Below are 223863 nucleotides of genomic sequence, written 5' to 3'. Positions count from 1 at the left end.
GGCCGCTGATGGCGGCGGCTGTACGCCGGTCAGCGACTCCTGGGCGATCACTGTGCCGGTCGGTAGATCGACGACGATCTGGTGCAGCCTGTTGTCGCGGTAGTCGTAGGCCGAGACCTGGGCCCGCCGGCGACCGTCGCGCACGGCCGGCGCGGGCAGGTCGGTCGCGAGCACCTCGGCGCCGGGCTCCGCGAGCACGTCGCGGGTGGAGGAGGGCAAGGATCCGAGTGCCAGGCCGATAGCGTACCCGCGCTCGGCGGTGCTCAACGGGGCGCCGGACTCACGTAGCACGGGACGCTTCACGGGGAGGGTGCCGTCGCCGGCCACGGTGAACTCACCGCTGCCAGCGCCGGCACCACTGCCTGGTGCGCCGGGCGAGGGTGACCACTGCAGGACCAGGCCACCTGTGATCAGGCCGACTGCGACGGCCGCGCTGATCAGGAGTCGACGAGGCATGGCCCAGCGTCGCCCATCGTCGCGTGGTCCGTGGACCGATCGCGGCCGGACCTCAGCATTCGGGGCCCGAACTGCTCATCCGGGTGACAAAGTCTCGGCCCGGAGAAAACCAGCATGCTCGGCTGCCGCCGGCCCTGCGCGCGTTCGGCTGGAGACAACGGCACAGGGACGCTCAGCTCAGTCAATGCGCGAGGTCGAAGTCGCTGTGGTCCCCGGTCTTCCACAGCGCGACGCTGGACTTGAGCACCAAGGTCATCTGGAGCACGAGGTCGGGGTCGCGCAGCGAGTCGCCGAGCAGTTCGTTGATCCGCTTCCACCGGTAGCGGACGGTCTGCGGGTGGACTCCGAGGTGTGTTGCGAGCGCGCTCGCGCTTCCACGGGTCTCCGCCCAGGCCAGCAGCGTCTCGGACAGGATGGTGCGCGACGTAGCCGGCTCGGTGAGGATCGGCCGCAGCACCTGCTGACACAGGTGGCGTCGCAGCGACGGCTCTGCGTGCAGCCAGAGCTGGGTGGCGTGATCGGCGCAGTCGATGATCGGACGCGGAGCAATGGCGCCGACCTGGGTGAGATCCAGCGTGCGTTGACACCACCGCAATGCTGAGCCGGTCTCCATCACCGCGACCGGCCAGCTCCGTGCGATCCGAGCACCGGAGTCAGAGTGACTGAGCTGCTCGACCACGGCGGCCTGGCTCTCCTCCGGGCAGACCACGAACACACGGTGGGGTTGAACATGGACCAGAACGTCTCGGCACGTCAGTGTCGCCGACACATCGTTGTGGTTGTCGATGGCCAGCGCCACGACCCTCTCGGGGAGCGGCCAGCGGGCGAGCTCAGCCAGTTCCCGCAGTTCCTGGTCGTCGATGGCCTGGCCCGGCCCGGGGCGGGCTTGGGGCCGGATCCCCCGCAACAGCTGGAACAGTCGGACCCGCGCGGTGCCAGGGGCGCGCCCACGCGCCTCCTGTGCGAGGTCGAAACCCTCACCGAGGAGGCGGTGCAGGTGTGCCAGGAAGTCGAAGAGGGCATCGGCCAGCTCGCGGAGAGCAGCGCCGGACAGGTCGTGGTTGACGGCGAAGTCGGCGAGATAGCGCCAGGAGCACTGGGTTGCGCTGTGCATCGCGGCATCGATCGGCTCCCTGCTTCCCCCTCGCCGCCCCTGGGCGTAGCCGAGGCCGCGGAAGATCTCGTCGACCTGATGGGCGCGCTCGGGATCGCGGGAGGGTCCGTCGAGGAAGACCTGGGCTGCGGCCCGCGCTGCCGCGATGAGCAGTCGGTGCCGTCGCGTCCCGGCCTGGCCCGCGTGTGCTGGTACGGCGTCTTGGACCTGGCGGACGATGGTGGCGGTGGCCCGGGTCATCTGTGGACGCAGCACATTCGCCATGGGCGGTGGCGAGAACGGACGCGCGGCGCGGATGACCGTTGGTGGCCCAGGCGTCCGTCTCCGTTTGCTGTCCATGTCCGGTGGTCGTCCCTCCGCCGCGCGGTGTCGGCGCCTTTCAAGCGCAGCCCACCACGACCAGTCGTCGGCTTTCTCCCCCCGGGTGCGCCACACTGGCGCACGCTGTGAGCGACCAGCGTCACATGTCCCGGGGCCTTGTGTTGGGGTGTGCCACGCCGGCTGGTCGTCCGGCTCAGGAATTGCTCATGTAGTTGACAATGCCTGGGTCCAAAGGCCCAGCCTGACGCGGGCGGTTCCACGGAAAACGACCGCAGGGCGGGAGCCGCGACGCGGCTCCCGCCCTGCATGGAACGGAAGGTCAGACCTTGACCTTCACCTTGAGGTTGCCGCCATCGACCGTGGCGGAGCCGGCGTAGGTCCACGTGGCCTTGTAGGTGCCCCGCTTGAGCTTCTTGAGCTTGACCTTGGCGACACCATCGGCGCCGACGGTCACTGTGACCTTGTGTGCCTTCGAGCCCTTGGCCTTGAGCTTGAGCGTCACGGTTCCGGCAGCGGACGTGCCCGTGTCGGTATCGACGTCGAGGTTGAGGATGGCCTTCTTCGCCATCGCCTTGGTCTTGCCCTTGACCTTCGCCTTGCTCGCCTTCAGCGTGCTGCCAGCCTTGCTGACCGTGACCGTGGTTGCCGTCGACGCAGACGGGTCGGTGGCGGAGTCGCCGGCGTAGCTGGCGCTCAAGCTGTGGGCTCCCACGCTCAGGTCAGAGGGGAGCTTCCAGACGGCCCTGCCGCCAGAGAGCTCGGCGGTGGCGGTCTTGCCGTCGAGGGTGAAGGTCACCGAGCCGGTGGGCGTCCCGTCCGGGGCGGCGACGGTAGCGGTGGCGGTCCGGGCTGCGCCGTATCCGCCGGAGGTCGGGGTGACCGACAGCGTGGTGGTCGACGCCACGGTCAGGGGAGCGACCGGTCCGACCTCGGTCGAGGTCGACTCGACGTCGTCTGCTCCGCGGGTGGCCGTCGTCTGGTAGCTGATCATCGAGCCGATCAGATCCTCGTCCAGTTCCAGCGTCGTGCTGTCGGCGCCGGCGATCGGGTCGCCGTCCGCCAGCCACTGCCCGGCCGCCGGGCTGTCCGGCTCGAGCGAGAGCTCAGCCGGCGTGGCGGTCAGGGTCTCGCCGACCTTGGCTGTGCCGGCGATGGCCGGGGCGGTCACCGCGCGGAAGTCGGTGAGGATGACCGCGGCGTGGTTCTGGCCCATGGTCACCGCAGCCACGTGGGCCCCGCTTACCGACGGCGGGAGCGTGGTGAGTTCGGCCGTCGATCCCCAGACGAAGATCTCGCCTTCGTCAGTGGCTGCGATGGCGTTGCTGGGGTAGGCGTCGAGAGAGGTGACGGTCTTCCCCGCGAGTCCTGCGGGAACGGCCGGTGCGCCGATGCCCCAGAGCCGCACTGAGCCGTCGTCGAGGATGGCGCCCGCCATGGCCCCACCCCCGGCGATCTGAGAGATGTGACCCTGGATCTCGGCCGGCACCGGTGCGGCCGCCGCCAGGGGACCCCAGATGCGGGCGTTGCCATCGGCCTTCAGCGCGAGCACGTAGGCACCGGAGGACGTGATGTCGACGAGGTTGCCGCCGAGGTCGACGGGAGGTGCCGGGTCGGGGCCCGTGCCCCACACGACCAGCGTGCCGTCGTTCGGGCCGCCATCGACGATCGCGTAGCCCTTGCCGTTGCCGGCCGAGACGGCGGAGGCCTTCAAGCCGGCCGGGGGCGTGTCGACTCCGTTGTTCCCCCAGCCCACGACGCTGCCGTCCTGCTTGAGGGCGACGCCGGTGTTGCTGTTGAGCGACGCGGAGGCCACGCCAGTAAGGCCGGCCGGTGCAGCGGCCACCTCGGCCGCGGAGGGCTTCCCCCACACGACGAGCTCTCCGTCGGCGGTGACCGCTGCGGTGCCGTTGGTGCTTGCGGCGACATTGACGATCCGCTCACCGTCCAGCGATGGGGGCACGGTGGCTGCCTCCACGGCCAGAGCGGTGCCCCAAGCCTCGACGTCGCCCGAGCGCTGGTCGGGCACCGCCCCGGGATCGGCAGAGGACGGGCCGACGGGCAGGCCGGCGAGGAGCGCGCCGGCCGTGGACACGGCCAGCAGGGTACGGAGTCTCATGCATGTCTCCTGATCGAGGTTTGTGGTCCTGCCGATCCTGCGTACTGTCGGGGGCTCGAATGAGCGCATCCTCCACTCGACATGCGCAGGCCGCCGGATGTTGTGACGGCCCTCACAAGTTCTCGCCGAGGTGGCCCCCTTGGGTGCGAGCGCGGGAACGGGAAGCCGATGGCCCGGCGGTTTGCCGCCGGGCGACCGGGCTCGTCACTCGACGTGGCCGAAGCTGTCGTCGAGGTTGGTCATTTGAGGTTGATCGGGCCGTCGGTCGAGGTGATGCTGAGGTCGAGGGTGAAGCTGACGGTGTCGTTCGCGTTGATGTTGCCGTAGCAGTCGCCGACGTTGGTGGCGTACAGGGTGTTGCCGCTGAGGGACAGCTCCTGCGAGCCGTCCGGCTGGGGCGTCTCCTTGAAGGTGGCGTTCACCTGTCCGGCGATATCGAGAGTGCAGGAACTGAAGGGGGCGGCGGTCTGCATGTGCAGACAGCCGGCGCCCAGGTCGAGTTTGGCGGCGACACTGTCGGTCATCGCACTGGTGACGTTGGAGGCCGCCGTCGTCTTGACCAGTCCGTCGCAGTTGTTGGTGAAGGTCAGCACGATGCCGAAGATGCCGGTGCAGCCCGCCAGGTTGGCATTCGCGATGCTCATGAACGCAGTTCCCGTGGTGTGGGGGCCGGAGGCGACCGTGCCGGTCGGAGTGGCGCCGGTACAGGTCCAGCTGTGGCCGCCGAGGCTGGCCGAGATCAGATTCTTGTTCACTCCGTTGACGGGATGGACGCCGGTGGTGGTGTGCGTGCCGACGTCGATCTGGGTCGGGGCGGCGGCGCTGGCCGACGAGGCGAAGGCCAGGACCGCGACCAGGGCGACGGGGATGGCGAGGAGTCGGTGGAGTTGCGGAATTTGGGACATTGAGATTTCCTTTCACGTGTCCGGCGGGATCCAGCAGGCGGCGTCGTCAACATGCCCCGCGGGAGAAGTCACAGGACTTTGATTCCGAATGCCGCAAGGCCGGGCAATTGTTTGACGCAAGATGCAGCCGATCTTGATCTGCCAGAGAAAACACCGATGACCCGGCGGGGTCGCCGCCGGGCCATCGGTTCTATGGCGTGCTATCGGTTTGTCGCTCGACGTGGCCGAGGCCGTTGTCGATGTTTGTCACGTGACGTTGATGTGGCCGACGGTCGCGTCCCTGATGGTCCAGTTGACGTCGAGAGAGAAGGAGACGGTGTCGTTCTCCTCGACGATGCCGAAGCAGTCGCCGACGTTGGTGGCGTACAGCGTGTTGCCGCTGATGGACAGCTCCTGCGAGTTGTCGGCCTTCGGGTTCTCGTCGAAGGTGCCGGTCACCTGGCCGGCGATGTCCAGCGTGCAGGAACTGAAGGGAGCGGCGGTCTGCACGTGCAGGCAGCCGGGGTCCAGGTCGAGCTCGACGTCAAAGACGTCGGTCATCGCGCTGGTGACGCTGGTAGTGGCCGTGCCGTTGACAAGCCCGGCGCAGTTGTTGGTGATCGTCACGCCGACGCCGAAGATTCCGGTGCAGCCTACGATGTTGAAGGCACTGATGCTCATGATAGTGCCCGTGTAGGGTCCATCCGTGACCGAGGCGACCGGAGTGGCGCCGGTACAGGTCGCGTTCAGCCCGCCGAGGGAGGCCGAGATGGTGCCCTTGTTCACCCCGTCGTAGGTGTAGGTGCCGGCAGGGTTGTTGGTGACATCGACGTAGGTCGGAGTCGCTGCGCTGGCCGACGAGGCGAACGCCACGACCGCAGCGAGAGCTGCCGGGACGGCGAGGAGTCGGCGCAGCTTGGGAATGCGTGTCATCGAGATTTCCTTTCACGGGGGACCGGTTCGGGTTGACCGGGCGACACCATCATTGACCGCGTGATACGCCTCACAAGAACCTGTTCCTGAAATTCTTCTGAACCACTCATCCATTTGTTTCCTGCGCAACAACGGATCGCGATTTGTCACACACTGGTAGGTGTTTTTCGCGAACTGGTCCCGCTGCGGGCGGGCCATCGTGTATCGCGCGCCCGCGTCCACTCCTGCGCCGAGATGTGAGCTGGTGCTCGGACCGTCGGTGTCTGCTCACTCGGGTGACAACTTTTCGGCCTGTGCCGACGACCTGTGCGGAAGGGGGCGGCGTCGCCTCTGCGGCTGCCTAGGGTGTGGTGGACCTCACTCCACGGGGACTGAGGTGGTCGAGGAGGAAGTCATGACGTTGTGGGGCAGGTGCGAGTCGCGCGGGCGGTCGAGTCGGCCAATGCGGACCTGGGGGGTGCTCATCGCGTCGGCGGCCCTAGCTCTCGGAGCGGCGACACCGGTGGGGGCGGACCCCGGCTCGGGGGCGGGCGCTGTGAACACGCAAGATCTGCCGATTCCCCTGGAGCGCGGGGGGAGCTTCTTCGGCTGGGGCAAGTCCGGGAACGTCTTTGACGAGCCGGGGCAGGTGCTGACGCCGCTCGCAGCGGTCGACGGACGGGCGTTGCGTGAGGTCGCGATGACGAACAAAACGACACTGGCCCTGACCGGTGACGGGCAGGTCGTGGTCGCGTGGGGTGCCGACGGCTACACCAACCTGATTCCGCCCGGCGTCGCGTCGCTGGACGTGGTCGACCTGGCGGCGGGCTCTACTACCGCGGGCGTCGTGGGCGCTGACGGCAAGGTGGTGGTCTGGGGACGTTCGGATTCGGCCCTCGGTGCCCCCACCGACGTGCCGGCCGGCCTGGGTGGGGTGGCCCAGCTGGCGATCGCCATAGGGAGTGCCTTCGCGCTGAAGGAGGACGGCAGCGTGGTGTCATGGGGCCGCGACGGCGATATCGCCGGCCCGACCGGCGTGCTCGCCGTGCCGCCGGGTCTGCAGGCACGTGCTATCGCCGCGTCCGGCTGGAACGCGTTCGCGGTGACCACTGACGGCACCGTCGCCGGCTGGGGGCGGTGGGCGGGCGGTCCGTCATTGCCTCCGGCGACGCAGGACCCGGGCAATGTCACCGCGGTCGCGGCGGTGCTCGATGGCGGGGTGGCGTTGCTGGCCGATGGCTCGATCGTAGGTTGGGGACAGTATGGCAGTCAGCTGCCGCCCGATCTGGCGGGGAAGCGGGCGGTGGCGATCACCGGCGGTCCGGGGGCGACCTATGCGGTGCTGGACGAGGACGGGGTCCTCCACATCGGTGGTGGGGGCCTGGCTGATCCACTCTGGTGGGAGCCGTTCGCGGAGGTGGTCGGCGAGCCGGTCGCGCAGTTCAGCATCTCCGGTCGGCGGATCGCGGTGATCGAAACCGCGCTGTTGCGCGGCCGTGCGCCGGTCGTGGCCGGGGCCGCCCAGGTCGGCTCGGTGCTGACCGGGACCCCGGGCACGTTCTCCGGGGAGCCTGATCAGGTGAGCAGCCAGTGGCTGGCCGACGGGCAGCCGATCGCCGGTGCCGCGGGCGCCTCGCTCACCCTGACCGCGGACCTGGCCGGAAAGGTGATCGCGTACCGTTCGACGGCCACCAAGACCGGCGTGGAGCCGGTGGTCTCGACCTCGACGCCGACCGCCCCGGTGGCCGTCCCTGTCATACCGGTGCCACCTCCGGTTCACTCGACGACCACGGTGGGCACGGTCAAGGTCGCCAAGAAGGCGAAGAAGCTCACCGTGAGCGGCCAGGTGCAAGCGAGCGGTTCGTCGGCGGGACAGGCGCAGGTGAGCATCGCCAAGGGCAAGAAGACCATCATCACGGCCACGGTGCCCGTCGCCGCCGACGGCTCATTGACGCTGGTGGTCAAGAAGTTCGCCAAGCTGGTCAAGAAGGCGACCAAGAAGGCCAAGTATCGCGGCAAGTACACGATCGCCATCGCCTATTCCGGGAACGCAGGCGTGAGCGCCAGCACGGGCGTGGGCAAGGTGAAGATCAAGAAGTAGGGCCTGGGGTTCGCGCGTCCGACCGCGAGTGACCACACGACCGCCCGGCTGGCCTGTTCCAGCCGGGCGGTGGCGTGTCGTTGAGCCCTTCCTGCCTGGCCGGTACACCTCTCCGCTGAGTTGCTTTGGCGGCGAACTCTTCTCACCCGAGTGACAACTTTCGCAGTCAGAATCTTCCGCGCCCTGACGAGCCCCGCGCGGTCGCCGGCGGCTACCTAGAGTGTGGAGCGCGTCACGCCGATAGGGGGTGACGTGTCCGAGAGGAGAACCATGGCGGTGCAGGACGGCAACACGACGGCGGAGACGCACGGTGGGGGTCCGGCTGCGTCGCGCGCCGTACGCGCCCGACGGACCGCCGGTCTCGCCGTCCTTCTGGTCGGCCTACTCCTGGCCTGCCCGTGGCGCAGCCAGGCGGAGTCAGCATTTCCCGGCCTCCCGGAGCCTGCCTTCCAGCCCGGCTCCTACTTCCCGGTCTCGCAGGCCTCGCTCGCCGAGACCGCCAAGGCCGGCCAGTGGGTGGTCGTCCCGGAGCTCACCGTGACCTCGTGGAGCGGTGTTGCCGAGAGTCAATGGAATCCGAAGCCTGGGGTGGAGTACCGGCAGACGGCGATCGGCGACACCTTCTTCGTCTCGCCGCCCGGAGCGCCGGCTCCGTACGGCTACCTGCCGCCGCTCCGGGTGCGGACCGTCGGGTTCGGCCTGCTCCCCGTCGAGGCGACCGTGCGGATCAGCCAGCGCCGCGTCAACGGCCTCTTGATTCCGATCCATGCCGAGCTCATCGACGACCGACTCATCGGTAGTGGCGACCGGGCCTTCTCCGAGACCCACCTCGAGGATGCCTTCGAGGTGGAGATCATCAAGGTGCTGGTCGACGGCGTGGACGTCGGTCTCGAGCCCGGGTGCCGCACGGCCCGGCCCGCACCGGTCCGCCTCACGGGGCCGGCGTACGTCGTTCCGGGCTGGGCTGTTGGGGATGTTGGGGGCTATCTCCAAACCCTCGATCCCACCACCTACTACAACCCCGTCTTCGGCGGCCAGTTGAGCGGCACCATGGACATCCCGCCCTTCACCGGCTGCGTGACCAAGAGCGGGGACGACCTGTCGGCGATGTTGACGCTGAGCGGGTCCGGTCCAGGCAACCGGATGATCGCCCGGACCAAGGTTTGCGGAGCGCTGCCGCGGGACGAACAGGGGCGGCCCGTTCCGCTGCCGACCGGTCAGTACACCCCGGCTCTGTCGGGTTGCGCCGGCCCCGAGCCATTGGACTACCCCGACCGTCCGGCCGACTGACCGCCCGGGCAGGCCCCCCGAAGCCTGGGCTCGGCACCCGTTGTTGTTACCCCCCTGACAACAACGGGTGCTGCCTGCCTGCCTGCGCGCTTTCGGCTCCGCGTGACGGAGCGCACACCTACGCTGCTGGACGGACGTACCTTCCGGCCCAGCAGTCCCACTGACAGCACAACCATCCAGCACGGCAACACCGCACAGCACTCCAGGAGGACTCGTGGGCGGATCGATCGAAGTGACCGGCCTCAGCAAGACCTATGGCCGCCAGAACATCTGGCACGACGTCACGCTGACCCTGCCGCCCGGCGAGATCACGGCGATGATGGGGCCCTCGGGCACCGGTAAGTCGGTCTTCCTCAAGTCGCTCATCGGGCTGGTGCAGCCCGAGGAGGGGCAGGTGCTGATCGACGGCGTCGACATGGTGTCGGTGCCGGAGTCGCACAAGCTCGAGCTGCGCAAGAAGTTCGGCATCCTGTTCCAGGACGGCGCGCTCTTCGGCTCGATGAACGTCTACGACAACGTCGCCTTCCCGCTGCGCGAGCACACCAAGCTCAAGGAGCCGCAGGTGCGCGACGTGGTCATGGAGAAGCTCGACATGGTCGGTCTGGTGGGGCAGGAGCACAAGTTGCCCGGCGAGATCTCGGGCGGCATGAAGAAGCGGGCCGGCCTGGCCCGCTCCCTGGTCACCGACCCGGAGATCATCCTCATCGACGAGCCGGACTCCGGCCTCGACCCGGTGCGGACGTCCAACCTCGCCCAGCTGCTCATCGAGGTCAACGCCGCCACCGACGCCACGATGCTGGTCGTCACCCACAACATCGAGCTGGCGCGCACGCTGCCCGACAACATCGGCATGCTCTACCGCCGCGAGCTGGTCATGTTCGGGCCGCGGGAGTCCTTCCTCATCACCGACCACCCGGTCGTGTCGCAGTTCATGAGCGGTGACCCCGACGGCCCGATCGGCATGAGCGAGGAGACCGACCACCGGCGCTCCGAGCTGATCGACTACGGCGGCTACCCCGGCGGCGGGATGATCCCCAGCGGGGCCCGCGCGATCGAGGTCGTGCCCCGTCAGCTCGCCCCCCGCTCGGGAGCGGCCCGGCCCAGCGCCGAGCGGCACCGGGCCCGGGTGGCCTCCGGCGGCGCGCCTCTGTACGTCGCCGACGACGAGGAGTCTGACCAGGCGCGCTCCATCCCGCGCCCCAGCCTCCCGGTCCGCTCCCTGACCGCGACCGGAAGCCTCTTCGCGCTCGCCCTCGACACGATGCGGGCGCTCTTCCGCCGCCCGTTCCGGGCGAGTGAGACGCTCGAGCAGTTCTGGTTCGTGGTCAGCGTGTCGTGGGTGCCCGCGATCCTGATCTCGATCCCGCTGGGCGCGGTGATCGCCCTCCAGCTGGGCACCCTGACCACCCAGCTCGGAGCGCAGTCGTTCACCGGCGCGGCCAGCGTGCTCGCGATCGTCCAGCAGGCGGCGCCCATGGTGACCACGCTGGTGATCGCCGGCGCCGGAGGTGCCGCCATCTGCGCGGAGCTCGGGTCGCGGACCATCCGCGACGAGATCGCCGCGATGCGGGTGATGGGCCTCAACCCCGTCCACCGGCTCGTGGTGCCCCGGGTGCTGGCCTGCGTCGGCGCGGCGGTCCTGCTCAACGGCCTGGTCTCGGTGATCGGCGTGCTCGGCGGCTACTTCTTCAACGTCATGCTGCAGGGCGGCACACCGGGCGCCTACCTGTCGAGCTTCACGGCGCTGGCCCAGATCGCCGACCTGTGGATCGGCGAGATCAAGGCCGTGATCTTCGGCTTCATCGCCGCCGTCGTCGCCTGCTACCGCGGCCTCAACACCGCGCCCGGCCCGAAGGGCGTCGGCGACTCGGTGAACCAGTCGGTCGTCGTCACCTTCCTGCTGCTCTTCTTCGTCAACTCCGTCCTCACCGCGCTCTACCTGACGCTGGTGCCCATGAAGGGGGCCTGACATGGCTGTCACCACTCCGCAGCCCCGGTTCTCGCCACCGCGACGGGTCGCGACGCGACCGGTCGACAAGCTGGCCCAGATCGGCGCCGACATGCGCTTCTACGGCGAGGTGCTGCGCCACATCCCCGCCACGATCCGCCACTACCCCCGCGAGGTGATGCGCCTGCTGGCCGAGGTCAGCTTCGGCTCCGGTGCCCTGGCCGTCATCGGCGGCACCGTCGGTGTGATGCTCGGGCTGACCCTCTCCGTCGGCCTCGTGGTCGGCATGCAGGGGTACGCCGCCCTCGACCAGATCGGCACCGCGACCCTCACCGGCTTCATCTCCGCCTACTTCAACACCCGCGAGGTCGCCCCGATGGTCGCGGCGCTCGCGCTCTCGGCGACCGTCGGCTCCGGCTTCACCGCCCAGCTCGGCGCGATGCGGATCAACGAGGAGGTCGACGCGCTGACGGCGATGGCCGTCTCCAGCGTCCAGTTCCTCGTCACCACCCGGGTCATCGCCGGCTTCGTCGCGATCATCCCGCTCTACGTGATCGGCCTGCTCACGTCGTACGCCGGGTCCCGGCTCGTGACCGTCTACATCTACGGCCAGTCCGCCGGCACCTATGACCACTACTTCGAGCTCTTCTTGCCCCCGATCGACATCCTGCTGTCGTTCGTGAAGGTGCTGGTCTTCGCGGTGATGATCATCCTGGTGCACTGCCGGATGGGCTTCTCCGCTTCCGGCGGCCCGGCCGGCGTGGGCATCGCGGTCGGCCGCGCGGTGCGCCGCAGCCTCGTCGCGGTGGCCCTGCTCGACCTGATCCTGTCCATGGCGCTGTGGGGCGCCACGACCACGGTGAGGATCGCGGGATGAGCGCGACCAGTCCAGGACGGATCCGCGACGTGGTCGTCGGGGCGTGCGCCCTCGCCACGACCGTCGTGCTGCTGACCGTGGCCTATCTCGCCTACCAACGGGTGCTCGTGCCGAGCGAGACGGTCACGCTGCGCACCGACGTGGTCGGCAACGCCATGCAGACCGGCTCCGACGTCAAGCTCAACGGCGTGCCCGTCGGGCGGGTGGAGCGGATCCGGCCCACCGAGGACGGCGCCGCGCTGTCCTTGGCGCTCGACCCCGACGTGCTGAGACTGCTGCCCGACAACGTCGTGGCCCGGCTGCTGCCCAAGACCCTCTTCGGCGAGCGGTACGTCGCGCTGGTCGAGCCCGGCGAGCCGAGCGGCAGCAACCTGCGCGGCGGCGACGTGATCCGCCAGGACGCCTCCGCCGAGGCGGCCGAGCTGCAGCAGGTGCTCGACGAGCTGCTGCCCGTGATGAAGGCGATCCAGCCCGACAAGCTCGCCGCGATGATGGGTGAGTTCGCCGAGATGCTGCGCGGCAACGGCGAGAAGATCGGCGACGCGATGTCGATCTGGCAGAGCTACCTGACCAAGCTCGAGCCGCTGGTGCCGCAGATGGCCGACGACCTGGCCCGGCTCGGCCGGGTCGCCGAGGAGTGGAACGTGGCAGCACCCGATCTGGTCGACGCGCTCGCCACGATGACCACCAGCACGCAGCTGCTCGTCGACGAGCAGACCCAGCTCCGCGACGTCTACGCCAGCGTCATCGGCTCCGCCGACACCACCCGCGGCTGGGTGGCGAGCAACCACAACACGATCACCGTGCTGTCCAAGGAGAGCCGCCGGGCGCTGCGGGCCACGTCGCCCTACGCCTCGCAGTTCCCGTGCCTGTTCCGCGCGGTGCGCGGCTACATCCCCAAGATGGAGCAGGCCCTCGGCAAGGGCCAGGGCGAGCCCGGCCTGCACGCGGTGCTCCAGGTGGTCCCGACCCGGAGCAAGTACCTCGCCGGCCGCGACAAGATCACCTACACCAAGGGCAACCCCAAGCCCCGGTGCCCGTACGTCACCGGCCAGGTCGGCACCCAGCCGGCCCCGCGGGTCGCGGTCCCCGGCGCCGCCGACCCGGCCGCCGACACCGGCTGGCCGGCCAGCGGCACGCCCGAGCCGAGCGACGGTGAGTCCGGCTCGTCGGACGGCTCGGGGGAGCCGCCGGCGATCGCGCCGCCGCCGGGCACCACCGTGCAGTCCTACGAGTACGCGATGACCGGGCTGGGCGATGCCAACTCGCCCGGCGAGAACCAGCTGATCGCCGAGCTGATCGCGCCGACCCAGGGCATGGCCCCCGGCGACTACCCGACCTGGAGCAGCCTGCTCCTGGGACCGACCCTGCGCAACACGAAGGTGGTGCTGAAATGAGCGGCGCGTCCGACCGCCACCACCTGCGCTGGACGGCGGTGAAGGCCCTGGTGTTCACCGTGGCCACCGTCCTGGCCACCACGGTGCTCGCCCTGACGATCCGCAACAGCTCCGGTGGCGACGCGCAGGACTACGCGGCCGTCTTCACCGACGTCACGAGCGTCAGCCGCGGCGACGACGTACGGGTGGCCGGCGTGAAGGTCGGCAGCGTCACGGACGTGAAGATCACCGAGGGCCGGCTGGCCAAGGTGCGGTTCACGGTCCGCAAGGGGGTGCGCCTGCCCGACACCACGATCGTGCAGATCCGCTTCCGCAACCTGGTCGGCCAGCGCTATCTCGCGCTCGTGCAGCCGTCCGGGGTGACGAGCAGCCCGACGAACGCGCCGGTCGACGGCGACATCGCCCCGGCGAGCAGCACCACCGGCTCGACCGCATCCGGCGGCACCATCGAGCCCGGGCACACCTTCGGCGTCGAGCAGACCCGGCCCGCGCTGGACCTGACCCTGCTCTTCAACGGCTTCCAGCCGCTGCTGCGGATGCTCGACCCCGACGACGTGAACCGCCTCAGCGAGCAGATCATCGCGGTCTTCCAGGGCGAGGGCGCCACGGTGGAGGGGCTGCTGAAGAGCACCGCCTCGCTGACCACGACCCTGGCCGAGAAGGACCAGGTGATCGGCGAGCTCATCTCCAGCCTCAGCAGCGTGCTCACCACCGTCAACGAGCGCTCCGACCAGCTCGACACCACCCTGCTCACGATGCAGCAGCTGGTCTCGGGGCTCGCCGAGGACCGGGCCGCCATCGGCGGCGCGATCAGCGGCATGGGCGACCTCACCAGCAGCGTCGCCGACCTGCTGGGCCAGACGCGCCCGGCCGTGCGCAAGTCGATCCGTCACCTGGGCGAGGTCTCGGAGAACCTCGACGAGCACAGCGCGGAGGTCGAGTCCTTCCTCGAGCTGCTGCCCGTCAAGCTCGACCGGATCGGCCGCCTGAGCAGCTACGGATCGTGGCTCAACACCTATCTGTGCTCGATGGAGGGACGGATCCCCATGCCCGAGGGATACATGGGCGACCTCGGCGCCCTGCCGGTCGCGGAGAGGTGCCGGTGATGACCCGCTACCGCCGCTCGTTCGCCGAGCGCAACCTGGTCGTGATCGCCGTGGTCGGGATCCTCGTCCTCGGCGTCTCCTTCACCGCCGCCCTGAGGCTCTCGTCGCTGCCGTTCGTCGGCGACGGCAAGGTCCACGAGGCCGTGTTCGCCGAGTCCGGCGGTCTCAGCGCCGGTGACGAGGTCCGCGTGGCCGGCGTCCGGGTCGGCGAGGTCACCGAGGTCGACCTCCGCGGGCGCGACGTCGTCGTGCGCTTCCGCGCCAAGGGCGTCGACCTGCCCGACAAGACGTCGGCGGCGGTCAAGGTCAAGACCATGCTCGGCCAGAAGTTCCTGGCCATCGACCCGCTCGGCTCCGGTGAGCTGAAGGGCGCGATCCCGCGCGAGCGCACCTCGGTGCCCTACGACGTCAACGCGGCCTTCTCCGACCTGAGCGACAGCGTCGGCCGGATCGACACCGGGCAGCTCGAGCAGAGCTTCCGGTCGCTCTCCGACGCCTTCCGCGGCACCCCGGAGTCGGTGCAGCAGATGGTCGACGGGTTGACCGCGCTGTCGCGCACGATCTCGACCCGCGACGACGACCTGGCCGAGCTGCTCAAGGCGACCACCACGGTCAGCGGCACCCTCGCGGAGCGCCGCGAGCAGATCGCCGCGCTGATCAACGACGGGTCCGACCTGCTCGGCGAGCTGCAGCAGCGGCGCGATGCCGTCAACGCGATGCTCGTCGGCACCGCCGACCTCGGCGCCCAGGTCCGCGGCTTCGTCCAGGACAACCAGAAGGCGCTCGCGCCGGCCCTGGCCAAGCTCGACAAGGTCTCGGCGATCCTCGAGCGCAACCAGGACAACCTCGACAAGGCGCTGCGCCAGCTCGGCCCCTACTACCGCGTGCTGGCCTCGGCCACGGGCAACGGTCCCTGGGCCGACTCCTACCTGTGCGGCCTCTTCGACGACGACCTCAACCCGATCCTCGAGAACGACGTCGTCCGCAACTGCCACCCCGGAGGTGCCCGATGAATCAGCGCCAACGCCGGCTCGTGATCGGCCTGGTGGTCCTGCTCCTCGTCGCCGGCGGCTTCGGCCTCCGCGCGCTGCTGCGCGACGAGCCGGTGCGGTTCAGCGCGATGTTCGAGTCCACGGTCGGCCTCTACCCGGGCTCCGACGTGCAGGTGCTCGGCGTACCCGTCGGGCGGGTGACCGCGGTGAAGCCGGTCGGCGAGCAGGTCCGGGTCTCCATGGAGCTCGAGCCGGGCCGGGAGGTCGCCGCCGACACCGCGGCGGTCATCATCGCCCCGACCCTGGTCAGCGACCGGTTCGTCCAGCTGACCGAGCCCTGGGTCGCGGGGGAGGGCAGCGCCAAGCTCCGCTCCGGCGCCGAGCTCAGCCTCGACCGGACCGCCGTGCCCGTCGAGATCGACGACCTCTACGACGGACTCAAGAGCGTGTCCGACGCGCTCGGTCCCGAGGGGGCCAACCGCGACGGCGCGCTGAGCGACCTGCTCGAGGTCGCGGCGGCCAACCTCGAGGGGGAGGGCGAGGGACTCAACACGATGTTCCGGGAGTTCGGCGAGGCCAGCGCCACGCTGTCCGGTCTCGACGACGACTTCTTCGCCACCATCAGCAACTTCGAGAAGCTCAACGCGATGCTGCTCGCCAACGACGCGGCGGTCGGCGAGGTCAACAAGCAGTTCGCGGACGTCGCGGGCTATCTCGCCGAGGACCGTGACGACATGGGTGCCGCGGCGAAGAACCTCGGCGAGGCGATGCAGGTGCTCGACGACTTCATCCGCCAGAACCGCGGCAAGCTGAAGGACAGCGTCGACAACCTCGTGCCCACGACGAAGGTGCTGCGCAAGCAGCGCGACTCGCTGGAGGAGATGGTGCGGCTGGCGCCGCTGCTGATGCAGAACCTCCTCGACCTCTACGACCCGGAGCACAACGTGCTCGTCGGTCGCGGCAACCTCAACGAGGCCACGATCTGGGCCGACGCGCTCACCGCGCGGACGTCCGAGGACGCGCCGCCGACCATGTTCGAGGACGCCGGAAGGAGCCGACGATGAGGACCCGACGGACCCGACGCACCACACCCGCGCGGCGTCGTACCGGACGCTGGGCGGGGCTCGCCGCGGCCCTGGCGTTCGTCCTGTCCGGCTGCGGCCTCGGGGGCGGCATCTACAACGTGCCGCTGCCCGGCGGAGCCGACGTCGGCAGCGACCCGATGACGATCACCGTCGACTTCGCCGACGTGGTCGACCTCGTGCCGCAGAGCAGCGTGAAGGTCTCCAATATCGCCGTCGGCCGGGTCTCGAAGATCGAGCTCAACCCCGACGGGCTCAGCGCCCGGGTCACGCTGGTGATCCGCAACGACCTCGACCTCCCCGAGAACACCGCCGCCCGGCTGCAGCAGTCCTCGCTGCTGGGCGAGAAGTACGTCGCCCTGGTCCGGCCCGCCACGGCCGGCGGGGGCGAGCTGCGCACCGGCTCCCACATCGGAATCGCCGCGACCAGCCAGGTCGCCGAGGTCGAGCAGGTGCTCGGCGCCGTCTCCACCGTGCTGAACGGCGGCGCGGTCGGCAGGTTCCAGGAGATCTCGCGCGAGCTGCAGAAGGTCGCCGACGGCCGCCCCGAGCAGATCCGCGACTTCCTGCGCACCACGCGGGTCTTCGTGGAGAGCCTCGACGCGCGCAAGGACGCGATCGCCGACGCCCTCGACTCGCTCGCGAAGCTCTCCGCGACGCTCGACGACGACAAGGACAAGATCGCCACCGCGCTCGAGGGACTCAGCCCCGGCATGAAGGTCCTCGCCGAGCAACGGCCGCAGCTGGTCGCGATGCTCGAGTCGCTCCACCAGCTGAGCACGGTGACGATGCGCACGCTGGACGCCTCGAAGGAGGACATGATCGAGGACTTCCGGCTGCTCGAGCCGATCCTGAAAAACCTCGCCGCCGCCGGTGACGCGCTGCCCGAGTCGCTGCAGATCCTGCTGACCTACCCGTTCCCCGACGCCGTCCTGGGCGCCATCAAGGGCGACTACCTCAACGCCTTCGTGACGACCAACTACAGCTCGCTGCCGCCGGGCTGCGCCGCGATGGGCTGTCCCTGGGCCCAGCCCGGCTTCGACCTGACCGGCATCGCGTCCGGCCGGCCGGTGGCGCCGCGCACCACCGAGGAGGCCGCGCCGCCCGCGACCGAGGGGAAGGCCGGGGCCACCGAGTCGCCGTCGGGAGCGCCGGCGTCGCCGACGACCTCCCCGCCGTCGCCGTCGCTGCTGCCGCCGACCGACTCGCCGATCCCCGGTGTCCCGTCGCCGACGGTGCAGCTGCCCAAGCCCTCGGGCTCCGCGAGCCCGACGGGCCCGGCGGCACCGACCGGCACGCCGACGTCCGCTCCGACCGCTACGGAGGACTGATGCTCAACATCACCGCCAAGGCCAAACTGTTCGTCTTCATGGCGCTCGCGATGGTGACCACCACCTTCCTCGCGGCGCAGTACGTCGGCCTGGACCGCTATGTCGGCGGCTACCGCGTCACCGTCGACCTCACCGAGGCGGGGGGCCTGTTCGACAACAGCGAGGTCACCTACCGCGGTGTCCCGGTCGGCCGGGTCGAGAGCCTGGTCGCCACCGGCGACGGGGCTCGCGCCGTGGTCCGGATCAAGCCCGGCTCGCCCGACATCCCGGCCGACGTGGAGGCACGGGTCGTCAACCGCTCGGCCATTGGCGAGCAGTACCTCGACCTGCGCGGCGGTCCGCTCGGCGGCGAGAAGCTGGCAGAGGGCGACCGGCTGACCGTGAGCGCCGGCGGCCTGCCGCCGTCGCTCGACGGGCTGCTGCGCAGCGGCCGGGACTTCGTGGCGTCGGTGCCCTCCGACGCGCTGACCACGGTCATCGACGAGACCTACGACTTCTCCCGGGGCAACGGCCAGCACATGGCCCGCCTGGTCGAGACCTCCTCCGAGTTCGCCCGCACCGCCGACAAGAACTTCCTGGTCTCGGCCAGCCTGATCCGCAGCTCCCAGCAGGTCCTGGCCACCCAGGAGGCCTCGGCCGAGAGCTTCCAGAGCTTCAGCAAGGACATGTCCTTGCTGGCCGACGCGCTCGCCGAGCAGAACGACTCGTGGCGCGAGCTGATCCAGCAGACGCCGGCGGCCGCCCGCGAGCTGGGCGCCCTCTTCGCCACCGTCGGCCAGCCGCTCGGCGACCTGATGGGCAACCTGGTCTCGACCGCCCAGGTCTTCGGCACCAACGCCGCCGGCGTCCGGGAGACGCTGATCAAGCTGCCCGAGGGCATCAGCATCACCTACGCCGTGATGACCGCGAAGGGCATGCGGATGGGCGTCACGCCCACGTTCTTCAACCCCCTGCCGTGTGTGACCGGCTATGGTGCGACCGAGATGCGTCCCGGCCTGGACACCAGCCCCGGCAAGCCGTTCAACACCGACGCGGGCTGCACCACGCCGGCCGCGGGCAGCAATGTCCGCGGACCGAGCGCCGTGAAGGGCAAGCGCCCGGTCGGCGTGGACGTGACCGGCAGCCTGGAGGAGCTGATGGGAGGGACGCCGTGACGGGTGGACCGGACGGTACCGACGGGAGCGAATCGGCCGGCGGGTCGGTCGACACCGCGTCGACGGACGCGGCCGAGGAGTCCGCGGAGGCGTCACGGGAGTCCGCGGACGAGCGCACGCCCGCCGACGGGCCCGACCCGGCCGACGGGCCCGACCCGGCTGACGCGGGTCCCTCCGTCGTGGTCGTGGGCGCCGACGAGTCCGCGGGCGGCTCGCGACGATCGCTCCTCGGGCGCTGGACCTGGGGCCTGCTCGCCGCCAGTGTCGTGGCCGTCGTGGCGACGTACCTGTCGTGGAGCGGTGCCGACGACGACCCCGCGCTGGCGAGGGCCGAGCTGCGCGACCTCGCCATCATCGAGGGCACGGCCGCGGTGGAGACCATGAACTCGATGGACTACCGCGACGTCGACGCGGGGCTGGAGGCCTGGCGCTCGGTCACGACCGGCGTGCTGCGCGACCAGCTCGCCGCGATCGCGGCCGACGAGCGCCAGCTGCTCGCCGACCAGGGCAAGGTCGCCACCGGCCGGGTCGTGGAGGCCGCGCTCACCGATCTCACCGACCGCACCGCGACGATGATCGCGGCCGTGGAGGTCACCGTCGCCGACAAGGACCCCGCCCAGGAGCCCACCGTGAAACGCAACCGCTACAGCGCCGACCTCGTGCTGGTCGACGGCGAGTGGAAGCTCGAGAACCTCGGCCAGGTCCCGGTGGCGACGTCATGACGCGCGTCGGCGACCGGACCCAGATCGTCCGCGCGTGCGCGCTGATCGTCGCCATCGCCCTCATCGGCGTCGCGATCGTGCTCGGGCTGCGGGCGCAGAGCCTGCGCGACGACCCGGCCCTGGCCAACCGCGCCCTGCTCGACGAGGCGGCCGCCCGCGGGGTGACCACCGAGGTCTCGCGCGGGCTCGCCCAGGTGTTCAGCTACGACTGGTCGCAGCCCGGCATCACCAAGGCCGCGGCCGACCAGCTGCTCTCCGGCCAGGCGCGCGAGGAGTACGACACCCTCTTCGCCAGCCTCCAGGAGCGGGCTCCCGACCAGAAGCTGACGCTGAGCACCCAGGTCCAGATCGCCGGGGTGCAGCGCCTCACGGAGACGAAGGCGACCCTGCTGGTCTTCCTCGATCAGTCGAGCAGTCGGGCCGAGGACGAGGAGTCGTCGGTCTCGGCCGCCCAGCTGCGCGTGGAGGCGGAGCGCGACGGCCGGGCGTGGGTGATCACGGCGCTCACCCCGCTGTGAGCCGGGGGGCGGCCCGGACCCGGGCTCGGCCCGGCCCCAGGCCCAGCCTGCAGGATCAGGCGCCCTGGGTCAGGTCGGGAGCCCAGACGGGGAGCAGCGAGCCGAGGGACACGCCGAGCGCCTGGCTCAGGGCCAGGGCGTTGCGCAGGCTGAGATTGGCCGGCGAACCGGGCTTGGACTCGCCCTTCTCGTACTGGCGATAGGTGTTGGCGGCGATCCCGGCGCGTTGCGCGACACGCTCCTGGCTCAGCCCACGGTCGTGGCGGGCCCGCTGGAGGTTGACGCCGAGCTCGCGGACGTAGGCATCCCAGGAATGGTCGGCAGGCGAGGAGGACACGGGGTCAAGCATGCAGCGAATCACCGACACAGATGTACATACTGGTATGTGGATATGTGGTGATCGGAAGGTCTTGTGGACAACGTCCGACCGACAGCGGCAGTTGTCGGGGCTGGTTCCTAGTCTCCAGAGACCGTCACCATCCGCCCGGACTCCGGAGGCAGATCATGGAGAGCTCGCGCCCCACCTGGCTCGATGAGCCGTGCCCGCCGTGGTGCCTGCGCGAGCACGACGAGGACGACCACCCGGAGGACCGCGAGCACCGCGGCGAGGCGATCGACGTGGCGGTCGTCGCCACGGGTGACGATGCTGTACCCGTGACCGATGCGCTGAGCCACCTCGACCTCGTCGTCCAGCTCCACCGTCGCATCGGGATGCCGCTGGAGTGGATCAGCATCGAGCCGGCCGAGGCGCGGCAGCCTCGCCTGGCCCTCACGCGCGGCTCGGCCCGGGCGCTGGTGGCGGCCCTGCGCCGCGTCGACGGCCGCCCGGGACCGGGGTCCCTGGTCGAGATCCCGGACGATTTGTCACCTGGATGACAACTGACGACAGGTGCCCGGAACGCGTCGGCCGCGTGTGAGGATCGATTCAGGACAGGAGTGAGACTGTGACCGGTGACACTGAGCGCCCCGGGGGAGGCGGTGATCAGAGGGAGGGTGCCGTGCCGGACGCAGCGATGCAGATGGACTCCTCCGAGACGGCGCGGCTCGTCCTTCCTCCCGTCCGGCGCCGGCTGCCGCGCATCGCCCAGCAGGTCACCGAGGAGATCCGGTCCACCGTCCCGGGCTTCGCCGACAGCGACCACCGTCAACAGCTGATCTCCACGGCCGTCAACAGCGCCGCCGCCTACTTCCTCGCCAGCGCGCTGGGCGAGCCGGTCTCCTCCATGGCCTCCGACGACCTGTTCCGCAAGATGGGCTTCCGTGAGGGCGGCACCGGCGCCGACCTGTCCGCGCTGGACAGCGCGGTCCGGGTCGCCGCCGGCACGTACTGGGCCGAGATCCGGGTCGAGGCGGCGCGCCTGGGTGTCTCGCCGTACGCCCTGGAGGATCTCCGCGACGCCCTCGACAGCTACGTCGACCACCTGCTGGCCCAGGCCCGCCAAGGTCACGACGCCGGCAGCGCCGCGCGCGAGCAGGACAGCGGGCTCGCCCGGCGCCGGCTCGTCGACGGCCTGCTCTCCGGCGCGGACCGCGAGGACATCGAGGCGTACGCCGAGGTGGCGCTGTGGCCGCTCCCGCCGCTGCTCGTCGTGGCGGCCGTCGAGCTTCCGGGGGGTGCGCGTCTCGACCCGAGTGTGCTTCCCTCCTCCGTGCTGTGCCGGACCGCATCGGGGCGGGCCGCGTTGATCTCGAGCGAGGACGTCATGGCGGATGCGATCGCCACCGTCAGGAGCCAGCTGCCGACCGCGCGGGCCGCGGTCTGCTGGCCGGTCGAGCCGCGGGACGCGTCCTCGGCCCACCGATGGACCCAGCGCGCCCTGGCGCTGGTGGGCAAGGGCATCCTGCCCGCGCGCCCGGTCCTCGACTGCCGGGCCTACCGCACCGAGATCTGGCTGCACGCCGAGCCCGTCATGCGCCGGCAGCTGGCGCAGGAGCTGCTCCAGCCCCTGCTGGAGGAGACGCCCAACTCGCGCGAGATCCTGTCCGAGACGCTGCTGGTGTGGCTCGAGACCCGCGACAGCGCCCCCGCGATCGCTGCCCGGCTGGGCGTGCACCCGCAGACGGTGCGCTATCGCTGGCGGCGCATCAACCAGCTCTTCGGCGAGGCCCTGCACGACCCGGAGTACGTCGTCCAGCTGACCCTCGTGCTCAAGGCCAGCATCGCGCTGTGGGTCGCGGGCGACCAGAGCGACTTCGAGCGATACTCGGGGCGCGCTCAGTGAGAATGGTGATCGTGCTCCTCGTCCTGCTCCCGGCGATGGTCGGCCTGCTGCTGCCGCTGCCCGGCTGGCTGGCCCTGCGGCGTGCCCGGCACCAGGGGGTGGGCTTTCGCGACCGCTCCGCCCTGCACGCGGCGCGGGAGGTGGACACCGTCCTCCTCGACCGCTGGGGCACGATCACCACCGGGGAGCTCGTGGTCAGCGACATCGACCCGATCGAGGAGGGCAACGAGCGCAACCTGCGCTGGTTCGCGGCCGCGCTCGAGCATGCCGCCGACGACCATCCGGTCGGCCGCGCGATCGCCCGCCTCGCCGGTCCCGGCCGGCTCACCGCGGTCGAGTCCTTCCCCGGCCGCGGCATCAGCGGCGCCGTCGACCGGCACCCGGTCCGCGTGGGCAGTCCCGGCTGGCTCGGGATGGAGGCCCGCGACGGCCTCGGCACCACGATCGGCGTCGAGGTCGACCACCGGCCCTTCGGCTACCTCACGGTGACCGACCAGGTCCGTGCCGACGCGGCCCTGGCGGTGGCCCGGCTGCGGGCCGCGGGGATCCAGCCGATCCTGCTCTCCGACGGCTCCGCCCTCGACACCGAGCACCTGGCGCAGTCCTGCGGGATCGACAAGTGGCTCCTCGGCAAGGACCCCGCCCACCGCGAGCAGCTGGTCCGCGACCAGCGCGGTGGCGGCCACACGGTCGCCCTGGTGGCGCGCGACGCCGGCAACGCGGCGGCCCTGGCCGCGGCCGACCTCGCGTTCACCGACGACCCGGAGGCGGGCGCGGCGACCGTGCCCGCGACGCGGTCCGGGGCGGGCCTGATCCCGCACGCACGCCTGGCCGACCTCGACGCCCAGCGGGTCGCGCATGCCCTGGAGCTCGCCCGCGCCCTGCCCGGTGTCGTGGTCCGGACCCGGCTCGCCGGCGTGCTCGCCACCGGCGTCGGTGCCCTGCTCGTGGGCCTCGACCGGCTCAGCCTCATCGGCGCCGCCGGCTGCGCGGCCGTCGGCGTCCTCGCGGTGGTGCTCGTGGCGATGTGGTCGTTGGAGCGCCGCCGGCTCAGATGATCAGGCTGAGCCCTGTTCGCGGGCTCAGCGCCGCCCGCCACTCGCCGAGTCAGTCGTCGAGTCAGTCGTCGATGACCTCGGAGAGGCCGTCGGCGGTGATGGAGCGGCGTAGCCAGTCGTCGAGGACGGCCAGATCGGTGGTGGTCTCGATCCGATCCCGGATCTCCTCGGGGACCTCGATGCCGCGGGTCGTGAGCACGAGCAGGACGTCTTGGGCCTTGCCCTGGGCGATGCCCTTCGCCTCGGCTGCGCGGAACTCGGCGCTGAGCCATTGGCTCTTGTAGGGGGTGGCGGTCATGAAGTCCTCCCAGCGGGTGCGGGCGCTGCCGGCGAGGCCGGTGAGCACGATGTCATGGTAACGGAGCGCGTGGTCCGGGCCAGCCGCCTGCAGTGCCGCCGCGAGGGCCGGGAACGCGGTGTCGAGAGCGGCGTCGCGGCTGTGGGCGAGGGCCGAGAGCACCGCGAGGGCCGGACTGCGCTCGGCGGCGACCGGGTCGGTGATCAATGGGACCTGGTCGGGCGTCAGCACGAACGGGTGCAGGATATTGCTGATGCCGTCGGTCTCGAAGTAGCGCCGGTAGCGCTCCCCGACCCGCGCGACCGGACAGTAGACGAGCAGGGCCGCCGAGACGTCGAGTTCGGCCTCGACATGGGTGAGGTAGAGACGCCAGGTGCGCCGCTTCCTCCGGTCCCAGGCGCGCTGGACCTCGAGCACGATCGCCAGAACCGGACGTCCGTCCGCGTTCTCATAGACGAGGACGGAGTCGGCGTGATAGGTCGCCGGCACGGTGAGCTGGATGTCGTCGGCATGCAGTCGGGCGCGGACGTGCTCGGGGAGCTCGACGCCGAACACCTCGGTCAGCAGCTGCGTGGCCAGACCGGGGTCATGGCGGGCGAGGGCGATCGGCGCCTCGTGCTCCGAACTGGGCATGGGGCGAGTCTGTGGCCGACGCCCGACTCATCGGGGTCCTTGTCCACAGCCGCGAGCCGAACGAGCGCGGCTCAGATGATGCCCGCCGCCTGGGCGACCTCGCGATAGGCGGCGGCGAGGGAGGGCACGGTCTCGTGGGCGTTGAGACCGCTCGGATTGGGGACCACCCACAGCTCGGCCCCGGACCACAGGTCGTCCAGGGTCTCGGGCTGGCGGCCGGGGACGGCCTTGGGCACTCCGAAGGCCGTGCGGTACGCCGTGATCCCGGCGATCGCCACGACCCGCGGCCGCTCGCGGGCGACCAGCTCGGTGAGCCGGCGGCCACCGACCCGCAGCTCCTCCGCGCTCAGCTCCGAGGCCTTCGCCGTGGCGCGGTGCACGACGTTGCTGATCCCGATCCCGCGCTCGCGCATCATCGTGCGCTCCGCCTCGCCCATCCCGTCGGCCGGGTCGACCGGCTCGGTGATCACGCCGCCGAGCAGCAGGGCGGGGTAGAAGCGGTTGCCCGGGTGCGCGAAGTGGGTCTGCGTCGCCGCGGTCCACAGGCCGGGGTTGATGCCGACGAACAGCAGCTTCAGCTCCTGGCCCGGCGCGTTCGGGAGCAGGTCGGGGACCACCGCGTCGCGGAAGGACTCCAGCTCGGCGCGGGTGAAGGAACGACGGCGGCTCACGCCAGGGATCATGTCATCGTCGTGTGGATCCGGTCGCACCAGACGCGACCAGAGCCACACGACGATGACGGTGGGTCAGCACCCGGGGCAGCTCGTGCTCCGACCGGTCCAACCCCGCCGGTCGAGCAGTTGGCCGATGCTCCACGCCGTGTGGCACTGGCTGCCGAAGACCTGACCCCAGCCGAGGCGTAGGGTCTCGCGCCCGGCCACCGCGGCGTCGAGGTCGCGGTCCAGATCACCGTCCCTGGGTGCAACCGACCTCGCATCGGCCTGTGGAAGACGTGCGAGGATCGGCTCCGTGGGCGCCGAGCCGGGACCGTGGAACACCTTCATCGAGGGCGACAACCTCGATGTGCTCGCCGCCGTGCTCGACGGCAGGCCCGGCGCGGTGCCGACGGAGTACGACCTGATCTACCTCGACCCGCCCTACAACACCGGCAACGACTTCGCCTACCGCGACGACTTCAAGGGCAAGCGCGGTGCGGGCCCGGCCGGACGGCACGCGACCTGGCTGTCCTACCTGCGGCCCCGGATCGAGGCCGGGCACCGGGTGCTCGCCGAGACCGGAGCGTTGTTCGTCAGCATCGACGACCACGAGGTCGCCCACCTGCGCCTGCTGCTCGACGAGGTGTACGGCGAGGCGAACTTCCTGGCCCAGATCGTGGTGAACCTCAACCCGAAGGGCAGGCAGCTCGGCAGGGGGTTCGCGACGTCGCACGAGTACCTCCTCGTCTATGCCAAGGACGCCGCCCGGTGTGTCCTCGACGCCTCGTCCGCGCACACCGTGGTGGAGGCGGACTTCCCGGTGGAGGCGCCGGACGGCCGCCGCTACCGCCGGCTCCCGCTGCGCAACACCAACAAGCGGTTCAACCCGCTCTCCACGCCGACGCTGCACTACGCGCTGTGGGGCGATCCGGGCACCGGGCGGGTGGCGACGGCGCCGTTCGACGGGGCGGTCGAGGTCAAGCCGGTCTTCGGCGACGGCTCTCCGGCGGTGTGGCGATGGTCCCGTCCGCGGGTCGACGAGCGCCCCGACGATCTCGAGTGCCGCGTCGTCCGTGGCGCGCGGGGGGAGCGGGTCGACATCTACCAGCGCGACTGGCGACACCCGGTGGGCGGCCGGCGGAAGAAGCTGCGCACGATCTGGCTCGCCGAGGAGATCGGGTCGACGGACACGGCGGTCGCCGAGCTCAAGGAGCTGGTCGGGCACGTCTTCGAGTCCCCGAAGCCGACCGGGCTGCTGCTGCGGGTCCTCGGCACGATGCCCGACGACGCGCGGGTGCTCGACTACTTCGCCGGCAGCGGCACCACCGGCCACGCCGTGGCGCTGGCGAACGCCGCCGACGGCGGCCGGCGGACCTGCCTGTCGGTCAACTCCGCCGAGCCCACCCGGGCCGGCTCCAATGCGGAGCGCGCGGGGTACGCGACGGTCTCGGCGATCACCCGGGCCCGGCTGCGAGCCGTCGCCGAGCGGGTCGGCGGCGGGTTCGCCGAGCTCGGCGCCGAGTAGTCGGTCAGGCCGGTCAGGAGACTCCCGCGGCCTTCTCGAGCGCCGCGAGCTCGTCGTCGAGGAACGTCAGCAGTCGTTGCAGGTGCGGCACGGTGCGGCGGCAGCCGGTGAGGCCGAAGCCCATGTTGCCGGCGTAGGAGGTGCAGGTGATGTTGAGTGCCATGCCGTTGATGGGGATGGAGACCGGGTAGTTGCCGACGAGCTGCGCGCCGTTCCAGAAGTGGGGGACGCGCGGACCGGGCACGTTGCTGATGATCAGGTTGTACGGCGGCCGGACGATGCCCTGCATCCGCAGCATGGGCACCACGATGGACGGCGCGACGCCGAGCGCGCTCATCGCCACGATCTGGGCGGGCGTCATCGACGAGAGCGCCTCCTTGCCGTCCTTCATGGACTGGCTGATCGTCCGCAGCCGGTCGGCCGGGTCGGCCCGGTCGGTGGCGAGCCGGACCATCACCGAGCCGATCGCGTTGCCGCCGTCGGCCGAGGGCGTCCCGGCCTGGCGCCCCTTGAGGCCGACGGGGACCATCGACACCATGGACTGCTCGGGCAGCGCGTCGAGCTCGGTCAGGTAGGTGCGCATCGCGCCGCTGCACATGGCGAGCACGACGTCGTTGATCGTCGTGCCGGTGGCCTTGCCGACACCGCGGATCCGCTCGACCGGCCAGTCCTGGGCGGCGAAGCGGCGGGCGCCGGTGATCGACTGGTTGAAGATCGTGCGCGGCGCGGCGAGCGACACCGCGGAGGTCTCGTTGCGCAGGCCCTTGCGCAGGGTCCTGACCAGTGCGAGCGGCATCCCCGCCGCGTCCGCGCTGACGCTGAGCGCCGTGCGGACCGCGTCGCCGGGCAGGTCGGCGATCGTCCGCGCCGCGGTGGCCGCGGCGTCGACGGCCGCGGCGGGCAGTGAGTCCGGGCCATCGGAGTCGGGGGCATCGGAGTCGGCGGAGTCGGGCCGACGCCGGCGGGAGGCGCCCTCGGCGAACGGCGCGGGCATGCCGCGACGGTCGGCGTCGGAGGACAGCACGCTCGCCATCAGCCGCATCGCGGAGATGCCGTCGACGAGTGCGTGGTGGAGCTTGGTGTACATGGCGATCCGGCCGTCGGCCAGTCCCTCGATGACATGCGTCTCCCACAGCGGCCGCTCCCAGGCGAGCCGGGTGGAGTGCAGCCGGCCGACGAGCTCGAGCAGCTCGCGGACCCGACCCGGCTGGGGCAGCGCGCTGTGCCGGACGTGGTGCTCGATGTCGAACTGCTCGTCCTCGTGCCAGACGAGGGTGCCACCGGTCCGCACCGACCGGTGGGGGTGCTTGAGGAAGAGCGGCGCGATCCGCTCCGTGTCGCGCATCGCCTCGAACATCTCCCGGACGTACGCCGGTCCCGCGTCTGCCGGTGGCTCGAAGAGCTGGAGGCCGCCCACGTGCATCGGCATGTTGCGACTCTCGGCGAGCAGGAAGGCGGTGGCGGTCGGGTCGATCAGGCGGTTGCCGGGAACGGAGACCACGGAGCACCCCTTTCGTCGCAGGTGGCCTGATCCTTGCGTGTCGTGACGGGCGTCACAAGCGCTCCGAGTCGATCGCGCCTCGCGGAGGAGCAGGCGTGAGCGGCGACCCGGTGGGGTAGGAGGGCCGCACCGCGGCCGCACCGGAACGGATGGGGCTGCCCGCGACGATGGGAAATGGGCCTTGAGCAAGATCACCCCACCCGGCTGGTACCCGGACGGCGACGGCTGGGAGCGGCGCTGGGACGGCGACGCCTGGACCGACGACCGGCGGCAGATGACGCGGTTCGCACCCGCCGACGAGTCGACCCGGGCCCGCTCCACGACGCCCCCGGCCACGACGCCCCCGGCCACGACGCCCCCGGCCACGTCGTACCCGGTGCCGGTCGTGCACCCGCAGCCGTCGGTCCATCAGCCGTTCCCGCCGTCGAACCCCCCACAGTCGGCCGCCCCGCCCGCCCACCCGGCCGCGCCCGCGCCGTCCCCGGCGGCCTGGCCGCCGTCGCCCGGCACCGGCGCGCTCCCACCGGCGTACGGCGCGCTGCCGTCCGGGCCGTCCGGGCCGTCCGTCCCCTCCGGGCCGTCGGCCCCGTCCGGGCAGCGTCGCGGACGCCTCGGCCTGTGGATCGCGCTCGCCGTTCTCCTCGTCCTCCTCGCCGCCACCACCGGGGCCCTGGCGGCGCTGCGCCCCTGGGCGGAGGACACCCCGAGCGCCACCGAGGGTGGCGGGGGCGGCGGGGGCGGCGGGGCTGACGGGGCCGACCGGCCCGCCGCGATCCAGGGCGACGTCGACGTCGACGGCGACGGCAACGGCGACGCGATCTACTACTTCTCCCCGGACTACGACAGCACCCGGAAGATCACGGCGGCCAGCAACGGCACGGTCTTCACGACCAGCGAGCTCGCCGTCGAGGAGGCGAGCGAGCCCGACGAGCTCCACCTCGACTGGGACCGCGACGGCGCCAACGAGGTGCTCACCTGGTCGTTCGTCGACGACGCCAACCAGCTGACCCTGTCGTCCTCCGACCGGGAGTTCCCCGGCGACCAGACCTTCCGGCTGCAGCTGTCGTCGCTCAAGGAGTTCGGCGTGCGCATCCAGGTCCAGCCGGGCGACTTCGACGGGGACGGCGCCGTCGATCTCGCCGTCGCGGGACCCAACGACCGGGTCGTCGACGTCCAGGTCCTCCTCGGCGACGGCGCGGGCGGGTTCGCCGAGCCAGTGCGCTGGGCCGCGCTGACCAACGCCACGGTCGACTCGACCGAGATCCGCGCGGGGGACTTCGACCACGACGGCCGAACCGACCTGTGGGCACGGGTGCCGGCGGAGCGCCTGGCCGACGAGGACTACTCCGGCTACTACTCCGGCGACCAGGGCTACGCGATGCTGACCTCGACCGGGTCCGACTTCGAGGTCGGCGCCGTCTTCGAGAGCGGCATCTACGCCGACGCCTATCTCATCGGCGACGTCACCGGCGACGGCACGACCAACCTGGTCACCGTCGAGGCCAGCAGCTACGACGAGGCGCTCGAGGTCAAGGTCTACGACCTGGCCACCGGCCGGCCGCGCGAGGTCGTCGGCTTCACCGGTTCCTCCACGATCGGCAAGCGCAGCCTCCAGGGCGCCACCCTCAGCGATGTCGACGGCGACGGTGACGGCGACGTCGTCTTCGTGGTCAAGGCGCTCCAGGAGTCGAAGTTCACCGGCGTGCAGGTGATGAGGTCGACGGGGACCGCGTTCGAGCCAGCGACGGTGTGGGCCGAGACCCCGCCGTGCGACAGCGCGGACTGCCGGATCGAGTTCCCCGGCTCGTAGCCCGGCGCCGCTGGCTAGAGCCCGGCCTTCAGCTCCGCGACCACCGAGTCGACCACGGCCACGAGGTCGTTGCCGGTGCGCTCGGCGACCGCTCGCTGGCGGACGTACGACGGCCCGCGGGTCGCGATCTCCAGCACCGACGCCAGCTCCGTCGTGCAGCCCAGCCGGGCGGCGACCGGCTCCAGGCGGGGCACGAGCTCGGCGAGGTCCTCGGTGACCAGGCGCTCGCGCGAGTCGCCGTCGAGGATCACGATGGCGTCGACGCCGTAGCGGGCGGCTCGCCACTTGTTCTCCTGCACGTGCCACGGCGGCATCGTGGACAACCGCTCGCCGGCCGCGACCCGCTCGTCGAGCCAGACGACCAGGCAGTGCATGAGCGCGACGAGCGCCTCCATGTCGGCGAGCGTCGAGACGCCGTCGCAGATCCGGTTCTCCAGCGTGCCGTGCTTGATCGCCGGGCGCAGGTCCCAGCGGATCTCGCTGAGCTCGTCGATCACGCCCGTCGTGAGCTGGTCGTGGGCGAAGTGCTCGAACTCCTCCCACCGCTCGAACTGGAACGGCAGCCCGGCCGTCGGCAGCTGCTGGAACATCAGCGCCCGGTTGGAGGCGTAGCCGGTGTCGACGCCCATCCAGATCGGTGAGGACGCCGAGAGCGCCTGGAGATGGGGGTAGTAGGTGAGCAGCCCGGTCAGCACCTGCATCACGCGCTCGCGCTCGGGGAGGCCGACGTGCACGTGCACGCCCCAGATGAGCATCTGCCGCCCCCACCACTGGGTGCGGTTGATCAGCTCGGCGTAGCGGTGGCCCTCGGTGAGCTGCTGCCCGGTCCAGTCCGCGAACGGATGGGTCCCCGCGCCGTAGAGATCGAGGTCGAGGTCGTCCGCGGCGGCCGAGACGTAGCGCAGCGTGTCGCGCAGGTCGGCCATCGCCTCGCCCACCGTCGCGCAGACGCCGGTGACCACCTCGACGGTGTTCTTGAGCAGCTCCTTGTGGAGCTTGCCCGGCGTGGGCATCCGCGGCTTGGCCCGCGCGAAGAGATGGGCGGCGTCGTTGCGGAGGTCGCGGGTGCGCCGGTCGACCAGTGCGAACTCCCACTCCACCCCCAGGGTCGGCGCGGGCGAGCCGTGGAAGTCGATGCGCACGCGTCCAGGGTAGGGCCGTGCGCGGACCTGACACCATGGCGACATGGACGACCTGCGGACCCTGCACCGCACGCTCGACCTGTGCCTCAAGGTGGGGGAGGTGCTGCTGTCCTCCGGCGCCGGCGCCCCGGACGTGGTCGCGACGATGCGCGCGCTGGCCCGGGCGCTCGGCGTACGCCACACGCAGGTCGACGTCACCTTCACCTCGCTGGCGATGAGCGTCCAGCAGGGACCGGACGAGCCGCCCGTCGTGCAGCTGCGGGCGGTCACCCAGCGCGAGATCGACTACGAGGACCTCACCCGGGTCGACCACCTGGTGCGCGAGGTGGTCGCCGGTCGCATCGATCTCGAGGGGGCGCGCACCGAGGTCGCGCGGATCGTCTCCTCCGGCCACGCCCGGCCGCGGTGGGCCGCCACCTTGGGCTGGGGAGTGATGTGCGCGGGCGTCGGGCTCCAGCTCGGCGGCAACCTGGTCGTCGTACTCGTGGCGCTGCTGGCGGCGATCTGCATCGACCGGCTCCAGCTGCTCATGACGCGGCGGCGACTGCCCGGGTTCTACCAGCAGGTCGCGGGTGGCGTGGTGGCCACGGTGCTCGCGGCGCTCGGCACGCGGCTGGCCGAGCCGTGGGTGCACCTCAACGCGTCGCTGGTCGTCACCGCGAACATCATCATGCTGCTCGCCGGCATCGGCTTCATGGGCGCGATCCAGGACGCGCTGTCGGGCTTCTTCGTCACGGGCGGTGCCCGGATCCTCGAGGCGGTGCTCGCCACGGCCGGCATCATCGCCGGCGTCAGCGGCGGACTCTCCCTGTGCGCCGCGGTCGGCCTGGACATCCCGGAGCTCACGCTGCCCCGCTTCGACCTCGTGGGCGTGAGCGCCGTCGGCGTCGGCGGCGCGGTCGCGGCGGCGGCCTTCGCCTTCGCGTCGTACGCGCCCCTGCGCACGCTCCTGCCCGTCGGCGTCCTCGGCGGCATCGCCCTCGTCGTCACGCAGCTGGTGGTCGAGGCCGGGTTCGGGCGCACCTGGGCGGTCGGCCTCGCGGCCTTCCTGATCGGTCTGTTCGGCTACACCATCGGCCGCACCTTCCGGGTGCCGCCACTCGTCGTGGTGGTCTCCGCCGTCGTCCCGCTGCTCCCCGGCCTCTCGATCTACCGCGGCCTGTTCCTGCTCGGCGAGGACGGCGGCCAGCAGGCGGCCCAGGGCCTGCTCGCCATGGTGACCGCCGCCTCCATCGCGATCGCCCTGGCCTCCGGCGTGATCCTCGGCGAGTACGTCGCCCAGCCGGTCATGCGGGAGGCCCGCCGGGTCGAGGCCCGCCTCGCGGGTCCTCGCCTCGTGGGCGTCACCCGGGTCCGCCGCCGCACCCGGTCGCGGGCCCGCCTGCGCGGCGAGTGACGGCCCGCGCGGGGACCCGGAGGTTTCACCGGATGTTTGCGTGGGAGGCTTCCCACGCTTCCCGCGCCGCGGCGCGCATGCGCGAGCGTGCGGGATGCGCAACGCAGATCATCCGCCTGACTACGGGAGACAACCCATGAAGAAGACCACCCTCGGCCTCGGCAGCATCGTTCTCGCGGCTGCCTTCTCGCTCACCGCGTGCGGTGGCGCTGACGAGGGCAAGCTCGCCGAGGAGTACTGCGAGCTGGCCAAGGACGCGCAGGAGGCCGCCGAGTCGGGCGACGCCGACAAGGTCCAGAAGGCGACCGACGCCCTCCTGGAGTGGGCCGACGACAACAAGGACGAGAAGGGCGACGAGAAGGAGTTCACCGACGCCGTCAAGGACGAGTGCGGCGACGTGGCGAACCTGCCCTGATCCCTCTTCGCGTTCTCGCGAGCCGGGCTCCCGCTGTGCCAGCGGGGTCCGGCTCGTCGCATTTCGCGGGGCGCGGCGCGGGTGACGTCAGCCCGGCAAGCCCGGCAGGGTCTCGATGATCGCGGGGAGGGACGCGGTGATCACCTGGAGCAGGTCCTCGCGGGAGAGACCCGCGGGCGTGTCGCACCAGGTGAGGACGAGGTCCTCGACCATCGCCTGCCAGGCGTGGATGACGAGGCGGACCGCGGGGGTGTCGGGGAGCTCCAGGGTGCCGGTGTCGACGGTGAAGAACCGGTCGGCGAGGGCCGCGAAGGTGGTCTCGTAGATCGCCCGCAGCGCGTCGTTGCTTCCCGAGGCCGCCTTGACCAGGGAGCGGTAGCCGGCCTGGTTGGAGATGACGTAGTCGACGTAGCCGGTGAGCGAGCCGAGCAGCCGCTCGAGCGGCTCGCCCTCGCTCGGGGGAGCGGTCCGGGCGTAGAGGTCGTCGGCGGCGTGCTGCACGACGGCCTCGTAGAAGCCCTGCTTGCCGCCGAAGTAGTGGTACAGCAGCCCCCGAGAGATGCCGGCCTCCTCCGCCAGGAGGTCGATGGACAGCTCGTCGAGCGACCGGGTCGCGAGCAGCCGGACGCCGATGTCGAGCAACTGGGTGCGCCGCTCGTCCGGCGTGAGCCGGGTGCGGGAGGTGGTCGCGGTCACGCGGCCCATCCTATTGACAGATGTTCAATAGCGCCAATAGCGTCGTCCCATGAGTGCTACTCCGGGTCGCAGCAATGTCGACCACCTCATCGTCGGCGCCGGCTTCGCCGGTCTCGCCGCCGCCATCAAGCTCGACGAGGCCGGTGAGCGGGACTTCGTCGTGATCGAGAAGGACAGCGACGTCGGCGGCACCTGGCACATCAACACCTATCCCGGTGCGGAGTGCGACGTCCCGAGCCAGCTCTACTCCTACTCGTTCGCCCTGAACCCGCACTGGTCGAAGGTGTACTCGCCGCAGCAGGAGATCTGGGCCTACACCCGCAAGGTCGCCGAGGAGTCCGGCACGCTCGACCGCTTCGTCTTCGACACCGCCGTCCTCGACGCGCGCTGGGAGGAGGGGCTGCAGCGCTGGATCGTCCGGACCGAGGGACCCGACGGCGTGCAGGAGTACGCCGCCCGCACCATCATCTCGGGCTCGGGCGGGCTCTCCGAGCCGCGCCTGCCCGAGATCGAGGGCATCGAGGACTTCCAGGGCGCGATCTTCCACTCGGCCCGCTGGGACCACGACGTCGACCTCGCGGGCAAGCGGGTCGCCGTCATCGGCACCGGCGCCTCCGCCATCCAGCTCGTGCCCGAGCTGCAGCGGGTGGTCGGCCACATGGACGTCTACCAGCGCACGCCGAACTGGGTCATCCCGCGCAACGAGCGCTCCTTCTCCGCCCTGGAGCGGACGGTGTTCGAGAAGGTCCCCGGCGCCCAGCGCGCCCTCCGCTCCCTGGTCTACGCCACGCTCGAGGCCCGGGTGCCGGCGTTCGCGCGCTTCCCGCAGCTGATGCGGGCCGTCGAGCTGCAGGGCAGGAGGAACATCGCGAAGGGCATCCGGGACCCCGAGCTCCGCGCGAAGGTCACCCCCGACTACCGGGCCGGCTGCAAGCGCATCCTCATCTCCAACAGGTGGTATCCCGCCCTCGACGCCGACAACGTCGACCTCGTCACCGAGCCGATCACCAAGATCACCGGCGACGCGATCGTCACCACCGACCCCGCCACGGGCGCCACGGTGGAGCGGCCGGTCGACGTGCTCGTCGTGGCCACCGGCTTCTACGTGACCGAGCCCCCGATCGCGCAGCACATCACCGGCCGCGCCGGCCGGACGCTGGCCGACGTCTGGGACGACGGCGGCATGGCGGCGTACAAGGGGACCACGATCCACGGGTTCCCGAACCTGTTCCAGATCGTCGGGCCCAACACCGCGCTCGGCCACTCCAGCATGATCTTCATCATCGAGTCGCAGGTCCGCTACGTCGTGGAGGCCGCGAAGGCGATGCGCCGCGCGGGCCTCGCCGTGATCGAGCCGACGCAGGCCGCGCAGGACGCCTGGACCGCCGAGATCCGCCGCCGGATGCGGCCGACCGTGTGGCAGACCGGCGGCTGCGCGAGCTGGTACCTCGACAAGTTCGGCAACAACACCACCCTGTGGCCGGGCCAGACGTTCACCTTCCGGCACCACCTGAGCAGGTTCGACGTCGACAAGTACGACGTCGAGGCGGATCACCACAGCACCCAGCGAGAGGCAGTCAACGCGTGAAGAACCTCAGCAACAAGGTCGTCGTCATCACCGGCGCCGGCTCGGGCATCGGCCGCGCCCTCGCGGTCAACCTCGCCGGCAAGGGCGCCCGGCTGGCGCTCTCCGACGTCGACACCGCCGGCCTCGACGAGACCGCCGCGCTGGCCAAGGACGCCGGCTCGCCCGACGTGCGGACCGCGCGCCTCGACGTGGCCGACCGGGAGGCGTTCGCGGCGTACGCCGCGGGTGTCGCCGAGCACTTCGGCCAGGTCAACGTCGTGGTCAACAACGCCGGTGTCGCGCTGGCCGGCGACGTGGTCGACCTCGACTACCAGGACATGGAGTGGATCGTCGGCATCAACTTCTGGGGCGTCGTGCACGGCACCAAGGAGTTCCTGCCGCACCTCATCGCGTCCGGCGAGGGCCACATCGTCAACCTGTCGTCGCTGTTCGGCCTGCTCGCGATGCCCGGCCAGAGCGCCTACAACGCGACCAAGTTCGCCGTGCGCGGCTTCACCGAGGCGCTGCGCGAGGAGATGCTGATCGCCGGCCACAACGTCGGCGTGACCTCGGTCCACCCCGGTGGCATCAAGACGGCGATCGCCCGCAACGCCCGCGTCTCCGCCAAGGAGGACAAGGCGGCGACGGCCAGGCTGTTCGACGAGAAGCTCGCGAAGATGACGCCCGAGCGCGCCGCCGAGATCATCGTCAGGGGCATCGTGAAGAACCAGGCGCGAGTCCTCGTCGGCCTCGACGCGCACGCCCTGCACAACTTCCAGAAGTTCACCGGGTCGCGCTACGAGGACGTCGTGGCGCTCGTCTCCAAGCGGGTGCTCCCGGCCAAGGCGGTCTGACCTCTAGATGAGTAACTCCAAGGGATCGTGCCAGCGAGCGGCGCTCAACGCGTGCGCTGGCAAGGCGCAGGCGCGACGGCATGCTGGGTGCACGTCGAGCGTCTGCAACGCCGCCAGCGTGCGTGGTGAGCGTCGCGCAGCGTGCGAGCCCTTGGAGTTACTCATCTAGGGTCTCCCTTGTGGAGGCGGTGAACGACGGGGTCCTGGACCGGATGTGGTCGCGCAGCCGGCTCTCCCTGCGCGGCCGCATCGACCGCTGGCGCGACAAGCTGTGGGTGGTCGCGCAGTGCTCGATCGCGGCCGGACTGGCCTGGTTCGTCGCCCACGACCTGCTCGGCCACGACCTGCCGTTCTTCGCGCCGATCGCCGCGGTGCTGTGCCTGGGCACGTCCTACGGCCAGCGCCTGCGGCGCGTCATCGAGGTCATGCTCGGCGTCGCCATCGGCGTCTTCATGGCCGACGTCCTCGTCGCCGGCATCGGCTCGGGTGCCTGGCAGCTGGCACTGATCGTGTTCCTCTCGATGTCGATGGCGCTGCTGCTCGACGCCGGGATCATGTTCGTCTCCCAGGCCGCGGTGCAGTCGATCGTCGTCACCGTGCTGCTGCCGGGTGCCGGCGGCGCGTTCCTGCGCTGGACCGACGCGGTGGTGGGCGGTTGCGTGGCGCTGGTCGCCGCGATGGTGGTCCCGGCGGCGCCGTTGCGGCGGCCCCGGGAGCAGGCGGCGGCGGTCGCCCGCAAGATCGCCGAGCTGCTGCGCGCCGCGTCCGACGTCATGGTCGACGGGGAGGTCACGCACGCCCTCGAGCTCCTCGCCGACGCCCGCCGGACCGACCGGCTCATCCGCGAGCTGCAGGCCGCCGCGGAGGAGGGGATGTCGGTGGTGAACTCCTCGCCGTTCCGGGTCCGCCACCGCGAGCCGCTGCGCCGGATGGTCGAGCTGGTCGACCCGCTGGACCGTGCGCTGCGCAGCACCCGGGTGCTGGTCCGGCAGACGTCGATCACGGCCTACCGCCGGCTGCCGGTGCCGCCGTCCTACGCGCGGCTCGCGGCCGACCTCGCCGCCGCCGCCGACGCGGTCGCCGACGAGCTCAAGGCCAACCGGATCGCGATCGCCGCGCGCGACGACATCCTCGCCGTCGGCGCGGCGACCGGACAGGTGGAGCGCAGCGGCGTTCTCGCGGTCGAGGCGATCCTGTCCCAGCTGCGGGCGATCGTCGCCGACCTGCTCATGGTCACCGGCATGGGGCAGCTCGAGTCGACCGACGCGCTGCCGCCGCCACGCTGAGCCACGGATCGAGACTGAGCGGCCGGCGTACCCGCGAGAACCCGCGACGGCGTGTCACACTTCAGCCGTGAGCCAGGTGGTGGAGCAGAGCGTCGAGATCGCGGCGCCGATCGGCACGGTGTTCGCGTACGTCGACGACTTCACCACCACCAAGGACTGGATGTACGGCCTGAGCCGGATCGAGCCGGTCACCGAGCAGCTGCACGGCGTCGGCGCCCAGTACGACGGCGTGATGAAGGTCGGCGTACCGCTCAAGGCGCGGATCGTGTGCACCGCCTGGGAGCAGGACCGCCTGCTCGAGCTCACGTCCGTCAAGGGCATCGAGACGACCCAGCGCTGGAGCTTCACCGATCTCGGCGACGGCCGCACCCGGGTGGACGCGTGGATCAGCTTCACCCTGCCCGGCGGCCCGGCCGGCAAGGCGATCGCCGGCGCCGTCAAGCCCGTCGTGGGGGTCGCGGTCAAGCACTCCAGCGAGGCGCTGATCCGCAACGTCGAGCGCCTCGTCTAGAGAAGAGGGTCGCGCCGCCGCCCAACCGATCCGCGATCCGTTCCGTCAACCAGGCAACAGAGCCGGACGGAGAGGAGCAGGGTGAGCAGTATGCGGGACGAGGAGTTCGCGGCGTATGTCGCCGAGCGGCGGCCGCGGTTGTTCCGCGCGGCCTGGCTGCTGTGCGGCGACCCCCACCAGGCCGAGGACATCGTCCAGGCGGCCCTCACGCGGCTCTACGTCGCGTGGCCGCGCGTGCGCCGGGCGGACTCGGTGGACGCCTACGTGCGCCGTGCCGTCGTGAACGCGCATCTCGACGAGGGTCGCCGGCCGTGGCGGCGGGAGGCCTCCGCGGGCGAGGGGCTGCCGGAGGTCCCCGTCGCGGCCACCGCGGTCGAGGAGCACGACGCGCTGTGGACGGCGCTGCGTGCCCTGCCGCCCGGCCAGCGTCGCGTCGTGGTGCTGCGCCACTGGTGGGGACTGAGCGTCGAGGAGACCGCCGCGGACCTCGACGTCAGCACCGGAACCGTGAAGAGCCAGACCTCCGCCGCCCTCGCCGCCCTCCGCGCGGCGCTGGCCGACGACCTGACCAAGGAGACCTCATGACCGACCTGATCGACACCGATCTCGCCGCGCGCCTCGCGCATCTCACCGACGCCGCACCCGTGCCCGCGGTGCCCACCGCCGACGACGTACGACGGGGGCGCGGCCGGCTGCGGCGGCGCCGTCTGGCCCGGGCCGGTGCCGGCGGCACCACGCTCGCGGTCGCCGCGGTGACCGGCCTCGCGCTCGGAGTACCCGGGGGCCAGCAGGCCGCCGCGCCCGCGCCCGGCCCCGCGGCCCAGGTGGCTCCCCCCGTGCAGCCGCAGGCCCCGCAGGCTCCGCGCTCCGCGCCCCGGGACGCGGTCGCGGCGAAGGCCCCGGACCTCGCCCGGGCACCGGGCGACGCCGGGGTGACCCTCGCCCAGATGCTCGCCATGTCCGAGGTGCTCGACGACGACCTCGGCGGCGGACAGACGATGCACCTGTCGATCGGCACCCCGGACAGCTGGCAGGAGGCCGGCGCCGACCGGTGCGCCGCCGGCTGGGACTGCCGTGACGTCGACGTCGCCGACGCGTCGCGGGCCAAGGTCGCCTCCGCCGGCGCCACCTCGCAGGTGATCGCGGAGTTCCCGCAGGGCATCGCGGTGCTGTCCTTCACCACCGCGGACGCGTTCCCGGCCACGCTGGCGTTCCGCGACCCCAACCCCGACCCGGCCGGGCTGCGCCTGGGCGACTGACCGCCGAATCCCGGTCGATCCGGCGGGGGTGGTGATGGGACAATGGCCCTGCTGTGGACATCACCTACCCGCCGGACCTGCCGGTCAGTGCCCGACGCGACGACATCGCCGCCGCGATCCGCGACCACCAGGTCGTGATCGTCGCGGGCGAGACCGGCTCCGGCAAGACCACCCAGCTGCCCAAGATCTGCCTGGAGCTGGGGCGTGGCGCGCCGGGGGAGGACGGGCGGCCGCGGATGATCGGCCACACCCAGCCGCGCCGGATCGCCGCCCGCTCCGTCGCCGAGCGGATCGCCGAGGAGCTGGGCACCGACCTCGGCGACCTGGTCGGCTACCAGGTCCGGTTCACCGACAAGACGTCGAAGCAGAGCCGGATCAAGCTGATGACCGACGGCATCCTGCTCGCGGAGCTGCAGCGCGACCGGCTGCTGCGCCGCTACGACACGATCATCATCGACGAGGCCCACGAGCGCAGCCTCAACATCGACTTCCTGCTCGGCTACCTGCGCCAGCTGCTGCCGAGGCGCCCCGACCTCAAGCTCGTCATCACCTCGGCGACGATCGACCCCGAGCGGTTCGCCGAGCACTTCGCCGACGTCCGCACGGGGGAGCCGGCGCCGATCATCGAGGTGTCGGGGCGGACCTACCCGGTCGAGGTGCGCTACCGGCCGTTGATGGACCTGCCCGAGGACGACGACGAGGGCGAGCCCATCGTCAGGGACCAGACCGAGGCGATCGTCGATGCCGTCAAGGAGCTCTCGGCCGAGGGGCCGGGCGACATCCTGGTCTTCCTCCCCGGGGAGCGCGAGATCCGCGACACGGCCGAGGCGTTGGCTCCCCTGGGCGAAGGCATCCGCGGGGTCGACGTACTGCCGCTCTTCTCGCGGCTCTCCGCCGCCGAGCAGCACCGGGTCTTCGCGCCGGCCCGGGGCTCCCGGCGTCGCGTCGTGCTCGCGACCAACGTCGCCGAGACGTCGCTGACGGTGCCGGGCATCCGGTACGTCATCGACACCGGCGTGGCGCGCATCTCGCGCTACTCCGCGCGCACCAAGGTCCAGCGCCTGCCCATCGAGCCGATCAGCCAGGCGTCGGCCAACCAGCGCTCCGGGCGCTGCGGCCGGGTGGCCGCGGGCATCGCGATCCGGCTCTACTCCGAGGAGGACTTCGAGGCTCGCCCCGAGTTCACCGATCCCGAGATCCTGCGGACGAACCTCGCGTCGGTCATCCTCCAGATGACCTCCCTCGGACTAGGCGACATCGAGCGGTTCCCGTTCGTCGAGCCGCCCGACCGCCGCAACGTGCAGGCCGGCACCCAGCTCCTCGAGGAGCTCGGCGCGGTCTCTGCGACGGGCGAGCTGACCAAGACCGGCCGGCGGCTGTCCCGGCTCCCGATCGACCCGCGGCTGGGGCGGATGCTGCTGGAGGCCGAGCGGCTCGGCTGCGTGCGCGACGTCCTCGTCATCGTCGCCGCGCTCTCGCTCCAGGACCCGCGCGAGCGGCCCGGCGCCGACCATCCCACCGAGCGCGCCCAGGCCGACCAGCTGCACGCCCGGTTCAAGGCCGAGGGCTCGGACTTCCTCACCCTCCTCAACCTGATGAGCCACCTGCGCCAGCAGCAGAAGGAGCTGTCGGGCAGCGCGTTCCGGCGGATGTGCAAGCGCGAGTACCTCAACTACCTGCGGGTGCGCGAGTGGCAGGAGTTCGTCGCCCAGCTGCGGCAGGTGACCAAGGAGATGGGGGTGCGCCTCGAGGCGCCGAGCGACACCCCGGACGCCGACGGCATCCACCAGGCGCTGCTGTCCGGGCTGCTCTCGCACATCGGGGTGCTGGAGGAGCGCGAGAAGCGGGACAGGCCCGGGCCGGGCGCGCGCAAGGACGGCCGGCGTCCCGGCCCACGGGAGTACCTCGGCGCCCGCGGTGCCCGGTTCGCGATCTTCCCCGGCTCCGGTCTCGCGCGGAAGAACCCGCCCTTCGTCATGGCGGGCGAGCTCGTCGAGACCGGGCGGCTGTGGGCCCGCCAGAACGCCGCCATCGACCCGCGCTGGGCCGAGCGGCTCGGCGCGCACCTGGTGAAGCGGACCTACTCCGAGCCGGCGTGGTCCCGCAAACGGCAGGCCGTGATGGCTCGCGAGCGAGTGACTCTCTACGGCGTACCCCTGGTCGCCGACCGACCGGTGTCCTACGGCAAGGTCGACCCCGAGCTCTCCCGCGAGATCTTCATCCGGCACGCGCTGGTCTACGGCGAGTGGGACACCCGACACCGGTTCTTCCAGCAGAACCGCAAGCTCCTCGCGGAGGCCGAGGAGCTCGAGCACCGTGCTCGCCGGCGCGACCTCGTCGTCGACGAGCACACCCTCTTCGACTTCTACGACGCCCGGGTGCCGGAGGGGATCGTGAGCGGCGCCCACTTCGACCGGTGGTGGAAGGACGCACGGCGCCAGCAGCCCGAGCTGCTGACCTTCGACCCCGCGATGCTCACCCACGACACCGCCGACGAGGTCCGCGAGGCCGACTACCCCGAGCAGTGGTCGCTCAGCGGTGGGCTGACCTTCCCGATCAGCTACCACTTCGAGCCGGGGGCGAAGGACGACGGGCTCACCATCGACATCCCCGTCGCCACCCTCAACCGCGTCGACGACGACGACTTCTCCTGGATCGTGCCGGGCCTGCGCGAGGAGCTGGTCACCGAGCTCATCCGCAGCCTGCCCAAGGCGCTGCGGGTCAGCTTCGTGCCGGCCCCCAACACGGCGCGCGAGTTCCTGGCCGCCGTACCGCCGGGGGAGGAGGCGCTGCTCACCGCGCTCGAGCGCTACCTGCGCTCGACCACCGGCGTGCACGTGCCGCGCGAGGCCTGGGACCTCGCGGCCCTGCCCGACCACCTCAAGCCGAGCTACCGCGTCGTCGACGAGGACGGCCGGGTGCAGGGGCGCGGCAAGTCGCTGGCCGAGCTGAAGGCGCCGCTGCAGCCGCAGTTCGACAAGGCGATGGCCGAGGTCGCCGCCGACTCGGGGGTCGCCCGCTCCGGCGAGACCACCTGGGTGTTCGACACGATCCCCGCCACCGCCACCTGGACCCGCGCCGGCCACGAGGTCGAGGCCTATCCGGGGCTGGTCGACGAGGGCGCCACCGTCGGCCTGCAGGTCTTCGGCTCCGAGGACGAGCGCGACGCCCGGCACCGCCTCGGCGTCGTCCGCCTGGCGCTCCTGGCCCTCGGCTCCGCGCCGCTCGCCGGCGTGGTCGAGGGGCTCGGCAACGCGGAGAAGCTCGGGCTCGCCGGCACGCCGTACTCCGGTGTGCCCGCGCTCCTCGACGACTGCCTGCGCGCCGTCGTGGTCGACGTGGTCGACGCCCGGCCGCCGGTGCGCAGCCGGGAGGAGTACGACGCCCTGCTGGCCGCGCTCCGCCCGCACGCCGCCGCGGGCGTGCGCGACGTCCTCGCCGAGCTCCTGCGCGTGCTGGCCACCTGGCGGGAGGTCGACCGGCTGCTCACCGGCCGCGCCGACCTGCCCCTGCTCCCGGCGCTCACCGACCTGCAGGGGCAGCTCGGCCGCCTCGTGCACGACGGCTTCGTCGGCGAGGCCGGCGCGGCCCGGCTGCGCCGCTACCGCACCTGGCTCGCCGCGATGCGCGAGCGTCGGACCGCGCTCGAGACGGGCGGTCCCGCCGCCCTCATGAAGGACCGGCAGCGGATGGACGTCCTCCAGCCGCTCCAGGACGCCTATCTCGCCCGGGTCGCCGCCCTTCCGGACGGCCGCCCCGCCGGCACCGGCCTGCGCGCGATCCGCTGGATGCTGGAGGAGTACCGGGTCTCGCTGTGGGCACAACAGCTCGGCACCGACGGCCCGGTCTCGGACGTGCGGATCCGCAAGGCCCTCGACGCCCTCTGACCCGGCGCAGATTGAACTCCGGCAGGCCCCGACCCGGCGCAGATTGAACTCCGGCAGGCCCCGACCCGGCGCGGATTGAACAGCGGGAAGCGCCGACCCGGCGCAGATTGAACAGCGGGGGATGCGCGCGAAGTCAGCGCAGGGCGTAGCCGTTGACCGAGCCCGCGCCGATCGCCACGACCCCGGTCAACCCCAGCTCGACCGGGGTCGGGATGCCGTCGGTGATGTGCGAGGGACCGGTCTTGGGCGCGCCGTTGCCGACCTGCCCGGACTGGTGATCGCCCCAGGCCCAGATCCGCCCGGAGGACGTCAGCGCGTAGCCCGTGTGCTCGCCGCCGACGATCCGGCTGACCTGGGTCAGGGTGACGTTGACGGTGGGCGTGAGCTGCGGGCTCCCGCCGTTGTCGAACCCGACGTCGCCGTACCGACCGGAGCCCCAGCTGAAGACGATGCCCCCGGCCTGGATCCGGAAGCCGGCGGCGCTGCCCGCGCCGATGGCGACGGCGGCGAAGCCGGGCTGGACGTTGATCGGCTGGTCGCGGTGCGCGGCCAACCCGTGGCCGATCTCGCCCTGGTTGCCGTAGCCCCAGGCCCACACCTCGCCGGTGCCGCCCCGGCGTACATAGGCAGTCGCGTGACCCGCGGCGATGGCCGTCGCGTCGTTGATGAAGTCGACGAGGACCGGCGTCGGGGCGTCGATCCCGCTGGTGTCGTTGCCGAGCTGGCCCACGCCGCCGACGCCCCAGGAGGCGACCTGGCCACCGGCGAGGATGGCGTAGGCGTTGTAGCCGCCGGCGGCGATGGCCGTCGCCGGCGCCGGCAGGTTGACCCGCACCGGCACCCGGGAGTGGTACCCGAGACCCGACTGCCCATTGCCGAGCTGGCCGTAGCGCCCCGATCCCCAGGCCCACACGGAACCGTCGGACCTCAGCGCGTAGGCGGACTCCCGGTTGGCGGCGATCGCGGTGACGCCCGTCAGGCCGGCGACCTGCACCGGCCAGGTGCGGTCGCCCGTGCGGCCGTTGCCGAGCTCGCCGTTCTGGTTGAAGCCCCAGGCCCACACGGTGCCGTCCCCGCAGAGCCCGTACGTCGAGCGCGAGCCTCCCGTGATCGCCTGGAGACCGCGGATTCGCGGGATCTCCACGGGGGCGAGCCGGTCGGTCGAGTCCGCCGTGCCGAGGCGCCCGTGGTCGCCCTCGCCCCAGCCGTACGCCGTCGACCCCGAGGTCGCGCAGAAGGTCGGCATCGCATAGGCGACCGACACGACCCGACGCTTGCCACTGCGCTTGACGCGCACCTTCTTCTTGCTGACCTGGGGCGTGACCTGCTGATCGAAGAGCTCGATCGGCGCGGCCTTGATCTTGTAGACGCCCGGTGCCAGGCGCTTGAGGTTCGTCGACCTCGTGATGACCTTCTTGAACTTCTTCTTCCGACCGGGCTGCTTGGGCCCCTTGACGGTGACCTTGACCAGCGAGGCCGCCTCGGCGGGGTGCTGGAGCTCGACCCGCAGGCCCTTCTTGCGCTGCTGCGTGCGGGGATGAGCCGGGTCGCCCGTCACGTGACCAGGGGACGCCGTGTGGCCGCCCGGCTCGTGGCCGGGGCCGGCAGCGAGGCCCGGTGCCGTCGCGGCGGTGGCGAGTCCGGTGCCGAGCGCGGTGCCGATGCACAGCAGCGTGAGCCGACGGAGGGGGTGCGAACTGGTCATGGGGGCTCCCGTGGCAGCGCGGACGAGTTTCGACACAGTAACCGCAGTCGCATCCCTCGGCCAGGGTTCCGAGAGATGTCCGCCTCCGGGGCCCGCTGGCGGGCCGCCGCCCTTGTAACCCTTAGTTACAAGCCCGAGTGTCGAGCACACCGGACCGGGAGCGCCTCACGGCGCAGGGCCGCTCGTAGCGGCTTGATGTTGGGACCCGGGGCTGCCGCGACCCGGCGTGCTCGACTCGCCAAGTCTACGTCGTGCCCGGGGCTGCTTCCGCAAGGTCGCCGATGTCGGCGCGCTCACGCCGGCACCTCGGATCACGCCAGGCGGTGGGCGAGCTCCAGGTGGCCGGCCGCCTCGAGCTGCTCGGCGAGGGCGAGGGTACGGCGGACGTCGGCGTCGGGCACGTCGGGCAGGGTCGCCCGGCCGGCGGCGACGACCCGGGCGAAGGCGGCGGCGCGGAGCAGGACGTCGGCGAAGTCACCCTCGGCGATGCCGCGGAGCACCTCGTCGACCATCCGGCGCAGCTCGTCGGGACCCGGCGGGTCGGCGACGCCGGCGACGACGCGCGCGAACTCCGCGCGAGCGCGGCCGGCCTCGAACTGGCGGGCGACACCGGCCGGGTCGGCGTACACCCACGACCGGAGCAGGTAGAGGCGCCACAGGCAGCCGGCGAGCGTGTCGGCCGCGGCGTGGGACCAGACCTCGGCGATGGTCTCGATGCCCTCGGTCTCGGCGAGGTGGACGAGCCGCTCGGAGACGCCCGCGTCGTCGCTGGAGTGGGCGCCGCGGACCAGCAGCGCGGCGGCCCGGTCGGCGGCCTCGGTCAGCAGCGCCGGGTCGGTGCCCTGCGCGTGCTCGTCGAAGAACGCGGCCTCCCGCGGCGCGGGACGATGGTGACGCCGGTGCTCGGACACCCGATCAGCCTAGAACGGTGCCGGCGCGACGGGCGATCGGACCGGTGCTGTGACCGGCCGGTAGGGTTGCCGCCGTGGGTCGGTTCACGTGGCGGACGGGTGCGGTCGTGGTCGGGGTCGCCGTGGCGGTCCTCGTGGGCATGATCGCCCTGGCGAGCGGCACCGAGCAGAAGAAGGACCCGCACCCGACGAAGCCGCCGACGGCGACGAAGACCGAGCTCGAGTTCGGGGCGTGGGGCAGCGAGCAGGAGATCGCGGCCTACCAGACCGTCGTCGACGCCTACAACGCGAGCAGCAAGGACACGAGGGTGTCGGTCGTGTCCTGGCCGGACGCCGACGCGATGCGCGACGCCATCCGCAGCGGCGAGGCCACGCCCGACCTGTACCTCATCCCGCGCGGCGACCTGGCCGAGACGGTCGCGGAGAAGCGCAACGTCCCGCTCCTCGACCTGGTCCTCGAGCGGGAGATCCCGATCGGTGACGACTTCTCCCGCGACGCGGTGTCGGCGTTCTCGGTGGACGACGACCTCCAGTGCCTGCCGTACGCCGCCTCGCCGATGGTCATCTACTACAACACCGACCTCGTCGACTTCGCGGCGATGGACGCGGAGGGCCTGCCGACGCCGCGGGGCGAGAACACCGGCTGGAACTTCGCGGAGTTCCGCGCCGCCGCGGAGTTCGCCAGCCGGCCACGGCGCAACACGCGCGGCATCTACGTCGAGCCGACGCTGCGCGGCCTGGCGCCGTTCGTCTACTCCGGCGGCGGACAGCTCTTCGACGACGACGGTACGCCGACCCGGCTGGCGCTCGGCGAGGACGGCTCGACCGACGCGCTGCGCCAGACCCTCGAGCTCCTGCGCGACCCTCGGCTGACGCTCAGCACCGCCCAGCTCGAGAAGCGCTCCGCCCTGGAGTGGTTCGAGCGCGGGAAGCTCGCGATGATCGCCGGCTTCCGGGACCTGACCCCGCAGCTGCGGGACACCGAGGGCCTCAACTTCGACGTCATGCCGATGCCGTCGCTCGGCTCGGCGCACACGATCGCGGACCTCAACGGCCTCTGCCTGGCCCCGAACGGCCCGATGCGCACCGAGGCCGCGGCCAACGTCCTCAGCTACCTGGTGAGCGACGAGGCGCTGGCCCGGGTCGCCGAGACCGGCTACGTGCAGCCCGCCAAGCTGACCGTGGCGTTCTCCGAGGACTTCCTCCAGACCGGCCAGGCGCCGGAGCACTCCGCGGTGTTCACCAACGTGATGCGCTCGGTGGTCCTGCCGCCGCTGATGAGCCAGGGCCGCGAGCTGCGCGACCTGATCGACCCGGACATCGAGACGTTGCTGACCACGCCCGACATCGCGGACCTGCAGGAGGCGCTGCGCGCGATCGACGAGAAGTCGCGCAGCCTCCTCGACCCGGACTACGAGCCGTCGAACACGCCGTCCGGTCCGCCGGACGGGCCGCCCGAGGGGTCGGACCCGGCGTCGCCCTCGGACCCGGCGTCCGACGACCTCGGCTGACGCTTCTTCCGGCCCGCGGCCGGCGCCGACTCGGCGTCGAGGATCGCGCGGCTCAGCGCCGGCGCGGTGAGCCCGATCTGCCAGCTGCGCGCGCCCAGGCCGCGCAGCTGGTCGATGACGGCCTCCAGCAGGTCGACCGCGTCGCGGGTCGCGGGCGGCGACCACATCACCCGGCGCAGGCTGTCGGGGGTGAGCAGGTTCTCCAGCGGGACGTCGTGCTCCTCGGCCAACGCCGACACCGCGGCGCGGGCGAGCTCGAGGCGCCGCGCGGCGACCGGGTCCTTGTCGGCCCAGGTGCGCGGCGCCGGCGGCCCGTCGCCGTGGGTGACGCGTGAGGGGAGCTCGTTCTCGGGGAGGTCGGCCGCCTGCTGCAGCGCGGCGAGCCACTCGCGCGCGTGGCGCGCGGCGCCGCGCCCGTGGAACCCGGAGGTGCCGAGCAGCGCGGCGCGCGAGGTCGGCATCGCGGTGGCGGCGGCGATGATCGCCGCGTCGGGGATCAGGCGCCCGGGGGTGACGTCGCGCTCGCGGGCGATCCGGTCGCGCGTCTCCCACAGCGCCCGCACCGCGCCGAGGGTACGACGCCCGCGGACCTTGTGCAGGCCCGACGTGCGACGCCACGCGTCGACCCGGACGGTCGGCTCGAACCCGCGGACGTGCTCGAACTCCTGCCGGGCCCAGTCGGCCTTCCCCGCCTCCTCGAGCTGGCCGGCCAGCAGGTCGCGCAGCTCGACGAGCACCTCGACGTCGAGGGCGGCGTACTCGAGCCAGGGCTCGGGAAGCGGCCGGGTCGACCAGTCGACCGCGGAGTGCTCCTTGCGCAGGTGGCGGTCCAGCAGGGTCTCGACCAGTGTCGCGAGACCGACGCGGGGGTAGTTCAGCAGCCGGCCGGCGAGCTCGGTGTCGAACAGCGCGGCCGGGCGCAGCCCGACCTCGGCCAGGCAGGGGAGGTCCTGGGTGGCGGCGTGCAGGATCCACTCGGCGTCGCCGATCGCGTCGGCGAGCGGCGTCAGGTCGCCGAACGGGATCGGGTCGATCAGGCCGATCCCGGCGCCGGCCCGCTTGACCTGGATCAGGTAGGCGCGGTTGGAGTAGCGGTACCCGGAGGCGCGCTCGGCGTCGATCGCGACCGGGCCGGACCCGGCGGCGAGGTCGGCGCAGTAGGCGGCGAGTGCCGCGGGGGTGTCGATGACCGGCGGCAGCCCGTCGGCCAGGGTCAGCAGCTCGGCCGGCTGCTCCTCCGGGGTCGGCTGCTCGGTCGGTGAGTCGGTCATCAGCTCCCGCTGCCTCGCTGGCCACGCCGGGACGGCATGACCGCGATCCCGTCCGGCACCGGCTCGAGGCCGCCGGCGGTGCACATCAGCTCGCCCCACGCCTCGGCGTGGCTGGCGAGGTCGTCGGGGTCCACCGGCGTCCACGACGCGCGGATCTCCAGCTGGGCACTGCCCGGCTCGCCGGCCATCGTGCCGTAGCTCTCGGTCGCCACCCGGGTGACGGTGCCGGAGACGGCGACGTGCTCGGCGCCGTGCGAGGTGAGCGCGTCGGTCAGCCAGGTCCACCCGACGTCGGTCAGCAGCGGGTCGGTCGCCAGGTCGTGGTCGATCTCGGCCCGGCAGTAGGCGACGCAGCGGAAGGTGCCCTCCCAGGCGTCGTTGCCGGCGGGATCGTGCAGGAGCACGAGCCGTCCGGTGGCGACCTCCTCGTCGTCCACCGTGACGTCGGCGGACAGCGCGGCGGCGTACGGCGCGATCCGCTGGGGCGCCGGCATCTCCTCGCAGAACACCTCGGGGCGGAACGACGCGGCGCGCAGGCCGGCCACCGCAGCGGTGAACTCGGGGGGTGTGCCGGCCGCGCCGGACCCCTGGTTCATCTCCTGGCGGGCGACCATGAGGCCACCCTAGGACCACAGGGGCGGATCGATGTGCGTCCCACGCCGTTCGCCTGAGACCCTGACCCTGTGACCGCCCCACTTGCTGACAGTGCACTCCTCAAGGCCGCCCGCGGGGAGGCGGTGCCCCACACGCCCGTGTGGTTCATGCGGCAGGCGGGCCGCTCGCTCCCCGAGTACCTCGCGGCCCGTGAGGGCGTCGCCATGCTCGACGCCTGCGCCGACCCGGAGCTGATCGTCGAGATCACGCTGCAGCCCGTGCGTCGCTACGGCGTCGACGCGGCGATCTTCTTCTCCGACATCGTGCTGCCGCTGAAGGCGGTCGGCGTCGACCTCGACATCGTCCCCGGCGTCGGTCCCGTCGTCGCGACGCCGGTCCGCACGCTGGCCGACGTCGAGGCGATCCCCGATCTCACTCCCGAGCAGATCCCGTACGTCACCCAGGCCGTCCAGGGCCTCGTGGGCGAGCTCGCCGGCCTCAACGGCGGCACGCCGCTCATCGGGTTCGCGGGGGCGCCGTTCACCGTGGCCTCCTACCTCGTCGAGGGCGGGCCGTCGAAGGAGCACGCGAAGACCAAGGCGCTGATGTTCGGCGCTCCCGACGTGTGGGACGCGCTGATGCGCAAGATCGCGGGCATCTCCGCGGCCTTCCTCGAGACCCAGGTCGCGGCCGGGGCCTCGGCGGTGCAGCTGTTCGACTCGTGGGCGGGCGCGTTGACCCGCGACGACTACGTCCGCTACGTGCAGCCGCACTCCGCCGGCGTCCTGGAGCGGGTCGGCGCGCTCGGCGTGCCGCGCATCCACTTCGGCGTCGGTACGTCGAACCTGCTCGACCTGATGGGCGAGGCCGGTGCCGACGTGGTCGGTGTCGACTGGCGCACGCCGCTGGAGCGCGCGATCCCGCTCGTCGGCGACCGCTCGGTGCAGGGCAACCTCGACCCGACGCTGGTGTTCGCGCCGACCGAGCTGATGACCCAGCGCGCGGCGTCGATCATCGAGGCCGGCCGGTCCGCGCGCGGCCACATCTTCAACCTCGGCCACGGCGTCATCCCCAGCGCCGACCCGGACCAGCTCGCCCGGCTGACCGAGTTCGTGCAGTCCTACCCGCTGGACTGAGCGGCTCGCTCCACGCGGCGAGCGCACAGTCGGGGAAGGGTCCGCCCCGCGACGGCAGCGTCGCGACGGACGGCGCGGGCCGGTCAGGAGCCGCCGGCCTTCTTCGCCGTCTTCCTGGCCGGAGACTTCGTCGTGGGAGCCTTGGTCGCGGCCGGCTTCGGCGGCGTGACCTGGCCCTTGAGCCCCACCCGCTGCCGCTCCTTGTCGACGACGAGGAAAGGCTGGGCCTCGACGAGCGGCAGCAGGGTGTCGAAGCCGTAGCGCTTGGGCTCGAAGGCGCTGAACAGGCGCCGCAGGTTGGCCCCGAGCGAGCTCAGGTTGGCCCAGCCGTCCTCGCCGGCCGCGTTGTTGACCGCGCGGGTCAGCAGGCTCTGGAGGTTGGGCAGGTCGGGCGCCTCCTCGGCCTCGTCGGGCTCGTCCGCGGGCGCCGTGTCGACCGTGCCGAGCAGCTCCAGGAGGAGGAACTGGTCGCAGGCCTCCTGCAGCGCCCGCGGCGTCCGCTCGCGGCCGACCCCGTAGACGGTCTTGCCGGACTCGCGCAGCCGACTCGCCAGCCTGGTGAAGTCGCTGTCGCTCGACACGATCGCGAACCCGTCGACGTTGCCCGAGTAGAGCAGGTCCATCGCGTCGATGATCAGCGCCGAGTCGGTCGAGTTCTTCCCCCGGGTGTAGGCGAAGGTGTGCTCGGGCGAGATCGCGTGCTTGTTGAGCTTGTCCTTCCAGCCCTTCATGTTCTCGCCCGACCAGTCGCCGTACGCACGCTTGACGGTCGTCCGGCCGAACTTCGCCAGCTCCTCCAACAGCGGTCCGGCGTACTGGTGCGAGACGTTGTCGGCGTCGATCAGGACGGCGATGCGCAGGTCGGACATCCACCCATCATGTCCGAGGAGGAGGTCCGACCTCAGGAGGCGGCGCTGGACGTGGCGCCGGACGCCCGGTACTCCGCTGCTCGAGCGGTCAGCGCCGCCTGCAGATCGCGCACGGGCAGCGGCTGCTGCAGCGCCTTGCGCTGGCGCAGCTGGAGGGTGAGGAAGGTCTGGTCGCCGGCGATCGGGCGCGCCTCGATCATGCCGACGCGGTGCAGCTGGTCGCCGATCACCGCGTAGTCCGGCAGCACGGTGACGCCGGCGCCTCCGGCGACCAGTGCCTTGCCCATCTCGGCGCCGTCGGTGCTCTGCGCGGCCGGCGGGACCTCGGGCCCGAACACCCGGTGGACGTAGCGGTGCATGATGTAGCCGGGTCGCATCATCACGAACCGCTCCTGGCGCAGCTCCTCGATGGTGACCTGCGGGCGGGCGGCGAGCGGGTGCCCGGCCGGCAGTACGGCGACCGGGCGGCCGTGCAGCAGGTCGATCCCGTCGAGGCCGACCGGCGCGTCGTCACCGTCGAGGACGTTGACCAGGCCCAGGTCCAAGGTGGCCTCGGCGAGTCCCTCGTCGATCTGCGACTGCTGGAGGGTGAGCATCTCGACCGTCGTACCTGGGTGGCGCTCCTGGAACGCGCGGACCGCCGGGATGAGCAAGGTCGAGGTGGCGGCGTGCACGGTGCCGACCCGGATCACCCGGGAATCGGTACGCCGGTCACCGGCCGCGTTGCGCAGCCGCTCGACCGCCGCGAGCACGTCGGACATGTAGGGGAGCAGCTCGCGGCCCTCGCGGCTGATCCGGGCGCCCGAGCGGCGGCGGTCGAGCAGGGTGACCCGCAGCTCCCGCTCGAGCTTGGTGAGCGCCTCGCTCAGCGCGGGCTGGGAGAGGTGGAGGCGCTCGCTGGCCCGGCGCAGCGAGCCGTGCTGTGTGACGGCCGCCAGGTACTCCAGCTGTTCGATGCGCATGGTGTCGCCCCTCCACGTCGGACGATGACGCCGGGGTCCGGGTGCTCGTGCGGTCCTTGCCCGTGCCTCAAAGTCGAGTAATACTGTAGACAAACAGTATCACGGGTCGGGCTCGTCGCGATCCCGCTCCGGTACGACGGTCGCGAGGCCGCGATCCGGGCTCACGCAGCTCCGGCGCGGCCTCGGGGCCGTCGGCGGGCGACCAGCCAGGCCGGGACCCCGATCAGGGCCACCAGGGCCAGCCACGGCACGAGGAAGCCCACGACGACGAGCACCGTGCCGAGGCCGTCCACGAAGGCGTCCCAGCCCTTCGCGAGCCCGCCGAGGAAGCCGTCGGCCGTGTCCTCGTCGGGCTCGTCGCGCGAGCTCGAGCGCTCGATGTACACGCTCACTGTGGACATGCTGGTCTGGTCGGCCAGCCAGCGCTGTCGGGACTCGAGCGCGTCGAGGTCGCCCTGGCGGCTCGCCAACTGGGCCTCGATCGCGACGATCTGCTCGATGCTCGCGGCCCGGGCGAGCAGCGCCTCGATCCGCGCGACGCTCTTGCGCTGCGCGCGGATCCGCGCGTCCACGTCGACCACCTCGGCGGTGACGTCCTCGCCGTTGGTGGTGGTGCCGGTCGGCGTCGCGACCTCCTCGAGCGCGCTCACCACGTCGTCGAACCGGTCGCTCGGCACGCGCAGGACCAGTCGGGCCGTCGTCAGCTCGCCCTTCTCCCCGGTCGTGGTCTCCTGCTCGCCGATCGTGCCCTGGTGGGCGTCGGCGACGGCGCGCACCCGGAGGCGGGCGCGAGCCACGTCCTCGGCCTCCAGCGACACGGTCCCGGTCGAGATGACGGCCGGAGCCGACCCGGCGGACCCGGTCGACCCGGCCGAGCCGTTCGCGTCGGCCGCGTCGGCCGCGTCGTCACCCGCGGGCACGGCGGCCGGAGCCTCCGCGTCGGCGTCGCCCGAGCCGCCCGAGCCGCCGGAGTCGTCCGAGCCGCTGCAGCCGGCGAGGCCGGTGAGGCCGACGAGGCCGACGAGGGCGACGATCGTGGCGAGGACGAGGGAGGTACGACGCGGTGGAGTGTGCATGGCACTGGGACGCCGCGCCCGTCCGAGCGGTTCCCCCGTGCTGAGGTCCGGCCAGCCCGACCGGGCTGGACATCAGCGTCTAGAGCAGACCCTGGGCCTTGAGGGAGAGGTAGTGGTCGGCCAGCGCGGGCGGCAGCTCCCCGGCGTCGGCGTCGACCACGTCGACGCCGAGCCGCACCAGCATGTCCCGGGTCCGCGCCCGGCGCTGCAGCTCGTGGGCGGCGGCCGCGGCGGCGTAGACGTCGTCGACCGTCGGCGTGACGCCCGCCGTGCCGTCGTCGTCGGCCAGCTCCGCGAGCCGGTTCAGCTCCGGGTCGCGCACCGAGGCGATGACGACGCGATGGTGCCGGACCAGCACCGGCAGGACGGGCAGCAGGCCGTCGGCGACGGCCGCCGGCTCGAGCGCCGTGAGCAGGACGACGAGAGCGCGCTGCCGGCCGAAGCCCTGGACGGCGCCGGCGAGCAGGTCCCAGTCGGCCTCGACCAGGGTCGGGTCGAGGTCCGCCATCCGGTCCTGCAGGCGGGCCGCGACGTCGCGCGTGCCGTGCAGCCGCTCCCGGGCGCGGATCCGCCGGTCGCCGGCCACGAAGTCGATCCGGTCGCCGGCCCGCGCGGCGAGGGCGGCGATCAGCAGGGCCGCGTCCATCGCCGCGTCGAGGCGCGGCATGCCGTCGGTCTCGGGCTCGCCGGCGGCGCGGGCGACCCGCCCGGCCGAGGTACGGGAGGTGTCGAGGACGAGCACCACCCGCCGGTCGCGCTCGGGCTGCCACGTGCGGACGACGACGTGGGCGCTGCGCGCGGACGCGCGCCAGTCGATGGAGCGGACGTCGTCGCCCCGGACGTACTCGCGCAGCGAGTCGAACTCGGTGCCCTGCCCGCGCACCCGTACCGCCGCGCGGCCGTCGAGCTCGCGCAGCCGGGCGAGCCGGGAGGGCAGGTGCTTGCGCGACTCGAACGGCGGGAGGGCCCGCACCGCGCCCGGGACGTCGTAGGTCCGTTGCCGCGCGACCAGGCCCAGCGGGCCCCAGGAGCGGACCGTGACGCCGTCGGCACGCAGGTCGCCGCGGCGGCGGGGGAGGAGGGGCGTGCTGAGCCGGCGCCGGTCGCCGGGCGCGAGCCGGATCCGGGCCCGGTTGTCGCGGGCGCCCGCCGACGGCTGCCAGGCGTCACGGACCTGCAGGTGCAGCCGGCGGCCGGTGCCGGCGACCACGAGGTCGGAGGACGCCGGGTCGCCGAGCCGGACCGACCCGGGGGAGCGTCGGGTGATCGCGGCGAGCGCGGGCGACGGCGTGAGCGCCAGGTCGAGACCGACCAGCAGCAGCACCCCGAGCAGCCAGAGCCAGACCGTGCCCGCCTGCGGGCGCAGCACGACCGCCACCAGCCCCAGGAGGAGCAGCAGCGGGACGCGGCCGGAGATCACCATGGCGTGCGGCGTGCCCTCAGCGCGGGACCGGGACGGAGGCGATGGCGGAGGCCAGAACCTGGGCCACGTCGACGCCCTCGAGCTCGGCCTCCGGCCGGACGCCGAGCCGGTGGGCCAGCGACGCCTGGGCGAGGGCCTTCACGTCGTCGGGCGTGACGAAGTCGCGGCCCGACAGCCATGCCCAGGCGCGGGCCGCGCGCAGGAGCGCGGTCGCGCCGCGCGGGCTGACGCCCAGCGACAGCGACGGCGACTGCCGGGTCGCCCGCGCGATGTCGACGATGTACGACGCCACCTCGGGCGAGACCTGCACCCTCCGGACCGCGGCCTGCCCCGCCTCGACGTCCGCCGCGTCGGCCACCGGGCGGACCCCCGCGCCGGCGACGTCGCGCGGGTCGAAGCCGTCGGCGTGCCGGGTGAGGATCGTGATCTCGTCCTCGCGGGGCGGCACCGGCAGCACCACCTTGAGCAGGAACCGGTCGAGCTGGGCCTCCGGCAGCGGATAGGTCCCCTCGAACTCGACCGGGTTCTGGGTCGCCGCGACCAGGAACGGGCGCGGCAGCGGCCGGGTGACGCCGTCCGCGGAGACCTGGCCCTCCTCCATCGCCTCCAGGAGCGCCGACTGGGTCTTGGGGGGCGTCCGGTTGATCTCGTCGGCGAGCAGCAGGTTGGTGAAGATCGGGCCCTCGCGGAAGCTGAGCTCGCCACCCCCGGCTGCGTCGATGACCAGCGAGCCGGTGATGTCGCCCGGCATCAGGTCCGGGGTGAACTGCACGCGGCGGGTCCGCACGTCCAGGCTCTGAGCGAGGGTCCGCACGAGCAGCGTCTTCGCCGTGCCCGGCACGCCCTCCATCAGCACGTGGCCCCCGCACAGCAGCGCGACGAGCAGGCCGGACACCGCCGCGTCCTGGCCGACCACGGCCTTGGCGACCTCCTGGCGTACGGCGAGCAGCCGCTCGCGGACACCGGCCTCGTCCGCCGTCGCGGCCGGGGCCGCCGGGGTGGCCGGGACGGCGGGGGCGGGGGTGCTCGGTGGCGGGGGCATCTGGGTCATGAGCGTCGTACCTCTCTCCTCAGCTGGGCCAGGTCCTGCGCGAGCCGGACCAGGTCCTGGTCGCTCGCGGGTGGGGTCTGCTCGTCGTCGAGCAGCGGTGCGATGTCCTCGACGGGGGTGCCGAGCTGGTGTGCGGCGGCCGCGGCGACGGCCGCGGCCGGCGCCCCGCGGTCGAGCCGGAGCCGGCCGGCCAGGTCGGCGCGGGTCGCGGTCCGCAGCGCCCGGGCGGCGTGGGCGCGATCGCCGCTGCGGCGATACATCCGGCCCCGGCTGCGTGCGGTCTCCACCGCGCGCACGACGACCGGCAGCGGCTCGGTCGAGAGCGGGCCGAGCCGACGGAAGCGCCACAGCACCAGGGCCACACCGCTCAGGGCCAGCACCCACAGCCCGGGACCGATCCAGTCGGGCACCAGCGAGCCGAGCGTCACGGCGTCGTCGCCGACCGCGTCCGCGGCGTCCGGGACGTACCAGACCAGCCGCTCGTCGTGGCCCAACAGCCGGAGCGCGACGGCCGCGTTGTCGGCGCGCGTCACCTGGTCGTTGGTCAGCGCCTCGCCCGCGCCGAACAGGACCAGGCCGTCGACGGGGCGCACCAGCGCGCCGTCCTCGGTGGGGAAGCACCCGTCGCCGGCGTACGACGTCGCCTGGTCGACCGCGAGGGTCAGTCCGTCCAGACCGACGCCCGCGACACCGTCGGCGCACCGGGCCGCGACGCCGTCGTCCTCGTCGGCCGGGACCGGCAGCGAGCCGAGTCCGGGGTCGATCTCCTGCAACAGCGCGTGACCGGGCTCGACCAGCACCACGCGGCCCGCCGCGGCCGTGTGGTCGCGCAGTCGGGCGAGCGTGCTCGGCGCGAGCTGGTGGGTGTCGGTCACCACGACCGTGGTGTCGCGGTCGACCGTCGCCTGCTCGAAGGCGTCCGCCGAGCGCGCGATGGTCACGTCCACGCCCTGGTCGGCCAGCACCCGGGCCACGGCCTGGGCGCCCTCGGGGCCGGGGTTGCGGGGGTCGGCCGTGCCGGGGTACTGCGCGGTGCCCCGCGCGGTCCACACCGCGACCGCGAGCGCGAGGACGATCGCGGCGGCGACCGCCACCCGCATCCGGGGCCGGCGCACCGGGGTCGCCGCGGTCACCGGTGGACCGTCCGTCCCGCGAGCGCGTCGTCGAGCGCCAGCAGCTCGCCGGCCTGGTCCGGGCTCGCCGGCCGCTCGCCGTACAGCACGCCGTCGAAGAGGTCCGCGCCGTGCAGCACGGCGGCGCGGTGCTCCGGGAAGACGGCCACCAGAGCGCCGGCCAGCTCGTGCGCCGTCGCCTGGGGCAGGTCCTCGATCCGCCCGCGCTCGACCTGGCGCACCGCCGCCGCCCGGAACGCGTCGACCAGGGCGCTCGTCGCGTCGCCGGCCGCGAGGGCGGCCTCGGCCCGGGCCCGCAACGCGTCGGCCGTGATCACCTCGCCGGTCAGGGCGGGGGCGCTCGCCGGCTGCCCGGCGGCCGTCCGCCGGGCGCGGCTCACCAGGAACAGCACCGCGCCGACGAGGAGCAGCACGACGAGGATCGCCGCCGCGGCGGCCAGGCCCGACGAGCCGGACGCGGCGTCGACCGTGCTGGAGATCAGCCGGTCCAACCAGCGACCCAGCCGGTCGACGATGTCGTCTTGGTAGTACTCCGGCCGCACCAGCTCGCGGCGCAGCTCCCCGCGCGCCTCGTCGCCGCTCGGGTCCAGCGGCGGCTCCAGCGCCACCAGGAGCGCCGGGATCATGCCGCGCCCCGGCGAGGTGCGTGCGGCCTCATGCGGGAACGATCCCCGCCTCGCGCATCAGCTCGACGTCGAAGGCCTCCTTGCGCATGCGGAGGTCGACATACTGCACCGACGTCACGGCGGCGAGGAAGGGGGCGACGAAGGCGTTCTGGATCACCAGCGCGACCGCCTGGGTCACGATGAGCAGGAGCGCGGCGTACTCCGGCGCGGCGAAGGCGGCGACGTTGCCGATGATGCTCACCGGGAAGGTCAGCAGCCCGCCGGCGAACTGCACCATGAGCACGGTGAGCAGGGCGATGCCGAAGGTGCGCCAGTACTGACGGGAGGTCAGCGACCAGCCGCGTCCGATCGCGTCGAAGACCCCGACCGGCTCGAGCATCAGGGCGGGCACCGGCAGGTAGTAGAAGCGGATCCACAGCCAGCAGCACAGCGCGATGAACGCCGGCACGGTGACCACTCCCCAGAGCACGACCGGCAACGGCTCGCCGCCGACGGCCGCCACGACGACCACCCACAGCAGCACGTAGGCGGCCAGCAGGAGCAGGAAGGCCACGTTGATCAGCAGGGTCAGGCCGAGCAGGCGCCAGCGCTTGCCCCGGGTGGCGGCCCACGCCTCGCCCAGGCCGAGCCGCCGACCGACGGCCGCGGCCCGGGTGACGTGCGCGACCATCCCCGTCACGAAGACGACCCCCACCTGGGCGACCACCAGGGACACCAGCAGCGAGCCGTACGCCGCGAGCAGTCCCAGCGCGTCGGCGGTGCTCGCGTCGGCCTCCAGCTCGCCGGAGGCGTCGACCGCGATGCCGACGGTGAAGGTCAGCACGACGGTCACGATCACCGGGATCACCATCGCCACCGCGGTGACCAGCACCGCGGCGCCCACCGTCGCCTTCGGATTGAACCGGATGATCCGAAAGGCGCCGTCATAGATGTTGCCCAGGCTCAGCGGACGCAGGGGGAACGCGCCGGGCTTGTGCGCCGCCCCCAGCAGCAGCCCGGGTGCCGGGCGCGGTGCCGGTCCGGACGGGTACGGCGCCCAGCCCGCCGGAGCCGGACCCGGTGCCCCGGGCGGGGCGGCGGGAGGGGGCGTCGCGCCGGGCGGCGGGTAGGAGCCGCCCGGGGGCGGCGGCCCGGGATCGGCGGGCGGCGGCGCACCCGGGGGCGGGTACTGCTGCGCGGGGCCGTCGGTCATGCGCGCCATCCTTGCATCCGCGACCCCGCGGAACCCGGGGGCGACGCCCCCGCGTGGGGACCGGCCGCCGCAATTTGGTGCGCCCCGCGAACTCTGCCAAGATGTTCCGGTTGCCCCGGGCAGGTCGCCTGAGGTACGCGCTAGATCTTGACTACTGAATCGTGCCTCCCCAGCGGAGTGATCGGCCCCCGGGCCCGATCCGTGCCGCGTGGAGCGTGAGCGGTCGTCGGGTCTGAGCTCGTGCCGCACGCCGCCAAGGCCGAGTCAGCCGAGAACAACAGCTCCGCTTCCCCCTCCGGGAGACGCGTGTGCCCGCACCAGGTGCGACACGCCCGACCGCGGGGGTCGGAGCCCAGGACCCAGAGTCGTACGACGAGTAAGGACGAGAGAGACCTATGGCGGGACAGAAGATCCGCATCAGGCTCAAGGCCTATGACCACGAGGTGATCGACACCTCGGCGCGCAAGATCGTGGACACGGTCACCCGTACGGGTGCGAAGGTCGCCGGCCCGGTGCCGCTGCCGACCGAGAAGAACGTCTTCTGTGTCATCCGCTCGCCGCACAAGTACAAGGACTCGCGCGAGCACTTCGAGATGCGCACCCACAAGCGGCTCATCGACATCATCGACCCCACGCCGAAGACGGTCGACAGCCTCATGCGCCTCGACCTGCCGGCCGGTGTCGACATCGAGATCAAGCTCTGAGGTTCGAGACATGACTATTGAGCGCAACGTGAAGGGACTGCTGGGCACCAAGCTCGGCATGACCCAGCTCTGGGACGAGAACAACCGGGTCATCCCGGTCACCGTGGTCGCCGCCGGCACCAACGTCGTGACCCAGGTCCGCCAGCCCGAGCCGGACGGCTACAACGCCATCCAGATCGGCTACGGCGAGATCGAGGGCCGCAAGGTCAACAAGCCGCAGGCGGGTCACTTCGCCAAGGCCGGCACCACCCCGCGCCGCCACGTGGTCGAGATCCGCACCGCCGACGCCAGCGAGTACACCGTCGGCCAGGAGCTGCCCGTCGACACGTTCGAGGCCGGCCAGGTCATCGACGTGACCGGCACCAGCAAGGGCAAGGGCTTCGCCGGTGTCATGAAGCGTCACGGCTTCGCCGGCGTGAGCGCCTCGCACGGTGCCCACCGCAACCACCGCAAGCCGGGCTCGATCGGCGCGTGCGCCACGCCCGGTCGCGTGTTCAAGGGTCTGCGCATGGCCGGTCGCATGGGTTCCGACACCGTCACCACCCAGAACGTCACCGTCCACGCCGTCGACGTCGAGAAGGGCATCGTCTTGATCAAGGGCGCCGTTCCCGGCCCCAAGGGCGGTCTCGTCGTTCTCCGCACGGCTGCGAAGAAGGGCTGATCATCATGGCCAAGACCGTCTCCGTCGAGCTGCCCGCCGAGATCTTCGGCGCCGAGCTCAACATCCCGCTGATGCACCAGGTCGTCGTGGCCCAGCAGGCCGCCGCGCGCCAGGGCACGCACGCCACCAAGACCCGCGGCGAGGTCCGCGGCGGTGGCAAGAAGCCCTACAAGCAGAAGGGCACCGGTCGCGCCCGCCAGGGCTCGACCCGCGCGCCGCAGTTCGCCGGCGGTGGCACCGTCCACGGCCCGCAGCCGCGCGACTACAGCCAGCGCACCCCCAAGAAGATGAAGGCCGCCGCCCTGCGCAGCGCCCTCTCCGACCGGGCCCGCAACGAGCGGATCCACGTCGTCGAGGGTCTCGTCTCCGGCGACAAGCCGTCGACGAAGGCCGCGCTCGCCTCGCTCTTCGAGCTGACCGACCGCCGCAAGTTCCTCGTCGTGCTGGAGCGCACCGACAGCCTCACCTGGCTCTCGCTGCGCAACGCGCCCGAGGTGCACATCGTGGCCGTCGACCAGCTCAACACCCGCGACGTCCTCGTGAGCGACGACGTGGTGTTCAGCAAGGCCGCGTTCGACCTGTTCGTCGCCGGTGGCACGACCACGCCCGCGGAGGAGAACAACTGATGAGCACCCTGCACAAGGACCACCGCGACGTCCTGATCGCGCCGGTGGTGTCGGAGAAGAGTTACAGCCTCCTCGACGCCAACAAGTACACCTTCCTGGTGCGCCCGGACGCCAACAAGACCGAGATCAAGATCGCCGTGGAGAAGATCTTCGGCGTGAAGGTCACCTCGGTGAACACGCTCAACCGTCCGGGCAAGGTCCGCCGCACCCGCAACGGCCTCGGCAAGCGCAAGGACACCAAGCGCGCCATCGTGAGCCTGGCCGACGGTCACCGCATCGACATCTTCGGAGGTCCGGTCTCCTGACCGGGCTAGGTAGAGGAATCTGACATGGCAATCCGCAAGTACAAGCCGACCACCCCGGGCCGCCGCGGCTCCTCGGTGGCCGACTTCGCCGAGATCACCCGGACCACGCCCGAGAAGTCGCTGACCCGTCCGCTGCCCAAGAAGGGCGGCCGCAACAACCAGGGCCGGATCACCACCCGGCACCACGGTGGCGGTCACAAGCGTGCCTACCGCATCATCGACTTCCGTCGCTACGACAAGGACGGCGTGCCGGCCAAGGTCGCGCACATCGAGTACGACCCCAACCGCACCGCGCGCATCGCGCTGCTGCACTACGCCGACGGCGAGAAGCGCTACATCGTGGCGCCGAAGGACCTGACGCAGGGCATGCGGGTCGAGTCGGGCGTCGGTGCCGACATCAAGCCGGGCAACAACCTGCCGCTGCGCAACATCCCCGTCGGTACGACGATCCACTGCGTCGAGCTCCGCCCCGGTGGCGGCGCCAAGCTGGCCCGCTCGGCCGGCAACAGCGCGCAGCTCGTCGCCCGTGAGGGCTCGCGCGCCACGCTGCGCCTGCCCTCGGGCGAGATGCGCTACGTCGACGTGCGCTGCCGCGCCACGATCGGCGAGGTCGGCAACGCCGAGCAGTCCAACATCAACTGGGGCAAGGCCGGTCGGATGCGGTGGAAGGGCAAGCGCCCGACCGTCCGCGGTGTGGTCATGAACCCGGTCGACCACCCGCACGGTGGTGGCGAGGGCAAGACCTCCGGTGGTCGTCACCCGGTCTCCCCGTGGGGCAAGCCCGAGGGCCGCACGCGCAAGCGCAAGGCCAGCGACTCCCAGATCATCCGCCGCCGCAAGTCCGGCAAGAACAAGCGCTGAAGGAATTAGACGATGCCTCGCAGCCTGAAGAAGGGCCCCTTCGTCGACGGCCACCTGCTCAAGAAGGTGGACGCCGAGAACGAGAAGGGCACCCACAACGTCATCAAGACCTGGTCGCGTCGGTCCATGATCATCCCCTCGATGATCGGCCACACGATCGCGGTCCACGACGGGCGCAAGCACGTCCCGGTCTTCGTGTCCGACTCCATGGTCGGTCACAAGCTCGGTGAGTTCGCGCCGACCCGCACCTACCGCGGCCACGTCAAGGAAGACCGGAAGGGACGCCGTCGATGAGCACCACTGAGCGTCACCGCACCAGCGCGCGTCGCGAGTCGCTCCTGGGCGACGAGCCCGGCGCGTTCGCGACCGCCCGCTTCGTGCGGATCACCCCGATGAAGGCGCGCCGCGTGGTCGACCTGGTCCGTGGCCTGCCCGCCGACGAGGCGCTGACCCTCCTGCAGTTCGCGCCGCAGGCGGCGTCCGAGACCGTCTCCAAGGTGCTGGCCAGCGCCGTCGCGAACGCCGCGACGACCGAGGGCCTCGCCACCGGCGACCTGGTCGTCTCGGTCGCGCGGGTCGACGAGGGGCCGACGATGAAGCGCTGGCGTCCGCGTGCGCAGGGCCGGGCCACCCGGATCAACAAGCGCACCAGCCACATCACCATCGCGGTCCAGCCGGCCGACGTCGTCGCGAAGAAGGGCAAGAAGTAATGGGTCAGAAGATCAACCCGAACGGCTTCCGCCTCGGAATCTCGACCGACCACAAGTCGCGTTGGTACGCCGACAAGCTGTACAAGTCGTACGTCGGCGAGGACGTCGCGATCCGCAAGCTGCTCAGCAAGGGCATGGAGCGGGCCGGCATCGCCAAGGTCGAGATCGAGCGCACCCGCGACCGGGTCCGCGTCGACATCCACACCGCGCGTCCCGGCATCGTCATCGGTCGCCGTGGCGCCGAGGCCGACCGGATCCGTGGCGAGCTCGAGAAGCTCACCGGCAAGCAGGTCCAGCTCAACATCCTCGAGGTCAAGAACCCCGAGATCGACGCGCAGCTGGTCGCCCAGGGCGTCGCCGAGCAGCTCTCGGGCCGCGTTCAGTTCCGCCGCGCGATGCGCAAGGCCATGCAGACCTCGATGCGCTCCGGTGCCAAGGGCATCCGGATCCAGTGCTCGGGTCGCCTCAACGGCGCCGAGATGTCGCGCACCGAGTTCTACCGCGAGGGCCGCGTCCCGCTGCACACGCTGCGTGCCGACATCGACTACGGCTTCTACGAGGCCCGCACGACCTTCGGCCGCATCGGCGTGAAGGTCTGGATCTACAAGGGCGAGGTCGCCGGCACCCGTGCCGAGCGCCAGGCCCAGGCTGCCGCCCGCGCCGGCGTCCCCGGTCGCGGTGGCCGCCCCAGCCGCGGTGGCGACCGTCCGACCCGTGGGTCGCGCGGTGACCGCCCGAACCGTTCGGACCGCAACTCGGAGGCTCCCGCTGTGGAGGCCAACCCCGAGGCCACGGCGGAGCCGACCACCGCAACGACCAATGAGACGGGGGCCTGACCCATGTTGATGCCGCGTCGCGTCAAGCACCGCAAGCAGCACCACCCGAAGCGTCGGGGTGCGGCCAAGGGCGGTACGTCGCTGGCGTTCGGTGACTTCGGTATCCAGGCGGTCGAGGGTGCGTACGTCACCAACCGCCAGATCGAGTCCGCTCGTATCGCCATGACCCGCCACATCAAGCGTGGCGGCAAGGTCTGGATCAACATCTACCCGGACCGTCCGCTCACCAAGAAGCCCGCCGAGACCCGCATGGGCTCGGGTAAGGGCTCCCCGGAGTGGTGGGTCGCCAACGTCAAGCCCGGCCGCGTCATGTTCGAGCTGTCCGGTGTGCCGGAGGACATCGCCCGCGAGGCGATGCGCCGTGCGATCCACAAGCTGCCCATGAAGGCCCGATTCATCACGCGAGAGGCTGGTGAGTTCTGATGGCGAACGTCATCCGCGCCCACGAGCTGGACGAGCTCAACGAGGTCGACCTCGAGGCCAAGCTGCGCGAGGCCAAGGAGGAGCTGTTCAACCTGCGCTTCCAGGCGGCCACCGGTCAGCTGGAGAGCCACGGCCGGCTCCGCACGGTCAAGAAGGACATCGCCCGGATCTACACCGTGGTGCGTGAGCGCGAGCTCGGCATCCGGACCGCTCCGGCAACGGACGAGGAGAACTGATGAGCACGGAGTCCAACGAGGGCAACGAGACCGCTCAGCGCAACGCCCGCAAGACCCGCGAGGGCCTCGTGGTCAGCGACAAGATGGACAAGACCGTGGTCGTGTCCGTCGAGGACCGCGTCAAGCACGCCCTCTACGGCAAGGTCATGCGCCGCAACACCCGGCTCAAGGCCCACGACGAGCAGAACGACTGCGGCGTCGGTGACCGCGTCCTCATCATGGAGACCCGCCCGCTGTCGGCCACCAAGCGCTGGCGCGTGGTGGAGATCCTCGAGCGCGCCAAGTAGTCCACACGTTCGGCCAGGCTCGACCCCTCCGCGTCCGTCGCGGTGAGGGCCCGAGAACCGGCACGACAACCAGGAGAAATCGATGATTCAGCAGGAGTCGCGACTCAAGGTCGCCGACAACACCGGTGCCAAGGAGATCCTTTGCATCCGGGTGCTCGGCGGCTCCGGCCGTCGCTACGCCGGCATCGGCGACGTCATCGTCGCCACTGTCAAGGACGCCATCCCCGGCGGCAACGTCAAGAAGGGCGACGTCGTCAAGGCGGTCGTCGTGCGCACCGTCAAGGAGCGGCGTCGGCCCGACGGGTCCTACATCCGCTTCGACGAGAACGCGGCGGTGATCCTCAAGAACGACGGTGAGCCCCGCGGCACCCGCATCTTCGGGCCGGTCGGCCGCGAGCTGCGGGAGAAGAAGTTCATGAAGATCATCTCGCTCGCGCCGGAGGTGCTGTGATGGCTGCCCGCAAGAAGTCCGAGCAGGTGCGCAAGAAGCCCAACCTGCGCGTCAAGAAGGGCGACACCGTCAAGGTCATCGCCGGCAAGGACAAGGGCGCCGAGGGCAAGATCATCAAGGTCCTCCGTGAGGAGGAGCGCGTGATCGTCGAGGGTGTCAACCGGATCAAGAAGCACACCAAGGTCGTCGACCAGGGTTCGCGCTCCGGCAACACCGGCGGCATCATCACCACCGAGGCCCCGATCCACGTGTCCAACGTGATGCTGGTCGAGGGCGACGGCGTGACCAAGGTCGGCTACAAGCGGGTCGACGTCACCAAGCGCCGCCCCGACGGCTCGGAGTACAGCTCGACGCGCAGCGTCCGCGTCTCCCGCAAGACCGGGAAGGAGATCTGAGATGAGCGAGTCCACCATCGAGAAGGTCACCCCTCGCCTCAAGACCAAGTACCGCGAGGAGATCCTCCCGGCGCTCAAGGCCGAGTTCGAGATCGCCAACGTCATGCAGGTGCCCGGCCTGACCAAGATCGTGGTCAACATGGGTGTCGGCGAGGCCGCGCGCGACTCGAAGCTGATCGAGGGCGCGATCCGCGACCTCACCGCGATCACCGGCCAGAAGCCGGCGGTCACTAAGGCGCGCAAGTCCATCGCCCAGTTCAAGCTGCGTGAGGGCATGCCGATCGGCACGCACGTCACGCTGCGCGGCGACCGGATGTGGGAGTTCCTCGACCGCCTGCTGGCGCTCGCGCTCCCGCGCATCCGTGACTTCCGCGGTCTCTCGCCGAAGCAGTTCGACGGCCGGGGCAACTACACGTTCGGTCTGACCGAGCAGGTCATGTTCCACGAGATCGACCAGGACAAGGTCGACCGCCAGCGGGGCATGGACATCACCATCGTCACCACGGCGACCAACGACGAGCAGGGGCGCGCGCTGCTGAAGCAGCTCGGCTTCCCGTTCAAGGAGAACTGAGTCATGGCGAAGACTGCGCTCAAGGTCAAGGCGGCCCGCAAGCCCAAGTTCGCGGTGCGCGGCTACACCCGCTGCCAGCGCTGCGGCCGGCCCAAGGCCGTCTACCGCAAGTTCGGCCTGTGCCGGATCTGCCTGCGGGAGATGGCTCACCGCGGCGAGCTGCCCGGCGTCACCAAGTCGAGCTGGTAATACCCAACAACGTTGCAGGTCCGCGCGCCGTGAGCGGGCGGAAACCACAGCAGAAGGAAACACATCATGACGATGACTGACCCGATCGCAGACATGCTCACGCGTCTGCGCAACGCCAACCAGGCGTACCACGACGCGGTGACCATGCCGTACAGCAAGCTCAAGGAAGGCGTCGCGGAGATCCTCAAGCAGGAGGGCTACATCACCTCCTACGCGGTCGCCGACAACGAGAACGGCGTCGGCAAGCTGCTGACCGTCACCCTCAAGTACGGCCGCAACCGCGAGCGCTCGATCGCCGGTGTCCGCCGGATCAGCAAGCCCGGTCTGCGGGTGTACGCCAAGCACACCGGTCTGCCGAAGGTCCTCGGCGGCCTGGGCGTGGCGATCATCTCGACCAGCCAGGGTCTGCTGACCGACCGCCAGGCCAACCAGAAGGGCGTGGGTGGGGAAGTCCTCGCCTACGTCTGGTGACAAGGGAAGGAGAGAGAAGAACATGTCGCGCATCGGCAAGCTCCCCGTCCCGGTCCCGGCTGGGGTCGACGTCCAGATCGACGGCGCCGCGGTCACGGTCAAGGGCCCGAAGGGCACCCTGACCCACACCGTCGTGGCTCCGATCACCGTCGAGAAGGGCGAGGGCGTCCTCGAGGTCAAGCGCCCCGACGACGAGCGCCTCTCGAAGGCCTACCACGGCCTGAGCCGCACGCTCATCAACAACATGGTCGTCGGCGTGACCGAGGGCTACGAGAAGAAGCTCGAGATCGTGGGCGTCGGCTACCGCGTCCTGGCCAAGGGCCCGACGCAGCTGGAGTTCCAGCTCGGCTACTCGCACCCGATCATCTTCGACGCCCCCGAGGGCATCACCTTCACGGTGGAGGGCCCGACCAAGCTCGGCGTCGTCGGCATCGACAAGCAGCTGGTCGGCGAGGTCGCCGCCAACATCCGCAAGCTCCGCAAGCCCGAGCCCTACAAGGGCAAGGGCGTCCGGTACGCCGGCGAGCACGTCCGTCGCAAGGTCGGAAAGGCTGGTAAGTGACCATGGCGATCACCCTCAAGCACCAGCGGAACCTCTCGGCTCGCGCCAGCTCCAAGCTGCGCCGCCAGATCCGCGGCCGCAAGAAGATCTCCGGCACCGCCGAGCGTCCGCGCCTGGTGGTCACCCGGTCGAGCAAGCACATCACCGCCCAGGTCGTCGACGACCTGGTCGGCAAGACGCTCGTGTCGGCCTCGACCCTCGAGGGCGACCTGCGTGCCTTCGACGGCGACAAGACCGCCAAGGCGAAGAAGGTCGGCGAGCTCGTCGCCTCCCGTGCCAAGGAGCAGGGCGTGGAGTCGGTCGTCTTCGACCGCGCCGGCAACAAGTATCACGGTCGCATCGCGGCCCTGGCAGATGGCGCCCGCGAGGGCGGCCTGACCTTCTGACCGCGAACAGGACTGAGGAGAGATCATGAGCGGACCCCAGCGCGGACAGCGTTCGGGCGGCGACCGTGGTGGCCGTGGCGGCCGCGACGGTGGTCGTGGCGCCGAGAAGAGCCAGTACGTCGAGCGCGTCGTCGCCATCAACCGCGTCGCCAAGGTCGTGAAGGGTGGTCGTCGCTTCAGCTTCACCGCCCTCGTGATCGTCGGTGACGGTGACGGTCTGGTCGGCGTCGGCTACGGCAAGGCCAAGGAAGTTCCCGCGGCGATCGCCAAGGGCGTCGAGGAGGCGAAGAAGAACTTCTTCCGCGTCCCGCGCGTCCAGGGCACGATCCCGCACCCGGTCCAGGGCGAGAAGGCGGCCGGTGTCGTCTTCCTGCGTCCGGCCGCCCCCGGTACCGGTGTCATCGCCGGTGGTCCGGTGCGCGCCGTCCTGGAGTGCGCCGGCATCCACGACGTGCTCAGCAAGTCGCTGGGCTCGTCCAACCAGATCAACATCGTGCACGCGACCGTCGCGGCGCTCCAGATGCTGGAGCAGCCCGAGTCGGTGGCGGCGCGGCGTGGTCTGCCCGTCGAGCACGTCGCCCCGGCGGCGCTGCTGAAGGCCAAGGCCGAGGGCGAGGCCGCCGCGGCCGCCGCCAAGGCATCCGCGCCCGAGGCGGTGACGGTCTGATGGCTCAGCTGAAGGTCCAGCAGACCAAGTCGAAGATCGGCACGAAGGCCAACCAGCGCGAGACCCTGCGCAGCCTGGGCCTCAAGCGGATCGGCGACGTCGTGATCAAGGAGGACCGTCCCGAGATCCGGGGCATGGTCCACACCGTCCGTCACCTGGTGACGGTCGAGGTCGTCGGAGGCGAGTGACTATGACGCTCAAGCTGCACCACCTGCGCCCCGCGCCGGGCGCGAAGACCGCCAAGACCCGCGTGGGTCGTGGTGAGGGATCCAAGGGCAAGACCGCGGGTCGTGGTACGAAGGGCACCAAGGCCCGCTACCAGGTCCCGGTCGCGTTCGAGGGTGGCCAGATGCCGCTGCACATGCGGCTCCCGAAGCTCAAGGGCTTCAAGAACCCGTTCAAGGTGACCTTCCAGGTCGTCAACCTCGACCGGATCAGCGCGCTGTTCCCCGAGGGTGGCGACGTCACCCCGGAGACGCTGGTCGCCAAGGGCGCGGTCCGCAAGGGCCACCCGGTCAAGGTGCTCGGCCAGGGTGACCTGACGGTCAAGGTCGCGGTGAGCGCGGACGCGTTCTCGGCCTCGGCCAAGGAGAAGATCGAGGGCGCCGGCGGGACCGTCACGGTCCTGTGACGACGCTGCGAGGGGCGCGTCGGACTTGGGGGAACACCCGGTCCGACAGCGCCCCTCGTTCGTCTCCGCCGTCAGCGTGCCGGCCGGATCGCCCGTCTTCATCGGCGTACCGGACCGGCGGCTGTGTGCCCCCTGTTAGGCTTCCCCGCGGCCACAAGGCCAGCGATGAGAGAAGAGGACCCGCGTGCTCACCGCGTTCGTGAACGCCTTCCGGACCCCGGACCTGCGGCGCAAGCTGCTGTTCGTCCTGTTGATCATCGTCATCTTCAGGGCCGGGTCCCAGATCCCGGCACCTGGCGTGCACGTCTCCAATGTGGAGAAGTGCATCAAGGTGGTCGAGGAAGGCAGCAACGCCAGTCTCTACAGCCTGGTGAACCTGTTCTCCGGCGGAGCGCTCCTCCAGCTGACGATCTTCGCGCTCGGCATCATGCCGTACATCACCGCGAGCATCATCCTGCAGCTGCTCGTCGTGGTGATCCCGCGGCTCGAGGCCCTCAAGAAGGAGGGCCAGGCCGGCCAGACGAAGATCACGCAGTACACGCGCTATCTCACCCTCGGCCTCGCGGTCCTGCAGGCGACCGGCATCGTCGCGCTCGCGCGCACCGGCAACCTGCTGCAGGGCTGTGACAGCTCGCAGTACCCGCTGCTGCACTCCAACAACACGCAGACCTTCCTGGTGCTGGTCGTGACGATGACGGCGGGCACCGCGGTCATCATGTGGCTCGGTGAGCTCATCACCGAGCGCGGCGTCGGCAACGGCATGTCGATCCTGATCTTCACCCAGGTCGTCGCGACCTTCCCCGCCTCGCTGTGGCAGGTCAAGATCAGCCAGGGCTGGTGGACCTTCGGCATCGTGGTCATCATCGGCCTCGTCCTCGTGGCGGCCGTCATCTTCATCGAGCAGGCGCAGCGCCGGATCCCGGTGCAGTACGCCCGCCGGATGGTCGGCCGCAAGATGTTCGGCGGCAGCTCGACCTACATCCCGCTCAAGGTCAACCAGGCCGGCATCATCCCGGTCATCTTCGCCTCGTCGCTGCTCTACCTGCCGGCGATGGCCGTGCAGTTCAACCAGGAGAACCCGAACCAGTTCATCCGGTGGGTCAACGAGTACCTCGTCGACCAGGGACACCCGATCCACATGGCGGCGTACTTCCTGCTGATCATCTTCTTCACCTACTTCTACGTGTCGATCACCTTCAACCCGCAAGAGGTGGCCGACAACATGAAGAAGTACGGCGGCTTCATCCCCGGGATCCGGGCGGGCAAGCCGACCCAGGACTATCTGTCCTACGTCCTGTCCCGCATCACGCTGCCGGGTGCTCTCTACCTGGGTCTGATCTCGCTCGTACCGCTGATCGCGTTCGTGTTGATCAACGCCAACCAGAACTTCCCGTTCGGTGGCACGTCCATCCTGATCATGGTCGGCGTCGCGCTCGACACCGTGAAGCAGATCGAGAGCCAGCTCCAGCAGCGCAACTACGAAGGATTCCTGCGTTGAGGCTTCTGATCATGGGCCCGCCGGGTGCTGGCAAGGGCACCCAGGCGAAGGCGGTCGCCGACCACTTCGGCGTGCCGGCCATCTCCACCGGAGACATCTTCCGGGCGAACGTCGGGCAGGGCACGCCGCTCGGCATCGAGGCCAAGCGCTACATGGACGCGGGGGAGTACGTCCCCGACGAGGTCACCAACAACATGGTCCGGGACCGGATCGCCGAGCCGGACGCCGAGAAGGGCTTCCTGCTCGACGGCTACCCGCGCACCCTGGCCCAGGTCACCGAGCTCGACGAGATGGTCGAGAAGACCGGCCACCGCATCGACGCCGTCCTGTGCCTGACCGTCGACCGCGAGGCCCTGATCAGCCGGCTGCTGAAGCGGGCCGAGATCGAGGGCCGCGCCGACGACAACGAGGACGTCATCCGCCGCCGGCAGGAGGTCTACGTCGAGGAGACCGAGCCGCTGATCGCTGTGTACGCCGAGCGCGGCCTGGTCGTCTCCGTCGACGGCATGGGCGAGATCGACGAGGTCCAGCAGCGGATCTTCGACGCCCTCGACGACCTGCCGCAGTCTTGATCTGCCCGAGCGTGTCGCAGACGGACCTCGCCGCCCGGGCCTCGCACGCTCGACCCACGGGCTTCGGTCCGTGCGGCTTCGCCGCCGTGCGCCACGCTGCCGGGCGTGGCCGGGGCCGGTTCTCTAGGGCGGCCTGACGGTGTTCTTCGGCCAGCACCGGATCGAGATCAAGACCCCCGAGCAGGTGCGGTCGATGCGCGCGGCCGGCCTCGTCGTCGGGCGCACGCTCGCGCGGGTGCGTGACGCGGTCCGGCCCGGTGTCACGACGGCGCAGCTCGACGCCCTCGCCGAGGCGAGCATCCGCGACGAGGGCTGCGTGCCGTCGTTCCTCGGCTACGGCGAGCCGCCGTTCCCGGCGAGCATCTGCGCCTCGGTCAACGACGAGGTGGTGCACGGCATCCCGGGTGGGCGGGTCCTCACCGAGGGCGACGTCATCTCGATCGACTGCGGCGCCATCGCGTTCGACGACGCCGGCCAGGGCTGGCACGGCGACGCGGCGACGACCGTCGCCGTGGGACCGGTGCGCGACGACGTCGCGGAGCTGATGCGGGTCACCGAGGAGGCGCTGTGGCGCGGGCTCGCGGCCGCGCGCAGCGGCGGGCGGGTCGGCGACATCTCGCACGCGGTCGCGTCCTACGTCCACGGCGAGGGCGCCTACGGCATCGTCGACGGCTACACCGGCCACGGCATCGGCACCGCCATGCACATGGAGCCCGACGTGCCCAACGAGGGCCGCCCCGGTCGGGGCCCGCGGCTGCGGGAGGGCATCGCGCTGGCCGTCGAGCCGATGATCACGCTCGGCGACCCGGCCACCGACGTCGCGGCCGACGCGTGGACGGTGGTGACCTCCGACGGCGGCTGGGCGGCCCACTACGAGCACACCTTCGCCCTCACGGAGCGGGGGGTCTGGGTGCTGACGGCCGAGGACGGCGGGCGCGCGCGTCTCGAGCAGCTCGGTGCCGCCTACGGCGGCGACTGACCGCGAGGTCCCCTCCCCAGCGAGGCGATGCGACCGCGCCGGACCGGAATCCGGGGGAGGATCCGGGGGATCTCTGGTGAGACCTGCATAACTTTCGGGGCATTCCGGCGTTGTCCGCGTTTTTTCCCACGTACCGTCTCCTCCGGGACATAGGGAGGGACATACCGTGGGAGAGGTACGCCCGCTTCAGGGCGGGAGCATGCGTCGTTGGGTTGTGGGAGGCCTGGCGATGCTCATGACGATGTTGAGCGCGCTGATGGTGGTACCGCCGTCGTCGGCGGCGCCGGAGTCGCTGCAGATCGACAAGTCGGTCGACAAGACCGCCCCCGCACCGGGGGAGACGTTCACCTACCAGATCCAGGTGCGCTGCTCGGAGGACGACTGCCTCGACGCGCAGGTGGTCGACGAGCTGCCGGACGAGCTGGTCGGGTTCGCGATCCAGAACGTCTCGTTCAGCCCGAACCCGACCACGGTGCCGCGCACCGTGACCTGGCAGCCGGGCGGGGGAGCCAGCCACCCGGCCACCGTCGCGGCGGGCACGAGCCTCACCGTCGACCTCCAGCAGCCGACGGACGGTCCGGTGGGCATCGGGCTGCAGGCCGGCACGACCTACACGATCTCGATCTCGCTGAAGGTGCCCGACGACTACCCGCCGGGCCGCAGCGGTGACATCGTCAACACCGCGCGGGTCACGGCGTCCAACGCCAACACCAAGACCAGCAGCGCCACGATCAACGTCGAGGCGCCGATCACCACCGGTGTCGCGGTCGACAAGACCTGGATGCCGAGCAGCCAGTCGTTCAACCCCGGCGCGGAGTCGACGATCGGTCTCACGGCGCGCAACTCCAGCAACGTCGCGGTCGACCGTCTCACCCTCCAGGAGCCGAAGAGCGCTCCGGACGGCGCGGTGGAGCTCGACTCGAGCAACCCGTTCACCATCACCGACTTCGCCGGCTTCGGCGATGTCGCGCTGCCCGCCGGCTGCACGACCGTGCGCGTCGACGCCTACGTCCGCACCGCGGGCACGTGGAGCTGGGTCGAGGGCGCGGACGCACCCGCGAGCAGCCCGCTGGGCCTCCCCGCCGGCGTGACGAACGCCGAGGTCGGCGGCATCCGGGTCACCTGCGACGGCACCGTCGCGCCCGGACAGCGCATCGAGCTCGACCTCGACCTCACCCAGCGCGCGACCGACCGCGACGACGGCGACGACCTGTCGACCGACGAGCACCGCGTGGACAACGTGACCACGGGCTCCGCGGCGCTCGCCGGCCAGCCGACCGTGCGCGACGACGGCCAGGCGTCGTACGTCGTCCGCCCGGCGATCCCGTCGGTCGAGGCGAACAAGAACATCTCGCCGGACAGCATCACCGCGGGGCAGGACGCCCCGGCGACGATCACCGGCACCAACGGCGGCGTGCCCGTCACCAGCCTCACCGTCGCCGACCTCGACTTCTTCACCGACGAGGTCACCTTCGACGGCTTCAGCGGCCCGCTGACCTGGCCCGCCGCCGCGACCGGTGCCACGGTCACCTACCACCTGCTCGCGGGTGGGACCGAGGAGCGGACCGTGGGCGCCGGCCAGGTGCCGAGCGCCCCGAGCGCCAAGATCTCCGGCTTCGAGATCACCTGGACCGGCCCGATCGAGGCCGACGAGACCGGCGGCGCGGCGTTCACCATCGCCACCACCGAGGACGCCACCGACGGCGCGGCCGAGGTGACCCTGACCAACAAGGTCGACGTCGAGGTCAAGGCCTCGAACGGTCTCACCGACACCGACAGCGACACCGACACGCTGCGGGTCGTCGACCCGGCGATCACCGCCACGCTGGACAAGGCGGTGCGGCCGGGATCGGCCGTCGCCCCGGGCCAGTCCGTCATCTCGTCGCTGAAGGCCAACGTGATCGCCCACGGCGACGGCGCCGTCGTCCACGACATCGTCGTCGAGGACGTCGTCGGCACGGGGAACGCCGAGTTCTGGGAGGCCTTCGACCTGGTCTCGATCGCGCCCACGCAGGTGCCGGCCGGCACCACGCTGACCGTCGAGGTGCAAGACACCGACGGCACGTGGCACGAGCTGGTCGTGCACGGCCCCCAGCCCGAGGCGACCGTGCTGCGGCTCGACGCCGCCGCCACCGCGGCCGCGCTGGGCACGTCCGGCCTGGACCGCGACGACGTCCAGGGCATCCGGTTCTCGTTCCACAACAGCACCGGCTTCCCGAGCGACGTCACGCTGACGCCGAACCTCGAGTTCGAGGCCCGCGGCATCCTGCGCGGCGGCGGCGACGTCACGCCCGGGCCGGACACGCCGACGCGGTACGTCAACGCGGCGACGGTCACCGCCGACGGCGAGTCGGCCGGCGGCAACGCCCTGCACGGCGCCGACGGCGACGAGGACGCGGGCACGATCGTCACCGACGACAGCGGACCCGGACCCGGTGTCGACATCGAGAAGAGCTGGAGCGACGCCGCGGTGGACGCCCAGTCGGGTGACCGCGCCACGACCCACCTCGACTGGAACGTGAGCAAGGGCCTCTCGCCCGTGCGGATCAGCGACGGCGCGGCCGACCCGGCGACGACCCCGGTCGGGGCGACCGTGTACGACGCCTTCGACCTGGTCCGGATCGACCCGGTCGGAGCGTCGGCCACGCCGTACTCCACCGGCTGGTACCTGCGCTACGACACCGTCACGGAGGTCGCCCTCTACGACGGCAGCACGTGGGTCGTCGTCCCCGCCCCGGGCGGCTCCTGGCGCGCGCCGGACGGCGGCTTCAAGGGCTACGACCTGACGCCCGCCCAGCGGGCGTCGACCACCGGCGTGCGGATCGTGGTCGAGGAGACCGCGGCCGACACCGCCCGGCGCGAGGCCGCCCAGCAGGCCGGCAACGCGTTCGACCCCTACGCCCCCGACCCCGGCACGGGCGTCGGCGCCGGCAGCACCGACCGCCGGTTCTCGCTGGGCTGGCAGGTGCGCGACAAGGCCCGCTCCGACGGGGCGTTCGTGGTCGCCGACCGCGACTACAACACCGCGGACGAGGGCGTCGTCGAGAACGACACCGAGCTGCGCGGCACGCCCGTCGGCGGCGGCACTCCCGTCACCGACACCGCGGCCGACACCATCCAGATCCTCGACCCCGAGCCGGTGGTCGCCGTGACCAAGGCGGTCACCCCGACGGCTCCCGTGCACGTGCCGCCGGTGGGCACTCCCGCCCAGGACTACCCGACGGCGACCTGGGTGCTCAAGGGGAACAACGGGTCGACCGCGCGGGCGTCGTACGTCCGCCTGACCGACCCCGCGACCTGCACCGACACCACCGTGGCGGACTGCCAGAGCAGTGCCGACGCGACGGGTGCCACCGCGGACCCGTTCGACCTCGATGCCGACCACCTCGGCAGCGCGTCGCGGCCCAACCCGCTGGAGCGCTTCGACGTCACCGGCATCACCATCACCGCGTCGAAGCCGGGTCAGATCGACCAGGCGGCCACCGTGGTGTGGCTGCTGCGCTACGACGAGGCCACGCGGACCTACTCCTCGGAGCGATCGACCATGGCCGCGGTCAACGGCGGAGTGAGCGACCCGGGCAGCATCGTCGGGATCAGCGTGACCTTCCAGCACACCGACCCGGCCACGTCCGGCGGCACGATCACCCAGGACAACGACCTGACGATCAGCCTGCAGACCCGGCTGCGGCCGACGCTGCGCAGCACCGGCGCCGACCAGGTGCTGCGGGCCGGGGACACCTTCGACGTCGTGAACCGTGTGTTCGCGCAGTCGTACGACCCGATCGCGGGCACCGGGGTCAAGACCGGTGACGTCGCGGACGCCACGTTGGTGCTGACCGGGGGCCTGGTCAACATCACGCCGACCAAGACGATCACGCCGAGCCTGATCAACGAGCCCAAGCCCGACGTACCGGTCACGGTGACGCTCGGCGCGAACCAGGGCTCCGACCCGCGCAGCACGCTCTCGCCCCAGCAGGTCGTGATCGAGGACCAGGCCAAGTCGCCGGAGTTCTGGAACACCTTCCGCTTCACCGGCTTCCACCAGTTCTCCTACCCGGCGAGCGTCGACCGGATCAGGGTCGACGCCTGGGACGGCACCCAGTGGGTGATCGGCACGCCGGCGGAGCTGCCGCACCTGCCCGACGGCATCTCGCCGGCCGACGTCCAGGGCGTCCGGGTCACGTTCAGCCGAGCCGACGGGCAGCTGTTCTCGTCGACGGTGCCGGCGCCGAACTGGGCCGTCGCGGCCACGTTCGGGGTGCGCCTGCGCGAGACCTACCGCGACTCGGGCGACCCGGTCCGCTTCGACGGCGAGATCACCAACACGCAGACGTCGTCCTCGTCGCGGCCCGACGGCAACGACGCCGGGCCGAAGGACGCGAGCGCCACGATCGACCTGTCGCCCGGCACGCGGGAGATCGCGGTCCGCAAGCTGACCAACGACGGCACCCGGCTGGCGTCGGTCGGTGAGCTGGTGCCGTTCGACCTCACCATCGAGAACGCCGGCACGGGCTATCTCACCCTGACCGACCTGAAGGACGTCCTGCCGCCGGAGCTGCTCTACACCGGCGTGCCGCCCACCTTCACGGCCGACCCGGCGGGGACGCTGTCGGACCAGGTCACCGTGACGCCCGAGTCCGGTGGATCCGTCCTGCGGTTCACCTGGCCCGGCGACGGCGCACGGATGCTCCCGGGCGAGGTCTTCCGGATCCGGCTGCAGCTCGAGCTGCAGCCCGGTCTCGGCAGTGGGGAGAAGGCCACCAACACGATGACGGTGCGCACCGAGGAGACCCTGACCTCGTGCCGCAACGTCGTGTCCAACGGCGGCCTGACCGACGACTGGTCGAACGACAAGCAGACCTGCGGCACGTCCGACTTCGTCGGCGCGGTCGACGGGCCGAACCTCTACACCGTCAAGGGCGTGCGCGGCTCGCTCGACGGGGCGTTCGACCCGGCCAACCCGGCCGCGACGTGCAGCCCGACCCTGGCCGCGACCGGTGGCTCCTACTACCGCACGCCCTGTGTCGCCAACAGCCAGGTCGACGGGACCGACGACTGGGTCCTGCACAGCGTCAACGCCGGCACGGTCACCATCGACGAGATGACGGTCTTCGACCAGCTCCCGGTGCGTGGCGACCTCCAGCTGGTGTCCGGCAACGCCCGTGGGTCGGCGTTCCGTCCGCAGCTCGTGGCCGGCTCCCTGCAGGTCCACGCGCCGGCGGGCACGACCCAGCGCATCGAGGTCACCACGAGCGCCGGCGTGTGCGCCGGCACCTGGAGTGGCCTGCCCACCCAGCCGGTCTGCGAGCAGAACGGCGAGGCGTGGACGGTCGCCGACGGTGACACCGACTGGTCGGAGGTGACCGGCATCCGCGTCCACCTCGACTTCCGTACGACGCCCCAGGGCTCGCTGCGGGCCGGTGAGGCCGTGGACGTCACCTTCTCCACCACGAACGTGATGGCCTCCGACACCGACGCCAGCGGGGTGCCCCGCACGGTGCCGGCCGACGACCTGCTGGCCTGGAACCAGCACGGCATCAAGTTCAAGTACACCGACCGGAACATGTTCCGCCAGATCGCCCCGAGCCGGGTCGGCGTGCACCTGCGCACCGGTTCGGTCCGGCTCCGCAAGGAGATCACCGGCCCCGCGGCGTCGTACGCACCGGACCTGATCCGGGTCGGCGCGCAGTGCGAGGCCGGAGGGGTGCCGCTCGACCTCGGTTCGGACGAGGAGCTCGCCCTGCGCCGGGCCGGCGACTGGCTCGCCGTGATCGAGGGCGTGCCGATCAGCGCCAACGGCAGCTCGTGCACCTTCGACGAGCAGGGCCCGCTCGGCCGCTGGGGCGAGACCTCGCGGTCCGGCACCCCGGTGACGGTGGACGTCGAGGATCCGGACACCGTGCCGACCGAGACGATCACCAACGACTACCGGTTCACGGGACTGTCGGTGACCAAGCGGGTCCAGACCCCGGCGACCGGCACCTCCTTCGGGCCGTTCACCTTCACCCTGAGCTGCACGTCGATCACGGGTCAGGACGTCACCTTCGACGACGCCGGCACCACGGAGCTGGAGTTCACCCTCGAGGAGGGCAAGACCTTCACCGCCCCGGCCGACCGGATCCCGGTGGGCGCCGCCTGCGAGGTCACCGAGACCGACCGGTTCTTCGCCGACCGGATCGTCGTCACCGGTGACAACGTCGCCGACAACGGCGACGGCTCGGCGACGGTCACGCCCGGCACCGTCCCGGCCGAGGTCGAGGTCACCAACGCCTACGACGCGGGCACCGTGACGCTGGAGAAGAAGGTCGACGGCGACGGCGCCGCCCGCTACGGCACCGGCACCTTCACCTTCCAGATGCAGTGCACCTACCGCGGCCAGACGCCGTTCGACGACACCATCCGGCTCGCCGCCGGAGCTTCGCGCACGGTGGGACCGTTCGCCGTCGGCACGACCTGCACGGTGAAGGAGACGGGCACGGGCGGCGCGACGTCGAGCGTGCTCACGCCGGCCGACGGTGTCGTGAAGGTGCCGGCGCCCGCCCAGGACGCCGAGACCAGCCGGGTGTCGCTGACCGCGACCAACACCTTCCGGCTGACCTCGCTCGACGTGACCAAGGAGGTCGTCGGTGACCCCGCGGCCCCGGGTGCGAAGGGTCCGTTCCGGGTCGCGCTGGCCTGCACCTGGCTCGTCGACGGCCAGCGGGTCGCGTTCGACGTGCCCGGCGGCGCGGAGCGCGTGCTCGCGAAGGGCAACGGCTACCGGGCGTCCTACCAGGAGCTGCCGTCGAGCGCCGCCTGCACGCTGAAGGAGACCAAGGACGGTGGTGCGGCGTCGACCTCGATGACCGCGAAGGTCGCCGGTCAGGTCGTGAAGTCGCGCAAGGCGACGATCCCGGTCGACCTCACGCCGACCGGTGGGCCGGGGGAGGCCTCGGTCCGCGTGGTCAACACCTTCGACGCCGTGGCCGCCGGAGGTGAGGAGCGCGGCGGCGCCGGGCTCCCGAACGCCGGCGCGCCGTACCGACCCTGGCAGCTCGTCCTCGGTGGACTGCTCGTGCTGGCCGGCCTGCTGAGCGTGCTCCGCAGTCGGCGTCGCCCGGGACGTCATCTAGGCTGAGAGGCATGGCGCGGGATCCGATCACCCCCGCGGCGCTCGCTGCTCGCCCGATGCTCTTCGCGTCGGGCGAGCAGGCGTACGTCGCCCACGAGGTGCGTCGCACCCGGATGACGCCCGACGGCGCCGACCCCGCCTGGGCCGACCAGGTCGTCGCCGATCTCGGGCCGGGGGAGCGCGCCCTGTGCGCGCTGTCCTTCGCCGCCGGCGCGCCGGGGCTCGCGCATCTGGTGGTCGGCTCGGAGCACGCCCTGCAGCGCCCGGACCGCGACGACTCGGTGCGGCGGACCTACGAGGTCACCGAGTTCCCGACCCCCGACGAGTACGCCGCGATGGTGGCCACCGCGCTGGAGCGGATCGCCGACGGCGACCTCCACAAGGTGGTGCTGGGCCGGTGCCTCGACGTCGTCAGCGACCCGCCCCTGGTGCCGGCGGAGATCATCGACCGACTCCTGACCACGCGGCCCGGCCGCTACGTCTTCAGCGTCCCCCTGGTGTCGGGCGGGGACGGCGCGGCGCCGACCGACGGACCGATCCTGGTCGGCGCCAGCCCGGAGCTCCTCGTGCGGCGGGTCGGCGCGGAGATCTCGTGCACCCCGCTCGCCGGATCCGTGCCCCGCGCCGACGATCCCGACGAGGACCTGCGCCGGGCCGGTGAGCTGCAGCGCTCGGCCAAGGACCTCGCCGAGCACGCCTTCGTCGTCGAGGCGATCGTGCACGCGCTCAAGGACGTCTGCGTCGAGATCGAGTACCCCGCGACGCCCGAGCTGCTGTCCACCGACACCGTGTGGCACCTCGCCACGCCCATCCACGCCCGCCTCGCCGACCCGGTCGACGGGCCGAGCGCCCTGCGCCTGGCGCAGCTGCTGCACCCGACGCCGGCCGTGGGCGGCGTACCGACGGCCGCGGCCAACGCCGTGATCGCCGACCTCGAGGGCGACCTCCGCGACTGGTTCGCCGGCTGCGTGGGCTGGGTCGACCGGCACGGCGACGGCGAGTTCGCGATCACCATCCGCGCGGCGGTGATGGACGGCCCGCGGCTGCGGCTGTTCGCGGGAGCCGGCATCGTCGCCGGCTCCGATCCGGCCTCCGAAGTCCGCGAGACCGGGGCCAAGCTCGCCACCATGGCCCGGGTCACCGGCCTGCCCTGAGCGGCCCGCCCGTTCGGCGGGCGTGGGGCCCGTCCGGTGACGCTCGCGACGCGGCGCATCGGTGGATGCAGGCTCAACGCAGCTGGCTGCGCATCAGCGCGATCACGAGCGCGCGGTTGGGCAGGTCGTCGTCGGTGCCGGTGACCAGGCGGCGCTCCACACCCGCCGCGCTCTGGTGATGGACCACGATCGCGTGGTCCGGCCGGCTCCAGGTCACGTCGACCAGCGTGCTCCACGGGCCGCTGCCGCGCGTGCCGCGGTAGCCGTCGGGCCGCAGGGTGACGTCGCCGATCACGACCTCCCGCCCGGCCCGGAGCTCCGCCATCGCCCTCGCGTGCTGCACGGTGCAGGCCCTCAGGTACGCATGGTGGTACGCGGCCGCCATCTCGTCGGTCACCTCGAGCATCGAGATGTGGCGTTCGCGGTCCGGGACACCGATGCGCCAGTCGATCGTCGGGTTGCCGAGGAGCCAGCCGTCCTCGTCGTACTCGCCGCCGACGGTGTCGATCCGCGCGCTCGCCCACGGCACGGCGTACCACCCGCGGGCGCCCTGGGGCAGGACCAGCCCGTGGTCGTAGACCTGCACGGCGCGGTGGCGCTGCTGGGCCATGTCGACGAGCGTGGCCACCAGGACCAGGAGGGCGAGCAGCCCGACGGCCCCGCTCAGCACCGCTCCGACGGCCGCGCCGCCGCCGTCGGCGCGCAGGCTCAGCAGCGTCCCGGCCGCACCGACGGCGACGAACGCGCCGGACCAGCCGACCACCTTCGTGGAGGCGGACACGTCGATCGGCACCCCGCCGCGCCACTCGCCCAGCCCGTGCCTCGCCGCCAGCTCGGCCAGGGCGCGCCCGGGCTCGGGCGTCGCTCGCGACCACGTGGCCGCAGGCACCGCGGGCGTCTCGCCGCCGGGCCAGGGCGTCGGCGCGTCTGTCATGCGAGGCAGGGTAGCCGTCACGGCGACCGGGCCGATTGGACCCGGTTGGCCCGGCGTGCGAGGATTCCGCGCACCAGGGGGGAGTACTCCTTCGCTGCGGGCTCGTCATCACGAGCGGTCGATGTCGCCCGCTCCGGTCCCGTAGGCTGCCCGTGGCGCCACCGGCGTCGGCAGCGGAAGAGACCTCGGGCGATCTGTCGACGCATCCGCCCCTGAAGGGACACCTCTATGGACGTGACCAGCCTGGAATGGACGATCACCATCGCGGTGACCGTCGGAGTCCTCCTCTTCGACGTGTTCGTGATCGCCCGCGATCCGCACGAGCCGTCGATGAAGGAGTGCGCCATCGCGCTCTCGATCTACGTCGGCGCGGCGGTGGCCTTCGGCGTCTTCATCCTCCTCCACCACGGCCACGACTACGGCATCCAGTTCTACACCGGCTGGCTGACGGAGTACTCCCTGTCGATCGACAACCTCTTCGTCTTCATCATCTTGATGTCGGCGCTCAAGGTGCCCCGGAAGTACCAGCAGGAGGCGCTGCTCGTCGGCATCGTGCTCGCGCTCATCTTCCGCGGCATCTTCATCGCTCTCGGCTACGCCCTCATCGAGAACTTCAGCTGGATCTTCTACGCCTTCGGCGCCTTCCTGGTCTACACCGCCTACGGCCTGGTGAAGTCCTACGGCAGTCACGAGGACGAGCACCCCGAGGACAACGCGATCGTGGCCTTCACCCGGCGCCGGATGCGCGTCGGCGACAGCTGGCACGGCCTGAAGCTGTGGTACCACGAGAACGGCGTCCGCTTCGTCTCGCCGATGCTGATCGTCATCATCGCGCTGGGTGTCACCGACATCCTCTTCGCCCTCGACTCGATCCCGGCGATCTTCGGCATCACCCAGGAGCCCTACCTGGTCTTCACCGCGAACGTCTTCGCGCTGATGGGCCTGCGCCAGCTCTACTTCCTGCTCGGCGGCCTGCTGCAGAAGCTCGTCTACCTCTCCCTCGGCCTGGCGTTCATCCTCGCCTTCATCGGCGTCAAGCTGGTCCTGCACGCCCTGCACGAGAACGAGCTGCCGTTCATCAACGGCGGCGAGCACGTCAAGGTCTGGGACATCCCGTCGCTGTTCAGCCTGGGCGTCATCATCGCGACCCTGGTCGTCACGGCGGTCGCGAGCCTGTGGAAGTCCTCGCGCGGCGGCGACGACCACGTCGCGGACCACGTGACCAGCCCGCGCGACCCGGCCGACGTCGACGACACCGCGGGTCCCGACTGGCGCTGATCGCACCGCCGGGAATGTCGAGGCGGTCGAGCGCCTTGGGCCCACGATGACTCTCGCGCTCTCCGTCCTCGACCTGGTCCCCGTCCGCAGCGACCAGGCCACGGCCGACGCCCTCGCGGCGACCCTCGACCTGGCCCGGACCGCCGACCGGCTCGGCTACCGCCGCTACTGGCTGGCCGAGCACCACAACATGCCGGCGGTCGCCGCCACCAACCCTCCGGTCGTGATCGGCCTGGTGGCGTCGGCCACCGAGCGGATCCGCGTCGGCTCCGGGGGCGTGATGCTGCCCAACCACGCGCCGCTGGTCGTCGCCGAGCAGTTCGCCCTGCTCGAGGCGGCCTTCCCGGGGAGGGTCGACCTCGGGATCGGCCGGGCGCCCGGCACCGACCCGGTCACCAGCTGGGCCCTGCGCCACGGGGCCGGCGGCGTCAGCGACGAGGCGGTGGCCCGCTTCCCGGAGTACGTCGACAACGTGCTCGCCATGATGGAGCCGGCCGGCGTCGGCCTGGCGCTGCGCGGCTCCCAGCACGTGCTCAAGGCCACCCCCGCCGCCCGGTCGGTGCCGGAGATCTGGCTGCTCGGCTCCTCCGACTACTCCGCCCGGCTCGCCGCCGAGAAGGGCATGCCCTACGTCTTCGCCCACCACTTCTCCGGCTCGGGCACGGCCGAGGCGCTCGAGCTCTACCGCTCGACCTTCCGGCCCTCGCCCGAGGCGTCGCGGCCGCGGACCTTCCTCACCGTCAACGCCTCCGTGGCCGACACCGCCGACGAGGCGCACCGGCTGGCGCTCCCGCAGCTGCTCCAGATGCTCGCCCTGCGCACCGGTCAGCCGCTGGTCGCCCAGCGCACGGTCGAGGACGCCGAGACGATCGTCGAGGCCGGCCTGCCCGAGGGACACGAGGCGCTCATCGACGCGATGCGCGAGCGCTGGGTGATCGGCGACGCTGCCGCAGCCCGCGCCGAACTGGCCGACCTCGCGGCGTCGTACGGTGTCGACGAGGTGATGGTCAACCCGGTCGGCGGCGCGCTGCGGGGCACCGACCCGCGCACCTCGCCCGCTCGCGAACGGACCCTGGAGCTCCTCGCCGGCTGAGCGGTGCGGCTCGCCGATTTAGAGATCGTTGGCGCCAGCACATAGACTGGCGTGTCGGTCCAACGTGGGTTCTGTGTGTGGTGCACGGCCCACGAGGTCCACTCGGCCGCCCGCGGGCGTCCGAGAGGTTCCCGGGCCACCGGTAGCACGCAACATTCCCGAGCAGATTGTGAGACATGGCGAAGAAAGAAGGCGTCATCGAGATGGAGGGCTCCGTCGTGGAGGCCCTTCCGAACGCCATGTTCCGAGTCGAGCTGAGCAACGGCCACAAGGTCCTCGCTCACATCAGCGGCAAGATGCGTCAGCACTACATCCGGATCCTCCCCGAGGACCGCGTGGTGGTGGAGCTCTCGCCGTACGACCTCTCCCGCGGACGGATCGTCTACCGCTATAAGTGAGCCGCCGGCTCACTTCTCCGCCACTAGCAAGAAAGGGCTGACATGAAGGTCAACCCGAGCGTGAAGAAGATCTGTGACAAGTGCAAGGTGATCCGTCGCCACGGCCGCGTCATGGTGATCTGCGAGAACCCGCGCCACAAGCAGCGGCAGGGCTGAGTTGGATGGTCCGAGCGTGTCGCCTGTCGGAGGCTGCGCACGGACCCTTCGGGCCCATGCTTGCCTCCGACGCGCTGCGCGCGGGCGACACGCTGCCGGACCGCGGTCGAGTTCGTCTCGGCCACAGGAGGCCGGCGGCAAGACAACTGAATACTCATCAACGTGATCGCTGAGGCCGCAGGGCCGAATCACCTCCGGAGCGGATGGCCGGAGCTGGGCACGACGAGCAACACCGCCCGGATGCATCACGACCAGACCACCGTGACTGTTCGAAAGGGAAGCCACCATGGCACGCCTCGTCGGAGTCGACCTGCCGCGCGACAAGCGCATCGAGGTCGCACTCACCTACATCTACGGCATCGGCCGTACCCGCGCCCAGCAGCTGCTGGAGGCCACCGGCGTCAGCCCGAACCTCCGCGTCCACGAGCTGGGTGACGAGGAGCTGGTCAAGCTCCGCGACGAGATCGAGGCGAACTTCAAGATCGAGGGTGACCTCCGTCGCGAGGTTCAGGCCGACATCCGCCGCAAGATCGAGATCGGCAGCTACCAGGGTCGCCGTCACCGCATGGGCCTTCCGGTCCGCGGTCAGCGCACCAAGACCAACGCTCGCACCCGCAAGGGCCCGAAGCGCACGGTTGCCGGCAAGAAGAAGGCCAAGTGATCTGAGCCCCCGGGCTCGACACTGCCTCTCACACCGACCAGCTTTCTCAAGGAGATAACGCATGCCTCCCAAGGCTCGCGCGGGCGCCAAGAAGGTGCGCCGCAAGGAGAAGAAGAACGTCGCTCAGGGCGAGGCCCACATCAAGAGCACGTTCAACAACACGATCGTCACGATCACCGACCCGACCGGTGCGGTGATCTCGTGGGCCTCTGCCGGCACCGTCGGCTTCAAGGGCTCCCGCAAGTCCACCCCGTACGCCGCTCAGATGGCCGCCGAGGCCGCGGGCCGTCGGGCGATGGAGCACGGCATGAAGAAGATCGACGTCTTCGTCAAGGGCCCGGGCTCGGGTCGCGAGACGGCGATCCGCTCGCTGGGTGCGATCGGCCTCGAGGTCGGCACCATCCAGGACGTGACCCCCGCCCCGCACAACGGCTGCCGCCCGCCGAAGCGCCGTCGCGTCTGACCTGAGGACTTGAAGGAGATCTGAGATGGCCCGTTACACCGGACCCCTGACCAAGAAGTCGCGCCGCCTCGGCGTCGACCTCGTGGGCGGCGACGCCGCCTTCGAGAAGCGCCCCTACCCGCCGGGCCAGCACGGCCGCGCGCGGGTCAAGGAGAGCGAGTACCGCAACCAGCTGCAGGAGAAGCAGAAGGCCCGCTTCACCTACGGCGTGCTGGAGAAGCAGTTCCACCGCTACTACGAAGAGGCCGCCCGTCGCCAGGGCAAGACCGGCGACAACCTGCTCCAGCTGCTGGAGTGCCGCCTCGACAACGTGGTCTACCGCGCCGGCTTCGCCCGGACGCGCCGCCACGCCCGCCAGCTGGTGACCCACGGTCACTTCCTGGTCAACGGCAAGAAGGTCGACATCCCGTCCTTCCAGGTCACCCAGTACGACATCATCGACGTGCGCGAGAAGTCGCTCGAGATGACGCCGTTCATCGTGGCTCGCGAGACCCACGGCGAGCGGATCGTCCCGGCCTGGCTCGAGGCGCTGCCGTCGCGGATGCGCATCCTGGTGCACCAGCTGCCCGTGCGCGAGCAGATCGACATGCCGATCCAGGAGCAGCTCATCGTGGAGTACTACTCCAAGAAGTGATCGCGAGCCCGTCCCGGTCGCCCTCCGACGCGTGAGGGCACCGGGGCGGGCAGCGTCATCCGCAGTCCCTCTTCTCCATTCCGCACCACGTCTGGGTCCTCATATAGCGGTCGGCCCGGAAAGGAACGAAACAAGTGCTCATCGCACAGCGCCCCACCCTGTCGGAGGAGACCGTCGACCAGTTCCGGTCGCGCTTCGTCATCGAGCCGCTCGAGCCCGGCTTCGGCTACACGCTCGGCAACTCGCTGCGTCGCACCCTCCTCTCCTCGATCCCCGGTGCCTCGGTCACGAGCATCAAGATCGACGGCGTCCTCCACGAGTTCTCGACCATCGAGGGCGTGAAGGAGGATGTCACCGAGATCATCCTCAACCTCAAGGGCCTCGTCGTCTCCTCCGAGCACGACGAGCCGGTCACGATGTACCTGCGCAAGTCCGGTGCCGGTGACGTCACGGGTGCCGACATCGCGCCGCCGGCCGGCGTCGAGGTCCACAACCCCGACCTGAAGATCGCCACCCTCTCCGACAACGGCAAGCTCGAGCTCGAGCTCGTCGTGGAGCGGGGCCGCGGCTACGTCTCCGCCGTGCAGAACAAGGGCGCCGACAACGAGATCGGCCGGATCCCGGTCGACTCGATCTACAGCCCGGTCCTCAAGGTGACCTACAAGGTCGAGGCCACCCGTGTCGAGCAGCGCACCGACTTCGACAAGCTCGTCATCGACGTCGAGACCAAGCCGTCCATCCTGCCCCGCGACGCCATCGCGTCGGCCGGAAAGACGCTGGTCGAGCTCTTCGGCCTGGCCCGCGAGCTCAACGTCGAGGCCGAGGGCATCGACATCGGCCCGTCGCCCGTCGACGAGCAGCTCGCCGCCGACCTCGCCCTCCCGGTCGAGGACCTGCAGCTGACCGTCCGGTCCTACAACTGCCTCAAGCGCGAGGGCATCCACACCGTGGGTGAGCTCATCAGCCGCTCCGAGCAGGACCTGCTGGACATCCGCAACTTCGGCGCGAAGTCCATCGACGAGGTCAAGGCCAAGCTGCACGAGATGGGCCTGTCCCTCAAGGACAGCGCCCCGGGCTTCGACCCGTCGGCCGCCCTGGCCAACTACTCCGACGACGAGGACGACGACGAGTCGTTCATCGAGTCCGAGGAGTTCTGAGTCTGATGGTGTGAGGCTGTCGCCCGTCGACGAGGCCCGCACGGGCGCTCGCTGCGCTCGGCCCGCGGGCCCTCGTCGCCGCGGCTTCGCCGCGGGCGACACCTCACACCGCGGTTGGCTTCCGTAGGACCACCGTCGGACTGGCGGCAACACAAGTGAAGATGGTGTGAGGCTGTCGCCTCTCGGGTGACTCGCCCGGACCCTTCGGGCCCAGGGTCGTCACCCGATGCGGCTTCGCCGCCGGGCGACACCTCACACCGCGGTTGGCATCCGTAGGACCACCGTCGGTCTGGCGGCAACACAGCGCAACAGCAGTAGCGCAGCATCCAGCAGCACCCGCCGGGGCGGATCCGTCCCGGTGACCGAATCCGGTACCTGACACGGCCGGACCTAGCACCCGGTACCTCATACGGCCGGGCAGGAAAGCGAGAAACGCAATGCCCAAGCCCAAGAAGGGCCCCCGCCTCGGCGGCGGCGCCGCGCACCAGCGCCTCATCCTGTCGAACCTGGCCACCGCGCTCTTCGAGCACGGCCGGATCACGACCACCGAGGCCAAGGCGCGCACCCTGCGCCCGTACGCCGAGAAGCTGATCACCAAGGCGAAGAAGGCCCACGCCGGCGAGAACCCGCTGCACCAGCGCCGCGAGGTCCTCAAGGTCATCCGCGACAAGGGTGTCGTCCACACCCTCTTCGAGGACATCGCCCCGACCTTCGCCGAGCGTCCCGGTGGCTACACCCGGATCACCAAGATCGGCAACCGTGCGGGCGACAACGCCCCCATGGCCGTCATCGAGCTGGTGACCGAGGCGTACGCCCCGACCGCGTCCACGGCGAAGGCTCCGGCCGCTGCCCCGGCGCCGGCCGAGGAGCCCGCCGAGGCCGAGGCCGCCGAGGCCGAGGCCACCGAGGTCGAGGAGACCGAGGCCGCCGAGGTCGAGGGCACCGAGGCTGACGAGACCGAGGCCCCCGAGGCCGAGGCGGAGGTCGCCGAGGAGGCGCCGGCCGAGGAGTCCGCCGAGGACGCCGACAAGGCCTGACCAGGTCCACCGGATCGGCCCGTCGCGTGCGAACGCGACGGGCCGATCCGCATTTCAGGGCCCCGCGGGGCCTGGTCAGTACGGGTGCCCGGCGACCCGACCGCGCGGCCCGTGACGGTCGATGAGGAAGCAGAGCACGCCGGTGAGCAGCACGGGCACGGTGAACCAGGCCCAGAAGATCGCCCAGGCGCCCAGCAGCGCCCCGGTCCCGTCGCCCGGCACCAGATCGGTCACCAGGTGTCCGACGTCGAAGCGCACGACCCACTGCACCACGGCGACGGCCACGAGCGCGACCAGGCCGACCGGCCACACCCGTCCCTCGCGTCGGGCGACGCCCCAGGCCGCGACCTGGACCACCGCGATGAACGTCGCGCCACCGGCCATGAGGACCTCGAGGTCGCGGACCGACGTGAAGTCCGCGGTCCGGAGCACGATGTCCAACGCGATCTGGACGGGGACCATCGACCCGGCGACGAGCGCGGCGGCCAGGCGTCGACCGGGGGTCCGGGCGGCGAGGGCCACGAGGCCGCTGAAGAGCAGCATGAGGACGACAGTCAGGCTGATCCCGAGGTTCTCCGGCATCGGGCCACGGCCCTGGGTGGCCAGCCAGCCGGGCGCCAGGTAGAGCACGAGGTCGGCCAGGAGCAGGACGCCGAGCAGGACCAGCGGCAGGGAGTCCGGCATCGGCGCGCGGCCCGCTCGGTCCCGGGGCGGCGGTGGCGGCGGTGGTGACGGTGCTGGCGGTGGCGGCGGAGACAGGGCCATGTCCTCATCCTCCCGACGGGTGCCGGCGGCAAACCCCGGCGGGCGGGGGGTGGGGCCGTCGCGACTCGGTGGACGGGCTCGTCGGTCCGTAGACTGGGCGCCATGACGATCGACCTGGGAACGCCGCGCCTGCTGGAGGACGCCGAGCGGGAGGTGCTGCTCGCCGACCCGCGCGGCTACTGCGCCGGCGTCGACCGCGCCGTGGTCACCGTCGAGCAGGCGCTGGACCTCTACGGCTCGCCGGTCTACGTCCGCAAGCAGATCGTCCACAACAAGCACGTCGTGTCGAACCTCGAGTCCCGGGGCGCGATCTTCGTCGAGGAGCTCGACGAGGTCCCGGCCGGCGCGACCGTCGTCTTCTCCGCCCACGGCGTCTCGCCGGCGGTGCACCGTCAGGCGGCCGAGCGCGAGCTGAAGACGATCGACGCCACCTGCCCGCTGGTGACGAAGGTGCATCGCGAGGCGGTCCGGTTCGCCCGCGAGGGCTACACGATCCTGCTCATCGGGCACGCCGGGCACGAGGAGGTCGAGGGCACCGCGGGCGAGGCCCCGGACCAGACGATCCTGGTCGAGCACCCCGACGACGTCGACACCCTCGAGCTGCCCGAGGGCGCCAAGCTCGCCTGGCTCTCCCAGACGACGCTGAGCGTCGACGAGACGATGGAGACCGTCCGCCGGTTGCGCGCGAAGTTCCCGCAGCTCGAGGACCCGCCCAGCGACGACATCTGCTACGCCACCCAGAACCGCCAGGTCGCGGTCAAGGAGATCGGAGCAACCGCCGACCTGGTGATCGTGGTCGGCTCGGCCAACTCGTCCAACTCGGTGCGCCTGGTCGAGGTCGCGCTCGAGGCCGGCGCCAAGGCGTCGTACCGGATCGACGACGTCTCCGAGCTCGACGAGTCCTGGCTCGACGGCGTGCGCTCGGTCAGCGTCACCTCGGGGGCGTCGGTGCCCGACCACCTGGTCCAGGAGGTGCTGGGCTATCTCGCGGAGCGGGGCTATCCCGACGCCCGTCCCGTGCAGACGGCCGAGGAGACCCTGGCGTTCTCGCTGCCCAAGGAGCTGCACCGCGACCTCAAGGCCGCGGGCCGGGCCTGAGCATGGCGCGCTACCTCGACGTCCACCCGGACAATCCCCAGCCGCGGCTGCTCCAGCAGATCGTCACGGCGCTGCAGGACGACGCGCTGATCGCCTATCCGACCGACTCCGGCTACGCCCTCGGGTGCCGGATCGGCAATCGCGACGGCCGCGACCGGATCCTGCGCATCCGGGGGCTCGACGACAAGCACCACTTCACCCTCGTGTGCCGCGACTTCTCCCAGCTCGGCCAGCTCGTCCACGTGGACAACGCGGCCTTCCGCGCCATCCGGGCCGCGACGCCGGGGCCCTACACCTTCATCCTCCCGGCGATGCCGGAGGTGCCCCGCCGCCTCCTGCATCCCAAGAAGCGCACCGTCGGGGTCCGCATCCCCGAGCACACCTTCGTGCAGGCGCTGCTCGCCGAGCTGGGCGAGCCGTTGCTGAGCTCGACCCTGATCCTTCCGGGGGAGACCGAGCCGCGCACGATGGGCTGGGAGGTCAAGGAGGACCTCGACCACGACGTCGACATCGTCGTCGAGGCGGGGGAGACCCCGGCCGAGCCCACCACCGTCGTCGACTGGTCCGAGGGTGCGCCCGAGGTCGTCCGCCGGGGCGCGGGCGACCCCGACCGCTTCTAGACCGTGTCCGTCATCGAAGGGAATCTCGTGAAGTACGTCGCCGCCGCCGTCTTGTCCCTCGCCCTCGTCGTCGGTCCCGCGGGCGGTGTCTCCACCGCCGACGGCATCGACACCGCAGGACCGGCCGCCACCGCCGGGGCCGCCGGGGCCGCCGAGCGGCAGCGTGCGGGCTCCGACCGGGCCAAGGTGCTCAAGACCGCCAAGGCGGTGCGCCAGCACCGCAAGGCGACCGGCGCCGCGCCCGACGACGGCTACGCCAACGCCGCCCTGGTGACCTCGCCCAAGGTCGGCTACCTGCGTGTCGGCGTGAAGCAGTTCTGTGTCTTCACCCAGGCCGCGCGGAGCATGAGCGGCAAGAAGGCCGCGTGGTTCTACGACTCGAAGCGCAAGCGGGCCTTCCGCGCCACCCGCAACGCGGTGCGCGGCTCGCACTCGGCGTGCGGCAAGGCCGCCCGCATCCTCCAGCAGCAGGTCGTGCAGACCCGCGTCGACAACGCCGTGGCCGACGCGATCACCGCCGCCGGAGTGGTCCGCGCGGTCGCCGCCGGCGGGCCCTACCCGACCGGGGCGGGCGACATCGACCTGCTGCACTTCGAGAAGACCTACGGCGTGAGGTTCGCCAAGGGCAACCGGATCGCCGGCTACGGCACCAGCGGCTACGGCGCGTCCTTCCAGATCTGCATCGCGCACCGGACCGGCCCGTGGGCGCTGTACCAGTCGTTCACCGACACGGTCGAGACGGGGACGAAGAAGGCGCGCTGCGGCTCCCACGTCGGCCCGATGTGACGTCCCGAGGAACGCCCCGAGCTGTAACTACCTGTCCATGTCACTCCCCAACCGGTCTACGGGTCAGGTAGCAGCAAGAACAGGTAGTTACAGCTCGGCGGGGCTCGAACGGCTCAGGCCCGGCGGCGGTCCACGAAGGAGCGGCGCAGTGCCAGCAGGCCCAGGCACGCGGCGTACCCGAAGCCGAGGGCGATGCCGTGCCGGGACAGCCCGGAGATCGCGGCCTGCGCGACGCCGTCGTCGGGACGCGCGATGCTGGCGCGGTCGCTGAGGGCGAGCAGCACGATCACGAGCGCCATCGCCAGCGGCGGCAGCACCCCGACGGTGAAGAAGTCGCGCGGGCGCACGGCGAGCGCGGCCCCCACGCAGATCGTCACGAACGCGAGGTCGAAGAACAGGCCGAGGCGCTCGGAGAGCATCAGGTCGAGCACCGTCGCGGTGAGCAGCAGGGCGACCGCGAGGGCGACCACCTCGCGGCCGGGACGCCGGCCCTCCTCCCACAACGTGGTGGAGGCCGGTCGGGGGCGCTGGGGCGCCGCGCTGCTCACCCCTCCACGCTAGGCCATCCCTCCGACCGAATCAGGGACTGAGCCGGCGACCGCTGGCCGTGTCGAAGACGTGCGCGGCTCCCGCCGGCACGGCGACGTGCAGAAGATCCTCCGGGCCGACGTGGCCGCGGGAGGGCAGGCGCACGGCCACCGGGACGGTCCGATCGCCGAGATCGGCGGTGCCGTGGGCGAAGCCGTCGGAGCCGAGCTCCTCGACCAGGCCCACCCGGACCGGTACGCCGGCGCCGGGGGCGACCAGCGACCAGGCCTCCGGGCGCACGCCGACGGTGACCTCCGGGGTGAGGCAGGCGCGGGTCGCGGGGTCGATCGGGACAAGATGCCCGCCGAGGGTGAGCCCGTCCGGGCCGACGTCGGCGGCCAGCAGGTTCATCTGCGGTGAGCCGATGAAGCCGGCCACGAACAGGTTGGCCGGGCGGTCGTAGAGCGCGAGGGGCGCGTCGACCTGCTGGATCTCGCCGGCGTTCATCACCGCGACGCGGTCGCCCATGGTCATCGCCTCGACCTGGTCGTGGGTGACGTAGACGGTCGTGACGCCGAGCTCGCGCTGCAGGCGGGCGATGTCGCTGCGCGTCTGGACCCGCATCTTCGCGTCGAGGTTGGACAGCGGCTCGTCCATGCAGAAGACCTGGGGGGAGCGGACGATCGCCCGGCCCATCGCGACGCGCTGCCGCTGACCGCCGGAGAGCTGCTTGGGCTTGCGGTCGAGCAGCTCGGTGAGGCCGAGGAGGTCGGCGACGCCGGCGACCCGACGCTCCCGCTCCGCGCGCTCGACCTTGGCGATCCGCAGCGCGAAGCCGAGGTTCTCCCGGACCGTCTTGTGCGGGTAGAGCGCGTAGCTCTGGAAGACCATGGCGATGTCGCGGTCCTTCGGCGGGAGCCGGGTGACGTCGCGGTCGCCGATGAGGATCCGACCGGCATCGACGTCCTCCAGGCCCGCGAGCATCCGCAGGGTGGTGGTCTTGCCACAGCCCGAGGGGCCGACCAGGACGAGGAACTCGCCGTCCTCGACCACGAGGTCGATGCCGGGGACGGCGGGGGCGTCCGCGGCGGCGTACCACCGCTGGGCGCCCTCGAAGGTGATGCTGGCCATCGCTGCTCCTCGCTAGATCCGTGTGACCTGGATCGCATTCTGCCCTTGCGAGGGTATATGTAAGTGTGCTGAACTAACAAACATGTCCTGGCGCAGCCCGACCACCCGCTCGCCCCGCGAGCGGATCAAGCTCGACCGGGCCGACTCGCGCCGGCACCACCGCTCGATGCTGCTCCAGGAGCTGTTCGCCGCCGGCCCCGCCAGTCGCGCCGACCTCGCCCGCACCAGCGGGCTGACCCGGGTCACCGTCTCCGACCTCGTCGCCGAGCTGCTGGCGGAGGGGCTGGTCGAGGAGCTCGGTACGCCGAGCGAGAGCCGGGTCGGCAAGCCGCCGACCCTCGTGGGCCTCGTGGCCGACGCCAAGCACGTCGTCGCGATCGACCTCTCCGTCGACGACCAGGTCGCCGGGGCGGTGCTGACCCTCGAGGGGCAGGTCGTGCTGCGCGACGCCCGGCCCCGCGGAGGCCGGCTCGGCGCCGACGCCGTCGCCCTCGTGCGGGAGTTCGCCGCCGATCTGATCGCGCGCAGCAGCCGTCCCCTGCTCGGCGTCGCCGTGGCCACCCCCGGCGTCGTCACGCCCGACGGCGTCGTGCTCGACGCGCCGAACCTCGGCTGGCACGACCTGCGCCTGGCCGACGACCTCGCCGCCGCGCTGGACCTGCCCGTCTACGTCGCCAACGACGCCAACACCGCGGTGATGGGGGAGTTCGTGTTCGGCAGCCGCGGTGAGGGCGGCCTGCTGCTGCTCCGACTCAGCACCGGCCTCGGCGCCGGACTCGTGCTCGGCGGCGCGCTCCTGCACGGACAGGGCGGGGCCGCCGGGGAGATCGGCCATGTCCAGGTGGACCCCGAGGGTCCGCTGTGCGGCTGCGGCCGTCCGGGCTGCCTCGAGACCTACCTGGCCGTCCCGCGGCTGCGCCGCGAGCTGGCCGCTGCCCCCGCCGGCGGCGCCGACGCGGTGCTGGCCGACGCGGGGGACCGCCTCGGCCAGGCGCTGGCGCCGGTCGTCGCCACGCTGAACCTCGGCGAGGTGGTGCTCAGCGGCCCGGCCGACCTGGTCGAGCCGCTGGCCCGCGTCGCCGAACAGGCGGTCCGGGACCGGGTGATGCCGGTGTCGGCCCAGCAGTTCGTCGTCCGTACGTCGTCCCTGGGCGACGACGGGGTTCTCGCCGGGGCCACGGGCGTCGTGCTCGCCGGCGAGCTGGGGGTGTCCTGACCGTGAGGAAGACCGAAGGGAAGCAAGCGGTGCGATACAACAAGACACAGGCGCTCAGGAGCGCGGCCGTCGTGGCGGTCACCGCCCTGCTGGGCGTGACCAGTGCATGCGGCTCGGGCGACGGTGACGGCGACGAGTCGGGCGGTGGCTCGGGCAAGACCGAGATCGTGGTCTGGCTCAACGGCGCGGACACGCCCGACGAGGCGCGGGCCTGGCTGAAGGACACGTTCGAGGACGAGCACCCCGACGCCACGCTGACGATCGAGCAGCAGGAGTGGGAGGGGCTCGTCGAGCGCCTGACCACCGCCCTCACCTCGGCGGACCAGACCCCCGACGTCGTCGAGGTCGGCAACACCCAGGCCGCGACCTTCACCACGGTCGGCGCGTTCAGCGACCTCACCGGCGACCTCGACAGCCTCGGCGGCGACGACCTGCTCCCCGGCTTCGTCGAGGCGGGCTCGGTGGACGACAAGACCTATGCGGTGCCCTACTACGCCGGGTCGACGTACGTCTTCTATCGCAAGGACCTGTTCGAGAAGTCGGGCATCACGGAGGTCCCCGCCACCATGGCCGACTTCGTCGCCGCGGCCAAGAAGCTCAAGCAGGACAGCGGCCAGGCAGACTTCTCGGGCTACTGGCTGCCCGGGAAGGACTGGCGGGACGGCGCGGCCTTCCTGTGGGACGCCGGTGGCGACTTCGCCGCACCCGACGGCGACGGCTGGAAGGGCACCTTGTCCTCACCGGAGTCGATCCAGGGCCTCGAGACGTTCCAGGACCTCTACACCTCGGCGTCGGGCGCGCCGGCCGACGCCAACGAGTCGGACCCGGTCACGCCGTTCTGCGCGGGGAAGATCGGCATGATGTCGCGTCCCGGGTGGGTGCACGGCATGCTCACCGACGAGGAGAGCGGCTGCCCGGAGCTGGCCGAGCAGGTGGGCGTCTTCGCGCTGCCGGGCAGTGACGGCGAGCCCGCCCCGGTGCTCCTCGGAGGCTCGAACATCGCGATCTCCGCGAAGTCCCCCCACCAGGATCTCGCGCGCGACGCCGTCGAGCTGATGCTGAGCGAGGACTTCCAGACGATCCTCGCCGACGCCGGCCTCACGCCGGCCCGGGAGTCCTACGCCAGCAAGCTCGGCGACGACGAGTTCGCCCGGGCCACCATCGAGGCCGCGTCCAACGCCAAGCTCACCCCGCCGGCCGCCAGCTGGGCGACCGTCGAGGGCAAGTTCGTGCTCGAGGACCTCTACAGCCGGATCGCGCAGGGCGGCGACGTGAAGAAGCTCGCCGCGGAGGCCGACGAGCAGATCGACGCCGAGCTGAACTGATCGGATCTGCCCCAGCGTGTCGCGCCCGGTGCGCGCCGCCGAGCCTGCGTCGCACAGCAGAGCATGATGGTGTGCGCCAGGTCGCCGGCGCGCACCGGACGGCCTCGCCGCCGTGCGCCACGCTGCCGGGCTGAGGACGGGAGGATCTGATGGGTCGCCGTAGCCTGCCGCTGGGACTGGTGCTGCCCGCGATCGCGCTGCTGGCCCTGGCGCTCGGCTACCCGCTCGTGCGGCAGGTCGTGCTGTCGCTGCAGGAGTTCGGGCTCGCCCAGCAGTTCGGGCAGCCGCCGGAGTGGACCGGCCTGGCGAACTACCGCGCCCTCCTGACCGACCGCGGGCTGTGGGTCGTGGTGCTGCGCACCGTGGCGTTCTGCTTCGTCAATGCCGGCCTGACCTTCGCGCTCGGGCTCGGCCTGGCGTTGCTGATGGCCCGGATGAGCAGGCCGGTGCGGATCCTCGCCCAGTGCGGGCTGCTGCTGGCGTGGGCGATGCCGGTCGTCGCGGCGATGACCGTGTGGCAGTTCCTCTTCGACACCGAGTACGGCGTCGTGAACTGGCTGCTGACCCAGGCCGGCGGCGACTTCGCCGGCCACGGCTGGCTGCTTGAGCCGTGGTCGTTCTTCCTCGTGGCGACGATCGTGGTGGTGTGGATGAGCGTCCCGTTCGTCGTGTTCACGCTCTACGCCGCGCTCACCCAGGTGCCCGAGGACGTGCTGGAGGCGGCCGAGATCGACGGTGCCGGCACCTGGCAGCGCTTCGTCCACGTCGTGCTGCCGGCGATCCGGCCGGTGCTGCTGGTGGTGCTCCTGCTCCAGGTGATCTGGGACCTGCGGGTGTTCACCCAGATCTACACGCTGCAGAAGGCCGGCGGCGTCAGCAAGGACACCAACCTGCTCGGCACCTACATCTACACCCTCGGCATCAAGGGCGGTGACTTCGGCACCGCCGCCGCGGCTGCGATGTTCATGCTGGTGCTGACGATCGTGCTGACCGCGCCGTACGTCCGGCTGATGGTCAAGCAGGAGGAGGACTGAGCACATGGCCCGTCGTACCCCCACCAGCGTCCGCGTCGGCGCCGACCTGATCGGGATCGTGGTCCTGCTGGCGTGCGTGTTCCCGGTCTACTGGATGGTCAGCCGGTCGTTCCTGCCGCGCAACGAGATCAGGGGCGAGGACCCGGTGCTGTTCCCGTGGGGCGGCACGCTCGACAACTACCGCAGGATCCTGGGCGACGACGACTTCGCCGACGCCATGGTCACCAGCCTCAGCGTCACCCTGCTGACGGTGGCGGTGGCGATCCTGTTCGCGTTCCTGGCGGCCGTCGCCGTCAGCAGGTTCCGCTTCCGCGGCCGGCGCACCTTCATCCTGACCCTGCTCCTCATCCAGATGATCCCCGCCGAGGCGCTGTTCATCAGCCAGTACAAGATGCTCGACGGGATGGGCCTGCTGAACTCCGTCATCGGCCTGACCCTGGTGTACGTCGCCAGCGTGCTGCCGTTCACCGTGTGGACCCTGCGCGGCTTCGTCGACGGCGTGCCGCGTGACCTCGAGGAGGCCGCGATGATGGACGGCTGCTCCCGGGTCCAGGCGTTCTTCCGGGTCACGCTCCCGCTCCTGGCACCGGGGCTGGTGGCGACCGGGGTCTTCGGGTTCATCCAGGCGTGGAACGAGTTCACGCTCGCCGTCGTGGTGATGACCGACCCGGCCAAGGAGACGCTGCCGGTGTGGCTGGTCGCCTTCACCGACGCCCGCAGCCGCGGCGTCGACTGGGGCGCCATCATGGCCTCCTCCACGTTGATCACGATCCCGGTGATCGTCTTCTTCCTCATCGTGCAGCGCCGGATGGTGTCCGGGCTGACCGCGGGCGCGGTGAAGGGATGAGCGCCCCGGGAGAGGCCGCCGAGCGGGTGGCCGAGCTGGCGCTGCGCGTGCAGCTGGCGTCCTTCGCCGGGACGTCGCTGCCCGGCGACTGGGCCGCGCTGCTGGCCGAGGGGCTCGGTGGGATCTGCCTGTTCGGCTCCAACCTCACCGGTGCGACGGCGGACGCGGCCGCGTTGGTGCGCGCGATCCGGGAGGTGCGCGCCGACGTGCTGGTCGCGACCGACGAGGAGGGCGGCGACGTCACCCGGCTGCACACCCGGTCGGCCAGCCCCGTGCCCGGGGCGGCGGTGCTGGGCGCGGTGGACGCGGTCGCCCTGACGCGCCGGGTCGGAGCCGCGGTCGGGGCGGAGCTCGCCGCGGTCGGGATCGACCTCGACCTCGGTCCGGTCGCCGACGTCAACAGCAACCCGGACAACCCGGTGATCGGCACCCGCAGCTTCGGTGCGGACCCCCGGCTCGTGGCCCGCCACGTGGCTGCGTGGGTGGCCGGCCTGCAGTCCGCCGGCGTGGCCGCCTGCGTGAAGCACTTCCCGGGCCACGGCGACACCGCGCAGGACAGCCACCTGACCCTGCCGACGCTCCCGGTCGCGCTCGAGGTGGCGCGCTCGCGGGAGCTGGTGCCCTTTGCCGCGGCGGTCGAGGCCGGAGCGGCGTCGGTCATGACCTCGCACATCGTCGTCCCCGAGCTGGACCCGTCCGCGCCGGCCACCTTGTCGGCGCCGGTCCTGGGGCTGCTGCGCACCGAGCTGGGCCACGACGGCGTGATCGTGAGCGACGCGCTCGACATGGCCGGCGCCTCGGCCTCCCGCGGCATCCCCGCCGCCGCCGTACGCGCGCTCGCCGCCGGCTGCGACCTGCTCTGCCTCGGCCCCGACAAGCCGGCCGCGCTGGTCCGCGACGTCCAGGCGGCGATCGTCGCCGCCGTCGCGTCGGACCGGCTCCCCGTCGGCCGGCTGGCCGACGCGGCGGAACGGGTGGCCGGCCTGTCGCGCCGGGCGCGGGCCCGGGCCGCGGGGGTGCGCGAGACGACCCTCGACGCGGACGTCCTGGCCGACGCGGCACGGCGGGCCTGCCGGGTCGAGGGGCCGCTGCCGGACCTGACGGGCGCGGCGGTGGTGAGCATCGAGACCGAGGCGAACATCGCGGTGGGCGCCGGTCGCTGGGGACTGGACCCTGATCTCGTCGTGATGGGCGGCGATCCGCTGCCGGCCGGGCCGGTCGTCGTCCAGGTCCGCGACGCGCACCGGCGCCCGGAGGTCGCGGCCGCCCTGGCCGCACACCCGGGGCCGATGGTGGTCGTCGAGTGGGGCTGGCCCGGGCCGCGGACCGGGTGGGAGGACGCGCCGCACGCGCGGATCTGCACCCGGGGCAACGGGCAGCCGTCGATCGCGGCGGTGACACGGATCGTGGGAGAGGCAGGACTGCACAGGTGAGCGACCTGCTCATGGGCCTGGACATCGGGGCGACCAAGATCCTCGGCGTCGTCACGTCGGCCGACGGAGAGGTGCGGGCGTCGCTGCGGGTGACCAGTCCGACCGGCGGCGACCAGGTGGTGGCCGCGGCGGCGGAGGTCGTCGAGAAGCTCCGCGCGTCGGCCGGATCCGCGGGCAGCGGCGACGGAGACTCCGGCGATGTCGGCGTTGTCGGCGATGTCGTCGGGGTCGGCATCCCCGGCCTGGTCGACGTCGCCCGCGGGACGGTGCGCCACGCCGTCAACCTGGGCGTCGCCGACGGCTTCCCGTTCAGCGAGCGGCTCGGCTCCGCGACCGGCGCCCGGGTGGTCCTCGACAACGATGCCAACGCCGCGGCCCTCGGCGCGGCGACCCTGCTGGGGGAGCGCGACCTCGGCTACCTCAGTCTCGGGACCGGGCTGGCCGCGGCGCTCGTGCTCGACGGGCGCCTGCGGCGCGGCTCGCGCAACGCGGCGGGCGAGATCGGGCACATCCCCGTCGATCCCGCCGGACCGCGCTGCGAGTGCGGGCAGGTCGGCTGCCTCGAGACGGTCGCCTCCGGCTCGGCGATCGCCGCGCTCTGGCCGGGCGACGGACAGCCCGCGGCTCAGGCCCTCTTCGACGCGGCAGCGGCCGGCTCGGCCGACGCCGCCGCGCTGCGGGACCGGTTCGCGGCACGGGTCGCGGACGCCGTACGACTGGTCGCGCTGACCGTCGACCCGGCCGTGCTCGTCCTCGGGGGCGGGGTCGCCCACGTCGGCGAACGGCTCCGGGTCGCCGTCGCGCACGCGCTGGCGGAGCAGGCCGCCGCGTCGCCGTTCCTGCGCTCGCTCGACCTGCCCGGCCGGCTGCGGCTCGCGCCGCTCGACCGGCCGGTCGCCGCGCTCGGCGCCGCGCTGCTGGGGGCGCGATGAGCGGGCTGCGCGTGGTCGGCGGCTCGGTCGACGTGGCGATCGTGGACGGTGTCGTCGCCGGCGCGGCCGCGGACCTCCCCGCGGACCTCCCGCGGTACGACGCCTCGGGGCTGCACGTCCTGCCCGGCTTCCTCGACCTGCAGGTCAACGGCGCGGCCGGTATCGACCTCACCCGCACGCCGGAGCGGCTGTGGGAGGTCGCGGCGGCGCTGCCCGGCCACGGCGTGACGGCGTTCGTGCCGACCGTGATCACGTCGTCCCCGGCCGCGCGGACGACGGCGCTGGAGGTGCTCGCGGCCGGTCCGCCCGCCGGCTGGGCGGGCGCGTGGCCGCTCGGCCTGCACGTCGAGGGCCCGATGATCTCCGCCGCCCGCAAAGGCGCGCATCCCGCCTCCTGGCTGGCGGCACCCGCCCCGGAGCTGATCGCCGGCTGGTCGCGCGCGGCCGGTATCGCGATGGCCACGATCGCGCCGGAGCTGCCGGGCGCACTCGACCTCGTGTCCGCCCTGGCCGAGCGGGGCGTCGTCGTCGCGGTCGGGCACACCGAGGCGAGCGCGGAGCAGGTCCGCGCCGCGGTCGAGCACGGCGCTCGCGCGGTCACCCATCTGGGCAACGCGATGCCCGCGCTCGCGGGTCGGGAGCCGGGGCCGGTGGGCGCCGCGCTGGCCGAGCCGCGGCTGGTGGCCGGCGTCATCGCGGACGGGCACCACCTGCACCCGGTGACGCTCGCGGCCTACGCCCGCGCGCTCGGCCCCGACCGGCTGCTCGCCGTCACGGACTGCACCGCCGCGCTGGGGATGGCCGACGGACCGGCGCGGTTGGGGGACCAGCACGTCGTCGTCCGCGAGGGGACGGTGCGGCTCGCGGACGGGACGCTCGCCGGGTCGGCGGCGTCGCTGCCGGAGTGCCTGCGCGTGCTCCGGGCCGCGACCGGCTGGTCGCTCGGCGAGGTCGTCGGCTGCTGCACCGCGGTCGCCGCCGACCTCGTCGGCGACCCGTCCCGCGGCCGCCTGACCCCGGGCGCGCGCGGCGACCTGACCCTCGTCGACGACGACCTGAGAGTGGTCGCCACGGTCGTCGGCGGCCGGGTGCTGCACGGAGGGGAGCGCTGATGGAGATCGTCCCGCTGGACTCCGCCGAGGAGGTGGGCGCCCTCGGCGCGGACGTCGTCGAGACCGCCGTCCGGGGCCGCCCCGGGGCCGTGCTGGGCCTGGCCACGGGCTCCACCCCGCTGCCCACCTACCGCGAGCTGATCCGTCGGCACGCGGCCGGATCCGGGCCGTCGTACGACGCGGTGCGGTGCTTCACCCTCGACGAGTACGTCGGCCTCCCGGCGGGCCACCCGGAGAGCTACCGGGCCACCATCGCCCGCGAGCTCACCGACCCGCTCGGCATCCCGGCCGAGCGGGTGCAGGGGCCCTCGCCCGACCCCGGCGGGCTCGCGACCGCGGGGGAGCGCTACGAGGAGGCGCTCGTCGCCGCCGGCGGCATCGACCTGCAGATCCTCGGCATCGGCTCCGACGGCCACCTCGCGTTCAACGAGCCCGGCTCGTCACTCGCGTCGCTGACCCGGATCAAGACGCTCACCGAGGAGACGCGGCGCGACAACGCGCGCTTCTTCGGCTCGGTCGACGACGTCCCGCGCCACGTGCTCACCCAGGGACTCGGCACCATCCTGCGCGCCCGCCACCTGCTGCTGCTCGCGACCGGCGCCGCCAAGGCGGCCGCGCTCGCCGCCGCCGTCGAGGGCCCGGTCTCCGCCTCCTGTCCCGCGTCGGTGCTCCAGCTCCACCCGCACGTCACGGTGCTGTGCGACGGCGCGGCGGCAGCCGGGCTGGCCCGACGCGAGCACTACCGGGAGGTGTACGACGCCAAGCCGGCCTGGCAGGGACTGTGACGGTCCCGCGCTGATCAGTCCGCGAGGTCGACGACCACCGGTGCGTGGTCCGACGGGGCGCCGGCGTACGCCGCAGGGTCGCGCTCGTCGCGGTCGATGAACGCACCGGTCACCCGATCGGCGAGCGCCGGCGAGCCGAGGACGAAGTCGATCTTCAGCCCGCGGTCGCGCTCGAAGCGCTGGCGGTAGTAGTCCCAGTAGGTGTAGCCGGGAGCGTAGGAGCGGGTCACCTCGGCCCAGCCGCCGTCGAGGAAGGCCTGGAAGGCGGCGCGCTCGGCGGGCGTGACGTGGGTGGAATTCTTGAACTGGGCGACGTCGAAGACGTCGTCGTCGGTGGGGCAGATGTTCCAGTCGCCGACGAGGGCGGTCGGCACGTCGAGCCAGGCGGTCGCGGCGGCGCGCAGCCGCGCGAGCCAGTCCAGCTTGTAGACGTAGTGCGGGTCGTCGGGCTTGCGGCCGTTGGGGACGTACAGGCTCCAGATCCGGACGCCGCCGCAGGTCGCGCCGAGGGCGCGGGCCTCGACGTCGAGCGCCTCGCCGAAGCCGGGCTGCTCGGGGAAGCCGAGGGTGACGTCGTCGAGGCCGACGCGGCTGATCAGGGCGACGCCGTTCCACTGGTTGAGGCCGTGGGCGGCGACCTCGTAGCCGCGTGCCTGCAGGCCCATCAACGGCAGTTGGTCCTCGCGGGCCTTGGTCTCCTGGACGGCGAGCACGTCGACGTCGTGCCGGTCGAGGAAGGCTTCGACGCGGTCGATCCGCGTGCGCAGGGAGTTGACGTTCCAGGTGGCCAGTCGCACCGGCCAACCTTAGATGAGCCTAGTCTGCTGAGATGGACCGCGTACGGCGGGGAGCCGGCCCGGCAGGCGTCCTCGTCGCCGTGCTGGCCGGTGCGATCGCGGGCGCGATCGCGGGCGCGATGGCGGGCGCGATGGCGGGCGGGTTCCCCGACCTCCACGTCTACCGGTACGGCGGCGACGCGGTCCTGCACCAGGCGCGGCTCTACGACGCGGACGACCCGGTCACCGGCTACCCCTTCACCTACCCGCCGTTCGCCGCGCTGGTGATGGTCCCGCTCGCGCTGCTGCCGAGCAGCCTCGCCGCCACGGTGTGGACCGGTGCCTCGACGGCCGCGCTCGTCGCCGGCATCGCCGTCGTGCTCCGGGCCCGGGGCACGCCGACCTCGCCGTGGCTTGTCGTGCTCCTCGCCGCGGTGGCCCTCGCCCTGGAGCCGGTGTGGCAGACGCTCGCGTTCGGGCAGGTCAACCTGCTGCTCATGCTCGCCCTGCTCGCCGACCTGCTCGGCCCATGGCGGCGCTGGTCGGGGGTCCTCGTGGGGATCGTGGCCGGCATCAAGCTGACGCCGCTCGTCTTCGTCGTGCTGCTCGTCCTCACCGGTCAGCGGGCCGCGGCGATCCGGGCGGGCGCGGCCTTCGGCCTCACCGTGGTCGCCGGGTTCCTCGCGCTGCCGGACTCCGCGGCGGCGTACTGGAGCGACGGGCTCCTCGACGCCCGCCGCGTGGGGCCCCCGGCACTGGCCCACAACCAGTCGCTGCACGGCGCCCTGACCCGGCTGCTCGGCGAGCCCGTGCCGATCTGGCTCTGGCTCGCCGTCGCCGCGCCCGCCGCCCTCGCGGTGCTCGGGGTCGCGGCCCGTTGGTGGCCCCGGGACCGGCTGCTCGCCATTGGCCTGGCCGCCGTGGCGATGCTCGTGGCGTCACCGGTGTCGTGGTCGCACCACTGGGTGTGGGCGGTGCCGATCGCCCTCGCGCTCGGCGAGCGCAGCCGGCCGGCGGCGGTCGCCTGGACCGCCGTCTTCGTGGCCCGGCCGATCGTGTGGCCGCCGTGGGCGGCGGGGCGCGAGTACGACTGGCGCTGGTTCGAGCATCTCCCGGGCGATGCCTACCTGCTCGCCGCGCTGACCGTCGCGGTCGGCGCCGCCCTCGCGTTGAACCGCCGGCCGCGAGACGCCGTACCTCTCCACGGGAGGTGCGGATGACCCCGGACCCGGCGACGGCCATGCAGGCGCTGCACGACGACCACGCGTCGGCGCTGTGGGGCTTCTGCCTGCACCTGACCGGCAACGACCGGGCGCGGGCCGAGGACGTCGCGCAGGAGACGATGCTGCGTGCGTGGCGCAACGCCGCGGTCCTCACCGAGTCCCGCGGCTCCGTCCGCTCCTGGCTGTTCACGGTCGCCCGCAACATCGTGATCGACGAGTGGCGCACCCGGCGCGGGTACCGCGAGTTCGCGACCGCGGACCCGCCGCCGGGCGAGGTCGCCGACGACGGCACCGACGAGCTCCTGCTGTCGTGGGTCGTCGCCGACGCGCTGCGCCGGCTCTCCGACGACCACCGGGCCGTGCTCGTCGAGTGCTACTACCGCGGGCGCTCGGTCGCCGAGGCCGCTCGCCGCCTCGATATCCCCGAGGGCACCGTGAAGTCCCGCACGCACTACGCCCTGCGCGCCCTGCGGCTGATCCTCGAGGAGACGGGGGTGTCCTCGTGAACCAGGGCGACCGGAGCTGCGCGTACGCCCACCTCGACGGGGTCTACGTCCTCGGGGCGCTGGCGGCGGGCGAGCGAGCGGACTACGAGCGGCACCTGCCGGGGTGTGCCGACTGCTCGCGCGCACTGCGCGATCTCGCCGGCATGCCGGGGCTGCTGGGCCGGGTGCCGGCGGATGTCGTGGAGCAGCCGCGGCCGGCGGACCCGGTGCCCCCCACGTTGCTCCCCGCGGTGGTGGCGCAGGTACGCCGGGCGCGGGGGCGGCGTCGCGCGACGGTCCTCGCGCTCGTGGCCGCGGCGGCCGTCCTGGTCGTGCTCGGGGCGGTCGGCATCGGCACCGCCCTGCGCGACGACGGCCCGGACCGGGCCGCGGACCTCGCGGCCGCCCGGCCGATGAGCAGCCTCGGCACCGCGTCGTCCGGCTGGGTGTCGCTCACCGAGCGTCGCTGGGGCACGCGGATCGACCTGACCTGCACCTACCAGGGCGGCCTGGCCGGCCGGACGACGTACGTCCTCGTGGTGCGCGCGGCCGACGGCCGCACCGAGCAGGCCGGTTCCTGGAGCTCGGAGCCGGGCCGGGAGGTGCGGGTCACCCTGGCGACGTCGATGCCGCCCGAGGAGATCGCGTCGGTCGAGGTGCGGACCGCGTCGGGCTACTCAGTCCTTCGCCTGACGCGGTGAGCCGAGCCAGCCCTCGGCGTACGCCGCCGCGGCGGCCGCGACCACGGCGAGGATCTCCGAGAGCGCGGCGACCCACGCGTACCAGCTGTCCCACGTCGTGTGGATGCCGAACAGGCCTCCGGTCGTCGCGATGACGAACGCCGCGAGCGTGGTGGCCCCGAGCCCGGCGAGCAGGAGGAGGGGCACCCAGCTCCGCCAGGCCACCACCAGGACCGCGATGACCGCCCCGGCGACGACGTTCACCACGAACAGCGCGCCGACCGTGCCCTGGTCGCGCACCCCGTCGAACCACAGGTAGAGATGCACCGCCGCGCTCACCACGGCCGCCAGTGCACCGATCACGCGCATGCCCATCGCCCACTCCGATCGTCTGGTTCGCTCCTCGGAGAGGAACACGCGTCCGCCGCCCTGCCGGTTCACTCGCCGACTCAGCCGGCTCGCTCAGCCGGGTCGGTCGGCCGGCCCGTACGCCGTGAGCAGCCGGTTGCGGAACGCGTCCATCCGCCACACCGGCGCGTCCGGTCCCGGGCGGATCCCGGGCTCCCACCCCCAACCCTCGATCCGCCGGATCACGTCCGGGTCCTGGGCGAGCACGGTGACCGGTACGTCGCGGCCGGGGTCCGCGCCGCTCACGAAGGAGTGCGGCTGGTGGTCGCCGGCGACGATGACGACGCGGTCGGGGTCGGGGAAGGTCGTGAGGAACGAGATGAGGGTCCGCCAGGTGTAGCGCACCGACGCGGCGTAGTTGCGCTGGGCGGTGCTCGGGTGCCGGTCGCCGTCCACGGCGGCGTCGCCGCGCTCCGGCATGCCCGCGAACACCGTGCCGTCGCCGACCTCCGGCCACGGCACGGGCTCCGGCACCGGCGCCCAGGGATGGTGGCTGGAGACCAGGTCGATCTCGGCGAAGACCCGGCGCCGGGAGCCCGGCGTCAGCTCCGCACGGCGCAGGTGGTCGAGGGTGTACTGGTCCGGCATCGAGGCGTAGCCGAACTCCGGCCCCCGGTAGCCCACGTCCCGGGAGTCGTAGAGCCGGTCGAAGCCGTAGTATGCCGCTCCCTCGGGCCAGTCGCGCGTGTTGGCCGGCACCGAGAACACGGTGCGCCACCCCGCGCGGTCGAAGGCCGCGGTCAGGCTGAGCCGGTCGCTGTCGAGCAGCTGGCGGTAGCGCCGCTCGCTGTCGGCCCACAGCCCGGACTGCAGCGTCGCGTGCGCGAGCCAGCTGCCGGCGCCGAGGGTCGGCGAGGTGAGGAAGGCGCTGCGGGCGTCGTACCCGGCCGCGGCCAGCTCGCGGTCGCCCTCGGCGAGGAGGTCCACCACGGACGGGGCGAACCAGCTGTCCCCGAGCGCCACCCGGCCGTAGCTCTCGAACCACACCAGCAGCACGTCCTTGCCCCGCAGGCCCGCGAGCAGCCGGTCGCCGGGCGTGCTCGCGAAGGCGTCCTCCCGGATCGCGCGCGCGAAGACCGCGGTGTCGCGGCGGTCAGCGCGCACCTGGCCGACGGTGTCCACGACCAGCCCGGCCGAGCTGGCGGCCGCGACCCGGTCGACCGGGCCGCCGAGCGCGGCGCAGACCACCCAGACGGTGCCCAGCGCGACGACCGTGCGACCTGTCGTCCGTGGGTGCCCCGCCGCGACGTGGACGACCCGCAGCGCGGCGGCGGTCAGCAGTACGACGAGGCCGCACGCCAGCACCACCACGCCCAGGACCAGCAGGGCGGCCGGCCCGGCACCGTGGGTGTCGCGGACGACCTCGTAGCCCTTGGGCAGGTAGGACCAGTCGCCGAGCACGTGGAAGGGCCGGTCCAGGTAGACGTCGAAGCCCCGACCGAGGCCGCGCAGGACGGCGAGCGCCGCGACCACCACGCCGAGCAGGACCGCGACGAGGCGCCGGCCGCGTGCGGGCAGCACGACCGCCAGGCATGCGAGAGCCAGCCCCTCCACCGGGATCCGTACGACGTCCGCGGGCCCGATGCCGTCGGCGAGCCGTGGTGGCGCGAGCGCGACCCAGAGGACCACGATCGCGGTGGCCGTCACCGGGCCGGCCGGCACCGGAGGCACCGCAGGAGCGGCGGCGTGCCGGTGCCGCCACTGCCACACGATGTCGTGCCCGAACGACTCCACCAGCAGGAGGAGGGCCGCCGCGAGGGCCGTGCGGGCGGCCACCTCCGGGAGCAGGGCGGACGCCGCGACCGTCAGGACGACACCCTGGACGGCCGCGACGACCTTGGCCCAGAAGCGCGGCGGTGTCGGCCGGCGCAACCACGGCAGGGCCCAGCCCGCCATGACGTACGCGTAGCGCAGGGCGCCGATCGCGAGGACCCACCAGCCGAGCCGCGGCGCCACGTGGACGCTGAGGACGGCGATCAGGAAGGCGTCGGTCTCCATGTCGAAGCGGGCGCCGAACGCGCTCGCCGTCCCGGTGCGGCGGGCGACCTGGCCGTCGACGGCGTCGAGCAGCAGCGCCACGGTGCTGACGGTGACCAGGACGGCGGTCGTCCGCCCCGACCACGGCTCCCCGAGGCCGCGGACGACCAGGACCGCGACGACGCAGGCCAGCGCCGCGCGCACCGCGGTGACCCGGTCCGCGGGACCCAGGGCGTCGAGGTGAACCCGATCCATCGCGCCTCCGTGTCCTCGGTGGTACAGACTGCTACGACGAGCGCTGGACACCGGTTCAATCGGACGGACGGAAGGAGTCCGCGGTGGTCGACGAGGCCCGGGCGTACTGGATCGCCGAGCCGGGGCGCGGCGAGATCCGGCCGGTCGACCTGCCCGAGCCCCGCGCCGGCGACGTGCTGGTCCGGGCGGTGCGCTCGGCGATCAGCCGCGGCACCGAGTCGCTCGTGTTCGCGGGCCGGGTGCCGCCCGGCCAGTACGCCGCGATGCGGGCGCCGTTCCAGGAGGGCGACTTCCCGGGGCCGGTGAAGTACGGCTACCTCAGCGTCGGCGTCGTGGAGCGCGGGCCCGCCGAGCTGGAGGGCCGCACCGTCTTCTGCCTCCACCCCCACCAGACGGCGTACGTCGTCCCGGCGACCGCCGTGGTCCCGGTGCCCGACGGGGTGCCCGTGAGCCGCGCGGTGCTGGCGGGGACCGTCGAGACCGCCGTCAACGCGCTCTGGGACGCGCCGCCGCTCGTCGGCGACCGGATCACGGTGGTCGGGGCGGGCCTGGTGGGCTGTTGCGTCGCGCGACTCGCGGCGGGGGTGCCGGGGACGCGCGTGACCCTCCTCGACACCGACCCCGGTCGCGCGGCCGTGGCGACCGCGCTGGGGGTCGGCTTCGCCGCGCCGGGCGAGGATCCGGGTCCGGCCGATCTGGTCGTGCACGCCAGCGCGACCGAGGCCGGACTGCGCCGTGCCCTCGAGCTGGTGCGGCCCGAGGGCACCGTCCTCGACCTCTCCTGGTACGGCGACCGGCCGGTCAGCCTCCCCCTGGGCGAGGCCTTCCACTCCGCTCGGCTCACGCTGCGCAGCAGCCAGGTCGGCGCCGTCGCGCCGGCCCGGCGGGGCAGCTACCGCCATCGCGACCGGCTGGCGCTCGCGCTCGACCTGCTCCGCGACCCGGCCTTCGACGTCCTGCTCACCGGCCGCTCGGCGTTCGGCGAGCTGCCCGAGGTGATGGCGAGGATCGCCGCCGGCGCGCTGCCGGGCCTGTGCCACTCGATCGACTACCAGGAGCCGTGATGTTCAAGGTGACCGTCCGCGACCACATCATGATCGCGCACAGCCTGCGGGGCGAGGTGTTCGGGCCGGCGCAGCGCCTGCACGGCGCGACGTACGTCGTCGACGCGACGTTCGCCGGTCCCGACCTCGACGCCGACGGGATCCTGGTCGACATCGGCCGGGCGGGCGAGGTGGTGCGCGAGGTGCTCGGACGCCTGCACTACCGCAACCTCGACGACGCGGAGGCCGACGCGGAGGCCGATGCGGGCCTCGCCGGCCAGAACACCTCGACCGAGGTGCTCGCCCGCTGGGTCGCCGACCGGCTGGCGGCCCGCGCCACGGCGGGCGACCTCGGGCCGGGCGGCCGTGCCCTCGCGGGCATCGAGGTGACCCTGCACGAGTCGCACATCGCGCGGGCGAGCTACGAGCGGACACTGTGACGGTCCACTTCCTGGTGCCCGACGGCATCGACGACCCGCGACACCCCAGCGGCGGCAACCTCTACGACCGCCGGCTGGGTGCCGGGCTCGCCCGGCTGGGCGTGCGGGTGCGGGAGCACCGTGTCGGTGCCACCGGCCCCGGCCCCGTCCTGGCCGGGCTGCCCGACGGGGCCGTCGTCCTCGTCGACGGGCTGATCGCCTCGACCACCACCGCTCTCGTCGACGCGAGCGGGCGGCTCCGGGTCGCCGTGCTCCTGCACATGCCGGGGTCCGGACCCGCCGAGCCCGCCGTCCTCCGCGCGGTCCACGCCGTCGTGACGCCCAGTGCGTGGGCCCGCCGAGAGGTCCTCGCGCTGGCGGTGCCCGCCGAGCGGGTACGGGTCGCGCCACCGGGTGTCGAGCCGGGACCCGTCGTCCCCGGCACGGCCGGCGGCGGGGACCTGATCTGCGTCGGGCCGGTCACCCCCGCCAAGGGGTACGCCGACCTGCTCGCCGCGCTCGCCGAGGTCCGTGACCTGGCGTGGCGGTGCCGGTGGGTGGGCGCGCTCGACCTGGCGCCGGCGTACGTCGCCGGACTCCGCGCGCGTGCCGAACGGCTCGGCCTCGCCGGCCGGATCGAGCTCACCGGCCCCCTCCCGCCGTCCCGGCTCGACGCGCTCCGCTCGGTGAGCGACCTGGTCGTGGCCCCCTCCCGCCGCGAGTCCTACGGCATGGCGCTCGCGGAGGGTCTGGCCCGCGGCCTCCCCGCGATCGCGACCGACGCCGGCGGTCACCCCGAGGCGCTGGGCAGGGCGGCCGACGGGGCGCTTCCGGGGGCGCTCGTGCCGGTCGGCGACCCGCACGCGCTCGCGGCGGCGCTGCGAGAGTGGCTGACCGACGACCGCCTCCGCGACCGGTGGCGGCGGGCCGCCGCATCGCGCCGGCAGCGCCTGGGTACCTGGCGGGAGACCGCGGCCGCGGTCGCCGACGCGCTGAACCGGATCGGTCCCGGACCCGTAGTCCCGGTCAGCGGGAGGAGGTAGGCCATCGACAAGGCGACGCTCTGGGCAGGGGTCCGGCTGCTCGCGGCCGCGACGATCCTGGTCCTCCTCGCGGTCCGGCTCGGCGCCGAGCCCTTCGTCGACGGGCTGCGGCACACCGACCCCCGTGCCCTCGCGGCCGCCGTGGCCATCACGGCGGTGACGACCGCGTGCTGCGCGGGCCGATGGAGCCTGATCGCGCACGGGCTCGGCGTCGGGATCTCCTTCCGGGCGGCGTACCGGACCTGCTACCGCGCCCAGCTGCTCAACGCGACGCTGCCCGGCGGCGTCCTCGGCGACGTACACCGCGGCTACCGGCACGGCCGCGACTCCGCCGCCCTCGGACTCGGCCTGCGCTCGGTGGCCTGGGACCGGGGGAGCGGCCAGCTGGTGCAGGCCGGGCTCGCCGGCGCCGCCGTACCCCTGCTGCCCGGCCCCCTGCGGGGTTGGGCCGTCGCCGCGCTCGCCGCGCTCCTCGTCCTCGCCGTGGCGATCGTCGCGGTGGCGCGGCGCGAGGCCGTCGCGGCCCTCGGGCGGGCCTGGCCGGGGGTGCTGCTGCTGTCGGCGGTCGCGGCGGGTGGCCACGCGGCGGTGTTCCTGGTCGCCGCCCGCGCCGCCGGGGTCGACCTGGCCGCGCCCCGGGTGCTCGCCCTGGCGTTCCTGGTCCTGCTGGCCTCGGCGCTCCCGGTCAGCATCGCCGGCTGGGGACCGCGCGAAGGAGCAGCGGCCGCGGTGTTCGCCGCCGCCGGCCTCGGCGCGGCCACCGGAGTCGAGGTCGCCGTCGGGTACGGCGTCATGTCCCTCGTCGCGACGCTCCCGGGCCTGCTGGTCCTGCGCGCGCCCCCGGTGCCCGCGACGGTCCGCGCCCCGGAGGGAGGCAGCGCATGGGCGAGCGCCCCTACGTCCTCCTGAGCTGCAGCATCTCGCTCGACGGCTACCTCGACAGCGCCGGCGAGGGCAGGCTCCTGCTGTCCAACGACGCGGACTTCGACCGCGTCGACGAGGTGCGGGCCGGATGCGACGCGATCCTGGTCGGCGCGGCGACGGTCCGCAACGACGACCCGCGCCTGCAGATCCGCTCCGCCGAGCGCAGGCGTCGCCGGCTCGCGGCCGGCCGGCCCGCCGGGCCGGTCAAGGTCACCGTGACCTCGCGCGGCGACCTCAGCCCCGCTGCCCGCTTCTTCGCCCTCGGCGACGCGGAGAAGCTCGTCTACTGCCCGGCCGCGACCGCCGGCGAGCTCGAGACCCGGATCGGCCACCTCGCGAAGGTGGTCGCGCTCGGCGCCGAGGTGCGGATGGCGGACCTGGCTGCCGACCTGGGGTCCCGCGGGGTGCGGCGGCTGATGGTGGAGGGCGGCGGATCCGTCCACACGCAGTTCCTCACCGCCGGGGTCGCCGACGAGCTGCACCTCGTCGTGGCGCCCTTCTTCGTCGGCGACTCCCGGGCCCGGCGCTTCGTCGGCGACGGCGGGTTCCCCTGGTGCGCGGGCAACCGGGCGGAGCTCGTCGAGAGCCGCGCCATCGGCGACGTCGCGTTGCTGCGCTACGCGCTCTCGGACCGGTTCGAGTGCTGAGCGGCACGGGAGTCCGTGGCTCACATTCGTGCAGCCGCGGACCCTGCTCCTTTCTGAGCCGCAAGATCTCTTGTCGACGGTGGGGTGGCGGCGTTTCGATGTGCGCGCACCACCCCTTCCATCGAAAGGTTCTTGCATGTTGTCTTCTCGGGTCCACAAGATCTCCGCCGGAGTCGCGTGCCTCGTCGTCGCCCTTGCGGGCGCGGCCGTGTCGACCTCCGCAGGTGCGAACAGCACCGCGGACGTGCCGACGTTCCGTGAGTTCGAGTCCTCGACGTACGTCGATGTCGACGGCGCCTACGTCGTCAACGGCGACGAGGCCATCAGCACCAGGGCCGAGCTCCGCCGCTTCTACGCCAGCATGGTCGGCTCCAGGAAGACCAAGGACGACGGCCTGGTCGTCAACACGGTGAGCGGCCGTGACGACAGGTGGAGTGCCACCCAGGCCGCCAACCTGACCTACTGCGTCAGCACCCGCTTCGGCACCCGCCATGCCGACGTCGTCGCCGCGATGAGCGCCGGCGCCGGACTGTGGGAGGCCGCGACGTCGCGGATCAACTTCGTGCACGTGCCCACCCAGGACGGCAGCTGCACCGTGCGCAACAACAACGTGCTGTTCTCGGTCGAGCCGGTCAGCACCTCCCAGTACATCGCGCGCGCCTTCTTCCCCAGCACCCCGAAGCGCCAGCGCAACGTCCTGGTCGACGACTCCATCTGGACCTCGGGCACCTGGGAGCCCGGCGACATCCTCGGCCACGAGCTCGGCCATGCCCTCGGCTTCCGGCACGAGCACACCCGCCCGGAGTCGGGGACCTGCTTCGAGGACAACAACTGGCGGCCGCTGACGCCGTACGACGCGGCGTCGATCATGCACTACCCGCAGTGCAACGGCAGCTCGGCCGACCTGGAGTTCCAGGCGTCCGACGCGGCGGGAGCCCGGGCCCTCTACGGCTCCTGACCGGCACGGCGGCGTGGACGGGGCTCTCGCTCGGGGGACGCCCCGCCCACGCCGCCGCTGCGGCGATGCGATCGGCGATGTGAGCGGCCGGGCCGGGCGGCCATAGAATCGCCCCCCGTGGCACTCACCATCGGCATCGTCGGTCTCCCCAACGCGGGCAAGTCGACGCTCTTCAACGCGCTGACCAAGAACGACGTCCTCGCGGCGAACTACCCGTTCGCCACCATCGAGCCCAATGTGGGCGTGGTGGGCGTGCCCGACCCGCGCCTGGCGAAGCTCGCGGAGATCTTCGGCTCGGAGCGGCAGCTGCCCGCGACCGTCGAGTTCGTCGACATCGCCGGCATCGTCCGCGGCGCCTCGCAGGGCGAGGGGCTCGGCAACAAGTTCCTCGCCCACATCCGCGAGTCCGCCGCGATCTGCCAGGTGACCCGCGTCTTCCGCGACGAGGACGTCACCCATGTCGACGGCGAGGTCAACCCCGGCAACGACATCTCCACCATCCAGACCGAGCTGATCCTCGCCGACCTCGAGACGGTCGAGAAGGCCGTCGTCCGGCTGGAGAAGGAGGCGCGCAAGGTCAAGGAGCTCGCCGCCAACCTCGAAGCCGCCAAGGAGGCCAAGGAGGCCCTCGAGGCCGGCACGCCGATCATCGCCACCGCGATCGACCGCACCCTCCTGCGCGAGCTCTCGCTGCTCACCGCCAAGCCGTTCATCTACGTCTTCAACTGCGACGCCGACGAGCTCCAGGACGACGCGCTCAAGGAGCGGATGCGCGAGCTCGTGGCCCCCGCCGAGGCGATCTTCCTCGACGCGAAGTTCGAGTCCGAGCTGATCGAGCTCGACGACGAGGAGGCCGCCGAGTTCCTCGCCGAGGCCGGCGTGACCGAGCCCGGTCTCGAGGTCCTCGCCCGGGTCGGCTTCGACACCCTCGGCCTCCAGACCTACCTCACCGCCGGCCCCAAGGAGTCGCGCGCCTGGACCATCCCCAAGGGCGCCACCGCCCCCGAGGCCGCCGGCGTGATCCACACCGACTTCCAGAAGGGCTTCATCAAGGCCGAGGTCGTGTCCTTCGACGACCTCGTCGCCGCCGGGTCGATGACCAAGGCCAAGGAGGCCGGCAAGGTCCGGATGGAGGGCAAGGACTACGTCATGGCCGACGGTGACGTGGTGGAGTTCCGCTTCAACGTCTGAACCCGCAGGTCAGAGGCGCGGGCGCAGCCCGGTCGAAGTCCACGCGTTCGGCCGCTGGCGCGAGCACACGCGCTCGCAACCTGGCGTCCATCGATCGTCGGAGGACTCGCCTAGACTCTTTGCCATGACCGCGAGCCGTGACGAGTTGATCCACCTGATCGCGGGCCTCCCCGACGATCAGGTCGAGGTCGTGCTCGCGGACGTGCGGCGCTTGGCTTCCGAGAAGCCGCGGGGGGAGTGGCCGCCAGCGTTCTTCGGCGCTGGCGTGGTGAAGGACGGTCGCACTGACATCGCACGGAACGTGGACGAGTACCTCGCCGAGGGCTTCGGCCGTCGGCGCTCGTGATTCTCTGCGACTCGGGTCCGCTGATCGCGGCTGCGGCCATCAACGATGCCGACCATCACGCCTGCACGGAGCTGTTTGGTGGTCTGCGGTTGGCAGGCCGTCGGTTGCTCGTCCCGCAGACCGTCGTCGCTGAGGTCGGCTACATGCTGGCCAACTGGCTGAGCACTGAAGTCGAGGCGATGTTCCTAGACGCGGTCGCTGCTGGAGACTTTGAGGTCGTCAGCCTGACCTCCGTGGACTTCGCACGCATGGCTGAGTTGGTGCGCCGTTACGACGACCTGCCGCTGGGCACGACCGACGCCTCGGTGATCGCCCTGTCCGAGCGTCTCGGGATCGACGAGGTCGCAACGCTCGATCAACGGCGTTTCGAGTCGTGCGTCCCAGCCATGTCGAGGCGCTCACGCTGCTCCCGGACGGGTGAGGACCGCGTCCGATACGGTCCGCCCACCTTCGATCAGCCTCCGCGGACACCTGTCGGTGCGGCGCGCAGCAGCCCGATCTGTCGTGATCTGCTGAGAGAATCCCGGCATGCAGACCAACCCAGAGCACGAGGCCGTGTACGACGCGGTCCGCGCGATCGAGCCCGGCGCCGTGATCACCTATGGCGACCTCGCCGAACGCGTCGGACGGTCGCGAAGCAGTGCCCGCATGGTGGCGACCATCCTCGGTCGCCGGCCCGAGCCTGGGAACCCGGACACCGACATCCCGTGGTGGCGGGTCGTACGAGCTGACGGCGCCCTGCTGCCGTTCGATGCCGAGATGACACCCGAGCGGGTGGAGTGGGTCGCGTGGGCCAAGGACCGGCTTGCGCAGGAAGGCGTCGGCTTCACCGACGACGGCCGCGTGGCGAGCATCGCCGGGCGGCAGAGGGCCCGCAGCAGCGCAGGCGGCGGCCGGGCGTCCAGGGCACGCAAGGTCCGCGATCCCGAGCCGTGCTACCGGCACCAGACCGTCCAATACTCCTGCCGGGACTGTGCTCCTCCCGCCCGTTAGCCGGTTCGCCCGCGCGGTGTCACGATGACCCGAGGAGGCTGCGATGTCCCACCCCCTGGCGAAGATCCGCCGTCTGTTCGAGCTGATCGAACCGATCGCCACGATCAGCTTCTCCGAGAGTGTCGACCGCGCGTTCCGGGAGGTCGGGATGCGCAACTTCTGGGACGGCTACTTCGCCGGCCGGGCCGCGCCACTGGGGCGGGCGCCCGCGGAGGTCGTCCACGCCGTGTTCTACAACTTCGCCGAGGGGGAGGTGGCCCGCCACATCCCGTGGGTGTGGGGGCGGATCAGCCCCGAGGAGGCGATCGCGCTGCGTGAGCGTGCCAGCGCCGCCGCCCTGCGCCACAAGCTCGGCACCCTCGCCGAGGACGCCGGCCTGCGGAGGGTCGCTGACCTCGCCGCCCGGGCGGCGCTCAGTGCGCCGACCGACGGTCGTGTCCTGTACGCCGGTCTCCGCGGCATCGAGGTGCCGGACGAGCCCGTCGCGCGGCTCTGGCACGCGTGCACGCTCCTGCGCGAGCACCGCGGAGACGGCCACATCGCCGCCCTGATGGCCCACGGCATCGGCGGGATCGAGGGGCACGCGCTCCTCGCGGCCTCGTTCGGCCTCACCCTCGAGACCTTCGGTCGCACCCACCACCTGCCGAAGGCTCGGTTGGACGCGGTCACCTCCGCCCTGGCCGAGCGCGGACTCGTGGACCGCGTCGGCGCTCTGACCACCGCCGGCCGGGAGACCAAGCAGCGGATCGAGGACCTCACCGACAGCCTGGCGGCGGCGCCCTACCTGGCGCTGAGCCCGGCCGAGATCGACGAGCTCATCGCCGGGCTCGAGCCCGTGTTCGCCGCTGCGTACGAGCACGTGCCTCTCGACTCCTGACGCGACGTGCCGGTCACGAGCCGGGCGCCGACGGCGATGCGTCGTGCAGCAGGTTGTCCACCGAGTGGCGCAGGGTCTGGTCGGTCAGCTCTCCGGCGCTCGACACCGTGGTCAGGTGCTCGGCGATGTCGCGGACCTTCATGTTCTTGCCGCGCGACCACCAGCGCAGCATCGCGAAGGCTTGGTCGGCGTCGAGTCCGTAGGCCAGCATCAGGCTGCCCTTGGCCTGTTCGATGGTGGCCCGATGCTCCGCCGAGGCCGCGACCGCCTCCCGGGCCTCCTCGCTCGCCACCTGGGCGAAGTCGTCGGTCAGGTCGATGTAGTAGCCGTCCAGCTGTGCGACGGGGACCTCGGTGTCGACGTCGCACACGCCGCCTTCGCACACGAGGACGACGCGGCGCTCCACGCCGTCGTCGGCGTCGAGGCGGTAGCAGACGCTGAACGGCTCACCCCTGGTGGTCGCCTGACGGAGGGTCCGGGCGACGTGGTCGCGGTCGTCGGGGTGCACGGCGCCCAGGACGCGTTCGGTCGTCGGTTCGACGCCGTCCGGATCCGTGCCGTGGATGCGGAAGACCTCGTCGTCCCACTTCCACGTGCGGGTCACGACGACGTAGGCGAAGCGGCCGACGCGCGGAGAGCCCGACGGCGCATCCGGCTGTTCGACCACCATGTGCCCCTCCACCGCTCGTCCCGCGCACCGTCCGCCGACCCGAGTGGGATCCTCTCGGTCATCGCATAGCAAATGGAAGCACTGCTCATCGCTCGCGGGAAGGGCCCCGAGCGCCGGAGTCTTCGTCTGGCGGTGGGGCGACCCCAGCCGGTCTTCTGGAGCCCACCTCCCCGACCAGGGCCTCGCCGACACGAAACCCGGATCCGGGCCCGTCGGTCGACTTCCTCTCCGCTACCCGCGCAGATCGTGAACAGCCCGGCAGTCCGACGTAATGTGGAGTGCGAGGCTCCGGCCGCACGTCCGGTGCGGCGGTGGGCGCGACGAGAGGCGGCGCCATGGGTGCGCCCACGTTCCACTACCCCCACAGGTACCCCGATGCGCTGGGACCGCTGCGCCTGCGGTTGACCGAGGTACGGCATCCCGCCCTCGTCGACGGTCTCTGGCTGCCCTATAGCCGCGACCTGATCCGCGAGGGAGCGCATCTGGTCGACGAGTTCCCGGCACGCCGGGGTCGTGTCGACCGGATTGCCTACGCCCCGGGTGACTGGGAGGCCGCCGCGTCGGAGATCTTCACCCGGCACGGTCGGGTCAAGGCAGGTGCTCTTCCCGAGGCACGGGGGCGCGGAGTCGTCCTGATCCGTCTGCACACCTCCGAGGTCCTGCGGATCCGGATCGTCTGGCCGGCCCGGGGTGCCGCCGAGGTGGTCGTACGGGACGTCTCGGCGGCGAGCCCGGCAGGGCCCCCTGGGACCGCGCGGTAGCCTGGAGGGTGACTGGTCGCCCTGAGGCCTCCATCCGGACACCCGGACCGGTCGAGAGGTGGTCGTCATGACGACGCCAGGCACTCCCGTCCCTTCTCTCCCGCTGACCGAGGACTCGGCCACGAGCCGGCCCGGCTCCGCACGACAGCCCCTTCGACTTCGGATGAACCACACGCAGGGAGCCGACTGTCTCGACGGAGGCTGGTGGCCGCAGAGCCGTGATCTCGCCGTGGAACTGGCCGATCTGGTCGACCACTTCCCGCCCGGCTACGGGCAGGTCGTGCGGGCGCTCTTCTCCCCACCTGACTGGGATCCGGCTCCCCGGCGAGTGCTGGTCGCCGGAGGCTTCGTCAAGGTCGGATCGTTCCCGCGCGACGACACGCACCTCATCGAGTTGAAGACCTCGGAGCGCACGGTGCTTCACGTTCTCGTCGTACCCCCGGGGTTCAGCGACGACCAGGGGGACGAGGCGCTTCTTGCCGCTGCGACGTCCGGGAACGCCCATTCCGCCGGCGATCTGCTGGCTGCGGTCTCCGAGCATCCCGACATCGACCCGGCCGACCACTGGGAGGACGACGGAGGAGCCTGGTGGGGCGAGGGGCGGGCGGCCCCGTCCTTCAGGGCGTCGGCCGGTGACGAACGGTGAGGTTCCTCGTCGAATCCGGGGCGGCAGGTCGCCCCGCCTGGTGGCTCATCGACGGCGAGGGGCTCGTCATCGCCTGGTCCGGTACGACCTTCGCCAGCCTGGCTGTCGCCGACCACGCGGCACACCGGTTCCGGGTGGAGCCGGAAGGCCGGGAGTACCGCGTGCAGGAGCGCGGCGTGGACTCGTGGCGCTGGAGCGCCTGGGATGCGGCGGGAGAACGAGTGGCTGTGTCGGCGGACTGGTTCGCCACCAAGGCCGCGGCCGTCGATGCCGCTCGGCGGATGGGAGACCGGGCGGGCGCCGCCATCGGGCCGTGATGTCCTCGGAGCCTGGCCGCGCCGCGACGAGCCTCGTCTGTGGCAGCCCCCTGTGGTGGGGGCTCCGGCTCAGACCGCCGCCGGCGCGACCCCGCCGCCCAGGGGCACGACGAGGGGGCCGCCGGTCACCGGGTCCGCGATCAGGACGTTGGGCAGACCGAACACCTCCTCGACCAGAGCGGAGGTGATCACCTCCGCGGGCGGGCCCTCGGCGACGATCGCGCCGTCCTTCATGGCGATCAGGTGAGTGGCGTAGCGCGCGGCGTGGTTGAGGTCGTGGAGCACCGCGACCAGGGTGCGCCCGGCGCGGTTGAGACGGGCGAAGAGCTCGAGAAGCTCGATCTGGTGGGCGATGTCGAGATACGTCGTTGGCTCGTCCAGCAGCACGACGGGCGTCTCCTGGGCGAGCACCATCGCGACCCACACCCGCTGCCGCTGCCCGCCCGACAGCTCGGCGACCGGCCGGGCGGACAGCTCGGTCGTCTGGGTGGCGGCGAGCGCGTCGGCGACGGCCGCCTCGTCCTCGACCGACCACGGCTGCAGCAGTCGCTGGTGGGGGAACCGGCCGCGGGCGACGAGCTCGGCGACGGTGATGCCGTCGGGGGCCAGCGAGGTCTGGGGGAGCAGGCCGAGCCGGCGCGCCACCTCCTTCGGCCGGTACGACGCGATGTCCCGGCCGTCGAGCACGACCTGCCCCGTGCGGGGGGAGAGCAGGTGGGCGAGGCCGCGCAGCAGCGTCGACTTGCCGGAGGCGTTCGGGCCGATGATGACGGTGAACGACCCGTCCGGCACGGCGACGCTCAGGTCGGTGCTGATCACCCGCCGGTCGTAGGCGAGCTCGACACCGCGCGCCTCCAGCGGGTGCCCCCGTCGCGCACCGTCGGTCCGGTCCGTCATCTCCACCTCCGCAGCTCGCGAACGATCATCCACACCAGGAAGGCCCCGCCGAGCACGACCGTCACCACGCCGGCCGGCAGGGTCACCGGCAGCAGGTGCTGGGCCACGAAGTCCGACACCAGCAGCAGCCAGCCGCCGAGGAGCGCCGTCAGCGTCAGGGGCAGGTACGGCGTCCCGGCCGCGCGCCGCGCGATCTGGGGTGCGGCGAGGGCGATGAACGCCACCGGGCCGACGACCGCGGTCGCCACGCAGACCAACGCCACGCCGAGCAGGACGGCCGCTGCCTGTACCCGTCCCGGCCGCAGGCCGAGGGCCGCCGCGGCGTCGTCGCCGAGGTCGAGCTGGCGCAGGCCCGGCGCGAGGACCGCGCAGGCGGCGAGGAGGAGCGCGACGCAGACGCCCGCGCCGAGCACCTGGCTCCCGGTGACGCCGTTGAGGGTCCCGGCACCCCAGGCAGAGGCGAACATCGCGGTCTCGACCTCGATCTGGAGCAGCATCCAGGTGTTCGCCGAGGCCAGCATCGCCGAGATGGCGATGCCGACGACGATGAACCGGAAGCCCTGGATCCCGTCGCGGTAGGCGAGCAGGTAGATGAGCGCCGCGGCCGCGGCGCCGCCGAGGACCGAGCCCACCGTGACCTGTGCCCACGACGTGCCCACGAGCAGCACCGTCAGCAGCATGCCGGTGAACGCGCCGCTGGACAGCCCGATGATGTCGGGGCTCGCGAGCGGGTTGCGGGTGAGCGTCTGGAACAGCGCGCCGGACACCGCGAGCGCCGCGCCGAGGACGACGGCCGCGACCACCCGCGGCAGCCGCCAGTCGAGGACGACGGTCGGGGCGAGCCCGTCGCCGGCGCCGCGGAAGACGTCGACCACCTCGCGCGCGCTGAGGGAGAAGTCCCCGGTCATCAGGGCCAGCACCGAGGTCGCGGCGAGAGCGGCCGCCAGCGCCGCGCCCACGAGGACGCCGCGGACCCGGACGACGGCGTGTGCGCGACCGGTCCCCAGGCGCAGGCGCCGGTGGCCGAACGCCACGCGCGGCGTCGTGCTCACAGCGCCGACGCCTTCCGGCGGCGGACCAGGACGACGAGCATCGGGGCGCCGACGAACGCGGTGACGACGCCGACGGGCATCTCACCGGGCATCACGAGCAGCCGTCCCGCGACGTCCGCGACGAGGAGCAGCGTGGGCGCGAGCAGCACCGTCCCGACCAGGATGGTCCGCTGGTCGGGCCCCAGCGTCCACCGCACGACGTGCGGGACCATCAGTCCGACGAAGGAGATCGGGCCGGCGACCGCGGTCGCCGATCCCGCGAGCAGGGTCACCGCGCCGATCACCAGCAGTCGGGTGCGATGCACGTCGACGCCGTGGCTGCGGGCGAGATCCTCGCCCAGCGCCACCGAGTTGAGCCCGCCGGCGACCACGACGGCGAGCACCAGGCCCAGGGCGACGAGCGGCAGCACCGGCACGAGCACGTCGAGACCGCGACCGAGCACGGTGCCGGCGTTCCAGCTGCGCATCTTCTCGAAGGCCGTGGGGTCGCTCAGGCTGAGCCCGGTCGTGATCCCCGAGAGCACCGCGCCCAGCGCGACGCCGGCGAGGGTGAGGCGGACCGGGTCCGCCGCCCCGCGCCCGGTCGAGCCGATCACGTAGACCGCGGCCGTCACGGCGAGGGCGCCGGCGAAGGCGAGCCAGACGTAGCCGGTGATCGACTGGATGCCGAGGAGGCTCACGCCGAGCGCGACGCAGAACGCGGCCCCGGCGTTGACGCCGAGGATGCCCGGGTCGGCCAGCGGGTTGCGGGTGAAGGCCTGCATCAGCGCGCCGGCGACGCCGAGGGCGATGCCGACCACGAGGGCGACGATCGTGCGCGGCACGCGCAGCTCGCGGACGACATAGCGGGTCTCGGCCGTGCCGCCGTCCCCGAGCGCGGCCAGGACCTCGCCCGGGCTCAGCGGGTTGGAGCCGACGGCCAGTGACAGCACGACCGCGACCCCGAGGGCCGCCGCCAGGCCCAGCAGCCAGCCCGGGCGCGGGCCGGGCGCGGAGCGTGGTCGGACGGCGGCCTCGGGGTCCGGTCGGTGGTCCCGGTCGAGGGGGAGGTCCAGCGTCATCGAGGGTCGGTCAGCGCCCCTCGGCCAGGATCGACTCGATGTCGTCGAGGACGGCCTGGCCGCCGAGCGGTCCCACCCCGGCGATCCAGTAGGAGAAGTCGACCAGGTGGGGATCGGGGAAGGCGTCGGCGTTGTCCTTGACCGGCGCGGGCAGCGTGTCCGGGTCGGAGGGGTCGGTGCTCGTGACGAAGACGTGGTCCCCCTTCGCCTCGAGGATCCGCTCCGGCGAGACGTCGACCGAGATCGAGCCCGCCCAGTCCCGCTCGGGGATCGTGAACCCGACGCACTCCAGGGTGCTGCCGGCGAAGGACGTCGGGCCGTAGATGCTCAGCACCGCCTCGTCGCGCGGCCGGACCAGCTGGGCCGTGGTGCCCGCGAGCTGGAACTCCTCGGCGATCGACGCGCACCGCTCGTCGTAGGCGTTGAGCAGGGCAGCGGCCTCGTCGGGCTTGTTCAGGGCCTCGCCGACGAGCTTCACGTTGTCCTGCCAGGGGTCCTCCTGGGTGGCCATGAAGACGGTCGGCGCGATGTCGCTGAGCTGGTCGTAGAGGTCGGAGTGGCGCGACTCGGTGCCGATGATCAGGTCGGGCTCCTGCGCGGCGATCTTCTCCAGCGACGGCTCGGTCACCGTGCCGACGGCCTCGATCGCCGCCGCGTCCTCGCCGAGGTACGACGGCACACCGGTCTCCTCGCTGGCGACCGCGGTGCCGACGGGAGTGACGCCGAGCGCGACGGCGGTGTCGAGCTGCACCGGCTCGAGCACGACGACGCGCCGCGGGTCCTCGGGGACCGCGGTCGTCCCGCGCGCGTGGGTCACGTCGTGCGCGGGGCCGGCGTCGTCCGCGCCGTCGTCCTCCGACGAGCACGCGGCGAGGGAGAGGGCGGCGACGGCGGCGGCCGCGACGAGGGCGAGTCGCTGCGCGGGGCGGGCGGCGATCGGGGCGCGGGACATGCGGATCCTTCGGGTTCGAGAGCCGGTGCGATGGCCGCACGGCGTGGCGGGAAGCCGCGCGGGAGCGTCACCGCAACGGCCGCACCCACGCTAGAGGTAAGGCTTGCCTCAGTACCACGGGGTAAAGTGACACATCATGTCCCGATCCCGACACCGTCCGGCGCTCGTGTGAGCCCGCGCACAGCGCCTGTGGCCGTGCTCACCAAGCACCTGGTCGAGGAGGCCCCGAGGTCGATCGGGTGGCACACGCACCGCAGGCACGAGCTGCTCTGGGGGTTCGCCGGAGTCCGCACCGTCGAGACCGACGGCATCGCCTGGACGCTGCCGCCGACCGCGGGCCTGTGGGTGCCGGCCGGGGTCCGCCACGCGGGCTTCGCGGGGGCCGCCGCGCGACACCACTACACGCTCTTCGACGCCACCCGCTTCCCCGACCGCTGGGGGCGGCCCGTGCTGGTCGCGATGCCGCCGGCGGTCCGCGAGCTCCTGCTCCATCTCCGCGACGCCACGCTCAGCGCGGGGGAGCGGGACGACGCGGAGCGGGCGGTGATGAGCCTGCTCAAGCCCATCGAGGGTGCCGGGATCGCGCTGCCGACGCCGACGGACCCGCGGGCGCGGGCGGTCTCGGCGGCGCTGGTGGAGGACCCGGCGGACCGGCGTACGACCGAGCAGTGGGCCCACGAGGTCGGCGTCTCCGGGCGCACCCTCGACCGGCTCTTCGCCAGCCAGACCGGGATGAGCTTCACCCGGTGGCGGGTCCAGGCCCGGGTCCGGGCGGCGGTGGTGCTGATGGCCGACGGGCAGACCGCGACGGCGGTGGCGCACCGCGTCGGCTACCAGACGCCCAGCGCCTTCGTCCGGGCGTTCCGGCAGGCCACGGGCACGACGCCGCGCGCCTACGTGGCGGCGCTGCGCGACCGGTCGCCGACCTGATCCACCCCCGCTGTAGGTTAGGTCTGCCTAAGCCGGGCGCGGGTCCCGGCCGACACGAGCGAGGAGCCTGCGGTGTACGGAGAGGTCGTTGCGACGGAGCGCCTGACGCCCCAGCTGGTGCGGGTCGTCCTCGGCGGTCCCGGGCTGGAGGAGTTCGTGCTCGGCGAGGACGCCGACCAGTACGTCAACTGCTTCTTCCTCCCCGAGGCGGCGCCGTACCCGGTGCCCTTCGACGACGAGGCCGTGCGCGAGCTGCCGCGCGAGCAGCGGCCCTACCCGCGCCGGATCACGGTCCGCGCCTGGGATGCGGAGCGCCGCGAGCTCACCCTCGACATCGCCGCCCACGGCGACGTCGGGTACGCCGGGCGATGGGCCGGCCGGGCACAGGTCGGCGACCGGCTCCAGTTCCGGGGGCCTGCCGGCGGCTACCGGCCGCACGAGGACGCCGACGCCTATCTGCTCGTCGGCGACGAGAGCGCCCTGCCTGCCATTGCCACCTGTGCGGAGGCGGTGCCCGCCGGGCGCCCGGTGGTCGCGGTCGTCGAGGTCGAGGACGCCGCGGGCGAGGTCGAGCTGACCTCGCCCGGCGCCCTGGAGGTCCACTGGGTGCACCGCGCGGGCCGGCACGACGGTCTGGACGACCTGCTCGCCGAGGCCGTGGCCGCGCTGCCGCGTCCGACGGGCGTGGTGAGTGCGTTCGTGCACGGCGAGGCGGCCGAGACCCGGGCGGTGCGGCGGGTGCTGCTGCGCGAGGGAATCGTCGCGCAGGAGCGGCTGTCCTGCTCGCCGTACTGGCGCCGGGGGATGGACGACGAGGCGTGGCGCGCGGTCAAGGCGGCGTGGGTGCGCGAGGTCGCGGCCGAGCCCCTCGACTGAGGCCGGGTGCCGCCGGTGAGACCGGGTTCCCGTCTTGACTTAGGTTCGGCTAACCTACGTCCATGATCGTCTGCCAGTGCCGCGTCGTCACCGACCGTGACGTCGACGCCGCGCTGGCCGAGGGGGCGCGGTCGGTCGGGTCCGTGTGCCGGTCCACGGGCGCGGCGCAGGACTGCGGCTCCTGCATCTTCTCGGTGAAGGCGCTGGTGCAGCAGCACCACGAGCGCGAGTGCGCGCACCTGCGGGCGGACGGCGCCGCGAGCTGACCGGCGGGCCGCGTCGGCCGTGCGGTCCGTGCGGTCCGTGCGGTCCGGGGACCGCCAACTGAGTCTGTCCTCACCCCGGGTGGGATGTGCCAGCATCGGCCGCAGGATCCCCAGCCGGAGGTGCGTCATGCAGCCAGTCGATCCCCGCGTCGTGGAGCTCCTCAACGAGGCGCTCACGTTCGAGCTCACGGTCACCAACACCTACTTCCTGCACGCCCGGATGCTCGACAACTGGGGCCTGCCGAAGCTCGGGAAGGTGTTCTACGACCTCTCGATCGACGAGATGCGCGACGCTGACGACCTGATCAACCGGATCCTGATGTTCGACGGGCACCCCAACGTCCAGCGGCTCCACGCCATCCAGGTGGGGGAGACCGCCGAGGAGATGCTCGACCTCGCCCTGGCCAGCGAGCGCGCCGCGGTGGCGCAGTTCAACGCCGCGGCGGAGGAGTGCCACCGGCTTGGCGACCACGGGACCGCCGCGGTCTTCGAGGAGATGGTCCGCGACGAGGAGAAGCACGCGGACTGGTTCGAGAGCCAGATCGACGCCATGGGCCGCGTCGGCGTCCAGCAGTACCTCGCCCAGCACGTCGCGGCCGGCGAGGGTCCCGCCTAGCAGCCACATCGAGGGCGGGGCGACGAGCATCGACATCCTGGGCCCGCTGACCCGGACCCACCGCCGGATCAAGAACTGCTGCTCGACCGCACCGCCGCCTGATCGCCGTCAGGGGTGAGGGCACGCACGGTCTCAGGATGCCGCACGAGGGGCGGCTCCGGCGTCGCTAGGGTCGGAGCGTGGCCGTGACCCTCGACGAGATCCTCGTCGCCGACCCTCCCCACGCCTGGCGCGACGCCGGGTTCACCGTCGACGACGACGGCAGCTGCCGGGTCGGGACCGTCCGGATCCGCCTGGTGGGCCGGGAGCGTGGCACCGGCATCGTCGGCTGGTCGCTGCGCGGCCTGCCCGGCGACCCGGCCGCGACCGACGTAGACGGCGTCCCGACCACGTCGTCGACCGTGCCACCGCCCGCACCCGCGACCCACCCCAACACGGTCACGCACGTCGACCACGTCGTGCTGCTCTCGCCGGACCTCGCCCGGACGCGGGCGGCGCTGGAGGGCATCGGGCTCGACGTACGGCGCGAGCGCGACGGTGTGCTCGGCGGGAATCCCGTGCGGCAGCTGTTCCTGCGTCTCGGCGAGGTGATCCTCGAGGTCGTCGGCTCACCCGACGAGACCGGGGAGGAGCCGTCGACGCTGTGGGGCCTCACCCACACGGTGGCCGACATCGACGCCGCCGCGGCGGCGCTCGGCGAGCACACGTCGCCGGTGAGGGACGCGGTGCAGCCGGGCCGGCGGATCACCACCGTGCGCCACCGCGACCTCGGCATGTCGGTGCGCACCGCGCTCATCTCGCCCCACGTGCGGCGAGCTTGATGCGCAGGGTCTCGGTCGTCGGGAGCTCGGGCACCGGCAAGAGCACCCTGGCGCGCCGGCTCGCCGCGGCGCTGGACGTCGAGTACGTCGAGCTCGACAGCCTGTTCTGGGGTCCGGACTGGTCGCCGGCCACCGCGGACGAGCTGCGGGACCGGACCCGGGCCGCCATCGCCGGGGAGGCCTGGGTGGTCGACGGCAACTACCAGAGCAAGCTCGGGACCCTGGTCTGGGAGCGTGCGGACACCGTCGTCTGGCTGGATCCGCCCCGCTGGCGGGCGATGTGGCAGTCGATCAGCCGCACCGCCCGGCGTGCTGCCACCCGGCAGGAGCTGTGGTCGGGCAACCGCGAGACCTGGCGCGGGCTGATGTTCTGGCGCGGCGCCGACTCCGTCGTGTGGTGGGCCTGGACGACGTACGCCGGCACCCGGGAGCGGTACGCCGCCGCGATGGGGGCCGCCTCCGCATCGGGTCCGGCCTGGCACCGCCTGCGCACCCGCCGCGAGGTCGCGCGCTTCCTCGACGCCGTCAGGGACGGCGCTGGAGGACCACCCAGCCGAGCGCCACGCCGAACCCGGCGATGATCGGGCCGATGATCGAGAAGGTCTCGGACGTGGTGTCGCCGATGACGCCCCACGAGAGCAGCGTCCAGTAGCCGCCGATCAGCAGCAGCAGGATCGCCGGAGGCAGGCCGAACAGCAGCTTCTGCCAGCGCGGTCGCGCGCCGTAGCGATCCTGGTCCACGCCTCGCAGGCTACTCGGCGGTGCCACCGGCGCCAGGACCGGGGCGAGGGTCGGCCAGGGGATCCGGGCGGGTGCCGAGCCCGGACGAGGTCAGCCCCTCGCGAGCCGCACCGCGACCAGGACCATGGTCGCCGCGATGCACAGCTCGAGCACCTGCCAGGCGCGCGGACGCGCGAGGAGCGGGGCGAGCAGGCGGGCGCCGAACCCGAGCCCGCAGAACCACAGCACGCTCGCCACCGCCGCACCGGCGCCGAACCACCAGCGGCCGGCGGGCTCCCCACCGTCGTGGACGGTGGCGACGGACCCGATGAGGAGCAGGGTGTCGAGGTAGACGTGCGGGTTGAGCCAGGTCAGCAGGACGGTGCGGGTGACGACGCCGCGTCGGGCCTCGGTCGTCCCGCCCGCGGCGGCCGCGAGGGACTCCGGGCGCGTGGCGCGCCGCAGGGAGCCCGCGGCGTACCAGAGCAGGAAGGCGACGCCCAGCCAGCGCACCACGACCAGTGTCCAGCCGGCCCGGTCGACGAGGGCGCCGACCCCGGCGATGCCGGCCGCGATCAGGACCGCGTCGGATGCGGCGCAGACGAGCACCACGACGCCGACGTGCGAGCGGAGGAGACCCTGGCGCAGGACGTAGGCGTTCTGGGCGCCGATCGCGACGATCAGGGACGCCGTCGTCACGAGGCCGGCGAGGGTGGGGGCGAGCACCCTGCGAACCTAGGTCCGCGCCCGTGTGAAGGACAGCGAATGTTCCTGTATGAACCTAAGCCACGCTTAATATGAGGGATGCGCTTCGACCCGGCCCAGCTGGAGACCCTCGTGGCGATCACCGAGGAAGGCACCTTCGAGGCGGCCGCCCGACGCCTCCACGTGACGGCCAGCGCGGTGAGCCAGCGGGTCCGGGCGCTGGAGCAGGCGGCCGGCCAGGTGCTGGTGCGGCGTACGACGCCCGCGACCGTCACGCCGGCCGGGGAGCCGCTGGTGCGCCTGGGCCGCCAGCTGCGGCTGCTCGGCGACGAGGCGGCCGCGCGTCTGGGCGGCGACGAGGTCCTCGACCTGGCCGTCGCGGTCAACGCCGACTCGCTGGCGACGTGGTTCCGCCCGGTCCTGGCCGCGGTGGCGCGGCGGCCGGGGACCGCCCTGCGGCTGCACGTCGAGGACCAGGCCTACTCCGACGACCTCCTGCGACGCGGCGAGGTCCTGGCCGCTGTCACCGGGGAGCCGCGGCCGGTGCAGGGCTGCGCGGTCGAGCGACTCGGCGGCCTCCGCTACACGGCCTCCGCCGCGCCCTGGCTGGTCGAGCGGCACCGGCGCGGCCGGGGCGTCGACTGGGCGGCGATGCCGCTCGTGGTCTACAACGAGAAGGACCACCTGCAAGACGACCTGCTCGCCGCGCACGGAGCGGGGCGCCCGCCCGTCGTGCACCGGGTGCCCAGCACCGCCGACTTCCACGAGGCGATCCGGGCCGGTCTCGGCTGGGGGATGCTCCTCGATCCGCAGCTCGCCATGAGCATGGCGGCCGGGGAGGTGGTCCGGCTGCCGGGCGCCCGGCCGGTCGTCGTCCCGCTCTTCTGGCAGCGCTGGCGCCTCGACAGCCCGGCGCTGGGCGCGCTGAGCGAGGATGTGCGCCGCGCGGCGCGCGCGGGGCTGCGCTGAGCCGTCAGGCCTCCGCGGTGGCCTTGATCCCTGTCAGCGTCTGCCGCATGCCGTCGCGCAGCGCGGCGGTGAAGACGTCCATGCCGCCGAGGAAGCCCTCGGTGAGCTCGCGGGAGAGGTCGGAGATGCCGTCGGGCGTCGAGCGGCGCTGCGTGAGCAGGGTGCCGTCGCCCTCGGCGCGGAGGTGGAAGGACCACACGGCCCAGTTCTCCTCGATCCGGAAGGCGATCTCCTCCTCGGGCAGGAAGCGGACGATCCGGGCGTGCGTGGTCCACTCCAGCTCGCCGTGCCGGTTGCGGTTGGTGAACGCCGCGCCGTCGCCGAGCTCGGCGCCCTCGGCGAGGCGGGTCGAGGTGACCTGGGGGCTCCACTCGGCCATCCGCCGCACGTCGCTGACGAGCGCCCACACCTGCGCGGGCGGCGCGTCGATCCCGATCGAGTCCTCGAGCTGCTGGTCCATGGATCCTCCCGCCATGTCTGCGACCGGTCGGTCGCATTTCCGGTCACGGTAGTCCTGCGCGGCCTTTACGTCCAGTCGGTCGTATAAACTGCGGGACATGGCGGAGCAGGCGGCACGGCCGGACGGGCGCCGGGTGCGGGGGGACGCGACCCGCCGGCGCGCGGCCCGGCACGCCGCGGATCTCGCCACCACCCGCGGCCTCGACTCGATCTCGATCGGCGGGCTGGCGAGCGCCACCGGTCTCAGCAAGAGCGGCATCCTGACCGTCTTCGGCACGCGCGAGGCCCTCCAGGTGGCCGCGGTCGCCGAGGCCCGCCGGGTGTACGCCGCCACGGTGATCGAGCCCGCCTGGGGTGCCGAGCCCGGACGCGCGCGGCTGCGGGCGTTGCTCGACTCCTGGGTCGCCTACCAGCGGGCGGGCGTCTTCCCGGGCGGCTGCTTCGTCGCGGCGACCTCCGTCGAGTTCGGCCACCGGGACGGCCCGGTGGCCGACGCCGTGCGCCGTCTCAAGCGGGAGTGGCTCGACCTCCTGGAGGCCGAGCTGGCCGTCGCGGGCTCCGCCGACCCTGCCGACGACGCCTTCCGGATCGACGCCTATCTCGGTGCCGCCGACGCCCGACGCCGGCTGTTCGACGACGACGCGGTGCTCGACCGGGCGCGGACCCTCGCCCTCGCCGTGATCGGCTGAGCGGGCGGCCCGAACTCCTCTAGTCTGGTCGTGATGAGCACGGAGCCGGCCGTCGGGCCGGGCGCCGCCGTCACGGTCAACGGAGCCGCCCGGGCGCTCGTCGGCGCCCGGCCGCCGCTCACCGCGCTCGACTGGCTGCGCGGCGTCGGGCTCACCGGGGCCAAGGAGGGCTGCGCCGAGGGGGAGTGCGGCGCCTGCGCGGTCCTCGTCGCCCGTCCGGGCACCGACGCCGCGACCGAGTGGACCGCGATCAACAGCTGCCTGGTGCCGGCCGCCGCGCTCGCCGGGCAGGAGGTCGTCACCGCGGAGGGCCTCGGCACGCCGTCGGCGCTGCACCCGGTCCAGCGCGAGCTGGCCGTGCGCGGTGGCTCGCAGTGCGGCTACTGCACGCCCGGCTTCGTGTGCAGCATGGCGGCCGAGTACTACCGCCCCGGCCGCACGGCCTTCGACCACCACGCCCTGTCCGGCAACCTGTGCCGCTGCACCGGGTACCGCCCCATCGTCGAGGCCGCGGACGCGCTCGGCGCGCCGGGCGCCGACGACCCCCTCGCGTCCCGTACGACGGCGCCCCCGCCCGCCGTCCCGCCCCACGCGGAGCCCGGCTGGGTGCGGCCGGCCGGCCTCGACGACGCGCTCGCTCTCCTCGCCCGGCCGGGCGCGGTCGCCGTCGCCGGGTCGACCGATCTCGGCGTCGAGGCCAACCTGCGCGGATCCCGGCCGACGCTGCTCGTCGCCGTCGACCGCCTCGACGAGCTGCGCGGGCTGTCCGTCGGCGCCGACGTCGTCGAGATCGGCGCGGCGCTCACGCTGAGCGAGGTCGAGCGTCGGCTCGCGGGGCGGATCCCCTTGCTGGATGCGGTCTTCCCGCAGTTCGCGTCGCGGCTGATCCGCAATGGCGCGACATTCGGCGGCAACCTCGGCACCGGCTCGCCGATCGGCGACCTGGCGCCCGCCCTGCTCGCCCTCGATGCCGACCTCGTGCTCGTCGGCCCCGCCGGCGAGCGGACCGTCCCCCTGACGTCGTTCTTCACCGGCTACCGCCGGTCGGTCCGGCAGCCCGGCGAGCTGATCGCCCGCGTCCGGGTGCCCCTGCCGCAGGCCGCCACGACGTCGTTCCAGAAGATCGCGAAGCGCCGCTTCGACGACATCTCCTCGGTGGCGATCGCCTTCGCCGTCGACGTCGACCCGGACGCGCGCGTCGTGCGGCGGGCCGCCATCGGCCTCGGGGGAGTGGCGGCGACCCCGATCCGCGCGACCGCGGCCGAGCAGGCCCTCGTGGGCGCGGCCTGGACGCCCAAGGGCGTCGCGCCCGCCGCTGCCGTGCTCGCCCGAGCGGGCACCCCGCTCGACGACCACCGCGCGAGCGCGGCCTACCGCCGGGCGATGCTCGGCCAGGCCCTCCCGCGCCTGCTCGCCGAGGAGCCGGGAGCGGGGACGTCATGAGCGTCGGGGAGGCCCGCCCGCACGAGGCGGCGGCGCTGCACGTCACCGGCCACGCGCTCTACACCGACGACCTCGCCCTGCGCGCCCCGCGGCTCCTGCACGCCCACCCGGTCACCGCACCGCTCGCTCATGCCCGCGTGACCCGGCTCGATCCCGCGCCGGCGTACGAGGTCCCCGGCGTGGTTCGGGTGCTGACGGCGGCCGACGTCCCGGGCGCCAACGACTCCGGCACCAAGCACGACGAGCCGCTGTTCCCCGACGAGGTGATGTTCCACGGCCAGGCGGTGGCGTGGGTGCTGGGCGAGACCCTGGAGGCCGCGCGGCTCGGCGCCGCGGCCGTCGACGTCAGGTACGACGCTCTGCCGTCGCTCGTCACGATCGCCGACGCGATCGCCGCCGACTCCTTCCAGGGCGCGCGCCCGACGATGACCCGCGGCGACCTCGACGCGGGATTCGCCGCCAGCACGCGGGTGTTCGAGGGCGTCACCGAGTTCGCCGGCCAGGAGCACTTCTACCTCGAGACGCACGCCTCCCTCGCGCAGGTCGACGACGACGGCCAGGTCGTCGTGTCGTCCAGCACCCAGCACCCGACCGAGACCCAGGAGATCGTCGCCCACGTACTCGGCCTGGCCGGCCACCAGGTGACCGTGCAGTGCCTGCGGATGGGCGGCGGATTCGGCGGCAAGGAGATGCAGCCCCACGGCTTCGCCGCGGTGGCGGCCCTCGGAGCCACGCTCACCGGCCGTCCGGTGCGGGTCCGGCTCACCCGGCAGCACGACCTCACGATGACGGGCAAGCGCCACGGGTTCCACGCGACGTGGCGGGTCGGCTTCGACGACGACGGCCGACTCCAGGCCCTCGACGCGACGCTCACCTCCGACGGCGGCTGGAGCCTCGACCTCTCCGAGCCGGTGCTCTCGCGCGCCCTGTGCCACATCGACAACGCCTACTGGATCCCGAACCTGCGGGTCGCCGGCCGGATCGCCCGCACCCACACCACCTCCCAGACCGCGTTCCGGGGCTTCGGCGGCCCCCAGGGGATGCTGGTCATCGAGGACGTCCTCGGCCGCTGCGCCCCCGCGCTCGAGCTGGCCCCGGAGGAGCTGCGCCGGCGGAACTTCTACGTCGACGGTCAGACGACGCCCTACGGCCAGCCGGTGCGGCACGCCGAGCGCCTCGACCGCGCCTGGCAGCAGGTGCTCGACACCAGCGAGTTCGCGGTGCGGCGCAAGGAGATCGAGCGGCACAACGCCGCCGACCCCCATCGCAAGCGGGGCCTGGCGATCACCCCGGTGAAGTTCGGGATCTCCTTCAACTTCACGTCCTTCAACCAGGCCGGCGCGCTCGTGCACGTCTACAAGGACGGCTCGGTCCTCATCAACCACGGCGGCACCGAGATGGGCCAGGGCCTGCACACCAAGATGCTGCAGGTCGCCGCCACCGCGCTCGGCCTGCCGATCGAGCGGGTCCGGCTCGCCCCGACCCGCACCGACAAGGTGCCCAACACCTCCGCCACCGCGGCCAGCTCCGGCGCCGACCTCAACGGCGCCGCGGTCAAGGACGCGTGCGACCAGATCCTCGCGCGGCTCGTTCCCGTGCGCGAGCGCTGTGGACCGGCCGCGTCGTGGGAGGACGTCGTGCGCACGGCGTACCTCGACCGGATCCAGCTCTGGGCCGCCGGCTTCTACCGCACCGCGGGCCTCTCGTGGGACGCGACCACGATGACCGGCACGCCGTTCAAGTACTTCGCCTACGGCGTCGCCGCCGCCGAGGTCGAGGTCGACGGCTTCACCGGCGCGTACGAGGTCCGCCGCGTCGACATCGTCCACGACGTCGGCGACAGCCTCTCGCCGCTCGTCGACCGCGGCCAGGTCGAGGGGGGCTTCCTCCAGGGCGTCGGCTGGCTCACCCTCGAGGACCTGCGCTGGGACAGCTCGGACGGGCCCGGCCGGGGGCGGCTCGCGACGCAGTCCGCGTCGACGTACAAGCTGCCGAGCCTCTCCGAGCTCCCTGCCGACCTGCGGGTCGCGCTGTTGGAGCGGGCCACCGAGGACGGCGTGGTCTACGGCTCCAAGGCGGTCGGCGAGCCGCCGCTGATGCTGGCGTTCTCGGTGCGGGAGGCGCTGCGCGACGCCGTCGCCGCTTTCGGGGTCTCGACAGGCTCGGCCGGCACACCGGTCGTGCTGGCCTCGCCCGCGACCCCGGAGGCGGTCTGGTGGGCCATCGAGAGCGTGCGGAGGTGAGCACCAGGTGAGCATGGACTGGCTGCGCGCGCTCCAGCTCCTCCGCACGACGCGGACGCCGGGTGTGCTCGTCACGGTGGTCGAGGTGCACGGCCACGCGCCCCGTGCGGCCGGCGCCAAGCTCGTCGTCGCCCCGACGCGGACCTGGGGCTCGATCGGCGGCGGCAACCTCGAGGAGACCGCCGTCCGTCGGGCGCGGGCCCTCCTCGACGACCCGGACGCGACCGCCGTCACCGAGCGCCACGACCTCTCCGACCGGGCGCCCGCTGAGCACGGCGTGCAGTGCTGCGGCGGGCGGGTGACCCTCCTCTACGAGCCGGTGCCGGTGCGGCGCTCGGTCGCGATCTTCGGCATGGGGCATGTCGGCTTCGAGCTGGCCCTGCTGCTCAGCCGCCACGATCTCGAGCTCCACCTCGTCGACTCCCGGGCCGACCAGCTCGCCGACGCTCGGCTCGCGCCGCTGATGACCGGCCCGGCCGACGTCCGGGCGCACCGGGTGCCGGTCCTGCCCGAGCTCGTGGTCGCCGACCTGCCCGTCGGCACCGACGTCCTCGTCCTGACCCACGACCATGCCGAGGACCTGGCCCTGCTCGACGCGCTGCTCCGATCCGACGCGCCGGCGTCGATCGGGCTGATCGGCTCCAGCGCCAAGTGGGCGCGCTTCCGCACCCGGCTCGCCGAGCTCGGCCACGACCAGGATGCGATCGCGCGGGTCCGTACGCCGATCGGGGCGCCCGGCATCGCCGGCAAGGAGCCCGCCGCGATCGCGCTGGCGGTGGCCGTCGCGCTCGTGCGCCGCTCGTCACACCAGGTGTGAACCCGGCGGTTCGTGGTAAGGGTTCACGGGCCAGCTGGTCTGGCTCCACCGCCTGTGAGTGCGCCCCGGCGCAGATGAGGACCCGCCCCGATGAACCAACCCCCTCCCGGTACGCCCCCGTTCGGCCAGGGCGGCCACCCGCCGCCCCCGCCCGGACAGCCTCCGTACCAGCAGAGCTGGACGCCGCCGGCGGGTCCCCCGCCGAGGGGATCGGGGACGGGGCGCACGCTCGTCTGGCTGGCGGCCGGCCTGGTGCTGGTCCTCATCGTGATCGGCGTCGTCGCCCTCGTGGTCCGTGGTGGCGACTCCGCGGACTCGGACGACAAGGCGGGCGGCGGCGACCGGCAGACGTCGTGCGAGACCTACGCCGAGGTGGTGTGGAGCAGCGAGATCTGGGCGGCGACCGACTTCGACCCGGAGAAGCTGCAGGAGATGTACGACGCGGCGCTCGCCGACATCCGCGACGACGAGATCGAGGAGCTGGTCTCCGCGGAGGCCTCCGTCGTGGTGTCGTACTACCGGGCGGTCGGTGAGTGGAAGCAGTCCATGATGGACGCCCTGGGGCGAGGGGAGAGGCCGGAGACGACGCTGCCCGCCGAGCTCACGGCGCAGCAGGGCGAGATCCCCCGCGCTCAGGGCGCCGTCATCGAGGCCTGTGCGGACGTGCTGCCCCAGCGCGACGACGACGCGCCCGTCCCGCGGGTCACCGCTCCGACGCTGGAGAGCCCGAGCTGGATGGACGAGGACTGATGGCGGGGCAGCACCCGTACCCGCCTCGCCCGCCGGCACCTCCCCGGCGACGTGGCTTCCCCTGGCTGGCGGTGCTCGGCGCCGCGGGCCTGGTGCTGATCCTGGTGGTCGGGATCACCGTGGTCCTGGTGGGGCGCGACGGCGACGACGACGCGCCGCCGGACCGCCGGAGCAGGGCCGATGAGCTGCGCGAACGCCTCCTGGAGGACGCGCGCGCGGAGCTCCCGACCACCGCGGCCGTCGAGAACGAGGTCCCGGGCTACGACCACACCACGGTCGTGACCGGTGTCGGCACCGAGGCCGAGCTCACCCTCCCGGCCAGCTACGACGCCGACGTCGCCGACCCCTGGCAGGGCGCCGCCGGCAAGATCGAGGTGTACGCCGACGCGGCCCTGACCCGGCCGGTGCCGGTCGAGATCCTCCCGGACGTGGCCTCGCCGAGCTCCGATCCGCACCTCGCCATCACGCCGATCAAGCTGCGCCGTACCCACATCACCCGTGAGGACGGCCAGGCGACCGGCACGCTGGCCGATCTGGGCACCTTCTGGAACCTCAACCCCACGGTGTTCGTCGTCCAGTACCTCACCCCGGACGGCGCCCAGCGTCCCCGCCCGCTGGTGACGGAGGTCCACTTCGAGGCCGAGACGCCGGCACCGACGCAGATCTCCTCCGAGATCACCGGGCAGGGCGACGCGGTGCTGCGATGGTCGCGGGTCCCCGAGGCGAGCGAGTATCTCGTGGTCCTGCAGCAGCGGCGAGGAACGCTCACCGACACGGTGCGCGTCGTCGGGAGGACGACGGAGACGACCTGGTCCACCGCCGCGACCGAGCGGTGCCTCCGCTCGTCCTGCCGGCAGAACGAGATGCTGATGCTGACCACCGTCGACGCGTCGACGATGCTCGGGCTGCCGCACCTGGTCGCCGAGAAGGTCGACGCCCGCCTCGGCGTCATCGCGGTCGTGGACCGGCAGGCGTCGGCGATGACCCCGATCGACTTCGGCGGTCTGGAGGTGCTCCCCGTCCGGTCCGACCGGAAGTGGGACGCCGGCGCGGACATCGCCGGTCGCGGCGTGGCGGCCCTGCCGAGCCGGTTCCTGTTCGTGTCCATCGACGGCTCGACCCGGGCGACCGGTGCCTTCGTCGACCGGGCCGAGGTGCGTCGCCGCGGACCCGACTGGGTGGTGCCGCTGCGCGGTCAGGGGACCCGGCTCGTGGACCCGGTCCGCATCCCCGCCGCGGCCGTCGACGACATCGATGCCGCGGTCGCGACGTTCAACGAGCGCGCCCAGCGCGACTATCCGCCCGCCGGCCTGCGCGAGACGGGCATCGTGATCCGCACCGACCTGCCGCAGCAGCCCAGCCCGGAGCTGCCGCCCCCGGACTACCCGGTCTTCGGCAGCAACGAGCTCACCCGGTTCATCGCGGGCCAGCTCATCGCCGGCTCGACGGCCATCGACATCTCCGAGTTCCTCGACCAGCCGGGAATGCCCGACTACGCCGACGCACTCCACGAGGCCGTCTACCAGAACCCCTACGCCATGGCCTACTTCGACCAGTTCTCGTTCGACGGCACTGTCATCCATGTCGAGGCGGCGTACCCGCCGGCCGAGAAGCAGGCCCGGCAGGCCAAGATCGCGGACGCCGCCGAGGCGGTCGTGGACAGCCAGATCTCGGCAGGGATGAGCGTCTCCGAGAAGGTGAGCGCCATCAACCGCTACCTGGTCGACCATGCCGACTACGACGACGCGGCGATCGCCGCGTCCGGGAAGTACCGCTCCGACATCCCGGCCGACTATCGCTACGCGTGGGAGACCGACGGCACCCTCGTGAACGCCCTGGGGGTGTGCATGAGCTACGCCTACGCCTTCCACGCGGTCGCGGAGGAGGCCGGCCTGGAGTCGGTCGTCGTCTCGGGCGAGCTGGCCGACGGCGGCGGCCACGCGTGGAACAAGGTCAAGATCGGCGACAGCTGGCGCGCGGTGGACGTGACCTGGAACGACCCTGGTGGGGCGTGGGCCGCCTCGTCGGGCACGCGGTACCTGATGATCCGCGACGGGGAGTTCACCGGCAGCGCCCTGCGCACCGAGCGGGACACCTGGATGGCCGACGCCTACCTGAGCCAGTACGCCACCCGGTGACCCGCGGGTCAGTAGGCGGTGCGGGCGGCGTTCGCCAGCCAGGCGTCGAAGGGCGCGGCGGCCTCGGCCGTCGCCACCTGCGTCACGGGCATGGTCCACTCGGTGCGGGGCCGGTCGAAGAGCTCGTAGAACGCGCGGTCGTCGAAGCCGCCCCGGGCGGCGTCGTCGCGGTCCGCGGCGTAGACGACCCGGTCGAGACGGGCCCACAGCGAGGCCGAGACGCACAGCGGGCAGGGCTCACACGACGTGTAGAGCGTGCACCCGCCCAGCTCGAAGGACGCCAGCGCGGTGCAGGCCGCGCGGATCGCGACCACCTCCGCGTGCGCGGTCGGGTCGAGGTCGCGGGTGACCCGGTTCTGGCCCTCGGCGACGGCGACCCCGTCCCGCACGATGACGGCGCCGAACGGACCACCGCCCTCGGCGACGCTGCTCGTCGCCAGCTCGACGGCGTGCACCAGCCAGGCCTGCTCGCTCATGGCGCCATTCAACCGCGTGCGGGTCGCCCCTGCGACGCGACGAGCCGATCCATGACGCGGCGCAGCGCCTGGACGACATGCTGCGCGGAGCGGCGGCGCAGGGTCTCCGGCCGCGCGAGGACGTCGATCGTGCGGCTGGTGCTGAGCCCGTGCAGGGGGCGGAGCACCACGTCGTCGTACGGATGGGCGGAGGTGTAGCGCGGCACCAGGCCGATGCCGGAGCCGGCGGCGACGAGAGCGGCGACGGCACCGTAGTCGTTGACCCGGTGGACCACGTCGGCGCTGCGCCGGGTGAGCGCGGCGACGGCGGTGAGCACGTCGTCGGGGGAGTAGCCCACCCGGCTGGTGACCCAGCGCTCGCCGACGACGTCACGCGGGCGCAGCCGGTCGCGGGCCGCCAGCGGGTGGCCGGCCGGGAGTGCCACGTCGAGCGGTTCACGGGCGAGCGTCACGACGTGCAGGTCGTCGGTCGGCCAGGGCGGGCTGTGCTCCATGCGGTGGGCGAGCACGAGGTCGTACTGCGCCGTGAGCGCCGGGAAGTCCCGCTGGGCGACGTCCTCGTCGGTCAGCCGGAGGTCGGGAGTGTCGGGCCGGTCGGCGCCGGCGCCGAGCTCGCGCAGCAGCGGGCCGAACAGTGCCTGGCCGGCGCTGTGGAAGCTGCTCAGGGTGACCGTGCCGCCCGGTGCCTCCTCGAACTGCTCGACCGCCGTACGCGCCGCCGCCATCGCGTCGATGACCCCGGCGCCGGCCCGGGCCAGCACCCGGCCGGCATCGGTCAGGGCGAGCACCCGCCCGTCGCGCCGGGTCAGCGGGGTCGCGAACTGCCGCTGCAGCGCGGCGAGGTGCTGCGACACCGCGGACGGCGACACGTGCAGCGCCTCGGCCACGGCGGTGACGCTGCCCAGGGCGCCGAGCTCGCGCAGGATGGTGAGCTGGTGGACCTCCACGCCGCCAGCCTACGGTGAAGCGATCACTTAACCGACGCTGCAGGAAGACCCCGTTGCTCTGCACGGTCCTCCGGCGCTGCAATGGAGCCATGAAGGCGCTCTTCAAGGCCGAGGCCGGTCCCGGGCTCGCGCTCGTCGACCGCCCGGACCCGGTCTGCGGACCGGCGGACGTGGTCATCCGGGTGCTGCGCACGGGCATCTGCGGCACCGACCTGCACATCCTGCGCTGGGACGAGTGGGCCGCGGGCGCGGTGCGGGCGCCGCTGACACCGGGACACGAGTTCTACGGCGAGGTGGTCGAGGTCGGACCGCTCGTCGACGACGTGGCGGTCGGCGATCGCGTCTCCGGGGAGGGCCACATCGTCTGCGGCACCTGCCGCAACTGCCGCGCGGGCCGCCGCCAGATGTGCATCCGCACCATCGGCCTCGGCGTGCAGCGCGACGGCGCGTTCGCGGAGTACCTCAGCCTCCCGGCCAGCAACGTGTGGGTGCACCATCCCGACGTCGACCCCGACCTCGGCGCGATCTTCGACCCCCTCGGCAACGCCGTCCACACCGCGCTCGCCTTCCCGCTGGTCGGCGAGGACGTGCTCGTCACGGGCTGCGGTCCGATCGGGCTGATGGCGATCGCGATCGCCCGCCACGTCGGCGCGCGGTACGTCGTCGGCACCGACGTCAGCCCCGCGCGGCTGGAGCTGGCCAGGGCGATGGGAGCCGACGCGGTGGTCGACGTGTCGGCCGGCTCAGTGGCCGACGTCCAGCAGGCGCTGCACATGCGTGAGGGCTTCGACATCGGCTTCGAGATGAGTGGCGCGCCCTCGGCGCTGCCGCAGATGATCGACAACATGAACCACGGCGGGCGGATCGCCATGCTCGGCTTGCCGAGCGCGCCGTTCGCGATCGACTGGGGCAAGGTCGTCACCCACATGCTGACCCTCAAGGGCATCTACGGTCGCGAGATGTTCGAGACCTGGAACGCGATGGGCGCGATGCTGCAGTCGAGCGGCACCCTGCGCACGGCGATCGGCTCGGTCATCTCCGACCGGCTGCCCGCCGCCGCCTGGGAGCGGGGATTCGAGATCGCGGCGTCCGCCGGGGTCGGCAAGGTCGTGCTGGACTGGACGGAGCTGTGATGTACGGGAACCTCAAGGACCACCTCGCCGCGGAGCTCGACGGCATCGAGCGGGCCGGGCTCACCAAGCGCGAGCGCGGCATCCGCGGCCCCCAGCAGGCCGAGATCGTCGCGGACGGCGCGGAGGTGCTCAACTTCTGCGCCAACAACTACCTCGGCCTCGCCGACGACCCGCGGCTGGTCGCCGCCGCGCGGGACGCGCTCGACACGTGGGGCTACGGCATGGCCAGCGTGCGCTTCATCTGCGGCACCCAGGAGCAGCACCTCGAGCTCGAGCGCCGGCTCTCCGACTTCCTCGGCACCGAGGACGCGATCCTCTACTCGTCGTGCTTCGACGCCAACGGCGGCGTGTTCGAGACGCTCTTCGGGCCCGAGGACGCCATCATCTCCGACGCCCTCAACCACGCCTCGATCATCGACGGCATCCGGCTCTCCAAGGCCCGTCGGCTGCGCTACGCCAACCGGGACCTGGCGGATCTGGAGGAGCAGCTGAAGTCCGCCGCCGACGCGCGCTTCCGGGTCGTCGTCACCGACGGCGTCTTCTCGATGGACGGCTACCTCGCGCCGCTGCGCGAGATCTGCGACCTCGCCGAGCGCTACGACGCCCTGGTGTTCGTCGACGACTCGCACGCCGTCGGCTTCATCGGCGCCGAGGGGCGCGGGACGCCGGAGCTGTGCGGTGTCGCCGACCGGGTCGACATCTACACCGGCACCTTCGGCAAGGCGCTCGGCGGCGCGTCCGGTGGGTACGTCGCCTCCCACCGCGAGATCGTCGCGCTGCTGCGCCAGCGCTCGCGGCCCTACCTCTTCTCCAACACGCTCGCCCCGTCCATCGTCGCCGGCACGCTGCGCGCGCTCGACCTGGTCGAGGGCTCCGGCGAGCTGCGCGAGCGGCTGCGGGCCAACGCCGCGCTCTTCCGCTCGCTGATGGCCGACGAGGGCTTCGACCTGCTGCCGGGCGAGCACCCGATCGTGCCGGTCATGTTCGGCGACGCCGCGCTGACCGCGCGGGTCGCCGAGGAGATGCAGCGGCACGGCGTCTACGTCACCGCGTTCAGCTTCCCGGTGGTGCCGCGCGGCGAGGCCCGGATCCGGGTCCAGCTCTCCGCGGCGCACACCGAGGACCAGATCCGCCGCTGCGTCGCCGCCTTCGTCGCGGGACGAGAGGCGGCCCAGGCCTGACGCTGGGACCAGGAGTGCCGCCTGTCGAGTGGATAGACAGGAAGATCTCCTGTCTAATGGGGTCTATGACGGACATTCTCTCTCTCGTGGACCGTGATGACCCCCGCGGCGGCGCCGTCGTGGCGCAGCCGGCCTGGCGGACCCTGAAGGAGGCCGTCGAGGAGATCCGCGGCTGGCAGCGCGCCGACGGCTCCGTCGACCTCGAGGCCGCCGGGGCGCCCGCGCGGACGACCCTCGCCGCCGCCGTGGCGAGCGTCGTGACCGCCGTCGAGGAGCTCTCGCCGCTGCTGCCGCACGACGCGGACTACCACCGCGCGCTGGTCGCCGACCTCCGCCGCTGGGCCGACGCCGGGTTCGGCGTACCGGACTTCCTCGACTCGCTGCTGGCGTTCGAGCCGGCGCGCGAGCGCACCGACGGCCGCCAGCACCTCGTGGTCTTCCCGATGTACACCCAGAACGGCAACCCCGACCGCAACCTGGAGGCCGTCGTCTTCCGGATGGTCTGGCCCGACTGGCTGGCCGAGCTCGAGGCGACCCGCTACGACAACCCGCTGTTCTGCGGCATCACCTTCGAGGACTTCACCAGCGGCTACGACACCAACTCGGCCGTGCTCTTCCCCGAGACCGTCGCGGTGCGCGAGGTGCCCGAGCGGTTCAGCTGGGGCGCGATCTTCTGCGACCGCGAGGCCGCCCGCTTCCGCCGTGTCAGCAGCGCCGCCGTCGAGCTGCTCGGCGTCGACCTGCCCGACGAGGTCCGCGGACTCATGGACGACCAGCAACGAAGCCAGGACGCGTTCGTGCTGTGGGACATGATCCACGACCGCGCGCACAGCCACGGCGACCTGCCCTTCGACCCGTTCATGATCAAGCAGCGCCAGCCGTTCTGGATGTACGGCCTCGAGGAGCTGCGCTGCGACCTCACCGCGTTCAAGGCGGCCGTCGAGCTCGAGGCCGAGGGAGTCGCCCAGGCCGCCGACGTGCAGCACGCGATCCTGCTCGACCGGATGTTCCGGTTCCCGGTCACGGGGGAGCGCAGCCGCAACTACGACGGCCTCGGCGGCCAGCTGCTCTTCGCCTACCTCCACCAGCACGACGCGATCCGCTGGACCGACAACACGCTGCGGATCGACTGGGCGCTCGCCCGGGAGGCGACGCGCGCACTGTGCACGGAGATCGAGCAGCTCTACCGCGACGGCATCGACCGGCCCAAGCTGGTGCACTGGCAGGCCGGCTACGCACTGGTCAGCCGCTATCTCGCCCCGCACCCCGCGTCGAAGTGGGCGCGCGGCGCCGACGCCCTCGACCTCACCAAGCAGCCCCGCGAGCTCGTCGACGATGTGCTCCCCGACGAGTTCCCGTTGAGTATGTTCTTCGAGGCGCTGGCGAAGAAGCTGAAGAACGTCATCGCGGAGACGCGCGGCATCCGGGCCGCGGCCTGACCGAACGGAGCACACCCCCTGTGGCCGAGACCGCCGCACGACGCCGGCACGACCCCGACGCCCGCCAGTTCGCCAGCGACAACTACGCGGGGGTGCACCCCGAGGTGATGGCGGCGCTCGCGCTCGCCAACGGCGGGCACCAAGTGTCGTACGGCGAGGACGCCTACACCGACCACCTCCAGGTGCTGATGGCCGACCTGTTCGGGAGCGGCGTCGAGGCGTACCCCGTCTTCAACGGGACGGGTGCCAACGTGATCGGCCTGCAGGCGCTCACCGACCGCTGGGGCGCGGTGATCTGCGCCGACACCGCGCACATCCACAGCGACGAGGGTGGCGCGCCGGAGCGGATGGGCGGGCTCAAGCTGCACACCGTGGCGACGCCCGACGGCAAGCTCACCCCGGAGCTCGTCGACCGCCACGCCTGGGGCTTCGACGACGAGCACCGCGCCATGCCGCAGGTCGTCTCGATCACCCAGTCCACCGAGCTGGGCACGCTGTACACGCCCGACGAGATCCGCGCGCTCGCCGAGCACGCCCACGGGCTCGGTCTGCGCGTCCACCTCGACGGCTCCCGGCTGGCGAACGCGGCCGCCGCGCTCGGCGTACCCGTGCGCGAGTTCACCTCCGACGCGGGCGTGGACGTGCTCTCCTTCGGGGCCACGAAGAACGGCGCACTCGGTGGCGAGGCGGTGGTCGTCCTCGACCCCGGCGGCGTCAGTCACCTCAAGCACCTGCGCAAGCTCTCGATGCAGCTCGCGAGCAAGATGCGCTTCGTCTCGGTGCAGTTCGAGGCGCTGCTGGCCGACGGGCTGTGGCTGCGCCTCGCGGGCCACGCCAACGCGATGGCGCAGCGGCTCGCCGCCGGTGTCCGCGAGATCGACGGCGTCGAGATCCTCCACCCGGTCCAGGCCAACGGCGTCTTCGCCCGGCTGCCCCACGACGTCAGCCGGCGGCTGATGAAGCGGCACCGCTTCTACTTCTGGGACGAGGCCGGCGGCGACGTGCGCTGGATGTGCTCCTTCGACACCACCGAGGACGACATCGACGCGTTCCTCGCCGCGCTGCGCGAGGAGATGGGCCGCTAGCCCGGCAGGTCCTGGCGTCGCATGGCGAAGATCCAGCGCCGGTGCGGGTGCTCGCTGACCGACCACAGGCAGCCGGTCTCGGGCCACCACACGAGGTCCTCGGGACCCGGCGGCGTCGCCCAGCGGTGCTCGCGCAGGGTGCCCGGCAGGCCGACGTACACCGATCCCGGCCGGTGCGGTCCCCGCGAGCGCGTGATGACGTACCTGCCCTCGACGGCGGCGACGCCCTGCATCCGCGGCACGCCGCGGTCGTCGACCTCGGGGACTGAGCGCCCGTCCGCGGCATGGCGGGGGAGACCGGTGTCGAGGTCGATCGCGAACCGCGCCATGCGGCGGGTCTGCGCCGGGGAGCCGTACTCGCCGATCACCAGCGCCGGCTCGTCGTGGCTGCGATCGAGCGTGAGGAAGGAGTAGCGCAGGCGCTCCACCCCCTCGTCGTGGCCGCCCTGCTGGGCGAACCGGACGGGGAGCACGTAGCGGTGCCCGAAGGTGCGGTAGGACGACCCGGCGGGCACGCGCATCACGTCGCCGACATGCGCGCTGTGGAGCCCGGCGCCGGTCGCCGCGACGTGCAGGTAGTCGCCGTGCCACACGATGCCGCCGGCGTGCACCCGCAGCGGCCGGAAGCCGGGTCGGCCGTCGTCCAGCGTCGGCATCACCAGGAGCACGTGGCCGTAGCGGCGGCGGACGAGGTCGACCACGCTGATCCGGGAGCCGCCGGCACTGCGGGCGTACCACGAGGTCACCAGCACGTCGTGCCCGCGCCGCTCGCGGAAGCCGGTCTGCGCGGAGGTGGTGATGCCCTGCGGGTACCAGTTCCGGTCGCGGCGGTCGGCCGCCTCCCACGTCCAGGCGCCGCTGACCTTCAGGCCGAGCAGCCGGGGGTGCGGCGCGAACGTCCGCCGCAGGCGTAGCGGGAGGTCCGGCGCCATGCCCACCATCCCGACCCGGCCCCCGCCGTCGGAGGTCAGGGCGGCGGCGAGCGCCTCGATCTCGTCGCCGTTCTCGGCCGTGCGGGTCAGGTGCAGTCCGGGCACGATCGCCACGGTAGCCGAGACCGCCGTCGTCGCTCGGCGGCCGAGGCAGGAAGCCGCCGCGGACGAAGGAGGAGTCGGCGTCGTTCCTGGGGTTCGAGGGCCGGTCGCGCTGGGGAGGGGTGTGCGCATGCTGCGGTGGGGTGGCCGGGCGGGTTGGGAGAGGCAGCGACGGGGGGCGGGGAGGGGGGTGGGTAAGTGGTCGGGTTGCGGTTCGGTGGGCGGGACGTCCGGCGGGACCGGGCTGATGTCGTTCCTTGTTGCTGGTCGTGCTGTGAGAGATGTCTGGGGGCTGCGGTCGGGTGCATGGTTTCGTTCCGAAAGGCAGCGACGGGGAAGGCCGGGAGGGTGGCTGGGTTGGGTTGCCGGCTGCGGTTGTGGCGACGGTCGGGGGCTGGCGTGCGTCAGTGACACGTGCGGCAGGTCGGTGTGGGTCGCTGACCTGCCGTAGGTGTCACCGGCTCATCTCCCACTGGTCGAGAGGTCCTTCCGCGGTGCCTCGGTCGAGTGGGTTTCCCTTGTGCACAGGCGGGTTTGCGACGCTCGTTTGTGTCGTGGGTGGGTGGGAGTATCCAGTCATGGATCTCGGAACCCGCGCCCCGTCGACAGCAGTCCTACTGTCGCGGCTGAGCGCGGGGATCGAGGCCCGCAACCAGCTCCTCGTCGAGGAGTGGGCCGGGATCGTGGAGTGGGCGAGCGACCACGTCATCGCTGGTCCCGAGGGGGTCGCGACCCTCACCGAGGGCTACCTCGACACGGGTGTCCCGATCGCCGGCGCGGGTGCACCCCTGGTGTCGGAGTTCCCGTTGATGGAGCTCATCGCGGTCCTCGGCCGCACCCCGGATGGTGGGAAGGCGTATGTCGGGCGGGTCATCGAGTGCGCCTGGCGCCTCCCCCACGTCTACGACGCCGTCATGGCCGGCAAGCTGGCGCCGTGGCGGGCCGAGCGGATCGCCGACCTCACCCGACCCCTCTCCGCCGACGCCGCGGCGTTCGTGGACCGGCAGCTGTGGGATGCCTCCGGCGTGGGGTGGGCCCAGCTCGAACGACTCGTCACCGAGGCGGTGCTGCGGTTCGACCCCGAACACGCCGAAGCCGAACGACGCAAGGCCGCGGACCACCGGCACTTCGACATCAGTGAGGTCGACGACCACGGCCTGGTCCACCTCGACGGACTGCTGGACGCCGCCGACGGGCACGACCTGAACCTCGCGGTCGCCCGGCGTGCCGAGACCCTCGCCCGGCTGGGTGACGGCTCGTCGTTGGATGTGCGGCGGTCCAAGGCCGCCGCCGAGCTCGCCCGCCACGACCTCGCCCTCGACCTGTTGATCCCCGACCCCGACACCGGAGAAGTCGTCGACACGGTCCCGGGACGCAAGGTCGTGCTCAACGTCCACATCACCGACACCACCCTCACCAGCGACACGCCGGCCGACCTGGCTGGCTGGAACCCGGTGGGTCGGTGGGAGGAAGGCCGGTGCCCGATCACCTCGGCCCAGATCCGCGAATGGCTCCGCGCCCGGCACACCACCATCATCGTCCGCCCGGTCATCGACCTCGCCGACCATGTCCCCGTCGGGGCGTACGAGATCCCCGAGCGCCACCGCACCCGGGTCACACTCAGGGACCACACCTGCCGGTTCCCCCACTGCACCCGCCCCGCCCAGCGCTGCGACCTCGACCACGCCCGACCCCACGCCGACGGCGGAGCCACCTGTCCCTGCAACGAAGTGCCGCTGTGCCGGCGCCACCATCGGGCGAAGACGCACTCGACCTGGCGCTACGACATCCCGACGCCCGCGACCTACCTGTGGACCAGCCCCCACGGTCACCGGTTCCGCGTCGACCACCGCGGCACCCACCCCGTCCGCGCCACCCCGCGACCGGACGAGTAGCCATCCCGCCCCGCACCCGCCCGACGCACGTCCTGGCGGGCGTTCGGCGCGCCCGGATCTGGGAGGATGGGCGCATGCGGGGCATCTTCTTCGACGAGGACGACGCGCGGGCGGCCGCGCTGGTGCTGGTGCGGGGCGGCTTCTCCGCCGAGGTGCTCCGCGAGCGGCTCGCAGGCGAGGACGACGACGAGGACCATCCGTGGGCCGTCGTCACCGACGCCCCCGAGATCCAGCTCGAGATGCTCGTCGAGACGTACGACGGGTGGCTGGACCACGACGACGAGGACTCCGCGGCACCGGAGACGCCCACGAAGGCCGGCTTCGCACTGCCCCTCCCCGACGCGCCGAAGCGGATCAAGCGTCCGGAGTGAGGCTGCCGGTGCTGGTCTGCGGCCGGTGCCGGGCTACGTGCCGGACGCGCAGCCGAACGGGCCGTCGCGGCGGATGAACGCCTGGACCATCAGTGCCCGCTCGGCGAAGACGGCCTCGGCCCGGACGGCGGTGCCGTCAGCGCTGACGTGGACGTCCGCGTGGTGGTCGTACAGGTCCGGCCAGGTCTCCAGGAGGTCGGCCAGGGCCTCGGCGTCCTCTTCCGCGCCCTTCTCGTCGGAGAACTGCCGGAGTGCCCACGCCGGCTCGTCGGCGGGTACGAACACGCCCAGGCCGGCGGCGCCGCAGGGAGCGTCCAGCGTCAGCGCGGCGTACTCCAGGGCGTCCTGGTCGTCCGCGTGGTCGAGCAGGTCGTCGAAGCGGCCGGCGTCGGCCAGGGAGTCGGCGTCGTCCGCGACGACGTCGAGCAGCGCGTCGACGTCGGGGCCGGACACGATGACCTCCTCGTCGCGATCCAGCGCGAGGCTGACCTCGCCCGCGGTGAAGGTGGGCCGCTCCCGCGGTCCGGAGCGCTCGTAGCCCGCCTCCTCGAGCGCGGCGGCCACGACCTCGACGTCGACATCGTCGGAGATCTTCCACACCCGAGCGGGCGGGTCGGGTTCGTCGCCGCTCGCCGACGCCGCCCACTCGATGTCGGCGTCGGTCAGGCCAGCGTCGGTGAGGACGCTCGTCGCGGTGTCCGGCTCGGCCCGGTAGGCCGGGTCGGCGAGGGCGGCCCGGTCCAGGAAGGCGACGGCGGTGGCGTCGGCGGGGAGGTACTCCAGCGCCTCCTCGAGGCGCGAGCTCCCGTCGAGCAGGGCGCAGCCGGAGAGCGAGGCGCCGGCCAGCACCGGGACGAGTGCCGTGGCCAGCGTCAGGCGCCCGCGGATCCGCATGGGGCCCATCATTACGCTCGTGCTCATGAACCCACCCGCCGCCCACCGGCTGCTCCTCGTGCACGCCCACCCCGACGACGAGTCGATCGGCCAGGGCGCCACGATGGCGAAGTACGTCGCGCAGGGCCGGGGCGTCACGCTGGTCACCTGCACGGCAGGGGAGATGGGCGAGATCCTCGTCCCCGAGCTGGAGCACCTCGCCGCCGACCGGGAGGACCGGCTCGGCGAGCACCGGCGCGGGGAGCTGGCCGAGGCGATGAAGGCGCTCGGCGTCACCGACCACCGGTTCCTCGGCGGCTTCGGCACCTATCGCGACTCCGGCATGAAGTGGCACGAGGACGGGCACGCCGTGGCGGCCGACGACGTCCACGAGAACGCCTTCTGGCACGCCGACCTCACCGAGGCGGCCGACCACCTCGTCGCCGTCATCCGGGAGGTGCGCCCGCAGGTGCTGGTGACCTACGACGAGTTCGGCGGCTACGGCCACCCGGACCACATCCAGGCCCACCGGGTCGCGATGTACGCCGCTCAGCTCGCCGCCGCGCCGTCGTACCGCCGCGACCTCGGCGAGCCCGTCGAGATCGCCAAGATCTACTGGGGCGCGATCTCGGAGAGCCGGATCCGTGAGGGGCTGCGGCGGATCCGCGAGGCGGGCGACACCACCACCTTCGAGGGCATGGACCCCGACGGCGACCTGCCGCCGATGTTCCGCCCCGACGAGGACATCTCCTGCGAGGTCGACGCCAGCGACCACGTCGAGCAGAAGCTCGACGCGCTGCGCGCGCACGCCACGCAGATCACGACCGACGGCCCGTTCTTCGCCCTCTCGAACAACCAGGGGGCGCAGGCGTTCGGGCGCGAGCAGTTCCGGCTGGTCAAGGGCACCCCCGGTCCGCTCGACCCGGAGACCGGCTGGGAGACCGATCTCTTCGCCGGCATCCCGGAGCGGTGAGCGCGCGACCGGTCCGCCCTCTGGTCGCTCTCGCCTGTCTGATCCTGGGCGCCGGGGTCGGCCTGGCGACCGTGCTGCTCCACGGCTACGGCTGGGGCCTGGGTCTCGGCATCGCCGCGACCGCGGCCACCCTGGTGGCCCTGCCCGGCGGCTGGTGGCGGCGGTTGCCGTTCGCCCTCGGCTGGACCGCGATGCTCGGGGTGGCCACGGTCCAGCGTCCCGAGGGCGACTACGTGGTGGCCAGCGACGCCGCGGGCTACCTCCTGCTCGCGACCGGCGCCGTCGTGCTCGGCGCCGGCTTCGTGGGCCTGCTGGACCGCCGCGCCGCGGCTGAGGATGCGGACCGGTGAGCAACCCCTCCTTAGGATGACGCGTGTGACCTTCTGGGACTCTGACACGGGTGGCGGCTCCGCCGGCAAGGCCGAGCGGCCGGGCGGCAGGATCGTCCTCGTCGTCATCGTCCTGCTCGTGCTCCTCGCGGGCGGCGGGTACGTCGCGGCGCACGCCGTCGCCGGCGACAAGGTGCCGACGGGCACCTCGATCTCGGGCGTCGACGTCGGCGGGCTCACCCGCGACGCGGCGATCGAGAAGCTCGAGGAGGCGTTCGGCTCCCGCGCGGACACGCCGATCTCGGTGAGCGTGGCGCACCAGGGCCGCGCCGGCGAGGCCAACGACGCGAAGGTCGAGCCGGGTGACATCGGCCTCGCCATCGACTACGCCGCCTCGGTCGACGCGGCCGGCGCCGGCGACTCGTGGAGCCCGGCGCGCCAGTGGGACTACTTCACCGGCGGCGGCGACGTCGACGCCGTCGTGGACGTCGACGAGGACCTGCTCGACGAGAAGCTCGCCGAGCTCTCCGAGGGCCTCGGCACGCCGCCCCAGGACGGCACGGTCACCTTCACCGCCGACGGCGTGCAGAGCACCCAGCCGCAGGCGGGCCAGGAGGTTGACCGCGGCCAGGCCCGCGCCGCGATCACGGAGGCGTTCCTGGCGGGGGAGACCGCCGTCGAGCTCGAGGTCGCTCCGGCGCAGCCGGACATCGACGCCGCTGACGTCGCGGAGGCGCTCGAGGCCTTCGCGAACCCGGCCATGGCGAACGCGGTGAGCCTCCAGTTCGGCGAGAACGACGTGAGGCTGACGCCGCGCAGGTTCGCGCCCGTGCTGTCGATGCGGCCCGAGAACGGCAAGCTCGTCCCGGCCGTGGACGAGGCGGCCCTCGCCGAGCTGGTCAAGGGGGCCACCGCCGACGGCCAGCCGGTCGACGCGACGGTGAAGCTGAACAAGAAGGGCAAGCCGAAGGTCGTCCCGGCCAAGCCCGGCGTCACCTTCGACCCGGCCGAGGCCGCGCAGGTCTTCCTCGGCCTGCTGACCGCGCCCGAGGGATCACGCAGCGGGCCGGTCACCGCGCAGGTCGCCGACGCCGCCTTCACGACCCAGGACGCCGAGAACCTGGGGGTCGTCGAGAAGGTGTCGGAGTTCTCGACGTACTACCCGCACGCGGACTATCGCAACGTCAACATCGGCCGTGCCGCCGAGCTGATCGACGGCACCCTCCTCAAGCCCGGCGAGGAGTTCTCCCTCAACGGCATCGTCGGCGAGCGCACCGCCGAGAACGGCTTCACCGAGGGCTACATCATCAGCAACGGCATCCTGCGCAAGGACCTCGGCGGCGGGGTCTCGCAGATGGCCACGACGGCCTTCAATGCGATGTTCTTCGCCGGCCTCAAGGACATCCAGCACAAGCCGCACTCGTTCTACATCGACCGCTACCCGGTCGGTCGCGAGGCCACGGTCGCCTGGCCGACGGTCGACCTGCGCTTCCAGAACGACACCGAGTACGGCGTCCTCATCCACGCCTTCGTCGTCCCGAGCACCTGGTCGCGCCAGGGCAAGGTGACCGTGCAGATGTGGTCGACGAAGGTCTGGGACATCGAGTCGACGACGTCGAACCGGTACGCGCAGGTGCCGCCAGCGACCCGGACGCTGACCACACCCGACTGCGAGCCCCACACCGGTTGGTCCGGCTTCCAGGTCGACGTCACCCGCATCTTCCGCAAGGCCGGCGAGTCCGCCGTGGACCACACGGAGAAGTTCCACACGGTCTACACGCCCTCGGACACGGTGAAGTGCGAGCAGCCGAAGCCGCCCCCGGCCGGGAGCCCGGACCCGGGCGACGGCTGAGCCCTTCGCGCGACTCACCAAGCACTTGCTTGGTAGCATGCCGTCATGACCCCCGTGATCGAGGGCTGGTTCACCACCGGTGACGAGCCACGGCTGCTGGCCTCCCGCTGCACGACCTGCGGCAATCTGGTGTTCCCGCCGGTGGCGTCCGGCGACGGCGCGGCCGCCTTCTTCTGCCGCAACCCCGCCTGCGACGGCCGGGAGCAGGAGAGTGTCGAGCTCGCCCGGCGGGGCCGGGTGTGGTCGTACACCGACGCGCAGTACCAGCCGCCGGCGCCGTACGTGCCGCGGACTGACCCGTTCCGGCCGTTCGCGCTGGCCGCGGTCGAGCTGCCCGAGGGGATCGTGGTGTTGGGGCAGGTCGCCGACGGCTACGGCGTGGCCGACCTCGAGGTCGGTGCCGAGGTGGAGCTGGTCGTCGAGACGCTCGACGTCGACGAGACGGGGGAGCGGACCATCTACCGCTGGAAGCCGGTCCCTGGTCAGGAGGCGACGGCATGAGCGTGGTGATCGCGGGTGCGGGCATGCACCCCTGGGGCAAGTGGGGTCGTGACTTCACGGAGTACGGCGTGCACGCGGCCCGGGAGGCGTTGAAGGACTCCGGTATCGCCTGGTCGGACGTGGACCTCGTCGTGGGCGGGGAGACCGTGCGCAACGGGTATGCCGGTTACGTCGCCGGGTCGACGTTCGCGCAGGCGCTGGGCTGGAACGGCGCGCGGATCGCGACGTCGTACGCCGCGTGCGCGACCGGGGCGCAGGCGATCGACACCGCGCGGGCGCGGATCCTGGCCGGGATGAGCGAGGTCGCGCTGGTCGTGGGGGCGGACACCACGCCGAAGGGGTTCCTCGCGCCCAATGCGGGGGAGCGGTGGGGTGACCCTGACTGGCTGCGGTTCCGGCTGCTCGGCATGACCAACCCGGCGTACTTCGCGCTCTACGCGCGGCGGCGGATGGATCTGTACGGCGCGACCTCGGAGGACTTCGCCGAGGTCAAGGTCAAGAACGCCCGGCACGGGCTGGCGAACCCGTATGCGCGGTTCCGCAAGGAGTCGTCGGTGGCCGAGGTGCTCGCCTCGCCGATGGTCTGCGACCCGTTGCACCTGCTCGACATCTGCGCGACCTCCGACGGCGCGGCCGCGGTGGTGTTGACCAGTGCGGAGTACGCGAAGAAGCACGGCATCGCGGCGCCGGTGACGGTGGCGGCGGTCTCGACCGTGACGCCGACCTTCCCGAACACGGTCATCGACATGCCGCTGCTGGCCACCGACTCCTGGTCGGTGGTCGGGGTGGGGGAGCGGACGTTCAAGGAGGCGATCGGTCAGGCGGCGTACGAGGAGGCGGGCATCGACCCTGCCGATGTCGACGTGGCGGAGGTCTACGACCTGTCCACGGCGCTGGAGCTGGACTGGATCGAGGACCTCCAGCTGTGCAAGCGCGGCGAGGCCGAGGCCCTGCTGCGCGCCGGGGACACCGCGCTCGGCGGCCGGATCCCGGTCAACCCGTCGGGAGGTCTGGCCTGCTTCGGCGAGGCCGTGCCCGCTCAGGCGATCGCGCAGGTCTGCGAGCTCACCTGGCAGCTGCAGGGTCGCGCGGAGGGCCGGCAGGTCGAGGGCGCGACGGTCGGCATCACCGCCAACCAGGGCCTCTTCGGCCACGGCTCCTCGGTGATCCTGTCCGTCTGAGCCTGCTGCTCAGCTCCCCGGCGGGAGGATCTCCCAGACCACGTGCTCGCCGGCGAGGCCCTTGAGCTCGACGGCGTCGCGCTCCACGAGCGTGAGGGCCGCGGCGTCGTCGAGCGCCTCGCGGACGGCGTCGCTGGCGAGGATCTCGCCGCCGTGGGCGTGGCTCGCGACGCGGGCGGCCATGGCGACGTTGCGGCCGAAGTAGTCCCCGTCCCGGGCCACCACCTGGCCGGTGTGGATGCCGATCCGCACCAGGATCGGACCGTGGCGGCGCAGGGTGAGGTCACGCGGCAGGTCGCGCTGGATGCCGAGCGCGGCCCGGCAGGCGGCCTCGGTGTCGCGGAAGGCGACCATGAACCCGTCGCCGGCGGTCTTCACCACCTGGCCGCGGTACTTCTCGATCTGGGTCCGCAACACCCGGTCGTGGGCCGCGAGGACCTTCACCCAGGTCGCGTCGCCGAGCCGGTCGTTGAGCGGTGTGGAGTCCTCGATGTCGGAGAAGAACAGGGTGACCGTGCCGTCCGAGGCGGCCATGTTGAGGATGTCGGCGCGCTCGTCGTCGCTCGCCCAGCTCTGGAGATCCTCGACGGTGCTCTGGATCAGGCCGGTGATGCCGTGCGAGCGGACCTTCGACGCGGTCCGGATCACCCGGCGTACGGCGCGCTCGGCCGAGTTGGCGGGCGGCGGCGGACGCAGCGCGGCGTCGAGGTCGGACTCGAGCTGGGCGACGTGCGTCCGGGCCTCGGCGAGCCGGTCCTGCAGCCGGACGCGGTCCCGGGCGAACAGCACGACCAGGCCGAGCAGGCCCGCCACCAGGAGGCACAGGAGCACGACGACGACCGCCACGTTCGACAGCGTAGGGGCAGCGAACCTCTTGCGGACCGCAGTAGCGTGAGACGGTGACCACTCCGGTTCCCACGCCCGCTCCCACGATCAGCACCCTCGGCGAGCTGCGCGCCTCCGGCCACCGGCACCAGCACCTGCGGGCCGAGCTGCGCAACAACCTGCTCGCCCGGCTCGCGGCCGGCGAGGACCCCTGGCCGGGGCTGCACGGCTTCGAGAGCACCGTCATCCCGCAACTGGAGCGGGCGATCATCGCCGGCCACGACGTCGTCCTCCTCGGTGAGCGCGGCCAGGGCAAGACCCGCCTGCTGCGCACCCTCGTCGGGCTGCTCGACGAGTGGACGCCGGTGATCTCCGGCTCCGAGCTCGGCGAGCACCCCTACGACCCGGTCACCGTGACCTCCCGGGCCGCCGTGGCATCGTACGGCGACGACCTGCGGATCTCCTGGCGCCACCGCGAGGAGCGGTACGCCGAGAAGCTGGCCACGCCCGACACCAGCGTCGCCGACCTGATCGGCGACGTGGACCCGATGAAGGTCGCCGAGGGCCGCTCGCTGGGCGACCCGGAGACGATCCACTTCGGGCTGATCCCCCGCTCCCACCGGGGGATCGTGGCGATCAACGAGCTGCCCGACCTGGCCGAGCGGATCCAGGTCGCGATGCTCAACGTCATGGAGGAGCGCGACATCCAGATCCGCGGCTACGTCCTGCGCCTGCCGCTGGACGTGTTCGTCGTCGCCTCGGCCAACCCCGAGGACTACACCAACCGGGGCCGGATCATCACGCCGCTCAAGGACCGCTTCGGCGCCGAGATCCGCACCCACTACCCGAAGGCGCTCGACGCCGAGATCGCGGTCATCCGGCAGGAGGCCGACCTGCTGCCCGACCGGGTCGACGTGCCCGACTTCCTCGTCGAGATCCTCGCCCGCTTCACCCGCAACCTGCGCGAGTCCAGCGCCGTCGACCAGCGCTCGGGCGTCTCCGCCCGGTTCGCCATCGCCGGTGCGGAGACCATCGCCGCCGCCGCGCTGCGCCGCGCGACCATCGAGGGAGAGGACCGGGCCGTCGCGCGGGTCGTCGACCTCGAGACGGCGGTCGACGTGCTCGGGGGCAAGATCGAGTTCGAGTCGGGCGAGGAGGGTCGCGAGACCGAGATCCTCACCCACCTGCTGCGCACGGCGACGGCGGAGACCGTCCGCGAGCGCTTCCGCGGCCTCGACTTCGCGCTGCTCGTCGACGCGATCGAGGAGGGCGCGACCGTCGTGACCGGCGGCCAGGTCACCGCGCGCGACGTGCTGGCCGGACTGCCGGTGCTGGGGGAGTCGGACCTCTACGACCAGGTCTGCGAGCGGGTGAACGGATCCGGCGGCGGGCGCACCGACGGCGAGCGCGCCGCCGCGATCGAGCTCGCGCTCGAGGGTCTGTTCCTGGCCCGCAAGATCGGCAAGGACTCCGACGGGGTGGAGACGGTCTATGGCTGATCCCTCCCCGTTCCGCGTCCGGGTCTCCTCCGGCACCCTCCGCGACCCGGTGGGCGACGGGGTCGTGCTTCCGCACGCCTGGACGGAGGAGGGCGTGCTCGCCGGGCCGGTGACCAACGGCGCCCAGGTGCTCCACCTCGCCGTGGCTCTGTGCGTGCTCAACGACACCTATCGCGAGGCCCGACGGCTGGAGGTGCCGGTCGACGGTGTCCGCGTGACCGCCGACGGCGGCTTCGACGACGTGTGGACCTCCACCGGGATCGCCTACGACATCGCCCTCGACACGACGGCGCCGGCCGAGACCGTGCGGTTGCTGCTCGAGGTCGTCGAGGAGGTCGCCGAGATCCCGCGGGCGCTGCGCGAGGGCGCCGACGTACGCCGGGTGCTGTCGTGAGCCGCTATCGCAGGTACGACGGCGGCGATCCGCTCGCCCCGCCCGTCGACATCGCCGAGGCCCTCGACGCCATCGGCGAGGACGTGATGGCCGGCTACAGCCCCGAGCGCGCGATGCGGGAGTTCCTGCGCCGCGGCGGCCAGGACCAGGCCGGTCTCGACGATCTCGCCCGCCGCGTGGCCGAGCGCCGCCGTGAGCTGCTGCAGCGGCACAACCTCGACGGGACGCTCAACGAGGTGCGCGAGCTGCTGGAGAAGGCGGTGCTCGAGGAGCGCAAGCAGCTAGCCCGCGATGCCATGATGGACGACGGCGACCGCGCCTTCCGCGAGATGCGGCTGCAGAGCCTGCCCGACTCGCCGGCCGCGGCGGTCACCGAGCTCGGTGACTACGACTGGCAGTCCCGCGAGGCGCGGGAGGCCTTCGAGCAGATCAAGGACCTGCTCGGTCGCGAGCTGCTCGACCAGCGCTTCGCGGGGATGAAGCAGGCGCTCGAGAACGCCACCGAGGCCGACCGGCAGGCGATCGACGAGATGCTCTCCGACCTCAACGACCTGCTGGAGAAGCACGCGGCCGGCACCGACACCCAGCAGGACTTCGACGACTTCATGGCCAAGCACGGCCGGCACTTCCCGGAGAACCCCCAGGACATCGACGAGCTCCTCGACACGCTCGCGCAGCGCTCGGCCGCCGCGCAGCGGATGCTGAACTCGATGACGCCCGAGCAGCGCGCCGAGCTGATGCAGCTCTCGGCGCAGGCCTTCGGCTCGCCGGCCCTGATGGCGCAGCTCGACCGGCTCGACCAGAACCTGATGTCCCTGCGCCCCGGTGAGGACTGGGGTGGCTCGGAGCAGTTCGGCACCGGCGACTCCCCGACCACCGGCCTCGGCCTCGGCGACGGCACCGGGGTCCTCCAGGACCTCGCCGACCTCGACGCGCTGGCCGACCAGCTGGCCCAGGGGTACGGCGGCGCGCGTCTCGACGATGTCGATCTCGACAAGCTGGCCCGGCAGCTCGGCACCGAGGCCGCCGTCGACGCCCGCAAGCTCCAGGAGCTCGAGAAGGCGCTGCGCGAGTCGGGCGCGATGGAGCGCGGCTTCGACGGCGAGCTGCGGCTCACCCCGAAGGCGATGCGCCAGCTCGGCAAGGCGCTGCTGCGCGACGTCGCGCAGCGGATGTCGGGTCGACAGGGGCAGCGCGACCTGCGCCAGGCCGGCGCGGCCGGAGACCTGTCCGGGGCGACCCGACCGTGGGAGTTCGGCGACACCGAGCCGTGGGACCTGCCGCGGACCATGCTCAACGGCGTGCTCCGTCGGGCCGGCGAGCCCGGCGGACCGCTCCTGTCGATCGACGACGTCGAGGTCGCGGAGACCGAGGCCCGCACCCAGGCCGCCGTCGCGCTCTGTGTCGACACCAGCTTCTCGATGGCGATGGACGGCCGGTGGGTGCCGATGAAGCAGACCGCGCTGGCCCTGCACACCCTCATCGGCTCTCGCTTCCGGGGCGACAGCCTGGAGCTGATCGGCTTCGGGCGACACGCGCAGACGATGCGGATCGAGGAGCTGACCGCGCTCGACGCCCGCTGGGCCAAGGGCACCAACCTGCATCACGCGCTGCTGCTGGCCAACCGTCACTTCCGCAAGCACGCAGGCGCCCAGCCGGTGCTGCTGATCGTGACCGACGGCGAGCCGACCTCGCACCTGGAGTCGAGCGGCGAGGTGTACTTCTCCTACCCGCCGCACCCGATGACGATCGCCCTCGCCGTCCGCGAGCTCGACAACGCCCGCCGGCTGGGAGCACAGACGACCTTCTTCCGGCTCGGCGAGGATCCCGGTCTCGCGCGGTTCATCGAGTCGATGGCCCGTCGCGTCGACGGCGCGGTCATCGCCCCCGAGGCCGGTGACCTCGGCGCCGCCGTCGTCGGCTCTTATCTCGGCTCGCGCCGGGGCGGGACGGGCGGTCCCGGTGGCTCCGGGCCGGGCACCTACGGCGACTGGTTCGGCTCGCGCGGGTTCTGGGTCGGCTGAGCGGCCGCCGCTTGAGCGCGGATCCCGGGGCCGCTGTGGACAACCCGCGCCGCTCGTTTCCCGGCCCGGCCCGTCGGGCAGCCGACGGTGCATGAACCCGCACCCCACCCCACCGGCCCCGTCATGGCCGTGATCCTCGACGTCCCGTACGCCGTCCTCCGCGCCGCCCGCGAGAGCTGGGACCTCGCCGGCGACGAGCTCGACGGTGCCTGGCGCCGGCTCGCCCGGGCCTCGACGACCGACCTGTCCGCCGCCGTCGCGGCCGCGGTCCGTGGCTTCGCCGAGCCGTGGGCCGACGAGCTCAAGGCGGCGGCCGCGCTGGCCGCCGCCCATGCGGAGGAGTTCGTCTTCTTCCACCGCAGGCTGGTGATCGTCGACCGGGCCCAGGCCGAGCGGCTGCGCTCGCTCCTGCCGTGGGCCGAGCACGACGCGTCCGTGCGGGTGGTGAGCGGACCGTGACGACCGTCCCGGTGCCCGCCCACGTGCCCGCCTGCCCGTCCCTCGAGTCGCTGCCCGCGGGCGCGCAGGATCTCGCCACCGACCTGCGTGCGGCCACGATCGCGGTCAAGAACGTCCAGGGCCGGGCCGCGGCCGTCGCGGCGCCCGCGTGGACGGGAGACACCGCCGACGCCCACGACCATGCGGCGACCCGGTTCGCGACCAGGCTGGAGGCAGGCGAGGCCGCGCTCGACCGGGCGGTCGTGGCGGCGGACCGGTTCGGCGAGCGGCTGTCCGCGCTGCTCGGCCGACGCGACGACCTCGCCGAGCTCCGCGCCGCGCTGAACACCGAGATCGACGTCCTGGCCGCCGACGTCGTCGCCGCGGCGATCGGGGACGACCGCCACGTCGAGCTCCGACAGCGGGCCGGCGAACTCTCGGCGCGGGCCGCGGACCTGCGTGCCGGGATCGCCGCGTGGGAGCAGGCCGAGGCGGACGCCGAGGCGGACCTGGTGGCCGCGCTCCGCTCCGTCGACGATGTCGGCCAGGGCGCGGCCGCCGCCGTGGCCGCGGGTCGTCCCGGCGCCGCCGACCTGGCGCGCCGGCTCCGCGCCCTGGCCGGCGATCCCGTGGCGCTCGCCGCGTGGTGGCGCAGGCTGCGCAGGGCGGAGCGCGAGGCGCTCACCACCGAGCACCCCGAGCTCGTCGGCAATGCCGGCGGGCTGCCGGTGGACGACCGCGACGAGGCCAACCGCGGCCAGCTCGCCCGCGACCTCGACCTCTACGGCCAGCGCCGTGACGACGGACAGCTGACCCGCGGGGACGAGCGGCGGTGGGCGAACGCGACCCACGTCCACGAGGCGCTGGAGGAGTACCGCGAGCTCCGCGACCCCGCGACCGGCACCCGGCTCACCGAGCTGATCGCCTACGCCCCGGGCCTGCACTCCGGCGACGGTGGCGTCGCCGTCGGCTTCGGGGACCCCGACACCGCCGACCACGTCTCCGTCAACGTGCCGGGCCTGACCACGGACTCCGCCAGTCTGTCCGGCAACCTCGACAAGACCCTCGCCCTCCACCAGGCCGCGGTCGCCGAGGACCGCGGCAGCGTCGCCTCCGTCCACTGGGCCGACTACGATGCCCCGAGCGGCCATCCGCTGGACCCGTTCGACCCGTTCGGGCAGCTGGACTTCGCGAGCGTCGCACTGCCCGGGAAGGCGGAGGCCGGCGGCGACCGGCTCGCCGACTTCGTCGACGGCATCCGCGCCTCCGACCAGGGCCCGCCCGCCCACCTGACGGCGATCGGGCACAGCTACGGCTCGACGACCCTCGGTCATGCCCTCGCCGCCGGCCTCCCGGTCGACGACGCGGTCCTGCTCGGGAGCCCGGGCGTTCCCGCCGCCGACGCCGACGGGCTCACGGGGGCCGACCTGTGGGTCGGCAGCAAGGACCGCGACCCGGTCACCCTGCTCGGCGGCGGGCCCCTGGGCCACGACCCGGCCGCCGCCGGCTTCGGCGGGACCCGGTTCGAGACCGGCGACGGCGAGCTGAGGGTCGAGGAGCTGCTCGACAACCACACGTCCTACTTCGAGGGCGCCTCGCTCGACAACGTCGCCCACGTCGTCGCGGGCGCCGGCGACGAGGTGACCGAGCAGCCCCCGCGCGGAGCGGAGGGGAGCGCGCACCTGACCCTGCCGGAGCTGCTGGTCGCGTCGAGCGCGGCGAGCGCCGGTCACGGCCTGGCCGAGGCCGGCGCCTGGCTCTGGGAGCACACGACCCTCGGCGGGTTCCGGTGATCGGGTCGCCGTGGAGGGCGACGGCCCCGAGCGGGATCCTGACCCTGGTGACGGCCGCGGCGGCTGCGGCGACCGGGTGCGGCGGTCCCGCCGACAGCACCGGCGCGGTCGCGGTCGAGGCCGTCGTGGCGGAGGTCGACCGGGTCCTCGGCGACCTGGTGCCCGATCTGGTCCGCGCGCTGCGGCTCGACGGGGCGCGCGGCAGCCGGTCCTTCACGATCTGCGGAGACCGAGCCGCGCCGCGCGGCGTCGTGGTCAACACGTTCGTGCGCTTCGGCTCCTCGTCCTCCGACCTGACGCGGGCGGAGGCCACGGCCACCGTCGCGGTCCTCCTCGACGCCGCCGGCTGGACGATCGACGATCCCGCCAACCGGGCACTGCTCACCGCCGACAGGGGGCGGCTCGAGCTGCACGTCACGATCACACCGAGCCTGGTGCAGCTCGACCTCGGCTCAGCGTGCGTCGCGACACCCGACCTGGTCGCCCGTGCGTACGACGACCGGCCGGTCGCCGACCTCGCCCTCTCGGTCCCGGACCGCACCGGCTCGTAGAGTTCGGCGGCGTGGGGGACCTCAGCCTGACCGTCGTCGCGCTCCTCGCCCTCGCCGCCCTCGCCGCGGGGTTCGTGGACGCGGTCGTCGGTGGCGGCGGCCTGGTGCAGCTGCCGGCGCTGCTCCTCGGCCTGCCGGGCGCGAGTCCGGTCCAGGTGCTCGCGACCAACAAGATCGCCTCGGTGTGCGGCACCGCGGTCAGCTCGCTGACCTACTACCGCCGCATCGGCCCCGACCCGCGCACCTTCCTGCCGCTCATGGCGCTCGCGCTCGGCGGCGCGTTCGGCGGTGCCCTGCTCGCGTCGCGAATCCCCCGCGAGGCGTTCGAGCCGATCGTCCTCGTCGCACTCGTCGCCGTCGGCGGATACGTGGTGCTGCGCCCCCAGCTGGGGGAGCGGACCGCGCTGCGGTTCGCCGGCCACCGTCACCTGGCCGCCGCGATGGGCGTCGGGTTCGTGATCGGCTTCTACGACGGCATCCTCGGGCCGGGCACGGGCAGCTTCTTCGTCTTCGCCCTCGTCGGTCTCCTGGGCTACGACTTCCTGCAGGCCTCGGCCAAGGCCAAGCTGGCGAACTTCGCGACCAACCTGGGCGCACTGCTGCTCTTCGTGCCCAGCGGCGCGGTGCTGTGGGACGTCGGGCTGATGATGGGCGCCTGCAACCTGGTCGGCGGCTACCTCGGCGCCCGCACGGCGGTCGCCCGCGGTGCCCGGTTCGTCCGGGTGTTCTTCATCGCGGTGGTGAGTGCGTTCGTGGTCCGTATCGGCGGCGGCGTTCTCGGGCTGTGGTGAGCGCCCGGGACACGTCCTAACCTGAGGTCATGAGCATCCCGGTGGATCCCGCGGACCTGCGCCAGGCCCTGGCCGACTTCGGCAGCGGGTACCTGCTGTCGACGTCGTCTCCCCAGGTGAAGGTCGTGACCGTCGACCCGGTGGCCGGCGACGACGGCACGCTCCGCATCGCGGGGCCGGGACGCGGGACGCTGCGCAACCTCGCCGAGAATCCCGTCGTGACGGTGGTGTTCCCACCCCGGCAGCTCCACGGCTACACGCTCCTCGTCGACGGCACCGCCGCGAGCGAGGGCGAGGATGTCGTCGTCACGGCGACCACGGCGGTGCTGCACCGTCCCGCCGCCCACGCCGACGGACCGCTGCCGCCCGAGGGCTGCGGCCACGACTGCGCGCCCGTCGGATGAGCCCGTTCTGGGTCACGGCCTTCCTCGACAACGCCGCCGCGCACCACCAGGAGAGCGTCGGCTTCTGGCAGGAGGCGACGAGGTACGCCGTCTCGCCGCCCCGCGGCGACCACGACGAGTTCGCCTCGCTCCTGCCGCCGGACGGCGACCCCTACCTCAAGGTCCAGCGGCGTCACGCCGGTGCGGACCGGATCCACCTCGACCTCCATGTCGCCGACCCGCTCGCCGCGGCGGACGCCGCCCGGGTCGCGGGGGCCACGGTCGTCGCCGACCGCGGGTACGTCGTGATGGCGTCGCCGGCCGGCCTGGTCTTCTGCTTCGTCGACCATCCGGCGTCGCGCCGGCCGGCCGCGACGGTGCACGGACCGGGATCGGTCGTGCGGGTGCGCCAGGTCTCGATCGACGTGCCGCGGGCGTCGTACGAGCGTGAGCTGGGCTTCTGGGCGGCGGTCACCGGTTGGCGGCAGCGCCTGTCCACGGTCACCGAGGACTTCCGGTTCCTCGACGCGCCCGAGGGGCAGCCGCTCGGCCTGCTGCTCCAGCGGCTCGGCGCCGACGACACCGGCGACGTGCGCGCGCACCTCGACTGGGGCACCACCGACCGGGCGGCGGAGACCGAGCGCCACCTCGGGCTCGGGGCGCGGGTGCTCGCACAGCACCGGCTCTGGACGGTGCTCAGCGACCCGGTCGGCCGGGTCTACTGCCTCACCGACGGCGACCCGCGTTAGTCACTCGCCGGGGTGAAGCCCGGCAGGAACTCCTCCATGATCGCCCGGAACGGCGCCTCGGCCTCGAGCTGGCTGAGCACCCCGACGCCGCCGAGCCAGGTGCGGTGGATGAGGACGTAGGACGGGGGCAGGTTGAGCTTGATGCTCACCGTGTACGCCGGGTCCTTCGGGTTGTTGATCCGCTGGAACTGCTCGCGCATCCACTCCCGGCTGAACCGGAAGCGCTCCACCAGCGTGGGGTCGACGAAGGGGGCGAGGTAGTCCATCAGGAGCTGCGGGTCGATCCGGATCCGGTCCTTGAGGAACCCCTCGTCGCGCAGTCCCGCGATCAGCGCGTCGCCGTCGCCGGCCGCGCACAGGGTGATCAGCCGGCCCATCGGCTCAGGCAGCCCACGCTGCGGCAGCCGCGCCACGGCGCCGTAGTCGAGGACGCCGAGCCGGCCGGGCGAGCCGTCGCCGGCGGGGATCACCCGGAAGTTGCCGGGATGCGGGTCGGCGTGGAGCAGGCCGGTGCGGGCCGGGCCGGAGAAGAGGAACCGGGTGAAGATCTCGCCGTAGTGATCGCGCTCCTCGGCCGTCCCGTCGGCGATGACCGCGGCGAGCGAGCCCGTCGAGTCGAGCCACTCGGTGACCAGGACGCGCTCACCGACCGCGACGACGTCGGGTACGACGATGTGGGGGTCGTCGCGGAACGCCCGCGCGAACTCCCGCTGGGCCTCGGCCTCCAGGGCGTAGTCGAGCTCCTCGCGGGCGCGGGCCTGGACCTCCTCGACGAGCGGCTTCATGTCCACGCCGGGGATCAGCGGGCCGATCGCCCGCGCGGCCCGCGCCAGCGTGCGCAGGTCCGCCATGAGGGCGGCGCCGGCGTCGGGGTACTGCACCTTGACGGCGACCCGCCGACCGTCGTGCCACAGGCCCTCGTGGACCTGCCCGATGCTCGCGGCCGCGGTCGGCGCTCCGTCGAGCCGGACCAGCCGCTCCCTCCAGTCGGCGCCGAGATCCTCGGCGAGCAGGTCACGGACCGTCTGGGTCGGCATCGGGGGAGCGGAGTCCTGGAGGCGGGTGAGCTGCTCGCGGTACGGCGCCGCCATCTCCTCCGGCAGCGCCGACTCGAGCACGGACAGTGCCTGGCCGAACTTCATCGCTCCGCCCTTGAGCTCGCCGAGCGTCCGGAACAGCTGCTCGGCCGTGCGCTGCTGGATCTCGCTCATCACCGCTTCGGCGGGAGCCCCGCCGAGGCGCCTGCCGAACCCGACCGCGGTGCGGCCGGCGTACCCGAGGGGCAGCGCCGCGAGCCGCGCCGTGCGCGCCGCGGCCTTCCGGGGGAGGTCAGCCATACCCTCAGTCTGTCAGGTGCCCCGGCGGCGGAGATCGGCGTCAGGGTCCGTCGCCACGAACACCTCAGGTCGCCCCGTCGGCCGCCGATCACCGCAGTGACCGCGGGCCGCGCGTTCTCAGATAACGCATGCCCCACGCTGCGGCCGTGTCACAGGCCACATCCCGGCGGTCCAACTCGTCCCCCCACGCGCCGGACATCGCTCAGGAAAGCACCTAGCGTGTGAGCCGATCAATGGGACACGCCTGGCTCGATCCGTGGGAGGGAAGAGCCGGTGCAGAGGCTGGAGGGGCCTTCTTCATGGCTGTATTCGCTGACCGTTCTTCCGGCATGCCGTCAGGACGGTGGGACGCCTACCGGCGCGTCGGCGTCCGGTTCCTGGCCCTGGCCCTGATGGCCGGGGGCATCAACATCGGCGTCGGACTGTCGCCGGCCACCGTGCCGGCGGCCCAGGCCGCCACGATCACGATCGGCCAGGTGACCGCGCAGATGAGCGATCACGCCCCGACCAGTGGCAACTGCATCCGGTACGCGCCGACCAACACCCCGACCAGCTCGGCCTACGTGACCTCGTCGGGCGAGGCGCGCACCGCCCACGGCTACAGCAACAACTGCCCGCAGAACCTCAACACCGGCACCCAGAGCGCGGTCGGCGTGGTGCCGACGGCCGCCACCACCGCCCAGGACGGGACGCCCTTCCTGCTCGGCAAGGTGACCCACTACAACAACCCGGTCACCACCAGCGATGACCGCTTCACCGGGAAGATGAGCTTCCGGCTCGCCGGTGTCACGGGCGCCAACACCTTCACCTGGGACTGGACGCTGTGGGAGACCTCGAACAGCCAGTGGAGCTGTCCCTCCGGGTGGTGGAAGGGCAGCGGCAACTGCCTGGACCAGATCAAGTTCACCAGCGCGATCAGCCAGCAGACCGTCACCATCGGCGGCGCCGGCTACCGCCTCGCCGTCGACGGGTTCCGGGAGCCCGCGTCGAACGGCACCTGCCCCGCCACGCCGGGCAGTGCCACCTCCGACGAGTTCCTCACCAACGAGAACGCCCAGACCTCCGCCTGCATCTACGTCAGCCTGGTGCAGGTCCGCAGCCTGAAGATCGTGAAGAAGGTCGTCGCGCCGTCCGGTGTCTCCGTGCCCAACACGTCCTTCGGGTTCGGCTCGACGTCCAACCGCACCGGCTCGCCGTGGGACGCGGGCTCCTTCAGCCTGACCTCCAGCTCGAGCACGTCCGACTCCACGACCAAGGAGCTGCTGCAGACCGAGTCGGTGTCCGTCACCGAGACCGCGCCCAGCGGCGCCGGCAGCGACCGCTGGGCACTGACCGGCATCGCCTGCGTCGACGGCACCGGTGCGACGGTCCCGCAGGCGGCGTACGACCTCGCGGCCCGCAGGCTCGACCTCACCAACGTCCCGGCGCCGGCCACGACCGCCGCCGGTCCGATCGTGTGCACCTTCACGAACACCTACACGCCCAAGGGCACCCTGACCCTGGTCAAGTCCGTCCAGAACAACGGCGGCGGCAGTGCGAACCCGGCCAGCTTCACCCTGACGGCGACCGGGCCGACGACGATCTCGGGCACCGGCGGCTCGGCGGCGATCACGTCGCAGCGCGTGAACACCGGCAGCTACGACCTCAGCGAGACGGGCCCGCTCGGCTACGTCAGCCAGGGTTGGTCGTGCACCGGCGGCACCGGCAACGGTGCGAACGGCTCGGTCACGGTCGGTGACGGGCAGAACGTCACCTGCACCGTCGTCAACCGCTACCGGACCGGCACGTTCACGATCGCCAAGACGGTCGCCGACCCGGCCAACGGCTTCACCGGTACGGCGAGCACGCCGTTCACCGGCACCTACAACTGCGGCAGCGGCGATGTCGCGTTCTCGGTCTCGACCGGCACCGTCTTCACGTCGCCGGCCATCCCCGTCGGCCGGACCTGCACCGTCACCGAGACCCAGCCGACCGGCAACCTGAGGAACCCGTCGTACTCGTGGTCGGCGCCCACGTACGCCGACAACGGCGTCACCATCGCCGACGGCACCAGCCCGACGGTCCGGATCACCAACACGATCACCCAGGCCACGGGCTCGATCCGCGTCGTCAAGACCGTCGCCCCGCGCGCCGGCACGCCCGCCGGCGGCTACACCGGTGGCGAGGGCCGGGTCTTCCCGGTGACCTACACCTGCTCGCTGCCGGCCGCCACGGTCGTCGCGTCCGGTACGGTCGACGTCACGCCGGGCACGCCGGCCGTCGTCGCCGGCGTCGCCGCCGGCGCCACCTGCACGTTCACCGAGACCCAGACCGCGAAGCCGGGCGACTTCGCCGACGGCTCCTACGGCTGGGACGGCAACGCGTTCGCGCCGGCGAGCATCACCGTCGCGGCCGGCCAGACCACGTCGACCACCGTCACCAACCACTTCAAGCGCGACCTGGCCGACCTTGTCCTGAAGAAGGTCGTCCAGGGCGGCGGGTACGTCGGCAGCGGCACGCCGTTCGCCGTCACCTACGACTGCGGCAACAACCCGATCACCGTGAACCTCGCGGCGAGCGGTGCCCAGAGCCAGCAGACCGTCTCGGTGCCGGCCAACGTGAACTGCACGGTGGTCGAGACCGCCCCCGCGGGCGACCTGCTCGCCCCGTCGCACGAGTGGGGCACGCCGTCCTATGCCGGCCTCACCAACGGCGTCGTCGCCGTGCCGGCCGGCGGCTCCAGGACCGTCACCGTCACCAACCCGACGGTCCCGGTCCACGCCCAGCTCTCCGTCACCAAGGCGATCGCGCCGACGGCGCTCGCCTCGGGGGTCGCCTCCGGCACCACCTTCCCCGTCACGGTCGCCTGCGACCGGCCGGCCAGCGGCGGCGGCGCGGACTACCAGCACACCTTCGACCTCGCCGTCGGGGACACCGCCACCACGCCGGACCTCCCGGTCGGGACGTCGTGCACCGTCACGGAGACCGCACCGAGCGGCTCGACCGGACTGGTCGACGAGTCCTACGTCTGGGACGGCGCGCCCGCCCCGGTCACGAAGACGCTGAGCACCAAGGACACCACGGTCGGCGTCACGGTGACCAACAAGCTGAAGCGCGCCTACGGCGACCTGGCCGTCACCAAGGCGGTCGACGGGATCGACGGCGTCAACGGCGCCGGCACCACGTTCTCCGGGACCTGGTCGTGCGTCTACGGCGGCGACGCGCCCGTCACCGGCACCTGGCAGCGCACCGGCGCGGGTGCCGCCGCGGTCAACGGTCCGACCGGGTCGATCCTGCTCGGCTCGACCTGCACGATCACCGAGAACACCCCCTCGCCGGCCGCACCCAGCGCCACCGACGCCTCCTACGTGTGGGGCGCCGAGACGATCACCCCGGCGAGCGTCAAGGTCACCAAGGCGAACCCGACGGCCTCGTTCCGCGTGACCAACCCGGTGCGCCGGATCACCGGGTCGTTCGCCGTCGGCAAGGTCGTCACCGGCGGAGCCGCCGGCACGGCGTACGCCGACCAGCCGTTCACCTTCGACTACTCCTGCACCCCCGCCGGCGGCGGAGCCGCGGTGACCGGCACGCTGGACGCCCGCGCCGGCCAGACGACCGGTCTGCCCGCGGGCGTCGAGATCCCGGCCGGCAGCTCCTGCACGGTCACCGAGGGCGCCAACCCGGCGCCGATCGACCCCTACCGCTGGGACGACGGCGTCACCTTCGCCGTCACCGGCGCGACCGGCTCGCCCTCGGGACGCAGCGTCGCGTTCACCACGCCGGCCGACGGCGGGCCGGTCACGGTGCAGGCCACCAACACGATCAGCCGCCGCGACGCCGAGGTCACGGTCGCCAAGCGGGTCGTCGACCCCGACGGCGGGTTCACCGGGGCGGCGAGCACCACCTTCGAGGTGTCGCTGACCTGCGCCGGCACCACCTACGGCCCACGCGAGGTCACGGCGGGCGCCGAGGCGACCTTCACCGTGCCGCTCGGCGCGACCTGCTCGGCGAGCGAGGCTCCGATCCCGGCCGGGGCCGGCCTGGCCGACGCCTCGTTCGCGTGGTCGACCACCCCGGACATCGCGCCGGCCTCGGTCAAGGCGACCGAGGGCTCCTCGCCCGCGATCACGGTGACCAACACCGTCGAGCGGGTGCGCGGTGCGGTCGACCTGACCAAGATCGTCGACGAGGCCGGGCACTCCGGCGTCCTCGACGCCGACCGCACCTACGCCGGCACCTGGTCCTGCACCTACGACGGACGCTCCGTCGGCGGCACCTGGACCGTGGACGGCGCGGGCGCGGCCACCCTGACCGGGCCGGCCGACGCCGTCCTGGTCACCTCGCGGTGCACCGCGACGGAGGACGACCGCGGTCCGGTGGCCGACGATCCGTCGTACGTCTGGGCGGACCCGGTGCTCACCGGCGTGGAGGTGAGCGCCGCCGGGCCGAACACGATGACGGTCACCAACACGATCGAGCGCCGGACCGGCGGGCTCCTGGTGACGAAGCAGGTCACCGGCGAGACCGACGGCTACGGCCGCACCGAGGCCGACTTCACCGTGGCCTACCGCTGCTACCTCGCCGACCCGGCGACCGGCCCCTTCTTCGAGGGTGAGGTCCAGGTCGTCGCCGGTGCCGCCGCGGTGCCGTTGGCGGCGGGGATCCCGCGCGGCTGGACCTGCGAGGTCCGCGAGACCGCGCCGTCCGCCGACCTGCTGCGCGACGCCTCCTACGCCTGGGGCGAGCCGACCCTCGAGATCGACGGCGAGGAGACCGACACCGTCGAGATCGACGCCGACAGCGCGAGGGTCGCGGTCGACAACCCGGTCACGCGGGTCACCGGCGACCTCGAGATCCGCAAGGCCTACGGCCCGGGCGTCGTCTCGGGCGTGGTGGACTCCGGCACCGACTTCGGCGGCGACTGGTCGTGCGTCTACGACGAGGGCGAGGCGACGGAGGAGACCTTCTCCGGCACCTGGCGGGTCACCGGCACCGGCGACGCCACGCTCACGCCCCACCCCGACCTGCCGCTCGGCACGGTCTGCTCCGCGACGGAGGACGCGCTCGACGACGACGACCTCACCGACACCTCCTGGCAGTGGACCGCACCCGAGGTCTCCGGGCCGGTCACCGTCGGGGCGGCGACGCCCGCGCTCGTGGTCACCAACGACGTGAAGCGGGTCCACTCCGACCTCACCGTGGTCAAGGAGTACGCCGGCCCCGCGGCCGCCCTGCCCGGCGGCACCACCGTCCAGGGCGCCTGGAGCTGCTCCTACGACACGACGGTCGTCGGCCAGGGCCGCTGGGAGCTGCCCGCGACCGGCGGCGCGGTACGGGTCGCCGGCCCGGCCGATCGGATCCCCGCGGAGTCGGTCTGCACGGTCACCGAGGACACCCCGGACGACGCCGACCTCGCGGACGGGTCCTACACCTGGCTCGCTCCGGTCCTCGCGCCGGACGGCGGCGTCGTGACCCTCACCGCGACCGGTGGGCAGCAGGTGACGGTCACCAACGACGTCGCACGCGTCTACGGGACCCTGGCGATCACCAAGGAGATCGCGGGCGGCGAGTCGATCGACGACGACCTGACCTTCACCGGCGGCTACCGCTGCACCTACGCGGGCGACGACCCCGTCACCGGCACCTGGACGGTCACCGGCGCGGGCACCTTCACCGTCGGCGGCGTCCTGGTGGGCTCGACCTGCACGGCCACCGAGGACACCACGGTCCGGCCCGCGCCGGTCGCCGGGGACCCCTCGTTCGTCTGGCAGGCGCCGGTCGTGGCGCCCGACGCGGTCACCGTCGGGGCCGGGAGGACGGTCACCCTGACCGTCACCAACACGGCGTCGCGGACCACGGGTGCCTTCGCCATCACCAAGGCGCTGACCGGCGCGACGGCGGGGGAGCCCGCCGGCCAGACCTACACCTTCGACTACTCCTGCGTCGCCCGGAACGGCGACAAGGTCGAGGGCACCTCCGACGCGATCGCGGCCGGCGGGATCTGGAACGCGCCGGACGTCCCCGTCGGGAGCGCCTGCACCGTGGGCGAGAACCCGCTCCCCGCGCTCGGCGACCCCTCCTACGCGTGGGCCGCGCCGGCGTACGACGTCGACGGGGTCGACGAGAACGGCGTCAGCACCGGGCCGGGCGGCGTGACCTTCACCGTCCCCGACGGCGGGGCGGCGGTCGTCGTCACCGTCACCAACGAGCTCCAGCGGCACACCCGTGCCGTGGAGGTCGCCAAGACGGTCTCCGGGACGAAGGCGGGCTATGTCGGCGGCGACTTCGCCGTGGACGTGACGTGCACGCCGGTCAGCGGGGCCGAGATCACGCGGACCCTGACGGTGTCGCCGACCACGTCGGGGACCGTGAGCGACGTGCCGATCGGCTCGACCTGCACCGTCCAGGAGCAGGCGACCCGGCCGGCACTCGCCGACCCGTCGTACCGCTGGGGCACGCCGACCTACGCCCCGTCCGGCCCGGTGAGCGTCACCGCCGGCCAGGGACCGGTCCGGGTGACGGTCGACAACCCGATCAGCCGGGTGTTCGGCACCTTCACCGTGAAGAAGGCGCTGACCGGCACCGGTGTCCCCGCGGGCGTCCCACAGGGCGCCACCTACCCGTTCGACTACGCCTGTGACGTGCCCGGCGCCGACGAGCCGGTGACCGGCCGGATCGAGGTGCCCGTCGGCACGGCGACCGAGTACGACGGCCCGCGGCTGCCGCAGGGCAGCACCTGCCGGCTCACCGAGCCCAGCGAGGACCTGCCGGCTCCGGAGCGTGGCTACGCGTGGGGCGAGGTCGGCTACACCGTCGACGGCGACGCCGCCGGCTCGGGTCGCGACGTCGACCTGACCATCGGCGCCGACACGACGGTCGCGGTCGTCGCCACGAACACGCTGCACCGCACGCCGGGCGGCTACCGCGTCGCGAAGACCTCGGACCCGGGCTCGGGCGCGGTCGTGGCCCCCGGGGACGTGATCACCTACACCCTCACGATCACGCCGGACGGCACCAACCCGGTCGACGACGTGGTGGTCGTGGACGATCTCGCCGAGATCGCGCCGTACGCCACCGCGGTCGGCGACCCCGTCGCCAGCCGGGGCACCGCCGTCGTCGACGGGCAGGAGATCCGGTGGAGCGCGGGGACCGTCGACGGCACCGAGCCGCTGACCCTGACCTACCGGTACCGGGTGGACGCCGCCGCGGTCGGCGTGGAGCTGCGCAACGTGGCCTCCGCGACGGGCGAGGTGCCGCCGACCACGTGCGAGCCCTGCCAGACGACGCACGAGACCAAGGCGGAGTGGGAGCTGACGAAGTCGGCCGACCCGGCCTCGGGCTCGCGGGTCTCGCCGGGCGACACGATCACCTACACGCTGACGGCCACCAGTCGGTCCCGCAAGAGCGCGGTCGCCGGCATCGTCGTGGAGGACGACCTGACCGCCGTCCTGGCCCACGCCGCGCTCCAGCCGCTCGGCACACCGAGCGCGGGCAGCGTGACCCGGACGGACGACCGCCTGGTGTGGCGAATCCCGTCGCTGGCGCCGGGAGCGGTCGCGACCCTGCGCTACACGGTGGTCGTCAACAGCGGCGCCTGGGGCGTGACCCTGCGCAACGTGGTCAGCGGCACCGCGGAGGAGACGCCGCCTGCGTCCTGCCCGAAGGTCGGCAGCCCGGCTCGGGTCGCGGACCTGTGCACCACCGAGCACACCACGCCTCCGGGCGAGGTCGGCGGCGTCGAGGACGGCGGCGGCACGAAGGGCGGCGGCGACCAGGGCGACGTGGACGGCGCGACCGCGCTGCCCGACACCGGCAGCTCCGCCGGCCTGCCGTGGTACCTCGTCTCCGGCGTGCTGATGCTGCTGTGCGGCGGCTACCTGGTCAGCCGCAACGCCCGGGACCGGAAGGGCACCCACCGAGCCTGAGTCCTCCGGTCCTGGTCCGCGGCGGCCCGTTGCCACCGGCAGCGGGCCGCCGTCGGGGCCGACCCCTCAGGCGGGGAAGGGGATGCCCGTGTTGGCGTGGCAGCGGTAGCCGTGCGGGACCTTGTGGAGGTACTGCTGGTGGTGCGGCTCGGCGTAGTAGTACGCCGGCGCGGGGGCGATCTCGGTGGTGATCGCGCCGTAGCCGCGACCGGCGATCTCGTCGCCGTACACCCGGGTCAGCTCGCGCGCGGTCCGCTCCTGCTCGGGGGTCGTGTAGTAGATCGCCGAGCGGTACTGGCTGCCGATGTCGTTGCCCTGGCGCATGCCCTGGGTCGGGTCGTGGACCTCGAAGAACCGCTTGACCAGGTCGGCGTACGAGACGCGGGCGGGGTCGAACACGATCCGGACGGCCTCGGTGTGGCCGGTGCGGCCGCTGCAGACCTCCTCGTAGGTCGGGTTCGGGGTGTGTCCCCCGGCGTACCCGACGGAGGTCGACCACACGCCCGGCACCTGCCAGTAGATCTCCTCGGCACCCCAGAAGCAGCCGAGGCCGAAGATCGCGACCTCGAGGCCGTCGGGGACGTCGTCGGTCACGAGCGGGGTGTGCAGCACCTCGTGCTGCGCCGGGAGGGCGAACGCCGGGGCGGGGCGGCCCGGCAGCGCCTCGGCGGGGGAGACCAGATCGGGCGTGCGGCGGGAGAACATGCCCCCATTCTCTCCCCGCCGGCAAGAGCGCCCGGACGACTCAGCCGTGGGCGGCGCACCAGGTGTCGCGCTCGGCCGGCCTCGCCCGGAAGACCGTGCGGATCAGCTGGGCCTGGAGCGCCGAGTACAGCTCGATCTCCTTCTCCACCAGCCGCCGCGCGGCAGGCTTCTTCGCGAGCACGAGCGCCTCGGCGTGGCGCCAGACCATCTCGCGCCACCCGCGCATGATGACGCCGGCCACCGCCTCCTCGGCCGTGCCGGCGTCGATGTCGTCGAAGGTCGGGTCGAAGCGGGCCGCCTCCTCCGCGAACACCGGGGCGTAGAGGCCGTCGAGCCGGTTGTTGTAGCGGTTGTGGTCCTGCTTGTGGCTGCCGGCGGGCCCGGAGAGGCCGACGGCGGCGAGGACCCGCGGGAAGTCGCTGTTGATGTGGGCGTTCATGGCGAGCAGGAAGTTGCCCAGGCCGCTCATCGCCCGGTCGTCCTCGGCCTGGAGCGCGATCCGCCAGGCCGTGGGGATGCCCGTGCGCTCGCCGGCCTCCCACCGGCCGGTGGTGTCGAAGTACATCTCGGCGAACACCGCGTCCACCCGGTTCAGCCAGGCCCGGTCGTCGAAGTAGCCGCTGCGCACCGCGTCCCGGACGTTCTCGGTCACCCGGAGGTAGGCCAGCGAGAAGATCGCGCTGTGCGAGCAGCTGCTCGCCAGCCCCGCGAGCCGGGCCTCCATCCGCGCGACCACGTCGTCGATGCACGCGTCGGCGCCGTCGACGCAGACGTCGCCGGTGTACGGCGTCGCCGGCACCGGGATGGGCGCGAGTAGCCCGACCAGCCCGTCCAGCGGTGGCAGGAGCAGGCCGCGCAGGGGATCCGGGTCGTCGTCGTACCCGGCCGCGGAGGCCGGCGGCGCGACCAGCGCGCCGAGCGCGAGCAGGCTGGGCAGGACGACGGCGGCCAGGAGCCGGGTGAGGGCGGTCACATCCCGAGAAACGAGCGTCTGCTCGCTCTGGTCACGTCGACCCGCTCACCTCAAGGCGTCGAGTAGCTCGCCGTCCTCGATGTAGAACAGCTCAGGGCACGGTGCCAGAGGGTGGGCGGCGGCCTCGGCGGCTGCCGTGTAGATCAGCTGACCGAGTCGGAGATCTGGATTCCGACGCCATGCCTCGGCCACGGCAGCCAGGACGTCGTCAATCCGCTGAGGGTCGCGCATAGATCGAGCGTAGGCAGTTGGGGAGCGTCGTGCCACGAGGTTTCGACGCAGCGGATTCTGTCGGCCTCGGAGTGTTGGCGGCGGACGACTCCAGGAGCACCTGCTGCATGCGCCTGAGTAGGCTCGTACGGTGAGCGCCAACGACATCAACGGGGACAGCAGCGGGCACATCGACGAGCACCTGGCCGGCGCCGGCTTCGAGACGCGGGCCATCCACGCCGGCTATCGGCCCGACCCGACCACCGGTGCGGTGATCCCGCCCATCTACGCGACCTCGACCTACGCCCAGGACGGCGTGGGAGGGCTGCGGAACGGCTATGAGTACAGCCGCTCGGCCAACCCGACCCGGACCGCGCTGGAGTCGACGCTGGCGGCGCTCGAGGGCGGGGCGCACGGCTTCGCCTTCGCGTCCGGCCTGGCCGCCGAGGACACGCTGATCCGTGCGCTGTGCCGGCCCGGCGACCACGTCGTGCTGCCCAACGACGCCTACGGCGGCACCTTCCGGCTCTTCGACAAGGTCGCCACGGCCTGGGGGATCGAGCACAGCCCGGCTCCGGTGACCGACGTCGACGCCGTCCGCGCCGCGATCCGTCCGGGCACGACCCGGCTGGTCTGGGTCGAGACCCCCACCAACCCGCTGCTCTCGATCGGCGACATCGAGGCGCTCGCCGCGGTCGCCCACGACGCCGGGGCGCTGCTCGTCGTGGACAACACCTTCGCGTCGTCGTACCTCCAGCAGCCGCTGGCCCTCGGCGCCGACATCGTCGTCCACTCGACGACGAAGTACGCCGGCGGCCACTCCGACGTCGTCGGGGGAGCGCTCGTCGTGGACGATGCCGAGCTCGCCGAGCGGATCGGGTTCCACCAGAACTCCATCGGCGGCGTGGCCGGCCCGTTCGACGCGTGGCTGGTGCTGCGCGGACTGAAGACGCTCGCGCTGCGCATGGAGCGGCACAGCGACAACGCCGAGAAGGTCGCGGACTTCCTCACCGGTCACCCGGCGGTCGGTCAGGTGATCTACCCCGGGCTGGCCGACCACCCGGGGCACGCGGTCGCGTCGCGCCAGATGCGGCGCTACGGCGGCATGGTGTCGTTCCGGGTGAAGGGCGGCGAGGAGCAGGCGCTCGCCATCTGCGCCGCGACGAAGGTCTTCACGCTCGGCGAGTCGCTGGGCGGGGTCGAGTCCCTCATCGAGCACCCCGGTCGGATGACCCACGCCAGCGTGGCGGGCACCGACCTCGAGGTGCCGGCCGACCTGGTCCGGCTCAGCGTCGGCATCGAGACGGCGGAGGACCAGATCGCCGATCTCGAGCGCGCGCTGGCCGCCACGACCTGAGCGCATCATCTAGCCTGACCGGGTGACCAGCGAGGAGCCGACCGAGCCCGCCACGTCGGGGGAGCCCGACGCGTCGACCGAGTCCGAGCAGGACCACGCGGTCGAGGAGGCACGCGAGGACGAGCCGCCCCTGGGGCCCGACGAGGGGGAGCGGGAGGAGCGGCTCTTCCGCCGGTTCGCCCACCAGTGGGCGCTGGCCCGCGAGGAGCGGGAGGAGCGGCGGCACGAGCCGCCGAGCTTCGCGACCGGTCCGTCCAACCTGCGCCGGGCGGAGGTGCCCTACGGCCTCGACCTGGCCGCCGGCTGGGCCTGGCGGCTGCTCCTCATCGCGGGTGCCGGCTACCTGCTCATGTGGCTGGTCGGCTACTTCGCGGTCGTCACGGTGCCGCTCGCGGTGGCGCTGCTGATCAGTGCCCTCGCCGCGCCGTTCGTGCACCTGGTGACCCGGCTCGGCGTCCCCCGCGGGCTGTCGGCGCTGCTGGTCGTCATCACCGGCTTCGCGGTGGTCGGCGCGTTGCTGACCTTCGCCGGTCAGCAGGTCGCGGCCGGCGCCCAGGACCTGGCCGACTCCACCGTCAAGGGCCTGCAGGAGATCCGCGACTGGCTCAAGGACGGGCCTCTCAACGCCAGCGACTCGCAGATCAACGACTGGATCAAGAGCGCCCAGGACATGATCCGCGAGCGCTCCCAGGACGGCGAGGTGGTCACCCAGGTCACCGAGGTGGGCGCCGCGGTCGGCCACGTCGTCGCGGGCTTCTTCATCGCGCTGTTCGCGACCTACTTCTTCCTCGCCGACGGCGACCGGATCTGGTCCTGGATGGTCCGGCTGGCGCCGCGTGCCGCGCGCGAGCGGGTCGACAGCTCCGGCCGGGTCGCCTGGCTCTCGCTCGTGCAGTTCGTGCGCGCCACCGTGATGGTCGCGCTCGTCGACGCGATCGGCATCGCGATCGGCGCGGCCATCTTGAAGGTCCCGTTCGTGCTCGCCATCGGCGTGCTGGTCTTCCTCGGCGCCTTCGTGCCCATGATCGGCGCGACGATCGCGGGCAGCGTGGCCGTCCTGGTCGCGCTCGTCGACCAGGGACCGGTGACCGCCCTGCTGATGCTGGCCGTGGTGATCGGCGTGCAGCAGGTCGAGGGGCACGTGCTGCAGCCGTTCCTGCTCGGGCGCTGGGTGTCGGTGCACCCGCTCGGCGTGATCCTCGCGATCGCCTGCGGCGTGCTCGTCGCCGGCGTCGCGGGTGCGCTGGTCGCCGTACCGCTGGCGGCCGCGGCGAACGCCGTGGTCCTCCACCTGGCCGAAATGGCCGAGCCGCCGACCCCGGAGGAGGCCGGCGGCTCGGGGGAGGAACGTCAGCCGGCGTAGGGCCGTGCGTCGAGGATGATCACGGTCTGCTGCTTGCCGTTGACCTCGTAGGAGACGGTCTCGCCCTTGCTCCGGCCGTTGATCGCCTGGCCGAGCGGCGACTGCGGCGAGTAGACGGTGAGGCCCTCGGGCTCGATCTCGCGCGCGCCGAGGAGGAAGGACTCTGCCTCGTCGTCGTCATCGCCCTCGAACTTGTAGGTCACGACCATGCCCGGCTCCACGACGCCGTCGTCCGGCGGCGTCTCGCCGACCTCGGCTCGGCGCAGCATGTCCTTGAGCTGGAGGATGCGGGCCTCGTTCTTGCCCTGCTCCTCCCGGGCGGCGTGGTAGCCGCCGTTCTCCTTCAGGTCACCCTCGTCTCGCGCAGCACTGATCTCGGCCACGATCTCGGCGCGCCGGGGTCCCTGGAGGTGTTCCAGCTCCGCCTGCAGCTTCTCGTAGGCGTCCTGGGTCAGCCAGATGGTGTTCTGACCGCTCTGGTCGGTCTGCGTCATGGGTGCTCCTGTACTGCTCGTCGCGTACCCCTGCGGGTGCATGAACGTTCGAGTCTACCGGTAGCGCGGCTGTCCGGCGGCCTTGCAGCCGAGCCACTCGACCGTGGTGGCACGTCGCTCGGTGCGCACGGTGAACTCCTGCACGGCGCCGTCCTCACGGCTGGGCGTGACGCTCAGCTGGCCCATGACGGCCTTGTCGTGGGAGATCGCGCGGGCCACGCAGGTCGCGTCGACCGGGCCGTCGCCGTAGGACACCCGCACCTTGATGGTCGCGGTGTGGTCGTCGACGATCGTGAAGCCGATCTCCTCCGACGAGACCGCCGGGTTGGCGTGGAAGAGCATCGCCCACAGCAGCCAGCCGAGGAAGGAGACCACGACCACCCCGGCGCCGACGACCAGGGCCGTGCGCCGGGCGCGCGAGGGCGCGCCGTAGCGCTGGGTCAACGACGGCGGCACGGGTCCGGGGCGCGGGCTCACCGATCCATGATCCCATGCGCCCCCTCCCTACGATGGGGGGCATGCCCACCACGCACGCACCCGTCACCGACCGCTCCGGGCTGCGGTTGATGCACGTCCACGCCCACCCTGACGACGAGTCGAGCAAGGGCGCCGCGTCGACGGCGATGTACGCCGCGCAGGGCGCCGACGTGCGGGTGGTCACCTGCACCGGCGGCGAGCGCGGATCGATCCTCAACCCGAAGATGGACCGCCCCGAGATCCTCGAGAACATCACCGAGGTCCGCCGCCAGGAGATGGAGCGCGCCCGCGACATCCTCGGGATCTCCCAGTCCTGGCTGGGCTTCGTGGACTCCGGCTGGCCGGAGGGCGACCCGAAGCCGCCGCTGCCGGAGGGCTGCTTCGCGCTGGTGCCGCTCGAGGAGGCGACCGAGCGGCTCGTGCGGCTGGTGCGCGAGTTCCGTCCGCACGTCATGACGACGTACGACGAGCGCGGCGGCTACCCGCACCCCGACCACATCCGCTGCCACGAGGTCGGCGTCGCGGCATTCGAGGCCGCTGGCGACCCCGACCGCTTCCCCGACGCCGGCGCGCCGTGGCAGCCGCTGAAGCTCTACTACCACCACTCCTTCAACCGGCCGCGGATGCAGGCCCTGCACGACGCGATGCTCGAGCACGGCCTGGACTCGCCGTGGGGCGAGCGCCTGAAGGAGTGGACGCCGGAGCCGGAGTGGGACGCGCGGATCACCACCCGGGTGCCGTGCGCCGACTACTTCGGCGTGCGCGACCAGGCGCTGCTGGCGCACGCCACGCAGATCGACCCCGACGGGCACTGGTTCGCCATCCCGCGCGAGATCCAGCAGGACGTGTGGCCGACCGAGGACTACGAGCTCGTGGCCAGCCACGTCACCTCGCCGACCCCGGAGGACGACCTCTTCGCGGGCGTCACCCCGGATGCCTGAGCGGCGCGCCGCCTGAGACACTGAGGTCATGCACGCTGCCGTCGCGAACGTCGTCCACGCCGCCTCCACGGGGCTGCTGTTCGCCAAGGACGAGCCGGTCGACCAGGACACGAACATCGTGGCCGGGTGGACGGCGCTGTGGATCTTCCTCGCGCTGATCGTGGCGGTCGCCCTCATCGGCTGGGCGCTGACCCGCAGCCTGCGCACAGCCGACCGCGCCAAGCAGGCCGGTGTCTACGGGGATCCCGCGGCCGACGACGCCGGTGAGGCCGGCGACGACAGGGGCCCGGACGCCGGTCCCGACAGCGGTCCCGAGGGTCACGCCAGCAGGTAGCCGCCCACCAGGGCCAGCATCTCGTCGAGCAGCTGCTCGCGGGTGACCAGGGCGGGCTGGTCGAGCACCCAGCGCATAGCGAGGGCCTCGACCGCGAGCACCACGACCCAGGCCGCGACGGCGGCATGGGGGCGGTGGCTGGTGTCGGGACGCGCCGCGAGGTAGGTCGCCACCAGCTCGCGGACCCGGCGCTCGAGGGCGGCGCGCCGCTCCCGGCTGCGCTGCACGGGCAGCTCCTCGGCCACGACCCGGAGCAGCTCGCGGTCGGCCTCCAGGGCGGTCACGAGTGCGTCGGCGGTGTCGCGCACCATCGCGGGGCCGAACTCGCCGATCCGGTCGGCGAGGGAGGCGGCGACCCGCTCGGCGACCTCCTCCCAGTAGCGGTCGATGACGACGTCGAGGATGGCGGCCTTGTCGGGGAAGTACTGGTAGAGCGACCCGGGGCTCACGCCGGCCGCGGTCGCGACCCGGTTGGTGCTGAACGCGTCGTAGCCACGCTCGACGAGGACGGCCCTCCCGGCGGCGACGATCCGCTCCACCATCTCCCGGGACCGGGCCTGCTGCGGGGCCTTGCGCACGGCAGCAGGGTAGGGCATTTGCGAATTGAATGCGAGCAATGGCTCGCGTCACGATGAGGGCATGAGCACCGACGTGGCCCCGGTGGCCGGCGACCCCCGTGAACGTCCCTACCCGACCCGGTTCCGCGCCGGCGGCGAGCGCAATCGCCGGCTCGGGCGGCCGCTCAAGCTGGCTGGGCGCGTGCGCGGCGTCGACGAGGCGCTGCTGGACCGGATCGGCCGCGCGATGTTCGAGCGCGACGAGCTCGGCGCACGCCTCGCGGACGCGATCCGTTTGCGAGGGGAGGCTCCCGGTCGGGTCCGGATGGACCAGTTCCGCCGCGCGCTCGAGGGCGGGCTCGCCGCCGTACCGGACGCGCCGCCGGCGCTGCAGGAGTTCTTCGCCGAACTCGAGACCGACCCGGAGTGGCTCGATCGCGACCTGGTCGAGGAGGGGGCCCGGGTGTTCCGGCGCCTGGGACAGAACGCGCAGGACGTCCTCCTGCAGCTGTCCCTCGTGGGCGGCTACCGGTTCGGCGGACCGACCGACCTCCTCGTCGCGACCGGCGGGCTGACGGGCAGCCAGACCCTGCGCCGCCTCGCCGAGACGCAGAAGTGGGGCGCCAGCCTCACCGACCCGCACTCCCTCCTGCCGCCCCGCGACGGGCAGGCGCCCGGCGAGGGCTGGCGGCTGACCGTCCACGTGCGGCTCATGCACGCGCTGGTGAACCACTCCTTCGAGGACACGTGGGACACCCCGACCTGGGGCCTCCCGATCAACCAGGCCGACCAGGCGTCCACGCTGGGCCTCTTCGACGGCGTCCTCATCATCGGCTCGCGTGCCCTCGGGGTCCCGGTCTCGCGCTCCGAGTCGCAGGCGCTCATGCACCTGTGGAAGTACGTCGGGTGGCTGATGGGCGTGCATGCCGACTTCCTCGTCGACGACGAGTGGGAGCGGCACCGCATCGACTACCACGTGCTGCTCGCCCAGGGACCGATCACCGAGGCCGGACCGCAGCTGGCCCGTGCCGTCGTCGAGGCGCAGGCGCTGCGACACTACCCGGGCTGGCCGGCGCCGCTGCAGCCCCTGCGGGCCCGCTACGAGCGCGAGCGCCTGCTCTCCATGCTGACCGTCTTCCTCGGACCCGAGAGCATGCGCGAGTTCGGTCTGCCGCTGCGCCCGCCGTGGGCGCACGGCTACCTCCTCGCCCTCAACACGCTGCGGTACCGCGTCCTCAAGCACCTCCCCGGCGGCCGCGACCGGCTCGCGCGGTGGGGTGGACGGCGGGCGCAGTGGCTGCTCGACAGCTACTTCCAAGGCGACCGGGAGGGCGTCGGCGAGCTCAGGGCGTGATCCCGAGCTCGGCCGTCGACAGCGGCAGCACGGCCCCATCAGCGTCCCAGCCGTGCCAGGCGAGCCGCGACGGCGCGCAGCCGTCGTCCTGGAGACGGACGACGTCGCCGCGGTCGGTCACCAGCACCAGCTGCGGTGCCGTCCCCGGCGCGGCGCAGCTCTCATCGGTCCGGCGGTCGGGGCGGCCCCAGGCGTCGTCCACCATCCGCAGCTGGCCCGCGTCGAGCGGGGTGGCCTCCTGGTCGTCGACGCGGCACACGCCCCCGCCGACGATCCGCTCCCGGCCGGGACGGGCGACGTTCGGCACCTGCGGCACGCCGCAGGTCAGCGGGCCGTCGTACGCGTGGCGATAGGCGCGGTCGTCGCGCTGGGCGTCGAGGGCGTCGAGATAGGTCCCGACGAGGTGGCCGCCGTCGACCTCATGGCCGGCCACGGTGACAGGGGAGCAGGCGCCGGCGGCGACGAGCACCGAGCGGCCGTCGGCGTAGGTGAACTGCAGCGACTGCCGGTCGCTGACCACGCTGATCGCCGCGCAACGGCCGGGGTCGAAGTCGGCGGTCGCCGCCACCCGCTCCGCCAGGTCCTCGACCTCGACGAGGGCGTCCAGCGCCGCCAGCTCGGCCAGCGTCCCGGGGGCCGGGTCGGGGCCCGGGTCCGGGCAGAGCCGGACGGCGGTCACGCCGGCGAGGCTGTCGACCTCGGTGACCGCGTCGGTGGGCTCCGGCAGCGGCGCCGGGCACGCGGGGACGCCGTAGGGGTCGCGGGGCGGGTCCGTGGCCATCCGGTCCCGGTCGTCGCCGCGGGTGCCGATCACGGCTCCGCCCGCGACACCGGCGAGCACGAGGACGGCGAGCCCGGCTCCGACCGCGCGGCCGCGGTCGCGTCGCCGTCGTGCGGTCGCCGCCAGGGCATGCGGCTCGAACACCGGCGCGTCGTCGGGGACGGCCCGCTCCAGCAGGTCGCGCAGTCGCTCACTCATCGCTCTCCTCCAGCAGTCCGGACTCGCGCAGGCTGCGCAGGGCGCGCGACGTCTGGCTCTTGACGGTGCCGATGCCGATGCCGAGCGCGGCGGCGGTCTGCGCCTCGGTCAGGTCGTCGAAGTAGCGCAGGACCACGACCGCGCGCTGGCCGCGGGGGAGCCGGGCGAGCGCCGCCACGACGTCGTGCCGCAAGCCGAGGTCGGCGTCCGCCGAGGCGCCGGCCTCGGGCAGCTCCGACGTCGGCAGCTCGCCGTTCCAGCGGCGCCGCCACCAGTCGGTGTACGTCGTCACCATGGTGCGCCGCACGTAGGCGTCGACCGCCGCCGCGTCGGCGATCCGGTCCCAGCGCCGCCAGCACTTCATCAGCGCCGTCTGGACCAGGTCCTCGGCCCGGTGCCGGTCCCCGGTCAGCAGCCAGGCGCTGCGCCACAGGGCCCGGCCGCGGGCGGCGACGTACTCGTCGAACGACGGCGTTCGGCCGGTCGCCTCGTCGTCGAGCACGGGTACAGCGTCGCGCATTCCTCCACCTCCAGGAGGCAGGACGGGCTGACGGCGCGAAAGGGTTGTCGCCCGGCCGGTCCTGCTCGCCGATCAGGCTGCGGCGTGGTTGAGGACCAGCTCGGTGACCGCGAGGTCGACCCGGGTGGGTGTGTCTTCTCTGGTGGTGGGGGTGATGCGTCGGGTGCCGGTGGGGTCGATGAGGTAGTGGGCCCCGTGGGGATCGCGCCAGATCACGATCCCGGGGAAGGGATGTCGGGCTTCCCAGCCGGCGTGGGTCTTGATCCGGTGGTGGGTGCGGGTCAGCGGGGCCAGGTTGTCGATGCTGGTCGCCCCGCCCTCGGCGTGGGGGACGGCGTGGTCGAGGTCCATGCGGCGGCTGGTGTTGGCGGCGAACGGGAACACGTCGGCGGGGTGGATCAGGTGCACCGCCTCGCGCAGGCGGGCGGGGATCTCGTACGCGTCGACCGCCGCGGTACCGGGCAGGTCGATCACCGGGGTCACGCGGACGTTCGCTCCCGCGTCGCCCAGGAGTTGCACGATCCGGCCGAGGGTGACCGGGCCGTGGCCCTCCAGACGGGCGATGGGTGAGTCGGCGTACAGGTGCAGGTAGACCGTCGCCCGCACCTTCACCGGCCCGATCTCCTCGTCGAGGTCTTGGTGCGCGGCGGGGTTCAACAACAACGCCGCGGCGGCGACGCGTCGGTCGTTGGAGTCGGCGTCGGGCAGCTGGTCCTTCAGCTTCTCGGCGAGGGCGGTGATGGCGGCGTCGATGCCGGCGATGGTGAGTATGTCGGCCTTGATGGTGAAGGTGGCCATGCCGTGCTTGTTGACCCGCGACATGCGGGCGCACCGTTCCTTGGCTGCCGCTTCCTCCCGGGCGCGGGTGAGTTCGGGTGCTGCGGCGGCGACCTTGCCCTCGACGAGGGTCTCGAACCGGGTCCAGGCCAGGCGCCCGTCGGCGACCTCGTGCACCTCGCCGTCGACCCAGGCCGCTTCCTCGGGTGTGAGGTGACGGGTGGCGTCGGCGACATGGCGGGCATGCGGCACCCGCACGGTGCCGGCCTGCACGCCGGCCCACAGCTTGGGGAGGCGGAGGTGGAGGTCGACCGCGTCGGCGATCAACCGCCGTGCGCCGTAGGGACTGGTCTGGATCCGGGCCCCGAACACCGCGGCGGCGTGCTCGGTCACCAACGGGGTGCCCGCGCCACCCGCACGACGAGCCCGGGACCGGCCCCGCCGATCCGAGGGTGGGAGCCGGTCGGGGTGGTGCAGCACCGCCCACTGGTACGCCGCCCGCAGCACCTGACGCTCGGCCTCGAGACGCGCAGCGTGTTGGTGCTCGACGAAGTCGAGCACCCCCGCCACCGACAGATCCCCGAGATCCGTCACCGCCTCTTCGCTGACCATGCCCCCACCCCACATGAGGGGTCCGACACAACCCTCCTGCGGACATGACAACGGCGCCGGTCCCGGAGGACCGACGCCGTTGACCGACGGATGTCGGTGCTCAGCCCATCGCCGCCTGCTGGCAGGTGCCCTGCGCGTCGGCGAACAGCTGGCCGTCGGCGGGGTCGATGCCGGCGGCGTTGCCGTCGGCCAGCGCCTGCAGGGTCTTCGCCGACGCCTCGTCGTAGACCTCGTCGATGAAGCAGGAGACGACCTTCTCGACGATGTCCTCCGGCATGTCGATGCCGGTCTGCTCGCCGGTGTCCTTCACGACCTCGCTGTAGCCGGCGACGACGTCCTCGCGCGACGGCTTGTCGCCGTCGGCCTCGGAGGCGTCGTCACCCTCGGTCGGCTCGTCGCTCTCGGTCTCGCCGGCGTCGGTGTCCTCGGTCTCGGTCTGCGAGGTTTTCTCCTCGGTGTCGGGCTTGTCGCCGTCGTCGCTGCCGCACGCGGTCAGCAGTCCGGAGAGTCCGACGGTCGCCGCCAGGAGCAGGCCGGGGATTCGGGTGCGCATCTTCTTCGTTGTCTCCTCAATCGGATCGAGACCTCCCTCTGGTGGGGCCTCACCGGGACTGTCCTACCCATCCGCGCCGGGGCAAACCTCGTGACTTCCTCCCGCCGGTCGCCGGGACGCCCCGGCGGTGCGCTGTCGGCGCCGTGTGGAAGGTTCATCCCGTGGCCCGCCCGACCCGTCCCGATGTCCCCGGCCCCTATGTCGCGCGCCTGCGCGCGATCCTCGCCCGGCTGCCGCAGTGCCGCGAGGAGGACGCCTGGGTCGGGGTGCGCTGGCGGGTCGAGGGCACGACGGCCACCGTCGCCCATGTGTTCGGCGGCGAGGACCAGCTGTTCCGGATCACCTTCCGCGCCGAGCCGGAGGAGGTGATGGCGTTCCAGCACCTCGGGGCGCCGTACTTCAAGGCGGAGTGGGGCGGCAATGTCGTCGGGATGCTCATCGACGACGACACCGACTGGGAGGAGCTGCGGGAGCTGCTCACCGACTCCTTCTGCCTGCAGGCGCCCCAGCGGCTCGTCGACCTGGTCGACCGGCCCGGTGCGACGGCCTGAGCGGCCCGCTCAGCCCTCGGCCGAGCGCGACCACGCCTGGTCGTCCGCGTCGACCGCGGCCCACCGCGGGATGAGGAACAGTCCGGTCGCCTCGACGGCGGCGTCCGCGCCGGGGACGCCGATCGACGCCTCGACCGTGATCTTGCGCCCCTCCTCGCCGGCGATCCGCGCCTCCATCCGGACCGGGCCCAAGGGCAGCGGCCGGCGGTAGCGCAGGGTGAGCGTGCCGGTCATGGTGAGCCGCTTGAAGCCGCTCGCGGTCTCGCCCATGATCTGGTCGAGCATCAGCGCGGAGACACCCCCGTGCACCATCCCCGGCGGTCCCTCGTACGCCGCCCCGAGCGTCATCTCGGCGTACGCGCTGCCGAAGGCGTCGTGCACGATGTCGACCGGAGGCGCGACCGCATTGCCCCGGCCGACGACGGCGTTGCCCCAGTTCCAGCTGCGGCCCTCGGAGTTGTAGCGGACCCCCGCCGGGCCCGGCAGCTGCGCGGCCCGCAGGCGCGCGACGAGCCCGTCGACCTCCGCCCGCACCGCGGCCAGCTCCTCGTCGGCGACCGTGCTGCGGATCGTGGCGTCCACGAGGTCGCGCACCGAGTCGGCCAACGCGGAGAGTGCCTTCTCGCGACGCTCGACCTCGTCGGTCGGGATCTCGTCGTGGATGAACATCTCCAGGGTCATCCCTAGATTGTCGGGCATGAGTGAGACCGCCGACGCACCGGCCAGCCGCGCCGTCCAGACCCTCCGCGTCGACCGCACCCTCGTCATCGGACTGGATCGGCCCGCCAAGCGCAACGCCATCAACGGCGCCGTCACCCGCGGCCTCGACGAGGCACTCAACCTGCTCGAGGACGACGACGACCTGTGGTGCGGCGTGCTGACCGGCGGGCCGGAGGTGTTCTCGGCGGGCGCCGACCTCGCCGAGGGGCCGGGGGAGCCCACCGAGCGCGGCGGGATCGCCGGGATCATGTCGCGCACGCGCCCCAAGCCGCTCGTCGCCGCCGTCGAGGGGTACGCCCTGGGCGGCGGCCTGGAGCTGGTCCTGTGCTGCGACCTCGTTGTCGCCGCGCGCACCGCGGTCTTCGGCTTCCCGGAGGTGAAGCGCGGCCTGATGCCGGACTTCGGCGGCGTCTTCCGCGCCCCGCGCGTCCTGCCCGCCAATGTCGCCCGCGAGATGCTGCTGACCGGCGCGCCGATCGACGCCGTCCGCGCCGAGCGGCTCGGCTTCGTCAACCGGCTCGTCGAGCCCGGCACGACCCTCGACATCGCCCTCGGCCTGGCCGCCACCATCAGCGGCAACGCGCCCCTCGCCGTCCGTGCGGCACTGGCGCTGGTGCACGACGAGATCAACGGCGACGAGACCGCCAGCTGGGCGGCCAGCCACGCCGCGCACGAGCGGCTGCTGGCCTCCGCCGATCTGGTCGAGGGGGTCGCCGCGTTCTTCGAGCGGCGCGAGCCGCGCTGGGCGGGCCGCTGACCCGCGCCCGCACGACGGCATTTCAGGGGTTCCGGGGATCCTCGGCGCCCCGCGCTGCCAGGATTCCGCGTACCTGTGAGCACGTGTGGAAGGGCATGGCGACCATGGAACCGACCGACTTCATCAGTGAGTTCGCTCGACGCCTGCGAGCCGGCGACGCGGCGGTCGTGTGCGGCGCCGGCATCTCGGTTCCCAGCAGCCTTCCCAACTGGAACGAGCTTCTCGCCGACGCCCGCGCCGAACTCGACCTCGACGACTCCTTCTCCGATTTGGCGCTGCTGGCGACGTACTACGTCTCGCAGATCGACGGAGGCCGGGCTCGGCTGACGAAGGCCATTCGATCGGCTCTGACCGCTCAGGAGTTCGACCCCAACCCGATCCATCACCTGCTGTGGGATCTCCCTGTTTCCTATCTCTGGTCCCTCAACTTCGACAACCTGCTCGAACTGGCCCATCAACGCGACAAGGGACATCTGCCTCGCATCATCCAGGACGACTCGGAAATGACGGGCTCGTTGTCACGCGGCGGGTGCACCTTGGTCAAGATGCACGGTGGCATCGATGACATCGAGGCCACCCCAGGTCGTCGGCTGGTCATCACGCGCGATGACTTCGACGCCTACGTCAAGACCTTTCCGCGAACGTGGGCTCGGCTGATCGCCGACTTCTACACGAAGTCGATCCTCTTCATCGGGATCAGCTTCGCCGACCCCAACATGCAGACACTCCTGCGGCTCGTGCGGACGAGCGAGTCGCGCAACATGCAGCGTCATTTCACGATCGTCGAGAAGGCCGGCGACGATCTCGACCGCTCGACCGCGGCGCTCTACGCTCTGCAGACGGCCGACCTCCGGCAAGGTGGTGTCGAGGCTGTGGAGGTCGACTCGTTCAACGACATCCCGGACCTTCTGCGCCGGCTCGAGGTGGCGTCGCGTCCGCCGGCGGTGATGCTCTGCGGATCCCTCGCCGCGGCAGGGCCGGCGGTGAATCACTTCATGAATGCGCTCGGAACCAAGCTGGCCACGGTCCACGATCAGGTCAGCCTGGTCCATGGTGGAAGTGAGACGATCGGAGTCGTGGCTCATCGCTTCGCGGAGCATCTCGAACGATCCGGCCGGTACGGCGACTCCCGGTTGGTGCAGGTGCGCCGCAGCGAGCCCGGCATCGGAACCGAGACTGTCACCGAGCGCCGCCTCGGAACCATCGTGTTCCCCGGCACACGGTCGGCCGACGTCCGCGTCGACCTCTGCTCCCGTGCCAGCATCTGCGTCGTGATCGGTGGAGGTGAGCACACGCGCTTGGAGGTCGAAGAATGCCGGAACCAGGGGGTGCGTGTCATCCCGGTGCCGGTCGGAGAGAATGGCGGAGGAGCAGCGCCGTACAGCCACGAGCTGTGGAACGAGATGAGCGAGACGACGGACGGACAGTGGTTGCGCTCGTTGAGCATGAACGACCCGATCGTGCTGGCGGAACTGGTGGCCCAGGAGGTCAGCGCACACCTACGGGGGCATCACTGAGATGAGAGTGCCGCTGGTCACCCTGGGCCCCCACATCGGCGAGGTCCGCGACGTGGCGCGGGGAGTGAGGCTGGCCGCGCGGCCGTACGTCGAGCGGTGGGGTACGGACTATCTGGAGCCGGAGGAGGCTCTGCGCAGGGCTTGCGCCTTGCTTCACCCTCCCGAACGTGCGGATGTGATCACCTGGGTGCCGGGTCATGACGGGACGCCCGGTCCCGGCTATGCGCTCGCCGCGGCGCTTGCGGACCGTTGGGAGCTGCCCTTGCGCGAATGCCTGGTGCGCCGCCACGAGATCCCTTCGGCGCACTCCTCCACTACGCGACCCAGTCTCGACCGGGTGCGTGCCAGTCTCGCGGTGGCGTGTGAGCGACCGGGCCGCGTCATCGTCGCCGATAACGTCATCGCCTCCGGGGCCAACATGATCGGCGCTCTGCGGACGCTGACTGCGGCCGGCTGGCCGGATCTGATTGCGCTGAGCGTCTCGGTCGACCCCGCCGCTGGTAGCGGTGTTCATCTGCTGCCACGCGGTGGACGGGGTGTCGTCGGACGTGGCGCACGGTGTTGCCGGTCGCCCCTGCCATCAGCGCTCATGAGTAGGGAGTGCTCCACTGTTGAGGCTCGCTGGGTGGGCCGCTGATTTCAGCTCCTCGCGGCGGCGGCGCTCAGACGGGCTGTCAGCTCAGGTGACGATGTCGAGGGTGTCGTCGCTGTCGGCGCGGGCGGCGGCGCGGGCGCGGTGCTCGGCCCGCCGCTCCACGAAGCGGGCGGCCTGGCTGTCCAGGCCCTCGAGGAAGGCGGCGAGCTCGTCGCGGGCCCGCTCGCCGACGGCACCGAGGTTGGTGCGCTCGAAGACGCCCCAGTGCCGCAGGATCGGCATGATGACGTCGTCGTGGTGCAGCCGCAGGTCGTAGATGCCGGCCTTGGCGATGATCATCGAGTTGCGCCGGAAGCCCGCCATCGTGGCCCCCGGCATCTCGAACCCGATGACCTCGTCGGCGATCGCACGCATGGTCTCGTCGGGCGCGATCTCCAGCGCCGCAGCCACGATGTTGCGGTAGAACACCATGTGCAGGTTCTCGTCCTTGGCGATCCGGGCGAGCATCCGGTCGGCGATCGGGTCGTTGGTGACCTTGCCGGTGTTGCGGTGCGAGACGCGGGTGGCGAGCTCCTGGAAGGACACGTACGTCACCGCCTCCAGCGGCGTCTTGTCGCCCGAGTCGTAGCCGGACGTCATGTAGTCCATCCGCGCGCGCTCCAGCTCCACCGGATCCACGCCCCGGGTCACCACCAGGTAGTCGCGCATCGCGATGCCATGTCGGTTCTCCTCGGCCGTCCACCGCCCCACCCAGGTACCCCACGCGCCGTCGCGGCCGAACCGCGTCGCGATCTCGCGGTGGTACGACGGCAGGTTGTCCTCGGTCAGCAGGTTGGTGAACATCGCCGCCTTGGCGGTCTCCGAGAGCCGGGACTGTTCAGGAGCCCAGTCCTCCCCGCCCAGGAACGCGAAGTCGCGTCCCTCGCTCCAGGGGATGTAGTCGTGCGGGTGCCACTCCTGGGCCAGGCCGAGGTGGCGGTCGAGGTTCGCCGCCACCACCGGCTCCAGTTCCTCCAGCAGGTGCTTCGCAGTACTCACGGGCCCTCCCTCGCTCGGATGTCGGTGAGCGTACGCCTCGCCCGGAAGGCCGGGCATTCCGCTCGGCTCCGCGGTCGCCAGGACGAGGTGCTCTATCCTCGGAGCAAAGTCGGCGCGGCACCCGCGGCGAGGAGTAGGCAATGTGGCGAAGGAGAGACGAATGGCAGGTTCCCCCGGACAGGTCGGCTCGGGCGACGGTACGGCCTACGGACGTCTTGCGGAGTTCCTGCGCCAACAGATCGTGGCGGGGGTGTTGAAGCCGAACGACCGGCTGCCTGCTGAGCCCGAGCTCTCCGATGCCTACCAGGTCAGCCGGAACACGGCCCGAGAGGCCCTTCGGGTGTTGGCGAGCCAAGGGTTCGTGACCTCCAAGCGCGGCACGTCCGGGGGGACGTTCGTGGCGCATCCATCGACCGATCAGCTGGGAGCTCAACTCGGTGTCGGCTTGGGTCTTCTCGCTGAGTCGGAGGCGATTCCGTTGGAGAAGCTCATCGAAACGCGCGAGATGTTGGAGGTTCCTGCCGCGGAGATCGCCGCGATGAGACGAACCGACGAGGAGCTTGCCGAACTGCGGCGGTGCGTCGACGACACCGGCCGGGTGGCCCCTGATGGCACCTACGAACACAACCGGGCCTTTCACGGTGTGTTGCTGCGCGCGACCCACAATCCGGTCATCGAGGTCATCGCGGAGCCGGTCTTCGAAGTCCTCCACCGCCGCATGAATCGAAACTCCATGTCCCCCGAGACGCACCAGCGGGTCAATGACGAACACCGTGAGATCGCCCAGGCCATCGAGGCGCGCGACCCCCTGGCGGCACGCGAGGCCACCCGGGCGCACCTCCGCAGCCTCCGACGGTTGTACAGCACGATCGACAAGCGTGTGCCGCACGATCCGAAGTGACCGTTGACACATCAAACCTCCGAGGTTAGATTCACCCTCGGCTGGCGCCACCCGTAGGCGCCGACACCGAGGAGGCCCGATGAACGTACGGATCGATCACCGTCGGAGGCGTGGGAACGCGCGCCGGACACAGCGTCGGTTCCGCCATCTCAGTGCTGTCGTCCTGAGCCTCGTACTGTGCGGCACCGCCGTGGCCTGCGGCTCGGCCGACGACGCCGGCCACAGCGACAAGGTCCTGACGATCGGTCTTCCGAGTGGGCCGGTCAGCCTCGACCCGTCGAAGGACAGCGTGACCTTCGGCAACATCCGGCCGCTGACCAACGAGTTCCTGCTCCACCAGGCCGCCGACGGGTCGATCCAGCCGGGCCTGGCCTCGTCGTGGCGGTATGTGGACGAGACCTACAAGGTGTTCGAGCTCACCCTGCGTGAGGGCGCGACGTTCTCGGACGGGTCACCGGTCGACGCCGAGGCGGTGAGCACGTGGTTGGAGTACTTCTCGAAGGGTGCTGGAGCGTTCACCGCGTTGATGGGAACCGTCGAGGCCGTCGAGGCCGTCGATGCCCTCACGGTGCGGCTCACGCTGGCCGAGTCCAACCCTCTCATCCCCTATCTGCTGTCGGAGAGCGCCAACTGGGGAGCCGTCTCCTCGCCGAAGGCCGTCGCCACTCCCGATGTTCTGCAGACCGAAACCGTCGGGGCAGGCCCCTACATGCTCGATCCTGACCAGTCGATCAGCGACAAGAAGTACGTCCTGGTGCCGAATCCGCACTACGACAAGCCGGATGCCGTGAAGTGGGACCGGGTCGTCGTCGACATCATCCCGGATGCGAACGCTCGGCTCCAGGCACAGAGCACCGGCCAGATCGACGTCGCCTGGGGAGACCTCACGACGGTGGCCGCGGCGGAGAAGAGCGGGCTCGAGGTCGTGGGCCGGCCTACCGGAACCGGCGGCCTCATCTTCGCCGATCGCGCCGGCGACGGACCCGTAGGAGATGTCCGGGTCCGTCAGGCCTTGAACTATGCGATCGACAGGGAAGCCATCACCGAGGGACTGGTCGGCGAGAACGGTGAGCCCACGTCGCAGTTGTTCGCCACCGACGTCGAATCCGTACTGCGCGACCACTACGACTATGACGTCGAGCGCGCGAAGAGTCTCCTCGCCGAGGCGGGGTACGGAGATGGCTTCACCGTCGACGTCCTGACGTACGGCGGATACGGGGTGAGCGGCACCCCGCTCGCCCAAGCCATCGCGTCGTACTGGTCGAAGGTGGGCATCGATGCCAAGATCACGACCGCGCCCACAGCGGCCGAGTATGCGGAGAAGCGGTCGAGCAAGCGGTATCCGATCGTCTTCTACTCGGTGCCCACCGGTCCGATGGGCGCTGCGTACAGGATGGCGCTCGCGCCCGCTGGCGGGCTCAACCCGTTCGGGGCCGCCGACGCCACGATGACCGCGATCTTCGAGCGCGCCTCCCGCACCAACGATGCCCAGGCGTGGAGTGAGCTGAGTCAGCGCACGGTCACCGAAGCCGTCTTCGTGCCGGTCTTCAATGCGCTGAGGGTCTTCTACTACGTCTCCGACCGGGTCGCGGGTGTGGAGTTGACCGAGGGGCGGCCGGAGTACAGCTGGGCCACCGAGTGGTCGCTGAGGTGAGCACCGCAACCGACACGAAACGCGGTGCGGCGCAGGTCCCCGATGCCGCCGATCGGCGCCCCGGACGGTCCGGCCGGCGCATCGTGGGGAGTCCGATCGGCATCATCGTCACGCGGCTGCTGGGCGCGGTCCCGCTCCTCTTGGCGGTCACCGCATTGACCTTCGTGCTCATCGCGCTCGCTCCGGGCGACGTCGCCCAAGCGATTCTGGGACCCGATGCGACGCCAGCGGACTACGACCGGCTGCGAGAGCAGCTGGGGCTCAATCTCCCCCTCCACGAGCAGTACTGGGGTTGGCTGACCGGAGTTCTGCACGGCGATGTCGGGACGTCTCTCTACAACGGGGAATCCGTGTCGCACGCCATCGCTCAACGGCTCCCCGTGACGCTCTCGTTGATGTTCGGGGCGCTGATCGTCAGCCTGGTCGTCGGTGTGGCTCTGGGGATGGCGAGTGCGGTGCGCCGGGGCGCCTTCGGTCGAGCGATCGACATCTTCGCTCTGATCGGGTTCGCCGTTCCATCCTTTTGGTTGGGTGCGCAGCTGATCGTCCTCTTCGCGGTTCAGCTCGGGTGGTTTCCCGCGACGGGCTACGTGCCACTGGGCGTCGACTCGGGCGAGTGGGCGAGATCCCTGGCTCTGCCCGTAGCGGCCCTCGCCTTCGGTGGCATCGCCGCGATCGCCAAGCAATCGAGAGACGCGTTCCTCGACGCGTTGGCCCAGCCGTTCGTCAGTGTTGCGCTTGCCAACGGCGTGAGTATCGGCTCGATCCTGTTCCGGCACGTGCTCAAGGTGGCCTCGCTGCGCATCACCACGATCCTCGGTCTTCAGGCGCTGACCCTCCTCGGTGGGACGGTGGTCGTGGAGAACGTCTTCTCCTTGCCCGGACTGGGGACGTTGGCCTCCAACGCGACCAGCCGCGGCGACGTGCCCGTGATCCAAGGGATCGTCCTCTACTACGCGTTCATGGTGGTAGCGGTGAACCTCCTGGTGGACATCGTCTATGCCTGGCTCAACCCACGGGTGAGGGCAGCATGAGCCGTAATCTGAAGCGTCGATCCACGCTCATCACGGCATTGCGACGGCCGGCGGGTGCGCTGTGTCTGGCCTACATCCTCGTGCTGACGGTCATCGCGATCCTCGCACCGATCCTTCTTCCCGATGTGGCCACGCAGCAGGCCGGTGACCTTCGTAGCACCAACGCACCGCCCGGCTCCAGCCATCTGCTCGGAACCGACACCCTCGGACGGGACGTGCTGGACAGGCTGCTGGTCGGCACCCGCGTCACCTTGGTGGGCCTGGTCATCGCCGTCTCCTGCGCCTTGGCGATCGGCGTTCCGTTGGGCCTCCTGGCCGGCTACGCCAGAGGGTTCGTGGATCGTGTGGTCGGCTGGATCGCCGACCTCGCGTTCGCCATGCCCACGATCATCATTATCTTCGTCGTCCTGACGATCTTCCCGCACAACATGGTCGCCGCCATGGTCACCCTGGGTCTCCTGCTCTCGCCGACCCTCATCCGCGTGGTCCGCTCGGCAACGCTGGTCGTACGCGAAGAGCTGTACATCGACGCGGCCAAGGCCGCCGGCCTCTCGGCGCCCTACATCCTGAGCCGGCATGTCCTTCCGAGGATCCTGGGTCCGATCGTCGTCCAGGCTTCTCTCGTGTGCGGCGTCGCACTCATCGTGCAGACCGCGTTGGCCTTCCTCGAGCTGGTGGTTCCCAACCCGCAGCCCAGCTGGGGCGGCATGATCGCGGATGGGATCCGGGTCCTGCAGACCAACGCGTGGCTCGTGATCCCGCCGGGCCTGACGGTGACGGTCACGATCCTCGTCTTCGGCCTGCTGGGCGACGTGATCAGGGATACGTCGTCCGCGGCGTGGTCACCGCCGCCGCAGCTGATGCCCGAACAGCGTGGAGATCTCGGGTCGCCTGCCCGGAGCACCGAGGAGACTGACGACTCCGCTCTGCTGTCGGTGCGGTCGCTGGCAGTGACGCTGCCGCGCGACGGCGTACCGGTCCAAGTGCTGCACGACGTGTCGTTCTCCCTCGACGAGGGCGAGGTGGTCGCCCTCGTCGGCGAGTCCGGTTGCGGCAAGACCCTCACGGCACGGTCCATCGTGGGGTTGCTCCCGTCGGGCGGAGAGCTGACTCGCGGCGCAGTCGTCTACCGTGGTCGCGACCTGGCGACATTGCCGCGCAAGCAGCGCCATGCGCTTCGCGGCAAGGCGATCGCCTGGGTCTCGCAGGAGCCCATGGTCAGCCTCACGCCCGTCTTCCGAGTCGGTTGGCAGATTGCCGAGGGAGTGCGGCGACACCAAGGGATCTCCCGTGCCGAAGCCTGGCGTCGGGCGATCGACCTGCTGGGTGAGGTCGGGTTGCCCGACCCCGCTGACGTCGCTCGCCGGTACCCGCACGAGCTGTCGGGCGGCATGGCGCAGCGCGTGTCCATCGCTCGCGCACTCGCGGGCGACCCGGACGTGCTCATCGCCGACGAGCCGACGACGGCTCTCGACGTCACGCTCCAGGCGGAGATCCTCGCGCTCCTGCGTCGCCTCCAGGAGCAACGCAAGATGGCGCTCCTGCTGGTGACCCATGACTGGGGGGTGGTGGCGGACATCGCTGACCGGGTCATCGTGATGTACGCCGGCGAGGTCGTCGAGAGGGCAGATGTCGACGACATCTTCGAGTCGCCGTGCCATCCGTACACGCGCGGATTGATCGCCTCGGACCCGCACCACGACCCGGACGCCGAACGTCTCCCCTTCATCGGTGGTGTGGTGCCCCGTCCCGAGGACTGGCCGACCGGTTGCCACTTCAGCGACCGGTGCGACTTCAGCATCGCGGCGTGCACCGACCGCACGGTTCCGCTCCTGCGCCTGACCGACCACCGCGAGGCGCGGTGCATTCGCACGGACATCGTCGAGGAGGCTTCGGCATGACAGACGCTCCTACCCTGCCCACCGTCGACCCCCTCCTCTCCGTCCGAGACCTCGAGGTCAACTACGGCCGTGGTCGCCAGGCGACCCCGGCGGTGCGCGGAGTGAGCTTCGACCTCCAGCCCGGTGAGACCCTTGGGCTCGTGGGGGAGTCGGGCTCCGGCAAGTCCACGATCGCGCGCGCGGTCCTCGGCTTGACGCCGGTGTCCGCAGGACGGGTGAGCTTCCTGGGGCGAGATCTGACGTCGGTGCCCGCCAGGAGGCGTGGCCTTCTGACCCGCGACCTCCAAGTCGTCTTCCAGGATCCCTACAGCTCACTGAACCCCACGAGAACCATCGGGCAGTCGCTGGCGGAGATGCTGCGCGCGGGCGGCGACAGGGCGGGGACGGCCACGAGCCGGGAGCGCATCGCGGAGATGCTCGAGCGTGTCGGTCTGCCGGCCGATGCGGCGCAGCGGTATCCAGCGGCATTCAGCGGGGGGCAGCGCCAGCGCATCGCGATCGCGCGCGCGCTGATGACCCAGCCCCGGCTCGTCGTCTGTGATGAAGCGGTGAGCGCTCTCGACGTCTCGGTCCAGGCGCAGGTACTCAACCTGTTGCGTGACCTGCAGCGCGACTTCAACATGGCGTATCTCTTCATCGCTCACGACCTGCCCGTGGTGCGGAACGTGTCGCACCGGATCGCAGTCATCCACCGGGGAAGGTTCGTCGAACAGGGCCCGGCGCGGGAGGTGTACGAGCGACCCCGTGACCCGTACACCCAGAAGCTCCTCAGCTCGGCACCCATCCCCAATGCGCGGCTCCAACGGGCGCGCCGCGCAACTTCTCCAGCCGCGCGAACGAGTTCGATGCTCGAACCCGCGGCAGCCAACGGTGTCGCGTCATCCGCTGCGACCACCGACTAGTGACCACGAGCACCACCGAGACATGCTCATAGGAAAGGACAGTGGACCGTGCAGACAAAGGCTGGCTGGCAGGGACGATTCTTCGAGGACTTCGAGGTCGGGGACCACTATCGCCACCCCCTCGGCCGCACCATCACACAGACCGACAACACCTGGTTCACCCTGTTGACCCAGAACACCGCGGAGATGCACTTCAACCAGGTGGTGGGGGAGGCATCCGACTTCGGTCGATCCCTGGTCAACTCCACGCTGACGCTGGCGGTGGTGGCAGGTCAGAGCGTGATCGACACCTCCTATCAGGCGATCGCCAACCTGGGGTGGGACGGCATCAAGCTGAAGAACCCGGTGTTCGCCGGCGACACGATCTGGTCGGAGTCGATCGTGCTGGACCTGCGCGAGTCGAGCAGCCGACCGCACGCCGGGATCGTCACGGTCCGTACCCGTGGGCTGAAGCAGACCGGCGAGGAGGTGCTGTCCTACGTTCGCACGTTCATGGTGAAGAAGCGCGCCGCCGCGACGGTCACCTCGTTCCCGGAGCCACTCGAGCCGTTCGCCTCGGAGCCTGCCGCTGGGGCCATCGCATGATGATGCCCTTGGCGGATGTTCGGATCCTCGCGGTCGAGCAGTACGGAGCGGGGCCGTTCGGGTCGCTGCAGCTGGCAGATCTCGGAGCTGACGTCATCAAGATCGAGAATCCGAACGACGGCGGAGACGTCGGCCGCTATGTACCACCCTTCGCCGAAGGCGAGGATTCACTCTTCTTCGAGTCCCTGAACCGAGGAAAGCGCAGCGTCAGCTTGGACATCAAGTCCGAGGCCGGGCGTGCGATCTTCGAGCGGTTGGTGGCCGACGCCGATGCCGTGTACTTCAACCTGCGTGGTGACGTTCCGAAGAAGCTGGGCATCACCTACGACCAGCTTGCCCACATCAACCCCGCGATCGTGTGCTGCTCGCTGAGTGGCTTCGGCATGTCCGGGCCACGTCGCGCCGAGCCGGGCTACGACTATGTCCTTCAGGGACTTGCCGGATGGATGTCGCTCACGGGCGAACCCGACGGACCGCCGACGAAATCAGGCCTCTCCCTGGTCGACCTGTCGGGTGGTCTGGTGGCGGCCCTCTCGCTCCTGGCGGCCGTGCATGCGGCCAGGAGGGACGGCCGAGGCATGGACTGCGACGTGAGCCTCTACGACACCTCGATGAGCATGCTCTCCTACCTAGCGACCTGGCACCTGTCAGCGGGGTACGACCCCCAGCGGATGGCTCGGTCGGCGCACCCCTCCCTGGTGCCTTTCCAACTCTTCCCCACCCGCGACGGTTGGATCGTTGCGGGATGTGCGAAGGAGAAGTTCTGGCAGCGCCTCGCTATCGCGATCGGCAGACCGGGGCTGGTGAATGATCCACGCTTCGAGTCGTTCGAGAAGCGGTTCGAGCACCGGGAGGCTCTGCAGGAGATCCTGGACGAGGCGTTGCGGGCCCAGACCACCGACCACTGGATTCGGACGCTCCGTGAGGCGGGCGTCCCGAGTGGTCCGGTCCACGACGTCCCACGGGCGCTGGACGATCCGCACACGCATGCTCGCGACCTCGTCATCTCGACAAGCCATCCCCGACTCGGCGACGTCCGCCACGTGCGCTCCGCCGTGCGTGCCGGATCTGCGGTGCAGGAGTATCAGCGCGCACCTCGGCGCGGGGAGCACGGCTCGGATGTGCTCCACGATCTCGGGATGAGCGAGAGTGACATCGCAGAGGCGGTGGCAGCGGGGGCTTTCGGCGACCCGGATCGGAGTCTGACGACTGCCTCGACAGGCAAGGCGGATCGGTGAGCGCGGTCACCGCCAGGTCGATGCTCTTCGTCCCGGGCGCCCGTCCCGACCGCTTCGAGAAGGCATCCGCCAGCGGGGCCGACGAGATCGTCCTCGATCTGGAGGACGGCGTCGCGGAGGAGGACAAGGAGACCGCCCGGCAACGGGTCGCCGACTGGAAAGCAGCCGGCGGGCGGGGAGTGGTGCGCATCAACCCGCCGGGAACCGATGCGTACGCAGACGACATCGCGGCTTTCGCGGAGGCGATCGGCGCCGGCATCATGTTGCCCAAGGCGACGGCGCGATCGACGGCTGTCGTCGCACGGTGCCTGCGGCCAGACAGCTTCTTGCTCCCCATCATCGAGTCGGCGCAAGGTGTATTCGAAGCGGTCGACATCTGCTCGACTCGTGGTGTGAAGCGCGCGGCCTTCGGGAACGGTGATCTCGCGGCGGATGTCGGCTTGAGCCACGACAACTGGCCCGGTCTCCAATGGGCACGCTCCACGCTCGTCTTCGCGTCCGCTGCTGCCGGTATCGCAGCCCCCATCGACGGAGTCGTCACGAAGGTCCAGGACGAGAGCCTGTTGGCTGAGGAGTGCCGCAGCGGCCGAGCCCTCGGCTTCGGCGGCAAGCTCAGCATTCATCCCACTCAGGTTCCCGCGATCAACACTCACTATTCTCCGACGGCAGCTGAGGTGGAGTGGGCTCGGCGCTTGCTCGCCCAGGCAACGGATGCCGGCGCGTCAGCCGTCGATGGCGAGATGGTCGACGAAGCGCTCCTGCGGCGTGCTCGTCATATCGCGACCTTGCAGGTGAGCTTGGAAGGCGGCGAATAGTGGATCCTCGACCTGGTGTCTCGGACGATGCGGGCTATCCGGTGAGATTTCCGGACGTGCAGTTCTCGCCGTCCGGGTCGGCCCTCGTCATCATTGACATGCAGAGGTACTTCCTCGATCCCCGTGGGCCGCTCGGCGTTCAATTTCGACACAGCTTCCCGACCCTGGCAGACGACTTCTATCACACGGTTCGGGAGTCCTTGATCCCCAATGTCCTGCAGGTCCTCGAGGCCTATCGTGCCGCTCGGCACCCCGTCGTGCATGTCACGACGGGTGCCCAAGGAGACGGCAGGAGAGAACTGCTTCCCCACATGCGCAGCAGGTTCGCGGACGAACGGGATCCGTCGCAGAGCGTCGATGGCGGACTGGTCTGCTCATCGGAGTGGCACGAGATCGTCCCGGAGTTGAGCCCGCAGCCCGGCGAGATCGTCCTCAACAAGGTCACTCGAAGCCCCTTCACCTCCACGGGAATCGACAGCGTCCTGCGCAACATGAGGGTCGAGCAGCTTCTCGTCGGCGGTGTGGCAAGCGACGCGTGCGTCCAGATCACAGCACTTGACGCCAGTGACCGCGGCTACGGGACGTTCGTCCTGGACGATGCCACTGCGGCCTTCGACGCGCGTGCGCACCGCTCCGCCATGGAGAGCTTCCAGCGTCTCTGGGGTGTGGTGCTGACGAGCCGGGAGGCGACTGCCGCACTGCGGCGCCCAGTCTGACGGGTTCCGGCCAGGCCCGCTTCCCGACCGCGCCCGAAGGCTGAAGGAGGCGTCACCCGCCACTCGCGGATCAATCCTTGGACGTGCCAGCGCGGGATCGGCACGCGGAACCGGCCTCCGAGGTCGATGACGGCTCGGGAGGCGGTAGTCCCCGGACTAGGCTGAGCCCCATGGCGGCCGGCGCGACGATGCACACGTTCGAGGTCGAGTTGGCCGACACGGATCGGGGCGTCTACGCGGAGTTCACGCTGCGCGCGGCGCGGCATCCGTCAGAGACCGAGGCGTACCTCGTAACGCGCGTGCTCGCCTACTGCCTCGAGCACGAAGAGGGCATCGTGTTCAGCGAGGGCATCTCGGCGACCGCCGACCCGGCGGTGCTCGTGCGCGACCTGAGTGGGAAGCTGCTCGCCTGGATCGAGGTCGGCGCGCCGGATGCCGGGCGCCTTCACACGGGCAGCAAGGCTGCCGAGCGCACGACGATCTACACGCACCGCGACCCGGCCAAGGTGCTCGCGCAGTGGACGGGGGCGAGGATCCACCGCGCCGCCGAGATCGTGCTGCACAGCTTCGATCCTGGGTTCATCGACTCCGTGGTGGACGCGATGGAGCGCCGCAACACGTTCACGCTCACCGTGACCGAGCGTCAGCTCTACCTAGAGCTGAACGGCGTGCACCTCTCATCGGCGGTGCACGACCACCCGATCGGTTAGCGGGGCGACGTCTCGTTTGCCGGTCCTGATGCGGGACTTCCGACGCGGGTCGATGATGCCCCCAATGACGAGCGGCATCATGGGGCGCACCCCGAGGCGGTATCCGCGTTCGTGACGCCCTGCCGAGTCGCCCGTAGCCCAAGGGCTGCGCCAGTCGGTCGACGCAGTCCAGATACCCCGGGATGTGCAGGTCGAATTGGAAGTGCGATCCGACCCGGGCCTGTGGGTCGGCGTGAGCCGACGGAAAGTCACGGGCGGCGGGGATGCGTATCGACAATGATGAGTTCGTGAGTCGGTTTCCGTGTCCCTGCTGTGGTCACCTGACCCTCGACAGCGGTCCTGGCGACTACGAACTCTGCCCCGTGTGCTTCTGGGAGGACGATGGTGGGCAGCTTCGCTTTCCGATGAGTGCGGACGGCGCCAACGGCATCAGTCTGATGGAGGCGCAGCGGGTCTACGCGAAGCGGGGTGCGATGGACGGCGACTTCGCGCGGAACGTCCGGCGGGCGCGGCGTGACGAGCCGATCGAGGATGGCTGGCGGCCGTTCGATCCGGACCTGGACTGGAGTGAGCCTGCTCTGGCCGGCGACCAGTGGCCAGTGAATCTGGAGGCGCTCTATTACTGGCGGCCGACATATTGGAACGGCGACCAGCACAAGCTCCCTCGACCGGCTGCTGAGCCGACCAACGGCGACCGCTTCCTCGAGCGCCTGCGACAGGTCCCCGAGCTCGGCGCAGCGATCGCCGGCTCGGAGCGCCAGTGGGGTGCTGCGAATCCCTTCGACGTCTGTACAGCTGCCTCCGAGCTGGTCGCAGAGGCGTACCGGGCAGGCAACGAAGAGGTCGGCCTGCGGATCGTCACTGCACTGCTGCCCGCGGTCGCGGAAGGGTCGACGACGTACGCGCCGAACTGCGTGGCGATCGCGTTCCTCGAGAACGAGACCTGGTACGAGCCGTGGGCGCAGGAGTACGTCGACCGCTGGCCGGCCCAGATCCGGGACGATCTCCGAGCACAGCAGGCACATCGGCACGACGCGGCGGCCGAACGAGAGCGGAAGCAGCAGGAGTGGGCCGACCTCTTCCGGTCAGGGCGCGGCCAACCCGTCGAGGTCGTCCGCGACCGGCTCCGGGCACTGTTCGAGCGGCCGTACGACGACGCGCATGCCGAGTTGGGGTGGGAGGTGATGGCTCGGTCCATCAGCAACCACCGGTGGCTCTACCGCCACCCGCTCGACTCGCTCATGCTCGCTTGGCGGTACCGAGCGCTGCAGAACCCGCTGCGGACCATCGCCCAGATCCGGCGTCCCCGGGTAGCGGGCTGACCTGCCCGCTTCTCATCTGCCCGACCGCGACCTCCAGGTCGACCTTGCCGGCGCTCGAAGCGCGACTGCACGTGTCGAGTGACCTAACACGTCGGCAGAACGTGTCAGGTTTTTCCTGAAGATTTAACACGTCGCCGGGTGCGTTGAAGGAGCTGACCTATGCCATGGAGTCCCGACGTTCCCTTCAATGAGCTTCCGGCGCTTCCTCCGGCGGGCATCGACCTCGAGCCCAAGGGGCCGCGTCATCAACATCCTGATGCTGATCGAAGCGGGCCTGCTCGACGATCCGATCCTGTATCTGTCCCGGGCGATCATCGAGCGCAAGAACGACTACTACCGGCTACTGAGGGCGGTGACGGCTGAAGGCGCCTGGGTCGAGTGGATCCTCTACATGCTCGACGTCGTCCGCGAGTCTGCGACCTCGACGACGCGGAAGATCAGCTCGATCCGCACCTGTCAGAACGACATCGCCGAGCGTGCCCGGAGCGCGACTCCGGGCGGGCGTGACGCCCAGTTCCTCCAGGTCCTCTTCGAGCAGCCGTACTGTCGCATCAGCACCGTCGTCGAGCGATGCGACGTGTCACGGCAGACCGCCTCGTCGTGGCTTCACGCATTGGTCGCGGCTGACCTGCTCGGCGACGTCAAGGTCGGTCGGGAACTCCTCTTCGTCAACCATGAGTTCCTGGATGTGCTGACCCGCTCTGAGTGATCGGGCGGCGCCGGTACTCGCCCCGGCCGAGCCGCTCGAGGTCGTCGAACGTGCCGATCCCGGGACCCTGGGTGTCAACGCACATGTGGGAGGTCATCATCGTTCGGATCGTGGAATCGGCGTACCTGCTGTTTCGTCGCCTCAGGTAACCGACCACGGCGGCGACGGTGACTGTCGCCGTTCCAGAAGCGGCCGTGAGATGTGTGATCGCGTCGAGGATCGCGGCACGGGCACCGGTCGGCGCTCCGACGGCGGCAGGCCGCGTTGTGGTCTCGTCGATCTCACGCGGCGGCTGCGCGCCGGCGACCAGTGGCGAAGGTGTCACGTCGGCGTTCGGGGCAGCCACTTGGTACGCGTACAAGGTGAGGTCGTCAGTGATGGCAGCGCGCACGCGGCAGACCGCCTCAACCGGGAGACGCCAGGACGCCGTGCCGATGGCGGTGATCGCAGTAGCCGGTAGCCGCTCGAGCGTGGCCCGATGGAGGGTCATCAGCTGATCCTGCTCGACAGCCCAGCCGAGCGTGAACCGCGCTGAGGCTCCGGCCAGGTACCGCGCGAGACGGGCGTTGATGACCTGGGTGACCCAGCGGTCAGCGGCGTCCACGACCGCGACCCGGCAGAAGTCGCGCAGCAGCTCACCCATCGTCATCGTGTCTGGCGAGAACCCGGTCCGCGAGTCGCGCGGGTACTTCAGCTCGATGACCGTGCCGCCAGGACCGTCCATCGTCAGATCGAGCTTGCCGGCGCCGAGGCCGACCGCGTAGACCTCCGACGCCAGCCTCGCAGCATCGACTCCGTCATCACCGAGCGCCTCGATGAGACACATGCGGAGCGTGTCTTCCGTCAACAGGTGCCCGCGGCCGGCGGCCCAATGCGAACCCATCCGGGCTGCGACCTGTCCCCAGACCGGCACCCAGTCGACCTGGCCCGCAGCGTCCACCTGAGTCATGTGGACTGTCTAGCTCAAGCCGTCGATACAGCGCACGCGTTCGCCGAGAGGACTCATGCGACGGTTCGGAGAGCGACGGTCTTCGTCGAGCCTCTCTCATAGGATCCGGACCGAACGCCGACTGAGAGGGAGAACGAGATGAGCGGCGCTGTCGACGAGGCTGACGCCCCCAGGACCTCCACCGCCGAGAAGTTGGGGAAGCAGCTTCAGCAGTTGACGCAGCGAGCGGTGACCGACGGCGTCGGCCCTCTGACCGGGTCGGCTGCTTATGCGACGGCTCGCGGACACGTCGGCCGCGCTGACGGCGAGGACCCGGAGGCATCGATCAAGCGGATCGTTCGCGAGTCTGTCGCCGCCTCGGGAGCGCAAGGATTCGTGACCGGCGTCGGAGGGATCGCCGCCATGCCGGTGACGGTCCCGGCCAACCTGGCGGGCAGTCTGATCATCAACGCGAGGATGGTCGGGGCGATCGCCCATCTCCGCGGCTATCCGCTGGATGACCCGCACACCCAGGCGATGATCACACTTGTCGCCGCGGGGTCCACTGCCCAGGGGGCGATCTCCGCATTCGGCGTCAAGTTGGGCCAGAAGGCAGCGATGCAGGCGATCAGGGCCGTTCCGATCTCCGTCATTCGCCAGGTGAACAAGAAGGCGGGTTTCGCCCTCGTGGCGAAGTACGGCACCCAACGCTCAGCGATCACCCTTGCCAAGGCCGTGCCCGTCGCCGGCGGCATCGTCGGAGGCAGCGTCGACGCTGCGCTGACCGGAAGCATCGCGAAGGTTGCGAAGAGGGTGTTCCCTCCTATGCCGTCTGGTGGAGCAAGCTGATCTGACCGCTTCATCCTGAGCGCCGACAGGAAACTGCCGCCGCGGGTCCCGCCGCTCGCGATCGATGACGAGATTCTCCAGCGCGTCAAGCGTGCTCGTGCGATTCGGGCCCGCGTATTCCGCAGAGGCCGAGTCCCCACCCCATCAATCCCGACGTTGCCTGGAGGCACTGGCGCGGGTGACGGCATTGAGACGGTCGGCGCCGCCCATGACGGGTGCTTGGGCTACCTCGCCCGCACCTCGAGTTCGAGGACCTCGAAGTCGGGCAACGCCTCGCCGTCCCGGTTGCGACCTGCCGAGGTCTTGAGGCCGATCAGAGGATCGGTCTCGCAGAAGACCCGCTCGTACCCCGAGTCGACGCCGCACCTGTCCAGGATGTCTCGGAGCCCTTGCGAGGGAGCCCGGACCTCGACGAACACGGTCGTCGCTGCGCCATGCGTCGACTCGACGCTCACGTTCAGCCTCGGGTCTCCCTCCAGGCTGCCGCTCGCCCGCGTCACGCTGCCTGGCGGGAGATGAGCGATGACGCCCGCCGCAGGACCACGACTGGTGGTGAGCTCGGTTCCTCGCGCCCGGTGCCCTTCGCTTGTCGAGCGTGGCTGCGCAGACTCGCTGCACGCGGCCAAGCTCAGCACGACGAACACTCGGACGATCGGGGAGCGCCAGGGGCACAGGGGATGATGGACGCATGAACCGTCTCGGTGCCGCGACGTCGCCGTACCTCCTCCAGCACAAGGACAACCCCGTCGACTGGTGGGAGTGGGGGCCGGAGGCCTTCGCGGAGGCCAAGCGGCGCAACGTGCCGATCCTGCTGAGTGTCGGGTACGCCGCCTGCCACTGGTGCCACGTCATGGCGCATGAGTCCTTCGAGGACCAGGCGACGGCGGACTATCTCAACGAGCACTTCGTCAGCATCAAGGTCGATCGGGAGGAGCGGCCGGACGTCGACGCGGTCTACATGCAGGCGACCACCGCGATGACCGGGCAGGGCGGGTGGCCGATGACGGTGGTGATGGACCACGAGGGGGCGCCGTTCTTCGCGGGGACCTATCTGCCGGACCAGCCGCGGCACGGGTCGCCGTCGTTCACGCAGGTGCTGCGGGCGCTGAGCGGGGCGTGGAACGACCGGGGCGACGACGTACGCCGGACCGCGGCGAACGTGGCCGAGCACCTGCGCAAGGAGGCGAGCCTGCCGTCGTACGCGCTGACGGGGGAGCGGATCGACTCGGCGGTGGCGACGCTGGCGCAGGAGTTCGACCCGATGGCGGGCGGGTTCGGGGGTGCGCCGAAGTTCCCGCCGACGATGGTGCTGGAGTTCCTGAGGCGCTACCGGGGCGAGTCGGTGCAGCAGGCGCGGCACATGCTGGCGCGCACGGTGGCGGCGATGGCCGGGAGCGGGATGTACGACCAGGTGGGCGGCGGGTTCGCGCGGTACGCCGTCGACCGCGGCTGGGTCGTGCCGCACTTCGAGAAGATGCTCTACGACAACGCCCAGCTGCTCGGGCTCTACGCGCGGCTCGGCAGCGAACTGGGGGACCGGATCGCCACCGAGACGGCCGACTTCCTGCTCCGCGAGCTCGGGACGGCCGAGGGTGGGTTCGCCTCGGCGCTCGACGCGGACAGCCCGGCCGAGCCCGGCGGGCACGCGGAGGAGGGGCTGTTCTACGCCTGGACCCCCGAGCAGCTGACCGCGGCGCTGGGACCGACCGACGGCGCCTGGGCCGCGGAGCTGTTCAACGTCACCGAGGACGGGACCTTCGAGAACGGGATGTCGACGCTGCAGCTGCGCCACCCTCCGCAGGACCCGGCCGACCGCGCCCGCCTGGCTGACGTACGACGCCGGCTGCTCGCCGCCCGCGAGCAGCGTCCGCGCCCTGCCCGTGACGACAAGGTGGTCGCCGCGTGGAACGGGCTGGCGATCAGCGGACTCGTCGACGCGGGCCGCCGGCTCGGCCGACCGGACTACCTGGAGGCGGCGACGCGGGCGGGGGAGCTGCTCGCGCGGCTGCACCTGGACACGACCGGCTCGGCCGGTGTCAGGATCCTGCGGGTCTCCCGCGACGGGGTGGCTGGTGCCCACGCGGGCGTGCTCGAGGACTACGGCTGCGTGGCGTCGGGCTTCCTCGCCCTCGCCCAGGCGAGCGCCGACCCGCGCTGGCTGACGCTGGCGACCGGGCTGCTCGACACCGCGCTCGCCGGGTTCGCCGCGCCGGACGGGGGCTTCTACGACACCAGCGCCGACGCGGAGTCGCTCGTCGCGCGTCCGCGCGACCCCGGCGACAACGCGAGCCCGAGCGGGTTCAGCAGCCTGGTCCACGCCCTCGTCGAGGCCCACGCGCTCACCGGGGAGGGCCGCTACCGCGACGCGGCCGAGACCGCACTGGCGACCGTCAGCGTGCTCGCCGACAAGGCCCCGCGGTTCGCGGGCTGGTCGCTGGCCGCCGCCGTGACCATGCTCGACGGCCCGCTCGAGGTCGCCGTCGTGGGCCCGCCCGGCGCCCGGCGCGACGCGTTGGTCGCCCGCGCCCTCGAGCTCCCCGGAGCGGTGGTGGTCGCCGCCGACGAGGCGGTCGACGGCATCCCGCTGCTGGCCGGCCGGGCGCCCGTCGACGGGCTCCCGGCGGCGTACGTGTGCCGCGGCTTCGTCTGCGAGCGTCCGCTGACCGAGCCCGACGGCATCGGCTGATGGAGCGCTGGCGGTCCGGCCTCGTGCTGCTGCTGAGCGCTGTGCTCTTCGTGGGCGTGGTCGCGATCGGTCCCGGCAGCGAGATGGCCGCGCTGCGCCGGATCATCGGACTCGACAAGGACCCGCTCGGCGAGCCCGCCGACGTCGCGCCGGGCGGCGTCCACGCGTTCCTCGAGCACCAGCCGGGGCAGTCCGACGTCCCGGTCACGTGGGACCCCTGCCGGGAGATCCGCTACGAGATCAATCCGGAGCAGGCGCCGGACGACGCCGAGGAGACGGTCGCCTTCGTGCAGGAGGGGGTCGCCGAGGTCGCGGCGATCACCGGCCTGCGCTTCGCCTACGAGGGGCGCACCGACCGCAGGCCCGAGCAGGACGAGCGGGGCTTCGTCACGGCGCGGCCGGACCCGGTCCTCGTCGCCTGGGCGACCGAGGACGAGGTCGAGGAGCTCGAGGGCGCGGTCGCGGGCGTGGGTGGCGCGACCGCCCGGTCCTACGACGGCGACGGGTGGCTGTGGTTCGTCACCGGCGGGGTCACTCTCGACGCCGACGCCTTCGACCGGATCGAGGGCGAGCGCGACGGGGCGGCGCAGGCTCGGGCGATCCTCCTCCATGAGCTCGGCCATCTCGTCGGCCTCGACCACGTCGACTCCGCCGCCGAGCTGATGTACGCCGACAACGTGGGCCAGCTCGACTTCGGGCAGGGCGACCTCAACGGGCTCGCCCAGCTGGGGAAGGGCAGGTGCCGGTGAGCCCGTGGACGCCGGTGCGGCCCGAGCCCGAGCGGTTCCACGACGAGGGCACCGCCGAGCCGCCGCGGATCGTGCTGGAGCGGGTCGTGCTGGAGCGGGTCGAGTCCGGTGACTTGCGGGTCGCGCCCGAGCGGTTCCGGATGCTGCACCGCATCGCCTACCGCGACCGCGAGTACGGCGACCTGCTGGTGCCCGCCGACCTCGGCTCCTTCGAGACCGACCTGACCTCGGTCCCGACGATCTTCACCTGGCTGGTGCCGCGCACCGGCCGGCACCTCCCGCCCGCCCTGCTGCACGACGGCCTGGTCCACGGCCGCGACGAGCCGCCCACCTACCTGTCGGTCGAGGGGCACGTGCTCGACCGGGTCGCCGCGGATCGCGTGTTCCGGGCGGCCATGCGCGACACCGACACGGGCCCGGTCCGCAGCTGGCTGGTCTGGTCGGCGGTGACGCTCTCGACGATCTGGCGCGGCTCGGCGTCGTGGAGCCCGGCGCGGCACCTGCGCTACCGGCTCGCCGCGCTGGGGACGCTCGTGGTGGTCGCGGTCCTCGGCGTGCTCGCCACGGTCGACCTGTTCGACGTCATCGACGGCGTGCCCTGGATGGGCGACCGGTCGTTCGCGGAGGAGCTCGTCGGCGGCCTCGCCGGCGCGGTCGTCGTCCCGCTCCTGCTCGGCCTGACCTGGGGGCGCTTCGCGATCGCCGGGGTGGTCACCGGGGTCGCGCTGGCCGTGCTGCTCCACGTCACCGTGGCGCTCGCCCTGATCACCCTCGCCTACCAGGTCGCGGAGCGCCTCGCCCGGCGTACGCCGGTCGCCGCGGTCGTCATCGCGGGGGTGGTGATCGCGGCCCATGTCGTCCTGGTGGTTTTGTTCGTCGCTCCGTTCCGCTGATGGTGACCGGCGAGTAGGTTCGGGTGCGTGACCACCACGGACGCTCCCGCACAGACCTTCACCTCGCTCGACCCCGCCACCGGCGAGGTCGTCGGCACCCACCCCATCCACGACGCCGCGGCGGTCGGCGCGGTGGTCGCCACCGCCCGCAAGCAGGCCGAGTGGTGGCGTGCCCTCGGCTTCGACGGCCGCAAGCAGGCGCTGGTCCGCTGGCGCAAGGTGATCGCGCGGCGGATGGAGGAGCTCGCCGCGCTGATGGCGCGCGAGACCGGCAAGCCCACGGGTGACGCGCTCCTCGAGGCCGCGCTCGCGATCGACCACCTCGCCTGGGCGGCGGGCCACGCCGAGAAGGTCCTCAAGCGGCGCAGCGTCTCGCCCGGCCTGCTCATGGTCAACCAGGCCGCGAGCGTGGAGTACCGCCCGCTCGGCGTGGTCGGCGTCATCGGCCCGTGGAACTACCCCGTCTTCACGCCCATGGGCTCGATCGCCTACGCCCTCGCGGCCGGCAACGCCGTCGTCTTCAAGCCCTCGGAGTACACCCCCGGCGTGGGCGAGTGGCTCGCCGCGACCTTCCGGGAGGCCGTGGGCCGGCCCGTGTTCCAGGTCGTGACCGGGTACGGCGAGACCGGGGCCGCCCTCACCGCGGCGGGGGTCGACAAGATCGCCTTCACCGGCTCCACCGCCACCGGCAAGCGGGTGATGGCCGCCTGCGCCGAGACCCTCACCCCGGTCGTCATCGAGGCCGGCGGCAAGGACGCCCTCATCGTGGCCGAGGACGCCGACGTCGCCGAGGCGGCCGAGGCCGCCCTGTGGGGCGCGGCCGCCAACGCCGGCCAGACCTGCGCCGGCGTCGAGCGGATCTACGTCCACGACCGGGTCTACGACCGCTTCCTCGACGAGCTGGTCGAGCAGGCGCGGCAGCTCGAGGCGCGTCCCGGCGGCCAGGTCGGCCCGATCACGATGCCCTCCCAGGTCGACATCATCCGGCGCCACATCGACGACGCACTTGCCCGCGGCGGCCGGGCGCTCGTCGGCGGACCGGTGCCCGAGGGCGCCCGCTTCGTGCAGCCGACCGTGCTGGTCGACGTACCGGAGGACTCGGCGGCGTTGCAGGAGGAGACCTTCGGCCCGACCGTCACCGTGTCCCGCGTGAGGACGATGGACGAGGCGATCGAGCGGGCCAACGGCACCCGCTACGCCCTCGGCTCGACGGTGTTCTCCAAGAGCCAGGGCATGGAGATCGCGCAGCGCCTGCGGGCCGGTATGACGGCCATCAACGGCGTCATCTCGTTCGCCGGCATCCCGACCCTCCCGTTCGGCGGGGTCGGCGACTCGGGCTTCGGTCGCATCCACGGTCCCGACGGCCTGCGCGAGTTCACCTACCCGCACGCGATCGCCCGCCAGCGGTTCAAGCCGGCGATCGCGCTCACCACCTTCCGGCGCACGGCCAAGGAGGAGAAGCAGCTCACGAAGGTCGTGCGCGGGCTGTACGGGCGCGGGAGGAGCTAGCACCCGCCGCGCAGACCACCACGGCGACGCCACCGAGCACGGTCAGCCAGGTGATCCGCTCGCCGAGCAGCAGGCCAGCCCACGCGATGCTCAGCACCGGCTGGGCGAGCTGGACCTGGCTGACCTGCGCCATCGGGCCGATCGCCAGGCCCCGGTACCAGGCGAAGAAGCCGAGGAACATGCTGATGCAGGCCAGGTAGGCGAAGCACAGCCACTGCGTGGCGCTCGCCGAGGGCGGACGGGTGCCGATGCTGGTCGCGGTGAGGGCCAGCATCACCGGCGCGGCGAGCACCAGCGCCCACGAGATCGCCTGCCACGAGCCGAGCTCGCGGGAGATCGCGCCGCCCTCGGCGTACCCGACGGCGCACGCGAGCACCGCGAGCACGAGGAGCAGGTCGGCGCGCTGGAGATGGCCGGCGCCACCGCCCTGCAGCACCGCGAAGCCGACCGCGGCGACCGCGCCGAGCGCGGCGAAGACCCAGAACGCGCGCACCGGCCGCTCGCCGGTCCGCAGCACGACGACGACCGCTGTGGTCGCGGGCAGCATCGCGATCACGACCGCGCCGTGGCCGGCCGGGACCTCGGTCAGGGCGTAGGACGTCAGCAGCGGGAAGCCGGCCACCACGCCGCCGGCGACGACCGCGAGCCGGAGCCACTGGCGGCCGCGGGGGAGTGCCTGACGGGTCAGGGCGAGCGCGCCGGCCGCCAGGGCCGCCGCGACCACGGCCCGGCCGGCGCCGATGAAGAGCGGGTCGAGGCCGCCGACCGCCACCCGGGTCAGCGGGACGGTGAACGAGAAGGCGAGGACGCCGAGGAGCCCCCAGGCCAGCCCGATGCCCGGCGCCGCCGGCGGGCCCGATAGCGGCTGCCGAGAAGGCACGATAGCGCTACTCTGAGGTGACATGACCAACGATAGCACCGCGCGGATCGTCGCCGGCCTGCGCGACTGGATCCGCGACGCCCCGGCCGGCGCCCAGCTGCCGGCGTCGCGCCGCCTCGTGGCCGAGTACGGCGCCAGCCCGGTCACCGTGCAGAAGGCGCTGCGCCGGCTGGTGGCCGAGGGGCTGGTCGAGAGCCGTCCCGGGGTCGGCAGCTTCGTCCGTGCCGTCCGTCCGGCCCGGGGTCCGGACTTCGGCTGGCAGACCGGTGCGCTGCGCACGCCGCGAGCCGAGCTGCCGCGGGTGGCGGGACCCCTCCGTACCGCGCCGCCGGAGGCCCACGCGCTGCACGCGGGCTATCCGGGACCGGACCTGCTGCCGGAGCGGCTGGTCCGCACGGCACTGGGCCGGGCCGCGCGCGGCGCCGCCGCCACCGCGCGCCCGCCGGCCGCCGGGCTGCCGGAGCTGCGCGCCTGGTTCGCGACGGAGCTGGCCGACGCGACGCCGACCCAGCTCAGCGCCGTGACGCCCCACGACGTGGTCGTGGCGCCGGGGTCGCAGAGCGCGCTGGCCTCGATCTTCCGCGCCCTGGTGGCGCCGGGCCACCCGCTGCTGATCGAGTCGCCCACCTACTGGGGCGCGATCCAGGCCGCGCGTCAGGCCGGCGTCGAGCTGGTCCCCGTGCCCAGCGACGCCCACGGCCCGGACCCGGCCGAGGTCGAGCGGTCGCTGCGGGAGACCGGAGCCCGCGCGTTCTACGCGCAGCCCAGCTTCGCCAACCCGACCGGAGCCCGGTGGAGCGCCGAGCGCGCCGAGCGGATCCTCGACGTCGTGCGCGCCCACGGCGCCTTCCTCGTCGAGGACGACTGGGCGCACGACTTCGGCATCGACGCCGAGGTCGTGCCGCTCGCCGCCCGCGACGGCGCAGGGCACGTCGTCTACCTGCGGTCGCTGACCAAGAGCGTCTCCCCGGCGCTGCGGGTCGCGGCCGTGATCGCCCGTGGGCCCGCCCGCGACCGGATCCTCGGCGACCGCGCCGCCGAGTCGATGTACGTCAGCGGACTGCTCCAGCAGGCCGCGCTCGAGGTCGTCAGCGATCCCGGCTGGCGCACCCACCTGCGCCGGCTGCGCGCCCAACTGCGGGAGCGCCGCGACCTCCTCGTCGCCGCCGTCGGCGACCACGCGCCGGCGCTGCACCTCGACGTGGTCCCGCCGGGTGGGCTGCACCTGTGGGCGCGGCTGCCGGCGGGCACCGACGCCGAGCGACTCGCGCGCGACTGCGCGGCCGACGGGGTGTGGGTCGCGGCCGGTGATGCCTGGTTCCCGGCCGAGCCCTCGGCGCCGTACCTCCGGCTGACCTTCATCGGGCCCGAGCCCGCGCGCTACCCGGAGGCGGCCGGGGTGATCCAGCGCGCGGTGGAGGCGCAGTCGCTCAGGTCTCCCTGAGCGGGTCGTGGCCGACGTTCATCAGCCCGTGACGCCAGTCCGTGTCGCCGGCGGTGGGCTCGGGCTCGTCGCCGCGCAGCGCGGTGACCTCGGTGACCACCCGCTCCATGACGGCCACGTCGTCGGTGGTCAGGTCGGACCTGCGCTTGCCCAGGACGTCGAGGACGCGGTGCCCGAGGGGCCGGCCGGCGCGGTCGGGCAGCTCCTCGGCGTCCTCCCCGGCGCCCTGCGTGGCGAGCCAGTCGCGCAGTTCGCGCGAGGTCATGTTCACGGCCGTGTGGAAGCGCTCCCAGAGGTCGTCGTCGACGATCGAGGTGGCCACGGTGGTTGCCTCCTGACGGGGTCGGGGTCGGGACGCCCCCGGCGGTACCCGGCGTCCGCCGCGACATGACGGCGGTACGCCCGGAGGGGCCGGGTACCGCCGCGGTATGACCGACGACGTGGAGCGCCCTGGCGCTCAGGAGTGGGTGCCGGACCGGCCGACGCTGCCGCGGCTGCGCGCCGCGCTGCAGGAGTGCCGGGGGTGCGAGCTCTACCGGGACGCGACCCAGGGGGTGATGGGCGAGGGCGATCCCGGCGCCGAGCTCGCCCTGCTCGGCGAGCAGCCCGGTGACCGCGAGGACCAGGCGGGCGAGCCCTTCGTCGGTCCCGCCGGCCGGGTGCTCGACGACGCCCTGGCCGATGCGGGCATCGCGCCCGAGCGGGTCTACACGAGCAACGTCGTCAAGCACTTCCGCTGGTCCGGCATGCGCGGCAAGCGCCGCATCCACCAGTCGCCGAAGCAGGCCCACGTCGCCGCCTGCCGCCCCTGGCTCGACGCCGAGCTCCGCCTGGTGCGGCCCACGGGCGTCGTCCTGCTCGGCGGCACCGCGGGCAAGGCGCTCTACGGCCCCTCGTTCAAGGTCGGCGCGTGCCGCGGCCGCCGGCTCGACTGGCCCGAGGACCGCCCGGTCGAGGTCCCGCCGCAGTGGGTGCTCGCGACCACCCATCCGTCCGCCGTGCTGCGGGCGCGCGGGGAGCGCCAGGAGGCGTACGACGCCCTGGTGGCGGACCTGCGGGTGGCGGCGGGCCTCCTCGCGTGACGCGCCCGCGCTAGGCCCCGGCGCCGGTCAGCGCCGCGCGCGGGTTGTCCACGAGCACCTGGCGCAGCTCGTCGTCGCCGAAGCCGGCCGCCCGCAGCCGCGTCGTGACGTGCTCCAGGATGAACGCGAACCCGACGCCGCCGTACGCCGTGAAGTGGGTCTGCCGGAAGAGGTCGTGCGAGATCAGCAGCCGGTCGACGAAGCCGGCGTCGGCGACCGCGACGATGTCGCGGACCATCCGGTCGAGGTCGTACTCGTGCGTCGTGCTGAAGCCGTCGAACTCCACGTAGCAGCCCAATCGGGCCAGCTCGACGTGGTACGGCGAGTCGCGCACGGTGTCGAGGTGGCCGACGATCACGCGCGTGGCGCTCACGCCCTCCTGCTCCAGGATCGGCAGGATCAGGCGGCCGACCGGCCAGCGCGCGGCGTGCAGGGAGAGCGTCAGCCCCGTGGCCACCTGCGCGCGGGCGGCCGCGCGCAGGGAGCGCTCCTCGAGCGCGGACACCCAGGCGGCGTTCGTGCCGACCTCGCCGATCACGCCGGGCCGGATGCCCGTCTCGCCGACGCCGTCGACGATCTCGGCGGTCATCGCCTCCGCGACCGCCGACACCGAGAGCCGGTCGATGCCGGTGTCGGCGAGGTAGGGGTCGCGGTAGAGCCCGCAGCCCATCACCACATGGACCCCCGTCGCCCGGGAGACCGCCCGCAGGTCCTCGGGCCGCCGGCCCAGCGTGCTGCCGGTCAGCTCGACGATGGTGCCGCCGCCGGCGGCCCGGAAGGCGGCGACCTCGCGCTCCATCAGCGGGCGGTCGTCGAGCAGGCCGTCGCCGCGGTACTCGCGAAGCGTGTCGCAGAACAGGTGCTCGTGCGGCAGGACGACGCCCAGCTCGGTGGCGTCGACCGGCCCCTCGACCGTCATCACGCGGCCGGTCACGAGAGCACTTTGGCCAGGAACCGCGTGGTGCGCTCGGAGGTCGGGCGGCCGAAGAAGTCCGCGGGGGCCGCGCTCTCCACGACCCGGCCCTGGTCCATCATCACCACCAGGTCCGCGACCTCACGGGCGAAGCCCATCTCGTGGGTGGCCACCACCATGGTCATGCCCTGGTCCGCGAGCCCCCGCATCACGCCCAGGACGTCGCCGACCGTCTCGGGGTCGAGGGCGCTCGTGGGCTCGTCGAAGAGGATCGCCCGCGGCCGCATGCCCAGAGCCCGGGCGATCGCCACGCGCTGCTGCTGACCGCCCGAGAGCTGGCTCGGGTAGGAGTCCGCCTTGTCCGCGAGGCCGACCTTGGACAGGAGGTCGCGGCCGGTCGCGGCCGCGGTCTCCGGTGCGATCCCCGCGACGTGGACCATGCCTTCGGTGATGTTCTGCAGGGCCGTCTTGTGGTGGAACAGGTTGAACCGCTGGAACACCATGCCGACCTGCGAGCGCTGCTGCGCCAGCTCCTTGTTGGTCAGGGCCGTCGTCCGGCCGCGGACCACGCGGGTGCCGACGGGGATGCCGTCGAGCAGCACCTCTCCGCGCTCGGGGTGCTCGAGGCGGTTGATGCAGCGCAGGAGCGTGGTCTTGCCCGAGCCGGACGGGCCGATGAGGACGACCACCCTGCCGGCGGCGACGTCGAGGTCGACGTCGAAGAGGATCTGGCGATCTCCGAAGGACTTGCACAGGGCGCGCACCTGGATCAGCGGGCGGCTCTCGGACCCGGTCATGAGGTCATCTCCAGTCGTGGGGTGCGGGACGGTCGTCTCCGCCGGGTCGGCGTCTCGCCCCAGCCGCGGCCCAGCCGGCGCTCGATGCGGCCCTGGATCAGCGTCCACCCGGCGGTGAGGGCGAGGTAGTAGATCGCGACGGCTCCGAAGACCTCGAAGGGCTGGAAGGTCTGGCCCTGGATGATGGCGGCCGCGGTGTACAGCTCGGTCACGCTGATCACCGAGAGCAGCGACGTGCTCTTGAGCATCAGGTTGAACTGGTTGCCCAGGGGCGGGACGATCGTGCGCAGGGCCTGGGGAAGCACGATCCGGCGGGTGGTCTGCCGCGCGGTCATCCCGATCGCGTGCGCCGCCTCGACCTGGCCCCGGTCCACGGAGTCGATCCCGGAGCGCACGATCTCGGCCATGTAGGCGCCCTCGTTGAGGGAGAGGGCGAAGACGCCGGCGATCACCCGGCCGGCGATCAGGTAGCCGACGACCTCGACGTCGTCCCAGCGGTAGCCGCCGAAGACGGCGAGGCCGAAGAAGGGCAGGCCGGCGAAGTAGATGATCGACACCTGGACGAGGAAGGGCGTGCCCCGGAAGAGCCAGACGTAGCCCGAGGCCAGCCAGCGCAGCGGCGCAAAGCGGGATCGTCGGGTGAGGTCGGCGGCGATGCCGATGAGGGTGCCGAGGAACTGGGAGAGCACGGCGATGAGGACGGTCAGTCCCAGCCCGTGGATCACCATGCTGCTCGGGTGCAGGAGGTAGTCGGTGAACGCGTCCCAGTCGAAGGGGTAGGTGCTTCCCGCGGCCATGACCGAGGTGGTCGAGTACATGAGCGTCTCCAGGACCCGGCGGACCTAGAAGGAGTCGTCCGGCTCGAGCGCGGCGTCGGTCAGGCCCCACTTCTCCCAGATCTCGGCGTAGGTGCCGTCCTCGACCATGGCGGCGAGAGCCTTCATCACCGGCTCCTTGACGGCGCCGTCGTCGATGCGGAAGGAGAGGCCGGTCAGGCCCGCGAGGTCGCCGTCGCCGAGGGCGAAGGTGTCGGTGAACTCGATCTTGGCGTTGGACTCCTCCTTCAGCAGCAGGGCGGCCACCTGCTCGGTCATCCACGCGTCGGCGTGCCCCGAGGCCAGCGCCTGGTAGGCGTCGGGGCTGCGCGGGAACTGGAGGATCTCGATGCCCGGCCGGCCGGCGGCCTTGCAGGCCGCGTCGAGCTGTTCCAGCGCGGCGACGTCCGCGCCGCCCTTTTGGCCGGCCACCTTGAAGCCGCACAGCTCGTCCTTGCCGCCCATGCCCTTCGGATTCCCCTCGGGGACGACGACGACCTCGGAGGCCTTCCAGTATCCGACCATGTCGATCTGCTCGATGCGCTCCGGCGTGACGTACTGGTCGGCCCAGATCATGTCGCACTTGCCGCCCTTGAGCGCCGCGATGATGGTGTCGAAGACCGAGTTCTGGATGTTGATCTTCAAGCCGATCCGCGCCGCGACCTCCTTGATCAGGTCGATGTCGACGCCGACGGGGTCGCCGGACTCGTCGAAGTACTGGAACGGCTTGTAGGGCATGTCCATGCAGGTCGTGAGGTGACCCGGCCGCACCAGGGCCGAGGAGTCGACGGTGGCGACGACGTCGGCGGAGGGCGTCGTCGAGTCGTCGTCGCCGGTCGAGGCCTTGGTGCAGGCGGTGGCCGCCAGCGCGGCGACGGCCAGGACGGTGATCCTCTGGACTGCTCTCTTCATTGCTCTTCTCCCGCGGTGCCTAGGTGTGTGGTGCGCCGCTGCTGACTCCTGTCGCCGGCGCTGACCCGTGCCGGGGACCATACCGATCGATCGATCGAGTGGCAATGGTCTCCACGGTTTTGCTTGCTCAGGTGCGTGAATCCGGCTCTACTGCGGCAAATGCGCGGCATCTCGCGCCATCGGTGCGAGGTGTTGACCGAAGAGGATCTGCGGTCCTAGGGTGAGGACTCCCGATCGATCGATCGGCGGCACGATGTGAGGAGGCTGATCGGCGTGAAGGACGCTGCGCACGAGTCGACCCAGGCCGCGATCCGCAACGCCGCGCTGCACCTGTTCAGCACGGTGGGGTTCAGCGGGACCGGCATCCGCCTGATCGCCCAGGAGGCGGGAGTCTCCCTGGCGACGCTCTACCACTACATGTCGAACAAGGAGGATCTCCTCGTCGGGATGCTGACCGAGAACATCGTCACGCTGCTGCGTGACGCCGAGCTCGCCCTCCTGGAGGTCGCCAAGCCGGTCGACCAGCTGGCCGCGCTCGTCGAGGTGCACGTCCGGATCCACACCGAGCAGCGACTGCTGTGCATCGTGAGCGACACCGAGATCCGCGCGCTCAGCGAGGAGCAGAAGGAGAAGGTCGTCGGCTACCGCGACCAGTACGAGGCGATCTGGCGCCGCACGATCGAGGCCGGCAGGGCCGCGGACGACTTCCAGGTCAAGAACGTCGCCGTGGCGGCGCGGGCACTGATCGAGATGTGCACCGGTGTCGCTCACTGGTACCGGCCCGAGGGGCCCATCGAGCTCGCGGAGCTGGTCGATCTCTACACCGACCTGTGCGCGAACGCGCTTCGAGCACAGAAGACACGACGAAGGCGAGAACAGCGATGACTGCAGCCGTGCCCCCACTCCCGTTCGGTGCCGCGCGCGTGGTCGAGCCGGCCGACGCGCTGCCCCAGGCGGCGCGGGTGCTCGACGTGCGCGGCCCGCTCCGGGACGACGAGGTCGCCATCGAGGTGTCCGACCTCAATCTCGACGCGGCCAGCTTCCACCAGATCCGTACGGCGACCGGGGGCGACGTCGCGCGGATGCGGGCCGAGGTCGCGGGGATCGTCCGATCGCGCGGCAAGATGCACAACCCGGTCACCGGCTCCGGCGGCATGCTCATCGGACGGGTCGCGGAGACCGGCGCCTCGAGCGGCTTCGCCGTCGGCGACCGGGTGGCGACGCTGGTGTCGCTCACGGCGACGCCGCTGGCGCTCGACGACGACCTCGACGGATGGGACGGACGCTCCGAGATCATCCCGACCCGCGGCCGCGCGGTCGTGTTCGGTGACGGCGTGCTCGTCCGGCTCCCCGACGACCTCGCCGAGCCGACCGCCCTGTCCATCTTCGACGTCGCCGGCGCGCCGGCCCTGACCCTGCGCACGCTCCAGCGACCATTGCTGGTCGGCCACGCCGAGCGGCTCCTCGTCCTCGGTGGCGGCAAGAGCGCGGTGCTCAGTGCCGCCGCCGCGCGCCGGGTGGGGGTGTGGGTGCAGGCGGTGGTGCCCTTCGAGGACGAGGCCGAGGACCTCCGGGGACGCGACCTGTTCGACGAGGTCATCGTCGCCGACGCCCGACATCCCCTGGCGCTGCGCGCCGAGCTCCTGGCACGCGGGCCGCTCGCCGACGTCACCCTGGTGTGCGTCAACCAGCCGGGCTGCGAGCACGCCCCGCTCCTGGCGACCCGCTCCGGCGGCGCCGTCGTCTACTTCTCCATGGCCACGGAGTTCGCCGCGGTGGCGCTGGGCGCCGAGGCGCTCACCCTCGACCTCGACCTCTTCATCGGCTCGGGCTATGTGCCCGGCCACGCCGAGCTGGCGATCGAGCTGGCTCGCCAGTATCCGGCGGTCCTGGAGTTCTTCGACTCCCGCAGCGCCGCTCCCGCACGATCGACAGGAACCCCATGAGCACCGTCACCCACCGTCGCTACGTCTCGCACGGCGACGCCCACTACGCCGGCGGCCTCGCCGACGGCGCCTTCGTGCTTCGCCTGTTCGGCGAGGTCGCCACGGAGATCAGCATCGCGACCGACGGCGACGAGGGCCTGCTCGCGGGCTACGAGTCCGTGGGCTTCCTCGCGCCCGTCTATGCGGGCGACATCGTCGAGGTGACCGGGCGCGCGGTCGAGTTCGGTCGCCGCAGCCGACGGCTCGAGCTCACCTGTCACGTGACCGCCCGTGCCGACGCCAGCACGCGCGAGTCCGGGTCGGTGCTGCTCGACGAGAAGATCCTCGTGACGGAGGCGATCGGCATCCTCGTCGTACCGGGGGAGCAGGGGTGAGCGAGGTCTTCATCACCGTGGCGCCCACCGGCGCCGAGTCCGGCTACGACGACAACCCCGGCATCCCGCTCCAGCCCGACGAGATCGTCGCCCAGGCAGTGGCGTCCGAGCGTGCCGGCGCGAGCCTCGTCCACATCCACGGCCGCGACCGCTCGGGAGCGTCCAGCCTCGACCGCGGCATCCTCACCGAGATCATGCACGGCGTGCGCGAGCACACCGACCTGGTCGTCCAGCTCTCCACGGGCGGTGGGGTGCGCGACAGCTTCGAGGACCGGATGGCCGTGGTCGGCCTGCAACCGGAGTCCTGCTCGCTGACCTGCGGCAGCGTGAACTTCGGCGACGAGATCTTCCGCAACCCCTATCCCTTCGTCGAGCGTCTCTACCTGGCGATGCTCGAGAACGACGTCCTGCCCGAGTTCGAGTGCTTCGACCTCGGCCACGTCGCGACCCTCCACCGGCTCCTCGACCGGCACGGTCCGCCACGGCAGGGCGTCGTCCACTGCAACCTGGTGATGGGTGTGCCCGGCGGGATGCCAGGCACGCCCGAGGCCCTGCTCGCGGCCCGGGCGCAGCTGCCCGCGGGCGCATCGTGGTCGGCGACCGGCATCGGACGCAGCACGCTTCCGGTCATGCTGACGACGCTCGCCCTCGGCGGACACCTGCGCGTCGGCATGGAGGACGTGCTGCGGTTCTCGCGCGACGAGCCGGTGCGGGACAACGCCCAGCTCGTCGACCGTGCCGTCGCGCTGGCCCGGATCGCCCAGCGTCCGGTCCTCGACAGCACCGCGACCCGGGCCCTCCTCGGGCTGTCCCGCTGACCCGGTGGCTCGGCACCAGTGACGGGACACTAGCTCGCGGGCGACGACCCGCGGTGGTGGTTGAGGACCGCGATCTTCTGCCAGATCTTGCGCTCCAGCGACACGGTCAGCGTCTCGACGGTGCTGACCGTGTCGAGCACGACCGGGTCACGGGACGCCTCGGCGCACAGCGCGGCGGTCTTGCCGATGAGGCTCAGGAGCTCCGAGCAGTAGTCCAGGTAGTGCTCCAGCTGCTCGGACGTGAGGTCCATCCGCACGCTCGCGTCCGTCGGCGTGAACTCCGAGCGGAGCCGCTCGGGGTCCTTGGTCAGCTGGTGCATGTCGACGATGTGGGCCATCGACCGCAGCCGATGGAGCAGCTCGAGCAGGCTCGAGCGCTGCAGCCGCTCGGGGACGGAGTAGAGGAACCAGATCGCCAGGGCGGCGAACACCAGGTCGTTGACCGTGCTCTCCAGCAGCGGGATCCAGGCCAGTCCGTCGTCCGGCGCGTCCGCGACGGCGGCCCGGGCGGCGAGGACCAGCACCGTGCCGGTGACCAGCAGGACCGCGACGATCCCGAACCTCGACAGCGGGCGCAGCCACGACCGCCGGCCTCGCACTGTCGCCGTCGAGGACGCCACGGTCCCCACGAGCGTCGCCAGCTCCCCGGCGACGCGGTGCAGGCCGCGCCCGGGGAAGCGCGCCTCGATCCGCTGCTCGAGGCGGCGCACGGTGGCGAGGACCGGTGCGGCCTGGACCTTCTCGAGCGAGGACGGCACGGCCGCAGCCTAGAGGAGGTGCCCCGCCTACGATGGGAGCCATGGGTCTCGCCGTGCTCGACTGCGCCCACTTCGCGGCGGGGGAGTGCCGGTCCTGCGCCTGGCTCGGGCAGGCGTACGACGCCCAGTTGGCCGGCAAGGAGGCGGCGGCGCGCGCCCTCGTCGACCGGCCGGGCCTCGCCTGGCTGCCGCCGGTGCCCAGCCCCGCGGCGGGCTTCCGCAACAAGGCCAAGATGGTCGTCGGCGGCACCGCGGAGCGCCCCACTCTCGGGATCCTCGGGCCGGACGGTGCGGGCGTCGACCTGCGTGACTGCGCCCTGCACCTGCCGGGCATCGCGGCCGCCCTCCCCGTGCTGGCGGACCTGGTGCGGCGCGCCGACCTGACGCCGTACGACGTGGCGTCGGCGGAGCCTGTCAGCCGCCGCGGCGAGCTCAAGCACGTGCTCGTCACGGAATCGCCCGCGGGCGAGCTGATGGTGCGTCTGGTGGTGCGCTCGACCGCCGTCGAGGCGCGGGTCCGCAAGCACCTGCCCTGGCTGCGCGAGCTGCTGCCGGCGATCCGCGTGCTCACCCTGAACGTGCAGCCCGAGCACCGCGCCGTCATCGAGGGCGACCGCGAGATCGTCCTCACGGACGCGGACACCCTCCCGATGCGGCTCGGCGACGTGACCCTGCACCTGCGACCGCGCAGCTTCTTCCAGACCAACACCGTCGTGGCAGCGGCCCTGTACGCCGAGGCGGCGGCCTGGGCGACCGAGCTCGCGCCGCGCCGCGTGGTGGACCTCTACTGCGGCGTCGGCGGATTCGCGCTGCACCTCGCCGGTCCGGGACGCCGGGTGACCGGCATCGAGATCAGCGCCGACGCGATCGCCAGTGCGGAGCGCTCCCGCGCCGAGGCCGGCCTGCCGGGCGCGACCGACTTCGCCGTGGGCGACGCCACCGCCCCGGAGCACGCCGCGCTGCTCGCGGAGGCCGACCTGGTCGTGGTGAACCCGCCGCGACGCGGCCTGGGGACGGCCCTCGCCCGGCGACTGGAGGAGTCGGGCGCGGAGCACGTGCTCTACTCCAGCTGCAACCCCACGACGCTGGCGCGCGACCTGGGCGAGCTGGCGTCGTACCGGCCGGTGCGGGCGCGGCTGCTCGACATGTTCCCGCAGACCCCGCACGCGGAGGTGCTGATGCTCCTCTCGCGCTCCTGACGTGCGGCGCAACGACCGAATTCGTCGTCCAACGGGCCGGATCGCGACAGATCCGGTAGGTGAACCGGCCCCACCTCGCTCAGCGCAGCGAGTACGTCGCCAGCGAGACCCCGACGTAGTGCGTCACGAACGCGGCGATGGTGAAGCCGTGGAAGATCTCGTGGAAGCCGAAGACCCGCGGCGCCGGGTTGGGCCACTTGAAGCCGTAGACCAGCCCGCCCATCGTGTAGAGCGCGCCGCCGACCGCGATGAGCACGAAGATCGCGATCCCGATGCCGAGCCCGAGCGCCGTGGCGCCCTCGAAGAAGGCCGGGATGAAGAAGATCGCCGCCCAGCCGAGCGCGATGTAGATCGGCGCCGACAGCCAGCGCGGCGCGCCCGGCCAGAACAGCTTGAACGCGATGCCGAGCAGGGCGCCGGTCCACACGGTCGCCAGCATCACGACCCGGGACGCGCCGTCGAGCAGGATCAGGGCGAACGGGGTGTAGGAGCCGGCGATGAACAAGAAGATGTTCGAGTGGTCGAACCGGTTGAGGACGGTCCACACCTTCGGCGACCACGTGCCGCGGTGGTAGAGCGCGGAGATGCCGAAGAGCAGCAGCGCCGAGCCGGCGTACAGCGCCGAGCCGACCCGGGTGGTCGCGGTCGGCGAGAGGCAGATCAAGACGATGCCGGCGGCCAGGACGAGGGGCGTCGAGACGAGGTGGATCCAGCCCCGGAGCTTGGGCTTGATCTCAGCGACCTTCTCACTGATCTGATCCCCGAGGTCGTCCAGCCGGGCGCGGACCTTGTCGTTCGCGTGGTGGAGGGCCTGGTTCATGCGCCGAGGATACCGGCGGGCACCGAACGCCACGACGGCCGGACGGGCGTGATCTCACGCTCGTCCGGCCGCCGGGACAGGCCGATCGGGGGTTGCGCGCCCCGAGCGGTCAGTGCGTGTGCGGAGGGACGACGCCACCCTCCGACGGCTGCACGATCACGAAGCCCTGGCCCTGGAAGGCGACCTGGAACGCCTCGCCCGAGCCGCGGCCGATGAGGGCGCCGGCGGTGAAGGTCGAGCGGATCGAGGTCTGCAGGTGCGTCGACCAGGCGACGAGCGCGTTGGCGTCGGCGAAGGTCGGCGCCTCGCCGGGGTTGAGCACGACCGGGTCGCCGTCGGTGGTGATCGCGACCCAGCCGGTGCCGCGCAGGGTCGTGTTGAACAGGCCGCCCGCGGCCATGCTGCCGCCCTTGACCCGCTCGACGTTCCACTCCAGCGCCGCGGAGAAGGCGAGGACGTTCTGGCCGTTGACGGACAGACCGCTGTTGTTGAGGTGGAGGATGTGGACCTCGTGCGCGCCGTCGGCGAGGAAGACGTCGCCCTGGCCCTCGACCCGCATCAGGGACAGGCCCTCGCCGGTGAAGGCCTTCTTGAGGAACTTCGCGGCGCCGCCGCCCTGGTAGTTGAAGTTGACGTTGCCCTGGTAGGCGACCATCGCGCCCTGCTTGGCCATGAACGGCTCGGTGATCCGCACGCGGAGGAGGCGCTTGTTCTGCAGGATCGCCCCCGCGCCGTCGATCTCGCTGAACCGGCCGTCGATCAGCTCACCGGAGATGCCGCTGAACGCGTCGGCCGGCACCGCCTGCGCGGCGTACCCGCCCAGGGGCTGGCCGGTGGGCTGGGCCTGCTGGTAGGGCTGCGCCTGCTGGTAAGACTGGGCCGGCTGCGCCTGCTCGGCCGGGGACGCGACCGCGGTCTCGGTGTCGAACGAGAACGCCGGCTCCGCGGGCCCGCCCGACCCGGTCTCGGCGGACGCCTCCTGACCGCCGACCCACACGTCGCCGCCCGACCCGGTGCCGCCCGCGTCGGTGCCGCCCGCGTCGGTGCCGCCCGCGTCGGTGCCGTCCGCGTCGGTGCCGCCCGCGTCGGCGGTCGGCTCGGCGCTCGGGTAGAGCGGCGAGGTCGACTGGACGCCCTGGTCGGACACGTGATCGGTCCACTGGGAGCCGTCCCAGTAGCGGAGCTCGTGGCGGCCGGTCGGGTCCGGGTGCCAGGCGGCTGCAGTCATGGTCGTCCTATCTGTCATCGGGGTCGGGGGCCGCGGCCCGGAGGCCGTGGTTGTGCTGCTCATCGTGTCAGCCGCGTGGGAAGGCCGGTAGCCCGGCTAACATCGGAATGTGGCGGACTGGAAGCGAGGCGTGCGCAGGGTGCTCTACCCGGCGTACGAGGCACGCATGCTTCGCCGGATGCCCGACAACCTGCCCAAGCACATCGGGGTGATGCTCGACGGCAACCGGCGCTGGGCGAAGGCGGTCGGGCGCGACACCGCGCACGGGCACCGGGCGGGCGCGGCCAACATCGAGCCGCTGCTGGGCTGGTGCGACGAGGTCGGCATCGAGGTGGTCACCCTCTGGCTGCTGTCGACCGACAACCTCAACCGTCCGGCCGACGAGCTCGAACCGCTGCTGGAGATCATCGCCGACGCCGTCGACTCGCTGGCCGACCAGCGGCGCTGGCGGCTGCACCCGGTCGGCGCCCTCGACCTGCTCCCGGCCAGCACCGCCAAGCGGCTCAAGGCCGCGGCCGAGGCGACGGTCGACATCGAGGGGATGATCGTCAACGTCGCCGTGGCCTACGGCGGGCGCCGCGAGATCGCCGACGCGGTCCGCTCCCTGCTCACCGAGCACGCCGCGCTCGGGACGCCGCTGGAGATGCTGGCCCAGCAGATCGACATCGAGCACATCGAGGAGCACCTCTACACCAAGGGCCAGCCCGACCCGGACCTCGTCATCCGGACGTCGGGCGAGCAGCGGTTGGGCGGCTTCCTGCTGTGGCAGAGCGCGAAGTCGGAGTTCTACTTCTGCGAGGCCTACTGGCCCGACTTCCGCCGCGTCGACTTCCTGCGCGCGATCCGCGCCTACGCCCAGCGCGAGCGCCGCTTCGGGGCCTGACCGGCACCGGGCGACCTGGGTCACACGGGTACGCTCGGGACCCGTGAGCAAGCCCCGCGCGAGCACCCCGACCCGCCTGTTCCGCACGGTCGCGATCGCCGAGGCGATCACCTGGACCGGGCTCCTGCTCGGCATGTTCCTCAAGTACGTCACCGAGACCACCGAGGCCGGCGTCCGGGTCTTCGGGATGCTGCACGGCGTCGTCTTCGTGGCCTATGTCGTGACGACCGTGGTCGTCTGGGTCGACCGCCGCTGGTCGGCCGGCCGGGGCCTGCTCGCCCTGCTCGCCGCGATCCCGCCGCTGGTGACGCTGCCGCTGGAGTGGTGGGCCGTGCGCAAGGGCTGGCTCGGCGACGAGTGGCGGCTGCCCGCCGGCGCGACCCGCTCGCTCCCGGACCGCGGCGTCGCCTGGCTGCTGGCCAACCCGCTGCGCGGACTCGGCGTCGGCGTGGTCGCCGTCGCGGTGCTGACCGGGCTCGCGCTGGTCGTCGGGCCGCCGACCTCCTGACCCCAAGCGTCGCCGCGGGAACCGAACCTCCCGGGCCCGCGTCGTACCGGGCATGACCGCTCTCGCCCGTCGCGCCACCCTCCAGCTCGGACTCGGCGCGCTCGCCGTCGGCGCCCTCGCCGCCTGCACCGACGGGGACCGCTCCGACGCCGGCCCGGACCCGGCGCCGGACCCCGACGGCATCGAGCTGGTCTCCTCCGACGCGCGCCGGGCCGCGGGCGACCCCAGCCTGGTGGCCGGCGTCGTCACCGGGCTCGACCGCTTCGCGGGGCGCCTGTACGCCGCCCTGGCGACCACCGAGGGCAACCTGGTGCTCTCGCCGTACTCCGTCGTGGTCGCGCTGGGCATGACGCTCACCGGCGCGGCGGGGTCGACCGCGCAGGAGATGCGGACCGTGCTCGGCGTCGGTGACCTCGGCGACCGCTGGCACCGCGGCGTGAACGCCCTCACGACGCACGTCGAGGGCCTGGCGGGGAGCCAGCAGCGTGCCGACGGCTCGTCGGCCGAGCTGGCGCTGGAGACCGCCAACCAGATCTTCGGCCAGCGGGGCGTCGGCTGGTCGGCCGACTTCCTGGACCTGCTGGCCAAGGAGTACGCCGCGCCGATCCGCGCCGTCGACTTCGAGACCGCGACCGAGCGGGCGCGGCTGCTGATCAACGCCTGGGTCGAGGAGCGCACCCGCGACCGGATCGTCGACCTGGTGCCCGAGGGCGTGCTCGACGAGCTGACCCGGCTGGTGCTGGTCAACGCGGTCTATCTCAAGGCGCCGTGGGAGCAGCCCTTCGAGAAGGAGC

At 72.2% G+C, this 223863-nt stretch carries 226 protein-coding genes and 1 pseudogene (2 of these 227 running past the window's edge); 160 read left to right on the top strand and 67 right to left on the bottom strand.

Going from position 1 to position 223863, the window contains the following annotated elements:
* The 5 genes from ACPZVR_RS14235 to ACPZVR_RS14215 all read right to left on the bottom strand — a co-directional run.
* Nucleotides 1-456: the 5' portion of a hypothetical protein gene (locus ACPZVR_RS14235; protein WP_436700246.1), read on the bottom strand. The gene continues 324 nt to the left of window position 1, outside the view; the window shows 456 of its 780 coding nt (coding positions 1-456); the start codon lies at nt 454-456; the stop codon falls past the left edge of the window.
* Nucleotides 457-637: 181 nt separating this feature from the next.
* Complete coding sequence (locus tag ACPZVR_RS14230) at nt 638-1909, bottom strand: PucR family transcriptional regulator (protein ID WP_436700245.1); 1272 nt, start codon at nt 1907-1909, stop codon at nt 638-640.
* Nucleotides 1910-2210: 301 nt separating this feature from the next.
* Nucleotides 2211-4007: an Ig-like domain repeat protein gene (locus ACPZVR_RS14225; protein WP_436700244.1), complete on the bottom strand. Its 1797-nt coding sequence runs from the start codon at nt 4005-4007 to the stop codon at nt 2211-2213.
* A 239-nt stretch (nt 4008-4246) separates the two neighbouring features.
* The gene (locus ACPZVR_RS14220) at nt 4247-4912 is read right to left on the bottom strand and encodes a hypothetical protein (RefSeq protein WP_436700243.1); all 666 of its coding nucleotides are present in this window, start codon (nt 4910-4912) and stop codon (nt 4247-4249) included.
* A gap of 246 nt (nt 4913-5158) precedes the next feature.
* Nucleotides 5159-5764 carry a hypothetical protein gene (locus ACPZVR_RS14215; protein WP_436700242.1) on the bottom strand — a complete coding sequence of 202 codons (606 nt, stop codon included), beginning with the start codon at nt 5762-5764 and terminating at the stop codon, nt 5159-5161.
* Between the two features lie 595 nt (nt 5765-6359).
* On the opposite strand from ACPZVR_RS14215, the gene ACPZVR_RS14210 reads away from it, so the two are divergent.
* From ACPZVR_RS14210 to ACPZVR_RS14155, 12 genes are all read left to right on the top strand, one after another.
* Nucleotides 6360-7904: an RCC1 domain-containing protein gene (locus tag ACPZVR_RS14210; protein WP_436700241.1), complete on the top strand. Its 1545-nt coding sequence runs from the start codon at nt 6360-6362 to the stop codon at nt 7902-7904.
* A 252-nt stretch (nt 7905-8156) separates the two neighbouring features.
* Entirely contained in the window at nt 8157-9194 is a 1038-nt protein-coding gene (locus tag ACPZVR_RS14205) for a hypothetical protein (protein WP_436700240.1), read from the top strand.
* A gap of 232 nt (nt 9195-9426) precedes the next feature.
* A complete protein-coding gene (locus ACPZVR_RS14200) occupies nt 9427-11163 on the top strand; it encodes an ABC transporter permease (protein ID WP_436700239.1) in 1737 nt (578 codons plus the stop codon).
* 1 nt (nt 11164) lies between these two features.
* Entirely contained in the window at nt 11165-12019 is an 855-nt protein-coding gene (locus ACPZVR_RS14195; RefSeq protein ID WP_436700238.1) for an MlaE family ABC transporter permease, read from the top strand.
* Complete coding sequence (locus tag ACPZVR_RS14190; protein ID WP_436700237.1) at nt 12016-13416, top strand: MCE family protein; 1401 nt, start codon at nt 12016-12018, stop codon at nt 13414-13416. Before ACPZVR_RS14195 ends, ACPZVR_RS14190 begins: the two co-directional genes overlap by 4 nt.
* Nucleotides 13413-14522, top strand: a complete 1110-nt coding sequence (locus ACPZVR_RS14185) for an MCE family protein (RefSeq protein ID WP_436700236.1) — start codon at nt 13413-13415, stop codon at nt 14520-14522. Before ACPZVR_RS14190 ends, ACPZVR_RS14185 begins: the two co-directional genes overlap by 4 nt.
* Nucleotides 14522-15535: an MCE family protein gene (locus tag ACPZVR_RS14180; RefSeq protein WP_436700235.1), complete on the top strand. Its 1014-nt coding sequence runs from the start codon at nt 14522-14524 to the stop codon at nt 15533-15535. Before ACPZVR_RS14185 ends, ACPZVR_RS14180 begins: the two co-directional genes overlap by 1 nt.
* The gene (locus tag ACPZVR_RS14175; RefSeq protein ID WP_436700234.1) at nt 15532-16578 is read left to right on the top strand and encodes an MCE family protein; all 1047 of its coding nucleotides are present in this window, start codon (nt 15532-15534) and stop codon (nt 16576-16578) included. The genes ACPZVR_RS14180 and ACPZVR_RS14175 overlap by 4 nt, the downstream gene beginning before the upstream one ends.
* Nucleotides 16575-17927, top strand: a complete 1353-nt coding sequence (locus ACPZVR_RS14170) for an MCE family protein (RefSeq protein WP_436700233.1) — start codon at nt 16575-16577, stop codon at nt 17925-17927. Before ACPZVR_RS14175 ends, ACPZVR_RS14170 begins: the two co-directional genes overlap by 4 nt.
* Nucleotides 17927-19081 carry an MlaD family protein gene (locus ACPZVR_RS14165; RefSeq protein WP_436700232.1) on the top strand — a complete coding sequence of 385 codons (1155 nt, stop codon included), beginning with the start codon at nt 17927-17929 and terminating at the stop codon, nt 19079-19081. Before ACPZVR_RS14170 ends, ACPZVR_RS14165 begins: the two co-directional genes overlap by 1 nt.
* Nucleotides 19078-19803, top strand: coding sequence for a hypothetical protein (locus tag ACPZVR_RS14160; RefSeq protein WP_436700231.1), 726 nt, complete (start codon nt 19078-19080; stop codon nt 19801-19803). The genes ACPZVR_RS14165 and ACPZVR_RS14160 overlap by 4 nt, the downstream gene beginning before the upstream one ends.
* A complete protein-coding gene (locus ACPZVR_RS14155; protein ID WP_436700230.1) occupies nt 19800-20321 on the top strand; it encodes a hypothetical protein in 522 nt (173 codons plus the stop codon). Before ACPZVR_RS14160 ends, ACPZVR_RS14155 begins: the two co-directional genes overlap by 4 nt.
* Before the next feature lie 55 nt (nt 20322-20376).
* On the opposite strand, the gene ACPZVR_RS14150 is transcribed toward ACPZVR_RS14155, so the two are convergent.
* Nucleotides 20377-20658 carry a helix-turn-helix domain-containing protein gene (locus ACPZVR_RS14150; protein WP_436700229.1) on the bottom strand — a complete coding sequence of 94 codons (282 nt, stop codon included), beginning with the start codon at nt 20656-20658 and terminating at the stop codon, nt 20377-20379.
* A 167-nt stretch (nt 20659-20825) separates the two neighbouring features.
* Between ACPZVR_RS14150 and ACPZVR_RS14145 the strand changes: the two genes are divergently transcribed.
* The 3 genes from ACPZVR_RS14145 to ACPZVR_RS14135 all read left to right on the top strand — a co-directional run bounded on the left by ACPZVR_RS14145 (nt 20826) and on the right by ACPZVR_RS14135 (nt 23601).
* The gene (locus ACPZVR_RS14145; RefSeq protein ID WP_436700228.1) at nt 20826-21197 is read left to right on the top strand and encodes a DUF6907 domain-containing protein; all 372 of its coding nucleotides are present in this window, start codon (nt 20826-20828) and stop codon (nt 21195-21197) included.
* A gap of 122 nt (nt 21198-21319) precedes the next feature.
* The gene (locus ACPZVR_RS14140; RefSeq protein ID WP_436700227.1) at nt 21320-22543 is read left to right on the top strand and encodes a helix-turn-helix domain-containing protein; all 1224 of its coding nucleotides are present in this window, start codon (nt 21320-21322) and stop codon (nt 22541-22543) included.
* 11 nt (nt 22544-22554) lie between these two features.
* On the top strand, nt 22555-23601 hold the full coding sequence (locus tag ACPZVR_RS14135; protein WP_436700226.1) for an HAD family hydrolase: 1047 nt from the start codon (nt 22555-22557) through the stop codon (nt 23599-23601).
* Nucleotides 23602-23662: 61 nt separating this feature from the next.
* On the opposite strand, the gene ACPZVR_RS14130 is transcribed toward ACPZVR_RS14135, so the two are convergent.
* Entirely contained in the window at nt 23663-24532 is an 870-nt protein-coding gene (locus tag ACPZVR_RS14130) for a hypothetical protein (protein ID WP_436700225.1), read from the bottom strand.
* 71 nt (nt 24533-24603) lie between these two features.
* Nucleotides 24604-25203: a mismatch-specific DNA-glycosylase gene (locus ACPZVR_RS14125; protein WP_436700224.1), complete on the bottom strand. Its 600-nt coding sequence runs from the start codon at nt 25201-25203 to the stop codon at nt 24604-24606.
* Nucleotides 25204-25501: 298 nt separating this feature from the next.
* Here ACPZVR_RS14125 and ACPZVR_RS14120 point away from each other — a divergent pair, with 298 nt between their 5' ends.
* Nucleotides 25502-26713, top strand: coding sequence for a site-specific DNA-methyltransferase (locus tag ACPZVR_RS14120; protein ID WP_436700223.1), 1212 nt, complete (start codon nt 25502-25504; stop codon nt 26711-26713).
* Between the two features lie 13 nt (nt 26714-26726).
* On the opposite strand, the gene ACPZVR_RS14115 is transcribed toward ACPZVR_RS14120, so the two are convergent.
* A complete protein-coding gene (locus ACPZVR_RS14115) occupies nt 26727-28214 on the bottom strand; it encodes a WS/DGAT/MGAT family O-acyltransferase (protein ID WP_436700222.1) in 1488 nt (495 codons plus the stop codon).
* 181 nt (nt 28215-28395) lie between these two features.
* On the opposite strand from ACPZVR_RS14115, the gene ACPZVR_RS14110 reads away from it, so the two are divergent.
* Complete coding sequence (locus ACPZVR_RS14110) at nt 28396-30024, top strand: FG-GAP-like repeat-containing protein (RefSeq protein WP_436700221.1); 1629 nt, start codon at nt 28396-28398, stop codon at nt 30022-30024.
* A gap of 14 nt (nt 30025-30038) precedes the next feature.
* Here the strand turns inward: ACPZVR_RS14110 and ACPZVR_RS14105 are convergent, their stop codons facing one another.
* Nucleotides 30039-31166 (bottom strand): glutamate--cysteine ligase, encoded by a 1128-nt coding sequence (locus tag ACPZVR_RS14105; RefSeq protein WP_436700220.1) that lies wholly within the window; start codon nt 31164-31166, stop codon nt 30039-30041.
* 43 nt (nt 31167-31209) lie between these two features.
* Between ACPZVR_RS14105 and ACPZVR_RS14100 the strand changes: the two genes are divergently transcribed.
* Both ACPZVR_RS14100 and ACPZVR_RS14095 read left to right on the top strand, forming a co-directional pair.
* The gene (locus tag ACPZVR_RS14100) at nt 31210-32562 is read left to right on the top strand and encodes a threonine/serine exporter family protein (protein ID WP_436700219.1); all 1353 of its coding nucleotides are present in this window, start codon (nt 31210-31212) and stop codon (nt 32560-32562) included.
* A gap of 136 nt (nt 32563-32698) precedes the next feature.
* A complete protein-coding gene (locus ACPZVR_RS14095; RefSeq protein ID WP_436700218.1) occupies nt 32699-32977 on the top strand; it encodes a hypothetical protein in 279 nt (92 codons plus the stop codon).
* Between the two features lie 87 nt (nt 32978-33064).
* On the opposite strand, the gene ACPZVR_RS14090 is transcribed toward ACPZVR_RS14095, so the two are convergent.
* On the bottom strand, nt 33065-33682 hold the full coding sequence (locus tag ACPZVR_RS14090; protein ID WP_436700217.1) for a TetR/AcrR family transcriptional regulator: 618 nt from the start codon (nt 33680-33682) through the stop codon (nt 33065-33067).
* Nucleotides 33683-33722: 40 nt separating this feature from the next.
* Between ACPZVR_RS14090 and ACPZVR_RS14085 the strand changes: the two genes are divergently transcribed.
* The 7 genes from ACPZVR_RS14085 to hrpA all read left to right on the top strand — a co-directional run bounded on the left by ACPZVR_RS14085 (nt 33723) and on the right by hrpA (nt 43037).
* Nucleotides 33723-35261, top strand: coding sequence for a flavin-containing monooxygenase (locus ACPZVR_RS14085; protein WP_436700216.1), 1539 nt, complete (start codon nt 33723-33725; stop codon nt 35259-35261).
* Nucleotides 35258-36094, top strand: a complete 837-nt coding sequence (locus tag ACPZVR_RS14080) for an SDR family NAD(P)-dependent oxidoreductase (protein WP_436700215.1) — start codon at nt 35258-35260, stop codon at nt 36092-36094. The genes ACPZVR_RS14085 and ACPZVR_RS14080 overlap by 4 nt, the downstream gene beginning before the upstream one ends.
* Nucleotides 36095-36273: 179 nt before the next feature.
* The gene (locus ACPZVR_RS14075) at nt 36274-37380 is read left to right on the top strand and encodes an FUSC family protein (protein WP_436700214.1); all 1107 of its coding nucleotides are present in this window, start codon (nt 36274-36276) and stop codon (nt 37378-37380) included.
* 67 nt (nt 37381-37447) lie between these two features.
* On the top strand, nt 37448-37891 hold the full coding sequence (locus ACPZVR_RS14070; RefSeq protein WP_436700213.1) for an SRPBCC family protein: 444 nt from the start codon (nt 37448-37450) through the stop codon (nt 37889-37891).
* A 90-nt stretch (nt 37892-37981) separates the two neighbouring features.
* Nucleotides 37982-38476 (top strand): SigE family RNA polymerase sigma factor, encoded by a 495-nt coding sequence (locus ACPZVR_RS14065; RefSeq protein WP_436700296.1) that lies wholly within the window; start codon nt 37982-37984, stop codon nt 38474-38476.
* The gene (locus tag ACPZVR_RS14060; RefSeq protein ID WP_436700212.1) at nt 38473-39150 is read left to right on the top strand and encodes a hypothetical protein; all 678 of its coding nucleotides are present in this window, start codon (nt 38473-38475) and stop codon (nt 39148-39150) included. Before ACPZVR_RS14065 ends, ACPZVR_RS14060 begins: the two co-directional genes overlap by 4 nt.
* A gap of 53 nt (nt 39151-39203) precedes the next feature.
* Nucleotides 39204-43037 (top strand): ATP-dependent RNA helicase HrpA, encoded by a 3834-nt coding sequence (gene hrpA, locus ACPZVR_RS14055; protein ID WP_436700211.1) that lies wholly within the window; start codon nt 39204-39206, stop codon nt 43035-43037.
* 133 nt (nt 43038-43170) lie between these two features.
* Here the strand turns inward: hrpA and ACPZVR_RS14050 are convergent, their stop codons facing one another.
* Together ACPZVR_RS14050 and ACPZVR_RS14045 are read right to left on the bottom strand one after the other, a co-directional pair.
* On the bottom strand, nt 43171-44742 hold the full coding sequence (locus ACPZVR_RS14050; protein WP_436700210.1) for an RCC1 domain-containing protein: 1572 nt from the start codon (nt 44740-44742) through the stop codon (nt 43171-43173).
* Between the two features lie 311 nt (nt 44743-45053).
* Nucleotides 45054-45653, bottom strand: coding sequence for a hypothetical protein (locus ACPZVR_RS14045; protein WP_436700209.1), 600 nt, complete (start codon nt 45651-45653; stop codon nt 45054-45056).
* A 74-nt stretch (nt 45654-45727) separates the two neighbouring features.
* Between ACPZVR_RS14045 and ACPZVR_RS14040 the strand changes: the two genes are divergently transcribed.
* Nucleotides 45728-47164 carry an extracellular solute-binding protein gene (locus ACPZVR_RS14040; RefSeq protein WP_436700208.1) on the top strand — a complete coding sequence of 479 codons (1437 nt, stop codon included), beginning with the start codon at nt 45728-45730 and terminating at the stop codon, nt 47162-47164.
* Here ACPZVR_RS14040 and ACPZVR_RS14035 read toward each other — a convergent pair.
* Complete coding sequence (locus tag ACPZVR_RS14035; RefSeq protein ID WP_436700207.1) at nt 47065-48435, bottom strand: ribonuclease D; 1371 nt, start codon at nt 48433-48435, stop codon at nt 47065-47067. The two genes, ACPZVR_RS14040 and ACPZVR_RS14035, sit on opposite strands and share 100 nt — an antisense overlap.
* Nucleotides 48435-49049: a DUF3000 domain-containing protein gene (locus ACPZVR_RS14030; protein WP_436700206.1), complete on the bottom strand. Its 615-nt coding sequence runs from the start codon at nt 49047-49049 to the stop codon at nt 48435-48437. The genes ACPZVR_RS14035 and ACPZVR_RS14030 overlap by 1 nt, the downstream gene beginning before the upstream one ends.
* A gap of 69 nt (nt 49050-49118) precedes the next feature.
* On the opposite strand from ACPZVR_RS14030, the gene hemE reads away from it, so the two are divergent.
* Nucleotides 49119-50165, top strand: a complete 1047-nt coding sequence (gene hemE, locus ACPZVR_RS14025; protein ID WP_436700205.1) for a uroporphyrinogen decarboxylase — start codon at nt 49119-49121, stop codon at nt 50163-50165.
* An 83-nt stretch (nt 50166-50248) separates the two neighbouring features.
* On the opposite strand, the gene ACPZVR_RS14020 is transcribed toward hemE, so the two are convergent.
* The 8 genes from ACPZVR_RS14020 to ACPZVR_RS13985 all read right to left on the bottom strand — a co-directional run bounded on the left by ACPZVR_RS14020 (nt 50249) and on the right by ACPZVR_RS13985 (nt 58497).
* Complete coding sequence (locus ACPZVR_RS14020; protein WP_436700204.1) at nt 50249-51034, bottom strand: NYN domain-containing protein; 786 nt, start codon at nt 51032-51034, stop codon at nt 50249-50251.
* Nucleotides 51035-51066: 32 nt separating this feature from the next.
* Nucleotides 51067-51996, bottom strand: coding sequence for a LysR family transcriptional regulator (locus ACPZVR_RS14015; protein ID WP_436700203.1), 930 nt, complete (start codon nt 51994-51996; stop codon nt 51067-51069).
* A 161-nt stretch (nt 51997-52157) separates the two neighbouring features.
* Nucleotides 52158-53072, bottom strand: a complete 915-nt coding sequence (locus ACPZVR_RS14010) for a DUF4349 domain-containing protein (RefSeq protein WP_436700202.1) — start codon at nt 53070-53072, stop codon at nt 52158-52160.
* 79 nt (nt 53073-53151) lie between these two features.
* On the bottom strand, nt 53152-54495 hold the full coding sequence (locus ACPZVR_RS14005; RefSeq protein WP_436700201.1) for a DUF58 domain-containing protein: 1344 nt from the start codon (nt 54493-54495) through the stop codon (nt 53152-53154).
* 16 nt (nt 54496-54511) lie between these two features.
* Nucleotides 54512-55546, bottom strand: a complete 1035-nt coding sequence (locus ACPZVR_RS14000) for an AAA family ATPase (RefSeq protein WP_436700200.1) — start codon at nt 55544-55546, stop codon at nt 54512-54514.
* Nucleotides 55543-56679 (bottom strand): DUF4350 domain-containing protein, encoded by a 1137-nt coding sequence (locus ACPZVR_RS13995; protein WP_436700199.1) that lies wholly within the window; start codon nt 56677-56679, stop codon nt 55543-55545. Before ACPZVR_RS13995 ends, ACPZVR_RS14000 begins: the two co-directional genes overlap by 4 nt.
* Nucleotides 56676-57305 (bottom strand): DUF4129 domain-containing protein, encoded by a 630-nt coding sequence (locus tag ACPZVR_RS13990; protein ID WP_436700198.1) that lies wholly within the window; start codon nt 57303-57305, stop codon nt 56676-56678. The genes ACPZVR_RS13995 and ACPZVR_RS13990 overlap by 4 nt, the downstream gene beginning before the upstream one ends.
* Nucleotides 57306-57333: 28 nt before the next feature.
* A complete protein-coding gene (locus tag ACPZVR_RS13985; RefSeq protein WP_436700197.1) occupies nt 57334-58497 on the bottom strand; it encodes a hypothetical protein in 1164 nt (387 codons plus the stop codon).
* Between the two features lie 395 nt (nt 58498-58892).
* On the opposite strand from ACPZVR_RS13985, the gene rpsJ reads away from it, so the two are divergent.
* The 26 genes from rpsJ to ACPZVR_RS13855 all read left to right on the top strand — a co-directional run bounded on the left by rpsJ (nt 58893) and on the right by ACPZVR_RS13855 (nt 79783).
* Nucleotides 58893-59201, top strand: a complete 309-nt coding sequence (gene rpsJ / locus ACPZVR_RS13980) for a 30S ribosomal protein S10 (RefSeq protein ID WP_007078637.1) — start codon at nt 58893-58895, stop codon at nt 59199-59201.
* A 10-nt stretch (nt 59202-59211) separates the two neighbouring features.
* Nucleotides 59212-59862: a 50S ribosomal protein L3 gene (gene rplC / locus ACPZVR_RS13975; protein ID WP_436700196.1), complete on the top strand. Its 651-nt coding sequence runs from the start codon at nt 59212-59214 to the stop codon at nt 59860-59862.
* A 5-nt stretch (nt 59863-59867) separates the two neighbouring features.
* Nucleotides 59868-60488 (top strand): 50S ribosomal protein L4, encoded by a 621-nt coding sequence (rplD, locus tag ACPZVR_RS13970; RefSeq protein WP_436700195.1) that lies wholly within the window; start codon nt 59868-59870, stop codon nt 60486-60488.
* Complete coding sequence (rplW, locus tag ACPZVR_RS13965) at nt 60488-60793, top strand: 50S ribosomal protein L23 (RefSeq protein WP_257430576.1); 306 nt, start codon at nt 60488-60490, stop codon at nt 60791-60793. Before rplD ends, rplW begins: the two co-directional genes overlap by 1 nt.
* 24 nt (nt 60794-60817) lie before the next feature.
* Nucleotides 60818-61654, top strand: coding sequence for a 50S ribosomal protein L2 (gene rplB / locus ACPZVR_RS13960; protein ID WP_141797579.1), 837 nt, complete (start codon nt 60818-60820; stop codon nt 61652-61654).
* A 12-nt stretch (nt 61655-61666) separates the two neighbouring features.
* On the top strand, nt 61667-61948 hold the full coding sequence (gene rpsS / locus ACPZVR_RS13955; protein WP_139621517.1) for a 30S ribosomal protein S19: 282 nt from the start codon (nt 61667-61669) through the stop codon (nt 61946-61948).
* Nucleotides 61945-62364 carry a 50S ribosomal protein L22 gene (gene rplV / locus ACPZVR_RS13950; protein WP_436700194.1) on the top strand — a complete coding sequence of 140 codons (420 nt, stop codon included), beginning with the start codon at nt 61945-61947 and terminating at the stop codon, nt 62362-62364. Before rpsS ends, rplV begins: the two co-directional genes overlap by 4 nt.
* Nucleotides 62364-63200 carry a 30S ribosomal protein S3 gene (rpsC, locus tag ACPZVR_RS13945; RefSeq protein WP_436700193.1) on the top strand — a complete coding sequence of 279 codons (837 nt, stop codon included), beginning with the start codon at nt 62364-62366 and terminating at the stop codon, nt 63198-63200. The genes rplV and rpsC overlap by 1 nt, the downstream gene beginning before the upstream one ends.
* 3 nt (nt 63201-63203) lie before the next feature.
* Nucleotides 63204-63623 (top strand): 50S ribosomal protein L16, encoded by a 420-nt coding sequence (gene rplP / locus ACPZVR_RS13940; protein ID WP_257430580.1) that lies wholly within the window; start codon nt 63204-63206, stop codon nt 63621-63623.
* Nucleotides 63623-63859, top strand: a complete 237-nt coding sequence (gene rpmC, locus ACPZVR_RS13935) for a 50S ribosomal protein L29 (RefSeq protein ID WP_282403269.1) — start codon at nt 63623-63625, stop codon at nt 63857-63859. Before rplP ends, rpmC begins: the two co-directional genes overlap by 1 nt.
* The gene (rpsQ, locus tag ACPZVR_RS13930) at nt 63859-64146 is read left to right on the top strand and encodes a 30S ribosomal protein S17 (protein ID WP_436700192.1); all 288 of its coding nucleotides are present in this window, start codon (nt 63859-63861) and stop codon (nt 64144-64146) included. Before rpmC ends, rpsQ begins: the two co-directional genes overlap by 1 nt.
* An 82-nt stretch (nt 64147-64228) precedes the next feature.
* The gene (gene rplN, locus ACPZVR_RS13925) at nt 64229-64597 is read left to right on the top strand and encodes a 50S ribosomal protein L14 (RefSeq protein WP_011757324.1); all 369 of its coding nucleotides are present in this window, start codon (nt 64229-64231) and stop codon (nt 64595-64597) included.
* Nucleotides 64597-64992: a 50S ribosomal protein L24 gene (gene rplX, locus ACPZVR_RS13920; RefSeq protein ID WP_436700191.1), complete on the top strand. Its 396-nt coding sequence runs from the start codon at nt 64597-64599 to the stop codon at nt 64990-64992. Before rplN ends, rplX begins: the two co-directional genes overlap by 1 nt.
* Before the next feature lies 1 nt (nt 64993).
* Complete coding sequence (rplE, locus tag ACPZVR_RS13915; protein ID WP_282403272.1) at nt 64994-65563, top strand: 50S ribosomal protein L5; 570 nt, start codon at nt 64994-64996, stop codon at nt 65561-65563.
* Between the two features lie 3 nt (nt 65564-65566).
* The gene (locus ACPZVR_RS13910) at nt 65567-65752 is read left to right on the top strand and encodes a type Z 30S ribosomal protein S14 (protein WP_011757321.1); all 186 of its coding nucleotides are present in this window, start codon (nt 65567-65569) and stop codon (nt 65750-65752) included.
* A gap of 66 nt (nt 65753-65818) precedes the next feature.
* The gene (gene rpsH / locus ACPZVR_RS13905; protein ID WP_436700190.1) at nt 65819-66223 is read left to right on the top strand and encodes a 30S ribosomal protein S8; all 405 of its coding nucleotides are present in this window, start codon (nt 65819-65821) and stop codon (nt 66221-66223) included.
* A 22-nt stretch (nt 66224-66245) separates the two neighbouring features.
* A complete protein-coding gene (rplF, locus tag ACPZVR_RS13900; protein ID WP_436700189.1) occupies nt 66246-66785 on the top strand; it encodes a 50S ribosomal protein L6 in 540 nt (179 codons plus the stop codon).
* 2 nt (nt 66786-66787) lie between these two features.
* The gene (gene rplR / locus ACPZVR_RS13895; RefSeq protein WP_436700295.1) at nt 66788-67171 is read left to right on the top strand and encodes a 50S ribosomal protein L18; all 384 of its coding nucleotides are present in this window, start codon (nt 66788-66790) and stop codon (nt 67169-67171) included.
* 25 nt (nt 67172-67196) lie between these two features.
* Entirely contained in the window at nt 67197-67838 is a 642-nt protein-coding gene (rpsE, locus tag ACPZVR_RS13890; RefSeq protein WP_436700188.1) for a 30S ribosomal protein S5, read from the top strand.
* Nucleotides 67838-68026 carry a 50S ribosomal protein L30 gene (gene rpmD, locus ACPZVR_RS13885; protein WP_136436430.1) on the top strand — a complete coding sequence of 63 codons (189 nt, stop codon included), beginning with the start codon at nt 67838-67840 and terminating at the stop codon, nt 68024-68026. Before rpsE ends, rpmD begins: the two co-directional genes overlap by 1 nt.
* A 2-nt stretch (nt 68027-68028) precedes the next feature.
* Nucleotides 68029-68469: a 50S ribosomal protein L15 gene (gene rplO / locus ACPZVR_RS13880; protein ID WP_436700187.1), complete on the top strand. Its 441-nt coding sequence runs from the start codon at nt 68029-68031 to the stop codon at nt 68467-68469.
* A 184-nt stretch (nt 68470-68653) separates the two neighbouring features.
* Nucleotides 68654-69967, top strand: a complete 1314-nt coding sequence (secY, locus tag ACPZVR_RS13875; protein ID WP_436700186.1) for a preprotein translocase subunit SecY — start codon at nt 68654-68656, stop codon at nt 69965-69967.
* Nucleotides 69964-70539, top strand: coding sequence for an adenylate kinase (locus tag ACPZVR_RS13870; RefSeq protein ID WP_436700185.1), 576 nt, complete (start codon nt 69964-69966; stop codon nt 70537-70539). Before secY ends, ACPZVR_RS13870 begins: the two co-directional genes overlap by 4 nt.
* Before the next feature lie 139 nt (nt 70540-70678).
* Nucleotides 70679-71518: a type I methionyl aminopeptidase gene (gene map, locus ACPZVR_RS13865; RefSeq protein ID WP_436700184.1), complete on the top strand. Its 840-nt coding sequence runs from the start codon at nt 70679-70681 to the stop codon at nt 71516-71518.
* A gap of 235 nt (nt 71519-71753) precedes the next feature.
* Nucleotides 71754-78635, top strand: a complete 6882-nt coding sequence (locus ACPZVR_RS13860) for a DUF5979 domain-containing protein (RefSeq protein WP_436700183.1) — start codon at nt 71754-71756, stop codon at nt 78633-78635.
* Nucleotides 78636-78640: 5 nt separating this feature from the next.
* Entirely contained in the window at nt 78641-79783 is a 1143-nt protein-coding gene (locus tag ACPZVR_RS13855; RefSeq protein WP_436700182.1) for an isochorismate synthase, read from the top strand.
* Between the two features lie 73 nt (nt 79784-79856).
* On the opposite strand, the gene ACPZVR_RS13850 is transcribed toward ACPZVR_RS13855, so the two are convergent.
* Nucleotides 79857-80717, bottom strand: a complete 861-nt coding sequence (locus ACPZVR_RS13850) for a hypothetical protein (protein WP_436700181.1) — start codon at nt 80715-80717, stop codon at nt 79857-79859.
* A gap of 228 nt (nt 80718-80945) precedes the next feature.
* Between ACPZVR_RS13850 and ACPZVR_RS13845 the strand changes: the two genes are divergently transcribed.
* The 9 genes from ACPZVR_RS13845 (at nt 80946) to rplQ (ending at nt 87594) form a co-directional block, all read left to right on the top strand.
* Nucleotides 80946-81995, top strand: coding sequence for a TerC family protein (locus ACPZVR_RS13845; protein WP_436700180.1), 1050 nt, complete (start codon nt 80946-80948; stop codon nt 81993-81995).
* Nucleotides 81996-82041: 46 nt separating this feature from the next.
* Nucleotides 82042-83088 (top strand): LLM class flavin-dependent oxidoreductase, encoded by a 1047-nt coding sequence (locus ACPZVR_RS13840; protein ID WP_436700179.1) that lies wholly within the window; start codon nt 82042-82044, stop codon nt 83086-83088.
* Between the two features lie 176 nt (nt 83089-83264).
* Nucleotides 83265-83486, top strand: a complete 222-nt coding sequence (gene infA, locus ACPZVR_RS13835; protein ID WP_028656368.1) for a translation initiation factor IF-1 — start codon at nt 83265-83267, stop codon at nt 83484-83486.
* 42 nt (nt 83487-83528) lie between these two features.
* A complete protein-coding gene (gene rpmJ / locus ACPZVR_RS13830; protein WP_008361054.1) occupies nt 83529-83642 on the top strand; it encodes a 50S ribosomal protein L36 in 114 nt (37 codons plus the stop codon).
* 286 nt (nt 83643-83928) lie between these two features.
* Complete coding sequence (rpsM, locus tag ACPZVR_RS13825; RefSeq protein ID WP_436700178.1) at nt 83929-84303, top strand: 30S ribosomal protein S13; 375 nt, start codon at nt 83929-83931, stop codon at nt 84301-84303.
* 61 nt (nt 84304-84364) lie between these two features.
* The gene (gene rpsK / locus ACPZVR_RS13820) at nt 84365-84766 is read left to right on the top strand and encodes a 30S ribosomal protein S11 (RefSeq protein ID WP_038681087.1); all 402 of its coding nucleotides are present in this window, start codon (nt 84365-84367) and stop codon (nt 84764-84766) included.
* Nucleotides 84767-84791: 25 nt separating this feature from the next.
* Complete coding sequence (gene rpsD / locus ACPZVR_RS13815; protein ID WP_408896619.1) at nt 84792-85400, top strand: 30S ribosomal protein S4; 609 nt, start codon at nt 84792-84794, stop codon at nt 85398-85400.
* A gap of 134 nt (nt 85401-85534) precedes the next feature.
* Nucleotides 85535-86557, top strand: coding sequence for a DNA-directed RNA polymerase subunit alpha (locus tag ACPZVR_RS13810; RefSeq protein ID WP_141797602.1), 1023 nt, complete (start codon nt 85535-85537; stop codon nt 86555-86557).
* A gap of 437 nt (nt 86558-86994) precedes the next feature.
* Nucleotides 86995-87594 (top strand): 50S ribosomal protein L17, encoded by a 600-nt coding sequence (gene rplQ, locus ACPZVR_RS13805; RefSeq protein WP_436700177.1) that lies wholly within the window; start codon nt 86995-86997, stop codon nt 87592-87594.
* Between the two features lie 75 nt (nt 87595-87669).
* On the opposite strand, the gene ACPZVR_RS13800 is transcribed toward rplQ, so the two are convergent.
* Entirely contained in the window at nt 87670-88278 is a 609-nt protein-coding gene (locus tag ACPZVR_RS13800; protein WP_436700176.1) for a hypothetical protein, read from the bottom strand.
* Between the two features lie 183 nt (nt 88279-88461).
* On the opposite strand from ACPZVR_RS13800, the gene ACPZVR_RS13795 reads away from it, so the two are divergent.
* The 3 genes from ACPZVR_RS13795 to ACPZVR_RS13785 are packed head-to-tail and all read left to right on the top strand — an operon-like array spanning nt 88462 to nt 90863.
* Nucleotides 88462-89457, top strand: coding sequence for a 4-hydroxy-3-methylbut-2-enyl diphosphate reductase (locus tag ACPZVR_RS13795; protein WP_436700175.1), 996 nt, complete (start codon nt 88462-88464; stop codon nt 89455-89457).
* A 2-nt stretch (nt 89458-89459) separates the two neighbouring features.
* Entirely contained in the window at nt 89460-90077 is a 618-nt protein-coding gene (locus ACPZVR_RS13790; RefSeq protein WP_436700174.1) for an L-threonylcarbamoyladenylate synthase, read from the top strand.
* A gap of 3 nt (nt 90078-90080) precedes the next feature.
* Nucleotides 90081-90863, top strand: coding sequence for a hypothetical protein (locus ACPZVR_RS13785; RefSeq protein ID WP_436700173.1), 783 nt, complete (start codon nt 90081-90083; stop codon nt 90861-90863).
* 113 nt (nt 90864-90976) lie between these two features.
* On the opposite strand, the gene ACPZVR_RS13780 is transcribed toward ACPZVR_RS13785, so the two are convergent.
* Both ACPZVR_RS13780 and ACPZVR_RS13775 read right to left on the bottom strand, forming a co-directional pair.
* Entirely contained in the window at nt 90977-91411 is a 435-nt protein-coding gene (locus tag ACPZVR_RS13780; protein WP_436700172.1) for a DUF6542 domain-containing protein, read from the bottom strand.
* Nucleotides 91412-91442: 31 nt separating this feature from the next.
* Nucleotides 91443-92522, bottom strand: coding sequence for an ABC transporter ATP-binding protein (locus ACPZVR_RS13775; RefSeq protein WP_436700171.1), 1080 nt, complete (start codon nt 92520-92522; stop codon nt 91443-91445).
* A gap of 82 nt (nt 92523-92604) precedes the next feature.
* Here ACPZVR_RS13775 and ACPZVR_RS13770 point away from each other — a divergent pair, with 82 nt between their 5' ends.
* The 8 genes from ACPZVR_RS13770 to nagB all read left to right on the top strand — a co-directional run bounded on the left by ACPZVR_RS13770 (nt 92605) and on the right by nagB (nt 101206).
* Nucleotides 92605-93738, top strand: coding sequence for an ROK family protein (locus ACPZVR_RS13770; protein ID WP_436700170.1), 1134 nt, complete (start codon nt 92605-92607; stop codon nt 93736-93738).
* A 29-nt stretch (nt 93739-93767) separates the two neighbouring features.
* Nucleotides 93768-95063, top strand: coding sequence for an extracellular solute-binding protein (locus ACPZVR_RS13765; protein WP_436700169.1), 1296 nt, complete (start codon nt 93768-93770; stop codon nt 95061-95063).
* A gap of 149 nt (nt 95064-95212) precedes the next feature.
* The gene (locus ACPZVR_RS13760; RefSeq protein WP_436700168.1) at nt 95213-96097 is read left to right on the top strand and encodes a carbohydrate ABC transporter permease; all 885 of its coding nucleotides are present in this window, start codon (nt 95213-95215) and stop codon (nt 96095-96097) included.
* Between the two features lie 4 nt (nt 96098-96101).
* Nucleotides 96102-96944, top strand: a complete 843-nt coding sequence (locus ACPZVR_RS13755) for a carbohydrate ABC transporter permease (protein ID WP_436700167.1) — start codon at nt 96102-96104, stop codon at nt 96942-96944.
* Nucleotides 96941-98377 (top strand): glycoside hydrolase family 3 N-terminal domain-containing protein, encoded by a 1437-nt coding sequence (locus ACPZVR_RS13750; RefSeq protein ID WP_436700166.1) that lies wholly within the window; start codon nt 96941-96943, stop codon nt 98375-98377. Before ACPZVR_RS13755 ends, ACPZVR_RS13750 begins: the two co-directional genes overlap by 4 nt.
* Entirely contained in the window at nt 98374-99309 is a 936-nt protein-coding gene (locus tag ACPZVR_RS13745) for an ROK family protein (RefSeq protein WP_436700165.1), read from the top strand. The genes ACPZVR_RS13750 and ACPZVR_RS13745 overlap by 4 nt, the downstream gene beginning before the upstream one ends.
* Nucleotides 99306-100421: an N-acetylglucosamine-6-phosphate deacetylase gene (gene nagA / locus ACPZVR_RS13740; protein WP_436700164.1), complete on the top strand. Its 1116-nt coding sequence runs from the start codon at nt 99306-99308 to the stop codon at nt 100419-100421. Before ACPZVR_RS13745 ends, nagA begins: the two co-directional genes overlap by 4 nt.
* On the top strand, nt 100421-101206 hold the full coding sequence (nagB, locus tag ACPZVR_RS13735; RefSeq protein ID WP_436700163.1) for a glucosamine-6-phosphate deaminase: 786 nt from the start codon (nt 100421-100423) through the stop codon (nt 101204-101206). The genes nagA and nagB overlap by 1 nt, the downstream gene beginning before the upstream one ends.
* Before the next feature lie 14 nt (nt 101207-101220).
* Here the strand turns inward: nagB and ACPZVR_RS13730 are convergent, their stop codons facing one another.
* On the bottom strand, nt 101221-102003 hold the full coding sequence (locus tag ACPZVR_RS13730) for an exodeoxyribonuclease III (protein WP_436700162.1): 783 nt from the start codon (nt 102001-102003) through the stop codon (nt 101221-101223).
* A 32-nt stretch (nt 102004-102035) separates the two neighbouring features.
* Here ACPZVR_RS13730 and ACPZVR_RS13725 point away from each other — a divergent pair, with 32 nt between their 5' ends.
* Genes ACPZVR_RS13725 through ACPZVR_RS13715 form a run of 3 tightly spaced genes read left to right on the top strand, consistent with a single transcriptional unit; the run spans nt 102036 to nt 104391 of the window.
* The gene (locus ACPZVR_RS13725) at nt 102036-103202 is read left to right on the top strand and encodes a glycosyltransferase 87 family protein (RefSeq protein ID WP_436700161.1); all 1167 of its coding nucleotides are present in this window, start codon (nt 102036-102038) and stop codon (nt 103200-103202) included.
* Nucleotides 103199-103711, top strand: a complete 513-nt coding sequence (locus ACPZVR_RS13720; RefSeq protein ID WP_436700160.1) for a sigma-70 family RNA polymerase sigma factor — start codon at nt 103199-103201, stop codon at nt 103709-103711. The genes ACPZVR_RS13725 and ACPZVR_RS13720 overlap by 4 nt, the downstream gene beginning before the upstream one ends.
* The gene (locus ACPZVR_RS13715; protein ID WP_436700159.1) at nt 103708-104391 is read left to right on the top strand and encodes an anti-sigma factor family protein; all 684 of its coding nucleotides are present in this window, start codon (nt 103708-103710) and stop codon (nt 104389-104391) included. The genes ACPZVR_RS13720 and ACPZVR_RS13715 overlap by 4 nt, the downstream gene beginning before the upstream one ends.
* Here ACPZVR_RS13715 and ACPZVR_RS13710 read toward each other — a convergent pair.
* Both ACPZVR_RS13710 and ACPZVR_RS13705 read right to left on the bottom strand, forming a co-directional pair.
* A complete protein-coding gene (locus ACPZVR_RS13710; protein ID WP_436700158.1) occupies nt 104368-104745 on the bottom strand; it encodes a hypothetical protein in 378 nt (125 codons plus the stop codon). The two genes, ACPZVR_RS13715 and ACPZVR_RS13710, sit on opposite strands and share 24 nt — an antisense overlap.
* A gap of 87 nt (nt 104746-104832) precedes the next feature.
* Nucleotides 104833-107010 (bottom strand): CDP-alcohol phosphatidyltransferase family protein, encoded by a 2178-nt coding sequence (locus ACPZVR_RS13705; RefSeq protein ID WP_436700157.1) that lies wholly within the window; start codon nt 107008-107010, stop codon nt 104833-104835.
* Nucleotides 107011-107093: 83 nt separating this feature from the next.
* On the opposite strand from ACPZVR_RS13705, the gene ACPZVR_RS13700 reads away from it, so the two are divergent.
* The 11 genes and pseudogenes from ACPZVR_RS13700 (at nt 107094) to ACPZVR_RS13650 (ending at nt 115451) form a co-directional block, all read left to right on the top strand.
* Nucleotides 107094-108074 carry a zinc-dependent alcohol dehydrogenase gene (locus tag ACPZVR_RS13700; protein ID WP_436700156.1) on the top strand — a complete coding sequence of 327 codons (981 nt, stop codon included), beginning with the start codon at nt 107094-107096 and terminating at the stop codon, nt 108072-108074.
* Nucleotides 108074-108493, top strand: a complete 420-nt coding sequence (locus ACPZVR_RS13695; RefSeq protein WP_436700155.1) for a 6-pyruvoyl trahydropterin synthase family protein — start codon at nt 108074-108076, stop codon at nt 108491-108493. Before ACPZVR_RS13700 ends, ACPZVR_RS13695 begins: the two co-directional genes overlap by 1 nt.
* Nucleotides 108490-109515, top strand: a complete 1026-nt coding sequence (locus tag ACPZVR_RS13690; protein WP_436700154.1) for a glycosyltransferase family 4 protein — start codon at nt 108490-108492, stop codon at nt 109513-109515. The genes ACPZVR_RS13695 and ACPZVR_RS13690 overlap by 4 nt, the downstream gene beginning before the upstream one ends.
* A 3-nt stretch (nt 109516-109518) precedes the next feature.
* A complete protein-coding gene (locus tag ACPZVR_RS13685) occupies nt 109519-110424 on the top strand; it encodes a lysylphosphatidylglycerol synthase domain-containing protein (protein WP_436700294.1) in 906 nt (301 codons plus the stop codon).
* Nucleotides 110397-111086 carry a RibD family protein gene (locus tag ACPZVR_RS13680; protein ID WP_436700153.1) on the top strand — a complete coding sequence of 230 codons (690 nt, stop codon included), beginning with the start codon at nt 110397-110399 and terminating at the stop codon, nt 111084-111086. The genes ACPZVR_RS13685 and ACPZVR_RS13680 overlap by 28 nt, the downstream gene beginning before the upstream one ends.
* A gap of 136 nt (nt 111087-111222) precedes the next feature.
* Nucleotides 111223-112044 (top strand): M57 family metalloprotease, encoded by an 822-nt coding sequence (locus ACPZVR_RS13675; protein WP_436700152.1) that lies wholly within the window; start codon nt 111223-111225, stop codon nt 112042-112044.
* Between the two features lie 117 nt (nt 112045-112161).
* Nucleotides 112162-113235 (top strand): redox-regulated ATPase YchF, encoded by a 1074-nt coding sequence (gene ychF / locus ACPZVR_RS13670; protein ID WP_436700151.1) that lies wholly within the window; start codon nt 112162-112164, stop codon nt 113233-113235.
* Between the two features lie 124 nt (nt 113236-113359).
* Nucleotides 113360-113581 carry a hypothetical protein gene (locus ACPZVR_RS13665; protein WP_436700150.1) on the top strand — a complete coding sequence of 74 codons (222 nt, stop codon included), beginning with the start codon at nt 113360-113362 and terminating at the stop codon, nt 113579-113581.
* A pseudogene (locus ACPZVR_RS13660) lies at nt 113578-113937 on the top strand (type II toxin-antitoxin system VapC family toxin); the annotation flags it as partial. The gene ACPZVR_RS13665 and the pseudogene ACPZVR_RS13660, both read left to right, overlap by 4 nt.
* A gap of 172 nt (nt 113938-114109) precedes the next feature.
* Nucleotides 114110-114574, top strand: a complete 465-nt coding sequence (locus ACPZVR_RS13655) for an MGMT family protein (RefSeq protein ID WP_436700149.1) — start codon at nt 114110-114112, stop codon at nt 114572-114574.
* A gap of 43 nt (nt 114575-114617) precedes the next feature.
* Complete coding sequence (locus ACPZVR_RS13650; protein WP_436700148.1) at nt 114618-115451, top strand: SCO6745 family protein; 834 nt, start codon at nt 114618-114620, stop codon at nt 115449-115451.
* A gap of 13 nt (nt 115452-115464) precedes the next feature.
* Here the strand turns inward: ACPZVR_RS13650 and ACPZVR_RS13645 are convergent, their stop codons facing one another.
* Entirely contained in the window at nt 115465-116121 is a 657-nt protein-coding gene (locus ACPZVR_RS13645) for a PAS and ANTAR domain-containing protein (RefSeq protein ID WP_436700147.1), read from the bottom strand.
* Between the two features lie 335 nt (nt 116122-116456).
* On the opposite strand from ACPZVR_RS13645, the gene ACPZVR_RS13640 reads away from it, so the two are divergent.
* The 3 genes from ACPZVR_RS13640 to ACPZVR_RS13630 all read left to right on the top strand — a co-directional run bounded on the left by ACPZVR_RS13640 (nt 116457) and on the right by ACPZVR_RS13630 (nt 117845).
* A complete protein-coding gene (locus ACPZVR_RS13640; RefSeq protein WP_436700146.1) occupies nt 116457-116882 on the top strand; it encodes a DUF5994 family protein in 426 nt (141 codons plus the stop codon).
* A gap of 163 nt (nt 116883-117045) precedes the next feature.
* Nucleotides 117046-117528, top strand: a complete 483-nt coding sequence (locus ACPZVR_RS13635) for a DUF5994 family protein (protein ID WP_436700145.1) — start codon at nt 117046-117048, stop codon at nt 117526-117528.
* Nucleotides 117525-117845: a hypothetical protein gene (locus tag ACPZVR_RS13630; RefSeq protein ID WP_436700144.1), complete on the top strand. Its 321-nt coding sequence runs from the start codon at nt 117525-117527 to the stop codon at nt 117843-117845. Before ACPZVR_RS13635 ends, ACPZVR_RS13630 begins: the two co-directional genes overlap by 4 nt.
* A 69-nt stretch (nt 117846-117914) precedes the next feature.
* Here the strand turns inward: ACPZVR_RS13630 and ACPZVR_RS13625 are convergent, their stop codons facing one another.
* The 4 genes from ACPZVR_RS13625 to ACPZVR_RS13610 are packed head-to-tail and all read right to left on the bottom strand — an operon-like array spanning nt 117915 to nt 121807.
* Nucleotides 117915-118742, bottom strand: a complete 828-nt coding sequence (locus tag ACPZVR_RS13625; protein ID WP_436700143.1) for an ABC transporter ATP-binding protein — start codon at nt 118740-118742, stop codon at nt 117915-117917.
* Nucleotides 118739-119794 (bottom strand): FecCD family ABC transporter permease, encoded by a 1056-nt coding sequence (locus ACPZVR_RS13620; protein ID WP_436700142.1) that lies wholly within the window; start codon nt 119792-119794, stop codon nt 118739-118741. Before ACPZVR_RS13620 ends, ACPZVR_RS13625 begins: the two co-directional genes overlap by 4 nt.
* Nucleotides 119791-120855, bottom strand: a complete 1065-nt coding sequence (locus tag ACPZVR_RS13615) for a FecCD family ABC transporter permease (RefSeq protein ID WP_436700141.1) — start codon at nt 120853-120855, stop codon at nt 119791-119793. The genes ACPZVR_RS13620 and ACPZVR_RS13615 overlap by 4 nt, the downstream gene beginning before the upstream one ends.
* Before the next feature lie 10 nt (nt 120856-120865).
* On the bottom strand, nt 120866-121807 hold the full coding sequence (locus ACPZVR_RS13610; RefSeq protein ID WP_436700140.1) for an ABC transporter substrate-binding protein: 942 nt from the start codon (nt 121805-121807) through the stop codon (nt 120866-120868).
* Between the two features lie 195 nt (nt 121808-122002).
* Between ACPZVR_RS13610 and ACPZVR_RS13605 the strand changes: the two genes are divergently transcribed.
* The 6 genes from ACPZVR_RS13605 (at nt 122003) to ACPZVR_RS13580 (ending at nt 125897) form a co-directional block, all read left to right on the top strand.
* Nucleotides 122003-122737, top strand: a complete 735-nt coding sequence (locus ACPZVR_RS13605; protein WP_436700139.1) for a helix-turn-helix domain-containing protein — start codon at nt 122003-122005, stop codon at nt 122735-122737.
* A gap of 72 nt (nt 122738-122809) precedes the next feature.
* Entirely contained in the window at nt 122810-123613 is an 804-nt protein-coding gene (locus ACPZVR_RS13600; RefSeq protein ID WP_436700138.1) for a siderophore-interacting protein, read from the top strand.
* Between the two features lie 62 nt (nt 123614-123675).
* On the top strand, nt 123676-123879 hold the full coding sequence (locus ACPZVR_RS13595; RefSeq protein ID WP_436700137.1) for a (2Fe-2S)-binding protein: 204 nt from the start codon (nt 123676-123678) through the stop codon (nt 123877-123879).
* 127 nt (nt 123880-124006) lie between these two features.
* A complete protein-coding gene (gene bfr, locus ACPZVR_RS13590) occupies nt 124007-124495 on the top strand; it encodes a bacterioferritin (RefSeq protein WP_436700136.1) in 489 nt (162 codons plus the stop codon).
* Between the two features lie 179 nt (nt 124496-124674).
* Nucleotides 124675-125316 (top strand): VOC family protein, encoded by a 642-nt coding sequence (locus tag ACPZVR_RS13585; RefSeq protein ID WP_436700135.1) that lies wholly within the window; start codon nt 124675-124677, stop codon nt 125314-125316.
* Nucleotides 125316-125897 (top strand): AAA family ATPase, encoded by a 582-nt coding sequence (locus tag ACPZVR_RS13580; RefSeq protein ID WP_436700134.1) that lies wholly within the window; start codon nt 125316-125318, stop codon nt 125895-125897. The genes ACPZVR_RS13585 and ACPZVR_RS13580 overlap by 1 nt, the downstream gene beginning before the upstream one ends.
* Here ACPZVR_RS13580 and ACPZVR_RS13575 read toward each other — a convergent pair.
* Both ACPZVR_RS13575 and ACPZVR_RS13570 read right to left on the bottom strand, forming a co-directional pair.
* Nucleotides 125842-126057, bottom strand: coding sequence for a hypothetical protein (locus ACPZVR_RS13575; RefSeq protein ID WP_436700133.1), 216 nt, complete (start codon nt 126055-126057; stop codon nt 125842-125844). The two genes, ACPZVR_RS13580 and ACPZVR_RS13575, sit on opposite strands and share 56 nt — an antisense overlap.
* 90 nt (nt 126058-126147) lie before the next feature.
* Complete coding sequence (locus ACPZVR_RS13570; RefSeq protein WP_436700132.1) at nt 126148-126762, bottom strand: LysE/ArgO family amino acid transporter; 615 nt, start codon at nt 126760-126762, stop codon at nt 126148-126150.
* 78 nt (nt 126763-126840) lie between these two features.
* Between ACPZVR_RS13570 and ACPZVR_RS13565 the strand changes: the two genes are divergently transcribed.
* The gene (locus ACPZVR_RS13565) at nt 126841-127710 is read left to right on the top strand and encodes a LysR family transcriptional regulator ArgP (RefSeq protein ID WP_436700131.1); all 870 of its coding nucleotides are present in this window, start codon (nt 126841-126843) and stop codon (nt 127708-127710) included.
* Between the two features lie 4 nt (nt 127711-127714).
* Here ACPZVR_RS13565 and ACPZVR_RS13560 read toward each other — a convergent pair whose 3' ends face one another.
* Nucleotides 127715-128170 (bottom strand): SRPBCC family protein, encoded by a 456-nt coding sequence (locus ACPZVR_RS13560; protein WP_436700130.1) that lies wholly within the window; start codon nt 128168-128170, stop codon nt 127715-127717.
* 97 nt (nt 128171-128267) lie between these two features.
* On the opposite strand from ACPZVR_RS13560, the gene ACPZVR_RS13555 reads away from it, so the two are divergent.
* From ACPZVR_RS13555 to ACPZVR_RS13530, 6 genes are all read left to right on the top strand, one after another.
* A complete protein-coding gene (locus ACPZVR_RS13555) occupies nt 128268-128858 on the top strand; it encodes a TetR/AcrR family transcriptional regulator (RefSeq protein WP_436700129.1) in 591 nt (196 codons plus the stop codon).
* Between the two features lie 33 nt (nt 128859-128891).
* Nucleotides 128892-130301 (top strand): xanthine dehydrogenase small subunit, encoded by a 1410-nt coding sequence (locus tag ACPZVR_RS13550; protein WP_436700128.1) that lies wholly within the window; start codon nt 128892-128894, stop codon nt 130299-130301.
* The gene (locus tag ACPZVR_RS13545; protein WP_436700127.1) at nt 130298-132544 is read left to right on the top strand and encodes a xanthine dehydrogenase molybdopterin binding subunit; all 2247 of its coding nucleotides are present in this window, start codon (nt 130298-130300) and stop codon (nt 132542-132544) included. Before ACPZVR_RS13550 ends, ACPZVR_RS13545 begins: the two co-directional genes overlap by 4 nt.
* A 13-nt stretch (nt 132545-132557) precedes the next feature.
* Complete coding sequence (xdhC, locus tag ACPZVR_RS13540; protein WP_436700293.1) at nt 132558-133361, top strand: xanthine dehydrogenase accessory protein XdhC; 804 nt, start codon at nt 132558-132560, stop codon at nt 133359-133361.
* A 90-nt stretch (nt 133362-133451) separates the two neighbouring features.
* Nucleotides 133452-134111 (top strand): hypothetical protein, encoded by a 660-nt coding sequence (locus ACPZVR_RS13535; protein ID WP_436700126.1) that lies wholly within the window; start codon nt 133452-133454, stop codon nt 134109-134111.
* A complete protein-coding gene (locus ACPZVR_RS13530; RefSeq protein WP_436700125.1) occupies nt 134111-136249 on the top strand; it encodes a transglutaminase domain-containing protein in 2139 nt (712 codons plus the stop codon). The genes ACPZVR_RS13535 and ACPZVR_RS13530 overlap by 1 nt, the downstream gene beginning before the upstream one ends.
* An 8-nt stretch (nt 136250-136257) precedes the next feature.
* On the opposite strand, the gene ACPZVR_RS13525 is transcribed toward ACPZVR_RS13530, so the two are convergent.
* Together ACPZVR_RS13525 and ACPZVR_RS13520 are read right to left on the bottom strand one after the other, a co-directional pair.
* Nucleotides 136258-136725, bottom strand: coding sequence for a nucleoside deaminase (locus tag ACPZVR_RS13525; RefSeq protein WP_436700124.1), 468 nt, complete (start codon nt 136723-136725; stop codon nt 136258-136260).
* An 8-nt stretch (nt 136726-136733) separates the two neighbouring features.
* Nucleotides 136734-137672 carry a LysR family transcriptional regulator gene (locus tag ACPZVR_RS13520; protein WP_436700123.1) on the bottom strand — a complete coding sequence of 313 codons (939 nt, stop codon included), beginning with the start codon at nt 137670-137672 and terminating at the stop codon, nt 136734-136736.
* A gap of 89 nt (nt 137673-137761) precedes the next feature.
* On the opposite strand from ACPZVR_RS13520, the gene tdh reads away from it, so the two are divergent.
* The 4 genes from tdh to ACPZVR_RS13500 all read left to right on the top strand — a co-directional run bounded on the left by tdh (nt 137762) and on the right by ACPZVR_RS13500 (nt 142510).
* Nucleotides 137762-138805 (top strand): L-threonine 3-dehydrogenase, encoded by a 1044-nt coding sequence (gene tdh / locus ACPZVR_RS13515; protein ID WP_436700122.1) that lies wholly within the window; start codon nt 137762-137764, stop codon nt 138803-138805.
* Complete coding sequence (locus ACPZVR_RS13510; protein ID WP_436700121.1) at nt 138805-139986, top strand: glycine C-acetyltransferase; 1182 nt, start codon at nt 138805-138807, stop codon at nt 139984-139986. Before tdh ends, ACPZVR_RS13510 begins: the two co-directional genes overlap by 1 nt.
* An 86-nt stretch (nt 139987-140072) precedes the next feature.
* Nucleotides 140073-141425 (top strand): DUF6421 family protein, encoded by a 1353-nt coding sequence (locus tag ACPZVR_RS13505; RefSeq protein WP_436700120.1) that lies wholly within the window; start codon nt 140073-140075, stop codon nt 141423-141425.
* Nucleotides 141426-141445: 20 nt separating this feature from the next.
* A complete protein-coding gene (locus tag ACPZVR_RS13500) occupies nt 141446-142510 on the top strand; it encodes a threonine aldolase family protein (RefSeq protein ID WP_436700119.1) in 1065 nt (354 codons plus the stop codon).
* Here ACPZVR_RS13500 and ACPZVR_RS13495 read toward each other — a convergent pair.
* Complete coding sequence (locus tag ACPZVR_RS13495; RefSeq protein WP_436700118.1) at nt 142507-143547, bottom strand: hypothetical protein; 1041 nt, start codon at nt 143545-143547, stop codon at nt 142507-142509. The two genes, ACPZVR_RS13500 and ACPZVR_RS13495, sit on opposite strands and share 4 nt — an antisense overlap.
* A gap of 575 nt (nt 143548-144122) precedes the next feature.
* Here ACPZVR_RS13495 and ACPZVR_RS13490 point away from each other — a divergent pair.
* Together ACPZVR_RS13490 and ACPZVR_RS13485 are read left to right on the top strand one after the other, a co-directional pair.
* A complete protein-coding gene (locus ACPZVR_RS13490; RefSeq protein WP_436700117.1) occupies nt 144123-145439 on the top strand; it encodes an HNH endonuclease signature motif containing protein in 1317 nt (438 codons plus the stop codon).
* 74 nt (nt 145440-145513) lie between these two features.
* Nucleotides 145514-145810, top strand: a complete 297-nt coding sequence (locus ACPZVR_RS13485) for a hypothetical protein (RefSeq protein WP_436700116.1) — start codon at nt 145514-145516, stop codon at nt 145808-145810.
* A 33-nt stretch (nt 145811-145843) separates the two neighbouring features.
* Here ACPZVR_RS13485 and ACPZVR_RS13480 read toward each other — a convergent pair whose 3' ends face one another.
* Nucleotides 145844-146731 carry a hypothetical protein gene (locus ACPZVR_RS13480; protein WP_436700115.1) on the bottom strand — a complete coding sequence of 296 codons (888 nt, stop codon included), beginning with the start codon at nt 146729-146731 and terminating at the stop codon, nt 145844-145846.
* On the opposite strand from ACPZVR_RS13480, the gene mshB reads away from it, so the two are divergent.
* From mshB to ACPZVR_RS13455, 5 genes are read left to right on the top strand one after another with little or no spacing between them, the layout of a single operon-like run.
* Nucleotides 146730-147656 (top strand): N-acetyl-1-D-myo-inositol-2-amino-2-deoxy-alpha-D-glucopyranoside deacetylase, encoded by a 927-nt coding sequence (gene mshB, locus ACPZVR_RS13475; RefSeq protein ID WP_436700114.1) that lies wholly within the window; start codon nt 146730-146732, stop codon nt 147654-147656. The two genes, ACPZVR_RS13480 and mshB, sit on opposite strands and share 2 nt — an antisense overlap.
* Nucleotides 147653-148006, top strand: coding sequence for a hypothetical protein (locus ACPZVR_RS13470; RefSeq protein WP_436700113.1), 354 nt, complete (start codon nt 147653-147655; stop codon nt 148004-148006). Before mshB ends, ACPZVR_RS13470 begins: the two co-directional genes overlap by 4 nt.
* 25 nt (nt 148007-148031) lie before the next feature.
* On the top strand, nt 148032-149837 hold the full coding sequence (locus tag ACPZVR_RS13465) for a VanW family protein (protein WP_436700112.1): 1806 nt from the start codon (nt 148032-148034) through the stop codon (nt 149835-149837).
* A gap of 45 nt (nt 149838-149882) precedes the next feature.
* Entirely contained in the window at nt 149883-150338 is a 456-nt protein-coding gene (locus ACPZVR_RS13460) for a Zn-ribbon domain-containing OB-fold protein (RefSeq protein ID WP_436700111.1), read from the top strand.
* Nucleotides 150335-151519, top strand: a complete 1185-nt coding sequence (locus tag ACPZVR_RS13455; RefSeq protein WP_436700110.1) for a lipid-transfer protein — start codon at nt 150335-150337, stop codon at nt 151517-151519. Before ACPZVR_RS13460 ends, ACPZVR_RS13455 begins: the two co-directional genes overlap by 4 nt.
* 9 nt (nt 151520-151528) lie before the next feature.
* Here the strand turns inward: ACPZVR_RS13455 and ACPZVR_RS13450 are convergent, their stop codons facing one another.
* Nucleotides 151529-152365 (bottom strand): adenylate/guanylate cyclase domain-containing protein, encoded by an 837-nt coding sequence (locus tag ACPZVR_RS13450; protein WP_436700109.1) that lies wholly within the window; start codon nt 152363-152365, stop codon nt 151529-151531.
* A gap of 53 nt (nt 152366-152418) precedes the next feature.
* Here ACPZVR_RS13450 and ACPZVR_RS13445 point away from each other — a divergent pair, with 53 nt between their 5' ends.
* From ACPZVR_RS13445 to ACPZVR_RS13405, 9 genes are all read left to right on the top strand, one after another.
* Complete coding sequence (locus tag ACPZVR_RS13445) at nt 152419-153843, top strand: MoxR family ATPase (RefSeq protein WP_436700108.1); 1425 nt, start codon at nt 152419-152421, stop codon at nt 153841-153843.
* A complete protein-coding gene (locus tag ACPZVR_RS13440; protein ID WP_436700107.1) occupies nt 153836-154237 on the top strand; it encodes an OsmC family protein in 402 nt (133 codons plus the stop codon). The genes ACPZVR_RS13445 and ACPZVR_RS13440 overlap by 8 nt, the downstream gene beginning before the upstream one ends.
* Nucleotides 154234-156261, top strand: coding sequence for a hypothetical protein (locus tag ACPZVR_RS13435; RefSeq protein WP_436700106.1), 2028 nt, complete (start codon nt 154234-154236; stop codon nt 156259-156261). Before ACPZVR_RS13440 ends, ACPZVR_RS13435 begins: the two co-directional genes overlap by 4 nt.
* A 123-nt stretch (nt 156262-156384) precedes the next feature.
* On the top strand, nt 156385-156720 hold the full coding sequence (locus ACPZVR_RS13430; RefSeq protein WP_436700105.1) for a hypothetical protein: 336 nt from the start codon (nt 156385-156387) through the stop codon (nt 156718-156720).
* Nucleotides 156717-158492 carry an alpha/beta hydrolase gene (locus ACPZVR_RS13425; protein ID WP_436700104.1) on the top strand — a complete coding sequence of 592 codons (1776 nt, stop codon included), beginning with the start codon at nt 156717-156719 and terminating at the stop codon, nt 158490-158492. The genes ACPZVR_RS13430 and ACPZVR_RS13425 overlap by 4 nt, the downstream gene beginning before the upstream one ends.
* A 47-nt stretch (nt 158493-158539) precedes the next feature.
* Nucleotides 158540-159043: a hypothetical protein gene (locus ACPZVR_RS13420; protein WP_436700103.1), complete on the top strand. Its 504-nt coding sequence runs from the start codon at nt 158540-158542 to the stop codon at nt 159041-159043.
* An 11-nt stretch (nt 159044-159054) separates the two neighbouring features.
* A complete protein-coding gene (locus ACPZVR_RS13415) occupies nt 159055-159834 on the top strand; it encodes a TSUP family transporter (RefSeq protein WP_436700102.1) in 780 nt (259 codons plus the stop codon).
* A gap of 29 nt (nt 159835-159863) precedes the next feature.
* Nucleotides 159864-160238: a pyridoxamine 5'-phosphate oxidase gene (locus ACPZVR_RS13410; protein WP_436700101.1), complete on the top strand. Its 375-nt coding sequence runs from the start codon at nt 159864-159866 to the stop codon at nt 160236-160238.
* Nucleotides 160235-160966 (top strand): VOC family protein, encoded by a 732-nt coding sequence (locus tag ACPZVR_RS13405; protein ID WP_436700100.1) that lies wholly within the window; start codon nt 160235-160237, stop codon nt 160964-160966. Before ACPZVR_RS13410 ends, ACPZVR_RS13405 begins: the two co-directional genes overlap by 4 nt.
* Here the strand turns inward: ACPZVR_RS13405 and ACPZVR_RS13400 are convergent.
* Nucleotides 160963-162303, bottom strand: a complete 1341-nt coding sequence (locus ACPZVR_RS13400; RefSeq protein ID WP_436700099.1) for an ABC1 kinase family protein — start codon at nt 162301-162303, stop codon at nt 160963-160965. The genes ACPZVR_RS13405 and ACPZVR_RS13400 overlap by 4 nt on opposite strands.
* A gap of 329 nt (nt 162304-162632) precedes the next feature.
* Between ACPZVR_RS13400 and ACPZVR_RS13395 the strand changes: the two genes are divergently transcribed.
* Nucleotides 162633-170207: a DUF5979 domain-containing protein gene (locus ACPZVR_RS13395; protein WP_436700098.1), complete on the top strand. Its 7575-nt coding sequence runs from the start codon at nt 162633-162635 to the stop codon at nt 170205-170207.
* A 66-nt stretch (nt 170208-170273) separates the two neighbouring features.
* On the opposite strand, the gene msrA is transcribed toward ACPZVR_RS13395, so the two are convergent.
* The 3 genes from msrA to ACPZVR_RS13380 are packed head-to-tail and all read right to left on the bottom strand — an operon-like array spanning nt 170274 to nt 172116.
* Nucleotides 170274-170912 carry a peptide-methionine (S)-S-oxide reductase MsrA gene (gene msrA / locus ACPZVR_RS13390; protein ID WP_436700097.1) on the bottom strand — a complete coding sequence of 213 codons (639 nt, stop codon included), beginning with the start codon at nt 170910-170912 and terminating at the stop codon, nt 170274-170276.
* A gap of 40 nt (nt 170913-170952) precedes the next feature.
* The gene (locus tag ACPZVR_RS13385; protein WP_436700096.1) at nt 170953-171885 is read right to left on the bottom strand and encodes a DUF5995 family protein; all 933 of its coding nucleotides are present in this window, start codon (nt 171883-171885) and stop codon (nt 170953-170955) included.
* Between the two features lie 45 nt (nt 171886-171930).
* Complete coding sequence (locus tag ACPZVR_RS13380; protein ID WP_436700095.1) at nt 171931-172116, bottom strand: hypothetical protein; 186 nt, start codon at nt 172114-172116, stop codon at nt 171931-171933.
* Between the two features lie 169 nt (nt 172117-172285).
* On the opposite strand from ACPZVR_RS13380, the gene ACPZVR_RS13375 reads away from it, so the two are divergent.
* Nucleotides 172286-173452 carry a cystathionine gamma-synthase gene (locus ACPZVR_RS13375; RefSeq protein WP_436700292.1) on the top strand — a complete coding sequence of 389 codons (1167 nt, stop codon included), beginning with the start codon at nt 172286-172288 and terminating at the stop codon, nt 173450-173452.
* Between the two features lie 22 nt (nt 173453-173474).
* Nucleotides 173475-174815 carry an AI-2E family transporter gene (locus tag ACPZVR_RS13370; protein ID WP_436700094.1) on the top strand — a complete coding sequence of 447 codons (1341 nt, stop codon included), beginning with the start codon at nt 173475-173477 and terminating at the stop codon, nt 174813-174815.
* Here the strand turns inward: ACPZVR_RS13370 and greA are convergent.
* Nucleotides 174803-175309 carry a transcription elongation factor GreA gene (greA, locus tag ACPZVR_RS13365; RefSeq protein ID WP_436700093.1) on the bottom strand — a complete coding sequence of 169 codons (507 nt, stop codon included), beginning with the start codon at nt 175307-175309 and terminating at the stop codon, nt 174803-174805. The genes ACPZVR_RS13370 and greA overlap by 13 nt on opposite strands.
* Nucleotides 175310-175363: 54 nt before the next feature.
* On the bottom strand, nt 175364-175786 hold the full coding sequence (locus ACPZVR_RS13360; protein WP_436700092.1) for a DUF4307 domain-containing protein: 423 nt from the start codon (nt 175784-175786) through the stop codon (nt 175364-175366).
* Nucleotides 175787-175827: 41 nt separating this feature from the next.
* Here ACPZVR_RS13360 and mca point away from each other — a divergent pair, with 41 nt between their 5' ends.
* Both mca and ACPZVR_RS13350 read left to right on the top strand, forming a co-directional pair.
* Nucleotides 175828-176727: a mycothiol conjugate amidase Mca gene (gene mca, locus ACPZVR_RS13355; RefSeq protein WP_436700091.1), complete on the top strand. Its 900-nt coding sequence runs from the start codon at nt 175828-175830 to the stop codon at nt 176725-176727.
* Nucleotides 176728-176755: 28 nt separating this feature from the next.
* Complete coding sequence (locus ACPZVR_RS13350) at nt 176756-177061, top strand: hypothetical protein (protein ID WP_436700090.1); 306 nt, start codon at nt 176756-176758, stop codon at nt 177059-177061.
* Here the strand turns inward: ACPZVR_RS13350 and ACPZVR_RS13345 are convergent.
* A complete protein-coding gene (locus tag ACPZVR_RS13345) occupies nt 177046-177657 on the bottom strand; it encodes a TetR/AcrR family transcriptional regulator (RefSeq protein WP_436700089.1) in 612 nt (203 codons plus the stop codon). The genes ACPZVR_RS13350 and ACPZVR_RS13345 overlap by 16 nt on opposite strands.
* A gap of 43 nt (nt 177658-177700) precedes the next feature.
* Between ACPZVR_RS13345 and ACPZVR_RS13340 the strand changes: the two genes are divergently transcribed.
* Entirely contained in the window at nt 177701-178972 is a 1272-nt protein-coding gene (locus ACPZVR_RS13340) for an oxygenase MpaB family protein (protein ID WP_436700088.1), read from the top strand.
* Here ACPZVR_RS13340 and ACPZVR_RS13335 read toward each other — a convergent pair.
* The 4 genes from ACPZVR_RS13335 to ACPZVR_RS13320 form a co-directional block, all read right to left on the bottom strand.
* Nucleotides 178962-179951 carry a hypothetical protein gene (locus ACPZVR_RS13335; protein WP_436700087.1) on the bottom strand — a complete coding sequence of 330 codons (990 nt, stop codon included), beginning with the start codon at nt 179949-179951 and terminating at the stop codon, nt 178962-178964. The genes ACPZVR_RS13340 and ACPZVR_RS13335 overlap by 11 nt on opposite strands.
* Entirely contained in the window at nt 179944-180471 is a 528-nt protein-coding gene (locus tag ACPZVR_RS13330) for a SigE family RNA polymerase sigma factor (RefSeq protein WP_436700086.1), read from the bottom strand. The genes ACPZVR_RS13335 and ACPZVR_RS13330 overlap by 8 nt, the downstream gene beginning before the upstream one ends.
* Before the next feature lie 72 nt (nt 180472-180543).
* Nucleotides 180544-181860: an HNH endonuclease signature motif containing protein gene (locus ACPZVR_RS13325; protein WP_436700085.1), complete on the bottom strand. Its 1317-nt coding sequence runs from the start codon at nt 181858-181860 to the stop codon at nt 180544-180546.
* 100 nt (nt 181861-181960) lie between these two features.
* Nucleotides 181961-182413, bottom strand: coding sequence for a hypothetical protein (locus ACPZVR_RS13320; protein WP_436700084.1), 453 nt, complete (start codon nt 182411-182413; stop codon nt 181961-181963).
* Nucleotides 182414-182574: 161 nt separating this feature from the next.
* Here ACPZVR_RS13320 and ACPZVR_RS13315 point away from each other — a divergent pair, with 161 nt between their 5' ends.
* Nucleotides 182575-182964, top strand: a complete 390-nt coding sequence (locus tag ACPZVR_RS13315) for an MmcQ/YjbR family DNA-binding protein (RefSeq protein ID WP_436700083.1) — start codon at nt 182575-182577, stop codon at nt 182962-182964.
* Nucleotides 182965-182973: 9 nt separating this feature from the next.
* Here ACPZVR_RS13315 and ACPZVR_RS13310 read toward each other — a convergent pair whose 3' ends face one another.
* Nucleotides 182974-183645: a PaaI family thioesterase gene (locus tag ACPZVR_RS13310; protein WP_436700082.1), complete on the bottom strand. Its 672-nt coding sequence runs from the start codon at nt 183643-183645 to the stop codon at nt 182974-182976.
* Between the two features lie 16 nt (nt 183646-183661).
* On the opposite strand from ACPZVR_RS13310, the gene ACPZVR_RS13305 reads away from it, so the two are divergent.
* Together ACPZVR_RS13305 and ACPZVR_RS13300 are read left to right on the top strand one after the other, a co-directional pair.
* Nucleotides 183662-184441 carry an enoyl-CoA hydratase-related protein gene (locus ACPZVR_RS13305; RefSeq protein WP_436700081.1) on the top strand — a complete coding sequence of 260 codons (780 nt, stop codon included), beginning with the start codon at nt 183662-183664 and terminating at the stop codon, nt 184439-184441.
* Between the two features lie 104 nt (nt 184442-184545).
* Nucleotides 184546-185958, top strand: a complete 1413-nt coding sequence (locus tag ACPZVR_RS13300) for an SIR2 family protein (protein ID WP_436700080.1) — start codon at nt 184546-184548, stop codon at nt 185956-185958.
* A 679-nt stretch (nt 185959-186637) separates the two neighbouring features.
* Here the strand turns inward: ACPZVR_RS13300 and ACPZVR_RS13295 are convergent.
* Nucleotides 186638-187591, bottom strand: coding sequence for an acyl-ACP desaturase (locus ACPZVR_RS13295; RefSeq protein WP_436700079.1), 954 nt, complete (start codon nt 187589-187591; stop codon nt 186638-186640).
* Between the two features lie 160 nt (nt 187592-187751).
* Between ACPZVR_RS13295 and ACPZVR_RS13290 the strand changes: the two genes are divergently transcribed.
* The 12 genes from ACPZVR_RS13290 to ACPZVR_RS13235 all read left to right on the top strand — a co-directional run bounded on the left by ACPZVR_RS13290 (nt 187752) and on the right by ACPZVR_RS13235 (nt 200078).
* Nucleotides 187752-188492: a FadR/GntR family transcriptional regulator gene (locus ACPZVR_RS13290; protein ID WP_436700078.1), complete on the top strand. Its 741-nt coding sequence runs from the start codon at nt 187752-187754 to the stop codon at nt 188490-188492.
* A gap of 79 nt (nt 188493-188571) precedes the next feature.
* A complete protein-coding gene (locus ACPZVR_RS13285; protein WP_436700077.1) occupies nt 188572-190146 on the top strand; it encodes an ABC transporter substrate-binding protein in 1575 nt (524 codons plus the stop codon).
* Nucleotides 190143-191180, top strand: coding sequence for an ABC transporter permease (locus ACPZVR_RS13280; RefSeq protein ID WP_436700076.1), 1038 nt, complete (start codon nt 190143-190145; stop codon nt 191178-191180). The genes ACPZVR_RS13285 and ACPZVR_RS13280 overlap by 4 nt, the downstream gene beginning before the upstream one ends.
* Nucleotides 191177-193081, top strand: coding sequence for a dipeptide/oligopeptide/nickel ABC transporter permease/ATP-binding protein (locus tag ACPZVR_RS13275; protein ID WP_436700075.1), 1905 nt, complete (start codon nt 191177-191179; stop codon nt 193079-193081). Before ACPZVR_RS13280 ends, ACPZVR_RS13275 begins: the two co-directional genes overlap by 4 nt.
* The gene (locus ACPZVR_RS13270; RefSeq protein ID WP_436700074.1) at nt 193078-193983 is read left to right on the top strand and encodes an ATP-binding cassette domain-containing protein; all 906 of its coding nucleotides are present in this window, start codon (nt 193078-193080) and stop codon (nt 193981-193983) included. Before ACPZVR_RS13275 ends, ACPZVR_RS13270 begins: the two co-directional genes overlap by 4 nt.
* A gap of 48 nt (nt 193984-194031) precedes the next feature.
* Complete coding sequence (locus tag ACPZVR_RS13265) at nt 194032-194568, top strand: MaoC family dehydratase (protein ID WP_436700073.1); 537 nt, start codon at nt 194032-194034, stop codon at nt 194566-194568.
* The gene (locus tag ACPZVR_RS13260; RefSeq protein ID WP_436700072.1) at nt 194565-195806 is read left to right on the top strand and encodes a CaiB/BaiF CoA transferase family protein; all 1242 of its coding nucleotides are present in this window, start codon (nt 194565-194567) and stop codon (nt 195804-195806) included. Before ACPZVR_RS13265 ends, ACPZVR_RS13260 begins: the two co-directional genes overlap by 4 nt.
* Nucleotides 195803-196621, top strand: a complete 819-nt coding sequence (locus ACPZVR_RS13255) for an HpcH/HpaI aldolase/citrate lyase family protein (RefSeq protein ID WP_436700071.1) — start codon at nt 195803-195805, stop codon at nt 196619-196621. Before ACPZVR_RS13260 ends, ACPZVR_RS13255 begins: the two co-directional genes overlap by 4 nt.
* 56 nt (nt 196622-196677) lie before the next feature.
* The gene (locus ACPZVR_RS13250) at nt 196678-197337 is read left to right on the top strand and encodes a cysteine hydrolase family protein (protein ID WP_436700070.1); all 660 of its coding nucleotides are present in this window, start codon (nt 196678-196680) and stop codon (nt 197335-197337) included.
* Nucleotides 197338-197507: 170 nt separating this feature from the next.
* On the top strand, nt 197508-198047 hold the full coding sequence (locus ACPZVR_RS13245; protein ID WP_436700069.1) for a YaeQ family protein: 540 nt from the start codon (nt 197508-197510) through the stop codon (nt 198045-198047).
* Between the two features lie 263 nt (nt 198048-198310).
* Nucleotides 198311-199369, top strand: coding sequence for a CPCC family cysteine-rich protein (locus tag ACPZVR_RS13240; protein WP_436700068.1), 1059 nt, complete (start codon nt 198311-198313; stop codon nt 199367-199369).
* 187 nt (nt 199370-199556) lie between these two features.
* On the top strand, nt 199557-200078 hold the full coding sequence (locus ACPZVR_RS13235) for a Fic family protein (RefSeq protein ID WP_436700067.1): 522 nt from the start codon (nt 199557-199559) through the stop codon (nt 200076-200078).
* Here ACPZVR_RS13235 and ACPZVR_RS13230 read toward each other — a convergent pair.
* Complete coding sequence (locus ACPZVR_RS13230) at nt 200038-201027, bottom strand: hypothetical protein (protein ID WP_436700066.1); 990 nt, start codon at nt 201025-201027, stop codon at nt 200038-200040. The two genes, ACPZVR_RS13235 and ACPZVR_RS13230, sit on opposite strands and share 41 nt — an antisense overlap.
* A gap of 138 nt (nt 201028-201165) precedes the next feature.
* On the opposite strand from ACPZVR_RS13230, the gene ACPZVR_RS13225 reads away from it, so the two are divergent.
* Nucleotides 201166-201855 (top strand): EcsC family protein, encoded by a 690-nt coding sequence (locus ACPZVR_RS13225; protein ID WP_436700065.1) that lies wholly within the window; start codon nt 201166-201168, stop codon nt 201853-201855.
* Between the two features lie 224 nt (nt 201856-202079).
* Here ACPZVR_RS13225 and ACPZVR_RS13220 read toward each other — a convergent pair whose 3' ends face one another.
* Nucleotides 202080-202310, bottom strand: a complete 231-nt coding sequence (locus tag ACPZVR_RS13220) for a hypothetical protein (RefSeq protein WP_436700064.1) — start codon at nt 202308-202310, stop codon at nt 202080-202082.
* Between the two features lie 233 nt (nt 202311-202543).
* Here ACPZVR_RS13220 and ACPZVR_RS13215 point away from each other — a divergent pair, with 233 nt between their 5' ends.
* From ACPZVR_RS13215 to ACPZVR_RS13200, 4 genes are read left to right on the top strand one after another with little or no spacing between them, the layout of a single operon-like run.
* Nucleotides 202544-204541 carry a thioredoxin domain-containing protein gene (locus ACPZVR_RS13215; RefSeq protein WP_436700063.1) on the top strand — a complete coding sequence of 666 codons (1998 nt, stop codon included), beginning with the start codon at nt 202544-202546 and terminating at the stop codon, nt 204539-204541.
* A complete protein-coding gene (locus ACPZVR_RS13210) occupies nt 204541-205290 on the top strand; it encodes a matrixin family metalloprotease (protein ID WP_436700062.1) in 750 nt (249 codons plus the stop codon). Before ACPZVR_RS13215 ends, ACPZVR_RS13210 begins: the two co-directional genes overlap by 1 nt.
* Entirely contained in the window at nt 205287-206183 is an 897-nt protein-coding gene (locus ACPZVR_RS13205; protein WP_436700061.1) for a DUF1353 domain-containing protein, read from the top strand. Before ACPZVR_RS13210 ends, ACPZVR_RS13205 begins: the two co-directional genes overlap by 4 nt.
* A gap of 27 nt (nt 206184-206210) precedes the next feature.
* On the top strand, nt 206211-207692 hold the full coding sequence (locus tag ACPZVR_RS13200; RefSeq protein ID WP_436700060.1) for an aldehyde dehydrogenase family protein: 1482 nt from the start codon (nt 206211-206213) through the stop codon (nt 207690-207692).
* Here ACPZVR_RS13200 and ACPZVR_RS13195 read toward each other — a convergent pair.
* Nucleotides 207649-208572: a DMT family transporter gene (locus tag ACPZVR_RS13195; RefSeq protein ID WP_436700059.1), complete on the bottom strand. Its 924-nt coding sequence runs from the start codon at nt 208570-208572 to the stop codon at nt 207649-207651. The genes ACPZVR_RS13200 and ACPZVR_RS13195 overlap by 44 nt on opposite strands.
* 22 nt (nt 208573-208594) lie before the next feature.
* Between ACPZVR_RS13195 and ACPZVR_RS13190 the strand changes: the two genes are divergently transcribed.
* The gene (locus ACPZVR_RS13190) at nt 208595-210016 is read left to right on the top strand and encodes an aminotransferase-like domain-containing protein (RefSeq protein ID WP_436700058.1); all 1422 of its coding nucleotides are present in this window, start codon (nt 208595-208597) and stop codon (nt 210014-210016) included.
* Here the strand turns inward: ACPZVR_RS13190 and ACPZVR_RS13185 are convergent.
* Nucleotides 210003-210338: a DUF3140 domain-containing protein gene (locus tag ACPZVR_RS13185; RefSeq protein ID WP_436700057.1), complete on the bottom strand. Its 336-nt coding sequence runs from the start codon at nt 210336-210338 to the stop codon at nt 210003-210005. The two genes, ACPZVR_RS13190 and ACPZVR_RS13185, sit on opposite strands and share 14 nt — an antisense overlap.
* Nucleotides 210339-210444: 106 nt before the next feature.
* Between ACPZVR_RS13185 and ACPZVR_RS13180 the strand changes: the two genes are divergently transcribed.
* On the top strand, nt 210445-211098 hold the full coding sequence (locus ACPZVR_RS13180; RefSeq protein WP_436700056.1) for a UdgX family uracil-DNA binding protein: 654 nt from the start codon (nt 210445-210447) through the stop codon (nt 211096-211098).
* Between the two features lie 10 nt (nt 211099-211108).
* Here ACPZVR_RS13180 and ACPZVR_RS13175 read toward each other — a convergent pair whose 3' ends face one another.
* Genes ACPZVR_RS13175 through ACPZVR_RS13160 form a run of 4 tightly spaced genes read right to left on the bottom strand, consistent with a single transcriptional unit; the run spans nt 211109 to nt 214535 of the window.
* A complete protein-coding gene (locus ACPZVR_RS13175; RefSeq protein ID WP_436700055.1) occupies nt 211109-212032 on the bottom strand; it encodes a phosphotriesterase family protein in 924 nt (307 codons plus the stop codon).
* Nucleotides 212029-212784 carry an amino acid ABC transporter ATP-binding protein gene (locus tag ACPZVR_RS13170; protein ID WP_436700291.1) on the bottom strand — a complete coding sequence of 252 codons (756 nt, stop codon included), beginning with the start codon at nt 212782-212784 and terminating at the stop codon, nt 212029-212031. Before ACPZVR_RS13170 ends, ACPZVR_RS13175 begins: the two co-directional genes overlap by 4 nt.
* A gap of 20 nt (nt 212785-212804) precedes the next feature.
* Entirely contained in the window at nt 212805-213626 is an 822-nt protein-coding gene (locus tag ACPZVR_RS13165) for an amino acid ABC transporter permease (RefSeq protein ID WP_436700054.1), read from the bottom strand.
* 24 nt (nt 213627-213650) lie between these two features.
* Nucleotides 213651-214535 (bottom strand): ABC transporter substrate-binding protein, encoded by an 885-nt coding sequence (locus ACPZVR_RS13160; RefSeq protein WP_436700053.1) that lies wholly within the window; start codon nt 214533-214535, stop codon nt 213651-213653.
* Between the two features lie 273 nt (nt 214536-214808).
* On the opposite strand from ACPZVR_RS13160, the gene ACPZVR_RS13155 reads away from it, so the two are divergent.
* The 4 genes from ACPZVR_RS13155 to ACPZVR_RS13140 are packed head-to-tail and all read left to right on the top strand — an operon-like array spanning nt 214809 to nt 217673.
* Nucleotides 214809-215420 carry a TetR/AcrR family transcriptional regulator gene (locus ACPZVR_RS13155; RefSeq protein ID WP_436700052.1) on the top strand — a complete coding sequence of 204 codons (612 nt, stop codon included), beginning with the start codon at nt 214809-214811 and terminating at the stop codon, nt 215418-215420.
* Entirely contained in the window at nt 215417-216481 is a 1065-nt protein-coding gene (gene kdd, locus ACPZVR_RS13150; protein WP_436700051.1) for an L-erythro-3,5-diaminohexanoate dehydrogenase, read from the top strand. The genes ACPZVR_RS13155 and kdd overlap by 4 nt, the downstream gene beginning before the upstream one ends.
* Nucleotides 216478-216855: a hotdog domain-containing protein gene (locus tag ACPZVR_RS13145; RefSeq protein ID WP_436700050.1), complete on the top strand. Its 378-nt coding sequence runs from the start codon at nt 216478-216480 to the stop codon at nt 216853-216855. Before kdd ends, ACPZVR_RS13145 begins: the two co-directional genes overlap by 4 nt.
* Nucleotides 216852-217673, top strand: a complete 822-nt coding sequence (locus ACPZVR_RS13140) for a beta-keto acid cleavage family enzyme (RefSeq protein WP_436700049.1) — start codon at nt 216852-216854, stop codon at nt 217671-217673. Before ACPZVR_RS13145 ends, ACPZVR_RS13140 begins: the two co-directional genes overlap by 4 nt.
* A gap of 29 nt (nt 217674-217702) precedes the next feature.
* On the opposite strand, the gene ACPZVR_RS13135 is transcribed toward ACPZVR_RS13140, so the two are convergent.
* A complete protein-coding gene (locus ACPZVR_RS13135) occupies nt 217703-218431 on the bottom strand; it encodes a hypothetical protein (RefSeq protein WP_436700048.1) in 729 nt (242 codons plus the stop codon).
* Between the two features lie 41 nt (nt 218432-218472).
* On the opposite strand from ACPZVR_RS13135, the gene rlmC reads away from it, so the two are divergent.
* On the top strand, nt 218473-219630 hold the full coding sequence (rlmC, locus tag ACPZVR_RS13130) for a 23S rRNA (uracil(747)-C(5))-methyltransferase RlmC (RefSeq protein ID WP_436700047.1): 1158 nt from the start codon (nt 218473-218475) through the stop codon (nt 219628-219630).
* A 79-nt stretch (nt 219631-219709) separates the two neighbouring features.
* Here the strand turns inward: rlmC and trhA are convergent, their stop codons facing one another.
* On the bottom strand, nt 219710-220450 hold the full coding sequence (gene trhA, locus ACPZVR_RS13125) for a PAQR family membrane homeostasis protein TrhA (protein WP_436700046.1): 741 nt from the start codon (nt 220448-220450) through the stop codon (nt 219710-219712).
* A gap of 109 nt (nt 220451-220559) precedes the next feature.
* A complete protein-coding gene (locus ACPZVR_RS13120; protein ID WP_436700045.1) occupies nt 220560-221678 on the bottom strand; it encodes an AIM24 family protein in 1119 nt (372 codons plus the stop codon).
* A gap of 109 nt (nt 221679-221787) precedes the next feature.
* Between ACPZVR_RS13120 and ACPZVR_RS13115 the strand changes: the two genes are divergently transcribed.
* The 3 genes in view from ACPZVR_RS13115 to ACPZVR_RS13105 are tightly spaced (at most 52 nt apart) and all read left to right on the top strand, a layout consistent with a single transcriptional unit that may run on beyond the window.
* Nucleotides 221788-222561, top strand: coding sequence for an isoprenyl transferase (locus ACPZVR_RS13115; RefSeq protein WP_436700044.1), 774 nt, complete (start codon nt 221788-221790; stop codon nt 222559-222561).
* 43 nt (nt 222562-222604) lie between these two features.
* Nucleotides 222605-223069 (top strand): DUF3817 domain-containing protein, encoded by a 465-nt coding sequence (locus ACPZVR_RS13110; RefSeq protein WP_436700043.1) that lies wholly within the window; start codon nt 222605-222607, stop codon nt 223067-223069.
* Nucleotides 223070-223121: 52 nt separating this feature from the next.
* On the top strand, nt 223122-223863 hold the 5' portion of the coding sequence (locus ACPZVR_RS13105) for a serpin family protein (protein WP_436700042.1). 590 nt of this gene lie beyond the right edge of the window; only the first 742 of its 1332 coding nucleotides appear in the window; it begins with the start codon at nt 223122-223124; its stop codon lies off the right edge, out of view.

The organism is Nocardioides segetis (genome assembly GCF_051390595.1).
GTDB lineage: Bacteria > Actinomycetota > Actinomycetes > Propionibacteriales > Nocardioidaceae > Nocardioides.
The sequence above is the reverse complement of the archived record's forward strand: the minus strand, read 5'-3'. Positions and strand labels throughout refer to the sequence as shown.

Excerpts from the sequence above, each read along its gene's own strand:
- rplD (WP_436700195.1), top strand. The coding sequence starts at position 59,868 with ATGGCCAAGACCGTCTCCGTCGAGCTGCCCGCCGAGATCTTCGGCGCC.
- ACPZVR_RS13755 (WP_436700167.1), top strand. The coding sequence starts at position 96,102 with ATGGCCCGTCGTACCCCCACCAGCGTCCGCGTCGGCGCCGACCTGATC.
- rpsH (WP_436700190.1), top strand. The coding sequence starts at position 65,819 with ATGACGATGACTGACCCGATCGCAGACATGCTCACGCGTCTGCGCAAC.
- ACPZVR_RS14175 (WP_436700234.1), top strand. The coding sequence starts at position 15,532 with ATGAATCAGCGCCAACGCCGGCTCGTGATCGGCCTGGTGGTCCTGCTC.
- ACPZVR_RS13345 (WP_436700089.1), bottom strand. The coding sequence starts at position 177,657 with ATGCCCTACCCTGCTGCCGTGCGCAAGGCCCCGCAGCAGGCCCGGTCC.
- ACPZVR_RS13320 (WP_436700084.1), bottom strand. The coding sequence starts at position 182,413 with ATGCGCACCCGAATCCCCGGCCTGCTCCTGGCGGCGACCGTCGGACTC.
- nagA (WP_436700164.1), top strand. The coding sequence starts at position 99,306 with ATGAGCGGGCTGCGCGTGGTCGGCGGCTCGGTCGACGTGGCGATCGTG.
- ACPZVR_RS13910 (WP_011757321.1), top strand. The coding sequence starts at position 65,567 with ATGGCGAAGACTGCGCTCAAGGTCAAGGCGGCCCGCAAGCCCAAGTTC.
- rlmC (WP_436700047.1), top strand. The coding sequence starts at position 218,473 with ATGGGTCTCGCCGTGCTCGACTGCGCCCACTTCGCGGCGGGGGAGTGC.
- ACPZVR_RS13285 (WP_436700077.1), top strand. The coding sequence starts at position 188,572 with ATGAACGTACGGATCGATCACCGTCGGAGGCGTGGGAACGCGCGCCGG.
- ACPZVR_RS13615 (WP_436700141.1), bottom strand. The coding sequence starts at position 120,855 with ATGACGCTGGACCTCCCCCTCGACCGGGACCACCGACCGGACCCCGAG.
- rplE (WP_282403272.1), top strand. The coding sequence starts at position 64,994 with ATGAGCGAGTCCACCATCGAGAAGGTCACCCCTCGCCTCAAGACCAAG.
- ACPZVR_RS13490 (WP_436700117.1), top strand. The coding sequence starts at position 144,123 with ATGGATCTCGGAACCCGCGCCCCGTCGACAGCAGTCCTACTGTCGCGG.
- infA (WP_028656368.1), top strand. The coding sequence starts at position 83,265 with ATGGCGAAGAAAGAAGGCGTCATCGAGATGGAGGGCTCCGTCGTGGAG.
- ACPZVR_RS14225 (WP_436700244.1), bottom strand. The coding sequence starts at position 4,007 with ATGAGACTCCGTACCCTGCTGGCCGTGTCCACGGCCGGCGCGCTCCTC.
- rpsD (WP_408896619.1), top strand. The coding sequence starts at position 84,792 with ATGGCCCGTTACACCGGACCCCTGACCAAGAAGTCGCGCCGCCTCGGC.
- ACPZVR_RS13635 (WP_436700145.1), top strand. The coding sequence starts at position 117,046 with ATGAACCACACGCAGGGAGCCGACTGTCTCGACGGAGGCTGGTGGCCG.
- greA (WP_436700093.1), bottom strand. The coding sequence starts at position 175,309 with ATGACGCAGACCGACCAGAGCGGTCAGAACACCATCTGGCTGACCCAG.
- ACPZVR_RS13290 (WP_436700078.1), top strand. The coding sequence starts at position 187,752 with ATGGCAGGTTCCCCCGGACAGGTCGGCTCGGGCGACGGTACGGCCTAC.
- ACPZVR_RS13645 (WP_436700147.1), bottom strand. The coding sequence starts at position 116,121 with ATGGTGGTCGAACAGCCGGATGCGCCGTCGGGCTCTCCGCGCGTCGGC.
- rplF (WP_436700189.1), top strand. The coding sequence starts at position 66,246 with ATGTCGCGCATCGGCAAGCTCCCCGTCCCGGTCCCGGCTGGGGTCGAC.
- ACPZVR_RS13335 (WP_436700087.1), bottom strand. The coding sequence starts at position 179,951 with ATGAGTGAGCGACTGCGCGACCTGCTGGAGCGGGCCGTCCCCGACGAC.
- nagB (WP_436700163.1), top strand. The coding sequence starts at position 100,421 with ATGGAGATCGTCCCGCTGGACTCCGCCGAGGAGGTGGGCGCCCTCGGC.
- ACPZVR_RS13180 (WP_436700056.1), top strand. The coding sequence starts at position 210,445 with ATGACCGACGACGTGGAGCGCCCTGGCGCTCAGGAGTGGGTGCCGGAC.
- rplW (WP_257430576.1), top strand. The coding sequence starts at position 60,488 with ATGAGCACCCTGCACAAGGACCACCGCGACGTCCTGATCGCGCCGGTG.
- ACPZVR_RS13270 (WP_436700074.1), top strand. The coding sequence starts at position 193,078 with ATGACAGACGCTCCTACCCTGCCCACCGTCGACCCCCTCCTCTCCGTC.
- ACPZVR_RS14145 (WP_436700228.1), top strand. The coding sequence starts at position 20,826 with ATGGAGAGCTCGCGCCCCACCTGGCTCGATGAGCCGTGCCCGCCGTGG.
- ACPZVR_RS13845 (WP_436700180.1), top strand. The coding sequence starts at position 80,946 with ATGGACGTGACCAGCCTGGAATGGACGATCACCATCGCGGTGACCGTC.
- ACPZVR_RS13850 (WP_436700181.1), bottom strand. The coding sequence starts at position 80,717 with ATGACAGACGCGCCGACGCCCTGGCCCGGCGGCGAGACGCCCGCGGTG.
- ACPZVR_RS13775 (WP_436700171.1), bottom strand. The coding sequence starts at position 92,522 with ATGGCCAGCATCACCTTCGAGGGCGCCCAGCGGTGGTACGCCGCCGCG.
- ACPZVR_RS13790 (WP_436700174.1), top strand. The coding sequence starts at position 89,460 with ATGGCGCGCTACCTCGACGTCCACCCGGACAATCCCCAGCCGCGGCTG.
- ACPZVR_RS13675 (WP_436700152.1), top strand. The coding sequence starts at position 111,223 with ATGTTGTCTTCTCGGGTCCACAAGATCTCCGCCGGAGTCGCGTGCCTC.
- ACPZVR_RS14095 (WP_436700218.1), top strand. The coding sequence starts at position 32,699 with ATGAAGAAGACCACCCTCGGCCTCGGCAGCATCGTTCTCGCGGCTGCC.
- ACPZVR_RS14190 (WP_436700237.1), top strand. The coding sequence starts at position 12,016 with ATGAGCGCGACCAGTCCAGGACGGATCCGCGACGTGGTCGTCGGGGCG.
- ACPZVR_RS14170 (WP_436700233.1), top strand. The coding sequence starts at position 16,575 with ATGAGGACCCGACGGACCCGACGCACCACACCCGCGCGGCGTCGTACC.
- ACPZVR_RS13795 (WP_436700175.1), top strand. The coding sequence starts at position 88,462 with ATGACGATCGACCTGGGAACGCCGCGCCTGCTGGAGGACGCCGAGCGG.
- msrA (WP_436700097.1), bottom strand. The coding sequence starts at position 170,912 with ATGTTCTCCCGCCGCACGCCCGATCTGGTCTCCCCCGCCGAGGCGCTG.
- ACPZVR_RS13165 (WP_436700054.1), bottom strand. The coding sequence starts at position 213,626 with ATGTACTCGACCACCTCGGTCATGGCCGCGGGAAGCACCTACCCCTTC.
- ACPZVR_RS13725 (WP_436700161.1), top strand. The coding sequence starts at position 102,036 with ATGGACCGCGTACGGCGGGGAGCCGGCCCGGCAGGCGTCCTCGTCGCC.
- ACPZVR_RS13695 (WP_436700155.1), top strand. The coding sequence starts at position 108,074 with ATGTTCAAGGTGACCGTCCGCGACCACATCATGATCGCGCACAGCCTG.
- ACPZVR_RS14035 (WP_436700207.1), bottom strand. The coding sequence starts at position 48,435 with ATGACCGACTCACCGACCGAGCAGCCGACCCCGGAGGAGCAGCCGGCC.
- rpsS (WP_139621517.1), top strand. The coding sequence starts at position 61,667 with ATGCCTCGCAGCCTGAAGAAGGGCCCCTTCGTCGACGGCCACCTGCTC.
- ACPZVR_RS13230 (WP_436700066.1), bottom strand. The coding sequence starts at position 201,027 with ATGACTCAGGTGGACGCTGCGGGCCAGGTCGACTGGGTGCCGGTCTGG.
- ACPZVR_RS14050 (WP_436700210.1), bottom strand. The coding sequence starts at position 44,742 with ATGACCAGTTCGCACCCCCTCCGTCGGCTCACGCTGCTGTGCATCGGC.
- ACPZVR_RS13560 (WP_436700130.1), bottom strand. The coding sequence starts at position 128,170 with ATGGACCAGCAGCTCGAGGACTCGATCGGGATCGACGCGCCGCCCGCG.
- rpmJ (WP_008361054.1), top strand. The coding sequence starts at position 83,529 with ATGAAGGTCAACCCGAGCGTGAAGAAGATCTGTGACAAGTGCAAGGTG.
- ACPZVR_RS13565 (WP_436700131.1), top strand. The coding sequence starts at position 126,841 with ATGCGCTTCGACCCGGCCCAGCTGGAGACCCTCGTGGCGATCACCGAG.
- ACPZVR_RS14000 (WP_436700200.1), bottom strand. The coding sequence starts at position 55,546 with ATGACCCAGATGCCCCCGCCACCGAGCACCCCCGCCCCCGCCGTCCCG.
- ACPZVR_RS13160 (WP_436700053.1), bottom strand. The coding sequence starts at position 214,535 with ATGAAGAGAGCAGTCCAGAGGATCACCGTCCTGGCCGTCGCCGCGCTG.
- ACPZVR_RS13410 (WP_436700101.1), top strand. The coding sequence starts at position 159,864 with ATGAGCATCCCGGTGGATCCCGCGGACCTGCGCCAGGCCCTGGCCGAC.
- ACPZVR_RS13310 (WP_436700082.1), bottom strand. The coding sequence starts at position 183,645 with ATGACCCTGGAGATGTTCATCCACGACGAGATCCCGACCGACGAGGTC.
- ACPZVR_RS13530 (WP_436700125.1), top strand. The coding sequence starts at position 134,111 with ATGGCGGGGCAGCACCCGTACCCGCCTCGCCCGCCGGCACCTCCCCGG.
- rplQ (WP_436700177.1), top strand. The coding sequence starts at position 86,995 with ATGCCCAAGCCCAAGAAGGGCCCCCGCCTCGGCGGCGGCGCCGCGCAC.
- ACPZVR_RS14130 (WP_436700225.1), bottom strand. The coding sequence starts at position 24,532 with ATGCCCAGTTCGGAGCACGAGGCGCCGATCGCCCTCGCCCGCCATGAC.
- ACPZVR_RS13800 (WP_436700176.1), bottom strand. The coding sequence starts at position 88,278 with ATGCCGGACTCCCTGCCGCTGGTCCTGCTCGGCGTCCTGCTCCTGGCC.
- ACPZVR_RS14005 (WP_436700201.1), bottom strand. The coding sequence starts at position 54,495 with ATGGTGATCTCCGGCCGCGTCCCGCTGCTGCTCCTCCTGGGGCTGGTG.
- ACPZVR_RS13985 (WP_436700197.1), bottom strand. The coding sequence starts at position 58,497 with ATGACCGACGGCCCCGCGCAGCAGTACCCGCCCCCGGGTGCGCCGCCG.
- ACPZVR_RS13545 (WP_436700127.1), top strand. The coding sequence starts at position 130,298 with ATGAGCGTCGGGGAGGCCCGCCCGCACGAGGCGGCGGCGCTGCACGTC.
- kdd (WP_436700051.1), top strand. The coding sequence starts at position 215,417 with ATGACTGCAGCCGTGCCCCCACTCCCGTTCGGTGCCGCGCGCGTGGTC.
- rpsK (WP_038681087.1), top strand. The coding sequence starts at position 84,365 with ATGCCTCCCAAGGCTCGCGCGGGCGCCAAGAAGGTGCGCCGCAAGGAG.
- ACPZVR_RS13275 (WP_436700075.1), top strand. The coding sequence starts at position 191,177 with ATGAGCCGTAATCTGAAGCGTCGATCCACGCTCATCACGGCATTGCGA.
- rpsQ (WP_436700192.1), top strand. The coding sequence starts at position 63,859 with ATGAGCACGGAGTCCAACGAGGGCAACGAGACCGCTCAGCGCAACGCC.
- ACPZVR_RS14065 (WP_436700296.1), top strand. The coding sequence starts at position 37,982 with ATGCGGGACGAGGAGTTCGCGGCGTATGTCGCCGAGCGGCGGCCGCGG.
- ACPZVR_RS13400 (WP_436700099.1), bottom strand. The coding sequence starts at position 162,303 with ATGGCTGACCTCCCCCGGAAGGCCGCGGCGCGCACGGCGCGGCTCGCG.
- ACPZVR_RS13395 (WP_436700098.1), top strand. The coding sequence starts at position 162,633 with ATGCCGTCAGGACGGTGGGACGCCTACCGGCGCGTCGGCGTCCGGTTC.
- ACPZVR_RS13145 (WP_436700050.1), top strand. The coding sequence starts at position 216,478 with ATGAGCACCGTCACCCACCGTCGCTACGTCTCGCACGGCGACGCCCAC.
- ACPZVR_RS13455 (WP_436700110.1), top strand. The coding sequence starts at position 150,335 with ATGAGCGTGGTGATCGCGGGTGCGGGCATGCACCCCTGGGGCAAGTGG.
- ACPZVR_RS13720 (WP_436700160.1), top strand. The coding sequence starts at position 103,199 with ATGACCCCGGACCCGGCGACGGCCATGCAGGCGCTGCACGACGACCAC.
- ACPZVR_RS14100 (WP_436700219.1), top strand. The coding sequence starts at position 31,210 with ATGGACGACCTGCGGACCCTGCACCGCACGCTCGACCTGTGCCTCAAG.
- ACPZVR_RS14230 (WP_436700245.1), bottom strand. The coding sequence starts at position 1,909 with ATGGACAGCAAACGGAGACGGACGCCTGGGCCACCAACGGTCATCCGC.
- ACPZVR_RS13190 (WP_436700058.1), top strand. The coding sequence starts at position 208,595 with ATGACCAACGATAGCACCGCGCGGATCGTCGCCGGCCTGCGCGACTGG.
- rplC (WP_436700196.1), top strand. The coding sequence starts at position 59,212 with ATGACTATTGAGCGCAACGTGAAGGGACTGCTGGGCACCAAGCTCGGC.
- ACPZVR_RS13750 (WP_436700166.1), top strand. The coding sequence starts at position 96,941 with ATGAGCGCCCCGGGAGAGGCCGCCGAGCGGGTGGCCGAGCTGGCGCTG.
- ACPZVR_RS13555 (WP_436700129.1), top strand. The coding sequence starts at position 128,268 with ATGGCGGAGCAGGCGGCACGGCCGGACGGGCGCCGGGTGCGGGGGGAC.
- ACPZVR_RS13430 (WP_436700105.1), top strand. The coding sequence starts at position 156,385 with ATGGCCGTGATCCTCGACGTCCCGTACGCCGTCCTCCGCGCCGCCCGC.
- ACPZVR_RS13460 (WP_436700111.1), top strand. The coding sequence starts at position 149,883 with ATGACCCCCGTGATCGAGGGCTGGTTCACCACCGGTGACGAGCCACGG.
- ACPZVR_RS13705 (WP_436700157.1), bottom strand. The coding sequence starts at position 107,010 with ATGGATCGGGTTCACCTCGACGCCCTGGGTCCCGCGGACCGGGTCACC.
- rpsC (WP_436700193.1), top strand. The coding sequence starts at position 62,364 with ATGGGTCAGAAGATCAACCCGAACGGCTTCCGCCTCGGAATCTCGACC.
- ACPZVR_RS13260 (WP_436700072.1), top strand. The coding sequence starts at position 194,565 with ATGATGATGCCCTTGGCGGATGTTCGGATCCTCGCGGTCGAGCAGTAC.
- ACPZVR_RS13650 (WP_436700148.1), top strand. The coding sequence starts at position 114,618 with ATGTCCCACCCCCTGGCGAAGATCCGCCGTCTGTTCGAGCTGATCGAA.
- rpsJ (WP_007078637.1), top strand. The coding sequence starts at position 58,893 with ATGGCGGGACAGAAGATCCGCATCAGGCTCAAGGCCTATGACCACGAG.
- ACPZVR_RS14085 (WP_436700216.1), top strand. The coding sequence starts at position 33,723 with ATGAGTGCTACTCCGGGTCGCAGCAATGTCGACCACCTCATCGTCGGC.
- rplR (WP_436700295.1), top strand. The coding sequence starts at position 66,788 with ATGGCGATCACCCTCAAGCACCAGCGGAACCTCTCGGCTCGCGCCAGC.
- ACPZVR_RS13440 (WP_436700107.1), top strand. The coding sequence starts at position 153,836 with ATGGCTGATCCCTCCCCGTTCCGCGTCCGGGTCTCCTCCGGCACCCTC.
- ACPZVR_RS13210 (WP_436700062.1), top strand. The coding sequence starts at position 204,541 with ATGGAGCGCTGGCGGTCCGGCCTCGTGCTGCTGCTGAGCGCTGTGCTC.
- ACPZVR_RS13480 (WP_436700115.1), bottom strand. The coding sequence starts at position 146,731 with ATGAGCACGAGCGTAATGATGGGCCCCATGCGGATCCGCGGGCGCCTG.
- ACPZVR_RS13485 (WP_436700116.1), top strand. The coding sequence starts at position 145,514 with ATGCGGGGCATCTTCTTCGACGAGGACGACGCGCGGGCGGCCGCGCTG.
- rplX (WP_436700191.1), top strand. The coding sequence starts at position 64,597 with ATGGCTGCCCGCAAGAAGTCCGAGCAGGTGCGCAAGAAGCCCAACCTG.
- mca (WP_436700091.1), top strand. The coding sequence starts at position 175,828 with ATGCCCACCACGCACGCACCCGTCACCGACCGCTCCGGGCTGCGGTTG.
- ACPZVR_RS13245 (WP_436700069.1), top strand. The coding sequence starts at position 197,508 with ATGGCGGCCGGCGCGACGATGCACACGTTCGAGGTCGAGTTGGCCGAC.
- rplO (WP_436700187.1), top strand. The coding sequence starts at position 68,029 with ATGACGCTCAAGCTGCACCACCTGCGCCCCGCGCCGGGCGCGAAGACC.
- ACPZVR_RS14155 (WP_436700230.1), top strand. The coding sequence starts at position 19,800 with ATGACGCGCGTCGGCGACCGGACCCAGATCGTCCGCGCGTGCGCGCTG.
- ACPZVR_RS14165 (WP_436700232.1), top strand. The coding sequence starts at position 17,927 with ATGCTCAACATCACCGCCAAGGCCAAACTGTTCGTCTTCATGGCGCTC.
- ACPZVR_RS13680 (WP_436700153.1), top strand. The coding sequence starts at position 110,397 with ATGGGCGAGCGCCCCTACGTCCTCCTGAGCTGCAGCATCTCGCTCGAC.
- ACPZVR_RS13380 (WP_436700095.1), bottom strand. The coding sequence starts at position 172,116 with ATGCGCGACCCTCAGCGGATTGACGACGTCCTGGCTGCCGTGGCCGAG.
- ACPZVR_RS13655 (WP_436700149.1), top strand. The coding sequence starts at position 114,110 with ATGCAGACCAACCCAGAGCACGAGGCCGTGTACGACGCGGTCCGCGCG.
- ACPZVR_RS13350 (WP_436700090.1), top strand. The coding sequence starts at position 176,756 with ATGCACGCTGCCGTCGCGAACGTCGTCCACGCCGCCTCCACGGGGCTG.
- ACPZVR_RS14010 (WP_436700202.1), bottom strand. The coding sequence starts at position 53,072 with ATGCACACTCCACCGCGTCGTACCTCCCTCGTCCTCGCCACGATCGTC.
- rpmC (WP_282403269.1), top strand. The coding sequence starts at position 63,623 with ATGGCGAACGTCATCCGCGCCCACGAGCTGGACGAGCTCAACGAGGTC.
- ACPZVR_RS13325 (WP_436700085.1), bottom strand. The coding sequence starts at position 181,860 with ATGGTCAGCGAAGAGGCGGTGACGGATCTCGGGGATCTGTCGGTGGCG.
- ACPZVR_RS13610 (WP_436700140.1), bottom strand. The coding sequence starts at position 121,807 with ATGTCCCGCGCCCCGATCGCCGCCCGCCCCGCGCAGCGACTCGCCCTC.
- ACPZVR_RS13225 (WP_436700065.1), top strand. The coding sequence starts at position 201,166 with ATGAGCGGCGCTGTCGACGAGGCTGACGCCCCCAGGACCTCCACCGCC.
- rplB (WP_141797579.1), top strand. The coding sequence starts at position 60,818 with ATGGCAATCCGCAAGTACAAGCCGACCACCCCGGGCCGCCGCGGCTCC.
- ACPZVR_RS14220 (WP_436700243.1), bottom strand. The coding sequence starts at position 4,912 with ATGTCCCAAATTCCGCAACTCCACCGACTCCTCGCCATCCCCGTCGCC.
- rplN (WP_011757324.1), top strand. The coding sequence starts at position 64,229 with ATGATTCAGCAGGAGTCGCGACTCAAGGTCGCCGACAACACCGGTGCC.
- ACPZVR_RS13580 (WP_436700134.1), top strand. The coding sequence starts at position 125,316 with ATGCGCAGGGTCTCGGTCGTCGGGAGCTCGGGCACCGGCAAGAGCACC.
- ACPZVR_RS13640 (WP_436700146.1), top strand. The coding sequence starts at position 116,457 with ATGGGTGCGCCCACGTTCCACTACCCCCACAGGTACCCCGATGCGCTG.
- ACPZVR_RS13240 (WP_436700068.1), top strand. The coding sequence starts at position 198,311 with ATGCGTATCGACAATGATGAGTTCGTGAGTCGGTTTCCGTGTCCCTGC.
- ACPZVR_RS13525 (WP_436700124.1), bottom strand. The coding sequence starts at position 136,725 with ATGAGCGAGCAGGCCTGGCTGGTGCACGCCGTCGAGCTGGCGACGAGC.
- ACPZVR_RS13665 (WP_436700150.1), top strand. The coding sequence starts at position 113,360 with ATGACCGCGAGCCGTGACGAGTTGATCCACCTGATCGCGGGCCTCCCC.
- ACPZVR_RS13215 (WP_436700063.1), top strand. The coding sequence starts at position 202,544 with ATGAACCGTCTCGGTGCCGCGACGTCGCCGTACCTCCTCCAGCACAAG.
- ACPZVR_RS14195 (WP_436700238.1), top strand. The coding sequence starts at position 11,165 with ATGGCTGTCACCACTCCGCAGCCCCGGTTCTCGCCACCGCGACGGGTC.
- ACPZVR_RS14030 (WP_436700206.1), bottom strand. The coding sequence starts at position 49,049 with ATGGTCGCCCGCCAGGAGATGAACCAGGGGTCCGGCGCGGCCGGCACA.
- ACPZVR_RS13300 (WP_436700080.1), top strand. The coding sequence starts at position 184,546 with ATGGAACCGACCGACTTCATCAGTGAGTTCGCTCGACGCCTGCGAGCC.
- ACPZVR_RS14180 (WP_436700235.1), top strand. The coding sequence starts at position 14,522 with ATGACCCGCTACCGCCGCTCGTTCGCCGAGCGCAACCTGGTCGTGATC.
- trhA (WP_436700046.1), bottom strand. The coding sequence starts at position 220,450 with ATGAACCAGGCCCTCCACCACGCGAACGACAAGGTCCGCGCCCGGCTG.
- ACPZVR_RS13710 (WP_436700158.1), bottom strand. The coding sequence starts at position 104,745 with ATGGGCATGCGCGTGATCGGTGCACTGGCGGCCGTGGTGAGCGCGGCG.
- ACPZVR_RS13405 (WP_436700100.1), top strand. The coding sequence starts at position 160,235 with ATGAGCCCGTTCTGGGTCACGGCCTTCCTCGACAACGCCGCCGCGCAC.
- rpsE (WP_436700188.1), top strand. The coding sequence starts at position 67,197 with ATGAGCGGACCCCAGCGCGGACAGCGTTCGGGCGGCGACCGTGGTGGC.
- ACPZVR_RS13330 (WP_436700086.1), bottom strand. The coding sequence starts at position 180,471 with ATGCGCGACGCTGTACCCGTGCTCGACGACGAGGCGACCGGCCGAACG.
- ACPZVR_RS13510 (WP_436700121.1), top strand. The coding sequence starts at position 138,805 with ATGTACGGGAACCTCAAGGACCACCTCGCCGCGGAGCTCGACGGCATC.
- ACPZVR_RS13305 (WP_436700081.1), top strand. The coding sequence starts at position 183,662 with ATGAGTGAGACCGCCGACGCACCGGCCAGCCGCGCCGTCCAGACCCTC.
- tdh (WP_436700122.1), top strand. The coding sequence starts at position 137,762 with ATGAAGGCGCTCTTCAAGGCCGAGGCCGGTCCCGGGCTCGCGCTCGTC.
- ACPZVR_RS13760 (WP_436700168.1), top strand. The coding sequence starts at position 95,213 with ATGGGTCGCCGTAGCCTGCCGCTGGGACTGGTGCTGCCCGCGATCGCG.
- ACPZVR_RS14185 (WP_436700236.1), top strand. The coding sequence starts at position 13,413 with ATGAGCGGCGCGTCCGACCGCCACCACCTGCGCTGGACGGCGGTGAAG.
- ACPZVR_RS14060 (WP_436700212.1), top strand. The coding sequence starts at position 38,473 with ATGACCGACCTGATCGACACCGATCTCGCCGCGCGCCTCGCGCATCTC.
- ACPZVR_RS13625 (WP_436700143.1), bottom strand. The coding sequence starts at position 118,742 with ATGACGGACCGGACCGACGGTGCGCGACGGGGGCACCCGCTGGAGGCG.
- ACPZVR_RS14020 (WP_436700204.1), bottom strand. The coding sequence starts at position 51,034 with ATGTCCGACCTGCGCATCGCCGTCCTGATCGACGCCGACAACGTCTCG.
- mshB (WP_436700114.1), top strand. The coding sequence starts at position 146,730 with ATGAACCCACCCGCCGCCCACCGGCTGCTCCTCGTGCACGCCCACCCC.
- ACPZVR_RS13990 (WP_436700198.1), bottom strand. The coding sequence starts at position 57,305 with ATGATCCCGGCGCTCCTGGTGGCGCTGGAGCCGCCGCTGGACCCGAGC.
- rpmD (WP_136436430.1), top strand. The coding sequence starts at position 67,838 with ATGGCTCAGCTGAAGGTCCAGCAGACCAAGTCGAAGATCGGCACGAAG.
- ACPZVR_RS13535 (WP_436700126.1), top strand. The coding sequence starts at position 133,452 with ATGAACCAACCCCCTCCCGGTACGCCCCCGTTCGGCCAGGGCGGCCAC.
- ACPZVR_RS13340 (WP_436700088.1), top strand. The coding sequence starts at position 177,701 with ATGAGCACCGACGTGGCCCCGGTGGCCGGCGACCCCCGTGAACGTCCC.
- ACPZVR_RS13855 (WP_436700182.1), top strand. The coding sequence starts at position 78,641 with ATGGCGCGGGATCCGATCACCCCCGCGGCGCTCGCTGCTCGCCCGATG.
- ACPZVR_RS13595 (WP_436700137.1), top strand. The coding sequence starts at position 123,676 with ATGATCGTCTGCCAGTGCCGCGTCGTCACCGACCGTGACGTCGACGCC.
- bfr (WP_436700136.1), top strand. The coding sequence starts at position 124,007 with ATGCAGCCAGTCGATCCCCGCGTCGTGGAGCTCCTCAACGAGGCGCTC.
- xdhC (WP_436700293.1), top strand. The coding sequence starts at position 132,558 with ATGGACTGGCTGCGCGCGCTCCAGCTCCTCCGCACGACGCGGACGCCG.
- ACPZVR_RS13860 (WP_436700183.1), top strand. The coding sequence starts at position 71,754 with ATGACGATGTTGAGCGCGCTGATGGTGGTACCGCCGTCGTCGGCGGCG.
- ACPZVR_RS13770 (WP_436700170.1), top strand. The coding sequence starts at position 92,605 with ATGTCCTGGCGCAGCCCGACCACCCGCTCGCCCCGCGAGCGGATCAAG.
- ACPZVR_RS13235 (WP_436700067.1), top strand. The coding sequence starts at position 199,557 with ATGAGCTTCCGGCGCTTCCTCCGGCGGGCATCGACCTCGAGCCCAAGG.
- ACPZVR_RS13120 (WP_436700045.1), bottom strand. The coding sequence starts at position 221,678 with ATGACTGCAGCCGCCTGGCACCCGGACCCGACCGGCCGCCACGAGCTC.
- ACPZVR_RS14090 (WP_436700217.1), bottom strand. The coding sequence starts at position 33,682 with ATGGGCCGCGTGACCGCGACCACCTCCCGCACCCGGCTCACGCCGGAC.
- rplP (WP_257430580.1), top strand. The coding sequence starts at position 63,204 with ATGTTGATGCCGCGTCGCGTCAAGCACCGCAAGCAGCACCACCCGAAG.
- ACPZVR_RS14015 (WP_436700203.1), bottom strand. The coding sequence starts at position 51,996 with ATGCGCATCGAACAGCTGGAGTACCTGGCGGCCGTCACACAGCACGGC.
- ACPZVR_RS13840 (WP_436700179.1), top strand. The coding sequence starts at position 82,042 with ATGACTCTCGCGCTCTCCGTCCTCGACCTGGTCCCCGTCCGCAGCGAC.
- rpsM (WP_436700178.1), top strand. The coding sequence starts at position 83,929 with ATGGCACGCCTCGTCGGAGTCGACCTGCCGCGCGACAAGCGCATCGAG.
- ACPZVR_RS13550 (WP_436700128.1), top strand. The coding sequence starts at position 128,892 with ATGAGCACGGAGCCGGCCGTCGGGCCGGGCGCCGCCGTCACGGTCAAC.
- rplV (WP_436700194.1), top strand. The coding sequence starts at position 61,945 with ATGAGCACCACTGAGCGTCACCGCACCAGCGCGCGTCGCGAGTCGCTC.